This is a genomic window from Ignavibacteria bacterium, from assembly GCA_041649015.1.
Lineage (GTDB): Bacteria > Bacteroidota > Ignavibacteria > Tepidaquicellales > Tepidaquicellaceae > CAIKZJ01.
Genome location: JBAZNU010000001.1, coordinates 461372 through 692057 on the forward strand (window position 1 = coordinate 461372; position 230686 = coordinate 692057).

209 protein-coding genes and 2 pseudogenes (2 of these 211 cut by a window edge) are annotated in these 230686 nt (G+C 37.9%); 130 read left to right on the plus strand and 81 right to left on the minus strand.

Going from position 1 to position 230686, the window contains the following annotated elements; translation table 11 throughout:
* On the plus strand, positions 1 to 1573 hold the 3' portion of the coding sequence (locus WC644_02010) for a LamG-like jellyroll fold domain-containing protein (GenBank protein ID MFA5010704.1). The gene continues 653 nt to the left of window position 1, outside the view; the window shows 1573 of its 2226 coding nt (coding positions 654-2226); its start codon lies beyond the left edge, outside the window; the stop codon is at positions 1571 to 1573.
* A gap of 439 nt (positions 1574 to 2012) precedes the next feature.
* Here the strand turns inward: WC644_02010 and WC644_02015 are convergent, their stop codons facing one another.
* On the minus strand, positions 2013 to 3131 hold the full coding sequence (locus WC644_02015) for a hypothetical protein (protein MFA5010705.1): 1119 nt from the start codon (positions 3129 to 3131) through the stop codon (positions 2013 to 2015).
* A 485-nt stretch (positions 3132 to 3616) separates the two neighbouring features.
* Between WC644_02015 and WC644_02020 the strand changes: the two genes are divergently transcribed.
* The 7 genes from WC644_02020 (at position 3617) to WC644_02050 (ending at position 13512) form a co-directional block, all read left to right on the plus strand.
* Complete coding sequence (locus WC644_02020; GenBank protein MFA5010706.1) at positions 3617 to 4303, plus strand: hypothetical protein; 687 nt, start codon at positions 3617 to 3619, stop codon at positions 4301 to 4303.
* A 488-nt stretch (positions 4304 to 4791) separates the two neighbouring features.
* Positions 4792 to 5430, plus strand: coding sequence for a hypothetical protein (locus WC644_02025; protein ID MFA5010707.1), 639 nt, complete (start codon positions 4792 to 4794; stop codon positions 5428 to 5430).
* A gap of 289 nt (positions 5431 to 5719) precedes the next feature.
* Positions 5720 to 7588 (plus strand): site-specific DNA-methyltransferase, encoded by a 1869-nt coding sequence (locus WC644_02030; protein ID MFA5010708.1) that lies wholly within the window; start codon positions 5720 to 5722, stop codon positions 7586 to 7588.
* A 12-nt stretch (positions 7589 to 7600) separates the two neighbouring features.
* Positions 7601 to 8800, plus strand: coding sequence for an SIR2 family protein (locus tag WC644_02035; protein ID MFA5010709.1), 1200 nt, complete (start codon positions 7601 to 7603; stop codon positions 8798 to 8800).
* Complete coding sequence (locus tag WC644_02040; protein ID MFA5010710.1) at positions 8797 to 10566, plus strand: helicase HerA-like domain-containing protein; 1770 nt, start codon at positions 8797 to 8799, stop codon at positions 10564 to 10566. Before WC644_02035 ends, WC644_02040 begins: the two co-directional genes overlap by 4 nt.
* A gap of 4 nt (positions 10567 to 10570) precedes the next feature.
* Complete coding sequence (locus WC644_02045; GenBank protein MFA5010711.1) at positions 10571 to 10783, plus strand: KTSC domain-containing protein; 213 nt, start codon at positions 10571 to 10573, stop codon at positions 10781 to 10783.
* 35 nt (positions 10784 to 10818) lie between these two features.
* Positions 10819 to 13512, plus strand: a complete 2694-nt coding sequence (locus WC644_02050) for a DEAD/DEAH box helicase family protein (GenBank protein ID MFA5010712.1) — start codon at positions 10819 to 10821, stop codon at positions 13510 to 13512.
* A 760-nt stretch (positions 13513 to 14272) separates the two neighbouring features.
* On the opposite strand, the gene WC644_02055 is transcribed toward WC644_02050, so the two are convergent.
* On the minus strand, positions 14273 to 14938 hold the full coding sequence (locus tag WC644_02055) for a metallophosphoesterase (protein MFA5010713.1): 666 nt from the start codon (positions 14936 to 14938) through the stop codon (positions 14273 to 14275).
* 2154 nt (positions 14939 to 17092) lie between these two features.
* The gene (locus tag WC644_02060) at positions 17093 to 18325 is read right to left on the minus strand and encodes a T9SS type A sorting domain-containing protein (protein MFA5010714.1); all 1233 of its coding nucleotides are present in this window, start codon (positions 18323 to 18325) and stop codon (positions 17093 to 17095) included.
* 927 nt (positions 18326 to 19252) lie between these two features.
* Here WC644_02060 and WC644_02065 point away from each other — a divergent pair.
* Entirely contained in the window at positions 19253 to 19381 is a 129-nt protein-coding gene (locus tag WC644_02065; protein ID MFA5010715.1) for a hypothetical protein, read from the plus strand.
* On the opposite strand, the gene WC644_02070 is transcribed toward WC644_02065, so the two are convergent.
* The 8 genes from WC644_02070 to WC644_02105 all read right to left on the minus strand — a co-directional run bounded on the left by WC644_02070 (position 19362) and on the right by WC644_02105 (position 27462).
* Positions 19362 to 21266 carry an amidohydrolase family protein gene (locus WC644_02070; protein ID MFA5010716.1) on the minus strand — a complete coding sequence of 635 codons (1905 nt, stop codon included), beginning with the start codon at positions 21264 to 21266 and terminating at the stop codon, positions 19362 to 19364. The genes WC644_02065 and WC644_02070 overlap by 20 nt on opposite strands.
* Positions 21267 to 21389: 123 nt before the next feature.
* The gene (locus tag WC644_02075; protein ID MFA5010717.1) at positions 21390 to 22016 is read right to left on the minus strand and encodes a hypothetical protein; all 627 of its coding nucleotides are present in this window, start codon (positions 22014 to 22016) and stop codon (positions 21390 to 21392) included.
* 25 nt (positions 22017 to 22041) lie between these two features.
* Positions 22042 to 22668, minus strand: a complete 627-nt coding sequence (locus WC644_02080) for a DUF4136 domain-containing protein (protein ID MFA5010718.1) — start codon at positions 22666 to 22668, stop codon at positions 22042 to 22044.
* Positions 22669 to 22671: 3 nt separating this feature from the next.
* Positions 22672 to 23643: an MBL fold metallo-hydrolase gene (locus WC644_02085; protein ID MFA5010719.1), complete on the minus strand. Its 972-nt coding sequence runs from the start codon at positions 23641 to 23643 to the stop codon at positions 22672 to 22674.
* A gap of 4 nt (positions 23644 to 23647) precedes the next feature.
* Positions 23648 to 24208, minus strand: a complete 561-nt coding sequence (locus tag WC644_02090) for a hypothetical protein (protein MFA5010720.1) — start codon at positions 24206 to 24208, stop codon at positions 23648 to 23650.
* A 53-nt stretch (positions 24209 to 24261) separates the two neighbouring features.
* A complete protein-coding gene (locus WC644_02095; GenBank protein MFA5010721.1) occupies positions 24262 to 25878 on the minus strand; it encodes a DUF3943 domain-containing protein in 1617 nt (538 codons plus the stop codon).
* Positions 25875 to 27023, minus strand: coding sequence for a hypothetical protein (locus WC644_02100; protein MFA5010722.1), 1149 nt, complete (start codon positions 27021 to 27023; stop codon positions 25875 to 25877). Before WC644_02100 ends, WC644_02095 begins: the two co-directional genes overlap by 4 nt.
* Positions 27024 to 27045: 22 nt before the next feature.
* A complete protein-coding gene (locus tag WC644_02105; GenBank protein MFA5010723.1) occupies positions 27046 to 27462 on the minus strand; it encodes an META domain-containing protein in 417 nt (138 codons plus the stop codon).
* A 199-nt stretch (positions 27463 to 27661) separates the two neighbouring features.
* Here WC644_02105 and ccoN point away from each other — a divergent pair, with 199 nt between their 5' ends.
* The 15 genes from ccoN (at position 27662) to WC644_02180 (ending at position 43646) form a co-directional block, all read left to right on the plus strand.
* Positions 27662 to 29824 (plus strand): cytochrome-c oxidase, cbb3-type subunit I, encoded by a 2163-nt coding sequence (gene ccoN, locus WC644_02110; protein MFA5010724.1) that lies wholly within the window; start codon positions 27662 to 27664, stop codon positions 29822 to 29824.
* A gap of 11 nt (positions 29825 to 29835) precedes the next feature.
* Positions 29836 to 29994, plus strand: coding sequence for a hypothetical protein (locus WC644_02115; protein MFA5010725.1), 159 nt, complete (start codon positions 29836 to 29838; stop codon positions 29992 to 29994).
* 12 nt (positions 29995 to 30006) lie between these two features.
* On the plus strand, positions 30007 to 30810 hold the full coding sequence (locus tag WC644_02120; GenBank protein ID MFA5010726.1) for a cbb3-type cytochrome c oxidase N-terminal domain-containing protein: 804 nt from the start codon (positions 30007 to 30009) through the stop codon (positions 30808 to 30810).
* Between the two features lie 133 nt (positions 30811 to 30943).
* The gene (gene ccoG, locus WC644_02125; protein MFA5010727.1) at positions 30944 to 32329 is read left to right on the plus strand and encodes a cytochrome c oxidase accessory protein CcoG; all 1386 of its coding nucleotides are present in this window, start codon (positions 30944 to 30946) and stop codon (positions 32327 to 32329) included.
* 15 nt (positions 32330 to 32344) lie between these two features.
* Positions 32345 to 32779: a FixH family protein gene (locus tag WC644_02130; GenBank protein MFA5010728.1), complete on the plus strand. Its 435-nt coding sequence runs from the start codon at positions 32345 to 32347 to the stop codon at positions 32777 to 32779.
* A gap of 79 nt (positions 32780 to 32858) precedes the next feature.
* On the plus strand, positions 32859 to 33398 hold the full coding sequence (locus tag WC644_02135) for a hypothetical protein (GenBank protein ID MFA5010729.1): 540 nt from the start codon (positions 32859 to 32861) through the stop codon (positions 33396 to 33398).
* A gap of 6 nt (positions 33399 to 33404) precedes the next feature.
* Positions 33405 to 34073, plus strand: coding sequence for a fatty acid desaturase (locus WC644_02140; protein MFA5010730.1), 669 nt, complete (start codon positions 33405 to 33407; stop codon positions 34071 to 34073).
* Positions 34074 to 34586: 513 nt separating this feature from the next.
* Positions 34587 to 36770: a S9 family peptidase gene (locus WC644_02145; protein MFA5010731.1), complete on the plus strand. Its 2184-nt coding sequence runs from the start codon at positions 34587 to 34589 to the stop codon at positions 36768 to 36770.
* A gap of 6 nt (positions 36771 to 36776) precedes the next feature.
* On the plus strand, positions 36777 to 37640 hold the full coding sequence (gene amrS, locus WC644_02150) for an AmmeMemoRadiSam system radical SAM enzyme (protein MFA5010732.1): 864 nt from the start codon (positions 36777 to 36779) through the stop codon (positions 37638 to 37640).
* Positions 37640 to 38443, plus strand: coding sequence for a M15 family metallopeptidase (locus WC644_02155; protein ID MFA5010733.1), 804 nt, complete (start codon positions 37640 to 37642; stop codon positions 38441 to 38443). Before amrS ends, WC644_02155 begins: the two co-directional genes overlap by 1 nt.
* Before the next feature lies 1 nt (position 38444).
* Positions 38445 to 39770 carry an AmmeMemoRadiSam system protein B gene (gene amrB, locus WC644_02160; protein MFA5010734.1) on the plus strand — a complete coding sequence of 442 codons (1326 nt, stop codon included), beginning with the start codon at positions 38445 to 38447 and terminating at the stop codon, positions 39768 to 39770.
* 57 nt (positions 39771 to 39827) lie between these two features.
* Positions 39828 to 40262 carry a hypothetical protein gene (locus WC644_02165; protein MFA5010735.1) on the plus strand — a complete coding sequence of 145 codons (435 nt, stop codon included), beginning with the start codon at positions 39828 to 39830 and terminating at the stop codon, positions 40260 to 40262.
* Between the two features lie 53 nt (positions 40263 to 40315).
* Entirely contained in the window at positions 40316 to 42571 is a 2256-nt protein-coding gene (locus WC644_02170) for a TonB-dependent receptor (protein ID MFA5010736.1), read from the plus strand.
* Between the two features lie 11 nt (positions 42572 to 42582).
* Entirely contained in the window at positions 42583 to 43089 is a 507-nt protein-coding gene (locus tag WC644_02175; GenBank protein MFA5010737.1) for a YHS domain-containing protein, read from the plus strand.
* Between the two features lie 137 nt (positions 43090 to 43226).
* The gene (locus tag WC644_02180; GenBank protein ID MFA5010738.1) at positions 43227 to 43646 is read left to right on the plus strand and encodes an RDD family protein; all 420 of its coding nucleotides are present in this window, start codon (positions 43227 to 43229) and stop codon (positions 43644 to 43646) included.
* Positions 43647 to 43721: 75 nt separating this feature from the next.
* Here the strand turns inward: WC644_02180 and WC644_02185 are convergent, their stop codons facing one another.
* The 7 genes and pseudogenes from WC644_02185 to WC644_02215 all read right to left on the minus strand — a co-directional run bounded on the left by WC644_02185 (position 43722) and on the right by WC644_02215 (position 47219).
* Positions 43722 to 44087 carry a DUF2200 domain-containing protein gene (locus tag WC644_02185; protein ID MFA5010739.1) on the minus strand — a complete coding sequence of 122 codons (366 nt, stop codon included), beginning with the start codon at positions 44085 to 44087 and terminating at the stop codon, positions 43722 to 43724.
* On the minus strand, positions 44084 to 44374 hold the full coding sequence (locus tag WC644_02190; GenBank protein ID MFA5010740.1) for a YdeI/OmpD-associated family protein: 291 nt from the start codon (positions 44372 to 44374) through the stop codon (positions 44084 to 44086). The genes WC644_02185 and WC644_02190 overlap by 4 nt, the downstream gene beginning before the upstream one ends.
* Positions 44375 to 44386: 12 nt before the next feature.
* Positions 44387 to 44830: a DUF1801 domain-containing protein gene (locus tag WC644_02195; GenBank protein ID MFA5010741.1), complete on the minus strand. Its 444-nt coding sequence runs from the start codon at positions 44828 to 44830 to the stop codon at positions 44387 to 44389.
* Positions 44813 to 45187: pseudogene (locus WC644_02200) on the minus strand (DUF1801 domain-containing protein). Before WC644_02200 ends, WC644_02195 begins: the two are co-directional and overlap by 18 nt.
* A gap of 26 nt (positions 45188 to 45213) precedes the next feature.
* Positions 45214 to 45840, minus strand: coding sequence for a hypothetical protein (locus WC644_02205; GenBank protein ID MFA5010742.1), 627 nt, complete (start codon positions 45838 to 45840; stop codon positions 45214 to 45216).
* 228 nt (positions 45841 to 46068) lie between these two features.
* The gene (locus WC644_02210) at positions 46069 to 46842 is read right to left on the minus strand and encodes a sulfite exporter TauE/SafE family protein (protein MFA5010743.1); all 774 of its coding nucleotides are present in this window, start codon (positions 46840 to 46842) and stop codon (positions 46069 to 46071) included.
* Positions 46833 to 47219 (minus strand): DoxX family protein, encoded by a 387-nt coding sequence (locus tag WC644_02215; GenBank protein ID MFA5010744.1) that lies wholly within the window; start codon positions 47217 to 47219, stop codon positions 46833 to 46835. Before WC644_02215 ends, WC644_02210 begins: the two co-directional genes overlap by 10 nt.
* 535 nt (positions 47220 to 47754) lie before the next feature.
* Here WC644_02215 and WC644_02220 point away from each other — a divergent pair.
* Positions 47755 to 48222: a TspO/MBR family protein gene (locus WC644_02220; GenBank protein ID MFA5010745.1), complete on the plus strand. Its 468-nt coding sequence runs from the start codon at positions 47755 to 47757 to the stop codon at positions 48220 to 48222.
* Between the two features lie 71 nt (positions 48223 to 48293).
* Here WC644_02220 and WC644_02225 read toward each other — a convergent pair whose 3' ends face one another.
* Complete coding sequence (locus tag WC644_02225; protein MFA5010746.1) at positions 48294 to 49349, minus strand: T9SS type A sorting domain-containing protein; 1056 nt, start codon at positions 49347 to 49349, stop codon at positions 48294 to 48296.
* Positions 49350 to 49479: 130 nt separating this feature from the next.
* Here WC644_02225 and WC644_02230 point away from each other — a divergent pair, with 130 nt between their 5' ends.
* The 6 genes from WC644_02230 to WC644_02255 all read left to right on the plus strand — a co-directional run bounded on the left by WC644_02230 (position 49480) and on the right by WC644_02255 (position 57060).
* Positions 49480 to 50136: an ABC transporter ATP-binding protein gene (locus tag WC644_02230; GenBank protein MFA5010747.1), complete on the plus strand. Its 657-nt coding sequence runs from the start codon at positions 49480 to 49482 to the stop codon at positions 50134 to 50136.
* 6 nt (positions 50137 to 50142) lie between these two features.
* Positions 50143 to 52671, plus strand: a complete 2529-nt coding sequence (locus tag WC644_02235; GenBank protein MFA5010748.1) for an FtsX-like permease family protein — start codon at positions 50143 to 50145, stop codon at positions 52669 to 52671.
* Between the two features lie 5 nt (positions 52672 to 52676).
* The gene (locus WC644_02240) at positions 52677 to 53810 is read left to right on the plus strand and encodes a lipocalin-like domain-containing protein (GenBank protein ID MFA5010749.1); all 1134 of its coding nucleotides are present in this window, start codon (positions 52677 to 52679) and stop codon (positions 53808 to 53810) included.
* A 338-nt stretch (positions 53811 to 54148) separates the two neighbouring features.
* Positions 54149 to 55291, plus strand: coding sequence for an alanine racemase (gene alr / locus WC644_02245; GenBank protein MFA5010750.1), 1143 nt, complete (start codon positions 54149 to 54151; stop codon positions 55289 to 55291).
* A 150-nt stretch (positions 55292 to 55441) separates the two neighbouring features.
* A complete protein-coding gene (locus WC644_02250; GenBank protein ID MFA5010751.1) occupies positions 55442 to 56050 on the plus strand; it encodes a type II CAAX endopeptidase family protein in 609 nt (202 codons plus the stop codon).
* Between the two features lie 47 nt (positions 56051 to 56097).
* The gene (locus WC644_02255; protein MFA5010752.1) at positions 56098 to 57060 is read left to right on the plus strand and encodes a prenyltransferase; all 963 of its coding nucleotides are present in this window, start codon (positions 56098 to 56100) and stop codon (positions 57058 to 57060) included.
* A 59-nt stretch (positions 57061 to 57119) separates the two neighbouring features.
* Here WC644_02255 and WC644_02260 read toward each other — a convergent pair whose 3' ends face one another.
* The 4 genes from WC644_02260 to WC644_02275 form a co-directional block, all read right to left on the minus strand.
* On the minus strand, positions 57120 to 57914 hold the full coding sequence (locus tag WC644_02260; protein ID MFA5010753.1) for a DUF4440 domain-containing protein: 795 nt from the start codon (positions 57912 to 57914) through the stop codon (positions 57120 to 57122).
* 48 nt (positions 57915 to 57962) lie between these two features.
* On the minus strand, positions 57963 to 59042 hold the full coding sequence (locus WC644_02265) for a porin (GenBank protein MFA5010754.1): 1080 nt from the start codon (positions 59040 to 59042) through the stop codon (positions 57963 to 57965).
* A 459-nt stretch (positions 59043 to 59501) separates the two neighbouring features.
* Positions 59502 to 60434, minus strand: a complete 933-nt coding sequence (locus tag WC644_02270) for a hypothetical protein (GenBank protein MFA5010755.1) — start codon at positions 60432 to 60434, stop codon at positions 59502 to 59504.
* On the minus strand, positions 60364 to 60990 hold the full coding sequence (locus tag WC644_02275) for an RNA polymerase sigma factor (protein MFA5010756.1): 627 nt from the start codon (positions 60988 to 60990) through the stop codon (positions 60364 to 60366). Before WC644_02275 ends, WC644_02270 begins: the two co-directional genes overlap by 71 nt.
* Positions 60991 to 61189: 199 nt before the next feature.
* On the opposite strand from WC644_02275, the gene sufB reads away from it, so the two are divergent.
* The 6 genes from sufB to WC644_02305 all read left to right on the plus strand — a co-directional run bounded on the left by sufB (position 61190) and on the right by WC644_02305 (position 66842).
* A complete protein-coding gene (sufB, locus tag WC644_02280; GenBank protein MFA5010757.1) occupies positions 61190 to 62626 on the plus strand; it encodes a Fe-S cluster assembly protein SufB in 1437 nt (478 codons plus the stop codon).
* A gap of 114 nt (positions 62627 to 62740) precedes the next feature.
* Positions 62741 to 63496 (plus strand): Fe-S cluster assembly ATPase SufC, encoded by a 756-nt coding sequence (gene sufC / locus WC644_02285; GenBank protein ID MFA5010758.1) that lies wholly within the window; start codon positions 62741 to 62743, stop codon positions 63494 to 63496.
* A 2-nt stretch (positions 63497 to 63498) separates the two neighbouring features.
* Entirely contained in the window at positions 63499 to 64776 is a 1278-nt protein-coding gene (sufD, locus tag WC644_02290; GenBank protein MFA5010759.1) for a Fe-S cluster assembly protein SufD, read from the plus strand.
* A 21-nt stretch (positions 64777 to 64797) separates the two neighbouring features.
* Entirely contained in the window at positions 64798 to 66015 is a 1218-nt protein-coding gene (locus WC644_02295; protein ID MFA5010760.1) for a cysteine desulfurase, read from the plus strand.
* A gap of 3 nt (positions 66016 to 66018) precedes the next feature.
* Complete coding sequence (locus WC644_02300; GenBank protein ID MFA5010761.1) at positions 66019 to 66444, plus strand: SufE family protein; 426 nt, start codon at positions 66019 to 66021, stop codon at positions 66442 to 66444.
* Between the two features lie 23 nt (positions 66445 to 66467).
* Positions 66468 to 66842: an iron-sulfur cluster assembly protein gene (locus WC644_02305; protein MFA5010762.1), complete on the plus strand. Its 375-nt coding sequence runs from the start codon at positions 66468 to 66470 to the stop codon at positions 66840 to 66842.
* Here the strand turns inward: WC644_02305 and WC644_02310 are convergent, their stop codons facing one another.
* Positions 66843 to 67052, minus strand: a complete 210-nt coding sequence (locus tag WC644_02310; GenBank protein ID MFA5010763.1) for a heavy-metal-associated domain-containing protein — start codon at positions 67050 to 67052, stop codon at positions 66843 to 66845.
* 65 nt (positions 67053 to 67117) lie between these two features.
* On the opposite strand from WC644_02310, the gene WC644_02315 reads away from it, so the two are divergent.
* Genes WC644_02315 through WC644_02325 form a run of 3 tightly spaced genes read left to right on the plus strand, consistent with a single transcriptional unit; the run spans position 67118 to position 69506 of the window.
* Positions 67118 to 67933 carry a class I SAM-dependent methyltransferase gene (locus tag WC644_02315; protein MFA5010764.1) on the plus strand — a complete coding sequence of 272 codons (816 nt, stop codon included), beginning with the start codon at positions 67118 to 67120 and terminating at the stop codon, positions 67931 to 67933.
* Entirely contained in the window at positions 67926 to 68951 is a 1026-nt protein-coding gene (locus tag WC644_02320; GenBank protein ID MFA5010765.1) for a glycosyl hydrolase, read from the plus strand. Before WC644_02315 ends, WC644_02320 begins: the two co-directional genes overlap by 8 nt.
* 42 nt (positions 68952 to 68993) lie before the next feature.
* Positions 68994 to 69506, plus strand: coding sequence for a bacterioferritin (locus WC644_02325; protein MFA5010766.1), 513 nt, complete (start codon positions 68994 to 68996; stop codon positions 69504 to 69506).
* Positions 69507 to 69631: 125 nt separating this feature from the next.
* Here the strand turns inward: WC644_02325 and cydB are convergent, their stop codons facing one another.
* Both cydB and WC644_02335 read right to left on the minus strand, forming a co-directional pair.
* Positions 69632 to 70648 carry a cytochrome d ubiquinol oxidase subunit II gene (gene cydB, locus WC644_02330; GenBank protein ID MFA5010767.1) on the minus strand — a complete coding sequence of 339 codons (1017 nt, stop codon included), beginning with the start codon at positions 70646 to 70648 and terminating at the stop codon, positions 69632 to 69634.
* Between the two features lie 6 nt (positions 70649 to 70654).
* Complete coding sequence (locus WC644_02335) at positions 70655 to 72025, minus strand: cytochrome ubiquinol oxidase subunit I (GenBank protein MFA5010768.1); 1371 nt, start codon at positions 72023 to 72025, stop codon at positions 70655 to 70657.
* Between the two features lie 123 nt (positions 72026 to 72148).
* Between WC644_02335 and WC644_02340 the strand changes: the two genes are divergently transcribed.
* Genes WC644_02340 through WC644_02355 form a run of 4 tightly spaced genes read left to right on the plus strand, consistent with a single transcriptional unit; the run spans position 72149 to position 74776 of the window.
* The gene (locus WC644_02340; protein ID MFA5010769.1) at positions 72149 to 72553 is read left to right on the plus strand and encodes a DUF134 domain-containing protein; all 405 of its coding nucleotides are present in this window, start codon (positions 72149 to 72151) and stop codon (positions 72551 to 72553) included.
* A gap of 33 nt (positions 72554 to 72586) precedes the next feature.
* Positions 72587 to 73558 carry a cysteine synthase family protein gene (locus WC644_02345; GenBank protein MFA5010770.1) on the plus strand — a complete coding sequence of 324 codons (972 nt, stop codon included), beginning with the start codon at positions 72587 to 72589 and terminating at the stop codon, positions 73556 to 73558.
* Positions 73555 to 74016, plus strand: a complete 462-nt coding sequence (locus tag WC644_02350; GenBank protein ID MFA5010771.1) for a NifB/NifX family molybdenum-iron cluster-binding protein — start codon at positions 73555 to 73557, stop codon at positions 74014 to 74016. The genes WC644_02345 and WC644_02350 overlap by 4 nt, the downstream gene beginning before the upstream one ends.
* A gap of 52 nt (positions 74017 to 74068) precedes the next feature.
* Positions 74069 to 74776: a peroxiredoxin gene (locus WC644_02355; GenBank protein MFA5010772.1), complete on the plus strand. Its 708-nt coding sequence runs from the start codon at positions 74069 to 74071 to the stop codon at positions 74774 to 74776.
* Positions 74777 to 74842: 66 nt separating this feature from the next.
* Here the strand turns inward: WC644_02355 and WC644_02360 are convergent, their stop codons facing one another.
* The 9 genes from WC644_02360 to WC644_02400 form a co-directional block, all read right to left on the minus strand.
* Positions 74843 to 75166 (minus strand): NifB/NifX family molybdenum-iron cluster-binding protein, encoded by a 324-nt coding sequence (locus WC644_02360; protein ID MFA5010773.1) that lies wholly within the window; start codon positions 75164 to 75166, stop codon positions 74843 to 74845.
* A 7-nt stretch (positions 75167 to 75173) separates the two neighbouring features.
* Entirely contained in the window at positions 75174 to 75584 is a 411-nt protein-coding gene (locus WC644_02365; protein ID MFA5010774.1) for a DUF134 domain-containing protein, read from the minus strand.
* A gap of 134 nt (positions 75585 to 75718) precedes the next feature.
* Positions 75719 to 76267, minus strand: coding sequence for an arginine decarboxylase, pyruvoyl-dependent (locus WC644_02370; protein MFA5010775.1), 549 nt, complete (start codon positions 76265 to 76267; stop codon positions 75719 to 75721).
* Between the two features lie 3 nt (positions 76268 to 76270).
* Positions 76271 to 76687: a NifB/NifX family molybdenum-iron cluster-binding protein gene (locus tag WC644_02375; GenBank protein MFA5010776.1), complete on the minus strand. Its 417-nt coding sequence runs from the start codon at positions 76685 to 76687 to the stop codon at positions 76271 to 76273.
* Positions 76688 to 76892: 205 nt separating this feature from the next.
* Positions 76893 to 77174: a DUF5320 domain-containing protein gene (locus WC644_02380; protein ID MFA5010777.1), complete on the minus strand. Its 282-nt coding sequence runs from the start codon at positions 77172 to 77174 to the stop codon at positions 76893 to 76895.
* 56 nt (positions 77175 to 77230) lie between these two features.
* Complete coding sequence (locus WC644_02385) at positions 77231 to 78208, minus strand: radical SAM protein (GenBank protein MFA5010778.1); 978 nt, start codon at positions 78206 to 78208, stop codon at positions 77231 to 77233.
* Positions 78209 to 78262: 54 nt separating this feature from the next.
* Positions 78263 to 78709 carry a CGGC domain-containing protein gene (locus WC644_02390; GenBank protein MFA5010779.1) on the minus strand — a complete coding sequence of 149 codons (447 nt, stop codon included), beginning with the start codon at positions 78707 to 78709 and terminating at the stop codon, positions 78263 to 78265.
* Between the two features lie 23 nt (positions 78710 to 78732).
* Positions 78733 to 79500, minus strand: a complete 768-nt coding sequence (locus tag WC644_02395; protein MFA5010780.1) for an ARMT1-like domain-containing protein — start codon at positions 79498 to 79500, stop codon at positions 78733 to 78735.
* Positions 79501 to 79614: 114 nt separating this feature from the next.
* Entirely contained in the window at positions 79615 to 80643 is a 1029-nt protein-coding gene (locus WC644_02400) for a radical SAM protein (GenBank protein MFA5010781.1), read from the minus strand.
* A 345-nt stretch (positions 80644 to 80988) separates the two neighbouring features.
* On the opposite strand from WC644_02400, the gene WC644_02405 reads away from it, so the two are divergent.
* From WC644_02405 to WC644_02420, 4 genes are read left to right on the plus strand one after another with little or no spacing between them, the layout of a single operon-like run.
* Complete coding sequence (locus tag WC644_02405; GenBank protein ID MFA5010782.1) at positions 80989 to 82170, plus strand: PLP-dependent aspartate aminotransferase family protein; 1182 nt, start codon at positions 80989 to 80991, stop codon at positions 82168 to 82170.
* A gap of 45 nt (positions 82171 to 82215) precedes the next feature.
* Complete coding sequence (locus WC644_02410; protein ID MFA5010783.1) at positions 82216 to 82596, plus strand: NifB/NifX family molybdenum-iron cluster-binding protein; 381 nt, start codon at positions 82216 to 82218, stop codon at positions 82594 to 82596.
* Between the two features lie 15 nt (positions 82597 to 82611).
* Entirely contained in the window at positions 82612 to 82830 is a 219-nt protein-coding gene (locus tag WC644_02415; protein ID MFA5010784.1) for a hypothetical protein, read from the plus strand.
* A gap of 18 nt (positions 82831 to 82848) precedes the next feature.
* Positions 82849 to 83595, plus strand: a complete 747-nt coding sequence (locus WC644_02420) for a ZIP family metal transporter (protein ID MFA5010785.1) — start codon at positions 82849 to 82851, stop codon at positions 83593 to 83595.
* A 129-nt stretch (positions 83596 to 83724) separates the two neighbouring features.
* Here the strand turns inward: WC644_02420 and WC644_02425 are convergent, their stop codons facing one another.
* Positions 83725 to 85623, minus strand: a complete 1899-nt coding sequence (locus WC644_02425; protein ID MFA5010786.1) for a T9SS type A sorting domain-containing protein — start codon at positions 85621 to 85623, stop codon at positions 83725 to 83727.
* Between the two features lie 1651 nt (positions 85624 to 87274).
* On the opposite strand from WC644_02425, the gene WC644_02430 reads away from it, so the two are divergent.
* From WC644_02430 to WC644_02490, 13 genes are all read left to right on the plus strand, one after another.
* Positions 87275 to 87484 (plus strand): ParA family protein, encoded by a 210-nt coding sequence (locus WC644_02430; protein ID MFA5010787.1) that lies wholly within the window; start codon positions 87275 to 87277, stop codon positions 87482 to 87484.
* Positions 87485 to 87647: 163 nt separating this feature from the next.
* A complete protein-coding gene (locus tag WC644_02435; protein ID MFA5010788.1) occupies positions 87648 to 88436 on the plus strand; it encodes a 2-oxo acid dehydrogenase subunit E2 in 789 nt (262 codons plus the stop codon).
* 163 nt (positions 88437 to 88599) lie between these two features.
* Positions 88600 to 89058 (plus strand): hypothetical protein, encoded by a 459-nt coding sequence (locus WC644_02440; GenBank protein ID MFA5010789.1) that lies wholly within the window; start codon positions 88600 to 88602, stop codon positions 89056 to 89058.
* Positions 89059 to 89478: 420 nt separating this feature from the next.
* Entirely contained in the window at positions 89479 to 90111 is a 633-nt protein-coding gene (locus WC644_02445; protein ID MFA5010790.1) for a DUF2202 domain-containing protein, read from the plus strand.
* Positions 90112 to 90114: 3 nt separating this feature from the next.
* A complete protein-coding gene (locus WC644_02450) occupies positions 90115 to 90732 on the plus strand; it encodes a class I SAM-dependent methyltransferase (GenBank protein ID MFA5010791.1) in 618 nt (205 codons plus the stop codon).
* Between the two features lie 30 nt (positions 90733 to 90762).
* On the plus strand, positions 90763 to 91233 hold the full coding sequence (locus WC644_02455) for a hypothetical protein (GenBank protein ID MFA5010792.1): 471 nt from the start codon (positions 90763 to 90765) through the stop codon (positions 91231 to 91233).
* 113 nt (positions 91234 to 91346) lie between these two features.
* Positions 91347 to 91472 carry a hypothetical protein gene (locus WC644_02460; GenBank protein MFA5010793.1) on the plus strand — a complete coding sequence of 42 codons (126 nt, stop codon included), beginning with the start codon at positions 91347 to 91349 and terminating at the stop codon, positions 91470 to 91472.
* A 299-nt stretch (positions 91473 to 91771) separates the two neighbouring features.
* Positions 91772 to 93343: a tetrathionate reductase family octaheme c-type cytochrome gene (locus WC644_02465; GenBank protein ID MFA5010794.1), complete on the plus strand. Its 1572-nt coding sequence runs from the start codon at positions 91772 to 91774 to the stop codon at positions 93341 to 93343.
* 4 nt (positions 93344 to 93347) lie between these two features.
* Positions 93348 to 94007, plus strand: coding sequence for a cytochrome b/b6 domain-containing protein (locus WC644_02470; protein MFA5010795.1), 660 nt, complete (start codon positions 93348 to 93350; stop codon positions 94005 to 94007).
* 1 nt (position 94008) lies between these two features.
* A complete protein-coding gene (locus WC644_02475; GenBank protein MFA5010796.1) occupies positions 94009 to 94524 on the plus strand; it encodes a YeeE/YedE thiosulfate transporter family protein in 516 nt (171 codons plus the stop codon).
* Between the two features lie 18 nt (positions 94525 to 94542).
* Positions 94543 to 95736 carry a rhodanese-like domain-containing protein gene (locus tag WC644_02480; protein ID MFA5010797.1) on the plus strand — a complete coding sequence of 398 codons (1194 nt, stop codon included), beginning with the start codon at positions 94543 to 94545 and terminating at the stop codon, positions 95734 to 95736.
* 1 nt (position 95737) lies between these two features.
* A complete protein-coding gene (locus WC644_02485) occupies positions 95738 to 96343 on the plus strand; it encodes a class I SAM-dependent methyltransferase (GenBank protein MFA5010798.1) in 606 nt (201 codons plus the stop codon).
* Positions 96344 to 96410: 67 nt separating this feature from the next.
* Entirely contained in the window at positions 96411 to 96821 is a 411-nt protein-coding gene (locus tag WC644_02490) for a MarR family winged helix-turn-helix transcriptional regulator (protein ID MFA5010799.1), read from the plus strand.
* A 77-nt stretch (positions 96822 to 96898) separates the two neighbouring features.
* Here the strand turns inward: WC644_02490 and WC644_02495 are convergent, their stop codons facing one another.
* The 3 genes from WC644_02495 to WC644_02505 form a co-directional block, all read right to left on the minus strand.
* Entirely contained in the window at positions 96899 to 97408 is a 510-nt protein-coding gene (locus WC644_02495) for a ferritin (GenBank protein MFA5010800.1), read from the minus strand.
* 84 nt (positions 97409 to 97492) lie between these two features.
* On the minus strand, positions 97493 to 99592 hold the full coding sequence (locus tag WC644_02500; GenBank protein MFA5010801.1) for a peptidylprolyl isomerase: 2100 nt from the start codon (positions 99590 to 99592) through the stop codon (positions 97493 to 97495).
* Positions 99593 to 99674: 82 nt separating this feature from the next.
* Positions 99675 to 100994, minus strand: coding sequence for a glucose-6-phosphate isomerase (locus WC644_02505; GenBank protein ID MFA5010802.1), 1320 nt, complete (start codon positions 100992 to 100994; stop codon positions 99675 to 99677).
* Between the two features lie 293 nt (positions 100995 to 101287).
* Here WC644_02505 and WC644_02510 point away from each other — a divergent pair, with 293 nt between their 5' ends.
* The 3 genes from WC644_02510 to WC644_02520 all read left to right on the plus strand — a co-directional run bounded on the left by WC644_02510 (position 101288) and on the right by WC644_02520 (position 104580).
* Positions 101288 to 102667 (plus strand): T9SS type A sorting domain-containing protein, encoded by a 1380-nt coding sequence (locus WC644_02510; GenBank protein ID MFA5010803.1) that lies wholly within the window; start codon positions 101288 to 101290, stop codon positions 102665 to 102667.
* Between the two features lie 140 nt (positions 102668 to 102807).
* Positions 102808 to 104214: a tryptophanase gene (locus tag WC644_02515; GenBank protein MFA5010804.1), complete on the plus strand. Its 1407-nt coding sequence runs from the start codon at positions 102808 to 102810 to the stop codon at positions 104212 to 104214.
* A gap of 15 nt (positions 104215 to 104229) precedes the next feature.
* On the plus strand, positions 104230 to 104580 hold the full coding sequence (locus tag WC644_02520) for a DUF3127 domain-containing protein (GenBank protein ID MFA5010805.1): 351 nt from the start codon (positions 104230 to 104232) through the stop codon (positions 104578 to 104580).
* Positions 104581 to 104590: 10 nt separating this feature from the next.
* On the opposite strand, the gene WC644_02525 is transcribed toward WC644_02520, so the two are convergent.
* From WC644_02525 to WC644_02555, 7 genes are all read right to left on the minus strand, one after another.
* Positions 104591 to 105592: an MBL fold metallo-hydrolase gene (locus tag WC644_02525; protein ID MFA5010806.1), complete on the minus strand. Its 1002-nt coding sequence runs from the start codon at positions 105590 to 105592 to the stop codon at positions 104591 to 104593.
* Complete coding sequence (locus tag WC644_02530; GenBank protein ID MFA5010807.1) at positions 105592 to 106191, minus strand: hypothetical protein; 600 nt, start codon at positions 106189 to 106191, stop codon at positions 105592 to 105594. The genes WC644_02525 and WC644_02530 overlap by 1 nt, the downstream gene beginning before the upstream one ends.
* A gap of 431 nt (positions 106192 to 106622) precedes the next feature.
* Complete coding sequence (locus WC644_02535) at positions 106623 to 106976, minus strand: MmcQ/YjbR family DNA-binding protein (protein MFA5010808.1); 354 nt, start codon at positions 106974 to 106976, stop codon at positions 106623 to 106625.
* Positions 106973 to 109225 (minus strand): Tex family protein, encoded by a 2253-nt coding sequence (locus WC644_02540; GenBank protein MFA5010809.1) that lies wholly within the window; start codon positions 109223 to 109225, stop codon positions 106973 to 106975. Before WC644_02540 ends, WC644_02535 begins: the two co-directional genes overlap by 4 nt.
* A gap of 38 nt (positions 109226 to 109263) precedes the next feature.
* Positions 109264 to 109806 (minus strand): 5'-3'-deoxyribonucleotidase, encoded by a 543-nt coding sequence (locus tag WC644_02545; GenBank protein MFA5010810.1) that lies wholly within the window; start codon positions 109804 to 109806, stop codon positions 109264 to 109266.
* A gap of 93 nt (positions 109807 to 109899) precedes the next feature.
* Complete coding sequence (locus WC644_02550) at positions 109900 to 111108, minus strand: NAD(P)/FAD-dependent oxidoreductase (GenBank protein ID MFA5010811.1); 1209 nt, start codon at positions 111106 to 111108, stop codon at positions 109900 to 109902.
* 18 nt (positions 111109 to 111126) lie between these two features.
* Positions 111127 to 111414, minus strand: a complete 288-nt coding sequence (locus WC644_02555) for a DUF2007 domain-containing protein (protein ID MFA5010812.1) — start codon at positions 111412 to 111414, stop codon at positions 111127 to 111129.
* Between the two features lie 184 nt (positions 111415 to 111598).
* Between WC644_02555 and WC644_02560 the strand changes: the two genes are divergently transcribed.
* Positions 111599 to 111916, plus strand: a complete 318-nt coding sequence (locus WC644_02560; protein MFA5010813.1) for a multidrug efflux SMR transporter — start codon at positions 111599 to 111601, stop codon at positions 111914 to 111916.
* Between the two features lie 46 nt (positions 111917 to 111962).
* Here WC644_02560 and WC644_02565 read toward each other — a convergent pair whose 3' ends face one another.
* Together WC644_02565 and WC644_02570 are read right to left on the minus strand one after the other, a co-directional pair.
* Positions 111963 to 113072 carry a mannose-1-phosphate guanylyltransferase gene (locus WC644_02565; protein ID MFA5010814.1) on the minus strand — a complete coding sequence of 370 codons (1110 nt, stop codon included), beginning with the start codon at positions 113070 to 113072 and terminating at the stop codon, positions 111963 to 111965.
* Positions 113065 to 114852, minus strand: a complete 1788-nt coding sequence (locus WC644_02570; GenBank protein MFA5010815.1) for a hypothetical protein — start codon at positions 114850 to 114852, stop codon at positions 113065 to 113067. Before WC644_02570 ends, WC644_02565 begins: the two co-directional genes overlap by 8 nt.
* A gap of 531 nt (positions 114853 to 115383) precedes the next feature.
* Here WC644_02570 and dnaA point away from each other — a divergent pair.
* Together dnaA and rpsT are read left to right on the plus strand one after the other, a co-directional pair.
* Positions 115384 to 116898: a chromosomal replication initiator protein DnaA gene (gene dnaA / locus WC644_02575; protein ID MFA5010816.1), complete on the plus strand. Its 1515-nt coding sequence runs from the start codon at positions 115384 to 115386 to the stop codon at positions 116896 to 116898.
* A 57-nt stretch (positions 116899 to 116955) separates the two neighbouring features.
* Complete coding sequence (rpsT, locus tag WC644_02580; GenBank protein ID MFA5010817.1) at positions 116956 to 117216, plus strand: 30S ribosomal protein S20; 261 nt, start codon at positions 116956 to 116958, stop codon at positions 117214 to 117216.
* Positions 117217 to 117320: 104 nt separating this feature from the next.
* Here rpsT and WC644_02585 read toward each other — a convergent pair whose 3' ends face one another.
* A complete protein-coding gene (locus tag WC644_02585) occupies positions 117321 to 119102 on the minus strand; it encodes a S8 family serine peptidase (protein MFA5010818.1) in 1782 nt (593 codons plus the stop codon).
* 167 nt (positions 119103 to 119269) lie between these two features.
* Between WC644_02585 and WC644_02590 the strand changes: the two genes are divergently transcribed.
* The gene (locus WC644_02590) at positions 119270 to 119881 is read left to right on the plus strand and encodes a hypothetical protein (protein MFA5010819.1); all 612 of its coding nucleotides are present in this window, start codon (positions 119270 to 119272) and stop codon (positions 119879 to 119881) included.
* A 33-nt stretch (positions 119882 to 119914) separates the two neighbouring features.
* Here the strand turns inward: WC644_02590 and WC644_02595 are convergent, their stop codons facing one another.
* Positions 119915 to 120286, minus strand: a complete 372-nt coding sequence (locus WC644_02595) for a VOC family protein (GenBank protein MFA5010820.1) — start codon at positions 120284 to 120286, stop codon at positions 119915 to 119917.
* A gap of 286 nt (positions 120287 to 120572) precedes the next feature.
* On the opposite strand from WC644_02595, the gene WC644_02600 reads away from it, so the two are divergent.
* Positions 120573 to 121067 (plus strand): glutathione peroxidase, encoded by a 495-nt coding sequence (locus tag WC644_02600; GenBank protein ID MFA5010821.1) that lies wholly within the window; start codon positions 120573 to 120575, stop codon positions 121065 to 121067.
* Between the two features lie 99 nt (positions 121068 to 121166).
* Here WC644_02600 and WC644_02605 read toward each other — a convergent pair whose 3' ends face one another.
* Positions 121167 to 122168: an ornithine carbamoyltransferase gene (locus WC644_02605; GenBank protein ID MFA5010822.1), complete on the minus strand. Its 1002-nt coding sequence runs from the start codon at positions 122166 to 122168 to the stop codon at positions 121167 to 121169.
* A 1276-nt stretch (positions 122169 to 123444) separates the two neighbouring features.
* On the opposite strand from WC644_02605, the gene WC644_02610 reads away from it, so the two are divergent.
* The 15 genes from WC644_02610 (at position 123445) to WC644_02680 (ending at position 148820) form a co-directional block, all read left to right on the plus strand.
* A complete protein-coding gene (locus tag WC644_02610) occupies positions 123445 to 125469 on the plus strand; it encodes a T9SS type A sorting domain-containing protein (protein MFA5010823.1) in 2025 nt (674 codons plus the stop codon).
* A gap of 167 nt (positions 125470 to 125636) precedes the next feature.
* A complete protein-coding gene (locus tag WC644_02615) occupies positions 125637 to 130565 on the plus strand; it encodes a T9SS type A sorting domain-containing protein (GenBank protein ID MFA5010824.1) in 4929 nt (1642 codons plus the stop codon).
* Positions 130566 to 130877: 312 nt separating this feature from the next.
* Complete coding sequence (locus WC644_02620) at positions 130878 to 132401, plus strand: T9SS type A sorting domain-containing protein (protein MFA5010825.1); 1524 nt, start codon at positions 130878 to 130880, stop codon at positions 132399 to 132401.
* A 150-nt stretch (positions 132402 to 132551) separates the two neighbouring features.
* Positions 132552 to 133292 (plus strand): hypothetical protein, encoded by a 741-nt coding sequence (locus WC644_02625; GenBank protein MFA5010826.1) that lies wholly within the window; start codon positions 132552 to 132554, stop codon positions 133290 to 133292.
* Between the two features lie 17 nt (positions 133293 to 133309).
* Positions 133310 to 137404 carry a T9SS type A sorting domain-containing protein gene (locus tag WC644_02630; GenBank protein ID MFA5010827.1) on the plus strand — a complete coding sequence of 1365 codons (4095 nt, stop codon included), beginning with the start codon at positions 133310 to 133312 and terminating at the stop codon, positions 137402 to 137404.
* Positions 137405 to 137610: 206 nt separating this feature from the next.
* A complete protein-coding gene (locus WC644_02635) occupies positions 137611 to 138423 on the plus strand; it encodes an enoyl-CoA hydratase-related protein (protein ID MFA5010828.1) in 813 nt (270 codons plus the stop codon).
* Positions 138424 to 138442: 19 nt separating this feature from the next.
* On the plus strand, positions 138443 to 140059 hold the full coding sequence (locus WC644_02640; protein ID MFA5010829.1) for a trypsin-like peptidase domain-containing protein: 1617 nt from the start codon (positions 138443 to 138445) through the stop codon (positions 140057 to 140059).
* Positions 140060 to 140092: 33 nt separating this feature from the next.
* Positions 140093 to 141850, plus strand: a complete 1758-nt coding sequence (gene sdhA / locus WC644_02645; GenBank protein MFA5010830.1) for a succinate dehydrogenase flavoprotein subunit — start codon at positions 140093 to 140095, stop codon at positions 141848 to 141850.
* Positions 141850 to 142626 carry a hypothetical protein gene (locus WC644_02650; GenBank protein MFA5010831.1) on the plus strand — a complete coding sequence of 259 codons (777 nt, stop codon included), beginning with the start codon at positions 141850 to 141852 and terminating at the stop codon, positions 142624 to 142626. The genes sdhA and WC644_02650 overlap by 1 nt, the downstream gene beginning before the upstream one ends.
* A 1-nt stretch (position 142627) precedes the next feature.
* On the plus strand, positions 142628 to 143338 hold the full coding sequence (locus WC644_02655; protein ID MFA5010832.1) for a succinate dehydrogenase iron-sulfur subunit: 711 nt from the start codon (positions 142628 to 142630) through the stop codon (positions 143336 to 143338).
* A 222-nt stretch (positions 143339 to 143560) separates the two neighbouring features.
* Positions 143561 to 144271 (plus strand): FAD-dependent oxidoreductase, encoded by a 711-nt coding sequence (locus WC644_02660; GenBank protein ID MFA5010833.1) that lies wholly within the window; start codon positions 143561 to 143563, stop codon positions 144269 to 144271.
* Positions 144268 to 145023 (plus strand): class I SAM-dependent methyltransferase, encoded by a 756-nt coding sequence (locus tag WC644_02665; protein ID MFA5010834.1) that lies wholly within the window; start codon positions 144268 to 144270, stop codon positions 145021 to 145023. Before WC644_02660 ends, WC644_02665 begins: the two co-directional genes overlap by 4 nt.
* 155 nt (positions 145024 to 145178) lie before the next feature.
* Complete coding sequence (locus WC644_02670; GenBank protein MFA5010835.1) at positions 145179 to 146591, plus strand: alpha/beta fold hydrolase; 1413 nt, start codon at positions 145179 to 145181, stop codon at positions 146589 to 146591.
* 37 nt (positions 146592 to 146628) lie between these two features.
* Positions 146629 to 148095: an aminotransferase class V-fold PLP-dependent enzyme gene (locus WC644_02675; protein MFA5010836.1), complete on the plus strand. Its 1467-nt coding sequence runs from the start codon at positions 146629 to 146631 to the stop codon at positions 148093 to 148095.
* Between the two features lie 26 nt (positions 148096 to 148121).
* Positions 148122 to 148820, plus strand: a complete 699-nt coding sequence (locus WC644_02680; protein ID MFA5010837.1) for a carbonic anhydrase family protein — start codon at positions 148122 to 148124, stop codon at positions 148818 to 148820.
* A 1-nt stretch (position 148821) separates the two neighbouring features.
* On the opposite strand, the gene recN is transcribed toward WC644_02680, so the two are convergent.
* Positions 148822 to 150555, minus strand: coding sequence for a DNA repair protein RecN (gene recN / locus WC644_02685; protein ID MFA5010838.1), 1734 nt, complete (start codon positions 150553 to 150555; stop codon positions 148822 to 148824).
* Positions 150556 to 150858: 303 nt separating this feature from the next.
* The gene (locus WC644_02690) at positions 150859 to 151164 is read right to left on the minus strand and encodes a lipoprotein (protein ID MFA5010839.1); all 306 of its coding nucleotides are present in this window, start codon (positions 151162 to 151164) and stop codon (positions 150859 to 150861) included.
* A gap of 452 nt (positions 151165 to 151616) precedes the next feature.
* Between WC644_02690 and WC644_02695 the strand changes: the two genes are divergently transcribed.
* The 4 genes from WC644_02695 (at position 151617) to WC644_02710 (ending at position 156705) form a co-directional block, all read left to right on the plus strand.
* Entirely contained in the window at positions 151617 to 152324 is a 708-nt protein-coding gene (locus WC644_02695; protein MFA5010840.1) for a GDSL-type esterase/lipase family protein, read from the plus strand.
* 267 nt (positions 152325 to 152591) lie between these two features.
* Positions 152592 to 154499, plus strand: a complete 1908-nt coding sequence (uvrC, locus tag WC644_02700) for an excinuclease ABC subunit UvrC (protein MFA5010841.1) — start codon at positions 152592 to 152594, stop codon at positions 154497 to 154499.
* A gap of 11 nt (positions 154500 to 154510) precedes the next feature.
* The gene (locus WC644_02705) at positions 154511 to 155854 is read left to right on the plus strand and encodes a PhoH family protein (protein MFA5010842.1); all 1344 of its coding nucleotides are present in this window, start codon (positions 154511 to 154513) and stop codon (positions 155852 to 155854) included.
* Between the two features lie 20 nt (positions 155855 to 155874).
* A complete protein-coding gene (locus WC644_02710; GenBank protein ID MFA5010843.1) occupies positions 155875 to 156705 on the plus strand; it encodes a nitrilase-related carbon-nitrogen hydrolase in 831 nt (276 codons plus the stop codon).
* Here the strand turns inward: WC644_02710 and WC644_02715 are convergent.
* From WC644_02715 to WC644_02725, 3 genes are read right to left on the minus strand one after another with little or no spacing between them, the layout of a single operon-like run.
* The gene (locus WC644_02715; protein MFA5010844.1) at positions 156702 to 157373 is read right to left on the minus strand and encodes a DUF4159 domain-containing protein; all 672 of its coding nucleotides are present in this window, start codon (positions 157371 to 157373) and stop codon (positions 156702 to 156704) included. The two genes, WC644_02710 and WC644_02715, sit on opposite strands and share 4 nt — an antisense overlap.
* Entirely contained in the window at positions 157370 to 158140 is a 771-nt protein-coding gene (locus tag WC644_02720; protein ID MFA5010845.1) for a 1-(5-phosphoribosyl)-5-[(5-phosphoribosylamino)methylideneamino] imidazole-4-carboxamide isomerase, read from the minus strand. The genes WC644_02715 and WC644_02720 overlap by 4 nt, the downstream gene beginning before the upstream one ends.
* 5 nt (positions 158141 to 158145) lie before the next feature.
* Positions 158146 to 160431, minus strand: a complete 2286-nt coding sequence (locus tag WC644_02725; protein MFA5010846.1) for a hypothetical protein — start codon at positions 160429 to 160431, stop codon at positions 158146 to 158148.
* 104 nt (positions 160432 to 160535) lie between these two features.
* Here WC644_02725 and WC644_02730 point away from each other — a divergent pair, with 104 nt between their 5' ends.
* The 8 genes from WC644_02730 (at position 160536) to WC644_02765 (ending at position 166003) form a co-directional block, all read left to right on the plus strand.
* On the plus strand, positions 160536 to 160721 hold the full coding sequence (locus tag WC644_02730; GenBank protein MFA5010847.1) for a hypothetical protein: 186 nt from the start codon (positions 160536 to 160538) through the stop codon (positions 160719 to 160721).
* Positions 160722 to 160729: 8 nt separating this feature from the next.
* A complete protein-coding gene (locus WC644_02735; GenBank protein ID MFA5010848.1) occupies positions 160730 to 160858 on the plus strand; it encodes a hypothetical protein in 129 nt (42 codons plus the stop codon).
* A gap of 580 nt (positions 160859 to 161438) precedes the next feature.
* Positions 161439 to 162542 (plus strand): glycosyltransferase family 2 protein, encoded by a 1104-nt coding sequence (locus tag WC644_02740; protein MFA5010849.1) that lies wholly within the window; start codon positions 161439 to 161441, stop codon positions 162540 to 162542.
* Positions 162543 to 162545: 3 nt separating this feature from the next.
* Entirely contained in the window at positions 162546 to 163319 is a 774-nt protein-coding gene (lpxA, locus tag WC644_02745; protein MFA5010850.1) for an acyl-ACP--UDP-N-acetylglucosamine O-acyltransferase, read from the plus strand.
* On the plus strand, positions 163316 to 163846 hold the full coding sequence (locus WC644_02750) for a class IV adenylate cyclase (GenBank protein ID MFA5010851.1): 531 nt from the start codon (positions 163316 to 163318) through the stop codon (positions 163844 to 163846). The genes lpxA and WC644_02750 overlap by 4 nt, the downstream gene beginning before the upstream one ends.
* Complete coding sequence (gene panB / locus WC644_02755; GenBank protein MFA5010852.1) at positions 163836 to 164663, plus strand: 3-methyl-2-oxobutanoate hydroxymethyltransferase; 828 nt, start codon at positions 163836 to 163838, stop codon at positions 164661 to 164663. The genes WC644_02750 and panB overlap by 11 nt, the downstream gene beginning before the upstream one ends.
* Before the next feature lie 16 nt (positions 164664 to 164679).
* Positions 164680 to 165492, plus strand: a complete 813-nt coding sequence (locus WC644_02760; protein ID MFA5010853.1) for a mechanosensitive ion channel domain-containing protein — start codon at positions 164680 to 164682, stop codon at positions 165490 to 165492.
* Positions 165485 to 166003 (plus strand): O-acetyl-ADP-ribose deacetylase, encoded by a 519-nt coding sequence (locus WC644_02765; GenBank protein ID MFA5010854.1) that lies wholly within the window; start codon positions 165485 to 165487, stop codon positions 166001 to 166003. The genes WC644_02760 and WC644_02765 overlap by 8 nt, the downstream gene beginning before the upstream one ends.
* A 219-nt stretch (positions 166004 to 166222) precedes the next feature.
* Here the strand turns inward: WC644_02765 and mnmG are convergent, their stop codons facing one another.
* From mnmG to der, 3 genes are all read right to left on the minus strand, one after another.
* Complete coding sequence (gene mnmG / locus WC644_02770) at positions 166223 to 168145, minus strand: tRNA uridine-5-carboxymethylaminomethyl(34) synthesis enzyme MnmG (GenBank protein ID MFA5010855.1); 1923 nt, start codon at positions 168143 to 168145, stop codon at positions 166223 to 166225.
* 103 nt (positions 168146 to 168248) lie between these two features.
* On the minus strand, positions 168249 to 169784 hold the full coding sequence (locus tag WC644_02775) for a YifB family Mg chelatase-like AAA ATPase (protein MFA5010856.1): 1536 nt from the start codon (positions 169782 to 169784) through the stop codon (positions 168249 to 168251).
* Positions 169785 to 169815: 31 nt separating this feature from the next.
* Positions 169816 to 171180, minus strand: a complete 1365-nt coding sequence (der, locus tag WC644_02780) for a ribosome biogenesis GTPase Der (protein ID MFA5010857.1) — start codon at positions 171178 to 171180, stop codon at positions 169816 to 169818.
* Positions 171181 to 171383: 203 nt separating this feature from the next.
* Here der and WC644_02785 point away from each other — a divergent pair, with 203 nt between their 5' ends.
* Positions 171384 to 172556: a T9SS type A sorting domain-containing protein gene (locus WC644_02785; protein MFA5010858.1), complete on the plus strand. Its 1173-nt coding sequence runs from the start codon at positions 171384 to 171386 to the stop codon at positions 172554 to 172556.
* A 64-nt stretch (positions 172557 to 172620) separates the two neighbouring features.
* Here WC644_02785 and WC644_02790 read toward each other — a convergent pair whose 3' ends face one another.
* From WC644_02790 to WC644_02835, 10 genes and pseudogenes are all read right to left on the minus strand, one after another.
* Positions 172621 to 174102: a T9SS type A sorting domain-containing protein gene (locus tag WC644_02790; GenBank protein MFA5010859.1), complete on the minus strand. Its 1482-nt coding sequence runs from the start codon at positions 174100 to 174102 to the stop codon at positions 172621 to 172623.
* A gap of 320 nt (positions 174103 to 174422) precedes the next feature.
* Positions 174423 to 175877, minus strand: coding sequence for a T9SS type A sorting domain-containing protein (locus WC644_02795; protein ID MFA5010860.1), 1455 nt, complete (start codon positions 175875 to 175877; stop codon positions 174423 to 174425).
* 209 nt (positions 175878 to 176086) lie between these two features.
* On the minus strand, positions 176087 to 176272 hold the full coding sequence (locus tag WC644_02800; GenBank protein ID MFA5010861.1) for a zinc-binding dehydrogenase: 186 nt from the start codon (positions 176270 to 176272) through the stop codon (positions 176087 to 176089).
* Positions 176273 to 176522: 250 nt separating this feature from the next.
* The gene (locus WC644_02805) at positions 176523 to 176978 is read right to left on the minus strand and encodes a hypothetical protein (protein ID MFA5010862.1); all 456 of its coding nucleotides are present in this window, start codon (positions 176976 to 176978) and stop codon (positions 176523 to 176525) included.
* A gap of 11 nt (positions 176979 to 176989) precedes the next feature.
* Entirely contained in the window at positions 176990 to 177145 is a 156-nt protein-coding gene (locus tag WC644_02810; protein ID MFA5010863.1) for a hypothetical protein, read from the minus strand.
* A gap of 376 nt (positions 177146 to 177521) precedes the next feature.
* Complete coding sequence (locus tag WC644_02815; protein MFA5010864.1) at positions 177522 to 177869, minus strand: hypothetical protein; 348 nt, start codon at positions 177867 to 177869, stop codon at positions 177522 to 177524.
* Positions 177870 to 178006: 137 nt separating this feature from the next.
* A complete protein-coding gene (locus WC644_02820) occupies positions 178007 to 179278 on the minus strand; it encodes a hypothetical protein (GenBank protein MFA5010865.1) in 1272 nt (423 codons plus the stop codon).
* A 141-nt stretch (positions 179279 to 179419) separates the two neighbouring features.
* Positions 179420 to 179629 carry a ketopantoate reductase C-terminal domain-containing protein gene (locus tag WC644_02825; protein ID MFA5010866.1) on the minus strand — a complete coding sequence of 70 codons (210 nt, stop codon included), beginning with the start codon at positions 179627 to 179629 and terminating at the stop codon, positions 179420 to 179422.
* A gap of 184 nt (positions 179630 to 179813) precedes the next feature.
* Positions 179814 to 180365 (minus strand): annotated as a pseudogene (locus tag WC644_02830) (2-dehydropantoate 2-reductase N-terminal domain-containing protein).
* Between the two features lie 38 nt (positions 180366 to 180403).
* Positions 180404 to 181846 (minus strand): S41 family peptidase, encoded by a 1443-nt coding sequence (locus tag WC644_02835; GenBank protein MFA5010867.1) that lies wholly within the window; start codon positions 181844 to 181846, stop codon positions 180404 to 180406.
* Positions 181847 to 182254: 408 nt separating this feature from the next.
* Between WC644_02835 and WC644_02840 the strand changes: the two genes are divergently transcribed.
* The 4 genes from WC644_02840 (at position 182255) to WC644_02855 (ending at position 186878) form a co-directional block, all read left to right on the plus strand.
* Positions 182255 to 183301, plus strand: a complete 1047-nt coding sequence (locus WC644_02840; GenBank protein MFA5010868.1) for a histidine kinase — start codon at positions 182255 to 182257, stop codon at positions 183299 to 183301.
* Positions 183298 to 184017 (plus strand): LytTR family DNA-binding domain-containing protein, encoded by a 720-nt coding sequence (locus WC644_02845; GenBank protein MFA5010869.1) that lies wholly within the window; start codon positions 183298 to 183300, stop codon positions 184015 to 184017. Before WC644_02840 ends, WC644_02845 begins: the two co-directional genes overlap by 4 nt.
* Complete coding sequence (locus tag WC644_02850; protein MFA5010870.1) at positions 184014 to 185057, plus strand: histidine kinase; 1044 nt, start codon at positions 184014 to 184016, stop codon at positions 185055 to 185057. The genes WC644_02845 and WC644_02850 overlap by 4 nt, the downstream gene beginning before the upstream one ends.
* Before the next feature lie 471 nt (positions 185058 to 185528).
* Positions 185529 to 186878, plus strand: a complete 1350-nt coding sequence (locus WC644_02855; GenBank protein MFA5010871.1) for a hypothetical protein — start codon at positions 185529 to 185531, stop codon at positions 186876 to 186878.
* 76 nt (positions 186879 to 186954) lie between these two features.
* Here the strand turns inward: WC644_02855 and WC644_02860 are convergent, their stop codons facing one another.
* Both WC644_02860 and WC644_02865 read right to left on the minus strand, forming a co-directional pair.
* The gene (locus WC644_02860) at positions 186955 to 187629 is read right to left on the minus strand and encodes a TIGR00266 family protein (protein ID MFA5010872.1); all 675 of its coding nucleotides are present in this window, start codon (positions 187627 to 187629) and stop codon (positions 186955 to 186957) included.
* Positions 187630 to 187676: 47 nt separating this feature from the next.
* Positions 187677 to 188348 carry a rhomboid family intramembrane serine protease gene (locus WC644_02865; protein ID MFA5010873.1) on the minus strand — a complete coding sequence of 224 codons (672 nt, stop codon included), beginning with the start codon at positions 188346 to 188348 and terminating at the stop codon, positions 187677 to 187679.
* A gap of 99 nt (positions 188349 to 188447) precedes the next feature.
* Here WC644_02865 and WC644_02870 point away from each other — a divergent pair, with 99 nt between their 5' ends.
* The 7 genes from WC644_02870 to WC644_02900 are packed head-to-tail and all read left to right on the plus strand — an operon-like array spanning position 188448 to position 195232.
* Positions 188448 to 189461, plus strand: coding sequence for a bifunctional oligoribonuclease/PAP phosphatase NrnA (locus tag WC644_02870; GenBank protein ID MFA5010874.1), 1014 nt, complete (start codon positions 188448 to 188450; stop codon positions 189459 to 189461).
* Positions 189445 to 190986 carry a glycosyltransferase family 39 protein gene (locus WC644_02875; GenBank protein ID MFA5010875.1) on the plus strand — a complete coding sequence of 514 codons (1542 nt, stop codon included), beginning with the start codon at positions 189445 to 189447 and terminating at the stop codon, positions 190984 to 190986. The genes WC644_02870 and WC644_02875 overlap by 17 nt, the downstream gene beginning before the upstream one ends.
* A 58-nt stretch (positions 190987 to 191044) precedes the next feature.
* Positions 191045 to 192160 (plus strand): hypothetical protein, encoded by a 1116-nt coding sequence (locus tag WC644_02880; protein MFA5010876.1) that lies wholly within the window; start codon positions 191045 to 191047, stop codon positions 192158 to 192160.
* Positions 192161 to 192163: 3 nt separating this feature from the next.
* The gene (obgE, locus tag WC644_02885) at positions 192164 to 193168 is read left to right on the plus strand and encodes a GTPase ObgE (GenBank protein ID MFA5010877.1); all 1005 of its coding nucleotides are present in this window, start codon (positions 192164 to 192166) and stop codon (positions 193166 to 193168) included.
* Positions 193165 to 193926, plus strand: coding sequence for a 5'/3'-nucleotidase SurE (surE, locus tag WC644_02890; GenBank protein ID MFA5010878.1), 762 nt, complete (start codon positions 193165 to 193167; stop codon positions 193924 to 193926). Before obgE ends, surE begins: the two co-directional genes overlap by 4 nt.
* Positions 193927 to 193965: 39 nt before the next feature.
* Positions 193966 to 194613, plus strand: coding sequence for a PIG-L family deacetylase (locus WC644_02895; GenBank protein MFA5010879.1), 648 nt, complete (start codon positions 193966 to 193968; stop codon positions 194611 to 194613).
* Between the two features lies 1 nt (position 194614).
* Positions 194615 to 195232: a sugar transferase gene (locus WC644_02900; GenBank protein MFA5010880.1), complete on the plus strand. Its 618-nt coding sequence runs from the start codon at positions 194615 to 194617 to the stop codon at positions 195230 to 195232.
* Between the two features lie 185 nt (positions 195233 to 195417).
* Here the strand turns inward: WC644_02900 and WC644_02905 are convergent, their stop codons facing one another.
* Positions 195418 to 196842, minus strand: coding sequence for an SDR family oxidoreductase (locus WC644_02905; GenBank protein ID MFA5010881.1), 1425 nt, complete (start codon positions 196840 to 196842; stop codon positions 195418 to 195420).
* 184 nt (positions 196843 to 197026) lie between these two features.
* On the opposite strand from WC644_02905, the gene WC644_02910 reads away from it, so the two are divergent.
* Together WC644_02910 and WC644_02915 are read left to right on the plus strand one after the other, a co-directional pair.
* Positions 197027 to 197524 carry a DUF4199 domain-containing protein gene (locus WC644_02910; protein ID MFA5010882.1) on the plus strand — a complete coding sequence of 166 codons (498 nt, stop codon included), beginning with the start codon at positions 197027 to 197029 and terminating at the stop codon, positions 197522 to 197524.
* Entirely contained in the window at positions 197514 to 198035 is a 522-nt protein-coding gene (locus WC644_02915; GenBank protein ID MFA5010883.1) for a methylated-DNA--[protein]-cysteine S-methyltransferase, read from the plus strand. The genes WC644_02910 and WC644_02915 overlap by 11 nt, the downstream gene beginning before the upstream one ends.
* A 588-nt stretch (positions 198036 to 198623) precedes the next feature.
* Here WC644_02915 and WC644_02920 read toward each other — a convergent pair.
* Entirely contained in the window at positions 198624 to 199967 is a 1344-nt protein-coding gene (locus WC644_02920) for a citrate (Si)-synthase (protein MFA5010884.1), read from the minus strand.
* Between the two features lie 150 nt (positions 199968 to 200117).
* On the opposite strand from WC644_02920, the gene WC644_02925 reads away from it, so the two are divergent.
* Genes WC644_02925 through WC644_02940 form a run of 4 tightly spaced genes read left to right on the plus strand, consistent with a single transcriptional unit; the run spans position 200118 to position 202998 of the window.
* A complete protein-coding gene (locus WC644_02925; protein ID MFA5010885.1) occupies positions 200118 to 200792 on the plus strand; it encodes a metal-dependent hydrolase in 675 nt (224 codons plus the stop codon).
* Positions 200793 to 200803: 11 nt separating this feature from the next.
* Entirely contained in the window at positions 200804 to 201592 is a 789-nt protein-coding gene (locus tag WC644_02930) for an AAA family ATPase (protein ID MFA5010886.1), read from the plus strand.
* Position 201593: 1 nt separating this feature from the next.
* Positions 201594 to 202505, plus strand: a complete 912-nt coding sequence (locus WC644_02935; GenBank protein MFA5010887.1) for a ParB/RepB/Spo0J family partition protein — start codon at positions 201594 to 201596, stop codon at positions 202503 to 202505.
* A gap of 58 nt (positions 202506 to 202563) precedes the next feature.
* A complete protein-coding gene (locus tag WC644_02940) occupies positions 202564 to 202998 on the plus strand; it encodes a RidA family protein (protein MFA5010888.1) in 435 nt (144 codons plus the stop codon).
* A 572-nt stretch (positions 202999 to 203570) separates the two neighbouring features.
* Here WC644_02940 and mcrC read toward each other — a convergent pair.
* The 4 genes from mcrC to WC644_02960 form a co-directional block, all read right to left on the minus strand.
* Complete coding sequence (mcrC, locus tag WC644_02945) at positions 203571 to 204599, minus strand: 5-methylcytosine-specific restriction endonuclease system specificity protein McrC (GenBank protein MFA5010889.1); 1029 nt, start codon at positions 204597 to 204599, stop codon at positions 203571 to 203573.
* Positions 204600 to 204602: 3 nt separating this feature from the next.
* Complete coding sequence (locus WC644_02950; GenBank protein MFA5010890.1) at positions 204603 to 207230, minus strand: AAA family ATPase; 2628 nt, start codon at positions 207228 to 207230, stop codon at positions 204603 to 204605.
* A gap of 614 nt (positions 207231 to 207844) precedes the next feature.
* Positions 207845 to 208633: a nucleotidyl transferase AbiEii/AbiGii toxin family protein gene (locus WC644_02955; GenBank protein ID MFA5010891.1), complete on the minus strand. Its 789-nt coding sequence runs from the start codon at positions 208631 to 208633 to the stop codon at positions 207845 to 207847.
* On the minus strand, positions 208623 to 209432 hold the full coding sequence (locus WC644_02960) for a type IV toxin-antitoxin system AbiEi family antitoxin (GenBank protein ID MFA5010892.1): 810 nt from the start codon (positions 209430 to 209432) through the stop codon (positions 208623 to 208625). Before WC644_02960 ends, WC644_02955 begins: the two co-directional genes overlap by 11 nt.
* Positions 209433 to 209895: 463 nt before the next feature.
* Here WC644_02960 and WC644_02965 point away from each other — a divergent pair, with 463 nt between their 5' ends.
* The 16 genes from WC644_02965 to WC644_03040 all read left to right on the plus strand — a co-directional run bounded on the left by WC644_02965 (position 209896) and on the right by WC644_03040 (position 225880).
* A complete protein-coding gene (locus WC644_02965) occupies positions 209896 to 210126 on the plus strand; it encodes a hypothetical protein (GenBank protein ID MFA5010893.1) in 231 nt (76 codons plus the stop codon).
* A 171-nt stretch (positions 210127 to 210297) separates the two neighbouring features.
* Entirely contained in the window at positions 210298 to 210879 is a 582-nt protein-coding gene (locus WC644_02970; GenBank protein MFA5010894.1) for a cytochrome c3 family protein, read from the plus strand.
* A gap of 33 nt (positions 210880 to 210912) precedes the next feature.
* On the plus strand, positions 210913 to 211161 hold the full coding sequence (locus WC644_02975) for a hypothetical protein (protein ID MFA5010895.1): 249 nt from the start codon (positions 210913 to 210915) through the stop codon (positions 211159 to 211161).
* Positions 211162 to 211190: 29 nt separating this feature from the next.
* Positions 211191 to 214265 carry a TAT-variant-translocated molybdopterin oxidoreductase gene (locus WC644_02980; protein MFA5010896.1) on the plus strand — a complete coding sequence of 1025 codons (3075 nt, stop codon included), beginning with the start codon at positions 211191 to 211193 and terminating at the stop codon, positions 214263 to 214265.
* Positions 214265 to 215638, plus strand: a complete 1374-nt coding sequence (nrfD, locus tag WC644_02985) for an NrfD/PsrC family molybdoenzyme membrane anchor subunit (protein ID MFA5010897.1) — start codon at positions 214265 to 214267, stop codon at positions 215636 to 215638. The genes WC644_02980 and nrfD overlap by 1 nt, the downstream gene beginning before the upstream one ends.
* Positions 215638 to 216774: a quinol:electron acceptor oxidoreductase subunit ActD gene (locus WC644_02990; protein ID MFA5010898.1), complete on the plus strand. Its 1137-nt coding sequence runs from the start codon at positions 215638 to 215640 to the stop codon at positions 216772 to 216774. The genes nrfD and WC644_02990 overlap by 1 nt, the downstream gene beginning before the upstream one ends.
* A 189-nt stretch (positions 216775 to 216963) precedes the next feature.
* On the plus strand, positions 216964 to 218130 hold the full coding sequence (locus WC644_02995; GenBank protein MFA5010899.1) for a quinol:cytochrome C oxidoreductase: 1167 nt from the start codon (positions 216964 to 216966) through the stop codon (positions 218128 to 218130).
* 76 nt (positions 218131 to 218206) lie between these two features.
* A complete protein-coding gene (locus WC644_03000; GenBank protein ID MFA5010900.1) occupies positions 218207 to 219145 on the plus strand; it encodes a cytochrome c in 939 nt (312 codons plus the stop codon).
* Complete coding sequence (locus tag WC644_03005; protein MFA5010901.1) at positions 219146 to 219907, plus strand: SCO family protein; 762 nt, start codon at positions 219146 to 219148, stop codon at positions 219905 to 219907.
* Positions 219908 to 219916: 9 nt separating this feature from the next.
* Positions 219917 to 221536, plus strand: a complete 1620-nt coding sequence (locus WC644_03010; GenBank protein MFA5010902.1) for a cbb3-type cytochrome c oxidase subunit I — start codon at positions 219917 to 219919, stop codon at positions 221534 to 221536.
* 2 nt (positions 221537 to 221538) lie between these two features.
* Entirely contained in the window at positions 221539 to 222156 is a 618-nt protein-coding gene (locus WC644_03015; protein MFA5010903.1) for a cytochrome c oxidase subunit 3, read from the plus strand.
* Between the two features lie 9 nt (positions 222157 to 222165).
* Positions 222166 to 222474 carry a cytochrome C oxidase subunit IV family protein gene (locus tag WC644_03020; GenBank protein ID MFA5010904.1) on the plus strand — a complete coding sequence of 103 codons (309 nt, stop codon included), beginning with the start codon at positions 222166 to 222168 and terminating at the stop codon, positions 222472 to 222474.
* Positions 222471 to 223145, plus strand: coding sequence for a cytochrome c oxidase subunit II (coxB, locus tag WC644_03025; protein ID MFA5010905.1), 675 nt, complete (start codon positions 222471 to 222473; stop codon positions 223143 to 223145). Before WC644_03020 ends, coxB begins: the two co-directional genes overlap by 4 nt.
* Positions 223146 to 224084 carry a protoheme IX farnesyltransferase gene (locus WC644_03030; GenBank protein ID MFA5010906.1) on the plus strand — a complete coding sequence of 313 codons (939 nt, stop codon included), beginning with the start codon at positions 223146 to 223148 and terminating at the stop codon, positions 224082 to 224084.
* The gene (locus tag WC644_03035) at positions 224081 to 225415 is read left to right on the plus strand and encodes a c-type cytochrome (protein MFA5010907.1); all 1335 of its coding nucleotides are present in this window, start codon (positions 224081 to 224083) and stop codon (positions 225413 to 225415) included. The genes WC644_03030 and WC644_03035 overlap by 4 nt, the downstream gene beginning before the upstream one ends.
* Positions 225416 to 225502: 87 nt before the next feature.
* On the plus strand, positions 225503 to 225880 hold the full coding sequence (locus WC644_03040) for a GxxExxY protein (protein MFA5010908.1): 378 nt from the start codon (positions 225503 to 225505) through the stop codon (positions 225878 to 225880).
* A 943-nt stretch (positions 225881 to 226823) separates the two neighbouring features.
* Here the strand turns inward: WC644_03040 and WC644_03045 are convergent.
* The 4 genes from WC644_03045 to WC644_03060 form a co-directional block, all read right to left on the minus strand.
* Positions 226824 to 228017 carry an L-serine ammonia-lyase gene (locus WC644_03045; protein MFA5010909.1) on the minus strand — a complete coding sequence of 398 codons (1194 nt, stop codon included), beginning with the start codon at positions 228015 to 228017 and terminating at the stop codon, positions 226824 to 226826.
* 116 nt (positions 228018 to 228133) lie between these two features.
* Positions 228134 to 228991: a hypothetical protein gene (locus WC644_03050; protein MFA5010910.1), complete on the minus strand. Its 858-nt coding sequence runs from the start codon at positions 228989 to 228991 to the stop codon at positions 228134 to 228136.
* A gap of 110 nt (positions 228992 to 229101) precedes the next feature.
* Entirely contained in the window at positions 229102 to 229632 is a 531-nt protein-coding gene (locus tag WC644_03055; GenBank protein ID MFA5010911.1) for a hypothetical protein, read from the minus strand.
* 146 nt (positions 229633 to 229778) lie between these two features.
* Positions 229779 to 230686, minus strand: partial view of an alkene reductase gene (locus WC644_03060; protein ID MFA5010912.1) — the 3' portion only. The gene runs 184 nt beyond the window's last position; 908 of the gene's 1092 nt are visible here — the last part of the coding sequence; its start codon lies off the right edge, out of view; its stop codon occupies positions 229779 to 229781.

A 230686-nucleotide genomic window follows, 5' to 3' on the forward strand; every position in this document is an offset into this window, starting at 1 on the left:
TCATCCAAATATCAGGATTTACGGAACGATTTCTCTTCCCCCAGCCCCGACACTTTTGTCACCATTAAATAATTCAACAAACCAAGCTACCAGAATTACAGTGGACTGGGATGGTTCGAATACTATAAGTTATCAACTTCAGGTTGCAACCGATGTTGATTTCACAAATATAATATTTGATGAAGCGACTATTACACCTACAAGCAAGAGGATTGGTCCCTTAAATACAAGCACTCAGTATTTCTGGCGTGTGAACGCAACCAATTCAGAGGGAACTTCCGATTGGTCGTCTGTCCGGAAATTCACCACTTCATCTTCGGCATTCGAAACTGATTACTCTCTCTCATTTAATGGTACTAATGCGTATGTCGATTGTCAAAATATTGATCGCTTTAATCTTACTAATGCAGTAACTGTGGAAGCATGGATTAAATTTGCTTCGACATCGTCATCAATGTTTGTTGCCGGGAAGGTGAATCATCAAGGTAATAGATGGGGCTATGGTTTATTTGCCAATGCAAATAGTGTTCACGGGAATCAACCGGGAAAGGTCTCATTTGGAATCGGGCGAAGTTGGAACAGCATGCATAGTGTAGTATCTACATCAACTTTAATCATAGATCAATGGTATCACGTCGCCGGAACATTTGATGGGCAATATATTAAAATATATATAAATGGAGGTTTAGATAATACTAATAATATAGGGAGTCCCTATACCATTATTACACCGACAGATGTCTCATTTACTATAGGTAATGTTATGGCAGGCTATTGGTTTAACGGTTTGATAGATGAAGTTAGCGTTTGGAATATTGCCAGAACAGCAGTGGATATTTCTTCAACATACAATTCAAGTTTAGCCGGTAATGAACCGGGTTTGATTGCCTACTATAAAATGAACGATGGTGTAGGTACAAATTTAACGGATGAACAAACCAACTTTACTCGTGCTTCCGGTGCGGACGGCACGGTTTACAATGCCACCTGGTCATCAACTGATTATCCTCTTCCTGCTGAACTCACATCATTTACAGCAAACGTAAAACAAAGAAACGTTATGCTCAACTGGGGTACTGCTTCCGAAACAAATAATTCAGGATTCGGAGTTCAGCGCCTTGATGCCGAAGGCAGCTGGAATGAAGTAGCATTCGTCAAAGGACACGGCACTACATCAACCCCTGTCAATTATTCATACGAAGACAAGAACCTGACGACAGGAACATACTCATACCGCTTAAAGCAGGTTGACTATAACGGCAACTATGAATACTTCAACCTGAACTCAAACGTTGAAATCGGTACCCCGCAAAAATATTCAATATCACAAAACTACCCGAACCCGTTCAACCCGGCAACTAAAATATATTTTGACATACCGAAAGTATCATCTGTAAAAATTTCCGTGTATGACGTATCGGGACGTGAAGTGAAAGTGCTTGTGAATGAGAAGTACCAGCCCGGCAATTACGAAACTGTGTTTGACGGCAGCATGTTTTCAAGCGGAGTCTATTTCTATAAAATTCAGGCAGGAGATTTTACAGAAACAAAGAAAATGATTTTAATGAAATAAATATTCTTTGAACGGCAAAAGAGAATAAGAAAATATTTGATATTTAATAAAAGGGCAGTGTCAAACCTGCCTTTTTTATAAATGCATTTAGTAAAGTTTCAGTGCGTTATCAAAATTGTATCTGACGATAACCTGCTTATTGCGGTACTTTTCTATAGCCTGCTTATCCGATTTTTTGAAAACAGTTTTCCGGTTTTCGACAGTATATAAATCAGCGGGAATAATTTCTCCTCCATCTAAAACGAAGGAACAGTATTTAATTCCGTCTTCTTCCCCAAGGTTGAGCAGAGTTATTTCAAATCAGAATAAAGCGTGTATAATGTTTTAAACTTAATATTAGAATCAAGATCGCCAATAACACCAATAGGTTTTAAGTTTAAAAGATGTTCAATAAATTTTTTCGGCAGTTAAAATATTTTGCGCAAATGTGTTCAATTGATTAATTCTTATAATCCATCATTGCCAGTTTTTCATTGTACTCAGCCTTCTTGTATGTGCGGACGTCTGCTTTTACTTTTTGCCGTAGAAACCTTGCAAGTTTTTTCTTCAGTGCTATTACTTCGTTAATAGTCATGTTCAGACTCTTAGCCAGCACGACGTTGACATTTGTGTGTTTTATCCCTTTCTTCAGCATCTTATACATCAGTTTTAGTTTTTCATCTTTACACCTTGATACAGCATTGTCAACGTTTCTCATTTTTTTCAAGAATGCTGTATGCAGTCTTTCATCTTCGAGTTTTTCTTTCGCCGTCATGTACGCAGAGCCGTGTATCTTAACGATTCCGTCGTTTGATTCCGTGTTGTAAACAACAACGCCGTTTTCTTCGTTAATATCAAAGTCACCCAGAAACTCATGTCTGAAATAGTTCTTCTCTGTCGGTTTTCCTCTGAGCCCTTCACCCGCGAAGTTCCTCGCCTGCAGCTCATCGTCGCTGAGGTCTTTGATTTTCAGCCCGAAATATTTGTTAAGCATATTCGGTATAAGATTGAATTTTATGGTGTAAAGAAGCTGCCTTCTGTAATCGGGATGTTTCTCAACGTCCCACGCCCTTTTCGTCAAAAATGCTTCTGCCGCATTTTGTACTTCGTCTTCAGCGGTCTCGTCAATTTCAACACCCGAAAACACTTCACAGAATACATCCCTTAAGATAGCATCCACGCACTCAAGCTGATTTCTGTCCGAATAAAATTCTTCAATTGCTTTTATCTTCTTCTTCTGCGTTTCGGTGTCGTCGTTGATAAAACACTTTGTTTCATTCTTTTGGCTTATTTCGTCTTTCCGCGTTTCTTTGGTCTTTGTTTTATCTGTCGCGGGATTATCTGACTCTGAATTAGCTGACTCTGTATTAGCTGACTCTGTATCCGGTTCAAACACTTCAGAAATTCCGTCAGTAATTTTAATTTCCGTAAATTCCGGGAACGAATTATTTTTATTCAGATGCTTAATCCGTTTTTCGATCTCTCTTGCGGGTATTTTATATTCTTTTTCAGAATAGCTGCCTGTCCTTTCCTTTTTTTCTTCAGCCGGAATGTACGGAACCGTATTTTCATAATTCATTTTCATGGTGTTAACTCCTGTCTTTAAAATTTAGTAATTACGATTTAAGGGAATTTGCAAATACTGAGATATGCCTTCCTACTTATAATCACAAAATTATCGAAAATTTGGACACGAAAATTCTCATTTTATGATAATTTTTTCCCTAAAAAAAAGTTTTCATGACTAATAAACCCCTGTATTTCAGAACATTTAAATTTTTTACAAAAAATACCATAAAAATTTACGGTGTCCAAGTTTTGGTTTTTGTTGTGATTAATAATGAAAGGTGGTTATACTTTTCGATTAAAAAATAAAACAGGTTACTTTTAGGCATACGACTCAACTGACTTTTGAGACCAATCAGAGTACAAGATAACCGAAATGTTATAAAAAAATTGTGCACATCCGTATCGTCCGGCGGAATACAAACAGGACGGGGGGTCATTCACGTCCTCCTGATTCCACCAATTAACTTATTTCAAAAAACTTAATCAAATTAAACTATGGGATTTCTAAAAAAATCTGTTCTCGGGAAACCGAGCGGAGCGGTAGGTGATATACTGTTCCGATACAAAGACGGCAAGACCATAATCGGTACGAGACCCGTCTCATTCATGCCCGGCACTGACACTGCATCGGTCAATCGAAGAAGCCGATTCGGTATAACCGGTAAGTTTGCAAGTGCTGTGAACTCGCTCCCGTCTTTCAAGAACCTCTGGGATAATGTTACGCCAAATAACATGTCACCCTTCAACGGTATCTTAAAAGCGAGCTACCCTTTCGTTACACCGACTGACGTTTCAGCATCTGCCGGAATCGTACCAATTCTCTTTGGTTTCGATGTAACCACAACCGACGTTACCATTGACGAAACAGAGATAAGCGTTTCAATCGACCCAATCGGTACGAATGCGGAGATTGATACAAACGTCGAAAAGTACATACAGCTCGGCGCTGTTATCAAATGCTCCGACGGAACGCTTGACACGCTGCCGTCTTTGATGTTCATTCCGCTGAAGTCTGCAAACGTAGTCCTGAACCTCGCGAACCCGCTTTCGTTCTCGATTACTCTTTCGGACCAGGACAGCGATCTGTACTCAATGTACGACACGCACCTGACTTATCTGGCGCTCGTCACCCTTGACGAGAACGGTAAGGCATACCATTATTCATCCGGCTTCACGGCTTAGCAGTCAAAGTCTGAATGAATGATGACAAGGGGGAGGGGACGCCCTCCTCTTTTTTCAAAAAACACTAAAAGATTTTCACCACCAAAACACTAAAAAGGGAAATATAATATAGCAAAGAGCAAAAACTTTTCACCACTAAGGTCCGCCTCGGCGGATGCAAAGAACGCACACTAAGGACACAGAGAAGAACAAAAATGATAAAAAGAGAAAAGATATTTTAACACGAAGAACACTTAGAAAAACAAAGATAGAAATAAGAGAAAAGAGAATTTTACCGCAAAGGGCGCAGAGAACGCAAAGAGAATAAAGAACGCAAAGAAGAACAAGAAGAGATTTATTCTATTGCTAAGAGCAAGAAATTTTTATCTCAAAGACCATTAAGAAGAACATAATGAAATTTAATCTATTGCTAAGAACAAGAGCTTTACACCAAAAAGTGTGCTTTCTTTTAATTACTTAAAAATTTTTAAACTTAAAACAATTAAACCATGAAAAACTCACAATTAAAATCAGCTTTCGCCGACTCAATCCTAACCATCGCTCCTTTGTGCGATGCATGGGAATGCTTCAGCGAAATGTTTAACTTCGAAAACCCGCGTCAGGCAATTCTCGAGTCCAACAGAGGGAATTTCCCGGGTGACATTTACGACGCAAGACCAATACTGACGCCATCGGAAGACTTCTTTCCCGTAATTAGCAAGTTTGAACTTGCAGAGAAACACTACAAACTCGATGTAGATAAATTCGTATTCGACGGCGACTTTCCCCAGTCCGATTCAGAAGAATTCTTCCGGCTCGTTATCATTCACACACTCGTAAGTCCTGACGAAAGATGCAAACCGAAGTTCCTGATATTCAATACATGTTCCGAACCGAAGCAATTCGTAAAAGGAAAAAAGTACAAACTCCGCGTGCCGATTCCTTTGCATCATTTAAGCGATGTCAGCTCGTACAAGCATCAGTCCATTCACGCATTCTTCATGCACTTGCTGCCCGAATGCGAAGTAAAAGCAAATGGTACAATCAGTTACTTCGAAATCGCATTTGGTTTCTCTCCCACCGAATCCTTAAACGTAATGCGTCTCGACGACTCCGACATGCACAAAATCCTCCCTTCAAACTTTTAATCCCGCATCTTACAAAGCTCCGGGCTCTAACAAAAGACTCCTTCCCATCTATCGGGAAAGAGTCCTTGTTTTAGGTGGAAGAGATGGCGTGGAGGTGAGGGAACTTTGCGAGGTGCTTTTTTGCTGGTGCAAGCACGTAGTTATTAATAAATTAGAACTCGTATTAATCAGACGACAATTGGACAGTATAAATCTGTTTGGATTAGCAGTCTGTTATTTTTTTATCTGTATTAAATGTATATGTTTAAATATATAGGTTTGTTATTTTTGTTAATATCATTGAATTTTTATGACAGGAGAATCTTTAAATATTACGAAAGACCAGATAGATAAACTAAAATCAGTTTTTCCCGAAGTGGTTACGGAGGGAAAAGTTGACTGGGAAAAACTTCAGGCAACGCTTGGGAAGGAAAACGTAGAGTTTAACAATGAAAGATATGTCTTGAACTGGGCAGGAAAGAGTGAAGCATTTAAAGTTCTACAACAATCCACAACTGCAACACTGAAGCCCGTTCCCGATGAATCAATTAACTTTGAAACAACTGAAAATGTTTTTATTGAAGGTGAAAACCTTGAAGTTCTGAAAGTTTTGCAAAAGGCATACTACGGAAAGGTAAAATGCATAATAATTGACCCACCTTATAACACAGGAAGTGACAGTTTTATCTATCCCGATAGTTTCAAAGAGAGCAGAGAAGAGTATCAAAAACGAATCGGAGAAAAAGATGAGGACGGCTATCTGATGAAAGAAGGTTTTTTTCGCAAAAACAGCAAGGATAGCGGACATTACCACAGCAACTGGCTAAGTATGATGTATCCCCGTCTATTCCTAGCAAAAAATTTATTGCGGGACGACGGAGTTATCTTTGTCCACATTGATGACAATGAAGTTCACAATCTTCGTTTGATTATGAATGAGATATTTGGGGAAGAGAATTTTATTGCGGAATTTATTTGGCACAGCAGACAAAATGTTGATAGTCGAGCTTTGACCGGGGCTTCAATTGATCACGAATATGTTTTATGTTTTGAAAAAAATAACGGCAATAGAATTAGAGGAAAAGAAATTGATAAAACAAAATATAGCAATCCAGACAGTGATATAAGAGGTCCTTGGATGAGTTCTCCTATGGACGGTATTGCAACTAAAGACAAAAGACCTAATTTACACTATATTATCGTCAATCCTATTTCTAAGCTTGAATATGAACCTTCACCTGAGAATGGATGGCGTTTTCAAAGATCAAAAGTTGAAGAACTTATAAATGAAGATAGAATAATATGGCCTAAAAATCCCTTATCTAAGCCTAGATTTAAGAGATATCTTAACGAGCTAAATAATGACTTTACTGGATTCTCTAGTCTATTAGATGTTGATTTTACATCACAGGGGACAAAAGAATTAAGGGAGCTAATGGAAATGGAAACATTAAAATTTCCTAAACCAACATCAATTGTCAAAACACTAATAAATCAGGCTGCTAATAATGATGATATTATTTTGGACTTCTTCGCAGGTTCAGCAACAACAGCCCAAGCAGTATTAGAACTCAACAAAGAAGAAGGCGGAAACAGAAAATTTATTCTTGTTCAACTTCCTGAACTATGCAACGAAGAAAGCGATGCATACAAAGCAGGTTACAAAACAATTTCTGATATTGGAAAAGAGCGCATCCGCAGAGTGATTCAAAAAATTGAAAAAGAAGACAGGCCCGAACTATTTGAAAAAGGAAAACGCGATTTAGGATTCAAAGTATTCAAACTTTCTTCGTCCAACTTCAAGATATGGAGAGGCAATGAAATCACTGAAGATAATTTAGAAACACAACTTGATGCATTTGCAAATCCTGTAAAAGAAGGAAGCGAAACCGAAAGCATGCTTTACGAACTATTGCTCAAATCCGGTTATTTGCTAACGGACAAAGTTCAGAAAATATCATCAAACGGTAAAAATCCGCAAACGGAATACTACTCAATAAACGTCGGCGAACTTATAATAGCATTAGACAAAATAACTCAAAAACTAATAGACAAAATAATCTCAGCAAAACCGAAAAAAGTGATAACACTCGACAAATTATTCACAGGCAACGACCAGCTAAAAACAAACACCGTCCTTCAAATGAAGGACGTAGAAATCGATTTTAAAACTATTTAGTATTAAACATTTATGGATAAAATTAATTTAGTAAGTGAAATACGAGAACTTAAAAATCAACTATCATATTCAAAGAATATCGGTTTCTTTTTTGGAGCAGGAACATCATGTGCATTAGGTATTCCAAATGTTGAGCAACTCACAATCGAAATTGAAGCAGCATTAATAGACGATTTTAAAACTCATTTTGGACTTATAAAAACTGATTTGATACCAGCAAAAGCCCCAAGAATTGTAAACATTGAAGACATTCTAAATCATATCAGACGAATAAGAGAATTAACAGGAGAAGCAGCAGTAAAAAGTTATGCTGGAGTTAGCGGCGAGGCAGCAAAAAAACTTGACAAAGAAATTTGCACTAAAATATATAGCCTTATTTTGAAAAAAGAGAAAGTTGCCGACCTTGATACAACAAAGAAATTTTTTGCATGGCTTAGTATTCTAAAGGGAGAATTTTCAAAAGAAGTGTTTACAACTAACTACGATTTAATAATTGAGAAATCTATGGAGTCTAGCCAAATTCCTTACTTTGACGGTTTCGTTGGTGCTTATGAACCTTTCTTTTGGCAAGAGAGCATTGACAAGCTTGTTGGCAATAACGACCTAACAAAAAACTGGATTCGTCTTTGGAAAATTCACGGGTCTTTAAGTTGGTTTTGGAAGGAAGATGCAAAAGCAAAATCACCTAAAATTATTCGCATTGGAAAGGTTGAAAACATAGAAGATGAAAAAGGCGAATTGGTAATTTATCCATCAAAGGAAAAATATGATTCATCAAAAAAACAACCTTTCGTTGCTTACTTTGACAGATTAAAAAACTATCTCTTAAATGGGGAACTACTTTTCATTTTTACAGGATATTCTTTTTCCGACCAACATATCAACGAAATTATCTTTAATTGCTTACGGCAAAATAACAGGTTATCAGCTTTAGTATTTTTCTTTAAAGACGAAGAGGTTGAGAACTTACATAACCTGACATCTTCTTATATGAATTTAAATGTATTCGGTCCGAAGAAAGCAATCATTAACGGCAACTTAAGTGAATGGGAGTTTTCTGAATTATCGGATTTCAAAAAGGACAAAAAGCAGTTTGATCATTTCTGGAATGAAGTTGACAGTAAACTGATTTTAGGAGATTTCAAAGCACTTGTGAATTTTTTCATTACCAATTCTGGAAAAAAAGGAGCAATTGAATCAATTGTAAAATGAAAACAGATATAACATATTTAGGAAAAATCATTCGTGTTGATTCAGGCACGGTTGAAGTTGAAGTTTCAAACGATATCCCTTCTGCTGCACCAATAATCAATGGACGATTATTCAAGATTGGACAGATTGGAACATTCGTAAAAATGCCTATCGGTAATATTACAATCTTTGGAATTGTATCTTCGGTAAGTAATACACCTAGCAAAGCAGACGAATCTCTCGTAAAATATGATTATGGTTCACGATTTTTGTCCGTTCAACTTGTTGGTGAGAAAGTTGGCGATGATGATTTTGAAAAAGGAATAGGAACCTATCCGACCATCAACGATGAAGTTCATTTGGTAATAGAGAAAGACCTATTTGACATTTATGGAAAGAAAGATGAAGGTTCTATAGAAATTGGAAAACATTCATCGTCAGAAAATCTTTCGGTTTATACCGACATACATAAGTTAGTTTTACGCCATTGTGCTATTCTTGGCTCAACTGGTAGTGGCAAATCTAATACAACAGTAAGCATTCTTAAGGCAATATTAAAAGACTATATTGGCTCGAGAATAATTTTAGTTGATCCACATGGAGAATACGCATCGGCCTTTCCTGATGCAAAGATATTTAAAATAAATGATACCACAAATCCTTTATTCATTCCTTTTTGGTTGATGAATTTTGATGAGTTAGCTTACTTTCTTGTTGGTGCAAAACCTTCGGACGACCAAAAAGTTGAATACAGAAAATTAAGGGAATTGATTTCTGATTTTAAGAAAGAAAATAATGTATTAGAATCAGGAACAATAAATAAAAATTATATTACAGCAGATTCACCGATACCTTTTAGTGCAAGAAAATTGTGGTGGGAAATGAACTGGTGGTTGAATGCTAGCTTTCCAACTACTAAAAAGGATGAACAGACAAAAGATAATGCTATTATTGAAGACGAAGGAAATTGTGAACAATTAATAGGAGCTAAATTTACTTCACATTTGACTACTTCTAATAACAAGCCGCCACATGTTTCGCAACATAAAGAATATTATTCATACGAAAAGAAAATTCTAGCAAGGCTTAAGGATAGTCGTTTTGATTTCCTTTTTAATCCTGATGATTTTAAAGGAATAGTTGGAACAAAGGATTTACATAATCTTCTTAATGAGTGGATAGGCAGCAATAGTAAACTTGCGATCCTTGATTTAAGTGGTGTTCCTTTCGAAGTCTTAGATATTACTATTGGGTTAATAACGCGTTTCGTTTATGATAGCATGTTTTGGGGTAGAAATGAAAGTTATACGGGGAAGCAACGACCTCTTCTAATCGCTTATGAAGAAGCTCATACATATCTGAATAAAAACGAAAATAATATTTATTCAAAACAGTCAGTTGAGCAAATATTTAAAGAAGGAAGAAAATTCGGTTTAGGAGCATTAATCATATCGCAAAGGCCGTCAGAAATATCTGAAACAATCTTAGCACAAGTTGGTACTTATATAGCATTGAGACTAACAAATTCAAACGACCAATCAATAGTAAAATCTTCAGCACCAGATAACTTAAATAGTTTAATTGATTTACTTCCTGCTTTGAGGACAGGGGAAGCAATAGTTATTGGCGAATCAATAAAAATACCATCAAGGGTTAGAATTAAGTTAAATAATCCTCGACCAACAAGTGATGACCCTAATTTGGTTGAAGCATGGAAAAAAGCACATCCAGTTGATAAGGATAATTACAAAGCGGTAGTGATAAAAATTAGACAACAAAAATTATAAAAATATGGAAAGACAATTTGTAGAGTCAACTTTAGCAACGAGTGTAGGTTATGAACCTGATACCTCAACACTTGAAATTGAATTCAAATCTACAGGGGCTGTTTGGCAATATTATGATGTTCCTGAAAGTGTTTTCAATGAATTGATGAATGGTTCAATTGGTAAATACTTTCTTGCGCATATTAAGGGACAATATACCGAATCGCAAGTAGGTTAAAACTTTAATAATTTATGAAAAGTGTTTTAGTTTAAATGAAACTTCACTTTGACAGTAAACAGGAGTTTCAGTTAGAAGCAGTTAAAGCTGTAACTGATATTTTTGAGGGGCAGCCTTTAAGCAGTGGTGATTTTGAATTCTCTATTTCGCAGCAGGGTGCATTTCTTAATGAAAATGGATTCGGGAATAAATTAAATCTTACTGACGAACAATTACTCTTTAATCTGAATAATGTCCAGAAAATAAATAATATTCAAGATTCAGATTCATTACTCAAATTAAAATATAAAGAAGCGAATGAAAATGGTCAAGAAGTAACAGTAACAACAAGGTTTCCGAATTTTTCTCTTGAAATGGAAACAGGAACAGGCAAAACTTATGTATATCTGCGAACAGTCTATGAACTAAATAAAATATACGGTTTTAAAAAATTTGTTATAGTTGTTCCTTCAATTGCTATTCGTGAGGGTGTATTGAAAAATCTGCAAATAACGGAAGAACATTTTCAAAACCTTTATGATAAAGTGCAGGTTACTTCAGATGTTTATGACAGCAGAAAAGTATCTAACCTAAGAGGTTTTGCATCCGCAAATTCAATACAGATTTTAGTTATCAATATTGATTCTTTTGCGAAGGATTTAAATATTATCAATAAACCAAACGATAAATTAACAGGTAAAAGACCAATCGAATTTATTCAAAGCACTAAGCCAATTGTTATTATGGATGAGCCGCAGAATATGGAAACGGATAATCGTAAGAAAGCCATAGCAAGCTTAAATCCTCTTTGCACTTTGAGATATTCAGCCACTCATACAAATCTTTATAATTTAGTTTATTCACTTAATCCTATAAAGGCATATGATTTAGGCTTGGTCAAGCAAATTGAAGTTGATTCGGTTATAAGTGAGAATGATTTTAATAGTCCTTATCTTCATTTAGAAAACATAACACGCACAGGGAATGCAATAAAAGCGAAAATCAAAATTGACGTGTTAACAACTGATGGTATTAAAAGGAAATCTGTAACTTCAAGCGGAAGAAATAATGATTTATTCAAGTTGTCTAAGGAAAATGAAAGATATGACGGTATAAAGATTCAAGAGTTCGATTATGGCAGTGAACAAATAGAATTGAATAATGGAATAGTGTTGAAAAAAGGCGAAACGCAGGGCGGGATGAATGATGATATAATGAAATATATGATTAAGAAAACTATTGAAGAGCATATAAGGAAAGAAAAGATTTATAAGGATAAAGGGATTAAGGTACTATCGTTGTTATTTATTGATAAAGTTAAGAATTACAGGGAATACGATGCTGATGGAAATCCATTAAAAGGTAAATTCGCTGAATGGTTTGAAGAATTATTTCAGAATGAAATATCAAAACCATATTACAAAAATTTGCTTCCATATCCGGTCAACACAATTCACAATGGATATTTTTCTCAGGACAGCAAGGGAAGAGTTAAAGATACATTGGGCGAATCGCAAATTGACGATGATACATACAAGCTAATAATGCAGGATAAAGAAAAACTTCTTGATATAAATGTTCCTCTTCGGTTTATATTCAGCCATTCTGCATTACGCGAAGGTTGGGACAATCCTAATGTTTTTCAGATTTGTACATTGAATGAAACAAAATCAGAGATTAAAAAACGTCAAGAAATAGGAAGAGGATTACGCTTATCCATTAATCAAAACGGCGATAGAATATTTGATAGAAATATAAATAAACTTACTGTAATTGCTAACGAAAGATATGAAGATTTCGCTAGAGAGCTGCAAAGAGAGATTCAAGAAGATTGCGGCGTAGATTTCACCGGAAGAATAAAAAATAAAAGCAAAAAGAAGAAAGTAAAATATCGAAAAGGTTTTGAAGCAGACCCAAAATTCCTGCAAATTTGGGAAAAGATTAATTATAAGACAAAGTATAATGTAAATTATGATACTGATAGTCTTATAACACTTGCGGCAAACGAAGTGAATAATATGGATGAGATTAAAAAACCAACTGTCAGGTCAACGAAAAGAAAAGTTTTGATTACAGATAAAGGTGTTGAGGGAATGCTGGTAAGTGATAGTGTTATTGAAGATAATTTACTTCAATTTGATATACCTGATGTGCTTGCTTATATTCAAAGTAAGACAGAATTAACGAGAAGTACGATATTGGAAATATTGAAACGATCGAAGCGATTGAATGAGGTTTTGATTAATCCCCAGATGTTTATGGATAATGCTGTTTCAAAAATTAAAGAGATATTACATAAATTAATGATTGACGGTATTAAGTATGAGAAAATCGGCGGGAAAGTATATGAAATGAAACTTTTCGATGATTCCGACTTTGAAATCTATCTCGATGATTTTACATTCAAGGTAAAGAATAGCGATAAGACGATATACGAAAACTATATTCCTCTTGATAGTGGTGTTGAGAATCAATTCGCAAAGGATTGTGAAAGCAGTGAGCAAATAGAGTTTTACTTTAAACTTCCTTACTGGTTTGAAATAAAAACTCCAATTGGAGGCTATCGTCCTGACTGGGCAGTTGTATTTAAAGATCAAAAGAAAATTTATTTTGTCGCTGAGACGAAATCAGCAGGACAGGAGCTTAGAGGCAGCGAAAAGCTGAAAATAGAATGCGGGAAGGCGCATTTTAAAGATTTTAAAAATGTAGTTTATAAAAGAGTTTCAGCGGTTACAGATTTGAGTAAATGAACATCCCCGCCGCAAGTAGCTAGATGTCTTGTCCTGATATTGGTTTATCGTTTTTAACAGTAAACCAAATGAAAAGATAAAAATAGTTTTTGGGGTAATTAAATGCATGGAGGAGATAAATATTGTTTTATCTCCTCCTGCGGTTTCTGAATATTGTTTTTTCGGGATTACTCGAGAGTAATTGAAATGCGGAAGCTTGTAGATTTACTGCTGTTGTTTGATACGCTTAAACGATAGTCTTCTGATTCTTCGATGACACAATGAGAAAGGGGGAAGAGCGGTTGTTGGTTAATGGTTGTTAGTTGATAGCTCCAATAGCAAGTTTAAAGACAGGCCAGAAGTCAACGGCAATATTATTCTTGCTATTGGTTAAATATTAGTGAGTTTGAATTGGGCTAAAGCCCATGTTTTTGGGGTTTCTTAAATTATCCGTTGCCTAAAGGCGGGCCTAAAGGCGGGCCTAAAGGCAACGGCAAATTATTAGAGCAAAGATAATTTGAGGCTGTCATTGCCTAGAGGAGGGCAAAAAGGTAGACATAAAGGTAAGGGAAATGTTTTTGTTACTGCTTTTAATGTTATTGCTGCTATTGCGATTTATAATATAAAGCTAACTTTCTTGTTTGAGTGCTCAAGCTGGAAGCTTAAGTTACCCTCCTGCATTTGCTGCTATTGCGATTTATAATATAAGGCGAACTTTCTTGTTTGAGTGCTCAAGCTGGAAGCTTAAGTTACCCTCCTGCTTTTACTACTCTTGCTGCTTTTACTTGTCGTTATTGCTGATGGGTTCGGAGAATATGTGAAGGACTTCTTTGGATTTGGGGTTTATGACTGCGGCGGTGAGTTTTCTGCCGTAAACACAGCCGGTATCTATGTTGATGTAATGGTTTTCGATGTAGGATGCATCTATTATTGGTGAGTGCCCGAATACCTGAAACCAGTGAAGTTTCTTCGGGCGTCTTCTATTCCAGAGAACACTGTCGTCGAGGATTCCGCCCGCTATTCCTGCATGAGTTATAACCGTATTTTCTATCTCTATCATTAAAGGCAGGTTCAGAAAGAATCCGTAATGCCCGTTTTGTTCAAGTTTGTCTTCAAAGTTTTTTAAGGGGTTGTACTCGTTAAAATCACCGTAACTTCTGATTGTTTCAAGTCCGCCGTTTGCCCGCCACATGTCAAATCCGAAGTTTATTGCCCCTGAGGGAGAAGATAAGTATCTGTTGATTGACGTTAACATCATTTCTTCATGGTTGCCTTTTACAGGGATTATATTTTTATCTATGCAAAACTGAACGACTGACTTTGAGTGTTTACCTCTGTCGATCAAGTCGCCCACGCTGTATATTTCTGAGGTATAGTTTTTTATCGTTCCGTAAAGGTTTTCGAGCGTGTGGTAACAACCGTGTATATCGCCTATGACTGCTATCATGTTAATTTGTTGTTTATAAATATAAACAAAATTATTCTTTGTTGTTCTGCATAAATGTATCCTTTGAAAGGATACGGTTCTCATTTATCCAAAACGAGAGGAAAAAATATTAGATCAAACAAAAGAACCTTTCTACCGCAGAGTTCCCAGGGGACGCAAAGAAAAGCAAGGGTCGCAGAGAAGAGATTGTATTTATTGCTAAGAACAATTGAATAACAAAGAAATTTCTACCGCAAAGGTCGCAGAGGAAGCAGAGAAGAGCTTGTATTTATTGCTAAGAGCGATTGAATAACTAAGAACTTTTTACCGCAAAGGTCGCAGAGAAGAGATTGTATTTATTGCTAAGAACAATTAAATAACAAAGAAGTTTTTACCGCAGAGTTCCCAGGGGACGCAAAGAAGAGCAAGGATCGCAGAGAAGAGCTTGTATCTATTGCTAAGAGCAATTGAATAACAAAGATATTTTTACCGCAGAGTTCCCAGGGGACGCAAAGAAGAGCAAGGATCGCAGAGAAGAGCTTGTATCTATTGCTAAGAACAATTGAATAACAAAGAAATTTCTACCGCAAAGGTCGCAGAGGAAGCAGAGAAGAGATTGTATTTATTGCTAAGAGCAATTGAATAATAAATGAACTTTTTACTGCAGAGTTTTCTTTATTGCTAAGAACAATTGAATAACAAAGAAATTTCTACCGCAAAGGTCGCAGAGGAAGCAGAGAAGAGATTGTATTTATTGCTAAGAACAATTGAATAATAAATGAACTTTTTACTGCAGAGTTTTCTTTATTGCTAAGAACAATTGAATAACAAAGAAATTTCTACCGCAGAGTTCCCAGAGGACGCAAAGAGGAACAAGGATCGAAGAGAAGAGCTTATATTTATTGCTAAGAGCGATTGAAAAACTAAGAACTTTTTACCGCAAAGGTGCAGAGGAAGCAGAGAAGAGATTGTATTTATTGCTAAGAGCAATTGGATAACAAAGAAGTTTTTAGCGCAGAGTGCTCAGAGGACGCAAAGTGGAGCAAGGGTCGCAGAGAAGAGATTGTATTTATTGATAAGAGCCATTGGATAGCAAAGAAATTTCTACCGCAAAGGTCGCAGAGGAAGCAATGAGGAGCAAGGATCGCAGAGTAAGCAGAGAAGAGCTTGTATCTATTGCTAAGAACAATTGAATAACTAAGAAATTTTTACCGCAGAGTTCCCAGGGGACGCAAAGAAGAGCAAGGGTCGCAGAAAAGAGCTTGTATTTATTGCTAAGAGCAATTGAATAACAAAAGAAATTTTTACCGCAAAGGTCGCAGAGGAGGCAGAGAAGAGCTTGTATTTATAGCTAAGAGAAATTGAATAACAAAGAAATTTCTACCGCAAAGGTCGCAGAGGAAGCAGAGAAGAGATTGTATTTATTGCTAAGAGCAATTGGATAACAAAGAAGTTTTTAGCGCAGAGTGCTCAGAGGACGCAAAGTGGAGCAAGGGTCGCAGAGAAGAGATTGTATTTATTGCTAAGAACAATTGAATAATAAAAGAAGTTTTTAGCGCAGAGTGCTCAGAGGAAGCAGAGAAGAGATTGTATTTATAGCTAAGAGCAATTGGATAATAAAAGAACTTTTTACTGTACGAAGCGGGGTATGTTTCAAAACTAAAATTTTATGATAGAAGCTAGAAAGGAATATTGGTAATGGATTAGATTCCCGATAAAAACGTTCGGGAATGACAATCGGGGTTAGTATTGAAACGACAATCGGGGTTAGTATTGAAACGAACTTCGCGGTGACAAACCAGGAGCTAAAAAGAAATACCGGTAATGGATTAGATTCCCGATAAAAACGTTCGGGAATGACAATCGGGGTTAGTATTGAAACGAACTTCGCGGTGACAAACCAGGAGCTAAAAAGAAATACCGGTAATGGATTAGATTCCCGATAAAAACTTTCGGGAATGAAAATCGGGGTTAGTATTAAAATGAACTTCGCGGTGACAAACCAGAAGCTAGAAAGAAATACTGGTAATGGAGAAGATTCCCTGTAAAATCACCAGGGAATGACAAGATTTTTTTAACATAGAATGTATAAATATTCTTTTCGCAAGCTGGAAGCTTACGTTACCATAAGAGCAAATATGGAATAAATTTATATTTTATTGAAACTGTGCTGTTTTATTTTATCAGTATCATACGTTTTGTATCGGAGAAATCTTCGGTTGTCATTCTGTAGAAATACACACCTCCGGGCAATGAAGAGCCGTTGAGGTTTATTTCATAGTAACCCTGATTCATTTCTTTGCTGATTAAAGTTTGCATTTCTTTTCCTAATATGCTGAATACTTTAATAGTTACAAATGATGACCTTGGTATCTGAAAACTTATTTTGGTAACCGGGTTCCATGGGTTAGGATAATTCTGGTTTAGACTGTAATCGTTTATAACGTCTGTTGCGTTTGCAATAGATGTTGTGGCTTCAAATGTAAATAATGAGTAAACAGGGAGATGGTCGGATGTATAATGCAATGCGTTTGCGATTTCCTGTGATACAGCAGTATTAGGCATTCTGTTAATAGAGTCGTTAAAATGGTTTCCGTCGTTTCCGTAAGCAACGAGTGAATTGGCAACGTAAGTAATGCCGCCCGGGTTTTTCACCGCATTTGAATACAACATCATATCAAACCTGTCATCCATTCCGCCGGTTGCACCGCCTCCGAAAGACCTTACACGGGGAGACTGCGTATGATATATAGCGTATGCGGGGTTGTTCCATGTACCTGTTAAGTTAAGCGGGTCGTTGAAATTTCCGTCCGTTACTGATGTTATTTGCATGAGTTTCTGATATGCAAGTTCATTTGAACCGTATATATTAAAATCACCGCAAACTATGAAGTTTGATCCCGGATGCAAAGCGTCTGTAACTTTTCTCAGACTGTCAACTTCCGCGGCTCTAAGAAGTTCGTTCGCAGAGCCAGAACTTGCTTTTAAATGCACAGAATATATGCGCAGTGTATCTTTAGTTATTATGTGAACGAGTTTAAATTCGTTTATATCACGAAGAGCAGTTTTGATTGGGGTATTACTTAAGAAGATAAAAATATTGTTTCTGAAATAAATACCGTTATCGGTATCAGGACCGTTAATGAAAGTACCTGCTTCGAAATCGTTTCTTCCAACGTTCATGACGTTGTTTAGGTATGCATTAATTCCTGCCTGTGAAGTCATTTCCTGAACGACAAGAATATCGGGATCTAGAGAGTTGATAACCGTCCTGAAATAAGGATTACGAGTTGCAGTGTCATTTCCCGGGTATCCGAGGAGATTGTAAGACACAATTTTAACCTGAGCGTAAGAAACGCTTGTTAACAGCAAATAAGCTAATACGAGTTTTAATATATTTTTGACCATCTTATAAGTTAAATAACAGGGGAAGCAAATTCAATGCTATTAGCAATAAATTTGGAGAAAGGGGCAGTTGTTGGTGGATAGTTGTTGGTCGTTAGTTAAAAATTTTAACGCTAAAGCACAGAGTACACAGAATAAATTAATTTAATGCTAAGAGCAAGATATTTCAACCGCAAGGGTCGCAGAGGAAGCAGAGAAGAACGGGGAGAGTCCCGATAAAGAGAATCGGGATGCAAAGAGCGCACAGTTGTTAGTTGGTTAAAATATTTACCACTAAAGCACCAAAACACCAAGAAGAGACTTATTCTATTGCGAAGTGCATTTTACCACTAAAGCACCAAAACACAAAGAAGAGATTTATTCTTTTGCGAAGTCATTTTACCACTAAGGCACGTAGAACACTGAGAAAAAGAAATAAAAATAAGAGAAAAGATATTTTAAATATCTATAACACGACGTAGCCTTAAGCTACAAAAAAATAGGGAAAAACATATGATAAAAATTCTAACCGCAAAGGTTGCAGAGGAAGCAGAGAAGAACGGGGAGAGTCCCGATAAAGAGAATCGGGATGCAAAGAACGCACAGTTGTTAGTTGTCAGTTGTTAGTTAAAAATTTTACCGCTAAAGCACAGAGTACACCGCGTAGCCTATGGCTAGAAACAAAACAGAGAAAAATAAAGGATAGAGATTTTAACGCAGAGGCCGCAAAGAAGAGCAAAGGTCGCAAAGAGAGCATTTATAAAATTTATTAATTCGGTGAAAAAGTAAAGATAAATGGGTTTTTATTACACTGTTTTTACGGATAGTGCACTAAGAAGAACATTTTTTATTGTTTAGAGCAAGAGAAAAGATTATAACTCTAAGAATAAGAAGACCACTAAGAAGAGCATATTTTATTGCTTAGAGCAAACGAAGCGGGGAGAGAGTAACATGAAACATAATGAAATTTTTATATTATTTATGTATCCTGCTGCTCTCTCCGTTCTTACTATTTTTACTTCACTTACTGCTTTTGCTGCTCTGGCTGCTTTTGCTGCTCTTAACGCATTCCGTGCATAATCATAGCAATGTTTCCCAGTGTACTGCACATACAGGCGCTACCATAAGCGAGTTCTAAGTACTGGTGTTTTGCGTGCGGGTCGGAGCTTGTGTATTTTATCACGGCAAGCCGGCGATTTTCCTCGTTGTGTTTCCAGAGTTCGATATCGACACCGCTATTTTTTGGATTCTCAACTTTAAAATATGTGCCTTCAAATACTGTCGCTAATATTTTAATATCTTTCAGTTTTATAGGGTCAATTTTCAGAGGATTTGATTCAAGAATTACGAAATCTGCTTTCTTTCCTTCTTTTATACTTCCGATTTCGTTATCGAGTGCATATTGTTTTGCTTCGTTAATAGTAATGAGTTTCAGTGCTTCCTCGACTGTGACTCTTTCCTCCGGTCCGAGAACTTTGCCTGATGAGCCAATCCTATTTACGGCGCACCAAGCAAGAAACAACGGCTGAGCCGGAGCCATAGTGTAGTCAGAATGCAGTGCGGTTATTATACCGCTGCGGACAAGGCTTCCGACTCTTGATATATAATGAGCTCTTTCGGGACCGAGACCTGTTTTTCCGTAAATGTCACCGAGAGCCGTAAGGTAGTAGGGATTAACCGATGCCATTATTCCCATTTCTTTCATCTTAGCAATCTGGTCGGGGTCTGATAAGCCAACATGGTCAAAGACAACCCTGCTGCCTGAAATTTTTCCGCCGCCAGTAATTCTGCCGTACATAGCAAGCAGCGAATCAATACCAAGATCACCGTTCACGTGTATGTGGTTTGATATTCCGTTATCATAATACAGTTTTGCGGCATTGAAAAGGATGGCAGGGTCGTATATCCACTGTCCTGCGTGCCCGTCCGAGTATGGCTCCTTAACCTGCATAAGCTGGCTGAAGAATCCCCCGTCGCAGAAAGTTTTTGCGTCGGTATTAAGAAAAACAATTTTCTCGCCGGACATTTTTTCGGCATTCTTAATTGTGTAAAGCCATTTAGTTTCATCAAACTGCGGGACAAACATTCTTGCGTCAAGGGCGATGTAAGTTCTGTATGGGACGTTTTTGCCGTCGTGAATTTCGCGGGCTATTTTATCCTGTTCGGCATTCAGGCCGAGTACACCGAGCGGGTCAACGCAAGCAGTAACTCCGGCCGAATGAAGACCGATAGATTCTTCGATTAGTCCTTTTCTGATTTTATCGGCGGTACCCACAACGGGAATGATTTTAGGAAGAAGAATCATCTGCTGGCCTGCTTCTTCAAAATGTCCTTCTTCAAAATTTATCTGCGGATTCACAGTGTTTTCTTTCGTAAAGCCGAGTATCTCAAGTGCTTTTGAATTTAATATTGTTTCATGGAAAGACCTCTGCCAGAGTGCTATAGGGCGGGTTGACGAAATACTGTCGAGGTCGGCACGTGTTATTTTACCATGAAAATAACTTGCATAACCGAACACATTGAGCCATTCAGCAGGGTCGGATTTACTTTTTTCGAGTTTTATCATCCCTGCAATATAATCTTCCCTTCCTATGGTAGGATATATATGTCTATCCGGCAGCACCCATTCTTCAGCCATAATCCAGTCGAAAGAGAGAAGAATTCCTCCAAGACTGTGATGCAAGTGGTTATCGATGAGTCCGGGCATAAGGGTTTTACCTTCGAGGTCGTACAATACTGTTGCATTTACTTTGTGTTTAAACACATCGTGTTTTTTCCCGACAGCGATAATTTTCCCGTCTTTTACTGCGACTGCTTCAGCATGAGGAGAGGAATCTTCGATTGTGATAATATCGCCGCCAAAATAGATTGCGTCTGCCGGTTCATACCTTGTTTGTGATTTAATTAACTGTGATGAACAGATAAGAATCAGCAAAGCGATAAGCGTTAAATTAAACCTTCTCATATAATTGGTTTTTAACTTAATGATTAACTATCCAATCCTGCAACCGCGCCATCCTGCTTTGACAGGAGGCGGGGAAGCAAGCATAAGGACTATTTTATTGTAAAATAATAACTACCAAATCGTTTAGAACGGAGCTTTCCATCCGTAGCCGAGTTTTATGCCAATCCATGACTCTGTTACATCTTTGCCGGTTATATCGCTTTTGGTTGGTGTTCCGTAGTTGTATGTTACTCCGAACAATAAATCAGAATAACGGTCTATTTCTAAAAGAATCCCTATTTCAGGCTGTACCATAAAATGCCAGCTACTTTCTGTAAGGTCGTAAACACCTATTTGCAGCCTTCTTGTAAGATACAATGCTCCTGCGTTCACACCCAAATAAGGACGCATGTTGTTATTATCTTTTCCAAAATAATACTGTACACCCGCAAGCAGCGGAACTGTGTTTATGTACCTGTTCTGCAATCCCGAAACGTCTGCGTTTGGAAGAGAAAGAAGTTCGTTCGTCTCCTTGTAGAACACGTTCCAGCCTGCCGAAAGACTGAGGCTTATGTTCTTCTTTAAAAAATATTTATAGTTTATTTCTGCTCCTATGTAACTTACTGTCGGTACGTATTCTTTCGTGTCTGCAAGCGGTACGCCGAAGTTGTAACTAAGGAAAAACTCGTTGCCTGACTGTGCTTTCGCACCTGAACCCGGAAGCAGCAAAAGGACAGTCATTATGTAAAGAATATATTTTATAGTTTTCATTTTATTCGGTTTAAGTTTAACAATATTAATTTGCTGCTTTTAAATACTGCGACTGTGAAAAACTTTTATCTATTCCGCCGGATATCCTTGATGAAGCATCTGTTCCGTTTAACGCACCGTTTAAGATACTCATCCAGACTGCCGACCTTTGAGTCGTTCCCGGTTTGTACTTGTTCTTATCGTACATCGTGGTCAGAACGGAACCTGTCGTTACGGCATAAGCCGCCGTCCACGGATAATAACCGGGTCCGTATCCCCAGAACCAGTACGGATCAGGATAGTAGCTGCTGATGTACACGGATGTTGATTTTGCGACTGCGAGAGTGATTATTACGTCAGCGACCGCTGTATCGGTAACGCGGGTGTAACCAAAGTTTGTCAGGTTGTTGACAACCTTTGAGCGGATTAAATTGTCGTACTCTCTTGTTACCGAATTGCTGCTCACTCCGTCCGAGATGTGTGCAATAGAATCACGCATAACATATTTTTTATACTGACCCCTGAAGTTGCCGAGGTCGTCATGCAGAGTTACAACAACATCAAAATCCGAAGGATTTGTGCTGCTGTACGGATAGCATGAATAAAGCATTAATGATGCGGTTATAACAAATAACGTAAGCATCATACTTAAAAGTAATTTTCTTTTCCTCATGATTTATAATATTTTATTAATGAAGGTTCTTTGTTCGCCAATGTTTAATATTTTTGTTCTGTCCTGTATGTTGTATTCAGAAATTAATTTTTCAAGTTTGTATAACGGGTCGTTAACGTCTGCAAGCCTGAACTGAAAAACACCGTAATGCGCGGGCATGAATTCTTTTGCTTTCAAATCAAGAAATATTTTTATCGCTCCTTCGGGATATACGTGCCTCTTATTTCCGCATCCCTCGCATTCTTCGCACGGTCCGATTGGTATTATAGCAAGGTCTATTTCAAATCTCTCGCTTAGTTTTTTATATGAGAACGGGTCATATCCGGTATCACCGCCAAAGTAAACCGTTATTCCTTTATAGCTGAATATAAACCCTGAATACGAATGCTCACCCCAGAGAAAACCATCAAGCCCGTACCTGCCCCCCCAATGACGGGAGTATGCAGCGTAAACAGTGAGACCATTTACCGTCACTGAATCCCCTATCGGATTAATACCCGCATAGCCGTTGTTATTGTTCAATCGTATGTAGTTATAATCAAATCCCGGAAGGTAAGACTCCACCCCGTCCGGAAAAACGAACGGTACTGCTTTATTCTTCTTCTGCAAAAGGTCTATCGTTCCTAAGCTCAAATGGTCTATATGAGGATGAGTAACCGCTATCAAATCAAGCCGAGGTATGTTTGATGTTTCAATACCGGGTTCAACAAGTCTCTTGGAAAATATCCCTATGGATGGTGTCAGCACAGGGTCGGTTAAAATCTGTTTGTCATCCATTTGTATTAGGCACGTCGAATGCCCGATCCATAAAACAGCAAGGCGAGCGTCGGGTAGAACGGGATTGGTTATTTTATTCTTAACCACTTTCGGCGGTTTAAATGAAGAAGGACCGTTGCCCGCAATTTCCTGAAAAATCGTGCAGCCCTGAAAAGAAACCATAAGAATAACGACCAATATTAATCTATGTCTAACCAAACTATTAATAGTATTTAATATAAAATCCTATGTTATACTTGCTTAATGCATTCTGTTTGTAAGCAAACTTAATCCCGAACATTCCGAAAACTGAATACAGCCCTGCCTCGTACATAATCCCCTCAACCTTGCTGTTAAATTCATTCCTCTGACTGTAATAACCCGCGCCAAGCGAAAAACTCAGGTACTCTCCCCCCTGTGCCAGAGGAAAATAGACCCGCGCGCCTGTATTGTACATGTATCTTCTTGCATTTGAATTGTCAAAACCGCCCGTAACAAACTGAGGGGTGAAAAATATCTCAGCAGATCCTGAGAACTTTTTCACCGGTTTAACCATCAGTACTGAAAAATGTCCAAGATACTTATTGGGTTTGAACGAGTAAGATAACGGAGTTACCTGCCATTCAAAACCAAACTCAGTCCCGTGCCTACCGTTTCCATTATCTTCAAAGAATACAGGCGAAGGAATTAACTGCATTAATGCCCAGCTCGGATATTTAATAAAAACATTTTCTCTCTCTGCCTGTGCATTTACAGCAGCCGTAAACATCATGAATATAATCAATGATGTGACCAACTTGCGGATTGAAACGTATATTAAGTATTTACATACGTACCTCAAAAACTATTTGCAATGAACAATTTTAATTCAAATACATTTCTCGTTACGTCATCAAGTTTCTTGTATCGGGATGCTCTTCTGTAGTAGTTCACTTCAAATCCTATATCGGTTGATTTTGTAAGCTTGATACCAACACGCGGAGAAAAGACAATCAAATTGTCATTTCCGTCAGCACCGTCAATTGTGTAAATCATGAAATTGTACAATCCGAGAAATAAGTAGCCTTGATTCCTGAACCCAAGGTACGTTTCAAACTTGTTCGCAAAGCCCATACCGAAATTGTAATCGCGGTATGCTGTCCCGTCTGCCTCATATTTATAGGCTTCGGGTACATTATTACCTCCCCCGAGAACTATTCCAGCAATGTGCAGGCTTGATTCAAAAGTTATGTCACTCACTGTTGGAAACTTATACACAATACCTCCGCCAAGACTGTTTGCTGCAATTTCGTAGTATGTATTGCTATAGTAATCAAAATGCTGGAACATGCCTATCAACATCTTTTGGTCAGATTTGTATTTATAGTTTTTCCCGAACAACAACCCGTAAACACTCACCTGGCTTATTAGCGGCTGAGTTCCTATGCTGAAGAGTCCTTTGAAATTAAAAAAGTCATAAGGCTTTCTTGACTTATCTGTAAACGGATTACCGTAATACATATCGAGCCTGAGCGAAAGATTCCCGTTTCCTCTGTAAATATTCTTGCCCTGATAAATGAAACTCGGACCCACCTCAATCGAGCTTGTAAGCGGTTCAATTTCGTATATGCTCTTAGAGCGGACGCGAGTGATATCCCCCTTAAAGAGTCTGTTAATCCCTCTCGTTGGGGCTAAAAGAAATGCTCCTATCTCACGCCAGATTCTTTCCGACCCTGTTTTTCTTTCATCTATGATAAGCGATGAAAGACGATAAGTCATCTCGCCCAATGCTATACCTCCCAATGTTGTGGTAATAAAATCATTAATCGACGGGTAGTTTACTTCCATGAAAAACTCCCACATAAAACTTCCCGCCATCGAATAGGGTGCAGACTCCCAGAAGGTAAGTCCGCTTGAACGAGCAAAGTTAAAGTAGGTGTTCCCGTGATATGGATGCATCAATTGATTCGTAGAGAAATGGTCTGAATCGAAAACAAATGCATGGTTAAAATTAGCTTCTACAGTCTGTGTGCTGATTACTGCCCACGGCTGCGGTACTATGTATCTGCTTATTGACCACACTCCGATATTAAGAAAGAATACTTCAACGAGCGGCAGCCAGTAATTCTTCTTTGCTCTGAATGAGGAATCATACTGTATATTTTTTGATAATGATGAATATCTTTTTTCGGCACCGAAAAAGGATTCCTCTTGCTCTCTCTTCAGTGAATCGAGCCTGAAAAGAGACTCTGAGAATATGCTGCCAAGTGTTACATCATTTTCGATTACAATCGAAGAAAGCTTTAGTTTAGCATTTTCCTGATTATCAGAATTATCATCCTTCTGATCCTGAACGCTGACCTCTGACAAATAAACACCTGCACCGGCTTTTTCTATAACTTCATCCCTCTGTGAAAAAGCCGTCTGTGAAGAAAGCACGACGAGAACTATTATAATGAATATATTTTTTATCATAATAATACTATCCCTCCCTCTATTATGAATTTGTTCGTGAAATGCGGACTGTAGTAGCTGTCCGCATAGAACGTATAGCCGCCGTTTACAAAGATACCAAGTTTTTTATAAACATTTTTCTCGAATCCCGTTCGCAAAGTTATTGCAAACTGATGGTCACTCTTTTTGTTGGTGACCTGGTCTTTTTCATTTGAGATGTGGGAATATCCAAGGTCGGTATTTATGTCGAAATACTTGAATTTAAAGGTGTAACCTGCTCTGTAGGACACAAGAATTGATTTGTTTGTGTTCGACGAAACAACGGGACCACCGATTTCAAACATCGAATATATATTGTTGGTTCTAAACCTTGCTCCGAGTGTTGCATACGAAAGATTACCTGCTGACAACAACAAGTTTATTTTTGTGTTGTCATAGATGTAAACAAGTCCGAGTGTTGTTCCTTTTTGCCTCTTCGTTACTACATTAAAAAGACCAATCTGCAGCCCGAAATTATCATCTGCTGCATTCACAAGCCCAAGCTGAACACCCTTCTGGTATTTAGTTATGTTCAGTGATGATAGCTGCAAACCCATGTTTGAATAACCGGCAAGGTTAAACAGCACAGCTATTTGTGCTCCGTACAGTTTCCTTCCTGTAATGTTTCCCGCGGCTGCCGATTGCAGCAAACTAATGTCTTTGCCGTTTGAGTTGTATACCCCAGCAAGCTGTATACCGTTTAAGTTTTCAAAATTAACATTGGCAATACCTGCAAACTGAACCCCCTGAAATTCATCGAATGAAAGGTTCGCCAATCCGCCGAGCAGAAAGCCCCTGCCGCCTGTGGTTAGAACATTAGCTCCGCCCGTAATCTGCATTCCCCGCAGCTTTCCTCTTGTTTCGGCATATAGTCCGTTAACCTGCAAACCGCTTAAATCGCCCTCAAGAACTGAAAAAACTCCGTTTATTGAGGCACCGCTGAGTTTATTAAATCGCGAACCTATAATTCCTAGATTGAATCCTACGTTATCTCTTAACGACTTGTTAATACTAATCGGATAAACAAGGGAAAGGTTAAACGGTATGTGCTTTCCCTGTGCCTGCAGAATTGAGGCACAAAGCAGAAAGACACAAACCGACAGAAATATTCTGTAAATTTTTGTCATATATAGTTATAAGTTTTATAAATTATTTCGAGATAAATGTCATTATTACATCACCACCTTTAAGAAGTTCAAGGTTGTTGTTCTTGATTTCATATCCTGTAACTTTTTTTATTGCATCAAGAAATTCTATTTCTATGCCGTCGCCGCAATAAATCTTCGTTATTGCACCGGGGTCGAGCGTTAACTTTCCTGATTCATACTTGTAAGTTCCAGTAAAGCTGTTGCATCCGGTAAATCCTGAAAAACCGTTGTTGGGGGTTAGACCTATGTATGGATTTTTATAATCGGGGGATTTTGCTTCCGGAATCTTACCGTATAGAGTGTTCAAATTCCATTGCTTGGATGTTAAGTCGTTAATATTATTAACAGATTTTGATGAGTTACAGGATAAAGAAATAAATATAAATAAACAAAAAATAACCGTAGTAGTATTTTTCATAATTTTATTTTTACTAATATATTTAAAAACTCACAAATATAATATGATAATAAGTTTATACATAAAAGTGTCGTTATAATACTATCATCAATTATTGTTTGCTTTGCTGTGTTCGAGACCTCGTAATAGAATTTCATATTTTAGAAAAATACTTTAAATTACCACAAAAAATATAACAATACTTACAAATAATTAAATTATGTCTGACCTTACATCTACGAATACAACGCTGGATAAATTCAGCTACGACAATGTTATAGTCAAATATTTCGCATACGCTGTTATGGTCTGGGGGGCGGTGGGAATGCTGGTAGGCTTGCTAATTGCCGGACAGATTATTATTCCAGCCTGGAACCTAAACCTTCAATACACTACGTTTGGAAGAATCAGACCTCTGCACACGAATGCCGTTATCTTTGCTTTTGTCGGTAATGCAATCTTTATGGGTATCTATTATTCCCTGCAAAGATTACTAAAAGCAAGGATGTACAGCGATTTGCTTTCTAAAGTTCATTTCTGGGGATGGCAGCTTATTATTGTACTCGCTGCAATAACCCTTCCGCTTGGACTTACTACAAGCAAGGAATACGCAGAGCTCGAATGGCCTATCGATATTCTTATCGCGGTTGTATGGGTAGTTTTTGCTATTAACATGTTCGGCACGATTGCAAAAAGACGAGAACGACACATGTACGTTGCAATTTGGTTTTATATCGCAACAGTTGTAACAGTCGCTGTTCTTCACATTTTTAATTCCTTGGCAATTCCTGCGGGTCTGTTTAAAAGCTATCCGATATACGCAGGTGTTCAAGATGCCTTAGTTCAGTGGTGGTACGGACATAATGCTGTTGCATTCTTCCTGACAACACCCTATTTGGGATTGATGTACTACTATCTTCCGAAAGCAGCAGAAAGACCTGTTTATTCTTATAAACTTTCTATAATACATTTCTGGACACTAATATTTCTGTATATCTGGGCAGGACCGCATCACTTGTTGTACAGTGCGCTTCCTGACTGGGCACAGTCGCTTGGAACTGTATTTTCAATTATGCTTATTGCACCATCATGGGGAGGTATGATAAATGGTCTTTTAACCTTGCGCGGTGCCTGGGATAAAGTCAGAGATAGCGTAGTGCTTAAGTTTATGGTTGTTGCAGTTACGGCTTACGGTATGGCAACGTTTGAAGGTCCTACATTGTCTCTGAAAAATGTTAATGCAATCGCTCATTTTACAGATTGGATTATAGCACATGTTCATATCGGAGCTCTTGGCTGGAATGGATTTCTTACTTTCGGAATACTCTACTGGCTTGTTCCAAGACTGTTCAAGACGCCCTTGTTCTCAAAGAAAATGGCTAACTTCCATTTCTGGATTGGGTTTATTGGGATTATATTCTATGCAGCGCCGATGTACTGGTCGGGTATTACTCAGGCGTTAATGTGGAAGCAGTTTACACCAGAAGGTGTTTTACAGTATCCGAATTTTCTTGAGACTCTGCTTCAGATAAAGATGATGCATATGATTAGGTTTACGGGAGGGTTGTTCTATTATGCGGGATTTATTGCTATGTTGTATAATCTTGTAAAGACGATTAAAGCAGGAAGTTTTATTGGTGACGAAAACGCAGAAGCACCGGCCCTTGAAAAGAACGTGCAGTTCGAGCCTATAAAAGGCGGAGTGATGAAGAAGCACAGACTGATTGAAAGACGTCCGTTCCAGTTTACTATTCTTGCAATTGTTGTAGTTTTAATCGGAGGATTAATAGAAATAATACCAACGTATTTAATTAAATCAAACATTCCTACGATACAGAGCGTTAAACCATATACGGCTCTCGAACTTCAGGGAAGGGACATTTACATAAGAGAAGGATGCGTTAACTGTCACTCGCAGCTTGTGCGTCCGTTCCGTTCTGAAACTGAACGTTACGGAGAGTATTCTAAAGCGGGAGAGTATGTTTACGACCATCCTTTCCTGTGGGGTTCTAAACGAACGGGTCCAGACCTTTTAAGAGTAGGAAAAAAATATCCGAATCTCTGGCACTATCTGCACATGGATGACCCGACTGTAGTTTCGCCCGGCTCGTTAATGCCGAGATATCCATGGCTGAAAGAACAGGTACTGGATATTTCAACTACAGAAAGCAAAATCAGTGCAATGAAGACTCTTGGCGTGCCGTACCCCGAGGGATATGAAAAAACCGCCAACGGCGACCTGCAGAAACAGGCGGAAGAAATTGCCCTGGATTTGCAGAAACAGGGAATCGATGTTACAAGCGAAAAGGAAATCATCGCATTGATAGGTTACTTGCAGAGGCTCGGAACAGACATAAAAAATACAACAGTCAGTAACAAATAACAAAATAAATTATGTTCAGTAAATTTTTTGTTTCCGAAGAGTGGCTGGGGATTTTTGCAATAGCAACAATGTTATTGTTCATTCTGGCATTTATAATAATAATGGTCTGGGTTGTAAAACTTAATAAAGACCAAATTGAAGAACAAAGAAATCTACCGTTAAAAGATTAAAGATTATTTATTATGAATAAAAAAGTTTTATTTAGTATTGTACTGACAGGTCTATCTGTTCAGAGTCTTTTTGCACAGACCGCGGAGAAAGAGCCTTATTCAGACACGTATGTTTACATGATACTGGCTGCATTACTGTTTACGCTTGCAGTCCTTTTTGCATCACTTATGATATTTGAATCCGCTGAAAGGAAGAAAAAGGTCAAGGTAACAGGTACGGTTTTAACGGGTAATATTATGCAGGAACATGAGTACGACGGCATACAAGAACTTGACAACCCTGCGCCCGCTTGGTTTCAGGCTTTATTTTATATTACGATAGTGTTTGCAATAGTTTACATGGTACAGTTTCATTTAATTGGAAAATCAAACTCATCTGCCGACGAATATCTTCAGGAAATGATGATTGCGTCTCAGCAAAGAGATGCATTATTAAAGTCGGGCGGATTAATAAACGAGAGCAATGTTGGGATTTTAACAGATGCTGCGGACATAAGCAAAGGAAAGGAAATATTTGCGGTAAACTGTGTCAGCTGTCATAATGCAGACGGGGGCGGCGGAGTTGGACCTAATCTAACAGATGAATACTGGATTCACGGAGGAGGAATAAAGAACGTATTTGCTACCATAAAGAACGGGGTGCCTGCAAAAGGTATGATAGCATGGCAGACACAGTTAAATCCAAAACAAATGAATCAAGTTGCAAGCTATGTGCTCACTTTGCAGGGAACTAAACCGGCGAGTCCGAAAGCACCTGAAGGCAATATCTGGGTTGACACAACTGCAACAACTCCAAAAGATACACTGAAGAAGTAAAATACAGAGATTACACAGCGGGTTGATAAAACGATTAACCTGAATTTGGAAATAAAAGTAATACAATAATGTATAGTTCCTGATTTATCATCGACTATAACTTTTCTCAATTATTTACAGGAATTTATTAAGCATGGAACAAGAATCGTTCAGAGATCATCTCTCAACAGTAACACAGGAAGGAAAAAGAATCTGGATATATCCCAAAAAGCAGAAGGGGAAATTTTATTCTGCAAGAACTATAGTTAGTTTCTTCTTATTGGCTTTATTATTCATAACTCCGTGGATTAAAACAAACGGACATCCATTCATACTTTTCAATTTCTTTGAAAGAAAATTTATAGTATTTGGTTTAGCGTTTGGCCCACAGGACTTTTATATATTTGCAATTGGATTTATCTCACTCCTGGTCTTTGTAGTATTATTCACAGCAATTTACGGACGTATATTTTGCGGTTGGATTTGCCCGCAGACAGTATTTATGGAAATGGTTTACAGAAAGATAGAATATTTTATAGAAGGTGATTCATCAAAGCAGAGGGCACTTGACAAAGCTCCTTGGGACGGGAAGAAGATATTTAAGAAGACGATAAAGCAATTAATATTCTTTGCAATCGCTGTGCTTATAGGAAATACATTCATGGCTTATTTAGTCGGTATAGATGAAACACTTAAAATTATTACGAACTCGCCTTTTGAACATCTTTCCGGATTTATTGCCGTGATGGTTTTTTCCGGGGTGTTTTATTACGTGTTTTCGCAATTCAGGGAACAAGCCTGTACAATCGTATGTCCCTACGGAAGACTGCAAGGAGTCTTGCTTGACCCAAACACTGTCGTTGTTGCTTATGATTACGTAAGAGGAGAGCCGAGAGGAAAACTCGATAAGGAAAACCCGAATAAGAACGGGGATTGTATTGATTGTCACCTTTGCGTAGCAGTATGTCCTACAGGTATTGACATAAGGAATGGTACCCAGCTTGAATGCGTAAACTGCACATCTTGCATAGATGCTTGCGATTCAATAATGGATAAAATAGAAAAACCAAGAGGTCTTATAAGATATGCCTCGATGAAAGGAATTGCGGAAAAGATTAAATTTAAGATATCGCCGAGAATTATATTGTACAGTGTACTTCTTGTACTGCTGCTTTCAATATTTACAACACTTTTATTTACAAGAGAAGATATAAAAGTAAACGTTCTTCGTTCGCCGGGTAAGATATATCAGGAAATGCCTGATAATAAGTTCAGCAATCTTTACCATGTTAAACTTGTGAATAACACATTTGATGAAATACCTGTGGATATAAAGCTGTCAAATCCCGATGCGGAATTCCTGCTCATAGGAAAAAGTATTAGTCTTCCCTCTTTAAGCGTGCAGGAATCGGAGTTTATGATACTATTGCCGAAAGAAAAGATTGCGACAACGGTAATGCCGATGAATGTACAAGTATATGCAGGAGGAAAATTAGTGGGGGACATTAAAACAACATTTATTGGACCACCAAAAAACTAAAAGGAGAAAATTATATTGAACTGGGGAGTAAAAATTGTAATAGTTTTTTCTGTATTCTGTCTGGCAACAATAGGAATGGTAATCTTCTTTATGAATCAGAAGGTTGATGTAGTAACTGAAAATTATTACGAGAAGGAATTGAAATATCAAGAGCAGATAGACAGAATTGCAAGAACAAAAGCGCTTAAAGATACTCTTAAAATTGAGAATACGGGCAAAGAACTTATCGTTAAATTTCCCAACGTACCCGACAAAATAAAAGGAAAAGATATAATACACATATACCGCCCTTCTGACCAGTCAATGGATGTAAAGATTCCAATAACTGCAGACTCAACAAACTCTCAGATTGTCAGCACTGAACGACTGCAAAAAGGATACTGGAAGGTACAAATAAACTGGACTTCAGGGGGAAAGGAATACTTCCACGAGAGTGCCTATAACTTTTAGTATTAAACGCCCAAAGGAATTAAAATACCCCTCGTGTGTGTTAGATTAGCTGATTAATAATCATAAAACAAAGAACGAAATGAAATTAATATATGGTATAATACTAACAGTAATTATATGTTTTAACACTGCAAAGGCAGATTTCACGGTTTCGGCAGAGGTAACAAACGGAGCAGTATTTAAAACGAGTCTGGCCCAACTTTCGGAATATTTTAAGAATATAAAAATCTATGAAAGATACTTTCCGGGAATCATATCGGTAAAAGAATTAGGCAACAAAGAAAGCGAATGGGTGTATGAAATAGATGCCCCGCTTGCTTCACCTGTAAGAATGCCTTTTACTCTTATAGAGAAAGTTTCGTCAGAAGATTACATTGTGTTTGAGACAAAGAATAAAACCCCTGACTTTTTCCGCTGCACGGCAAGGCTTGTATCGATGGGAGAGAACGAGACGCGAATAAGCATATCAATAGAGATAAAGATGGTGAGAGACAGCGGCGGTGATGTACATTTTATGGCTCCGATACTCGGCGAGAAATTTATAAGCAAGGAAATGAAGAAAGACTTAAATCAGGCGCTTTCAACATTTCTATCGAAGTGCAAAAAGGATTTTAAGTAAAGATATATGGGAATACTTGCGGCAGTTACCATAATAACCTTGTGGGCATCACACCTGCTCTATTCTCTTAAATATTCAGCGGTGGATTTTACTTCGCCTATATTTTACTTTCATGTTTTAATTCAGGGATATCTATTTACAGGATTGTTTATAACTGCACACGATGCAATGCACGGAACTGTATCGCGAAATAAAACCATCAATAAATTTACGGGTATATTGACAACATTCCTGTTCGCGGGACTATCTTACAGCAAACTATTGAAGAACCACAAACTTCATCACATACATTCAGGAACGGAAGAAGACCCTGATTACAGCGTCAACAGCCAGAATTTCTTTGTATGGTTTGCGAAGTTTTTCATGAAGTATGTATCGATATTTCAGATAATAATAGTGGGTATAAATTTTAACATCCTTAAATATTTCTTTCCTGAAATTTCTGTATGGTTTTATTATGTAGTACCTGCTTTTCTCGGGACACTACAGCTTTTTTATTTCGGAACATACCGGCCACACAAACTTCCTCATACAGAAGAAATGATGCCTCATAATGCCAGAACTATGAAAGTAAATCATTTCTGGGCTATGATATCCTGTTACTTCTTTGGATATCACAGCGAACACCACGCAGGACCACACATACCCTGGTGGCAGCTTTATAAGACAAAATAAGTTTATTTTTGACATTTCAGAGGCCAAGTTGGATTCATGTGACCTGATTTTAGGGCTAATTTAATACATAGAAGAGCGGGTTTTAACCGGGTTTGGAGTGAGTATAGTTTGGTTTTTATCCGAAATGGAAATAAAGGCTTGTTGTTATATGGAGTTATAATTTTATATTTAACAGGGGGTATAGACCAAAATAATAATGCGGGCTTTATGCCGTTAAAAACAACCGCATTTAATTATCTCAAAAATATAAATTTAAGTAAGGACTACAAGAAATAATATTCTAATTTTTTTGAACACGCAAGTATAAAAGGTAGTATTCATAAGATTTATAAAAGTAAAAAGATATTTGCGTAAAGAAGATCAAAGTTCACAAAGAAGAGCAGTTTTCAAATTATAATTAATGTGTAAAATATAAATTTTAAGAGTAAGGAAGGATACGGAAGAATTGGAATATTGATAATACATTTCAAATTAAGAAAATTTAGAATATTTTTTGATAAACAAAGATAAAACATGAGAGAATTTGTAAAACAAGGATTAGTACTGTTAATTTTCATGCTATCGGCAACGGCGGTTATTTCACAGTACAAGGAAATAACGCTTGAATCAATTTATATAAATTCCGAGTTTACTCCCGAAGGGGCAGGGACTTACAATTCGATGAAGGATGGAAACTATTATTCTTCAATGGATGAAGACAATAATATTAATGTCTATGACTATGAGACAGGGACTTTAAAATCCAAAGTCATGGATGGTGCTTCTTTTATAACCGCGACAGGAAAAGATAAAATTACAATTAAGGATTATAAATTCTCGTCAGATGAATCAAGAATTCTTGTATCGGCTGATGTGGAAAGGATTTACAGAACATCTTTCATTGCGGATTATTATGTTTGGGATGTAAAAAACGGAAAGACGGATAAAATTACGAAGGATGCAAAAGCACAGTATGCAGAATTTTCTCCTGACGGGAATAAAGTACTTTACATACAAAACAACAACATTTACATATACAATATATCAGACGAAAAAGTCATTCAAGTTACAAGCGACGGCAAGAAGAACTCAATAATTAACGGTACATCTGACTGGGTTTACGAGGAAGAGCTGGGGCTTTCAAAAGCATTCAGCTGGTCGGCAGACAGCAGATTAGTAGCTTACATGAAATTTGATGAGTCAAAAGTAAAAGAGATGAACCTTACTTTTTATAATGACTTATATCCGAGCGAGTTTTCTTATAAATATCCGAAAGCGGGTGAAGACAATTCTGTGGTAACAGTGTGGGTGTACGGGCTTGAAAACGGAAAGACTGTTAAAGTAGATATAGGAAACAATACAGACCAGTACATACCGAGAATAAAGTTTACACCTGATAATAATACGCTTTCAATAATCAGACTAAACAGATTACAGAATAAACTTGATATACTCCTTGCTGATGCTTTGACGGGAAAATCTAACGTAGCATTTACAGAGGAGTCTAAGTACTACATTAGCGAATCTTTTGACCTTACTTTTTTAAAAGACGGCAGGTTTTTAAGAATGAGTGACAGAGACGGATGGGCGCATATTTATCTTCACGAAAAGAACGGGCAGATAAAGAATCAAGTTACAAAAGGAAACTTTGAGGTATCGGAATTAAAGGGGGCTGATGAAGAAGCGGGAACGGTATACTTCACGGCATTCAGTGCTGACGGGTTAGAAAGAGACTTTTTTATTATTAACTTTGACGGGACGGGAAAGAAGCAGCTTTCGTTCAAAGATGGGTTAAACAATGCAAGTTTCAGTTCAGAGTTTAAGTATTATATTTTAAGTCATTCCGATGCGAATACTCCGAGTTCATATGAGCTAAAACGAAAAGACGGAACGCTTGTAAAGATGCTGGAGGACAATCAGGCGATAATTAACAAGATGAAAGAATATAATTTTGTTCCGATAGAGATGTTTAAATTCAATACTTCCGACAATGTTGAGCTATACGGCTGGATAATGAAACCGCATAACATTCAAGCGGACAAAAAGTATCCAGTTTTGATGTATGTTTACGGGGGACCGGGTTCAAAGTCAGTAAAAAATGCTTATGACGGATTTAGCAATCCATGGCATCAGATGCTATGCCAGAAAGGCTATATTGTTGCCTGCGTTGACGGACGCGGAACGGGCGGCAGAGGAACAGAGTTTGAGAAACAGGTTTACGGCAATATGGGCAAGCTTGAATTAATTGACCAGATAGAGGGTGCGAAATATTTAGCATCGCTTCCTTATGTTGATAAAAACAGAATAGGAATATGGGGGTGGAGTTTCGGCGGATATATGTCGGCGTTAGCGATTACAGCCGGGGCGGATTATTTTAAGACAGCTGTATCAGTTGCGCCGGTAACAAACTTCAGGTATTATGATAACATATATACAGAAAGATATCTTGGTTTACCAAAAGACAATCCATCGGGATATGACGATAATGCACCGACAAGTCATGCAGATAAGTTAAAAGGCAATCTGCTTATTGTTCACGGTTCAACAGATGATAACGTTCATTACCAGAATACGATGGAATTTGTGAATGCATTAATAAAGGCGAACAAGCAGTTTGAGATGCAGATATATCCAAACAGGAATCATAACATCGGCGGCGAAAATGCAAGATACCATTTGTTTAAGAGAATAACAGAATATCTCATAAGGAATTTATAGAATGAAATGAGAGAAGCATCTTTTTATATAGCTGAAACCAACGGAAAAGTAAAGTGCATGCTTTGTCCGAAGGAGTGCAGTATATCCGAGAACAAAACAGGGGTTTGCGGAGTAAGAGAAAATATAAGCGGCAAACTTTATACGTTAGCTCACTCAAAACCTGTGGCAATTCATCTCGACCCGATCGAAAAGAAGCCTTTGTATCATTTTTATCCCGGAGAGGTAATCCTTTCGGTTGGCACATACGGATGCAATCTTAACTGTAAATTCTGCCAGAATCACGACATCAGTCAGGATTTCAGCACGGAATCATTTGAAAGCATAAAAGAAGTTTCGCCGAGGGAGATAATTAATTTGTGCAAACAAAGAGATTATAAATTTTTAGCATTCACGTATAATGAGCCGACGATATTTTTTGAGTATATGTTAGACATTGCGGTACTATGCAAAAGCAACGAAATTAAAACCGTAATAGTATCAAACGGGCAGATAAATCCTGAGCCATTTGAAATACTTGTTGAATACATCGATGCATTTAACATTGATTTAAAATCTTTTAATAAAGACTTTTACAAGAAAATTTGCGACGGTGAAATAGAAACGACAAAGCAAACTATAAAATCGATAGTCAGGCACGGGAAACATCTTGAGGTTACTTTTTTATTGATCAAGGGATTAAATGATAACGAGGAAGAATTCAGACAAATGTGCAGCTATCTTGCAGTGATTGATAAAAATATCGTACTTCACATCTCGAGGGCTTTTCCAAGATACAAACTTGATTTTGAAGTAACGCCGAAAGAATTAATAAATAAATTTTATAAAATAGCAATAACACATTTAAATTATGTATATAAAGGAAATATATAATGAGAAAAGAATATAAAATATTAATTACGCTGTTGTTTGTTCCGCTGTTTTTATCGTTCAACTGCGGGGAGACGAACTCACAAGGATATCAGGTATCCGGAAGTGCAGAGCGTAAGCAGGATTCAACTGAAAAAAATTCGGGACTTCAGAAACTTGTAAATGCGTATCCGGACTTTTTGGAAAAGGGAGAAGACAACAAATTATACTGGAAAGACGGTACAGTAATGACGTATGATGACGGAATTGAAAAAGACTTTGAAGAAATGCTTGAAAATCCTGATTTAGAAGATATGTTCATCCCGCAATACATAGCGGGACCAGACTGGGGAGAACCGCCTCCTGTGAACAGCGATCCAGGAAGAATAAGATATGAACCATTCTTTGCAAAAATATACGGTTCATCACAATCGGAAGTATCGAAAAGCTTAACAACCATCAACTGGTTTGGAACGAAGGTTCAGGTCAGCACCGTAAATAATGTTGATGAAAAATTAACAGCCGTAAAAGAAGACCTTGAAAAACTTCCTGAGAAATTTCACAAATATTTTAAGAAGACAGCGGGCACATTTAATTACAGAAAAATTGCCGGTACTAACAGGATGAGCACCCACTCTTATGCAATAGCAATTGATATTAACACCGACTACTCAGATTACTGGCGCTGGAGCAAAACGATTAAATATAAGAACAGAATTCCTTATGAGGTGGCAGAGGTGTTTGAAAAGCATGGATTTATCTGGGGGGCAAAATGGTATCATTATGACACGATGCATTTTGAATACAGACCAGAATTATTAAACTGACATGAAAGTAAGAGAGCCAAAATTCGCAGGAAGCTGGTACAGCAGCGACCCAAAACATCTTTCGGATGAGATAGAATCATATTTGATTGATGCGGAAAATCTTGACCTGAACACAAAAGCAGTAATAGTACCTCATGCAGGATACATGTTTTCGGGAAGAACAGCTGCTCATGGTTTTAAGCAGATAAAAAAAGACACAGACAAAGTTATTATTCTGGGCACTTCACACAGATATCCGCTAAGAGGTGCATGCGTTGTGGATTATGATTATTATGACTCTCCGCTCGGAAGGGTTAAGGTTTCGGCTGACGTGAAAACAATTATAGACGAAAAAGAAGTTGTCAGAATAAGCGAAGCAGATACGGACGAGCATTCAATTGAGATAGAAATACCTTTTCTTCAGAAAGTGCTGACTGATTTTGAGATACTGCCGATAATAGCAGGAAAGATAAATCCTAATGAATTTGCAGACCTAATAGATAAATATTCAACGGATAATTCAGTAATTGTAGCATCGGTTGACCTGAGTCATTTTCACGATTACAACGAAGCGATAAAACTTGACAATTTTACTGTCAACTCAATACTTGAGCTGAACACTTTTAACATAAAGAAGGCGGAAATTGACTCCCCGTATGCAATTGAAGCATTGCTTAACCTGGCAAAAAGAAAGAACTGGAAAGCGAAACTTCTCGACTATAAGAATTCAGGAGATATAATTGCAGAAAGAAAATCTGTGGTAGGTTATTCAGCTATAGTATTCTACGAGGATGATAAGGCGATGTACTTTACAGAAGCAGAAAAAGCGGACATGATAAAAACCGCAAAGAAGACAGCAGAGATGTACGTTAAGACGGGTATAATAAACAAGGGAGAATACCATTCGAAGAAACTTGACAGAAGGCTTGCCTGTTTTGTAACGATAAAAGACGGAGACGAACTTAGGGGATGTATAGGAACGATTGAACCTGTTGACACACTTTACAACAGTATAATCGAGAATTCAATTTCTGCTGCGACGAGGGATCCGAGGTTTAAACCAATAAGGGAAAAAGAATTAGCCGGTCTTAATTATGAAGTATCTGTTCTTTCTGTGCCAGAGCTGGTTAAACCCGAAACTATAGACTCCCTCTTTTCTGCAATAAAAGGCAAGGGAGTCATAGTTAATAAAGATATGCGAAGAGCAGTATATCTGCCTCAGGTATGGGAGCATTTCAGGTCAGAGGGCGATTTCTTAAGCAGTTTGTGCCAGAAAGCAGGAATGTATAAAGAAGAATGGAAAGATTATAAATCAATGAAATTTTATGTATTTAAACTTCTTAATTAAATAAGATTTTACAATCTGCTTTGACAATTAAGTTTAAATTTTGCATTTTTGTATAAAGTGAAATTATTATTCAATAAATATTACAGAATTAAAACAGTAACGGTAGCAATAATATTGTTATCGTTTAGTCTTGTTTCGTTCGGACAGGACATACACAGCTGTTTGTGCATGCCTGATAAGCCGAAAACGGAAGAGAAGAAATCGTGTTGCAGCAAGGAAGAGAAGCCCGCTGTTACGAAGGACGAGGATGACTGCTGTTCTACAAATGGAGCATCCTCCTGCGATGATTGCCAGACATGCAGTTTTGAGAAGAAGGTTGAAAAGGAAAAAGGAACGCTGATTGAGAACAAAACCGTAAAAACAGAAACAAAAGTAATTTTAAAAGACACACAAAACTTATTTTATAACACTACATTAAAATCTTATCGGTCAGACGATTCACCGGGAAGCAGGGTGAAAGTCTTTCTTGAAGTATCTAACCTGAGGATTTAGAAACAGGGATTACTACATCCGTTTTTTAAAAAGTTTCTAAATAAAAAATCAAAATGAAAAATATATTATTGCTTGCGATAATGCTTGTGTTTATGACAGGCGTTTCAAGAGCACAGCTAAATCCAGAGCTCCACGGTATAACAGGGATTGTTTACGGCGCTACCGATAAGGGAAAAGAACCGCTTGAAGGTGCGATTGTGAAATGGATTAATACTAAGAAGGGAGCCGCAACAAACTCAGAAGGAAAGTTTGAGATACATGACGACGGAATAACCGACAAAAGGCTTGAGGTGTTTTACGTTGGTTATACAAAAGATACTATTGAGGTTGAAGGTAAAGATTATGTGGAAATTACGCTTCAAAGTAATTTTTCTACACAGCAGATAGTTGTGGAAGGCGAGCAAAGCTCTTCTTATATAGAAGACGGCAACACAAAGACGGAAGTGATTTCGCAGACAGAGCTTAAGAAAGATGCCTGCTGCGACCTTTCGGGATGTTTCGGAAAGAATGCGTCGGTTGACGTTGCTGTTACTGATATACTGACGAATACGAAGGAACTAAAGGTGCTCGGTCTTGACGGTGCATATACGCAGATACTTGTTGACAATATGCCGATAATGTCGGGATTAGTGACTAAGTACGGCGTTACGAGCATGCCCGGTACATTAATAAATAAGATAATGATTTCGAAGGGTTCAAATTCTGTTATACAAGGGTATGAATCAATCAGCGGGATAATGAATGTATTGCTGAAAGATTACGGTACATCGGACAGGTTTATGCTTAACGGGTTTATGAACAGCATGCTGGAGAAGCAGATGAACATAAATACAACCGCGAAATTAAAGAACTGGAACACTTTGGTTTCGTTTCAGACGGTACAGGAACCGAAGAGATTTGACGAGAACAACGATTCATTTCTTGATGCACCGCTGACGACCCGTTACATGTTTTACAATAAATGGATGTATGGTGCGGATGAGGAAGAGGATAATACTAACGTAACTATCGGGATAAAGTATCTTGATGAAAAGAGAATAGGCGGACAGACGAACTACAATTTTGATACGGATAAGGGTTCGAACAATGTTTACGGGCAAACGGTTGATATACAGAACGGGGATGCCTATTTGAGAATAAGCCAGAAGACGGGCGAAGAGTCGCAGCTTAAGTTTTTCGCATCGGGGCTTTTCTTTAATCAGGAATCGTATTACGGCGTTACAAAGTACAATGCAGAGCAGAGAAATTTCTACACAAACGCTATCTTTGAATTTCCTGTGATTAAGAAGGGATATTTAAGGGCGGGTGCTTCTTATAAATACGAGAATATTGTAGAGAACATTAATTTTCTGCAGGCGGTACCCAAGACATACGCGGGTACATACGACAAGCTTGAGTCCGTACCGGGTGTATTTACCGAAGCCTCATATGATGCGGAACCGATTGAAACATCGTTTATTGCGGGCTTGAGGCTTGATGCACACAATAAATATGGGTTAGTAACAACGCCAAGACTTTTGATTAGGCATCAACTTACAAAAGAGACTGTGATTCGGGCTTCGATAGGGACGGGATTCAGGACAATCAACTTATTCAGTGAATATTCGAATCTTCTCGCAAGTGGAAGAAACATCCTTGTCCCGTCGGAGCTGAATCCTGAGAAAATGGTTAATTTCGGAGTGGACGTGCTTCAGTATTTTAATATTGGACCTGTTTCCGGAAACGTTAATTTTGATTTCTACAGGACGGTGTTCAGCAATAAGATAATACCTGATTACGATGCTAATACGCTTGCTGTTACTTTTGTTAACAATAATGACGCTGCATCAAACGTATTTCAGGTAGAATCAAGTTTTACGATACTAAACAATCTTGATCTTAAGGTTGCTTACAAGTTGATAGACCAGTATTATTACCAGAACGGTGTAAAGACAGAGCAGTATTTTAGTCCGAAACACAGGGTGCTGTCTTCGGTATCATACAGTCCTTACGACAGAAACTGGAACATCAATTTTTCTTTCCAATGGTTTGGCGAACAAACGCTGCCATCGACGAAAGATTACCCCGTTGGGTTACAAAGGCCTTCACAATCGGAGGCGTACTCAATACTTAACGGACAGTTCACAAAGAACTTTAAACACTTTGAGGCATATGTAGGGGTCGAGAATATATTCGACTTCACTCAGTCAAATCCGATAATAGATCCGCAGAATCCCTTCAGCCAGTATTTCGATACATCATATATCTGGGGACCGACAGCGGGAAGGTCTTTTTATCTCGGGTTCAGGCTGTTATTTGATAAACTATAAATTAATTTAAATTGTTAAACATAGCAATAAACGAAAGGAAAACCATTAAAATGAAGATGAGAATCTTATCTTTAGTATTATTCGCTGCATTATTATTCGCTGCGACTACAATTGTAAACGCACAGGAAAAGGGCTGCTGCGACGACAAGACAAAATCAGAATGTACAACAACAAAGGGAACTGACTGCACCACGAAAACGGGAAACTCACAAGGAACGGTATCGGATTCTGCAAAGCTTTGTCCGGTATCGGGCGAGCCGGTTGACCACGAGGGCGCATCGGTGAAGTACACATATTTAGGAAAAGAATATGAATTTTGCTGCGGCGGTTGTCTGAAGAAGTTCAAAGCAGAGCCGATGACATACATCAAGACGGAGATTATGTGTCCTGTTATGGGTGAGGCGGCATCAAAGGATGTTTCAACGGTAGTTGACGGAGTGAAGTATTATTTCTGCTGCGAAGCTTGCATTGCAAAATTTGAAAAGAATCCAAGCAAGTACTTAGATAAACTGAAATAACGATTGCGGAATGTTATAATAACAAAGCCCTCCTTGGTTTTAAGGGGGGCTTTTTGTTTACAGAATATTCTTACCGTTTATCCATTTACGATGAAACGAAATCTTATTTTTTACGTCTAAATAATAAAAGGAATATTATGGAAGAGACTAATTTATACATAGACACAAAGGGCAGCATAACTACACCGATGGTTGAGGCAGATGCGGGGAAAAGGCTGTTAAATCTTATTATAGATATAGCTGTTGTTATATTTTTGATTGTAATATTTAACACTGTAATTTATTCGAGCAGCATATTTTCGTTCCTCGGTCTGATGAAGGTACTGGACATGCTGATTATTTTCACATATTTCTACGGGCTCGAAAATTCATTAGGGCAGACTGTAGGAAAAATGTTGACGAGGACAAAAGTTGTAACGCTTGATGGAGGCAAGCCGACAACACAGCAGATGCTCGTAAGAACATTTTCAAGAGTCATACCATTTGAACCAATACTGCTTATCGGCGGTAAATGGCTTCATGATTCACTTTCAAAGACGAAAGTAGTGAACCTGTAAGAGGTGATGAATATTGAGGAAAGAGTTTTTTATAGTTCATTTATAAGCTGAGGATTACTGTTCGGGCTTTTAAAATCAGGTAGTTCTTAAAATCTTTTCCATTTTTCGACCTTTTGCCAGTTCATCCACTAACTTGTCGAGATACCTTGCCTGTTTTGTTACGGGATTTTCAATTTGTTCAATACGATATCCGCAAATTACACCTGAAATCAGTTTGGCATTGGGATTTAGTTTTGCTTTCCTGAAGAATGTTTCAAATGTTGCTTTTCCATCAATCAATTCCTGCAGCTTTTTATTATCAAAGCCCGTCAGCCATTCAATGACCTGATGTAATTCCTCTTTTGTTCTTCCTTTGCTTACTACTTTTGTGATGTAATGCGGATAAACGGATGCAAAAGTCATTTGAGCTATTCGCATATCGTGTTCCGGTGTTGTTTTCATTTGTCAAGATTTTTAAACCATTTTTGAGCTGAAGCTCTTCGGTGCGGACAGCCGGGCCAGCAACATGGCTGCCGTTTTCCTTCTTTTAATTCTTCAAGCATACGGTAAATATGTTCTTTTCTCGTTTCAGATTTTTTGACGATAGTAACCCAGCAAATCCATTCGTTACGCTGAATGGGGGTAAGTCTGTTCCACCGTTCAATAATATCTGGATCATTTTTCAATGCTTTTTTCATATCATTTGGCACTTCGTGCAGAATGCCATCGGCTGTTATTGTCTTTGTCATTTTATTTAGCTTTTATTTAAGCCGCATCAAAACGCCTTTTCGTTTAACAATGTTTTTATAGTCCCACTGAATTTCTTTGGATTTTTTAAGCCAGCGTTTCAGGTCTTTGGTGTTAATATCTAAAACGTCGCTGTAGAAAACTGAGGCATCTTTAAATTTTCCGCCACGCACGCCCAATCCATGTTCATTAAATGTTGCACCGCTCCAAAACATTAATCTCAATCCCCGTTTCTCTTTACTGTATCCCACTATGGGATTGCCTTCTAAAAACCAAACGGGATGCCCGTGCCAGATTTTGTATTCTGCTTCAGGTAAAGTGTTACATATTACCTGAAGGAGTAAATCACAGATGCTTTTATCGGTGGAAGTTTGTTTGGCGTGGTAAGAAAGAATGTCTTTGCTGAAATTTTGAGTATTAATTTTGTTCGGGTTTTTATTGGATTTGGGTTGGGATATTTTCCTGTCTTCTTCGACCCTATACTTTACTATCTTTTTTATCAATGCCAAGGGCAGGGATTTTTCAATTGGAAACTGAATTGCCCCTTTTGAAGTGTTATAATTTTCAAGTTCTTTTTTAAAATGAACAATCGGTTTAGGAGTTGGATAAAAGCCGATATGTTCTTTATGAGCGGCATAGTAAACCAAGGTTTTGTTTTGGCGGAATGCAGGCATGCCATAGCTGATAGTTTCCGTAGCTTTTGGTGCGGCTTGCTTAATTGCCTGTCGAAGCTGCTGAAGGATTTTTTGAATTTTGGAAGGACATGATGAGTGATACCCGTCAATGTCTTTAAATTTTAAGTTGCTTTTATTCATATTTCAATTTTTATTTTTACAGTCGGTTAAACATTTTGTGTATCCGGAACAATTTGTTTAAAGTCCTCCTTTTTAGTAAGATACTCGAGCCCTAAGATTAACAACATTGAACTGATCAAGGCAATTTTCTGCATCACAGCCAACAAGCCCCAATCTCCTGCACCGTATAAGAATAAAGTATAGTAAAAAGTTAACATACAAATGACGCAGCAGAATTTCAATAATTGAAGTTTTGTCTTTAGAATATAAAACGTTATATAATACAATCCAAGCAAGGATAATGTGCTGGATATTGTAATCATTAAATCGTGAAGATGTGTTGCAATAAGGAAGTTGAATAGAATATTTGCAATCCCAACAATTTTTAAGACTGTCGCAGCACTGGCGGAAGACATCTTTTTTGACATGTTGAGAAAAAACAAACCATAAGCGACAGAGTGGAATGCCATACCAATGATTGCATAAATTCTATACGAGTTCTCCGCACCATTTAAAGCTTTTTTTTCAAACAAGTTACTCATAAAATTTTTTATCCAGTCAAATCCTGTTGAATTCTTATCGAGTAATGAACCACCCGGATAGAACGAGACTGTCACCGCCATTAATATCACGGAGATAATCAAACATAATAATACTGAGTGTTTTTTAATCATCTATTTTGTTTATTTAGGAAATCAATATATGATGGATATATTCGAATGGTTAAATTCAACAAATTACATATGCGATTTTAGAGATTTTTCACAAAATAATATTTGATGAAATAATAACAATTTAAAAGCTATATTCATTCAAGGGTAAAACATTTTATTAGCCGAGACTCGTCACAACAAACTTTTTCTATTAACGGTATGTAACTATCCGCCATTGTAATCTGCCCGTTAAATAAGTCCGGCACCCAAAGCAAGCGAGATAATTATCAGCATCACCGCTACTGTGACCTGCAAGAACCTTAAGGTTACTTTCTTTAATAGTTTATTGCCTAAATAAGCACCGGCAATGCCTGCAAGCGTTGCACATATTACTAAAGTCAGGTTATCGGTCAGACCCGACTTTAAAAACCCTGCTGCATAAATACTCAGACGCGTGAAGTCCACGAAGATTGAAACAACAACTGCGGTGGCAACAAATGCTTCCTTTGAAAGACCTGCTTTAATTAAGAATGCACTTCGCAACGCCCCTTGATTACCCGAAAGACCTCCAAAGAATCCGCTTAACGCTCCGCCAATTGGCAACTTTTCCTTTCCGAATTGCAGTGTATTGAAAAATGGTATAAGATCTATGCATGCAAAAATGATAAGCAAGATGGAAATAATAAATTTTACAGGATAAACTTCTATGTGATTTCCGAATGCTTCATACGAAAACAAAGGCTGCAGGTCTGTTATATTCAATAAAACCCATGAGCCGATTATTGCGGAAATAATTGCAGGAATTCCAAAGCGCAACAAAACATCTTTATCCGCATTGCGTCCAACCAGAAACAGTTTAAAAATATTGTTGAAGAAATGAACCATACCCGTCAAGGCGATTGCCACTTCAACAGGAAAGAAAACCATAAATACGGGTGTAAGAATTGTGCCAAGACCGAAACCCGAAAAGAAGGTAAGAATAGCAACTACAAAAGCTACCGATGAAATGATAATTATTTCCATATAAATTTTGTGCTATTTAATTTGTTATCAATCGACCAATAGCCGCCGCTTTTAATCAGCAGAAAAATACTTCCGAGCAACATCGACCAATCTGTTCTGCTGCCGTGCATCATTTCCCAAAATCCTTTCTCGGCCAACAGGTCAGCTTTTGTTGTTACAATTGCAACAAGCATAATTATGAAAAGCGGAATAGCTGCAAACCGAGTCAGTAAACCGATCAGAATAAGTATGCCACATATTATTTCAAAAGAGCCGACAAAGCTTCCTAAGAATTCAGGCGAGGGCAGACCGATTTTTTCAAACCGCACCGCACCGCGAACAGCAGGTAATAAAAATATCTGTATACCTTCTGACAAAAATACAGCACCAACAATCATACGTACTATGATTGTTACTCGTGAACTGTTTGTTTTAATAATTTTTCAAGCATTAATCTGATTTAGAAATTTACAACTTTATCTGTCCAAACAACCAGGATTTTCATGATATTTTTGTCATCAGAATTAATCCATATTTCATAACAAGTATATTCCGTTATTTGTCTTCTATTTATACAAACAGCGGGTTTATAAATAAGTGCTATAGATGTGCTGTTTTATTTATTTTATATTTCTTGATGATAAGTTAATATACTAATTGCAGAAAATTTATTCTATAAAGTCTGTGAGATTTTATCCGCAAGAGTATCTGATGAAACAATTTAAAATTTGTTTTCAGATATCGAGAGTAAAGAAAGTATTATGAGATCGGTATGGGAAATTTAGGCACTGTATGTATTAACAAGAAGCTTTATCATTGTCAGCTTAAGAAATTTAAAATGAGATATTTTGATGTGAAACAGCAATAATTAAGCTATTGAAAAATGTTATTGGAATAGTTATTTATAGTAACACAACAACTAGGACATAATACATGAAGAATATATTCAAGCTAATAGTCAGCATAGTTATAACTCAGACGGCGGGAGTAATCGGCTCGCTGTTTACAATACAGAGCATACCAACATGGTATGCTACGCTGAACAGACCCTCATTCAGTCCTCCGAACTATTTATTTGGTCCAGTATGGATAACATTATATTTTATGATAGGCATTTCGTTTTTTCTCATATGGCGAAGCTCGGATTCCTTCAGCATAAAGATACCTTCAATAATGTTTTCGATACAGATGGTATTAAATGCTATGTGGAGTATTATATTCTTCGGTTTAAAGAATCCGATGTTTGCTTTTTTTGAAATAATTTTGTTGTGGGTTTTAATAATACTGTGTATAATAACATACTATCCGATATCAAAGGCAGCATCATGGCTGATGGTACCCTACCTGCTATGGGTAAGCTTTGCAAGTGTTTTGAATTTTAAGATATGGATGCTGAACTAATAAAGACTAAAAAGTATAAAGCCGATTACTTGGTAGTAAACGGCTTTTATGTTTTTAACTTATAAAGAAGATTATTTTATTAGTGTCATTCGTTTTGTTTCGGAAAAGCCCTCTGCCAACATTCTAAAGAAATATGTACCGCTTGAGAACTTTGCCGCATTCCAAGAGACTTGATATGTACCAGCGTTAAGATTTTCATTAATAAGTACATCAGCTTCTTTTCCGCTAATATCGTAAATTGCTATCTTAACACCTGAAGATTTTGGAACACTGAATTTAATATTGGTTACAGGATTAAATGGGTTAGGATAATTTTGCTGTAATGAAAATGAGTATGGCGTTTCAGAAGAAATATTCTGAATCCCTGTTGTTGGGTTTTCAAGTTCATACTTATTTCCCGGTACCGAGAATGAAAGCGGTATGCCGAGTCCGCTCAAATCAACGTTTACTGAAGGAGTTACTCTTTTAATCATCCAAACACCTGAAGCAAACCAGGTAGTATCAGGGCGTTCAACGATTGGAATTTCAAAAATAAGAACCCTTATGTATAAGCCGGTTATCGTAACAAATCTTTTAGCATTATCATAAGTACCATTTACAGTGTTTACGGTTTGGTCATTTAATCTTTTTGCTTTATACTTAAATCTCAAAGGTGCTGAAATAGTATCGAATGAAATAGTTGTATCTTTTTGAATAAGAGTATACTCACTGTTTACGGTTTGAGCAAAACGGAATACACTGTACCAGTTACGAAGCCCTGCAAAGAAACCTCCAATACCAGGGAAAGGAATAATATTTGTATCGAGGGAAGCAAATAAATACTCCCAGCCATTTGTTCCATCAAAATTGTAATGAGCAGTATCATTATATGGAGTATTCTGGTTGAAGGACGTTAAAAAATCTTTTTTCTGAACGATGCTAGCAAGTTTACCGAGGTAATTCTGCACAACTGCAAATGAATCTATTCTGTATGTAGCAAGATTTGTCATTGGGTTGTTAAGCGAGTCCAAGGGGGTGTTTTTATAATACCATTTATATCCAGTTGAAGCAGGAAAATATGTGGACGCATTCTGTGCATAAGCACCGGCGCTAATTAATAGTAATAAGAGTATTAATATCTTCTTCATAATAATTAAATTTAGTCAAATATTGTATGTTTATTCAAATAAAACAATACTTAAAATCAAAAGGTTACATAGACAGAAATTATTCACGACAGTAAAGTGTTTATAAAGATGTAACAAATTAACACATTATATGATAAAACTTGAGAACGTAAGTAAAGGATACTACGAAGGAAAGATGTTCCACAAAATCCTCTCTGAAGTAAACCTTGATATTAACAAAGGTGAAATAATAATTTTATACGGTAAAAGCGGTTCGGGAAAGTCAACGCTGCTGAATCTGCTCGGGGGTATAGACCTGCCTGATAAGGGAAGCATTTATTTTGAAGGTATGAATCTGACAGCACTGAGTGAAAAGGAAAGAACACTTTTTAGGAGGAAAAGAATAGGGTTTATATTTCAGTTTTTTAATCTTATACCAACACTTACGGTTTCTGAAAATCTAAAGCTGCCGCTGGAACTCAACTCAATTTCTTTTGAAAGAGTGAAAGAAATTCTGGAAGAGGTCGGACTTGCGGACAGGGTAGATGCGTATCCCGATATACTGTCGGGAGGCGAGCAGCAGCGCGTGGCAATTGCAAGGGCCCTGATACACAATCCTGATTTCATACTTGCAGACGAGCCGACGGGGAATTTAGACTTTGATACTAGTAAACAAATAATTGATTTAATAGACAGGATAGTAAAGCAACAGGGAAAGACAATGATAATGGCGACACACAGCAAAGAGGTTATGGGACTTGCCGACAGGGTGTTAACGCTTAAGGATGGAAAGTTTGAGGAAATGTAACAAGCGATGAAAATTATACATAAGTCAAGCTTGCGGTACATCTTCAAACACAAACTTCAGTTCGGGCTTTCAATACTGGGAATTGCGATAGGTGTTGCTATTATTGCGGCGATAGATATAGCAAATATAAGCACATCGAAAGCTTTTAACATGTCGCTGAATGCCGTTACGGGAAAGGCAACTCACAGAATAATTTCAACTTCGGGAAGCATACCGGATTCACTTTATAATTATTTAAGGATAGAAAAGGGGCTTAAGAATATCGCCCCAGTTGTTGAGGACAATATTATTGTAGGAGACAGCACGAGGAAGACATTTGTGCTGCTGGGGCTTGATCTTTTTGCAGAGAAACCGTTTAGAGATTATCTCTCGGAATCGAGCACGGAGCTGAAAGGCGGCTTGAAAGATTTTATGGTGACGCAGAATGGAGTAGTTCTTTCGGAGGAGAATGCAAGAGTTTTAAGGAAGCGGGCGGGAGATACGATAGATGCAAGCGTAAGAGGAAAAAAAATGAAGGTTGTGGTTGCGGGATTGATAAGCAATTACGGGAATCCTTCTCAATTAGAAAATTTAATCATTACTGATATTGCAACCGCGCAGGAGATGACGAGGAAGTTTGGGTTTATAGATGCGATTGATGTAATTACTGATAAAGAAATGACTGAGGAATTTGTGAAGAACTTACTACCCCAAGGATTTGAATTGCAGAGGTCCTCGGCGAGGTCAGATATTGCGGAACAGATGCTTAGTGCTTTTAATGTGAACCTTAATGCACTGAGCATGTTGGCTTTGATTGTAGGGGTGTTTTTGATTCACAACACGATGACGTTTTCGGTAGTACAAAGGAAGAAGGTCCTTGGAATATACCGTTCGCTTGGGGTTACGGAGAATGAGATTTACAGACTGATAATAGGCGAAGTGTTTTTAATAGGGATGATTGGAACGATGCTGGGATTTTTGCTTGCGATAGTGATTTCAAAGAATCTGCTTGTATTGATAAGCAGGACGATAAACGATTTATATTTTGTTGTATCGGTTACTGAGATTGAGATTACATGGTTTATAATACTCAAGACTCTGGTAGTCGGGATTGCAGCATCGATAATTTCAGCACTTAAGCCGGCAAGAGAGGCGTCGCAATCGAAGCCGGGTGTAACAATGGCAAGGTCCGGGCAGGAAGTCCGGTTGGTATCTAAGGTTTACCGTTTTGCGGTCTATGGAATATTATGGGGGCTGGCAGGGGTGCTGATACTTTCGCTACCATCAAGGAACGTATGGCTGAGTTACGGCGGTGTACTACCGATAATAATAGGATTTGCACTTCTTACACCTCTTTCGATAAAGATAGCCGACAAAATACTGACTCCCCTTTCGGGAAAGATATTCGGGATAACAGGGAGGATATCTTCGAGGAGCATAATACAGAACATAAGCAGGACTAACACAGCAATATTTTCATTAAGCATAGCGGTAGCGGCGACAGTGGGAGTCGGGACGATGATAAGCAGTTTCAGGTCAACGGTTGTAACATGGCTTGAGAACGGGCTTAAGGCGGATTTATACGTATCACCGCCGACATTAATATCAAACAGCAATGAGGCATACATTCCATATTACATTAAGGACAGTATTATGAATATGGCTGAGGTTAAGAATATAAACTATTACAGCGAGTTTAAACTGTTTCAGGATGGAGATGTGATAAATATTCTTGCATCAGGTTTTACAGACCCTAATGCAAAAGACTTCAGACTGAAGAGCGAGGATGAGAACGTGAATGAAAGGTTCAGGAACGGAGAAGTTTTACTGACAGAGCCGTATGCTTACAAGAATAATCTTTCGACGGGAGATACGATAAAACTTAAAACAGATGAGGGGTACAGAAATTTCAGGGTTGCGGGGATTTATTATGACTATTCATCGGACAAGGGTTTTGTGAGTATAGAATACTTTGTGTTTCAGAAATACTGGAAGAGCACGGGGCTTTCGGGGATGGCTGTGTTTATAAAAGACGGGGTTGATGCTGATGCGGTTAGAAACAGAGTAAATTCGTTTGCCGGGAAGGACGTGGAACTGATAATAAGAAGCAATAAATTTTTAAGGGAATCTTCGATACAGATATTTGACAGGACGTTTATAGTTGCGAATGTGTTGCAGCTGCTTGCGGTGATTGTGGCGTTTGTGGGTGTGCTGAGTTCACTTATGGCGCTACAGCTGGAGCGGAACAAGGAGATGGGCGTGCTAAGGGCTGTGGGATTACTTCCATTTCAATTATTTAAAATCTCGACTTTGCAATCTATACTGATGGGGATTATATCCGGATTGCTGGCATTACCGCTGGGTGCATTGCTGGCGTACATACTTGTGTTTATAATAAACAAGAGGTCGTTCGGGTGGACGATGCAGTTATCGCTTGAGGTAGGAGTACTTATAGAGGCGCTTATACTTTCTGTAGCAGCGGCAGTGCTTGCGGGGCTTTATCCAGGGTTCAGGATTTCAAAGATATCGCCTTCTGCGGCATTGAGGGAGGAATAGAAGTGATGAGAATTTTAATTATTATAATATTGAGTTTAACGCTTTACTCCTGCTCTGACGGAACAAAGAAGTATGAAGGCAAGCAACAAAGCGTTGCAAGCGCTATGGGTTCGGCTGATACAGCGGGATTTGAGAAAGCGATGAAGGAAAAGAAATTTGAATTTCCAAAGGACAATGGTGCGCATCCGACATTCAGAACTGAATGGTGGTACTTCACGGGAAACCTTACATCAAAGGAAGGAAAGAGATTCGGGTATCAGTTTACGATATTCAGGAATGCAATAGCTCCATTGATGTCAGATAGTGCTTCAAAGTGGAGGTCGAATCAGATATATATGGGGCACTTTGCGGTGACGGATATTGACAATAATAAATTCTACTATTTTGAAAGGTTCAGCAGAGATGGGAACAGGCTTGCGGGTGCAGAGGCAAATCCTTTAAGGGTTTGGATTGAGGACTGGGAGGTGAAAGAAACAGAGATGGGAAAGTATGAATTTCCAAACGTAAGACTTATTGCAAAGGATAAAGATATTAATCTGGACTTAGAGTTATCGCTTTTAAAACCTATGGTATTGCAAGGGCAGAATGGATTAAGCCAGAAGAGTAAGGAGGCGGGCAATGCTTCTTATTATTATTCGGCGACAAGGATAGAGACGAAGGGTTCGATAAAAATTGAAGGAAAGAATAATGAGGTTGAGGGTTCTTCGTGGTTAGACAGGGAGTGGAGTACGAGTGCTTTAGCAGATTATCAAAAGGGATGGGACTGGTTTTCGCTGCAGCTTGATAACAACGTAGAAATAATGTATTACCAGCTAAGGAATAAGGACGGGAGTGTTGATGAAACTAGCAAGGGTTCGATTGTATTTCCAGATGGAAAGAAGGAAAATATTAAAGCAAACGAAGTAGAACTGAAAGTAATAGATGAATGGAAGAATGCAGAGGGAAAAGTATATCCTTCAGGGTGGACGCTGAAAATTCCTTCGAGAGATATATCGCTGACGATAAGACCCGCGATTAAGAATCAGGAGCTTAACGTTACCGTAAAATACTGGGAGGGTTCTGTGATAATTGAGGGGACTTATTTAAAAGAAAAGATTACGGGAAGAGGATATACAGAGCTTACGGGGTACGAGGATTAGCAAACCTAAATTGACAAATTTGTCAATATTTTTTTTTAGGAAAGGATGAGACTAATTAAAGGCCAATTAGAGACTAATTAGAGGCCAATTAGGAGCCAATCAGGTTTAGGCTGAAACCAGCATGTATTTTTTTTGGGACTGACAAAATGTCAGTGGAAAAAAAACCCGGGAGGGGCGGAAATTATGATGTTTTATTTTATGTGTTATTTGAAAATAACTGATGTTTTTCGTTTCCTATAAGATTGTGCAAGTGCATACCACTTTAAAAATTATTTGTATAATTTATTAATCGTTTATATAGAAATAATAATTATTGCTGATAAGAAAAGACATAAAACTTGAATCCTACAAGAGCAGAAATATCGCTGAACAAACTTGAATACAATTACAATCAGATAAAGAAGCACTTACACAAAACAAATCCGAAAAAGGATATAAAGGTCTGCGGTGTTGTGAAGGCGAATGCATACGGACACGGAATAAGAGAAATAAGCCAGAAACTGATATCACTTGGGGCGGATTTTCTTGGAGTAGCAAACTATGATGAGGCGATAAAATTAAGAACAACAATACCAGATGCAAACATACTTGTCTTTGGAACACTAATACACTCTAAACTAAAGCCGGCGGCATACGTTTCAAAACTTTTAAAATATAACCTTATAGCGACAGTTGCTTCGCTTGACACGGCAAAATTTCTTGACTTATACTCGGGAAGGCTGAAAAAGAAATTCAAGGTTCACATAAAGATAGATACAGGAATGAGAAGAATAGGATTTGATGTGAAGAGAGCTTATAAAAATATTGAACAGATATTTACATACAAGAATCTTGATATAGAGGGAATTTACACACATTTTGCAACCGCAGAAATCGGCGACAAAGCATTTGCTAAAACACAGCTAAATCAATTCAAGGAGCTGCTTCATTTGCTAAAGAAGGCAGGAATGGAATTCCCTATCGTGCATGCGGCAAACAGCGGAGCGATACTGGATATTAAGGACTCATTATTTGATATGGTAAGACCAGGACTGCTGCTTTACGGATACTATCCATCGGAAGAGATTAAGAACAAGATAGAGCTGAAACCAATAATGAGTTTAAAATCTAAGGTCACTTATATAAAGAGACTGGATAAAAACACAAGCATATCATACGGGAGAAAATATTTTACAAAGGAAAAGACTTTTATTGGTTCTATTCCAATAGGTTACGGAGACGGTTACTGGCGTTCGCTTTCGAGTGCGGGAAAAGTTTGCATAAATAATGAATACTTTCCGATTGCCGGAACGATAACGATGGACTGGCTAATGGTAAATCTTGGAAAGAAAAGTACCGTGAGAACCGGTGATGACGTACTGCTGATAGGCAGAGAGAACAAGAACGATCTAGGTGCCGATAAGATAGCAAAGATAGCGAAGTCAATCCCGTATGAAGTACTGTGTTCGTTTGCGGACAGAGTGCAGAGAATTTATGTATAAAGATATAGGATTAGTACAGAGTTATGAGGTTAGAAAAGGTGTATGGATTTTTTGTTACTTTGGTAATTAGTATTTTACACTTCCTTCAAGATTGGATATTAATAAACAAAGGGTTTTAAAAAATAATATTATAAAAAGTAATAGAACTATTTGAAGTACTTGATATATATTGTATTGGCGGCAGTATTATGGTTTGTGATGTTTGTATTGAAGCCGTTCAATTTCTGGGTAATGATGGCATTTTCGACGTCACTTCTTTCGGTGATTTCCTACCTGCATTATAAAGATCAGTTCAGGAAAGAGTATTTTAATTTTAATGAAATAGCGATAGGCATAGGAAGTGCGGCGCTGCTATACTTAATATTCTTTTTCGGAAGGTATGTGCTTGATACATTCGGTATAATTCCGGACCATGCGAATAACATAAACAGTGTTTATGCGAATAAAGAGCAACTGCCGGAGTGGGTTGTGGCGATGCTGTTGTTTTTTCCTATAGGTTTTGGAGAGGAGTATTTCTGGCGGGGGTATATACAGAGGCATTTAGCTGAGAAGCACGGAAAGTGGATTGCGTTAATAATAACTGTAGTATTTTACACTGCGGTACACATACCGACGGGAAATCCGATACTTTTACTTGCTTCATTTTTAGTAGGTGTTTACTGGGGGCTGATATTTATATGGCGAGGCAATATATTGGCAGCGGCGCTTTCGCACATGCTTTGGGACCCGTTTATTTTTGTGATATTCCCAATGAATTAATAAATGCATCAGATTGTTAAGAAATTAAGTAAATAATTAAAGATATAATGGAACAAAATATGCAAGCCCCAAAGGGGTTTAAACTATTTATGATGGCAATACGTGCCTTTGCCTTTCCTGCGTCGGTAATACCTGTATTGTACGGTTCAATACTTTCGGTACTGCTGATGCCAGAGACAAACTTCAACTTTTTGTATTTTGCTTTGACGCTAATAGGGGCGATGTCGGTGCATGTAGGTTCAAACATAATAAACGATATTTACGACTACAAAAAAGGCATCGACAAAGAAGATCCCGAAATAGGTATTCCGCACGGCGGTTCGATGGTAATTTCAAAGGGATTTGTATCGGTAGAAAAAATGAAGGTGATAGCTTTTAGTTCGCTTTTACTATCGGGGATAATAGGAATATATTTATGGCTGATGATAGGTCCATGGATACTATACCTGATGATATTCGGACTTTTCGCGGCGATATATTATACGGCTAATCCTTTTGCATTGAAGTATAAAGCGCTGGGTGATTTAATGGTATTTCTTACATTTGGAGTCGGTATGACGCTTGGTGCATACATAGTACAGACAGGGCATTTCGACTGGAGGCCTGTAGTACTTTCATCTCCTATAGGTCTGCTGATAATCGCGATACTACATACAAACAACATCCGCGATATGAAGTTTGACGGGGCTTTCGGCGTGAAGACGATTCCGATAATCATAGGGCAGAAGATGTCTATTTACATGTATGATGTATTAATAATTGGTGCATACGCTTCGATAATACTTTTTGTATTGTTTGGACTGCTTCCATGGCCTGCGTTATTAAATTTGATAACGCTACCTACGGCATTAAAGCTTGTTAAGATGCTGAAGACAATACCGGACGAAAACATACCCCGCTGGGAAGTAGGGACAAAGTTGAATATAATGACGGCACAATTCAATATGCAATTTGGATTGATGCTGAATCTTGGATTACTGATTGCGTTTTTATATACGCTGTTTATGTAGAAGAAAAGATTTTAAATTATTAAGAAGAGCCGCAAGAGTAAATTACTGCGGCTTTTTTATTACTCGTAGTATTCGCGAAAGACGCGCCACTGATTGCCGGTTTCTTCACTTTTGAAGAGGCGCAGTGTTTTAATTCCTTTTTCTTCCTTTTTATCTGCGGTAAAGGTCTGATTAAATTTAACGTTTACGTAGTTTTTGTTAACTGAATCGTATTCAATTTTAACATCGTTTACTTTTACGGAAATATTTTTAACGGATTCGAATGATTTTGTAACTCTTTTGATACGTTCATCGTAGGAGACGGTTTTTCCGCCTTTATCAACATACTGATAATCTTTATCGAGAAGTTCGCGATAACGGAAGATATCTCGGCTTTCCCATGCTGTTTCCCATGTTCTCATAAACTGATTGATGGGATAATCTTCGGAAGAATAATATTCGTTGAGTTTAATATATGTAAATACAGCGGAGACGATGAAAAGCACGGAAAGGACACCAATGCTTGAGAAGAGAAGAACTCTTCTTCTGAATTTAAAGTCGAGCTTTTCTTTGTAACGTGTATTAAATTCCTCCTGAAACTCTTCCAAAGGCTCGGATTTATCAGGCTGTACTATTTCCTGTTTTTGATTGATCGAGCGGATTTCCGGCGTGTTAATTTTTTCAAGAATTTCTGATAAAGTTTTATTACCGACATTTTCGGCTTTAGATTTTACTGAAGGATTTTCATAGCAATCGGGGGTAGAGCATCCCCGGTACTTTTCCCAGCAAGATTTATGATGAGGAATCTCGCAGCGGAAGCAGACGGTCTTTTCCTCATTATTTTTAATAACCTTATTGCAATACGGACAAATCATCAGTTACAAAATTAAGCAGAAACGATTACTTTAGAAATGTAATAATTATTAGAATACAATACCCGAGCAAAAGACCAGACTATTTCTATGTTTAGAGTTTAATGAGAAAAGGCTTTGGTCGGAAGCGAGAAAATCGTATTCTGCTTTAATGTAGAAATTATCTATCGGTTTGAAAGTAAAACCGAATGCGGCTCCTACGAGATTAAGAAAATCGCCGCTATCGCCTGCACCGTCTGAAATAATGGCATTAGGGTCATGAAACCACTCACCGCGAAGTGTTAAGTTTAGTTTCGGGTGGAGGTTATACCTCAGCTGAAGCATACCAGAATTCATGAATGCAGTTTTTGAAGAATCCTCATTATCGGAATTAGTCGAAAGTGCAAAATCAAAGAAGCCTACGAAGTCAAACTTACCAAAAGAATATGAAAGGACTAAGTCGTTATAGAACAACCATTGATTCTGAAATTCGAAATCCGCTTCATTTCCAAAAGCATTTCCGTAAAAGAAAGTCAAATTTTTAAAAGGTGTGTAAGTCATTGACACACCTATTGATTTATTGTCATTGTTTTTTGAAACAATATGGTATGCATTGTAGTAGTAAACGCTTGCTGAAAATTTTTCTGAAAAGTCGTGCTGAAGCTGCACACCGATAAAACTGGAGGGCTGAAAATAGCCGCCAACAGAGGTTGTAGATAGAAAGTTGTATTCGGGTATGGAAGATTCAAGGCCGATGTAATTGGACATATACCCAACTCTTAAAGAAGTCTGCTTATTAAATTTATAACCGAAGTAAGCACGTTTGATATATTTAATAAACTGTTTATTAAGCGGTGTTAGAATGAACGGAATATCTCCGAACTGAAAAGCGACCGAAGAAAAAACATGGGGGCTGTCATAATCAAGCATAAGTAAAGCAATGTTAAGACGAAACTCATCATGATACATACTATTAGAGCTAAAATCTCTGATTTTAGAAGCAGAATCGTTAGAACTGTTAAGGTCAACCGCATAGTAAGAATCAACGAGTACATGAAATTTAATATCGTGAAGAATAGAATTATTTGAATCGTTTTGCGGAAAAGCAAGCGCCGGAATAAAAGCAAACACAAATAAGATAAGTATTTTCATTAGTTCGGGGTTTTGTTAAGTAAAATTAATTAATATTGATTTGATGTGAAATGCAAATATGGATGGGAGAAGTGATTAATTAGATATATAAAAACTTGTTTTTAACGAAACTAGCAGAAGATGAAGAAAAATTTAAAAACCTGTAGCCAAATGAAAAAGAGAGAGGGGGTACTAAAACAGAGCAGGTATGATGTAATTTTAGATGTTTGATTAACGTTTGATTAGGTAAATTGAGGCGGACAATACCGTTTTAATATTATGATATTTTATAAGTTTTATGTTTTGGATGTAAAGTCAGAAAATGAGCCTTAAAAAGGTGTTGTTGCCCGGAGAAAAGAATTTTTAAAATTATTAGTAGAATACTTAGGGGATGAAAGTGCGGAATGTTACAAAACCCATCCCTTCCTTCCAAAAGAGACCCCGGGAAGGAAGGGAAAGAAATATACTTTATTTCTGATTTTATTTTCTTTCTTCTTTTTCTACTTCTACTTTGACTTTGCCGTCTTCGCGGATAATTTTAATTTCATTGGGTTTAACGTTTGAATTATCTTCGATGACTTTCCTTTTGATTTCGTCGTCGGACATATTACCATTAATTCCGACACCGATTGCTGATTTAAGTTTAACAATTTCTTCTTTGCCGTCACCACCAACAATAACTTCCATATTTTGTCCGTTAAGGCTGGAATTTTCCGGAAATTTTATCATAAGTCTATTATGGTCACCAATTTTTTCATAGGAAACAATGGCGTTTTCAAAACCGTTTTCTTTGAGTTGTTTTTGGATTTCTGCTATTATTTCAGCTTCGGTTTTTCCGCTTGAAGAAACTTCAATTCTGAAGAACTTTTCAAGAGCTGCGGAGTACAAAGGAACGGTTGAATGTTCGGTCAACGGAAAAACTTTCACTGAATTTATTTCATGAATTTTTTCAAGGTCGTTTTTATGGAGCATGGCAGTTTGTTCATCTATTCCCTGCAAGACGGTGTTAAACTCGGCTATGTCAATACCGTTGATATTTTTAATGTTTATAGTCAGGGGGGCATTACTAAGCCATGGAAGTTTATTAAGACTTTGAGAAACTATATTTTCATTTTCCGGCTTTGATGTCCAAGAGTATGCATAACCGATATTTTTTTCATGGTTAACGGGATAATTACATGCACCAACTACAAAGATGAGAAATACTGCAATTGCAATTTTAACTTTATGTTCTAAGATAAATGTTTTCATTTTGTGTTTACTTTTCGTTTGTAAATTTTGATTTCTAAAAAGTGCTTTTGTTGTTCTTTCGAAAGAGCCATCGTACTTTTCCTGACGAATTTTATCCCAGTACCTGTCCATTTGCTTCGTCTCCTTTCTGTCTGATTCCTGATAATATTTTGAGTGTTTCATCTTGTAAATCTCCTTTTTCGAGATTGTTTAACAGATTGTTATTTCCGCAATTTTCGAGAATATATTTTCTGAGTTTTTCACGAACCCTGCTAAGTCTTGATTTCACTGCTGATTCGCTTTTCTCGTTCTGAATTTCCTGAATTTCGCGTATTGATAAATTTGCAACTTCAAAGAGTAAAATTGCAGAGCGCTCTTTGTAATTTAACTTTGAAAGTGCATTTAGTAAAACTATCTTGTCTTTATCATTATCGTTCCTGTCGTAGAGTTCGTAAACAATTTTCTCGTTGTGCTCTTCGCCGAGCGGTATAAATCTTTTCCAGAAACTATTTCTGTGCACCGAAATAAATTCCCGGGATGCTATCGTGAAAATCCAGCTTTTAAATTTTGCTGTATCAGAAAGCGTGTTAATTTTTCTATAGCTTTTTACGAGAGTATTTTGAAACAATTCCTCGGCATCGTCATAGCCGCCGTTTTTAAACATAGCCTTGCAATACCGAAGTAAATCATTATATACCGGTTTCAGCAACTCTACATATTTGTCATTTTCCAGAGACATTAATATTAACGTTTGTATATAAGACGCTTTTGGGATGCAAAAGGTCGCAAAATGGAATATAAATATTTTAGAGATACAATTTTATGCTTAATTTGATATAGTTATGAACTTTTTGAGAGAGGTTTGGGTTTTAAGATTATAAATGGGACTAAAATAGTCCTGTTTTCTATTATACTGAAAAATAAACAAGTTATAAACAATGAGTGACGATATTATTCTGGAAAAAATAGGCAGTGACTATGAATTTGGTTTCACGACCGATATAGATATGGAAACGCTTCCAAAGGGACTGAATGAAGACGTTGTAAAATTCATTTCCAAGAAAAAAGGCGAGCCGGAATTTATGCTTGACTGGAGACTGAAGGCATACAAGCACTGGCTGAAGATGGAAGAACCGAAATGGGCAAATGTACACTATCCGAAAATTAACTATCAGGATGTAATATATTATGCAGCTCCGAAGAAAGAAAACAAGATGAACTCTCTTGACGATCTTGACCCAAAGATAAAGGAAACATATGAGAAGCTCGGAATTCCTCTTGTTGAACAGCAGTTTTTAGCAGGAGTAGCAGTGGATGCAGTTATGGACAGTGTTTCGGTTATGACGACGTACAGGGAAAAGCTGAGTGATTTAGGTATAATATTTTCATCTATTAGCGAGGCGATAAAAGAACATCCTGAGCTTGTGAGAAAGTATCTTGGTTCGGTAGTACCTTATACAGATAACTATTTTGGTGCTTTGAATTCGGCAGTATTCAGCGACGGTTCATTTGTTTACATACCAAAAGGCGTGAGATGCCCGATGGAACTTTCAACATACTTCAGGATAAATGCGGCTAATACGGGACAGTTTGAAAGGACTCTCATAATTGCAGACGAGGGTGCATACGTTTCATACCTCGAAGGATGCACGGCACCGATGAGAGATGAGAATCAGCTGCATGCGGCAATAGTCGAGCTGATAGCAATGGACGGTGCGGAGATAAAATATTCAACTGTGCAGAACTGGTATCCGGGCGACAAAGACGGAAAGGGCGGAATATATAATTTTGTAACGAAGAGAGGAATTTGCGGAGAGGGTGCAAAGATATCGTGGACGCAGGTTGAGACGGGAAGTTCGATAACCTGGAAATATCCCAGCGTAATTTTAAAGGGCGACAATTCGATAGGAGAGTTTTACAGCGTTGCGCTGACGAATAACATGCAGCAGGCAGATACGGGCACAAAGATGATACACATTGGGAAAAACACAAAGAGCAGGATAGTATCAAAGGGGATATCAGCGGGAAAGAGCCAGAACAGTTACAGGGGACTTGTTAAGGTTGCAAAAGGCGCAGAGGGGGCAAGAAACTTTTCGCAGTGCGACTCGCTGCTAATGGGCGATAAATGCGGGGCTCACACGTTCCCCTATTTTAATATAAAGAATAAGAAAGCAACTGTTGAGCATGAAGCAACAACATCAAAGATTGGAGAAGACATATTGTTCTACTGCCAGCAAAGAGGTATATCGGAGGAGGATGCGGTGGCGCTGATTGTGAATGGGTATGCAAAGGAAGTACTTAATCAACTGCCGATGGAGTTTGCGGTTGAGGCGCAAAAACTTCTGGCGATATCGCTGGAAGGAAGTGTGGGGTGATTTAGTTGATAGTTGATAGTTTATAGTTGTTAGCTGTCAGAAAACAAAGAAGGCTAATAGCTGAGAGAATCAAAGAAATTTTTAATATTAATTAAAGAAGAATTAAATAATAAAATGCTAAGAATTAAAGGATTAAGGGCAAAGGTAGAAGGAAAAGAAATTTTAAAGGGATTAGACCTTGAAGTAAAGAAAGGCGAGGTTCATGCAATCATGGGACCTAACGGCTCGGGAAAATCAACATTGGCATCAGTACTTGCAGGACGAGAAGGATATGAAGTGACGGATGGGGAGGTTATTTATGACGGGAAGAACCTATTAGAGATAGAGGCAGAGGAAAGAGCAAGAGAAGGAATATTTCTTGCGTTCCAGTACCCGATAGAAATACCGGGAGTTTCAACGACAAACTTTATGAAAACCTCTATTAATGAAATAAGAAAGCACAACGGACTTGAGCCTATGAAAGCACAGGAATTCATGAAAAGACTCAGGGACAAAGCAGCACTAGTAGAGCTTGATGTTGAAATGACGAAGAGATATGTAAACGTTGGATTTTCCGGCGGAGAGAAGAAACGAAACGAAATATTTCAGATGGCAATGCTTGAGCCAAGGCTCGGAATACTTGATGAAACTGATTCAGGTTTAGATATTGATGCGCTAAAAATAGTGGCAAACGGAGTAAACAAACTGAGAAACAAAGATAATGCATTTGTTGTGATAACACACTATCAGAGACTGCTTGAATACATAGTGCCTGATTTTGTTCATGTGTTATACAACGGAAGGATAGTAAAATCGGGAGACAAGAACCTGGCATTGCATCTTGAAGAAGAGGGTTACGACTGGATTAAGGAAGAAAGTGCAGGGGTATAAGAATGGGTTTAAAAGAAGTATTAAATACTAACATAAAACACGAATCAAAATCGCTGGAAAGCAAACGACAGGATGCGCTTGCAACGCTTGAAAGAACAGGGTTTCCGACAAAGAGCCACGAAGAGTGGAGGTTTACGAATGTAAGCACAATTGTAAATACTAGTTTTTCGTTGGTAGAGGAGCCAAAGTTAAATAAACGTGCGATAGAAAAACTTGATGAGTACAAGTTCGATGCAAACATTGTTGTAATTTATAATGGAACGTATGCGAAGGAGCTTTCAAAGATACAAGATAAGAATGAAAAGATTTTCATAGGAAGTTTTGCCGATGCTATGGCAGCGGGGCATGAAAAGATATTTGAAGAACATTTCGGAAAATACGCAAACGATAAGACAGACGGCTTTACAGCGTTGAACACCTCGATGATAAACGGCGGACTTTTTGTGTATGTACCAACGAATGCGGAAATAGAAAAGCCTGTGGTGATAATAAATTTTATAGAAGAATCGGATAAAGATGTATTTGCAAACCACAGAAACCTCATAGTTGTTGAAAGCGGAGGAAAAGCTGATGTAATCGAGGTGTATTATGCAAACGGCAAACGTTCTTCATTTTCAAATACTGTAACAGAAATATATCTTGAAGAAAATTCAGAACTTCATCACAACAAGGTACAGAATGAGGGGGTTGAAGCATATCATATAGGAACGACACAAGTTGAACAGAGAAATTACAGCAGGTTTTATTCAACGGTTATATCATGGGGCGGAAGTCTTTTAAGAAATAATTTGAACTCTGTATTGAACGGAGAAGGTATAGACTGTTATTTCAGAGGATTTTATCTCGCGAGAGGAAAACAGCTGATTGACAACCACACACTTGCAGACCATGCAAAGCCAAACAGCCACAGTAACGAGCTCTACAAGGGATTGCTTGAAGACGAAAGCACGGGTGTTTTCAACGGAAAGATAATGGTGCGACAGGATGCACAAAAGACAAATGCATATCAGACTAACACAAACATACTACTTTCTAACGAGGCAACTATAAATTCAAAACCGCAGCTTGAAATATTTGCGGATGACGTTAAATGCAGCCATGGCGCAACGACGGGACAGATTAATCCTGATGAGGTATTTTACTTAAGGTCGAGAGGAATTTCGGAGGCTGAGGCGAAGAAGCTTTTGCTATCAGCATTTGCTCATGAAATAATAGATGAAGTTGCAAACGAAGAATTCAAAAAGCTGCTTATAAAGAAACTTGATAAGAAGCTTGGCTAAAAAATTGAGAGATTTAACAATATGATTGATGTTGATAAAATAAGAAATGATTTTCCAATACTTAAGCAAAAGGTTTACGGAAAAGACCTTATATACCTTGATAATGCGGCGACAACACACAAGCCACAAGCTGTTATTGATGCAATTGCACAATATTATTCGGAACAGAACAGCAACGTGCACAGAGGGGTACATTTCCTGAGCGACAGCGCCACTACTTTGTATGAGAATTCAAGAAAGAAGGTAGCAGAATTTATTAATGCAAAGGATTCTAACGAGATAATATTTTTAAGAGGAACAACGGAGGCGATAAACCTTGTTGCTAACGGATACGGTGATAAGTTTATTAATACGGGTGACGAAATAATTATATCTTACCTTGAACATCATTCGAACATAGTACCCTGGCAGATGCTTTGCGAAAGGAAGAATGCAAAACTTAAGGTTATACCCATGAATGATAACGGCGAATTAATAATTGATGAATATAAAAAGCTTTTAAGCAAAAGGACAAAGATTGTTTCGGTGGGACATACATCGAATGCGCTCGGCACCAAAAACCCAGTGCAAGAAATAATAAGAGATGCTCATGATGCGGGTGCGGTTGTGATGATAGACGGCGCGCAGGCGGTACAACATTCGAGCGTTGATGTTCAGGAGCTTGATGCTGATTTCTTTGCATTTTCAGGGCATAAGGTTTACGGTCCAACGGGAATAGGAGTACTTTACGGAAAAGAAGATTTACTGAATGCGATGAGTCCTTATCAAGGCGGCGGCGATATGATAAAGAGTGTTTCTTTTGAGAAGACAACGTACAATGAGCTGCCGTATAAATTTGAAGCAGGCACACCGGATATTTGCGGAGCGATAGTAATGTCAGAAGCGTTAGAATACGTGAAGAATATTGGACTTAAGGACATTGCAGAATATGAAAATGAGTTATTAAGATACGGAACAGAGAGGTTAAAAGAAATCGATGGGTTCCGTTTAATCGGCAATGCAAAGAATAAGACAAGCGTAATATCGTTTTTACTTGACGGGATACATCCTTATGATGTGGGGACGATACTCGATAAACAGGGCATAGCGGTGAGAACAGGCCATCATTGTGCAGAGCCGCTTATGAACAGGCTGGGAATTCCGGGAACGGTGAGGGCTTCGTTTGGCATTTATAATACGAAAAGTGAAATAGATGCTTTAGTTGATGGAGTAAAAAAGGCAAAGAAAATGTTATCATAAAGTATGGAAGATACGATAGAGAAAACTGAGGCGGAAATATTAGAAGACTTTTCATTCTTTGATAATTGGGAAGATAAGTATGAATACATAATAGACTTCGGAAAAAGCCTGAAACCGATGGACCCGATTTACAAAACAGATGAGAACAAAGTTGCGGGCTGTGTATCGCAAGTATGGCTGCACACAGAATATAAAGAAGGAAAGTTATTCTTTGAGGCAGACAGCGATGCGATAATAACAAAAGGGCTTGTAGGGCTGCTTGTGAAAGTTTTATCGGGGAAAAAACCTTTAGACATAATGAACGCAAAACTTGAATTTTTAGACAAGATAGGAATGAAAGAACATCTTTCTCCGACGAGGTCGAACGGACTTGTTTCGATGATAAAATTCATGAAAAGAAACGCGGAACAACATATTAACGGCAATTAAATCAGGGGTTTTATTTGGAAGAAATGAAAGAAGAAAATATAAACAAAGAAGAGAAAAGGACAGAAGCTGTGAACGAATGCAAGACGGTTGAACTTGAAGTACTGAAAGAAGAAGTTGTAAAAGTACTGAAGAACTGTTTTGATCCGGAAATCCCTGTTAATATTTATGATTTAGGTTTGATTTATGATATTAATCTTGCAACGAACGGAGATGTATTTGTTGTAATGACATTAACCTCGCCTGCCTGTCCTGTAGCGGGTACGCTGCCCGGAGAAGTACAAGAAAAACTTAGGGAACATCCAATGGTAAACGATGCAAGAGTAGAAATAACCTTTGACCCTCCGTGGAGTTTTGACAACATGTCGGAAGAGGCAAAGTACGAATTGGGGTTTATCTAATTATACTTTTTCGGCAAAGTATCCAACCTCTGAAAGAGCCGTTATAATCTTTTCAGCCTCGGGATTTTCCCCCTTAATTGTTAAAATTTTATCTTCACTATTTAAATCGACGTTCCACTCGTTAATTCCATTATCCGAATCAAGAACGGGGGTAATCTTACTAATGCAATGATTACAATTAATGTTTGTCTTGAATTTTATTTCTGTCATATATTAATTATTTTTATAAAAATAGGTTATTTTTAGAATCAAAGAAATTTAATAATTCATCTATATTGAGACCTTGTCCATACTGCAAAAGCGGGGAGAATACACTGAGGATAAAAGAAAAAGAATTTCTCATAGTAAGGTGTACAGCCTGCGGACTGACATATCTATTGAACCCGCCAGAAGAGAGCGAAATATATGAAGATTATTATCAGATAGAGTTTAAGGGAAATGACTACCGAGAAGACTCTTCGTTTGAACATTTACGAGAGATATTTGAGATAAACGAGCAGCGAACCGGATTAATAAAAAAGTTCGCTTCACTTACAGATGATTTCAAATTACTTGATATAGGATGCGGCTCGGGATTGTTTTTGAAATCGTGCAAAGATGCGGGAATACAAGGAGAAGGGATTGATGTATCGAATAACGCTTTAGACTTTGCAAGAAATGAATTCGGACTTGATGTTTATAATAGAACAACAGAAGACCTGATAAACGAAGGGAAGAAATATGATTTGATAACGATGTGGCATGTACTGGAGCATATTTTAAATCCGATTGAAGAATTAAGAAAGATAAAAGAGTTACTTTCGCTAAACGGGTATCTGATGGTAGAAGTACCGAATTTAAACAGCATTAAGTTTAAACTGAGCGGAAATAAATGGAAAGGCGGGAATCATCCATTGTATCACAGAAGCTTTTTCACTTCGAAGACACTCGGGGAAACGCTAATCAAAAGCGGGTTTACAGATGTTCGGAGAATAAAGTTTTCGTATCCGCTTTCAAACAAAAGTTTTGTTTACAACTTATTAAAAATAATATTTAATGTATTTAGTGCAGACGCTTTTCTTAACTTTACAGCAAGGAATACAAATGATTAGATTCTTGATTTTGTTTGTTGTTATAATAACGGTCACGAATTCGGCAACAGCCCAAAAAGGACAGAAACTTGTTCCTCCAACGAGCGGAATTTACGCAGGAGTATTTCCCGACATGGGCAATACAGAAGACAGCCTAACTACGGAAAGGATACAAGAATACTTAAACATAACGGGAACACAACCAGTATGGATATGCTTTTCAAACAGCTGGTTTTATGGAATTAAATTTCCGATGGAAAAAGCGAGGAAGGTGGCGGAGTTTAATTCAATACCTTACATAAGAATAATGCCGCGCAGCGACTGGGGGATGGGAAGACCCGACCCTGTTTATGGACTGGATAAAATAGCTGACGGAGATTTCGACAAAGATTTGATTAAGTGGGCAAAAGATGCGAAGAAGTTCGGCAAGCCGATACTTGTAGAATTTGCACCTGAGATGAACGGCAACTGGTTTCCCTGGAGCGGTGTGTTTAATTTCGAAGAAGAGGGTGCTGATTTGTACAAAGAGGCACACAGGCATGTTGTGGAATTGATGAGAGAAGCTGGGGCAGACAATTTAACATGGATGTATCACGTGAATGCAGTCTCAGAGCCAAACGCAGACTGGAACAGATTTAAATCTTATTATCCCGGGGATGACTATATAGACTGGTTAGGGATGAGTGTTTACGGTTCGCAGAAAGTCGGCTGGCCGTGGGCATTTTTCTTTCCTTATTTCAGAAATGCATACAGGGAGCTTGAAAAACTTTCAAAGGTTAAACCTATTGCAATAGCAGAGTTTGGGGTTGTTGAGGACCCGAGTGCGGGTAACAAAGCTGACTGGATAAGGGACGCATTTGAAACTGTGCTCAGCGGACAGTTTCCGAGACTGAAAGCCATCTCGTACTGGCATTCATCTTTTGATAATGCAGACGGGTCAATTTCAAATATGCGCGTGGACTCGTCTCCGGAGGCTCTGAAGGTTTATAATGAGTTTATAAATATGGAAGAGTTTAAGGTTAAGGCAACATTTAAATAGAATATCAGAACAAATTATTTTAAAATATTAAAAAGGAGCATAATGAAAGAAAAGAGTATTGAGCTTTTAAACAAAGCAGTAGCGGATGAACTCTCTGCGGTTCATCAATATATGTATTTTCATTTTCACTGCGACGATCAGGGATATGACCTGCTTGCGAGTCTTTTTAAGAAAACGGCAATAGAAGAAATGATGCATATAGAACTATTAGCCGACAGAATATTATTTCTGAAGGGCGAGGTTGAATTAGCGGCTTTAAATGAGGTAAAGAAAATTCACGATGTAAAAGAGATGCTCAAGATGGCAAAGGAGATGGAAACAGGCAGTGCCGATGCGTACAACAAATGGGCGAATGAATGTGCACAGAATGCAGATTCGGTTTCAAAGAAACTTTTTGAGACGCTGGTTGAAGACGAAGAAAGACATTTTTCACAGTATGACGATGAGACAGAGAACATGCTTAAGTTTGGCGATAACTATCTTGCGCTGCAATCAATAGAAAGAAGCAAGACGGTTGCAATAAGACCTGCGACAGGCAGGCCGGAAGGTGTTTAGTCCGTTGATTGACGCAAAGAACGGTATTTAAAATGGAAGGGACTGATAAAAACATCAGTCCCTTTTTAGTTAGCATTATGAAAATAAAATCTTTGTGATACTACATGCTTTTTAAAGAATGGGTTTTAGTAACTCATCTCATCAATTTTAACTTTGCCTTTATATATTTTTTGAATTATAACCGTATAAGTTATTACAAAGGGCATTCCTATGATCGCCATTATAAGCATAATCATTAAAGTTTTCTGCGAAGATGCTGCGTTGTATATGTTCAAACTGTATTCGGGATTCAGGTTCGACAAAACAAGGTTCGGGAAAATGCCTATCGCAAACAGCACCAGCAGCATTGCAATTGTTGCAGATGATGACAAAAACGCTCTAAACTCCTTGCCATGATGAATTTCTCTGGGAATGTTTGCTATTGCAAGCATAGTAATGATCGCCAGAAGAAAGAATGGAGGGAAATCTTTAAAGTGGTTTACCATAGCAGGATAATAGATTAATGTTGCCATAGTAGTAGTGACAAAACAGATTGTAAAGAAAATAATTGTATTATTAACCCAGCCTCTTGTTTGAATTTGCAGGTCCCCTTCGGTTTTCATAGCCAGATAGATTGCACCATGCATCATAAACAATGAGATTGTTGTAATACCAACGAGTAAAGAATATGGGTTTAACAGTTCGAGAAAAGTACCGGCATATTCTTTGTCATAACCGATTGCGATACCCGTGATAATATTTCCCAAGGCAACACCCATGAGCAAAGCGATAAAGATACTTGAAAAACTAAATGCTCTATCCCACCAAGCTCTCCATTTCATATTCTCCTGTTTACTCCTGAATTCAATCGCTACGGCACGAAATATCAGAAAAAATAGAAGAAGCATGAAGGCGATATAGAAACCCGAGAAAACTGTTGCATAAACATCGGGAAATGCCGCGAACAGTGCTCCTCCGCCAGTTACGAGCCATACCTCATTCCCATCCCAAACAGGACCGATAGAATTAATTGAAATTCTTCGATTTAAATCGCCTTTTGTAAGCAGGTGTAAAGCACCTACTCCAAGGTCGTACCCATCAAGGATAGCATATCCAGTAAGCAAAATTCCAACCAGAATAAACCAGATAATATTTAAATCCATAATAATTTAATTGTTTTTAATTATTGCTTTCTGAGAAGAATAAACCTCATCAGAAATCTCACTCATACCGGGACCATGTTTAATTTTTCTATCGAGCAAGAACAAAAAGAGCAAGAACAAAAGAGCGTATATAAGAAGAAACAGTATAAGAGAGAAAAGCACCTCGCTTCCGGAAACTGATTTTGAAAAGGCATCCTTTGTACGAAGCAAATTATAAACTATCCACGGCTGTCTGCCTACTTCGGCAGATATCCACCCGAGTTGATTTGCGGCCTGCGGGAGAAGTACAGAAGCTATAAGGACTTTAAGCATAATTTTATTTTTAAAAAGGCGCTCATTGCGAAGCATGAATATTGAGAGCACGCTTATAAAAATCAAAGTCATACCAATGAAAACCATAATATGATATGTTTGAAACACAAGGTTTACAGGAGGTCTATCCTCGCTGCTAAACTCATTCAAGCCGGTAACAGGAGTTTTTGAATCTCCATGAACGAGATAGCTCAGCATACCCGGGATAGCAATACCAAAATTAACGTTCTGCCGGCTATCGTCAACCCATCCAAAAAGATAAAGAGGTGCAGACGATGTATTGTAATGACCTTCAAAGGCAGCAAGCTTTGCAGGTTGATTTTCGCTGATACCAACAGCACTTTGATGACCAGTAAAAAGCTGAAAAAGCGACGCAAACATTGCGAGTCCGAGGGCAATCTTTATAGATTTTTTAGCGAAATCGTGATGCTTGTTTTTAAGCAGGTAAAATGCTGAGACACTTAAAACAAGGAAGGCACCCGTGAGCCAAGCGCCTGAGAGCGTATGGAGAAGTCTTTCCACCGATGAAGGATTGAAAACCATAGCCCAGAAATCAGTAATCTCTGCCCTCATAACGCCTGCATTGTTAACGATATGATAACCGGCAGGAGTTTGCTGCCAGGAATTTGCAACAACAATCCAGACTGCACTCATCATAGAGCCCAAAGAGACCATGATTGTCGAAAAGAAGTGCATTTTAGCGGAAACCCTATTCCACCCGAAAACAAGAATCGCGAGAAAACCCGATTCAAGAAAGAAAGCAAATATTCCTTCGGCAGCTAACGCGCTTCCGAAGACATCTCCGACAAACCGTGAATAAGTTGCCCAGTTTGTTCCGAATTCAAACTCCATAACGAGACCTGTTGCAACACCCATGGCGAATACCAGCGCGAATACCTTTATCCAGAATTTGGTTATATGTTCATACGTTTTATTCTTCGTTTTGATGTACATCCCTTCCATTATAACAAGGAGTACCCCAAGCCCAATGCTAATTGGAGGGTATATGTAATGAAAAGCTATAGTAAAAGCAAATTGAATCCGTGATAATATTTCAGTATCCATTTTAAAGAATAAGATTAAACAAAACTATAAATAATTTAGATTATAACATAGAACAATTAGCTTTATAAAACCGGCAATAAATATGGCTTGATTTATTATGAGCATATGCCCATATTGTATATTATGCCAAGACCGAAGAAAATAAGGAAGGTATCGTGCAGTCCTGAGTCAAGCTATTACAAGCCAAGGGGCATTCCTTTAAGAGAGCTTGAAGAGGTAATATTAACGATTGATGAGCTGGAAGCCATAACATTGACCGATATAAAGAAGCTGTACCAGGAAGAAGCAGCTGCGAAAATGAACATCTCAAGACAGACGCTTGGAAGGATTGTTGAAAAGGCGCATTCAAAAATTACAGAAGCAATTCTTTACGGTAAAGCGATAAAGATTGAGGGCGGAAGTTATACTCTTGGAAGAGCGAACAACCGCAAGTGCAGGATTTGCAAGAACAATTTTGTGCTGACAGACAAGATTATAAAAAGCAATAACTGTCCCAAATGTAATAAACTAAAAAGAATAAAGAATTAATCTGATATTTTCACAAAAGCAAATTATAAACAAATGTATTACAATAACATACTTGAACTGATAGGCAAGACACCGCTTGTAAAGATTAACAACATTACAAAAGGAATAAAGGCGACAGTACTTGCAAAAATAGAGTTCTTCAATCCCGGGGGAAGCGTAAAAGACCGCGTCGGCCTGGCAATGATAGAAGATGCGGAGAGCAGAGGTTTATTAAAACCCGGCTCGACGATTGTAGAGGCAACGAGCGGAAACACGGGTATAGGACTTGCTTTAGCGGGACGAGTAAAAGGTTACAGAGTAATACTCGTTATGACGGATAAAATCGGACAGGAGAAAAGAAATTATTTAAAGGCACTTGGAGCAGAGGTTGTTATTGTACCGAAAGAAGCCCTGCCTGATTCACCTGACTATTACAGAAACAAAGCAAAAGCTCTTTCACAAGAAATACCGAATGCAATTAATTTGAATCAATACGCTAATAATGCAAACCCTTTTAGTCATTATTACGGAACGGGTGCGGAAATTTGGAACGATACAGACGGAAAGATAACACATTTCGTTTGCGGAGTGGGAACAGCGGGAACGATAACGGGTGTATCAAAATACTTAAAAGAGAAGAATCCAAACATAAAAGTGACAGGGGCAGACCCGGTCGGTTCAAATTTCAGACTGTATAAAGAGACAGGAAGCACAGGAGAAACAACGCTACATCAAATTGAAGGTTTAGGAACGGATATTATTCCTCCGATAACAAATTTTGATTATGTAGATGAAATAGTAAGCGTGAAAGATTCAGACTCAATTAATATGTGCAAGAGACTTGCTTTAGAAGAGGGCATCTTTTGCGGAGCGTCTTCGGGTACGGCTGCTTACACTGCTCTTGATGTAGCAAAGGGGCTTGACGAAAAGGCAGTTGTAGTGTTTATCGTTTGTGATACGGGAGAGAGATATTTATCGAAGTATCATAACGATGACTGGCTGAAAGAATACAATTTTTATGAATGACAAATTCATTTTCAAAGAAATCACTTTTTAAAAATATAATAAAGAAAAATATTATGAAAGTAGCGATTCCAACACATTCGGGAAAAGTAGATGACCATTTTGGTCATTGTGAATATTTTAAGGTGTTTACAACAAATGATAAGAAAGAAATTATACACGAAGAAATAGTATCTTCACCAGACGGCTGCGGATGCAGGTCAGATGTAATTGAAAAACTGTCTCAAATAGGCGTTAAAGTAATGCTTGCGGGAAATATAGGGGGCGGAGCTGTTAACAAGTTAAGCAATTACGGTATAGCAGTCGTAAGAGGGTGTTCAGGCGAAGTGAATACTGTTTTAAATGATTGGCTAAACGGAAACATAAAAGACAACGGAGAAATGTGCCAAGAGCATGAACATCATCATGAGCATAACCATCAACACCAACATAGACATCAGCATGGAACTGATTGTAATTGAACTATTAATAAAGAAGAACCCACATTTTAAAAAAATTTAAAAATATATAACCATGGAAGAAAACAAAGTAATTGCGATGCCGAGAATCGGCGAAAGCGCCCCTGAATTCAAAGCGGTAACGACTCAGGGCGATATTAATTTCCCCTCGGACTATAAAGGAAGCTGGGTAATATTATTCAGTCATTCTGCAGACTTTACGCCTGTATGTACATCTGAGTTCATGACGTTTGCAACAATGGAAGACAAGTTTGCAAAGGCAAACTGCAAATTAGTTGGACTTTCGGTTGACGGATTGTACAGTCATATTGCATGGCTGAGAACCATCAAAGAAAAGATTGAATACAAAGGTATGAAAGATGTAGAAGTAAAGTTTCCGTTAATAGAAGATATTACGATGGAAGTTGCCGGGAAGTATGGAATGATACAACCAGGGGAAAGTTCAACAAAGGCGGTCAGGGCAGTGTTTTTCATCGACCCGAAAGGAATAATCCGTGCGATAATATATTACCCACTAAGTCTCGGAAGAAATTTTGACGAGCTTTACAGGGCGTTAATAGCGATGCAGGCAGCGGACGAGTTCTCAATAGCGACACCGGCAGACTGGAGACCCGGTGATGACGTGATAGTACCCACTGCGGGATCCTGCGGAGTGGCAAAAGAAAGAATGGAAAGCAAAGACAAGATAAAATGCTATGACTGGTTCTTCTGCACAAAAGAAATTCCAGAGAAGACAATACTTGATAAAATAATTAAGAAATAAATAAATTTGCACCCTGTGTTTTAGAAATAAAACACAGGGTGGTAATTATTTGATATCCAGTAAAACTTAAGATAAATTATGATTCAGTTTTCTTAAAATCTGAAATAAATTTTTATATTTTGTGGGAATAATAACTGTTTGTATTTTGTATCTATCGAGCATTTTTTTTACTGTTATTCCATAATTTCCTGACATAACAGAGGTAGCACCTTTTGAATGTAAAAATTCAACAGCCTTTTTACCTGAGTGTTTAATTAAATCCTTACCTGGATTTTGTACAAACTCAATTTTACAAGAATCCTCGTGGACGAAGCAGAAAAACTTTGCTTTTCCAAAACACTCTTCAAGGGGAGAATTTTTGTTGTCTTTTTTTATTGTTATTACTTTCATACTACAATTAATTGGGATTTGCAATGTTAACAAAATTATAGCTGTTACAAAGGGGACAACCTTCTTTATTTGATTTATTCACGATGTTATAGATACATTCGCATACCAGGCATTTCTGCCAATTACCACTATAATAAATGTTTTTGCCAGAAAGTTTTAAGGTCCTTTTTTCAACAAGCGAGGTTGACAATTTAATTCTTGCTCGTTTGTATATTCTGGTAAATGTAGGTCTGGAGATTTTCATCAATTTTGCTGCTTTGGACTGGTTTAAACCTTCGTAATCGATTAACTTAATGGCTTCAAACTCTTCTGCAAGGAACAAAACGCTATCGGCATCAGAGTTATTTTTTCCTCCGGGAAAAAAACTAACCTCAGAATATGGTGATAATATCTTTCTTTGTTTAATCGGACGTGCCATAATTTAATGTTATTCTATTTAGTGCTTACTATGTTTTAAAATGTTGTAATAATAGCGGCAAAGTTTACTTGCGAATTCAAATTTAGATGTAATTTAAAAACAATTTTATTATTAATGAAGTCTAATAATAATTATTATGGCAAAAGAATCGCTGCAGATAAAACAGTTGTCCACAATCCATTTTTATCACCTTTAGCTGTTTGAGTAACGTTAAATGTTTTCACAATTTTTCCTGACATTCTGAAAACCTGCTCTCTTTCGTTCCAATTAGTTTCCATATCAAATTGTAAACCTAATGAAGATGCAAGCATTTGAGCGGCTAAATCTTCAGCATAGTCACCGCAAATGGATTCTTTGATACCATGCGGGTGATATTCGGACAGATATCCATACTGCGATTTATCCGAAGGAATAGCAACTCCAATCGATGAAGCAATAAGTCGGTTAGGTTCGTTTGTAAAATTTCTTGCCATAACGGAAAAGGTAATCTGCCCCTGAGATATTTCTTTCAAACCATCATCACGAGATAATATTTTACAGCCTGGCGGGAATATACTGCTAACCATTACAAGATTACAGATTTCTATTCCAGCGTTGCGTAATGCCGATTCAAAAGAAGCTATATAATCTTTATGCTTTCCAACGCCTTTTGTAAAGAATATTTTATTTGGAACGAACAATATTGTTTAGTGACGATGTTCTTTGCATTGTTTATCTGGATCGCTTTTTAGTTTATCATCCAGAAACAATTTCACGGCATCTTCTGCATTCAATTCATCCGTAAATATCGTTTTAATACCGTTAGCATTTAAATCATCGATTAAACCAGGACCACCCGAACAACAAAAGAGATAATTACAGTCTTTCAGACCTTCAATAATTCCTAAATGTCTGCCACTCCCTTGTTGTTCGTGATTATGATGCTCCATGCCATGATGTTCGTGGTGCTGATGACCTTCCTTTTTGTGCATCGTATAAGAATTTACTCTTTTTTCAATGTTTGTGATGTCTTTATTGTTAACCTCAAAGACAATAAACATTTCGCATTTCCCAACATGACCTGTTATTGTTGCTCCGTTGTCAGACGCTACTGCTATTTTCATTTGTTGTTTAATTTAGTTTAATAATAGTTATGAACATATGTTCATAATTAAACTATGGATAAATGTTTATTAAATCAAGAGTAAAACACGTGCCAAATACTGATACCACTTTTTCCTTAGTCGATTAAAACAAAGTAAAATAACAGGTGCACCAATGACATTGCTATCAAGCTAAAGCAATAAAACAACCAGACGGATTTAGAATTTAATCTTTACCACCACAATATCCTCTACCCCTACCTCTGCCCCTGCCACCGCCAAAACCTCTGCCAAAGCCGAATCCTCTACCGCCACTAAAACCTCTGCTAAAGCCGAAACCATTGCCTTTGCCACGATTTGAATTATCTCTCTTCAATCCAGATGTTGTTTCCTTGTTATCGGTTACTGAGTTATCAGAAATGGTTGAATTGGGTCTATTGCATTTTCCTAATTTTTTTCCTGTCATTGGTCCATTTCCTACCGGACCTGTTCCATTTAAGTTTGGCATTTTAATCTCCTGTTTTAAAGTTTAACATATTGTTTTTAAGTGATTTATTAATAAAGTCACAACAAACCATGATTTTTGTTTATTATGAAATAATTATTTTGATATTTTATCTTTTTTAGTATACCTTTATTTATTAATTTATTAATGGCACACGATTCCATATTTGATTTTTTTAAAAATTCATCAACAGCATCATAACGCATAGGATGCACAGCCAAGATACTAAGAAGTTCTTTTTCTGATTCTAATAAAAACGAAAAGTTAGTTCCTTCGTTTGATATTGCAAGTTTAACATTTTCAATATTATCTTTAAATATTTGAAAAGCATAATTAATTATCTTTTCATCCGGTGTTTTAACGAATGTTTCTGCAGGCGGACGCGTTGGGATTAAAATATATGGTATTGCAGGATTTATACTGCTTATGAATTTTGCCGTCTCTTTTAGTGATATAGCATCATCGTTTATATCTTTCAAAAGCATTGTTTCCGTAACTAATTTCCCGGGGTAAGTGATTGCAAATTCTTTAACCCCGTTTAAAAGCTTTTCAAGTTCCAGGCTTCCATGAGGTCTGTTTATTTTATGCCATAAGTCAGGAATAACAGTATCAATTTTAACTGAAACCAAATCAGCTTTCATTAAATCTCTTCTTACGTCTTTGTCCCATAATAAAGAAGAATTTGTTATAACTGCAATATTAATTCCCAAAGGTTTTAATATTTCTATACTTTTTCCAATGTTAATATCGAGTGTAGGCTCTCCATCTGAAACAAAAGTTAAATAGTCTATATGTTCCTTAATAATTTTTAAACTCTTAACTTTCTTTGCTGCTTCATCAAAGATTCTTTGGGGTTGGAAAATTTCTTTTCTTTTTGTTGTTAGATTATTTGTGTTACCAATTTGACAATAAATACAAGAATAGCTGCATGTTTTCGAAGGGATATTATTAATTCCTATGCTTCTTCCTAATCTTCTTGAAGGTACGGGACCGAACACAATTTCTACCTTATTTATTTCAATATTTGTTTTTAACATAATTCGTACAGTGTTTAGCAATAGTGTAACTAATTAAACAATTAATTCTATTTCTCAATCATAAGTTAGCCTTGTTTCTTTGCTGCTTAACGTTGGTTTTAACAAATCGACCCATTCCTCGGATTTCCATGTTTTAATTTCTTTATGAGTTAAGTAATATTTTTCAGGGATAGGATGAGTACCTACAACAACTTTCAGACCGTGTTTATTTTCAACAAAAGATTTGAAGTAATTTATGTTTGGGCAAGGAGGATAACCAACCAGCATTCCGGTTGCAAAATGAATTACATCGACTTGGTTTTTCTTTAGTTCTTCCATACTGTTTTCAATATTTCCTCCTGGGCAACCTCCGCACGAAGTATATCCTACAACTTCGACATCTTTATCTGCATACAAGTCGAAAGCACCCGACCTTTCTTTAATTGCCCTGAAACATTTACCACCTGCGCAGCTTTTATATCTGTCACAGATTATGATACCAATATTTATATTTTCAGCCATACTTTTTTATTGTTTTTATTTGATTAATTTTTACTGTACAATAATACACCTTTCCCCTTTTTATAACCCGACCTTCTTTCTATTGCTTCGCATTTAACTTTAAAGAGAAAGTATATTGGTCTTTTTTCGTCGATCAATGTTTCATAATTTCCCTGCCCTTTTGCAATTACAATATCGGCATTTTTATAAATATTTTTAAACTCAGGCGTACATTCTTTTAAATCAGTCCCCGCAATTGTACTGCCACTTTCAATTACTTTGCAAATTTTATCCAGATTGAGTTTCTTTGCATCCTTAAAAGTAATATCGTTTAATACCTGCCTTGAGCGGACAGCAAAAACCGTGTTCACATTCTTTAACTCCTTAATAAGGAGTTTGTCAAATAAAGCTTCTTCATAATTATCGCCTATGTATAATAACAGTTTTGCACTTCGCAAATCCTTTTTAAATTTCCTTAAGGCGGATAACTCTATATCAGAGGATAAGAATCTGTTTATTTCGTGTTCCATTTCGAAATCAGGATTAGTACCTATATCAATTACATTTCCAATTATTGCTGCCCTTATTGACATCTCCAGTTCATCTTTTGATTCCTCAACAAGTATCTTTACATATTTGTAATATCTTTTAACCTTTCTCAGGTTTTTTTCTTTAATGGGATCGTATAGATTAGTAGAACCTGTATATTTCTCAATAATCTTCTGAGATTTAGATGAAAAATATGGCGCACTTTTATTAATACTTAAACCATAAATTTCTTTACAGATTTCCTTTAAAATTTTAAGTTGCAATTTTTTATTGTCTTAGTAAACATATTTGATGTATTGTATGCCTGCTTTACAATGCAGGGTATACACGACGGGTCAAGGAACATTTCTTGTCTTTAATATTTTAAAAAGTTGTTATTATGAAGCCATATTTTCCATATAATAATGTTTTCCAGCAAATTCAACTTCTCTAATTATTCTTTTGTCAATCATTTCTTTGAGTTTGTTCGAGTCAATATTATTTTTTATATAGTGTTTTACTGCTTCTTTACTAATTGGGTGAATTGAAAGCAACCCTAACAATTCATTTTCAAAATCATCGGTAGCAATAAATTCATCCTCTGTTGGACAGCATAATAGTGTCGATTTTGATATTTTATCCTTTATGAAAATTTTTAAGTGCTCAAGGTCCTCTGGTTCCGGACTAACAGCGTAATTTATTTCCGGAGGGAATATGGGTACTGTAAAATATGATACTGCTCTATTTAACGTGTTAAGGTATTCTGAAAGTCTTCCTAACTCTACATTATTGTCGTTTATATTTTTAACGATTGTTGTTTCTGTTGAGAGAGTTCCTCTAAACTCTTTCGAGAACGTTTTGATACCATCAAGTATTAAATCGTATCTTAATCTTTTATGAGGACGGTTAATTTTATGCCACGTTTCCGGATTAACGGTGTCAATTTTAACAGATACATAATCGGCGAATTTAATGTTTTCTTTTATATGATTATTCCAAATAAGTGACGCATTCGTAAAAACAGCTATTTTATAACCAAAATCTCTTAATATTGATATTTCTTTTGATAATTCTGTATCAAGTGCGGGTTCGCCACTTCCGGTAAACACTATGTAATCTATTTTCTTATTTAGTTTTTCTATTTCATTTAATTTGTTTTTTACGGAAAGATGAAGTTCGAACGGAGAAAGACAACTGTTTGTACATATTGAACAGCAGTTTTTATTGCCTGAGGAACAATATATACAATTATATGAACAAACGTTTGGTTTTATATTGTTTACCCCAAGAACATATCCAAGTCTTCTTGAACGGATAGGTCCGAATACTACTTTACATTTAAGAGATTTATTCGAAAGAATATTCTTCTCAAGTAAATCACATATTGCTGCCGCCTTTATTTTAAACCATTGCTTAATATTAGTCATTTTATACCCCTTCATTTCAAGTCTAAAGACAGTTAACATTTATCACTTTTATACCGAATTATTTTATCCATGGCTACTGCGATTACCATTTGTTTTTTAATTATGTTTTATTATTTTGTTATGAACATATGTTCATAATTAATTTATGTAATAATATTTAACAAGTCAAGCGAATAAATCATTCTTATAAATATTGTTTAAAAAGTGTTTTGCAACAACTTTAGAGAGTTCAAGAGAAAACACACCTATTGTCAGAGCATCATAACAATAAATGGTTAAAGAAAACAATTAAGTTGTAACAGAATTAAATAATTATAAAACATTTAACAAATTAACTATCGAACAATGGACACAAAAAATCTTGGGATTAATTCTAAGCTTATTCATGGAGGCGGTTACAAAGATCTATCGGGATGCGTAAACGTTCCAATATTTCAATCTTCTACGTTTCAATTTGAAAGCGTAGAAGAGGCGGCACTTTGTTTTAACGGAGAAAGCGACGGCTATATATATACAAGACTGGGGAACCCTACAATCAAAGTTCTTGAAAACATTATTACTGATCTTGAAAAGGGTTTTGGTGGTATAGCCACAAGCTCGGGAATGGGAGCAGTTAATACTGTTTATATGGGGTTGTTAAAAAAAGGTGACCACATTATTAGCTCAGATGCTGTCTATGGTCCTTCAAGGGTTGTTATGGAAGAGTATTATTCAGGCTTTGGTATAGAGTCGTCATATGTTACCTCTTCAAACATAGAAAATATTATTAAAGCAATTAAACCAAATACAAGAGTATTGTATTTGGAAACTCCTGCAAATCCCACAATAGAAATAAGTGATTTAGAGGCTTGTGCAAAAATTGCAAAAGACAATAACTTGATAATGGTTGTTGACAACACTTTTTCAAGTCCCTACTTGCAAAGACCTCTGGAGTTTGGCGCTGATATTGTTTTACACTCGTTAACAAAATTTATTAATGGACATGCTGATATTGTTGGCGGTATCGTTGTAGCTAAAGAAGAATCAATGTATAAAAAACTTCGATCAACTATGATTAACCTTGGTTGTAATATGGACCCACACCAGGCATATTTTGTAATTAGAGGCATTAAAACACTTGGTATTCGAATAGAAAAAGCACAAGCAAGCGCTATGATAATTGCAGAATTTCTTGAAAAGCATGAAAAAGTAGAGTGGATAAAATATCCTGGACTTAAATCTCATCCACAGCACCAACTTGCTAAAAAACAGATGGACGGATTTGGCTCAATGATTAGCTTTGGCTTAAAAGGTGGATTTGAAGCAGGAAAAACTTTATTGAATAATGTTAAACTTGCAATGCTTGCAGTTTCTTTGGGAGGAGTTGAGTCTTTAATTGAACATCCGGCTTCTATGACACACTCTAAAATTTCAGCGAAAGATAAAATTAAAGCAGGGATAACAGACGGACTTGTAAGATACTCAGTGGGTATAGAAGATGTCAAAGATTTAATTTCCGATCTAGAACAAGCATTTTCTAAAATTTAATAAAACATATTCTTACAATTAATCTTACTTAAAGGAAAACAAAACATGAAAATAGCAATTCCTACTTATTCGGGTAAAATTGATGATCATTATGGTTATTGTGAATATTTTATGGTTTATACAACAAATGCAGAGAAAGATGTTATATGCGAAGAAATGATAGCATCTCCCAACGGATGCGGTTGTCAGTCCGATATTGATAAGAAGTTATCACAAACAGGTGTTAAAATAATGCTTGCAGGAAATATTGGCAGCGGAGCAGTAAACAAATTAAACAACAGCGGAATAACGGTTGTCAGAGGGTGCTCCGGGGATATTCAAAATGTTTTGAGCGAATGGCTAAAGGGAAATATTAAGGACAACGGTCAAATATGTAAAGATCACGAACATCATCACGAACGTGAACATAAACACGGTAATAATTGAAATTAGTAATCAAATATGATACATAATCATATTAAAAAAATAAACATGGTTGAAAATAATTCTGTTAAACTATCCCCTATAGGATACACAATAAAAGTGGTATCAAAATGGTTCGGCTTTACCGGTTTGTATGTAGCATTTTCGGTCTGTCCAGTCGGAATTGGCTCTGCAAGTATTATTGGGGCAGTATTTGTTTTATTTTTCAGGATTGGAGAATTTTATATAATTTTATAAAATCAAAAGTTTTAAAAAATGAATGATTTATTAACAATAATAATTTTTGGTGTTTTAATAAGTGTGGTTTCTCTGTCCGGCGGAGTCATTATGCTATTTAAAAAGCAAACGCAGTCAAAACTTTTTTTACCACTTGTTGCCTTCTCCGCGGGCTCGCTCATAGGCGGCGCCTTTTTTATGATGATTCCAGAGGGTTTAAATCATTTTAAAGATGTCAAAATGTTCTTCTTAATATTTGCTTCAGGCTTTAGTCTTTTCTTTGTATTAGAGCAGTTTTTACATTATCATCACTGTAAAAAAGCGGAAAGCGATTGCAGAAAGCCTATGTCCTATTTGATATTAATTGGAGACGGGCTTCATAATTTAATAGGAGGTTTGTCAATTTCGGGGCTGTTTCTTATAGATTTTAATCTTGGCTTAATCGCATGGTTGGGCGCTGTCTTCCACGAAATTCCACAGGAGCTTGGCGATTTTGCAGCGCTTGTACACGCGGGATGGGATAAGAAGAAAGCATTAATTTATAATCTGCTTTCATCTTCTACGTTTTTAATCGGCGGGTTCATCACTTATTTTATTGCGGATAAAATTGAAGTATCATTTCTTATACCATTTGCGGCGGGAAACTTCCTGTATATTGGAGCAACAGATTTAATTCCAGAAGTTAATAAACACACAACCATAAAAAACAATATTATTCACGGTCTGTCATTTTTAATAGGTGTTACTTTGTTGTTTGCTCTTAGTTTATACCACAGCCATTCGTGATAAACGTTAATAAACACTTTATAAGATAAAGGAAGCAGAGTACTTATAATGAGGTTACTTATTAAAACAACACTATAAGTCATTAAGTTATAGTGTTGTTTTATTAAAACGGGTACAACGCTTTAATCGTTATTTGATAAACATCATACGTTTGATTTCATAAAAACTTTCTGAGTGCAAGACACAGAAGAACATTCCTGAAGAAAGAGATTTAGCATCAAAGTCGGATTCATAAGAGCCCGGAATTAAATAACCTGCAAAAAGTGTCCGGACTTCTTTACCGAGAATATCATAAACCTTAAGACTTACGTATTCATTACCTTTCGGAACGTCGAACTTAATTTTTGTTGACGGGTTAAACGGATTCGGATAATTCTGATAAAGTTTAAATGATGAAGGTGTGTTGCCGGAGACAGGGTTAATACCTGTTATGAAAGGTGATGATACAGATTTCATTATAACAGGAGATTTATCTGCTGCGTTATAAAGGGCTACAAACTTCTCTATATCGGGCGAACTGATTCCCTGAATATAATTTACTAATCCGGATGTAACAGTCTGATAACAGAGTTCGGCGGAAATTGTAAACTGCGCCCCGCCTGCGGCAGGTACTTTATAATAAATAACATCTTTGCCAGTACCCTGCGCGGCGCCGAGTCTGTTAAAGTTTGTGTCGTTAACTGCACCGCCCACAATAGCAACAGTATCATAGCTTGGATGGGATGTATTAAATCCTTTGGGCGGCAGACGATTATCTTTTAAGTAAGCCGCAGTTCTTAACAGGTTGAAAGTGAAATTCCCATTAACGTCTTTTAAAACACCTTCATATATCTGAACCTGATTTTGGTTAGTAATTTCAGAATAGTGCTGTTCGTAAAGCGAATCCAGACCAATGATTTCGCCCTGAGCATTCCAGTTTCCGGACTCAAAGACTGTGTTATTACTCTGGTCTTTTACTTTTAAATGAACCCACATTCGTCTGTACGGAATGCCCGTTGGTATTTTATGTCCTGTAAGATTTTCAACAGTTACGCCGATGTTCATAAACCCTGCGCTGTATGAGGGTGTAATGGCAATATTCACGGCGCTTTCCTTTAACATCTTTTCTGTGTAAACCAATGTAGTATCAAAGTTTGGTCCTGAAGCAGACAAGCGGAGCGAATCAATATTATTTTTCAGGACTCTATTCATAAATTTATTGCCGCCGCTAAATAGATGCTTCCAGAAAGGACTTCTTTTGGTTGTATCCCATGGGGGAATAGTGGAAATATCAATCGGTGTATTCGTAATAGGCATATGGCATGTCTGGCATGGGATGTTGTATGTTTTATACATGCTGTTTTTCCACTCTATGTAAGGTGTCTGTTCGGGAAATGATCCGACGATTTGTCCTGCATAATTTATAGTGGGAGTGAACAATGTATGGCATGTAGCACAAAGTTCTGAATTGTTCATATTAAGCGAATGCATTGTGAAATAATTAACGAATGTGACCATAGGCTGAGTGAAGGGATTCGGGTAAGGACCGTAAATAATACGCTCAGTGGTTATGTTATATCCACCGCTATAGCTTGATGAAGAACCGAAGTTTGTGTTTTTAATCTGGTGGCATGAAGTACAGCTAACGCCGTCGTTAGCAAGCGTGTCTGCTTTCATTTGTGTCATTGTGTAACCTGAATCGCCATTCTGTATTGCCTGCCTGTGTCCCATCGGAGCGTGACATTTCGTACAAGTACTTTCTATAACAAACTGGAATTGCGGATGAGTATGAATTTCTTCGGCCACGATTGCCCGCCAGAACGGGTCCTTAGACGCATTTCCCATCATAGATGAGCGCCAGTAAGTAACGGGTGAAATATCTACACCGTTTTCCGATAGTATTATTCCATCACCGGTGTGACAAGTTGCGCAGTTGCCTGAGCCGGAAAAGATAGATGAAGTCTGAGTCGGCAAAGGGGTTTGCTGAGCCAGAGAAATATTCACAAGCAGCAGTGCAACAAATATTGAGATAGACGATAAGAATTTCATACGAATAATATTAAGTTACCTTTTAAGTTAGCAATTAACGGGTCACGAAAAAATGAATAAACAGCAAATAGATTTTTAGAGATGGAGCAAAGAAAAAGGGGCACACTGAAATAACTGGTTTACAAGACTATATTTGAAGAGAATGTTTTTTCCGCGGAGTGCCCAGGGGGACAGAGTAAAACAATTTGTTGAACAAAATATAATTTTAACTCAGAAGAAGGAATAGAACGCGGATTTTATAATTGTTAAGAGAGAATATTTTTCCGCGGAGTGCCCAGAGAGCCAGAGAAAATAATTGATAATTGATTATAGCAAAAAATTAATTACAATTTAGAAACGAAAAAAAGCACTTTTAAAGCAACTGAATATTAAGACCAATTTGAGTACAAGGAGGGTGCAAGATTAAGAAAAAGCGAAAGTGCAATTTCAGAACGTTTTAAGGGATTCAATATTTAAAAAATAACAGAGAAATTTTATCACCTATTTTACACACTCCCTTCATTATTAATCACAACAAAAACCAAAACTTGGACACGGCGTTTTTTTGTCGATTTTTTTGTGCGGATTTTAAGGGAGAGAAAATACAGGGGTTTATTTTAAGAAAAAGATTTTTTTAAAGGGAAAAATATTTTTAAAATGAGAATTTTCGTGGCACAATTTCGAAAAATGTTGTGATTAATAATGAAGGGAGCATGTTGGTTGAAAGTTCAATGTTTTTTAGTTAATAAATAACATCTGATTTTAGAAGATAGGACTTTCATTATTAATCACAACGGAAACGAAAACTCTGACGCAGAAAATGAGAAAAATATTTTTTCAAAAATGAGGAAAGATGATAAAACGTGGATTTAAAATATTTGAAAATTTATAAAAACTAAAATGATGCTTCGGTTTGACGGAAAAATATCAGAGTTTCCGAAAATGTTGTGACTATTAATGGAGGGAGAATATTAGCTTATAGTTGAAAGTTAATGGCTGTTAGTAAAAGAAGTAATCTCTAATTTGATTAAGAATTATTTGTTTTGCATCAATATTACAATGAGAATAGAATAAAGAAATCTTGTTTAAATAGTTACTAACAAAACTTTTTGCATAATTCCAACAGCGAGTAAATAACCAGTGACGATTATTCAAATGCCATTAAAAATGGTAATGTATTTATTGACGGTTGGACAGCCAGCCTAAACGGAACATTACAGAACTATAAAGAAGATGTGAAGGTTGTGTTTTAGCCAACGCATTTTGAGAGCACATATGCAAACCACATAAGATGACACACAAGCCCAGGTTTGCATAAGAACTTGCAAAACCAACGCAGACAAAAATGGTTTTAAAGAATTCTTTGACCCTTCAAAAGAATAAAAAACGCAACGCACAACCAACACGCCAATGACACAGAAACTCAATACTGACAATGGTTTGCAAGTACAGAGTACAGAAGGCCTTATGCTAACATGACATTTGCGAACATTCGCTTGAATAAATAATGGATAGTTATTACGCAGTATTACATATTGATTTTTTAATATATTCAATATATTTTTATTAACATTCGTGAAATTGAACCGTTATCGGTAACCCAATGACGACAGTGCAGACCAATAGATACTGTATTGAATAAAAGAGATTAAACAATCAGTAAACAAAAAATATGAGTAAAATAATTCCAGTAATTAACATGAAAGGTGGTATTGGCAAGACAACTCTTTCTGTAAATATTTCTTACATAATTGCAAGAATTCACAGCAAGAAAGTCTTACTTGTTGACATTGACCCACAATTCAACGCAACACAATTTCAAAATCATTTCCTCTTAACATGCGAAAACCACTTTTTTCATGAGTACTTCAGCCGACAATAGGGCAACCGGTAACAAGAGCTTGGCTCAATGGCGGGTGAAGTGGTTAATTGAACATTTTATCCCGCTTCAACTTTTGTAGTGTGTTAAAATGAAGTGCTCCGAAATCCACCACTGCGCCAAGGGCCAAAACGTTGAACGTCATTCTAAATAAAAGACTATATAGATGACAAATTTTAAAATATATAGATTCCCAGATTCAAGAGTAGCTAGCATTGATGTTTGTGAGATAGGAAAACAGAAACATCATATTACAGGATTAATTGAAGTTGATGTTACATTGAGTAGAAAGAGGATTAGAGAGTATAATAATACTCATTCTAATAAAATATCATTTAATTCCTGGCTGATAAATGTAATTGCATGTACTATAAAGAAATATGAAACATCAAGCTCATATCTGATTGGAAAAAACAAACAGATAATTTTTGATGATATAAATGTCTCAATTGTTGTAGAAAAAGATATAAAAGGCACAAAAGTGCCTATTCCGATGATTATTGAAAAAGCAAATGTGGTAAGTGTTGAATCTATAACAAAGCAAATTTCTGAGGCAAAAAATACAGAATTTACAGAAAAAGATATTGTACTTCTGAAGAAAACTCAAAAATTAGATAGAATTTACTATTTACTTCCAAGATTTATCAGAAGAAAATTTTGGAGATTTTTATTAAAGCACCCAAAATTAGCTTTTAGGAAAATGGGAAATGTTGCATTCACCTCAATTGGAATGATGGGAAAAGTAAATGGGTGGTTTATACCTATTTCAGTACATCCTATTTGTTTTGGTATAAGTTCGATAATTAAGAAACCGTCAGTAATTGAAGATAGAATAGAAATAAGAGAAATGCTAAAGATGTCAATTCTTTTAGACCATGATGTGATTGATGGAGCACCAATGGCACGCTTTATAAGCGAATTATCGAAAAATATAGAGACTGGATTAAATATATAGAAGCACGAACGCACAACACGTAATATAGCCAATGGCGGGGACTGTAATAATTTGAAGGATTCTACCCCGCTTCGACGTTTGTGTCGGCGGACAGGAAGGAGGCCAGCAAACCGCCGCTGGCCATATTGACAACTGTTATGTTTAATATTTTAAAAACTGACAAATGAAGATTAATGAATTAAATCCAAAACCAGACATTGAGAAAAGTGTTAAACTTAAAGAAACGTATGTAAAGTTTGATAAACTATTATTTGAATTGCGAAAAAGGGATTTGCCTGATGGACCGGTGATATCTATTAATAAAGACATTGACAAGATGAACTCAACTTCTATTTCAGAAGATGATATGAGAAAATTAATAAAGAAGATACAATCAAGGATTATCCAAATGCTTGAAAAAGAACTTAAGCTGGTGCCAAAAAACTACTATAGAAATATCTGGGCAGGTCTTGGAATGGCTGCATTTGGTATTCCGATTGGTGCTGCTTTTGGTGCTAGCCTTGGAAATATGGCCTTTTTAGGTATTGGATTACCAATAGGGTTAGCAATTGGAATTGCTTTTGGTTCCGGAATGGATAAAAAAGCATTTGAAGAAGGAAGACAGCTTGATGTAGAAATTTAATACTTAGCATAACATCACCTACACTAAAGCAGCGGTTAAGCGGTTAAATCAAACTTTGTCTTATATCAAAGTTTACGCCTGATTGACAGTGAAGTACTTCAAAATGCCCGCCAGAATGCAAAGCCAGAAACAGTTTACTGGCTTAGATTAATCTGCTAACGGCAGAATTGTCGGAATATTTAGAGAAAACATGCAAATATTCGTGATCTTGGTATTTAATGGTTACGGAAACTGCGGATTGGGATAGTTTTAAACATGAAAGATTGGTATGGAAATTGAAGAGAAAGAAGAGACGGTTATGAATTATGAGTTATGAAGTATGAAGTATGAGAAGAAGCAAATATGAAGTATGAGTTATAATATTAAGAGTTGTGAGTTATGAATTTAAAACTTATATTAAAATACAAATATTTAATGATTATGAAGACAAAAATTATTTTCGGGATTTTTTCGATGATAATATTCGCGGGATTTATTAACGGATATTTATTTACAGAAGAAGCAAAAGCACAAGAAAAACATTCGTGCAATTATGCGGTTGATTTACCAAAGCAGGATGTTTCAGCAGGAGAAGAGAAAGAAATGCTGTACATGATAGAAGAAGAAAAGATGGCAAGAGATTTTTACGTTACCCTGTTCGATAAATGGGGGCTGAGACCATTTGGCAATATAAAGAAAGCAGAACAGAGGCATATGGATGCAATAGAATCAATTCTAAACAAGTACGGAATAGCAAATCCTGTGAGCGGTTTGAAAACGGGTGAGTTTAAGAATGAAAAAATTAAGAATCTGTATTTATCATTGATTGAGCAGGGAAATAAATCGGCACTTGATGCTTTGAAGGCTGGGGCGGAGATTGAAGAGGTTGACATTAAAGACTTGATGGAGGCAGTTAAGAACACTGACAACAAGGATATAGCTATTGTATATAACAATTTGCAAAGAGCATCAGAAAATCATCTTCGGGCTTTTACGAGAAACATAAGCAGACGGGGTGAAACATATACTCCGAAACATCTTGATAAAAAATATTTTGATGAAATTGTAAACTGATAAATGGAAAACAAGAATCACTGGTATGACGGAATGTTCTATGACAAAGTGATAGCGCCAAATCAGGACGAGGCATTTGAAGAAGTAAGAAAAATAATAAATAAATATTCAAACATTTTAGATGTGGGATGCGGAACGGGCAGGATGGCGGCTCGGCTTAGCGATAAATACGGAAGTTATACCGGAATAGATTTATCCATTAGGAATATCGATGCTGGAAGGAAAAAACTCACGGCGGATAATCCGGAGAAAATAAAGTTTATTCATGCCGATGCATACACATACCTTCAAGAAAACGAAACAAGGTATGATTATGCAGTTCTTTCTTATGTCGTTCACGAAATAGATGAGCCGGACAGGGTTCCTTTGTTGCGATTGCTTTCACGGCATGCCGAAAGAATAATAATAGTTGATTACTTCGTTCCAAGAAGCGGAGGTTTTACGGATTTTATAAATGGAGTTGTTGAGTTTATTGCGGGAAGAGAGCATTACAGAAACTTCAAGTCTTATGTTTTAAAAGGGGGGCTTCGCGTGCTTGCAGGGCAGAGCGGGCTTAAAGTTGTTGAAGAGATAGTAAACAAACCAATCACTTCACATATAGGTGTGCTTGAGAGAGCGTAATATTATTTATAAATAATTTTTAAAGAAGGTATGAAGAATTTAAATAAAAATAAATTACCCGGGTTTTGGATTTTAATAATCACGGGATTGCTTCTTTTGGCAAGTCTTATTCTTGGACAAATGATGTCATTTATCAATTATGATTTTCCGGTTTCGTTAGGGCTCCAAGAACCAGTGAATGTAGTGGGAGAAACGGCCGTTGCCGTAAACAAAGCCTTTGGATTAGGCGATACAATTATATACATTCCTTTATTGGTATTTGGGCTTATAGGATTATGGCTAAAAAAGGAATGGGGCGTTTATTCAATGCTATGTGCTTTAGGAATTACAGCTTATTGGCCAATGGTTTCATTATTCTTTTTCTTTTTTGCTAAAGGAACTCCCGGGTTTTACTTTTCAAATTATTTTTCATATACAATACTACTAATTGTATTTACTGCTTATGGATTGTGGGGTATCTGGTATATATACAAAAACAGAAAGCTATTATATAAGGACTAAGGTGTTATGATGAAGAGTAATGGTACACAGCGGCAGATATGCAATTATGCAACTATCCAAGTAAAGACAGTGATTTAAAATGTGATAAACAGAATAGAACAGATTAAAAAAAGGTGAAAGATGTTAAAACAGGGGATGGAATAGAACAAAGACAAAAAATGATGAGGCTTTTTACCGCAGAGTTCCCTGAGAACACAGAGAAGAACATGCTTGAAGATGTGTCTATTGTCGATATGTAAATAGGAAAGTCGATTTAATTATCGTGATAAGATCCCCGATAAGAGCACTCGGGGATGACAGAGGTGAGGAGATGACAGAGGTGAGGGCTGCTAATAGCCAACAAGAGCCTTTGATTTCCATTGACAATTAATTTCAATATAAATAATTTGCTAATAACAAGTATTATTTATGTTTCATTATATCGAATGAGATTGGATATTAACAAATTGGTAAGATTATTTTCCCTAAAGAGAATCTTACGCCAGCATAAGAATTATTTTAATTTTACTTATATAAATCTATACAGGATTACATTCCCATGAAAAAGGGTTTTATTGCAATTACATTATTTGCTCTTGTGGTTATATCCGCTGCGGTATTTCTGATACCAAAGCAGCAGGAGCGAGAAAAGGTTGAACTTCTAAGAGAAAAGTATTCGGTTAAACACACGCCTTCAACCGACCATTCAAAGTTAGATGCGCTGAAAAAAGAATTTTCGACGCCTCAGGAAGTAACCGCGGCATGCAACAACTGCCACACAGACAGACACACCGAGGTAATGAACTCGAGCCACTGGAACTGGGAAAGAGAGGAATACGTAAGAGGAAGGGGCATCATATCAATCGGCAAGAAGAATGCTATCAATAATTTTTGCATCGGGGTTGAGGGCAATGAACAAAGCTGCGCAAAGTGCCACATCGGATTCGGGATGTCGGATAAAACTTTTACTTATACAGACCAGAATAATATTGACTGCCTTGTTTGTCACGATAACACGGAAACGTATGCAAAGGGAAATGAAATGTCGGGATATCCTGACCCCAAAATTCATCTGAGCAACATTGCGCAGAATGTCGGCAAGCCGAAGCGTTCAAACTGCGGAGTTTGTCATTTCTTCGGGGGAGGCGGTAACAACGTTAAGCACGGCGACCTGGAGAAGTCAATGTTTGAACCTGATAGGTCGATAGATGTTCACATGGCAACAGACGGTAAAAATCTGCAGTGCGTAGATTGCCACTTAACAGAAAAACATAACATGCTTGGAAAAGTTTATTCGCTGTCATCGATGAACAGGAACCGTTCAACGTGCGAGCAGTGCCACACAGAAAGTCCTCACAAGAGTTCTGTTTTAAACGAGCATAATTTAAAAGTTGCCTGCCAGACATGCCACATTCCTGTTTATGCAAAAGTTAATGCGACAAAAACTGACTGGGACTGGTCAACGGCGGGAAAGCTAAAAGACGGACAACCTTATGAAGAAGACGATGCCGACGGCAATCACACATATTTATCGATTAAAGGAAGTTTTAAATGGGGGAAAAATTTAAAGCCCGAATACATATGGTTTAACGGTAATGCACAGCATTATTTATTAGGAGACACGATAAGCGATACAACAAATCCTTTAGTGATTAATAAACTGCTCGGTTCTTATGACGATAAAGAGTCAAAGATTATTCCTGTTAAAATTCACAGAGCCAGACAGCCATACGACCCTGTGAATAAAATGCTCATACAACCGAAATTGTTTGCGGACAAAGAGGGCGAAGGAGCGCTTTGGAAGGATTTCGACTGGCAAAGGGCTTCTGAGGTCGGCATGAAAGATGTTAACCTTCCATTCAGCGGAAAAATCTCTTTTATCAACACAGAAATGTACTGGCCGATAAACCACATGGTATCCTCGAAAGACTCAACCTTAAAGTGCACCGACTGCCATACGAGAACAGACAGCAGAATCGCAAACCTTAAGGACTTCTACATACCGGGAAGGGACTATAACAAGTATGTTGATAACACGGGCACGGCAATTATAATCGCGACATTTGCTGGAATAGCAATTCACGGAACGCTGAGATACAGGTCATCTAAAAAACACAAAAACGGGAAATAAGATTATGTCGAAAAACGTATTAATATATAAATCATTTGAGCGGTTCTGGCACTGGATGCAGGCGCTTTTAATTTTCTTTCTTGCGGCAACGGGGTTTGAAATACACGGAACATACAGTTTCTTCGGGTTTGAGAATGCTGTTACATATCACAATGTTGCGGCATACAGTTTTATTGCGCTGATTGTATTCGCAATATTCTGGCATTTTACAACGGGCGAGTGGAGGCAATACATTCCGACTTTAACAAACATAAAAGCACAACTGCATTACTATCTTTTCGGAATATTTCAAAATGCAAGCCATCCGACAAAGAAGACTGTATTGAGCAAATTAAATCCATTGCAGAAATTAGTTTACTTCGGATTAAAAATTCTTGTGATTCCTATTGTGGTTATATCGGGGCTTTTGTACATGTTTTACAGATACTCGCAGAACCAGACGACTGCAAGCATTAACATAGACTCGCTGGGAATAATAGCGGTAGTACATACGGCGGGAGCGATAATGCTTATTGCATTTTTAGTTACACACCTGTATTTAATCACAACGGGAACAACTCTAACATCAAATTTGAAAGCAATGCTTACTGGATATGAAGAAATAGAGGGTGAAGAAGAAACAGTAAATCAGAATAATTTAGAAACCAATAACAGCAAAACATAATATGAATACAACAAAATATATGAATCCTTATTTAGCAGGATTCCTTCTTGGACTGCTTCTGCTGATTACGATATTCATAACAGGCCGCGGACTTGGAGCAAGCGGAGCGGTAAAAAGCGCTGTAGTAGCGACTATGAACACCATTGTCCCTGCACACACGGAAAGCACGCACTTTTACAAAGAATACGCCGAGGAGCATGCCGGCAACCCTTTAAAGAGCTGGCTTGTATTTGAGGTAATAGGTGTATTGATAGGCGGGTTTATTTCCGGATTGGTATCTAACAGATTAAGTTTAACGCTTGAACACTCCCCGAAGATAAAAGCACGAACACGCATAATCGGTGCGATTATCGGCGGGCTTCTATTTGGGTTCGGTGCACAGCTTGGGCGCGGATGCACGAGCGGTGCGGCTTTAAGCGGAATGGCAGTTTTATCGGCAGGCGGTATTATAACAATGATGGCAATATTCGGGGGAGCTTATGCCTTCGCGTATTTTTTCAGAAAACTTTGGATATAAAGAGAAGGAGGTATAATTATGGCACCATTAGTTCCTGATATAATTGGAAACGAATTAAACCTTGTTGTAGCATTAATCATAGGAATAGCATTTGGCTTCATACTCGAGCAGGCGGGGTTTTCATCATCAAAAAAACTTGTAGGTTTATTTTATGGGTATGACTTTACTGTGCTGCGAGTATTTTTTACAGGCGGGGTAACCGCGGCAATAGGATTGATTATACTGGGTCATTACGGTTTGGTTGATTTAAACCTGATTTATGTTAATCCGACTTTTATCTGGTCTGCTTTGATAGGAGGTTTAATAATGGGTTTGGGGTTTGTAATAGGCGGTTTCTGTCCGGGAACGAGCATCTGCAGCGCTGCAATAGGTAAGGTGGACGCTATGTTTTTCATAGGCGGTTCATTTATAGGTATATTTTTGTTTGCTGAGGGATATCCCGTTTTTGAAACATTGTTTAAAGCAGGCGCCTGGGGAAACATTAGAATATTCGATTTGCTTGGAATGTCTCAGGAGTTGTTTGCCTTCTTACTCGTGTTTATGGCTGTAACGGCATTTATAGCAACAACAATGATTGAAAAAAGGAATAACAGGGGATATGTAGATCCGACACTTCAGCCATTTAAACTTTATTACGGACTTGCGGGAATTGCGATTATTATTGGACTTTCAGCGTTTGCTTTTCCCGAAAGACAAACGGCATTAAAAGAAGAAGCAAACAATCCTGATGTTGTTTCAAAATCAAAATTTGAAATGATGGATTCTGATGAGCTTGCATTCAGGATAATTGATAATGACAGAACGCTGCAGATATTTGATTTCAGAAAAGAAGAAGAATATAATGAACTGAAACTTCCAAACTCTACAAACTGGACAACGGATAATCTTTTCGGAAAAGATATTCATAAGAAACTTGCGATAAAAGGAATGAAGAATGTTATCGTAACTAACAACGAAGAGGAAGGAAAGAAGCTGGGATACATTGCCGTAGAGCTGGGCTATAAAGACATTTATGTTTTAAAAGGAGGCATTGAAGAATTTAAGAATATAATCTTAAACTTTAAAAAGCCGGAAGCAGAAACGAGACAAATGCAGGCGACTTATGTCTTCAGAGAAAAGGCAAGCAAGAAACTTCCCGAACTTATTGAAGCAAACAAGAAAATGATAAACACGGGCGAGAAGAAGTCAAAAAGAATTATAGGAGGCTGCTGATATGGAAAACAAATTCTGGGATGAACGTTATTCAGAGCAGCATTACGTTTACGGCAAAGAGCCGAATGGGTTCTTTAAACAATGGATAGACAAGCTGCAGCCCGGGAAGCTTCTCCTGCCCGGCGAGGGCGAGGGCAGGAATGCCGTCTATGCGGCTAAGAAAGGCTGGGATGTGACTGCAATAGACTTCAGCGAGCAGGCAAAGATTAAAGCAATAAAATTAGCAGAAGAAAATAACGTTACAATTAATTACATAGTCTCTTCTACTGCCGATTATAAATATCCCGAGCAGGAATACGATGCGGCTGCTCTTGTTTTTGTTCATTTTGCTCAGGGTTTAAGAGAAAATGTACACAGGTCAATAATAAAATCTTTAAAAACCGGCGGGACGCTGATTATAGAGGCATTCAGCAAAGCCCAGATACACAATAGTTCTGGCGGTCCCAAGGATTTAAATGCTTTGTATAGCATTGATGATTTCCGGAATGATTTCTGTGGACTAAATATTTCCGAGCTTTCCGAATATCACATTGAGCTGAAAGAGGGAGATTATCACAAAGGACCTGCTGATGTAATCAGGTTTGCGGCAATTAAAACAAATATCTGAATATTGAATATTGAATAAAAATTTTATAATTTGCTAATAACAATTATCCACAATAAAAATTAAACGAATGGCAGACAGAATAATAGACCTGATAATAGGAATAAAAGGCAAATGCCTTGACAAGGAAGAGACAATAAGGCATGAATTTAACCTGTCCCCCGCCGAATACAGGGGCATACTCGCAATGAGACCCGGGGAGCCATGCAACTGCAATGCTCTCTCAAAGAATATGGGGCTTTCTGCATCGAGAGGGAGCCGCGTGGTGGAAAAGCTTATTAAAAACAAATACCTCGCACAGCAGGTTTCAAAAGAAGACAGACGTAATGTAATTCTTAAACTCGCACCGAAAGGGGCACGGGTGAGGAAGAAAATTGAGGTTGTGCTGAACGAGTGTGAACAAACAATTCAAAAAAAACTTTCTGTTTCAGAGAAAAAGGATACTATAAAGCTTTTTCATAAACTGGAAAACTGTTTGTAAAAGATTTGTGTGCTATTATGAGAAAGTCTGACCCGCAGCAGCGGGTCAGACTTTTGTATTTTTGTAAGATGCTTTTGTTATGCCGTCGCAGGAGGAGTAAAGACGCGGGCTTTAAGCTCCTGGTCAATAATAAATAGTCCGCCGACATTATCGCCGACAAGTTTCATTCTGTTTACAAGCTTTGATATCGTTGCTTCTTCCTCAACCTGTTCATCAACATACCATTTAAGGAAACTCGATGTCGCATGGTCGTTTTCTTTAATGGCAATGTCCATAAGGTCGTTGATTGATTTGGTTACAAGCTTTTCGTGCTCATAGGTCTGCTCGCATACATCGAGAGCGGATTTAAAATTCTGCGGCGGTGTGTCGATTTGCGAAAGAACAATATTGCCGCTTCTTTCGAGAACATAGTTGTACAATTTCATCGCATGGAATGTTTCTTCCTGATACTGTACGTAGAAAAAGTTTGTGAACCCGTCAAGGTCAACAGAGTTGCAGTAAGCCGACATACCAAGGTAAAAATAAGCGGAATACAACTCTTTGTTAATTTGTTTGTTTATTGCATCTTCAAGTTTTTTTGATAACATATTTATCTCCGTTAAATATTTAATTTTTATGTATATACATTAAAACGTTTATAAATGATTTTGAGTTCAAAATAATTCCCGTGTTTAAGGAAGAATCGTAACACTGTTTAGCACATCTCCGATGTAAATTTTATCGACTACATCAATTCCCTCAACAACCTCTCCGAAAATTGTGTAGGAGTTGTCAAGATGATAAAACGGAGAGTGGGTTATAAAGAACTGGCTTCCTTCCGTATCTTTTCCGTCAGATGCCATGCCAAGAATACCGCGTTCATAATGCAATGGAGCAAACTCTGAACGAATTGAATATTCCGGTCCGCCCCAGCCATTGTTCAGCGGGTCTCCGCCCTGTATAACGAAGTTTGGAATTACGCGGTGGAAAGCTGTATTGTTATAAAACCCTTTTTCGGCAAGTGATATAAAATTCATTACCGAATATGGCGCCTGATAGGGATAGAACTTTATTTTTATATCTCCTTTTGTTGTTTTAAGAACAGCATGCTGTTTGTTGTTTAACAGGTCTAAATCGTTTTGATTTTCCAAAAACTTTTTCTTTGCCGTAAAAGTGAAATCTTTGCCTGTTATCTTCTTTAAAGCATCTGAAGATTCTTTTGCTATTTTATAATCCGTGCTGTTCAAGCCCGTCTTCAGTATATCGAGAGAATTTTCTGCTTTAAGGTTTCCCAACGCACGAATAACAAGACGCATTGCTTCTTTATCCTTCGGATAGACCATGTCCTGATAATCAAGCACAAGGATTGCTTTAGTCTCGGAAATGTCATTCAAATATATGCTGTCGCTTAATGAGGTAATGCACAAATCCATTATTGACGGGTCTTTAGAGCTGACGAACTCGGAAAATATAAGACGCATTGTGTGCCTGTCTTTTGAATTGGCTTTATACTTTAGCTCGCCGAGGCTTTCAATAAACGAGCGGTAAAGCCCGTTCAGCTCCTTGCCGGCAATCATATCGCCCGATTCAATTTTGTTTTTATCAACGTATGCCTGTACATCTTTTGTAATCATGTCCCGCATAGCATTGTAAACAGAGGCATCGTCGAAATACTTAAATGCGGATATAACGGCTGACTTTAATTCATACCCTTCAACATCTTTGTAATACGCCGTCAGTTCATCTTTTGCCGCATCTTTATAAATCATGCCCATTGTATTTATAGCCTCAGCAATCACGGGGATATCAACGGCTTTTCCTTTTATGAGGAACCACTGCAATTGCGGGAGTAACCCTGCTTTCAGCGTCCCGTCTTTGGAAGCCGAGAATACATTACCGAGAACTTTTAATGCCGTTGTTGCAAGATATACATCTTCGCCGCTGCCTTTACTGACAAGGAAGAATGCAAGGTCTTTATTGTTTGCTGTTTCCGGATTAAACCTGTTTATAGTTTGAAAGGAATTAAGTATGTTTGTTTTTACCTGCCATACAGTTTCCTTTTCATAAAGACTCATAAGCGCGTTAACATCAGAGGAGATATATCCGTTTGCAAGAACAGCCCACATGCGTGTATCGGGGTTGTTTGAGCCAATTAGCAGGTTTATAGCGTCTTTGGCGTTTGCCAGCAGGACGCTGTTTCTTGTGTTGGCGAATGCATAAGCCGAGGCTCTTAAAGTTGATTCGTTCTTTGAAGCTGAAAGTTCAATTAACTTATTTATACTGCTTTCGCTCCTGATGTTTCTTCTTCCAAACCTTGCAAACGACATAGCCTGAGCGGTTTGAAGGGCATCGGACTCAAACTTATAAGCTGCAATTTTTTCGAGGTCTTCTGCGGTGCCTATATAACCGAGCGAATTCAGGGCTTCCACTTTTACTCTTTCGTCCCGTGAATCAGCGATAATTTCATTCAAAGCATTTCTTGAATCGTTAAAAGGAAGAAGCCCGAGCGCATAAGCGGCTGTTACCCTTATTTCTTCTGAGCGGCTTGAAAAAAGTTTTTCAACAGCGGGTCTGACGCCTTCTTCTTTTCCTATGCTGCCTATTGCCCAGAGAGCGCGGATAACCACGTTGTCATTTCTGTCGTCAAGAAAATTAATAAGTTCATTATTAACGCCGAATGTTCTTTCGTCCTGAAGTTTTATTATCTGCAATTCTTCGGGTGTAAAAAGCTGTGAGTAGGCGCTGCATGCGGAGATTAAGATGATTATCAGAATCAATAAATTTCTTTTCATATACTTTTAGAATAAGTGAACGGGCGATGATTGTTATAAAATATCCGCTCCCCGGTTGTTACAGGGGAGCGGTGCAAAAAATTTATTTACCAAGTAATTTAAACATGTTCTTTTTGTATGCCTCAACCCCGGGCTGGTCAAAGGGGTTAACGCCAAGCATGTAACCGCTGACGGCACAGGCAAACTCGAAGAAGTAAATTAGTCCTCCAAGGACCTTTTCATTGAGCGCCGGTATTTCTATCGTAACCGAAGGCACGCCCCCGTCTTTATGGGCTTGAAACGTTCCGAGCATTGCCTTTTCGTTTACATAATTTATATTCTTTCCGGCAATGTAATTCAGCTCGTCAAGGTTTGATTCGTCGGCAGGTATAAGCAGTTTCTTTCCTGCTTTCTTTACCCAAATATTGGTTTCAAATATATTTCTTTTGCCGTCCTGAATATACTGCCCCATTGAATGCAGGTCGGTCGAAAAGACAGCCCCGGCGGGGAAAATCCCTTTTCCTTCCTTGCCTTCGCTCTCTCCGTAAAGCTGTTTCCACCATTCGATAAAATAGTAAAGCTGCGGCGAAAAACTTGTCAGGATTTCTGTGGTCTTTCCTTTTCTGTAAAGCAGGTTTCTTACGGCTGCATATATCATTGCAGGATTCTCTTCAAACTTATCTTTGCCCATAAGAAGCGTTTCCATGTCTTCGGCGCCTTTTATTAAATCTTTAATGTTGTACCCGCCGCAGGCAACGGGCAAAAGACCGACCGGCGAAAGAACCGAAAACCTTCCGCCGACATCATCGGGGATTACAAACGATTTGTACCCTTCCATATCAGCAAGCTTATTCAGTGCGCCTTTTGATTTGTCGGTAATAGCAACAATCCTGCTGGCAGCCACCTCCTTGCCGAACTTCTTTTCGGCAAGATTCTTTAAAAGTCTGAATGCTATCGCGGGTTCAGCGGTAGTGCCTGATTTGGAAATCACTATAACTGTGAATTTTTTATCTTCAAGAACTTCCATTAAATCGGCGAGATAATCTTCACTGATATTCTGTCCGGCAAAGACTATATGCGGCATTCCGGCTTTCTTTTTAAAGAGGTGCTTGAACGAGTGCTGAAGGGCTTCGATAACGGCACGAGCGCCCAGATAAGAACCGCCGATACCGGCTACAACTATTATTTCAGATTTTCTTCTCAAATAGCGGGCGGTTTCATCGAGTGCTTTAATTTCTTCTTTGGTTATGCTCGAAGGAAGGTCAAGCCAGCCGAGAAAATCATTTCCCTTCCCGGAATAATTAATTAAATCTTTGTAACATTTAACCGTTTCCTTCTTTACAGAGTTGAATTCGCTTTCTGAAACAAACTGCAAAGAATTTTCTACGTTGATATTAAGGTTATTCACCGATATAGATTTCATGATATCCTCCTGTTAATTGTAACAAGATTATAACAATATTTTTATACTTTTGTAATACAAATAGTAAGGGCAGTATGCGTCATTCTTTAGTAACATCAAACAGTTATAGGCATTTAACCCGGCAAGGAAAACTCTTTAATCTTCTTCCAATAATTGAATGCAGGAGAAATATATTCTGTTGAAGGGGTTTTTGTAAATCCACAGTGTTGAACCTTTTATTATAGATTTTAATTAACATGGTTATTATATATTTTAATTGTAATAAGAACACTGATTAATTTATTTTATAAATTATGAAACTTCAAAAAACTCTTTCCCGCGTACTTGACGGTTTAATACTTCTTGTATTTCTTCTTTTCCTTTCTTCAGCAGGATTTCATGACAGCAGGACATCGGGCTGGTATCAGCAGTGGTTTCCTAACCTGAACGGCGGTACTATTAAGGATATTACTTTTCTTGATAGTCTGACGGGGTTTGCGGTGACGACAACAAATTCTTCAGTTCAGGCATACATATTAAAAACTACAAATGGTGGAGACAACTGGGATATTATATATACTTATATACCTCCATCTGTAAATTCCGAATTTAATAGAATTCAGTTTGTGAACAGCAATACGGGCTTTACATCCACTAATTATTTTGATTTTTTTAAAACCACAGATGGTGGTTTAAATTGGACTAATCATTCAAATCAACCAACTGGCGCAGAAGATTTTAGTGCAATAAACAAAGATACTCTTTTTTACGTTTACAGCGGTGGTTTTGGCGGCGGTGTGTATCGTTCCATTAACGGCGGTATAAACTGGACACGAATCTGGACAAACGGCACAAGCGACAATCCTGATAAGATTTATATGTACGATAAGAACATTGGTTTCTCGTGTGTTGTTTCTTCAATTTCGCATTTTAGAAAAACCACAAATGGTGGATTCAATTGGTTTGAGATTAATCCTACAGATGCTTTTTTAGACATAAAATTTGTCGATACGCTAACCGGGTGGAAAGGTTCAAATAGAATACAGAAGACTACAGATGGCGGACTGACATGGTTTCTTCAAACACCTCCAAATGTTTCATCAGTTATAATTCGCTCCATATCAATGATTAATAAGGATACCGTCTGGTTGGGAGGAACATCCTTTGTGGGAGTTGGAAGTAATTACTACGGTGTCTTAATAAAAACAACCAATGGCGGAACTAACTGGGGATATCAAATCCCGAATATTGCAATTCATTCCAGAAGATATAAAAATATTAATTTTATTAATTCTAATAATGGTTGGGCTTATGTTGATCAAGAAGAATTTAATGATGGAATACATACAAAAGTTGTCGGCAACGACACCACCTACTACACAGGCATCAAACTTGTGCCGAACTTCGTACCTGAAGTATTTTCGCTCGGACAAAACTACCCGAACCCGTTCAATCCCTCAACAAACATACAGTTTGAACTGAAAGAGCCGTCTCACATAACACTGAAGGTTTACGACGTTCAGGGACGTGAGGTAAAGGAGCTTGTAAACGGCAGATGGGGCACGGGCAGGTTCATAGCAGATTTTGACGCAACAGACTTTTCAACCGGAGTTTACTTCTATAAAATCATAATAAACGGAGAAACGACAAGGCAAACCTTTTCGGAAACAAAGAGGATGGTTTTAATAAAATAAATACGATGTTCGCATTGCGAATAAAACCACATAAACCTGTATAGGAAAAGAAACAGTTTATTATTATTCCCCCTTTTTGAATTAATTCTTTGGGGAGTTTTTTGTAAATTGATGTTTACGAAAGAAAATACATCAAATAAATGAAAACTATTATCGAGCCTTTCAGGATTAAGTCTGTTGAGTATGTTAAGACCACAACTGTAAAGGAAAGAGAAGAAATTATAAAGAATGCTTTTTATAATCCGTTCTTTATTCACGCCGAGGACGTGCTGATTGACCTTTTAACCGACAGCGGCACCTCTGCGATGAGCTCAAAGCAATGGGCGGCTATTATGGACGGCGACGAATCTTACGCAGGTTCAAAATCATACTTCAGGTTTGAAGCCGCTACAAGAAAAATCTTCGGCTTTAAGCATTGTATCCCTGTTCATCAGGGACGCGCCGCAGAGCGGATTCTGTTTACATTCCTGCTCAGCGATATTGATAAAGACGGGCGCTTTGTTAATTCGGGAAAGGGCAAAAGTATTCCAAGCAATAACCATTTTGATACTACACGCGCAAACATAGAGTTTAACGGTGCGGAAGCGGTTGACCTTGTTATTGAAGAGGGCAAGCACCCCGAGGTTATTCATCCCTTCAAAGGGAATATGGATACAAAGAAGCTCCGCGGGTTTATTGAAAAGACAGGTGTAAAAAATATCCCCGTCTGTATGCTTACGATAACGAACAATACGGGAGGCGGTCAGCCCGTATCGATGGAAAACATCCGCGAAGTAAGCAGGATTTGCAAAGAATATAAAATCCCCTTCTTCATCGATGCGTGCAGGTTTGCAGAGAATGCTTATTTCATTAAGATAAGAGAAAAGGGTTACGAGAATAAATCCATTATGGAAATCTGCAATGAAATGTTTTCCTATGCTGACGGATGCACTATGTCGGCTAAGAAGGATGCTTTCGCAAACATCGGTGGTTTCCTTTCTATGAACAATGAAGAGTGGTATCATAACTGCAAAAACCTGCTTATCATAACGGAAGGGTATGAAACATACGGCGGCCTCGCCGGACGCGACCTTGAAGCGATTGCACAAGGGCTCGAAGAAGTTGTAGATGAAAGCTACCTGCATTACAGAATTATTTCCTCGAAGTATCTCGGCGATAAACTTGAAGCAAACGGAATTCCCTTCATAAAACCTGTCGGCGGTCATGCTCTTTATCTTGACGCAAAAGGTTTTCTTCCGAATATTCCCGTTGACCAGTATCCCGGTCAGGCGCTTGTGGTTGAACTTTACAAGCTGGGCGGTATAAGGGCGGCTGAAATCGGAAGCATCATGTTCGGAAAGTACGACGCAAAAGGAAAACTGATTCCCGCTGATATGGAGCTCGTTCGCCTTGCAATTCCAAGAAGGGTTTACACGCAGAGCCACATTGATTTCGTTGCAGAGGTTCTTATCGAAATCAGCAAGAACAAAGATAAAATCAGAGGCGTTAAGATAGTTGAAGAGCCGAAGTTTCTCCGCCACTTCACGGCGAAATTTGATTTGGTATAAACTTAAAATAATTATATGGATTTTACAGGCAAGGTACATAAAATATTTCCTGTTCAGGAATTTAAAAACAACTTCACAAAAAGAGAGTTTGTAATTGCCGATGAAACGGGGCAGTTCCCGCAGTACATAACTTTTCAGCTGCTTAAAGACAGATGTTCGCTGATTGAAAAGTTTAATGAAGGCGATATGGTAAAGGTTGCTTTTAATCTTAACGGAAGAGAGTGGACAAACCCCGAAGGTAAGCAGGTTTATTTTAATTCGCTTGTCGCCTGGAAGATTGAACCCGCGGAAGGCGGAAGTTCAAGGCAGGACGCAAACGAACCACCCGATGAATTCGCTGCCAACAGCGATGACATGCCGTTCTGATTAAAAAAGTTTAAGGGGTTATTGAGTCCTGAACAGTAGCCCCTGTTTGTCTCCATATTTTCTGCTCCCCGGGCTTCAATGCTATTATCTTGTCTTTAAGCGGTTTATATGCCGTTAATGAATCAACGAGTTCATTCAAAACTTGCAGAGGTTTATTCTCATCCGTAAAATATTTTACAGTTCCGTAGTGAACGGGTATCATGTAATCCGCCTTAACATCTTTAAATAAGTCGAGAGCTTCAATTGATGATGTGTGGTGCCAGAAACCCGTGGAATCGCAATTCCTGCAGGGCCCTATTGGTATCAGCGATACGCCTATATCAAACTTTTCGCCTATTTTCTTAAATGCCGTATCGTGATATCCCGTGTCGCCCGCATAATAAAAAGTTACATCTTTATATTCAATAATAAACCCGGTTGCCCCTTCTTCTTTCCATGTGTAAGTGTCAAACCCGTACCGTCCTCCGTTATGGTATGCAAAGACGGGTGTAACTTTCATGCCGGAAACATAAACAGGTCTTCCGATAAAATTCCTGAACCTTGTGTCTGCCTTGCTGACCCTTATCATAGTTACATCGTAATCAGGAAGGTAATTTTCAACTCCTTCGGGAAATACAAGTTTTGTGTTCGGAAATTTTTCCGTTAAATCACTTAACGATGAATAGCTAAGATGGTCCATGTGAGAGTGTGAGACAAAAATAACATCAAGCTTGCTGAGGCTGTCTATCCTCAATCCCGGCTCTGTCCTTCTCATTAGCACTCCGCCGAAACGCTTGTTAAAAAACGGGTCAAACATAATTACTTTATCGTATATCTGAACAAGCGTTGCCGAATGGCCTATCATTAACACCGACACCTTTACGCTGTCATGAACAGGGTTATAAAATTTGGAAACTTTTTGCGGCTCGCTCGTTATAGATTCGCCTATGTTGTGTACCAGAAGCCTTGCAGGCCAACACCCTGCCGCAGATAAGGAAACAAATAATATTAATATATATAAAATTCTTTTCATCAAAAATATTTAATAAAAAGTCCGAATGAATACTCGTTGTTCTTATGAAAATTCTTTGTAAATTGTACACCCATCATGCCGCCAAGAAAGTACACTCCCACCTCAACCCCGGGGTAGCCGTCTTCGCCCGTTATGTCATTTTTTCTGAATGTATATTTTGCACCAAAAGACGCGGCAATGTTTTCGCCCATTTCCTGTATTGGTACTATAACCCTTGCGCCCGTACCCGCGCCAATTGCATTAAAACCTGAATATTTGTAAGAAGATGTAACTACCTCGGGCTGCACAAAAAGTTCTACCGATCCCGAGAACCTTCGTACAGGATTTATCATAAAAAACTGAACAGGCGAAACAAACCTGTTAGCTCGAAATGAAAGGTTTAAAGGAATAAACTGCCATCTGAAACCAAACTGTATCCGTGCGTCATTCTCGTTTGCATCGTTATCAAAATATGGCGAAGGTATTAACTGTAAAAGTGCCCAGTTTAAATTCTTCGTTCCTTTTCGAAATGCAAAGTCATATTCCTTTTCCTGTGAGAAAGAATCTGTACTGATTATGGCTGCAAATGCTAACGTTGCTAATAAAATCTTTTTAAACATATATATGTAAACCTATGCCGTAAAGTTTAAGTTCATTCAGTGTTTTAAGAAGCAAGCCCAACTTGAATACCTCTGTAATTAACCAAATTTCAATGACTTTTAAACTCAAAAGCAAATTTTTAGAATATTACAATAATATACTGTTTATTCAGCATATTATCTCCTTTTTAAAGATGAAAGACATTTATCTATGTTAAAATACTGTTTTTCCACATAATAAATAATATCTAATACAGTACTAATACAGTACTGATACAGCATAAATACAGCACTAATACAGCATAATATAACGGTACTAAATAAAAAGAATCCTGAGCCAAAATGTTGGGGTTTGTTTTAATATATTTCCCCTCATTCCCAAGCTCTTGCTTGGGAATGAGCTAAAAATATTATTATTGTGTCAGTTAGATGCTTATTGTTCCGGAAAAAAACTACTTACCAAAGTATTTCTCCCTGCTATTTTTCGGAAGCGACTTAACTACGAGGTCGTAAGAATTGTCAATCATTTTAAAAATTTCTTTCGGAGGAATTGTATTATCCAAAACTACAGTGTTCCAGTGTGTTTTATTCATGTGATGGCCGGGCAGTACAGCTTCATATCTTTCTCTTAATTCAACAGCAATCTCAGGGTCGCATTTAAGGTTAACATTCGTCGGATGTTCAAAGTCCATCATCATAAATATTTTATCCATTACTTTAAAAACAAGAACATCGTCACCGAATGGCTGTGATTCGGTGACGTGTTTTTTATTTAAAGCAAACTCTCTTAATGTGTCAAAGTTCATTTGTTGTTCCTGCCGAACTTATCGAGTAACATTTTCAGCTTGGTATCCAGATCTTCTTTTGTTTTTTTCTTCGGCTTCTTTGGTGCCGGCTTGGAAACCTCTCCCAGTCTCATTGAAAGCGAAATCCTCTTTCTGGTTGCGTCAACCTCAAGAACTTTCACTGTCACTTTCTGATGAACCTTCAGAATATCCGCCGGTGATTTCACATACCCGTCAGCTATCTCGCTGATATGAACAAGCCCATCCTGATGAACGCCTATATCCACAAACGCTCCGAAGTTTGTAACGTTAGTAACTATTCCGGGAAGCCTCATTCCTATCGCAAGGTCTTCAATTTTATTTATACCCTTCATAAATTCAAACGCCTCGAATTTTTCTCTGGGGTCTCTGCCGGGTTTTTTCAGCTCGGCTTTTATATCTTCAAGTGTCGGCAGTCCAACGGTGTCGGTTACATATTTGTTTATATCTATCTTTTCCTGATTCTTCGGGTTAATCATTAAGTCTTTTATCGTGCATCCGATATCTTCAGCCATTTTCTCAACCACGTGATAGCTCTCAGGGTGTACTGCGCTTGAATCAAGCGGGTTTTCCCCGTTTCTGATTCTTAAAAAACCTGCTGCTTGCTCAAATGTCTTTCCTTTAAGTCTCGGGATTTTCTTAAGCTCATCGCGCGATGAAAACGGTCCGTTATTATTCCTGTATTCCACAATCGATGCCGCCATCTTCGGACCAACGCCTGATACATAAGTAAGCAGCTGTTTGCTTGCCGTGTTGACCTCAACACCAACTTTATTAACACAGCTGATAACAACATCGTCAAGCTTTTGCCTAAGCTGTGTCTGATTCACGTCGTGCTGATACTGTCCCACTCCGATTGCTTTTGGGTCTATCTTAACAAGCTCTGCAAGAGGGTCAACAAGTCTTCTGCCTATTGATACGCTCCCTCGCACCGTAACGTCATAATCCGGAAATTCCTCTCGTGCAGCCTCGGAGGCAGAGTAAACAGAGGCACCGCTTTCGTTTACCATTATTACCTGCAGGTTTTTTATCTTTTCATCATCTGAGCTTGCCAAAACTCTTTTTATAAAATCCTCTGTTTCGCGTCCTGCTGTACCGTTACCTATAGCAATGATTTCAGAGCCGAACGCTTTTAATAATTCAAATATCTTTTTTCCCGCTTCGATTGTTTTAGCCTCTCCTGTATGCGGATATATAGTGTCATTGTGAAGAAGCTTTCCCTGTCTGTTCAGGCAAACGACTTTGCAACCCGTTCTGAAGCCCGGATCTATTGCTAATACGGCTTTCTCGCCAAGCGGAGCAGCCATAAGCAATTGATAAAGATTATCAGCAAAAACTTTTATCGCCTCTGTATCTGCTTTCTCTTTTAAAGCAGCTCTGAATTCCGATTCCATAGAAGGCGACAAAAGTCTTTTATAGCTGTCGGTGATTGCTATCCGTACCTGTACGGATGCTTCGTTATCCGCCTTAAGAAAATTTCTTTCAAGTATATCGATTGCCTCGGCTTCTTCGGGAATTACCTCTATGCGGAGGAAGTCTTCGTTCTCACCCCTGAACATCGCAAGTATTCTGTGTGACGGAGAATCAGACGCGAGTTCTTTCCAGTCATAATAATCTTTATACTTAATTCCCTCTTCATCTTTTCCTTTGGCAACTTTTGAATATATAACCGCCTTCTTCGAAAACAACGCTCTCATCTTTTCCCTTGATGTCTTGTCTTCCGAAACCATCTCGGCAATTATATCACGTGCCCCCGCAAGTGCCTCGTCTTCTGTGTTTACGCCCTTCTCGGTATCTATAAACTTCTGTGCCTCTTCTGATAAATTAAAATCTCCCTGCTCAAATATCATAAGCGCTAGCGGCTCAAGTCCTTTTTCCTTTGCAACTGTTGCACGTGTTCTCTTCTTCGGTTTGTACGGCAGATAAATATCCTCAAGCTCTGTCATTGTTTCCGCTGCATCAATCTTTCCCTGAAGTTCTTCCGTCAGCAGCTCTCTTTCTGCGAGTGATTTTAATATTGCCTCTCTTCTCTTGTCGAGATCTTCAAGCTGGTGAAGCCTGTCTCTTATAGCCGTAACTTCAACCTCATCAAGGCTTCCCGTAAGTTCTTTCCTGTATCGTGATATAAAAGGTATAGTTGCATCTTCCATTAAAAGCTTAGCAGTATTCTCTACCTGATGAAGCTTTAAGTTAAGCTCTTGTGCTATTTTCGGTGCGTGCTTTAAATCCATTTAAATGTCCTGTTATCTTAATTTTCTTTAATGTTTATTTATACTTCTTTTAAAATTTCCTGCCAGTTGTTCCAGTTTATCCGTCTCTGGTTCTTTACGTGCGAATTATAATTCTTCTCAAAAATGATGTGCTCCCAGACTGGCTGTGCTGATCCCGTTACTTCGGGTTTATCATCTATCAACAAGTCCCCTTGAACCAGGGTTTTGTCTCTTGTCAGCACAAGCTTTGTTGTCCAGTCAAAACCAAGATGCTTTTCTATCCATTCAAATTTTTCAGCAACACAATTCTGATACTGGCGCATAGGGCTTGAACAGATGAACACTTCGTGCCCCTTCTCTTTAATCTTTCTGACGGCTTTAACTCCCCCTTTAATTTCCGGCAGTGTTGCAACAAATCCTTTTTGCGTAAACAGCTCTGTCATTTTGTCAAGCAGTTCCGGCGGATATTCATCCCGCATGTAAAACTTCTGCCTTTCATTCATAGGTATAAAGAACTCATTCGGAAATTTCTGCCGCCACTTAATTAAAAAACCGCCGTCAAAATCTGCAATGACGTCGTCCATATCTACAAGTATTATCATCTCTGAAATGCTATTATTTAATTTTGAAGTTTAATAAATTAACTATATGTAAAAGTAAAATCTATGATAAACCAATAAAGAAGCAACATGTGGTTAAACTTGCCTTGTCATACTCTGCCCTGCTATATGTGCCGTTGACCATGCCGACTGAAAGTTAAAGCCCCCCGTTATACTGTCAATATCGAGTATTTCTCCCGCAAAATATAATCCTTTAACTTTCTTGCTTTCCATCGTCCTGAAATCAACCTCTTTCAATGAAACCCCGCCGGCAGTGACAAACTCTTCTTTAAACGTGCTCTTGCCGTTTATACTTAATTGTGATCTTGTAAGAATATTGTTTATGGCTTCAATATCTTTCTTTGATAGTTCGTTAAATCGTTTTTCGTGATTAACTCCCGAGTTTTTAATTAATGATTCCCACAACCTGGTAGGTATATTTCTGATTGGATGTTTTATTATCTGTTTTAATGGGTTGCTCTTTTGTGCCGTCTCAATTTCTTTATATACATCAATCTTAGTCCAGCAAACTTCAACCGTAAATTTGTAGTTCATATCGTTTAGTATTCTCGACCCAAAAGATGACAGCTTCAATATTGCCGGCCCGCTCAACCCCCAATGTGTTATCAGTATATCTCCGTGTGACAAGAGTTTTATGTTCCGGATTTTTAACATAACATCATCAACGCTTATTCCCTGTAATCCCTTAAGGATATTATCTTTACAATTAAAAGTAAACAAGGAAGGAACAGGAGGTATAATTTTGTGCCCAAGATTAGTTAACCAGCTGTATTTCTCTATTGTTGAAAAACCTCCGGTGGAAACAAGAAGCTTATCAAATGTCAATGTGTTCCCTCTTTTATCTTTTACTGTAAAAACCCCGTCATCTAATAATATATTTGCAGCTTCAAACCCTGTTATTAGTCTTATGTTATACTTCGATGATAGATTTATAAATAAATCAATAACCGTTTGTGAATTGTTTGAGACAGGAAAAATTCTTCCATCACTTTCTGTTTTTAACTCAACTCCATGGTTTCTAAACCATTCTATTGTATCTAAATTACTGAACCTTGAAAAAACTGATATAAGCTCTTTGCTGCCGCGGGGATAATTTTTCACAAACTCTTTAACATCCGTAACAGAATTGGTAACATTGCACCTCCCACCTCCTGATATACGGATTTTGGAAAGAACCGATGTGGATTTTTCGAGTATAGAAATATTATTGATACTGTTAGTCTCGGCAGCAGTAATTGCAGCAAAAAAACCTGCCGCTCCGCCTCCGATTATTCCAATCTTCATTCTTCGGTGACTTGTAACTTAATTGCTTTCTTCTGACTCTTCATCAATGCTGTCGCTTGATTCAACATCTTTCAGTATTTCCCTTGCTGTTTCTTCCTCTTCAGGCAATACCTGTATCTGCATAGGTCCGGTAAGCGGATTAAAACCAGTTCCGAAGACTCCCAACCCAAGCAGATCCTGAACACCTTCATTTTTAATAAGATATTTTATCTCTGCTTCGTCAAGCATTGACTTTGCGAGTGCTATAAGGGCTTCATTACCGCTTTTAAAAACTGTTACAAGCTTTTCTTTATCAAGATTTTCCATAATTCTTATTTCTTTCTTCGTTATTACGCTCCAGCGTAGTACGTATTTAAATTTATTAATGCTTTGATACAAATACAAGAGATATGATTGCTCATATACTAATCATAATAACATATTTATCTTTATTTAATTATTTCGTTTTTTTCATTATTTTGAAAAATCTTTTAATTTAACAGAAAATACTATGGCATGGATTTATCTAGTTATTGCAGGAATCTTTGAAATGGGCTGGCCCCTCGGCTTCAAACTTTCGCAAGTCACTGCAAACCGGTTTTTATGGATTACTGTCGGGGTTTTGTCCATGGCGGCAAGCGGGTATTTTCTCTGGGTTGCACAAAAAGACATACCGATTGGAACAGCCTATGCAGTATGGACAGGCATTGGCGCCATAGGAACGTTTCTTATCGGAATAATTTTCTTTAAAGATCCGACTAATCTATTAAGAATTTTTTCAGCCGGATTAATAATTATAGGTGTAATAGGTCTTAAATTTGCAAATTAGCTTCTCTGAAAACTGTACGCTGAACACTGCCTCCCGTACCCTGAAATTATAAGTACTGATCTAATCCTTTTCTCTTCAGGTAATCAACAACCTCTTTTACGTTTTGTGATTCCGTCCTCTTGCATATCAGCAAACCGTTATCCGTATCTATAACAAGCAAGTCTTCTACACCGACAAGCGCTGATATCTTTTGGTCATTAATAATCAAACAGTTTTTTGAATTTATAGTAACCGTCCTTCCCTGCTTAACATTTCCATCCTTATCTTTCTTGTTTGAGTTGTAAATCTCGTCCCACGACCCGACATCGCTCCAGTCAAAATTACTTTTTATGGTATAAACGTCCTGCGATTTTTCCATGACACCGTAATCGATCGAGATACCTTTTATCTGGGAATATACAGTTTCGAGAACTTTTGCGAAATCATTCTTCATTAGACTCTTCTCAAGCTTCAGCAGTGCCGAATGAAGCTCCGGAAGAGACTGCTGAATCTCAACAAGCATCGTATCAACACGGAAAATAAACATACCGCTGTTCCATAGAAAATCTCCGCTTTCTATGAAAGCCTTCGCTGTGTCAAGGTTTGGCTTTTCTGCAAAGGTCCTTACTTTATAAACTCTTTCTGTGTGCTCTCCGCTCCTGCCGGTTCTTATCGTCACATCTTTGTACTCGTCTGTATCAAACTGTATGTAACCATATCCGGTTTCCGGTTTTGTAGGGTTTATTCCAAGTGTTACTATGCCGCCGTTCTCATTCGTATATGCAAGCCCTGATTTTACAACCCTCTGAAACTCATCCACATCTTTTATTATATGGTCTGAAGGTACAACAAGTACATTCGCTTTTGTGTTAAACTGTTTTATGAAAAGACACGTCAGGCCTATACAGGGAGCCGTGTTTCTTCCGAAGGGTTCACAGATAATGTTCTCTTCCGGAATTTTTGGAAGATGTTTCTTCGTCACCGCCTTATAGGCTGTGTTTGTTACAACAAATATATTTTTTGGCGATACAAACGATTCAAGACGTCTAAACGTCTGCTGTATCATCGAACTGTGATCGTTCTCTATTTTTAAATATTGTTTTGGAAGTCTGGATGTACCCTTCGGCCAGAAACGGGTACCAATACCTCCGGCCATTATCACTGCATAATTATTCATTCTTATTGTTTTTAGGATAAAATATTTTGACTGGTTCGTTTAAAAATGACAAAAACCTATCAAAATCTTTTACCGGTTTATCAAGATATAATAGTTTAAAACTGTAAATTAAATATTTAAATACCTCTGTCACCTCCTCTTTAAACGGATCTATGCGGTAGTTTTGAACAAACTTTACGAAAATGTACCCGCCTTCAGCTAAGTGGGCAGCCTTGTTCATTTCCAGCACCCTGGCTATATTTACTATCTCCCTGAAAAGAGCAAATGTTAGCGAAAGTTTTCTTATCGATTCAAATGGATATGTTTTATCTTTCATGTCTGCAATAACTCTGAACGTCTCTTCAAGCTCAGAAATTTTTTCTCTTAGAATTATAAAAGCATCATACTCGCTGCTGTCCTTAAACTCTCTTATTACATTGCTTTCTTCTTCACCGAAATCATATTTTTTCTTCTCGAAGTTTTCCCTGTCAGCAAGCAATTTTGCAAGGTCGTCTACAGTTGAGTTTAATTTGCTGACAACCGCATCAAACCCTGTAAGGTCATTACCGGCAATTAAGTCTTCAACACCTTCAACGGCTTTTTTGAAAATTGCGAAGTTATCCATTGAAACTATAATGTCCTTGAACTTAGTATCGAAGCAATAAACAAGAGCGGCATAAATTCCCGTTATGACCTCAAATGACATCTTCTCCGAATAATCTCTTAGTCCTTCAACTGTAGATAAAATCTCTTCCAGAATACTGTTGCGCATTTCAATATCAGGCTCAGACGATTCCTTTATCAATACTAAATCATCTAAAAGACAGAACAGAGTTTTATTCTTCTCTATAAGAAACTTTTCATAGAGAACAAAATCGGAATTTATTATCGCCTCAGTTGTTTCTTTCTCTATCTCCTGAAGTTTTTCATCAACTTCACGGTCGGACTCCGTTATATCTGGTGTTTCCTCTACGTCCTCCGGTTTTATTATAGGTGCGGTAGGAATTAAGTTTTGAAGTATTTCGCTTTCTTGTTCCGTCACTACTCCTTCGGATGGTTCTCCGATATCAGATTCTCTGTCCTCTGTTTTCTGCCCACTGTCCTCGGTCGCCTGTCCGCTGTCCGCTATTTGTTGTCCTTCTTCATCTGCCTCCTGTCCGCTGCCTTCCGTCTGCTGTCCGCTGTCCACTGTCTCCTGACTCCCTGGAAGATTAAACACATTATCCGATACATCGGTAAAGAATACACCGCTGCCATCCGCAGAACTTTCTTTGTTGTCATCCACAAGACTCATGTATGCATCCAAAGGCTCGGAATAATTTTCCGTAATTGTGCTTTCCCTGAACTCTTCAGTTACAAGCTCGTTATCAAGGTCGCCAACTTTAAAGCCAGGCTCGACAAGCGAATAAACCGGTGCCTGTTTATTTGTATCATCGTCATCAAAAATAAACTTTGTTTCAATCTCTTCTGATATAAATTTTTCTTCCGTTATTTGTTCAAGGTCATAGTATGTCTGAAAGTAAGAACGTATAAAGGATTTATCTGCCTTATAGTTTTCAATAAAGTTGTCTATGTTGATGCTGCCCGATTCAACTTTTTTAATTATAAAAATCAGGTAGGACGAAAGCTGTCTCAGCTTTTTTATCCCGGAAAGTATATAGATATCCCTAAGGATATTGTCGGAGACTTTTAAAGCATGCAGAACAGTAATAACCTTTATATACTCACGGCTTTTTGAGAGCCCCATAAGCTCCGATTCAACCTTTGAGACAACAAATTTTATGTAATCTGGTTTATTCAATAAATAAAAAACACATCCAATATCTAAAAATATACAACTTAAGTATAACCTTAAAGGATAATCAGCCTCGAATCTGTATTCTAATGCTGCTCCTTGTTCTGATGGTATTTTGTTCTTTGATTTGTTAGCTCTTTATACTTCGTTTTGATTTTCTTCCGACGGGACATATTCTCTAAAACCGGTAAATAAATTTTTAAGAAATTATTAATTTCAAACTTGACTTAATTGAATGCTTTCGTTAATATTATAACACCTGAAGGTTAGTGTTTTTCCTGTTAGTACTTTGTTAATAACTTTTTTTGAAGTCTTTGCTTTCTGACTCTATTTACCCGTCAAAAATCGTTTATTAACAATGAATGTTAATAACCTGTAAACAGAAAGCTAACTTACTTTGAAATATAGCGATTATAGAACTTATAGGTTTGTTAATATTAAGACTAAAACACCTTAATATTTAAAGGTTTTCAAAAGGCGGTACTTAAAGTAAATTATTAAATAAAATTGATTTGTTAATATATATAAGTTTATTACATGAGGAATACCATACCAAATTCGTTTGAAGACAATAAGCAGCTGAAGCCGGAATCACAAACACAAATACAAGTTAAGGAAGCAGCAAAGGAAATTTGGGCGAAATTTATCGAACTCCTTTCACAAAATTTAAAACAGTCCGAAATTAGCACTTGGTTTTCAATCCTATCGCCAAGCAGCTTTGAAAACAACGTATTAACCATTCAGGTACCCAGCAAAGACGTTTATGGAATAATAGAAAAAAGATATAACAAACAGATTTCAGCAATAATTGAAAGTGGTCTCCTCGGCGAAAATGGAAAGCTTGCTTACATTGTATCACAGGAAAGTCTTTTTGATAACATAGAGCAAAACCGTGATCAGCCCGCAAGGGGGGCTTCTAACGTCACAGACTTTCAATATTCCTACGGCTCTGTAAAAAACACCCGTCAGGACGAAGAAGCAGAACCTTTCGTTTCAAACCTGTATGCAAAACATACTTTTGAAAATTTTGTCAAAGGCGAAAGCAACGACCTCGCCGTGGCAGCAGCTTTTGCCATCGCAAACAATCCCGGCGGGACCTACAATCCCTGTCTTATCTACGGCGGTGTTGGTGTCGGCAAAACTCATCTTATTCAAGCCATAGGAAATGAAATCTTGAAAAGGACGCCGGACAAAAGAGTTTACTACCTGACAACCCCTGAGTTCACAAGCCAGTTTACCACAAGCATTGCTAGGGAACGTTTCGATTTCTCATCTGATAAAGGTGGGCCAAGGAAGCTTGACAGTTTTTATAAATCGCTCGACGTTTTAATCCTCGACGATATTCAAAACCTTGAAGGCAAACCCGGAACTCAGGACTTCATGTACCAGATTTTTAATTCTCTTTACAATAATAAAAAGCAAATAATCTTCTCAAGCGATAAACCTATTAACCAGCTTAAAAGCATCACCGAAAGATTGATGTCCCGCTTTCAGTGGGGCATAATGGTGGATATACAACTGCCAAGCTGGGAAATGAGAGTTGCAATTATTCAGAAAAAGCTTGAGGAAGCCCGTATAGAAGACGTACCAGAAGAAGTCATACACTACATTGCAACTAACATTAAAGACAGCATTCGCTCTCTTGAGGGATGCATCGTAAACCTGATCGCAGAAAGCCTTTTTGTTAACAGGGGAGAAATAACTCCAGAACTTGCAGAAAGAGTCGTCTCAAAGTTCTTGGGAAACGTAAGAAAAGCAAAAAGTATTTCCATAGAAAACATAATATTTGCAACAGCAGAATATTTTAAACTTTCAGAAAACCAGATTCTCTCCCGGAAGCGCACGAAGGAAATAGCATTCGCAAGACAGATTGCCATGTATCTTGCAAAAGAAATGACATCTTACACTCTTGAATCCATCGGGCTTAACTTCGGAGGAAAAGACCATGCAACTGTATTGTACGCATATAACAGCATTAAAGAGTCTATGAAAAATAGCAGTAATACACAAAACATTGTTTCCGACATCAGAAACGCTCTTTCAAAACTTTAACGAATTGAATTTATAACCTAAATTATGTATTTTTACACTTTTAAAATAAGTTAAAATATGCCATTAAGACACAAATCAGCTCAGAAAAGAGCAAGACAAACATTAAAAAAAACCGAGAAGAATAAAAAATACAGAGTATCAATAAAAGGTTCGGTGAAAAAGGTTCTTGGGACTACTGATAAAGAAACCGCAGCAACGGAATTCAAAAAAGCCGTAAGAACTATTGATAGAGCTGCTACAAAAGGCATCATTCACAAGAATAAAGCAGCTAACGAAAAATCACGTTTGGCAAAACACATCAACAAAGTTAGTAAATAAGTTTTTTACACAGAATATAAAAAACGGCAGGTATTTACCTGCCGTTTTTTATTGTTTATTCAAACCGAAGATTATCCGAAACGAATTAATCTTAAGTTTAAGCGTTAACGCTCTTCTAAAACATACTTAATAGCTTTTTCCGGATTAAGTTTTCCCGAGCCCCATTTCGTGTTAGGTACGGTCCCTGTAAACTCATCTGATACGGCAGTGTGCCTCAGAATATTTCTTATATCCGTATGAGTTAAAGCAGGATTTATCTGAAGCATTAAAGCAACTGTGCCGACAACATGCGGCGCTGCGGAGCTTGTACCGCTGAACAATGTATAAGAATTGTTCGGTCCGCACGTAAAAGTAGAATGCCCGGGTGCACATATATCTATTCCTACTTTACCCGAAATATTATAACCAATTCCGCTGTAATAACAGAGCTTGCCTATTGCATCATTCGTTCCCCACGCATAGTTGACAGTGTAAGCACCAACAGCTATACAGCTGTCAGCAGTCGAAGGAAAAGTTACGGTTCCCTCGTCCGATATTTTATCCGAATACCAACGTGTTGTTCCTCCCCATGATTGCGTTACATCAACAATAAATCCAAACAGGTCAATCTCGTCCTTTGCATGTACTCTTATCTGCCAATCACCTTTAACTGTGCCCGAATCTTTTTCAGAGAACGCAAATTTCATCATTACAGTACCTTTTGGAGACACAACTTTTGCATAATTTATATTATAATTCCCAACCTTCAAAATTCCCGAGCCCCCTTTGATTTCTTTCGAAAGTTTATTGTCCGGTGTCAATACAGTAAAGACAGCTTCTTTATCTTTCCCCTTCCATAAGAACGATACAAAAGAACCATCATTTTTCTTTCCTTCGCCGGTTGCAGGAGATGAAAATTTAAAAGTCTCAAGCTGTGCCTTTTTCAATTTAGAACGAACGAGCATATTGCCAGAAGCAAGATTCCCTCCGCCGCCAATAATAGTAATCCCAGACCTTGCAAGCTCATTAGTCAACATTTCCTCTTCCGATGAACCGTCCATAAATTCAAACATCCACTCACCATCTTCAAACAAAAGAATATTGACTTTTTCATCCTTTAAGAATTTTATCATTTCCGGAAAGTTCCTCACAAACCTCGGTGTATAATCATATTTTATGTTTGCCATTACTATTTCGGCATCGGGCGCAAAACCATGAAGTTTCTGAACGCCGGAATGACCGCCGAGTACTACACCTGCAACGCTTGTACCATGTTGAACGGAGTCGGGTTCTGTTTTAATTAAATCAATCCCCCGTCTTCTTATCGTCCCATCTTTTTCTCTTACTGCGCGGACTTTTGAAGTGTTAAGAGCTACAATACTTTCCCCTATTTCGAGAACCCCGTTTTGGTTAGCATCTATCGCTATAAAAAACTGTTCGCCGTAAGTCGGGTCTTGCTCTGAAAAACCATCTTTTTCTCCATGATCTCTTTTCTTGTTGCCGTTTTTATCGTTATAAAGAAAATCCATGTCTGGATTATAATTTTCCTTATCCGTCTTAAGAACGTTATAAGTATTATTATTCATCTCTATATATCTCAAGACTTCGGAAATGCTCGCAATCCCGTCGTTATTATAATCTACAGCATCTAGACCGGGCGTGAACGTACCGTTTTTGTCAACGTCTATCCAATTATATTCTCCCCCGTCGGCAAAAAAGAAGAAAGGGTGAAATATATCTATACCGGAATCGATATCACCGACAACAACGCCCTTGCCTGTGACGGGTTTACCATCTTTATCAAGAAATTTTTCCTGCAGAACGGTCGTGTACCAGATATCAGTCTGGCTATATACTGCCGAGAAAACAAAAAGGAATAATGTAACAAATAATGTTTTAATCTTCATGTTTTTATTTTAGTTCAATTAAATTTATAACAAATAAAACGGCATAGTTGTTTAATGCCGGGTAGCTTGTTATACGCACGATAAGGGTAAATGTTTTTATTTAATGTATAAAACTAATATGATTGTATAAATAATACAATTAAATTATAATGATAAAAAATTAAGTTTTGAAGAAAATATATTCACTTATAATTTTGTGTTTTGCCGTACTTTTTCTGCATGCCTGCGAAGAAGAAGAGAAGAAAGTTGTGAAAATTTTAGATTCTAATGATAAATCTGATTCATCTTCCGTCATAATCAGGTACGATGTAACCGGTGCGGGTAATGGAAAAATAACTCTGACAAAGAAGGGTGACAAAGTAAAACTTGAACTGGAGAAGACTGTAAACGAGCAGAAGAACCTTGAGACAAGGTTTGTTGACAAAGAGTGGATATACTTTTATTTTACTACTGAAACAACCGTACAGCCGGTAAAATCACGAATTGTAAAAGATCATAATTATTATAGTAACTTCGCCGTCCTTTCAGATGCTGGCGAGATTGTATCAAAGTTGATGAAAACCGGTAAGGAAATCGTCTCGGGATTTACCTGCGATATTTATGAGAACAATACAGGCTCGAAGTTTTCCGTATATGACAACAAATATGTGCTAAAAGCAAGCTTCGACGGAATTACTGTATCCGCAAATAACATAAATATTAACGCAACCGTACAAATCCGGGATGTCGAAAAACCGTCAAACATAGAATTTCTCGAATTAACGGTTGCACCTCAATAATTAAACGGAAAGCTATACGCTGTACGCTGTAAGCTAGTTTTTTGACCAGAGACCGATTAAATTATTATCGTTATCATAGAACAAAGCAAAGTAACCTGCATTTTCGTTAATCAGTGTTTTGGGCGTATAAGTCCTGCCGCCAAGCTCGTGAACAATCTTCAGTGTGCCGTCAATATCTTCTACTGAAACATAAAGTATTACTGCCTGACCCTCCTGCTCGGGTTTTTCTTTCTTCATAAATCCGCCGCCTATGGAACCCTCTCCCGTAAATATATTCCAGTATTGCGTTTTTGTGCTTTGTGAAAGATTGAAATCCCAGTTAAAAAGTTTACTGTAAAATTCTTTTGCTTTATCAAAATCTTTTACAAAAATTTCAAACCATCCTATTGGATTTTTTCCTGCCATTATAAAACTCCTTTTATTTGCTTTACATTTGAAACAGGAAAAAATACTCAACAATTCCATGCAATATTTCCCCTCTTTCTCATGTTCCGCCATGGGAGCGTAATCTAAACCACCAAGGGAACGCATAGAGTGTGATTGTATGTTTAGATAACAGTATCCACTTTGGGAACGAAAATAAACTAAAAATTAAAACATGTTAAAAACAATTTTTCTGACACTAATAATGGCTGCAAGCATAGCATCATTCGGGTGCACAAAGAATAATGAAACAGAAACCTTGAATAGAATGACTCCGTTAAATTCAGACCCGATAAATATTTCTGACCAGAAAGTAAAAACAACAGATGGTCAGGAAAAAGCACTGTCAGACTATAAGGGTAAAGTACTGCTGATAGTAAACGTAGCTTCGAAGTGCGGTTATACGAAACAGTACGAGGGTTTGCAGGAAATATACAACAAGTATAAAGAAAGAGGGTTTGAAATTCTCGCATTCCCTTGCAACGATTTCGGCGGGCAGGAACCCGGCACGATAGAAGAAATTCAGGATTTCTGCAAAACCAATTACAACGTTAGCTTTACGCTGTTTGATAAAGTAAAGGTGCTTGGCGGAGACAGGTCGGCGCTGTACGCAAAACTTATAAACTTTGAGCCCGCGGGAGATATATCGTGGAACTTCGAAAAGTTTTTAATAGACAAAAACGGTAATGTTGTCGGCAGGTACAAGAGTAAAGTAAAACCTGAATCGGAAGAAATGACATCTATTATAGAAAAACTTTTGTAAGAAATTCCAGAAAAGAAGTTATACAGACTTTAGTAAAGAGAAAAAACCCGTTAGACATATCTGTTTAACGGGTTTTGTTTTATAAAATTATTAAAGTTTTCAGTCTGCGAGCGTTGCGACAAGAACCGCTTTTATAGTGTGCATTCTGTTTTCGGCTTCATCGAATACTACAGATGCTTCCGATTCAAAAACATCTTCGGTTACTTCGAGACCGTCGAGTTTATACTTCTGATAAATTTCTTCACCGACTGTAGTTTCCCTGTTATGGAATGCGGGCAGGCAATGCAGGAACTTAGTATTTTTGTTGTCTGTCTTTGCCATTAGTTTTGAATTAACCTGATAAGGTTTCAGCAGTTTAATTCTTTCCGCCCATTTATCGGCTGCCTCACCCATTGACAACCAGACATCGGTATAGATAAAATCAACGCCTTTTACTGCTTTAGATGGATCGTCTGTAATCATAAGCTTTCCACCGGATTTCTTCGCAAATTCTTTTGCCATATCCTGAACTTCTTTATCGGGCCAGAGGGATTTTGGTCCACAGATTCTTACGTCCATTCCCATTATACATCCGTCAACGGTAAGTGTATTACCCATATTAGAGCGCGTATCGCCAATATAGCAATAGCTAATTTTATTTAATGGTTTATCAGAGTGTTCCTGCATAGTAAGAAAATCGGCAAGAGCCTGAGTGGGGTGCCACTCGTCTGTGAGTCCGTTATACACCGGCACTCCAGCATATTCGGCAAGTTCTTCAACAATTTTCTGTCCATAGCCGCGGTATTCGATAGCGTCATACATTCTGCCAAGAACGCGTGCAGTATCTTTCATTGATTCCTTTTGGCCTATTTGAGAGCCCGAAGGACCGAGGTAAGTAACCTGAGCGCCCTGATCAAAGGCAGCGACCTCAAAAGCACAGCGGGTGCGGGTTGAGGATTTTTCAAAAATGAGTGCAATGTTTTTTCCTTTTAAATGCTGCTGCTCTGTTTTTGCATACTTTGCTCTTTTCAAATCCCGAGAAAGATCGAGAAGAAAATTAATTTCTTTCTGAGAAAAGTCTGCAAGTTTGAGCAGATGTCTGTTTCTTAAATTAAACGGCATAAAATATATTTGATTAATAAAATTGATTTTGACAAGAGTACAAATATAAGAATATAAAAGCGCGTATTAAAGGGAGAAGACAGAGCGGCAAACTTTAATCCGTGATCAGGAGTCTGTAATCAGTAAATTCGACACAGGGAAACTATGACATTAATTCCCCCAAAGCCTGCCTATTCAGACTAAGAGTACTCAGTTTTCAAAAATCAGTGGTTGGGGGATATTTTTCGAGGCCAATTTGAGTACAATTGGAGTACAAGGAGAGCGCAAGATTAAGAAAAAACGAAAGTTCGATTTTTGAGCATTTTCGGGGATTTAAAACTTAAAAAATAACAGAAAAATTTTATTACCATATTTTACTTACTCCTTTCATTAATAATCACAACAAAAACCAAAACTTGGACACGGAGTATTTTTGTCGATTTTTTTGTACGGGATATAAGAGACAGAAAATACAGGGAATTATTTAAAGAAAAAGATTTTTTTAAGGAGAAAAATATTTTTAAAATGAGAATTTTCGTGGCACAATTTCGAAAAATGTTGTGATTAATAATGAAGGGAGCATGTTGGTTGATGGTTGTTAGGGCATAGCTGATAGGAGAGAAAAAATGTATTACCACCAAAACACCAAAAGAACAGTAAATAGCTGATAGCCCCGACCGCAAGGAAGCGTTTAAGGAAGAAAGAAACTTGTGATACATAATTGGACACTGATTGGCACGGATATGACGGAATGACATTGATTTTATTTTTGGGGAAGAATTTTCAACCGCTAAGGTCGCAAAGGAGGCAAGGAAGAACTAGTTAACTTGATAAGATTCCCGCTAAGAGCACGCGGGAATGACACGTGGGGGGATGATAAAAGAATAACCAGTTAGCAATATTTTAACTTACTTAAATGAATTTAATACATAGCAAATTATTGTCGTGTACATAGATTAACGAAGGAGGCTAAAATATGCACTTGATTTTTATTGAATAATTAATAAAATTTATATAATTATATAGCGTTGAGTTTCCTATCGAACGTAAGATAAAATAAAAAGGGGGAATAGATTTTATCTATAATATTATTAGGATTATTAGCGTTGATGGTTCATCGCAATACATCACATCACCTTGTTTATAAGTAAAATGAAACTAAATTTAACTACTTTCATTCGGCTTATTATTAAACAATACATCTCGTATGCTTAAACAAATCAACAAAAAAAACAATAAGGGGATTTCTCCGTTACGATGCTCCTGCGTTGCTATGTTAATTATAATCTGTTGTCTATTGTCCTTTGCACGGCGTTGCGAAGCACAATGGGTGCAGGTAAACACCGGCATAGAAGGCGCAAGCATCAAAAAAGTTACCGCTGATGGCAACAATCTGTTTGCGCCAACGGGGGGAGGTTTGTTTTATTCTTCAAACAACGGTATCGACTGGATTATACTAAAAAACGGGATTACAAATTTCAACGTCTCCTCGGTTGCCATAACCGGCAATAAGGTATATATAGGCACTTACGGCGGGGGGGTTTTTCGTTCAACGGATTATGGATTAAGCTGGACACAGGTAAATACCGGCATGACAAGCGTTATTGTTGAATCAATATCTGCAACAGGAAACTATGTTTATGCGGGAACATTGTCGGAAATATTCCGCTCAACTAACAGCGGAGACAATTGGGAATTATTAAACGAAGCGCCTGCCGGAACTATAAATTCCATAATAGCTTATGACAGTATTGTTTTTGCTTCGAGATCATCAAGCCACGGAATATTCCGTTCAACGAATTACGGAATGAACTGGATAGACTGTTCTCTTTGGGCTTATTATCTGAGCAAATGCGGTAATTACGTGTACGCAACAACAGCATCAACAATTTTTGAATCCGCCGATAATGGCGGGACGTGGACAGACATTATTGGTGATATGCCTGAATATGATGTAAGAGAAATCGCAAAGATTGGGGAGACTCTGTATGCGGGGGGAACAGGCGGTGTATATCGTTCCACAAATCATGGGATGAACTGGACGGCGTTTAATACCGGACTTACAAACCAGAACATTAAATCTATCACATCAAACAGCACAAAAATATTCGCAGGTGCGGGCGAGGGGAGCGGAGTATTTTCAATCTCAAACAGCGGAAGCACGTGGACAGCGACAAACAGAGGTTTATACAATGTAGTAGTAAAAGACATATCGTCATACGGTAATAATCTGATAACAGCCGTACCGAATAAAGGGGTATGCATATCCACAAACGGCGGCACCGATTGGACTGTTAAGTCAAACGGACTAACGAATAAAGACGTAAATTGTGTTGCCTCCCTTAACAATATACTGATAGCAGGAACCATTTATCCCAATCAATCCTGGGGTGCGTATTATTCATCTGATTTCGGAAGCAATTGGGTAAACGTGAATTCCGGTCCTGTATTTTATCATTTTTTAGTTGATGGAAATAAAGTTTATGCTGCTGCAATGGGAAGCATCTCGACCTCTTCAAATAGCGGAATCAACTGGGAGTTCATTTCTCCCGGAGTAGAAATGACAAAAACCGTATGTAAAAAAGGGAACAAATTATTTAGCGGCGGATATTTTGGAATAAGTATGACCACAAATAACGGACAAACCTGGCAGCCAAGCAGCAACGGTCTTCCAGATTCTGCCGGACACCCTGTCGTTAACTTTTTGTATGCTGATTCAACCGTGGTATATGCGGGATTGAGAGACTATGGGATGTTTATGTCGTTTGACAACGGATTAAGCTGGGTTGAAAGAAATAACGGACTTCCGGATTTGACAATTAATAGAATATATAAAAGCGGAAACTATGTGTTAGCGGGAACTGCCTCGGGAGGTGTTTATGCATCCAGTAATTATGGGCTCAACTGGGAATCAAAGAACGAAGGGCTGCTGAACCTAAACATTACTTCATTCTACGAAAAGAACGGCTATATATACGTTGGAACGAGCGGGCTCGGCGTATGGAGAAGGTCAGCGGCAGAAATCGTTGGTGTACAAAGCATTACATCGAAAGTTCCTGAAAAATGCTCGTTATCGCAGAACTATCCCAATCCGTTCAATCCGAGAACAGTAATCAGGTATCAGATATCAGAAATCAGCGAAGTCGTATTGAAAATATATGATATTAATGGAAGAGAACTTCAAACGCTCGTGAACAAAAGTCAGACACCCGGTACGTACAGCGTCACCTTCAATGGTTCGGGACTAAGCAGCGGGGTATATTTTTATAAACTTACGGCAGGCGATTTTTCAACAACAAGAAAAATGTATTTAATAAAATAAGCCGATTGAAATTTAACGTCGTATAACACAACGAAAAAGAATTAAACTGGAGTGGAGCATAATAATCAGAGAAAATACAGGTGTGTAAAATCTGTTAAATCGAAATCAAATTAACTTATAAATAATTATTTAATAAAACTATAAAGGACACAATCTCGGGAGGATGTATGAAAAAAGTACTTTATTCAGTTATTTTTCTTTTCTTAACATTTCACACACTAAGCGAATCTCTCTCTGCCAGTACAAATAGAAACAGGTTCAGATACCTGAACTTTGAGGGTGGCGGCTGGGTCACTGAAATTTATCCAGCACCATATAAAAACGTTTCTTTTCCGCCATTAAACCAATACATCCTCTACGCTCGCACTGATGTTGGAGGAATTTACAGAAGTTCTGATAACGGCGAAAACTGGACTTACATATCAAATTTCTTCTGGGAATTTGGTGCAAACGGAATCTCACTCTCGCCTTCGGAGATGTCAGTACAAGGACTCGCAGTACATCCGGAAAATCCAAATATAATAGTTGCAGCATGCGGAAATACAGTGGAGGATGCAGCCAATTTTGTAAGTCTTTACAAAAATATACGTAAATCGACAGACGGGGGGGCAACCTGGCTCCCAATACCGGTAAACTCGATGGATGGCACGGGCATAGTATTCAAAGGCAATAATAACGTCAACGAAGGATATGAAAAACTTGGGGGCGAATGCATAATATTCTCTCCCAACAAAGAGGGCAATACCTATCCAATGTATGCAGGCGGAGCACCCGCCCCAAGCTCTTACTCACGTCTCTATAAAAGCACGGATGAAGGTGTTACCTGGCAATGGCTGAGAAATTACCCTGAAAATAATCACACCATCACAAGCATTGCTATGAAAGAAGGCAGCAATCATATTTGGGTGGGAACCACAGGAGGAATGTACGTAAGCACAAATAACGGGTATACATGGTCATCATTGTATTACGGAACAGTATTACATCATATAAAAAGAATAGTCTTGTGGGGCAGTGATGCTAACAGGATTGCCTACGTAACATTTGGAACCTTAGACTATAACGGACAATCACAATATGGAATCGCCCGGGTATCATACAACGGAAGTTTTGCTTTTGATGAATTAACCGGTGCATTCGACTCGGGTGTAAACGAGGCACAAAAGACCACACATTTTTCACCCATAATATTTCCGAGAAAGACAACCGACGGAACCATAGACGAAACCCACCTGATCGCAGGGCGGTACGGAAGACCCATAAGAGAATCTCATGGTGCGATACCCGGAAATTATGGGTCATGGGGAGGATTTTATCAACAGGAATATTCTAACACACAAATAGTATTTAAGTTTAACGAATCGGGACACAATCTTCCCGGACATCAGTTAACCACGGCTCACGAATCATTTCCTTTCACGGGTTTAAACAACATTACTCAAAATCCTCACTATCCCTCCTGCTGGTATGCGAGTGGAGGTGCGGGAGCATTCAAATCCGAAAACGTCACTATTGATAACTCCGGATATACGAGCTTTGAAACCTCCGGATGGAAATATATCGTAAATGGAATATCAATGATCGTGGCACATGATATAAGTTTCATAAGAGATAATTCCGGAAATCAATTTGCTGCAATCCCGATAATGGACTGGGTGCTCGCCTGGAGTACAAACTATGGCAGTACATTCTCACCTCTGAATTACGACAGAAGACAGATATACTCGAACTGGTACAGCGATTACATAACCGACGCTTCACGATGCCTGGACAACCCAGGCTACCCCGGAATTAGTTACGTCATAGGCGGAAATCCCGACATCGGTAACGGAAAGGCAATGATATTCGAGCGCAGCCAGATGGGGTCGAATGTAATAATCACAAGAATGGATAACGTACCGCCAATACCTGCAATATACACGGATAACAACCGATTTATAACAGACGGAATAATGTTTGTTACTACAGATTGTGTGGGACCGGGAAACATCATAGTCCCCGGCGGCGCAAATAGAATTCTTATGATAGTCGGACAGAGCAGCGGGAAAATTCAACCGAATAGTAATACATTAGGAGTGTTTTACTCTGATAATGGGGGCAAAAGCGTCACACAAAGTACATTTACGGGAGTCAGCGCCCTAAAAGGAATAACAACTGAATCAAGATATTTACAATCTCTCCTACCGGCTGCATACAACAGTACATTGGGAGACAGGACGGTATCACAGTTCAACATTGCTTATGACAATACAAACCATATCGTATATTTATACTTAGAAAATGGCGGTGTATTTAAATCCCAAAACAATGGTGAAACCTTCTCATTTGCAGGTTATCCGGATTACACCCAGGTTGACTATCTTAACGAAGGCTCAATAAAATATAAAAACGGCAAACTATACCTTGCAATAAAAGGTAATTCCGCGGCTCCGCCAAACTACCGCAAAGGAGGACTATTTGTGAGTATAAACGGTGGTGCAAACTGGCAACCCACAGGAGGAGATTTTGTGGATGCGTCGCAAGTTGAAGTTGTGAACGAAAGAATTGCAGTAACAGGCAGAAGGAAAATAAACAACGTGGAAGAAAAATTCCGTTCCTTGTATATGTCAACAAATTCAGGAATGAACTGGCGTAAACTCCCCGGACTGGAATATTCACCAATGTCCCAAACTATACCTTACATAAGGTCACTGCGTACAAGACCCTTCCCGTATGACAATGAATTATGGGTTGCAACCTCGGGACAGGGAGTAATAGTGTACAGCGGCTTTACGAGCGGAGCCCCGATAATTGTAAATGATAATATAACGATTAACAACGAGTATTACTGCAATGAAAACATTGAGGTTGTACCGGGCGGCTGTCTGAACATAGAGGGTGGAATAAATTTTTACGTGGCAAAAGACAAGAAAATAATCGTACATGAAGGCGGTAAGCTTTCAATTAACAACGTGAATTTTTCATGTATTGACCTAAATGAAAAATGGGGAGGAATTGAAATAGAAAACTGCGATTCGACCTTATCGATACAAAACTGCCTGTTTAGCGAATCAAAACTCCCAATAAAAATCATAAACGGAGAGACTCATGCGTACAAAGAAAAGATAATCAGTAATAACACATTCAACTGCAGCAACGGAGCTGAATTTGCATTATATGCTGAAAACGTATATAACATCCTGATACAGGAAAATCGATTCAACATGCCGGATGGCAGCACTTCGGCTGTAGGACTTGAGATAAAGAACAGCGGAAGCTATGCATATAAAAAAGGTAAACCCTCAATCAATATTATTAATAATACATTCACAAACGGATGTGCGTCAATGGTATTGAACAGTTATGCATCAGAACTTACTCCATTTTATATCTACGGAAACACTTTCAGCGGAAATTCTGCTCATTATAATATAATTGGCAGGATGATAACAGGAACGATAAAAAACAATAATTTCTCGTCAGTTGAAACGAATAACCCTGTATATTTTCAGCAATGCAACCCGGACATATTCGGAAATACCATAAAAGGCAGCGGAGCGTCAATTATAATGAAGGGACACTCTTACCCGAATCTATCTCCGACAAGGACCGCGAATACATACTACTGGAACGGCGGAAAGAACAATCTGCTCTCTGTAAATGCAGGAAATATAATCATTTTAGATGCGGGTCTCCCCTTTATGAACAACGGATTAAACCAATTTGAAAAAAATTCTGACCCTCAGTATTTTCACGTATCCGGTGTATTAGACTCCACAATTGAGACATTCTCTGCTGCGGGCAATGCATGGTGCAATACAGGGGCTAATCCCTCGACTTATCTTTACACATCGGGAAATCCTTTTGTTATAACGGATTTCAGCGGGAGTCACTCCTGCAATCAACCTTCCCAACTACAATACAGCGGCTTCATCGTAACAAACAAGGGTTTTGGGATTAACGACACTACATTTATGAGTACGGTTACAAATTCCTACTTACCGCCAGATGAGACACTGTACTCACAGTCAGTAGTTTATGCATCAAACGGACAATCATTAGACGCTATTAATTCATATAAATATCTGATTAACAACTATACGGAAAGCGGATATCTGAATTCAGCATTATACGAAATATTCGACTGTTATAATAGCCTTGATACAAGTTCTAATACAGTTTACAGAAACAATCTTTACAGCGATTTAAAAACATTTCTAAACGATAAAATACAAAGCGATTATTATAACTCCGAATTTATAGACGTTGCATACTATCTTATAAACATGTGCGAAGTAAACATGGAAGAATATAATGATGCACTAACGGGATTTGAATTTATTGCTATGTTTCATCCTGACGCAACGATGCGGCTGCTTGCAAGCTGGGATTACGATGAAGTACTCGGGCTGATGGGTCAGGGCGGAGCAGAAAAGGAAATAAGCAAAGAACAGTTCAGGGAAAAAGTTCATTCAGAGATAGAAAATGCAATGAAAAACGACTCAGCAATGCGGGTTGTTAGCAGGATGTATAAACAACAAAATGAGGAAATTGATAATACTTATTCTTCTAAAACAACGAACACTAAATTCGACAATGAAAATACCGGCAGGATAAAGACAGATAACGCGGCAAAGAAGGATAACGCATCAAAAGAAAACAGCAAACGTCCGAATATTATGCAGCTTTCAAAAGAAGTCAGGGAAGACTTAATTCAAAGAGCGGAGGATAATTTAAGGGGTTTGAAAACCATGAATACGGAGAGTAAGATTAAGAAACATAAAGAAGACATTCTACTCATTGCGGGTCTAACGGCAGCAAAAGAAAAGGAAAAGGAAACTATATACTTACCTTTGAGTTACGGACTTTCGCAGAATTATCCTAATCCGTTTAACCCAGTAACGAAGATAAATTACGAGATTCCGAAAGAAGGGAAAGTAAAACTTATGATATACGATGTACTCGGAAGAGAAGTAAAGACGCTTGTAAACGAAGTGAAGCAAGCCGGTAAATATACTGTAGAATTTAACGGTCATAACTATGCGAGCGGAGTATATTTCTACAAGATAGAGGTTGGGAAATTTACAGAGGTGAAGCGTATGGTGTTAGTAAAATGATATGAAGAGAGATAATCTTTTGAATAACATTAAAACAATGCCCCGTTTATGATGGGGCATTGTACTTTAACTTAAAAATACAAAATTGAAAGAAACGTTAGGGATTCCGATGATGGAGAATTATGGTTTTTGATATAAAATTTCGAGAATCCAATGTATGTCATATAAAATCTTAAAAATCTGTATGTAAGAAATTGAAGCTCCACCCTTTTAATATTTGTGTATAGAAATTAATGACGCAAAAGTTTATTTTTTCAAAAATAAAATACGAGTATGTTCTCAATATTCCCGCAGAATAAAAAATATGAAATTATGATAAGACAAATCAGGCAAACTTTATTCTCATTAATTTTTTTTAGCATTGTCGTAATATTATTTTTATTTATTTCGATGCCGGCGATAGCTCAGATGCAATTCGAGTGGGTGAGGAATTATCCTAATTTTCAGGGACATTCAGCAGCGATTGATTCAGCAGGAAATATTTATTCCGTTGGTGACTCATCAAGTTATTTGATAGTTCTTAAACATAATTCAAACGGAAATCTTCTCTGGAAAAGAAAGTTAAATCACAGAAAAACTAACTCAAGATTGCTAGCAGCAACTGATAGAAATAATGAACTATTCGTATCATTTGGAAATATTAATCATCAATTTGTATTGGTAAAAATTGATTCATCAGGGCAGTTGAAATGGGATAATATATTAATTTATGGAGGATATGACGAGCCATACGGTATTGCCGTTGATAAGGCAGGTTTTATTTATTTAACTGGAGAGACATTTAATGGGATTACTAAATGCCTCACGGTAAAATATACTCCGCAAGGCGATACACTATGGGCAAGAATTAACCCGGAATACGTAATGGGAGGGAACTATGTAAGTATTGATGACAGCGGATATGTTTACGTTGCTGGAGGTTATATTTCTTCCGGTGGAAGTTATTATTATGGAACTTTGAAATACGATAATAATGGAAATCTGAAATGGTTTAGAAAGTATAGTTATCAGAATACGATTTCAAGAGGTCTTTGTGTAAAGCCTGACAACAAAGGTAATTGCTACGTTAGTGGATATATAACTTTGTATAATGGAAAAAGCATTTCCGGGCTTATTAAATATGATTATAAAGGTGATTCCGTGTGGGTAAGTGTTTTCGGAGATTCTTTAACGGTATCATCAGGATCACAGAATATTAATTTCGATGATATCGGAAATATATACTTATCATGTCTTTATACTATAAAATATGACACAGCTGGTAATATACAATGGTACAGAAATAATAATGGTTATCTTTTATATTGGTTTGCATATCAAAACAACCATTTATATTGTGCGGGGCGGAGGGCTGTGCAATTTAATCCTGATGTAATAATTAATGAACTTGATACGAAGGGTAAATTAATTAGTCAAAACTACTATCCACAATCAGCTCCAGTAGAATGCAAATTGATTTGTTATACAAATTCAATTTATTTCATAACTAATGCCCAAGATTCTTTGATTCTAATAAAATATAAGACACCCTCAAGCAACATAATTAACAACACAACTATTATAAGTGATTACAAATTACATCAGAACTTTCCGAATCCTTTTAATTCATCAACGATAATTCGTTATTCTTTGTTTAAGCCCGGCAATATAAATCTAAAAATATACGATATTAAAGGAAAAGAAATATTAAACTTTGCGAATGGATTTAAGCAGGCAGGAGAATACAAAGAAAGACTATCGTTGGAAAACCTCGAATTATCATCAGGGGTTTATTTTTACTCGTTATTCGTTAACAATGTTTTTATAGATACAAAAAAACTTATTGTGATAAAGTAACCTTGCATATTAACGGTACACCGGAAAGGAGGAATCAGAATAGTTTTTTATAATTTACTAAATTATCAGAAGTGCAAACCGGTAAAAATTATCACAACCATTTAAATTAATTTATTTTTTAAAAACAGGCATTAATAAAAATTAAATTTTATGAAAACAAAAATTTATACATTTGTGCTTTTTTTACTTTTCCCTGTATTTGTTTCTTCACAGACTATACCCTTCCTAAACGAGAATCATTTTAAGACACTTAATTTCGAATGCGGGGGGTTTGTAACAGCCGTATATCCTGCTTTTAATAATACTACTAATTTAGGCTCACAGTGGTTATACGCTAAAACAGACGTTGGAGGTGTTTATAAAAGCACTAATAACGGCGATAACTGGACATTGATTTCTAATTATTACCATGATGGCATACTTGGGGTAAGCGAGAGTATGTTTTTTTCGCATTACGTCGTTGCTGGGCTTGCTGTTAATCCAACCGATAAAGAAAAACTTATTTTGGCATGGGGGAGTTGGAAAACACAAGATTATACTGATGCATACGGTAAATGCGTTTTATACACAGTAAATGGAGGTGCAACTTGGGAAAAATCAAATTTTTATGATCTTCAAAGTAATCTGATTTACGGACCAAGATTTGACGGAGATGTTTTCGAGAATAAACTCGGGGGGGAATGTATTTCCTACCATCCTGGAGGGAATATTATATATTTAGGGGGGTTATATGATTCAACACGACAATCAAAATCCGATTTATTTGTAAGTACAGATGGCGGTATAAATTTTTACTTATCGGCTGCTTTTAATTCTGTCGCCGAAACAGGGGATAGTATCATAAGCTTAGCGTACGTCAAAAATTCTGCTAATAATTTTCAAAGACTCTGATCGGAACAAACAAATACTTGTATTACTGCGATCGATTTACATCAATCGGGTTTCCTGTTCAGGACTCAATTTTTCGCTTTAATTTTAGTTCAGGTATTCCAAATAATCAAACACACTTTATTCGGATTTTACCCCATACAGACGGCACTGCATACGTGGCATATACAAGAAACGGCGTTAGTAATGTAAAGGGACCGGGAGGATTGATTAGAATAATAAGTCAATCTAATTGGGCTGATAGAACCAGTAATTTTAACACTAATGCCGGACAACTTTATGATCAAAATTATCTATCATTACTTTCTTTTATGGATAGTAATTCAGATCATATAATAGCAGGTAGGGTAAATAATGTTGTTAGAAAATCTACTGACGGAGGTAATAGTTGGTCAGGAGAAAGCACTATAAATTCAAATTTAATACATTTCAAATATGACCAAAGCAAATCTTTTCCTACTCATCAATTTCATGAAGAATATACCAGCTATTTTTATACAGGAACTAATTTTTTAGTCAAGAATCCCAATTCGGCATTAAACTCTGATAAATGTTGGTATATGAGTGGTGGGGCCGGATTAAGAATGACAACAAATGCAAGTACGAACTATTCGGGAAATTTCTTAGGAAGTAACACAAATACAAGTTGGTATTATTCGACTTTTGGTCAAAGCATGCCTGTAATATTCGATGTTTCATTTGAACCGGCATCTTCAAGAACAGTTCCGGGAATGATGATACCAATAGGTGATTGGACGATGGCTGTTAAAAATGACCAAATTGCGAATTATGATACAATGAGTTATGATAATCAAAGAACACGTATGAATAACACCAATACATGGATTTCAGAAGTATCTCGAGCATTATACAAGCCTTTGCAATCAAATGTTTCTTATATAATGGGCGGCGACTCGTATTCAGGTGCGAATAGAGCAAGATTATATAAAAGGACAAGAGAAATTAGCGGCAACATAATAATAGATTCTGGATCATTATTTCAGGATTCGAACAGATTTATATGCGACGGAACAATATTCAAATGGAATTCTGATTATGATAATCTTTTAATATTAGTAGGCTCTGATCAGGAAACCACACCTGATCCGACTCATAAACTTGGTTTGTTTCGTTCAACTGACGACGGAGAAACATTTATACCGACTTCATTTACACTTCAGAACAGTTGTCTCCCTGAAATAAATACTTACGAAAGATATATGAACTCTATTCTTCCAGTAGGATATAGCGGAAAAATTCAGGGAAGATGGGATTCGCAATTTAATCTTGCCAGAGTTCCGAATCCTAACGGTGAAGATATAATTTATTTATATCTCGAAAACGGAGGAATGTTTTTTTCACTAAACGGAGGAGCAGATTGGACAATTACAAATAATCCATCTAATGTTATATTAGGGAAAGGCTGTTTAAAATATATAGGGAACAGTCAACTTGCTCTTGCAATTGAAGGAGCAGGATTGTTTAAAGGAACTATCAATACAACTAATGGTAGTGTAAATTGGGAAGCTTTCGGCGATTTCACAAGTGCCTCTCAAGTAGATGTATATAATGGCAAATGGGTAGTATTTGGAAAAAGAGATGGTGTGAATAACGACAGATTATTTAAATATACAAACTGGCCGCCGCAATTAGGTTGGAAACTTATTACGGGAAGAATCAGAGGGGTCCGCTCATTAAGAATAAAGCCGAATGATACCAGAGAAGTCTGGATTGCAACGACCGGAATGGGTGTGGTCGTTTATAATCAGTTAATTAACCAAAATTATCTTATTTCCAAGGATGCAAGCGTATGTGATAATGTTAACATAAACATAAACACAACATTTGACGAGGATGTTATAGTTGAAAACGGCGGACAGCTTATATTACAGGACAGCGCTGTAATCCAACTTGCAGAGGGGGTGAAGATAATCGTTCAGGAAGGCGGAAAACTAACAGCAAATAACGTAACATTCATATCAAAAAGCGAAAATGAAAACTGGGGAGGAATAGAAGTTGAAAACTGCGATTCGAGTTTAACGATTCAGAACTGTACGTTTAATAATGCAGAACTGCCGATAAAGATAACCAATGATGAATCTTATGCGTTTAGCGAAAAGATTATAAAGAACAATGTATTCAACTGCGAAAACACACAGGACTTTGCAATTTATGCTGAGAACGTATTCAACATACTGATACAGGGAAATCAGTTCAATATGTCTGGTGAAGGCTGTCAGACTGTCGGACTTGAGGTTAAAAACAACGGGGATTATATTAGTGCTGAAAGTGAACCAAAAATAAATATAATAAGCAACACATTTACAGACGGATGCGCCTCTATGGTTTTGAACAGCTATGCCTCCGAACTTACCCCGGTTTATGTATATGGAAACACATTCAACGGAAGTTCAGCGAATTATAACATAATAGGAAGAATGATAACCGGAAAGATAAAGAACAACAATTTTTCGTCCAACGGTACAGACAATCCCGTTTATCTTCAGCAATGCACACCCGATATGTTTGGGAACGTAATAAACGGAGGGGGAACGACTATGATACTAAACGGTCACTCATACCCAAACTTATCACCCTTACGAACAAGCAATACATACTACTGGTACGGAGGACGAAACAAGCTTTATTCAACGAACGCAGGAAATATTAACGTTATAGACGCAGGATTACCATTAATAAACTACGGACATAACCAGTTCAGCAAGAATTCCGACCCTGCTTATTTCCATATTTCAGGTGCTCTTGATTCAACCGTTGAAACATATGGCGCTGCGGTAAATGCATGGTGCACTTCGGGTGAGAATCCGGTGAATTATCTTTACACATCGGGAAATCCCTACGTAATTACTGATTTTAGCGATAATTACTCTTGCAATCAACTGCCTGCTGTTCAATACACGGGAAGTGTGATAACGAACATGGGATTTGGAATAAACGATACAATATTTACTAGCCTGTACTCCACAAACTCCTACATACCGCCGGATGAGATATTATACTCACAGGCTACGGTTTATACATCGAACGGACAATATTTAGACGCGATAAACAGCTATAAGAATTTAATCTGTACATATTTTGAGAGCCAGTACTTGAACACATCTCTGTATGATATATTCGATTGCTATCAGGGATTAGATACAAGCTCAAGTCCAACATACAGAGACAATTTACACAGCGATTTAAAGACATTCCTGAACGATAAAATACAGAGCAGGAATTACAACTCGGAATTTATCGACATCGCATATTATCTTGTAAACATGTGCGAAGTAAACATGGAAGAATATAATGATGCACTAACGGGGTTTGAATTCATTGCTATGTTTCATCCTGACGCAACTATGAGGCTTCTTGCGAGCTGGGATTACGACGAAGTACAAGATCTAATGGGACAAAGCGGAGCGCAAAAGGAAGTAACCGCTAAACAATTCAGGGAAAGAATTTTAACAAAAATTGAGAAGGCTATTAAGAAGGATTCGACAATGCGAGTTGTTAGCAGGATGTATAAACAACAAAATGAGGAAATTGATAATACTTATTCTTCTAAAACAACGAACACTAAATTCAACAATGAAAATACCGGCAGGATAAAGACAGATAACGCGGCAAAGAAGGATAACGCATCAAAAGAAAACAGCAAACGTCCGAATATTATGCAGCTTTCAAAAGAAGTCAGGGAAGACTTAATTCAAAGAGCGGAGGATAATTTAAGGGGTTTGAAAACCATGAATACGGAGAGTAAGATTAAGAAACATAAAGAAGACATTCTACTCATTGCGGGTCTAACTGCAGCAAAAGAAAAGGAAAAGGAAACTATATACTTACCTTTGAGTTACGGACTTTCGCAGAATTATCCTAATCCTTTCAATCCAGTAACGAAGATAAATTACGAGCTTCCGAGTGACGGAAAAGTTAAACTTATGATATACGATGTACTCGGAAGAGAAGTAAAGACACTAGTAAACGAAGTGAAGCAAGCCGGTAAATATACTGTAGAATTTAACGGTCACAACTATGCGAGCGGAGTATATTTTTACAGGATAGAGTCCGGGAAATTTACAGAGGTGAAGCGTATGGTGTTAGTAAAGTAAACAACAATCAGGGACCAGAAAACAAAAGGGCAAAAAGAAAGAATGTTAAAACGGGGGCAAGGTCCCCCGTTTTTATATAAAATGAGGGGTTGAAGGGGTAAAATTTAAAACAATTTTGCGGTTCATTTATATTTTTCATTTCATTGTTATTTTTATGCAGTATTGATAAATTCAGGAATTCTACTAATTTTATACTATAATAATTAATGAGTGAGAAGGGTTTTTTAAAAACGACATATAAGAATATACTCGTAACAGAAATTACAAATGAAAAGGGGTTAAGCGTATGTCAGGTACAGATTAACAGACCGCAAGTAATGAATGCGCTAAACATGGAACTTATGACAGAGCTTACAGAGGTGCTTTTTGAGGTTGACAAAGATGAGAGCTTTGGGTGCAGCGTGCTGACGGGCAATGAGAAGGCATTTGCGGCGGGTGTTGATATAAAGGAAATGGCGTCTTACAATTCGGTTGAAATGCATTACATGAATATGTTTGCTTCGTGGGATAAACTAAGAGGTATTAAGAAGCCCCTGATAGCGGCAGTAAGCGGTTTTGCTCTTGGCGGCGGGTGTGAGCTTGCAATGCTTTGTGATATGATAGTTGCGGCTAAATCTGCAAAGTTCGGACAGCCCGAGGTGAACCTCGGCGTAATACCCGGTGTAGGCGGAACGCAGAGATTAACCCGCGCGGTAGGCAAGGCAAGGGCGATGGAAATAATACTGACGGGAAGAATGATAGAATCGGAAGAGCTGTATGTTGCAGGGCTTTTAACAAAGGTTTCGGAAGACGACAAATATCTTGAAGACGCAATAGTAATCGCCAAGACGATTTGCACAAAGGCGCCGCTTGCTGTACAACTCGCGAAGGAAAGCATACTGCGGGCTTTTGACACAACCATGGAAATGGGAATAGAAGCAGAGAAGAAAAACTTTTACCTGCTTTTTGCATCAGAGGATAAAATGGAGGGAATGAAAGCGTTTATTGAAAAAAGAAAACCCGTATGGAAGGGGAAGTAAAAATGAGAAAGGACAGCGATTGAAAAAAATCTTTATAGCACTGCTGCTGCTAACGGCGGCGGTCTCAGCGTATTCACAGGATATAAACAAGAAAACAGCAGAACAAAAACCAACTTTAAGTATAGAGAAAAAGGACGGTGATTTAGATGCGGAACAAATAATTGAGCAGAATAAGGATGCTCTTGTTTCGGTCTGGTTTCACACGGATAACTATTCGGATTTTTATTATAGTGCGCTTCCCAAAGACACGACAATATTGAGCGGAAGCGGGTTTATATTTGATTCGAGGGGATTTTTAGGAACGAACTATCACGTAATTGACGGGTTTGACAGTCTGCTTGTAAAAACATCCGACGGCACTTTTTATGAGGCAGAGCTTGTGTATGTGGAAGAGAAGAACGACATTGCGATATTAAGAATATTAAACGGCGGAGAGAAAACATTTCCAACGGTAAAAATAGGAAACTCTGATTTACCAAAAGTGGGGCAGAGTGTTTTTGCAGTGGGCTCACCGCTTGGGTTTGAGTACACAATCTCCGAAGGAATAATAGCGGCCATAAGAGAGAACGAGAAGGTTTCTTTTAATGACCCGGCAACATACGCATTAATTGAAAAGAATTTTGATAAAGTGATACAGATAACGGCTGCCATATCGCCGGGGAACAGCGGCGGGGCGCTATTTAACGCAAAGGGTGAAGTAATAGGAATTACGACATATTCATACGGATTTTACGGCAACCTGAATTTTGCGATTGCAATAAACAGTTTTACGCGTGTGGCAAGCAACATAAATTTTGCTGCTTTGGATAACGATGAGGCATTTATAGAAAAGAAGAAGGAGAATCTTTTTAATTCCAACTACAGACTTGCAGAGTCGTACAAATCGAACCTTTACATGAACTGGTATTACACGAAGCAGCGGGATACGATGAAAACATACGATACGATGACTGTGAAGCAGGACTCCGTTAATCAGTTACATTTTAAGAAGGCAGAACAATATTACAACATGTGCATAGACATGAAGCCGGATACATTTTATGTTTATCAGGGTTTGATGGACCTGTATGTATTTACTGAAAAATTCGACAAGGCGGAATCGCTTTATAGTACAATAAAGGAGCGATTTACTTCGGACAGTTTACTGAGCACGTTTTCTACATCACTCGCACAGGCATATTCGACTTCAAAAGATTACAAGAAGGCGCTTATGTTTTACGAGAAAATTTACGCAAAAGACACAAGCGATAATTACATACTTACACAGATAGCCGATTTATACTATAAACAGAATGAAGTAAAGAAATCCGAAAGCATTTACAAGAAAATGATAAAGAACGATGTCAACAATGTAAACGGGTATGCACAGTTAGGTAAGATAAACTATGAAAGAGGGGAATATGAAGAAGCCAGAAGGTACATTGAAACTGCATTTGAAAAGACGTTTATTGATGAGTATTCATACGGCAGCTACTTTGACCTGCATTATTACAGAGGGCTGATAGCCATAAAAGAGGGAAGAAAAATGGAAGCAATGCTTGCATACATAGATCTAAGAAATACTTACACTTATACAAAGGAAGATAACGAAAAAAAGTTAGCCCTTTATAAAGCAATTAAAAAAATGGAAGAATAATATTAAATTAAGGAAAATATAAATTTTAGAAAAATGGTAAAAAATTATGATGTAGTAATAATCGGAGCAGGGGGAGCGGGACTTCGTGCGGCAGTTGAAATCCCAAAGGAATATTCCTGCGCAGTATTGTCAAAAGTGTTTCCTCCGCGTTCACATACGGGCACGGCACAGGGCGGAGTTTGTGCGGCGCTGGGCAACGTTGAAGAGGACAGCTGGGAAAATCACTCTTTTGATACGGTAAAAGGGAGCGACTACCTTGGCGACCAGGATGCGATAGACCAGATGTGTCAGGATGCCATAAGGGCAATAATAGAGCTCGAGCACATGGGGCTTCCTTTCTCAAGAACACCAGAGGGAAAGATTGCACAGAGAAAATTTGGCGGGCATACAAAACCAGCAGACCCGAACGACCCATACGGAAAGAGAGTACCCGTAATGCGTGCGTGCTACTCGGCTGACAGGACGGGTCATGTTATGCTTCAGACGCTGTTTGAGAACTGCATCAAGAATCAAGTTGATTTTTATTCTGAGTATTTTGTGACTGATTTAATCGTTGAAGATAAGGTTTGCAAAGGTGTTGCTGCGTTTGACATAGCAACGGGCGAGGTAACGGTGTTTCATGCAAAGGCGGTTATGTTTGCAACGGGAGGATACGGGAGAGTTTTCAGAATAACATCTAATGCACACGTAGGAACTGGGGACGGAACAGGATTAATATACAAGAATGGTTTACCGCTTGAAGATATGGAGTTTTTCCAATTTCATCCGACAGGATTATGGAAGCTTGGAATACTTGTTTCGGAAGCAGCAAGAGGCGAGGGCGGAATACTTAAGAACAAAGACGGCGAAAGGTTTATGCAGAGATATGCTCCCACGGTAATGGATTTAGCACCGAGGGATATGGTATCGAGAGCGATAATTTCAGAAATACGCGAAGGAAGAGGAATACTCGGAAGCGACGGTACCCACTACGTAAACCTTGATGTATCGCATCTTGGTAAGAAGGTAATAGACGAGAAACTTCCAGAAATCACGGGGTTTGCAAGAACATATCTTGGTGTCGAGCCGACAAAAGAGCCGATACCAATTCAGCCGACAGCGCACTATGCCATGGGCGGGATACCAACAAACGTAGAATGCGAAGTGCTTGCAGATGAAAAGGGAACGATAATTAAAGGACTATATGCGGCGGGCGAATGCGCATGCGTATCGGTGCACGGCGGAAACAGGCTTGGAACAAACTCTTTGCTTGACCTTGTAGTATTCGGAAGAAGAGGCGGAAAGAGAATGGCAGAATTTATAAAGACGGCGGATTACTCGCCGATAAACTCAACTCCTGCAGAAAAGACGAAAGAGCAAATGGATAAATACCTGAATGCAACAGGCAAAGAAAAGGTATATGCATTAAGAACAGAACTGCAGGAATGGATGATGGAGAAGTGCGGAATCTTCAGAAACGAAGCCGATTTAAAGGCTATGATTGACAAACTCAATGAGCTTAAAGAGAAATTTAAGAATATATCAATACAGGATAAAGGCAAGGTTTTCAACACAGATTTAATGGAAGCGATGGAACTCGAGAACCTTCTGCTGAACGCAGAGGCGACAGTTTACAGTGCATACAACAGAAAGGAAAGCCGCGGCGCACATACGAGGGAAGACTATCCAAACCGCGACGACGTAAACTGGATGCAGCATACGTTTATTTATAAGAATGACAGCGGAGAACCAAAGATAACTAAGAAACCGGTTACAGTTACAAGGTATAAGCCAATGGAAAGAAAGTATTGATGAGAAATATTTTTATAATATTCTTTCTACTTTTATTTGCTTCTTCGGGGCTGGCACAGTTCGGAGAAGACCGTGATACAACCTTTGGGGATGTAAGGTTTTCAGCGCGCTTTGATACGACAAAATACGAGACGACATTTACGGTCAAGAAAAACGGAAAGAAGATTTACGAAGAAACTCTGGCAGACAACGTGTATGATATATTACAGGAACAGTTTCAGCCGGGGGGAAAGAAATATTTTTTAATACATCTTTATTCCGGCGGGGCTCACTGCTGTTCTTCGTTATTAATTTCAGAAGTAAATGGAGACAGGTATGTTGTTCTTGATTCGGGTTTTTACGGAAACTCAGGTTTCATGATAGAAGACATGAACAAAGACGGAACGAAAGAAATAGTATCGGGAAACGACATGTTTGCGTATGCGTTCACAAACTATTCAGAAACACGATTTCCGCTAAGAGTACAAAAATTCGAGGGCGGCAGACTTACCGAAATAACAGGAAACTTCAAAGACGACATATTATACGAACTGGGATACTTTGAGGAAGACCTTAACGAACTTATAAAAGAAGGTTTTGCGTGTCCCGAAAAGGATGATGAAGATACATTCAACACAGATGCGGGAAGCGTAAAAACAATTCTTGCAGCAATCGTTGCGGACTATCACTCCCTTGGTCAGGTTGACAGAGGGTATGAGATGGTTGAGAAAGTTTATAAATGCGTTGACAAAGATAAATACATAAAAATTTTAAAAGAAGATTTTAAATTAAAATAATATGGACATTAAATTAAAGATTCTCCGTTATAACCCTGAAAAGGATGACAAACCTTACTATCAGGATTACTCGCTCCCAAACATAAGCGGTGACTGGCGCTTGCTTGACGTACTGCATGAGATAAAGTGGAAATACGATGGAACGCTGACATTCCGGCGTTCATGCGCCCACGGAATCTGCGGCAGCGACGGGATAAAGGTAAACGGAAAGAACAGGCTTGCTTGCTCGCTTCTTTTAAAGGATATGAACACGAGCAAGACTATTGTTATCGAGCCATTACCTTCATTACCGATTATAAAAGATTTAGTCGTAGATATGTCGAGCTTCTTCTCAAAGTACGAAGTAATAAAGCCATATCTTATCGCAAAGACACCGCCACCGCCAAACAGCGAAAGACTGCAATCAAACGAAGATGCAGAGAAATTATTTGAGGCGGCAAAGTGCATACTCTGCGGATGCTGCACAACCTCGTGTCCTTCAACATGGACGAATGAAAATTATATAGGTCCGGCAGCACTGCTGAAGACATACAGGTTTGCATTTGACACACGCGATGACGGAGGAGACGAGAGGCTGGATATCATAGACAACCCTGACGGAATATGGCGCTGTCATACAATTTTTAACTGCATTGAGACCTGTCCGAAGGAAATAAATATTACGTGGCACATCTCACAATTAAAAAAGAGAATATCGGTAAAAGAACTTTAAAAGAATTTTTAGAGAAGTGAAAAGGGGCGGAAAGCCCCTTTTTGTTTTGGAAGCAAAAGAACACGGATGGACACGGATTAAGCATGGGGATGCGGATGAAGAAATGTCTTTTTATTGCAAGAATGTATAAGAATGGAAGAATAACGGACTAATTTCTCATTAGTGATTTTGTTATTTTGTATATGGAGTAATATAACATAGGGGGTAATTAAATATTTGATTATGAAAAATATAGTAACGCTTAAAGATAGGAAAGTAGTACAAAACAACAACATTGCAATGTGGTTTGACAGAGGTGGATCGGATTTTGAGTTTAAACCCGGACAGTATGCAAGAATAACTCTTCAGGAACCTATACATAACGATGCGGAAGGAAATTCGCGTTTATTTTCTCTTGCATCATCACCGAAAAAAGATTACATAATGTTCACCACAAGGGCTCTTGACTCGGCATTTAATAAAAACATACTTGAAATGCCTATCGGTGCAAAGGCTGAAATATCGGGCTTCGGCGGGAATACGGTACTACACGAGGATTCTTTAATACCGGCGGTTTTTTTAATTGGTGGTATTGGTATTACTCCGGTACGTTGCATGGTTGAGCATATAGTAGATGAGAAACTGCCTTACAAGGCATATCTTTTTTATTCAAATCCGACAGCATCATCAATGGCATTTTTGACTGAGTTTGAAAAATGGGCTAAAGAATACAGCGGTTTTAAGTTTATACCGACAATAGACGACAAAGAAGATAAAAGCTGGAAATATAACTTTGGTTATATAAACAAAGAAATGATTTTGAAATATATAGATGATGTAAACAAGCCAATTTATTACATAGTCGGACCGACGGCGATGGTAGAGGCGATGGAGAGACTTCTGCAGGAATTAAACGTAAGCACAAACAACATAAAACTGGAGAAATTCGGATGAACAATCACACAAAAAGATTTACGGGCAAGGCGGACGATTATGCAAAATACCGACCGGGTTATCCCGAGCAAATAATAGGTTTTCTGGAGAAAAAAATAGGGTTTGACGCCTCGAAGGATATAGCAGACATTGGCTGCGGGACGGGGATACTGAGTAGATTATTTTTAAACAATGGTAACCTCGTTTTCGGCGTAGAGCCAAATCAGGAAATGAGGGATAAATCAGAAAGCCTGCTGGGTAAGTTTATAAACTTTATCAGTGTTGAAGGCACGGCAGAAGAGACAAGACTTGCAAATAACAGCGTTGACATAATAACTGCCGGACAGGCATTTCACTGGTTTGACCTTAAGAAAACAAAGAAAGAGTTTAAAAGAATACTGAGAAAAGACGGAGACGTGGTTGTTGTATGGAACGACAGAAAGAATAACACCCCGGTTATGAAACTAATGAACGGAATATTGAAATCATTAGGGCACGAACATCACGAAGCGGAAAAGGATTTAATGGATAAAAATTTATTGGGTTTATTTTTCGAAAAGGAAAAAATTGCTTCGACAACCTTTCCAAACTTTCAAATGCTTGACCTTGCGGGGCTGAGGGGAAGAATCCTTTCAATATCATACGTGCCCGACAAGGGAGAAGAAAACAAGAGAATTATGAAAGAGGTTAAAGACTTGTTTGACAGATACAACAACGGCGGCATGGTGAAGTTAGAATACACAACAAGGGTTTACTACGGAAAGTTGAAGTAGAGAGGGTGTCTTTGATTAATCGTTTATAGTTATATTATTTAGAAAATAGACCGAAAAAGGAAAGCTGATTGACATGGATTTTGAAAATAGTATCTACTCCTTGTTAAGATTAAAGAATTATGAGCTACATTTTTACGAATAATAATTTTACTACTATGAAAAAACTATTTCTGATATTACCGATATTAATTTTTTTCCTGCACACATCGGTGCTTGCACAAAATGACATAAAAGGTGACTGGAACGGGTACATTGATTTAACTACCTCAAAGCTTGAAATAATTGTGAAGTTTACGCATGACGGCACGGGTTACAACGGAAGCATTGACATACCCGATCAAAGTGCTTACGGGCTTAAGTTGTCAAAGATTGTTTACAATGCGTCTGATATCTCTTTTGAGCTTGAGATTCCGAACGCACCAGCGAAGTTTAAGGGCGTTTATTTAGCAGACAGTATTTCGGGAGAATTTTTACAAGCAGGTTTTAAGGGTACGTTTTATTTATCAAACAAACCAAAAGAGGACGAAAAAAATAAATCGAACGCTTCTTTTAAAGAGGAAGAAATAAAATTCATCAACGGCGACATCACTTTTGTCGGCACGCTCACAACACCATTAAAGAGCGGAAGGCACCCGGCTGCAATTATGATATCCGGAAGCGGTCCACAAAACAGGGACGAGAACATACTCGGTTTTAAGATATTTAAAATTATTGCGGAGCATTTAAGTACAAATGGAATAGCAGTATTAAGGTACGATGACAGGGGTGTAGCCGAGAGCACGGGAAAGTCCGTTAACGAATCGACATCGGAAGAGTTTGCGGAAGATGTATCGGCTGCGATGGATTTTTTAAAAAAGCGGAATGATATAAACGCCGAACAAATTGGCTTGATAGGTCACAGCGAGGGGGGCATAGTAGCGCCTTTAACTGCTTCAAAGAGAAAGGATGTTGCATTTATTGTTTCAATTGCAGGAACGGGAGTTAACGGAGCAGAAATTATACTTGAGCAGACAAAATTAATATCTCTGGCAAACGGCGAAGACTCTGTGCGGGTTAACAAGGATTACGATGAAACAAAAGTCGCTCTGTATATGATAGTAAACGGTGCAAGCGAGGAGGAGCTGCAATCGCTAATTAGAAAAAGTGCAGAAGAACAGTTTGATAATCTCAGTGAAACAGAAAAATCCAAAATACCCGATAAGTCAGAATGGGTAAACGAGAAGACTGATAATGCATACAAGACACTGACTTCAACATGGATGAAATTCTTTCTTAAACACGAGCCAGCTGAAACGTGGAATAAAATCACATGTCCTGTACTTGCTTTATTCGGAGGGCTTGACCTACAGGTTTCTGTTTTGCAGAATGAAGTACCTGTTAGACAGGCATTAACCGAAGCCGGAAATAAAGATTTTGAAATAAAGGTATTCCCGAAAGCAAACCATTTATTTCAAGAGGCGAAAACAGGCAGTACGAGTGAATACGGGATTTTAAAGAAGGAGTTTATAGACGGATTTCTTGATTATATTTTAAATTGGATAAACAAGAGAGTAACTGTAGTTAATTAGGATTTAGGAGGCAGAAAAATAAAGATTAAAAAAGAGGATGGAAAAATATTTCGAGAAATACAGACAAAATACAATTGGTAACAACAGGGAATACGAAAGTCCTTACGGTAGACAGAGATTAATATATGCTGACTGGGTTGCAAGCGGCCGGCTTTACAAACCAATAGAAGATACCATAACAGAAAAGATAGGTCCTTACGTTGCGAACACACATACAGAGACGAGTGAGACGGGTGCTTTAATGACAAGAGCTTACAAGCTCGCACACAAGAAAATAAAACAGCACTGCAACGCAGGAGAAAAGGACGTTATAATAACAGCGGGGTTTGGAATGACGACTGTAATAAACAAGTTTCAGAGAATCCTGGGGCTTAAGAACTTTATACGGCGGCTAGACAAAAATGTAATTCCAAAAGAAGAAAGACCCGTTGTGTTTCTCACACACATGGAACATCATTCCAACCAAACATCCTGGTATGAAACCATTGCCGACGTTGTTGTTGTAGAGCCCGGCGATGACCTCTCCTGCGATATAGATAATCTTGAAAAAGAGTTAATTAAGTACAAAGACAGAAAAACGAAATTCGGGTCTTTCAGTGCGTGCTCAAACGTAACGGGAATACAGACTTCTTACTTTGAGATGGCAAAATTGATGCACAAATACGGGGGATATTGTTTTGTAGATTTTGCAGCATCTGCGCCATACGTTGAGATTAACATGCATCCTGACGAAGAAGAGTCGAGGCTTGATGCAGTATTTTTTTCTCCGCACAAATTTCTTGGGGGACCGGGTACATCGGGGGTGTTAGTGTTTAACAAAGAATTGTATCAAAATTACAGCCCGGACCATCCCGGTGGAGGCACTGTAGAATGGACGAATCCGTGGGGTGAGTATATGTACATAAACGATATTGAAACAAGAGAGGACGGAGGAACGCCTGGATTTCTTCAGGCAATTAGAACGGCTTTATGCATAGAGCTTAAGAATGAAATGGGAGTTGATAATATTCTAAGAAGGGAAGAACAGCTTTTAAAAATTGCATTTAAGGAATTAAGGGAAATACCGAACCTCCATATACTTGCCGACAACATTGAGCACAGACTCGGTATTGTATCTTTTTACATGGATAATATTCATTACAATTTAATTGTAAGACTTTTAAGCGACCGTTACGGCATTCAGGTAAGAGGAGGGTGTGCATGTGCGGGTACATACGGACACTATCTTCTAAACGTTGATCAAGACCATTCAAAACATATTACTGATTTAATCAGACACGGAGATCTGTCTTTAAAGCCGGGGTGGGTGAGGATTTCTCTGCATCCGACTATGCCGGACGAAGATTTGCTGATAATATGTAAAGCATTACGCGAGATAGGGAATAACTATAAAGAATGGCAGGATGATTATGTTTATAATAATCAAACAAATGAATACAGGTATAAGTATGAGCAAAACAATTTTATTGAAGTAAAGAAATGGTTTGAACTATCGGATGACTAATAGTGTTATAGAGAAAAAGTTTAAAAATGAAAAATCTGATAGTACTTTTAAGTTTTATTTTATCTTTAAGTGCAACTGCACAGCACAAGGAAGTTTCATATCCTAAAACAAAGGAGTTTCAACAATCACTTACGCCCGATTCCATAATCGTTTTACTTAAAAACGGGAATGAAAGGTTTCTTCACAATACGCGTTCAGACATTGATTACGATGCGGAAATTGAGTTGACCTCTCACAATCAATATCCATTCGCAGTGGTATATGGATGTATGGATTCGAGGGTTCCTCCAGAAATTGCATTTGATGCCGGTATTGGGGATATATTTGTAAACAGGCTTGCCGGCAACGTTATCACAAAAGAAGTGCTTGGCAGTATGGAGTACGCCTGTAAAGTTGCAGGTTCAAAACTTGTAGTTGTAATGGGACATACGAGCTGCGGTGCAGTAAAGGGTGCAATAGATAACGTAGAACTTGGAAATATTACTGATATTGTAAAAGAAATAAAGCCAGCGGTTAGTAAAACAGTCTTGTTGAATCCCGGCGAAGAAGTTTCGTCTAAAAATTATGAACTTGTTGATATGGTTGCAAAAACAAACGTTGAACTTGGAATAGAGTATATACGTAAAAACAGTCCGATACTAAAAGAAATGGAAGACAAAGGCGAGATAAAAATTGTCGGTGCCGTTTATGATGTATCAACGGGGAGAGTTTCTTTCTTACAATAAATTATTTTTCTCTTTTTAAACTCCTAAGTTCTTTAGCTGTTTTCTTAGAGGCGTCAGTAATTTTTTCACTACTAAGAAGGCGAGCAACTTCGGTAATAATGTTTTCTTCCTGCAGGTCATTAATTTCAGCAATGGTTTCACTGCCGACGGTTTTTTTGCTGACATAAAAATGTTTATCGCTCATAGCTGCAATCTGGGGAAGGTGTGTTATAGAGATTATCTGGTGTGTTTTTGAAAGTTCAAATAAAACTGTACCAACTTTTCCTGCGATGCGTCCGCTTATACCTGCATCAATTTCATCGAATACAAGAATAGGTATATTTTCTTTTCCTGACAGAGATGCTTTTAAGGAAAGCATTATTCTTGATACTTCGCCGCCCGACGCTGTTTTTCTTAAAGGGGTGAATTCACTTCCTTTGTTTGCTTTTATCAGAAACTCAACATTGTCAATTCCCGCGGCTGAGAGTTTATATGTTACATTTCCTTTTTTAAAAGACAGGTCGTCTGAGCCATCAGTCGCCGCTATAAAACGGTTTAAGCTGACTTTAAATTCTGCAGACTCAAGTCCAACCTCCTTAAAGTAAGAGTTCACTTTCTTTTCAAGTGTCTTACCGTGTTTAATTCTAACTAAGGAAAGTTCTTCCGCTACTGCAAACACCTGTGCCTTTTTATCCTGAACCTCTTTACTCAATTTTTCGATTTCATAGTCAAAATTTTCAGAGAGGTTAAACTGTTCTGTAAGTTCGGCAGCTTTAGTTATTAATCCTTCTATGCTTAAATTATACTTCTTCTTTAAAAAAGTAAGAGTACCAAGGCGGTTTCTGATAATTTCTATTCTTTCCGGGTCAAAATTTACCTCCTTAACATAGTCTCTTAATTCTTCTGAAACATTTTTCGCGGATGATAAAATTTCTTCAAGGGTTGATATATACTTTTCTATTTCGCGGTCGTGCTTTACGGCTTTCTTTAATTCTTTAATTATGTATGACAAATTTGAAAGCATATTAGAATCGTTTTCATATAAATAATTTATACCATTACAAACGGCTGTGCTGATTTCCTCTGCGTTTTCCATCTTGTTAAGCTCGTTTAAAAGCTCGCTATCTTCATTTGGAAGGGGGTTAACATTATTTATTTCTTTCAGTTGAAATTCAAGAAAACTTTTCCGGCTGATAATGTCATCTCTCTTGTTTAAAAGTGTTTTTAATATTTCTGTTTTTTCTTTTAATTCTAAAAAAACTTTCTGATATTTATCTTTTAATATATTTCCCTGAATAAAATTATCCAGAAATTCGCAATGGGTTTCCTTATTTAACAGGGACTGGTGCTCGTTTTGAGAGTGAATGTCTACAATCAAATCACCAAAGTCTTTAAGGTCGGATATATTTACGAGTGAATCGTTAATAAAGCTTCTACTGACACCTTTTTTGGTAAGCTCTCTTCTAATTATGACAGAGCCTTTGTTGTTTGAGTCAGAAATAAGTTCTTTTTCTGATAAGAACTTTAACACATTACTATTATTGCTGAAATCAAAATATCCCTCAACAATAAGCCGGGAATTCTCGTTTCTGATAATCGAATAGTTTGCTCTCTCGCCCAATATAAGCCCCAAGGCATCAAGAATAATGGACTTGCCGGCACCCGTCTCGCCTGTGAGAATATTAAGCCCCTTAGAGAAAATCATTTCGGCTTCTTTGATTATCAGATAATTCTTTATGTATAATTTCTCAAGCACTTATTATATCTTTTTATTATATATTAGATAAAGTAATAGTAATAGCGTTGTTAATAGTGTTAAAAAATATCTATTTGTTTTGAAATTAAAAAGCAATTAAGGAATACCGTGTTTATAGAATGTTTATAAAAGAATGGAAAAAAGGAGTTATTAGAGAGACGGGATTATAAACCCCGGTTAATGCAGTAAAATTTGTTAACAGATTGTTGTTATTAAGAAGTTAATAGTAAGTTATTAACAAATTTCGTAATAAAAAACCCGGTTGCTGCCGGGTTATAAAAATTATAATTTATAAGATAAAAATTATTTTCTATAAGTACAGGAACCTTTTGTTGAACCAGCTTCTGTTTTTTGTGAGCAGTTTGTTTTAGGGCAGTTTTTCATCTGTGACTGACCTTCATTGTTTGTGTTTTTCATTGATTCACACTGTTTTGTACATGTTTCGCATTTACCGTCGCACTGTTTCTGACAGTTTTCTTTTTGGGTGCATTCAGTATTGCAGCACTTTTCATCTTTATCGTCGGCAATAAGGTTTTTCTGTCCCTTGTATAGGAAAAACGAGCCGGCGAGCAAAGCAATTAAAACGATTACAAAGATTATTTTTTTCATGAGAAAGATGTTTTATTTAAAAATTCAATTGCGGAAAAATATATAAATTCTGACAATAATGCCACACCATAGAAGAAAGGCTTTTAAAAGTTTAATTACTACAGGAAAGAAACAAAATTTAAGGATTTTAAAATCAGTGATTCTAAGTTTTTTTTAATTTTATTTATCCGAATAAATAACTACTTTATATGAAAAATCCAGATATTTGAGAATCAAATTTTATCAGCAGTTATCAATAACTATTAGAACAGTAAATGAAACAACAAACACCTTTGATATCTGCTTTTGCTTAAATTAACTTGGAGATACTACATTTAACGCAAAAGATCTCTATGATGCAGTTTATACAAATGATATTGGAGTTAGAGAGTTTCTTTGTTGATTGATTAAATCATGATAGTACTATAGTTTTCAACAACTAAACCAAATATTAATATAAAAAATAAAAGGCAATGAAAAAAACGCTTGTACTTTCTGTTATAATTAACATTTTATTCATCCTATTTGGAGGATATATTATTCATAAAAAGGGCGGTTTTAATTATTTGAAACAAAATAGCGCAAAATTGTTAGAAATCGAGCAAGACTATAGCCTTTATTACAAAACAAAAAGGAGTATTTTTGAAATTATGCCATACGACACGAATAAAATAATATTTTTAGGCAATAGTATAACCAATTTTTGTGATTGGCATGAACTTTTTGGAAACGAAAATATTATTAATCGAGGAATAAATGGAGATGTAATAAACGGCGTAATTGACAGATCAGATGTAATACTAAGCTCAAGCCCCAAAAAGATTTTTTTAATGATAGGAACAAATGACCTAGCAGAAGGAAATACTATTGAAAAAATTATATCGAATTATGAAAGATTGTTAATCTTGATTAAAGAAAAATCACCGAGAACGAAGCTTTATTTACAAAGTATTTTGCCAACACTTAATGACCAAAGGAGGAAAAACGATGACATAATAGCCATTAATAAAAGTTTAATAGACTTAACAGAAAAGTATGGTTTTACTTATGTGAATCTTTTTGATATACTGAAGACAGAAAGGAATGAGCTAGATACAATTTATTCATTTGACGGTCTTCACCTGAATGGAAAAGGTTATCTAAAATTGAAAAAAGAAATTGAACAATACGTTAATAATTAAATTACAGCATTAACGGATTTTATAGCAAGGAAAACCCGCCCAGAGAAATGATCTCGAAAAATAAAATCTGAATAAACTCATCTGCTACTCAAAGGCAAAGGCGCAAAGAGAGCACGAGAAATTATTTTATCTTTTTCTAAAAAGTAGAAAACAGGGAGCCTTTAATTTCTTAATAGTTTGTTTTTATTAAAATGATTTACGGATATGAGGGTTAACTAATTATGTTGATATTATAAAAAATTATAAGAAAATTTAGTAAATTAAAGATTGACAGAAAAAATCAAAAATAATATCATAGAGAAGTCTGACAATATCAAAAATAAGCTTGATAATCTGCCCGTAAAGCCAGGAGTGTATCAGTTTAAAGATGCATCGAACAAAGTTATATATGTAGGGAAAGCTAAATCACTCCGAAGCCGCGCCAGACAGTACTTCCAGTCACGTCCCCAGGGTGCAAAAACAGAATCGATGGTGTCAAAAATTACAGACCTTGATGTCATTGTAACAGACTCGGAAGTAGAGGCTCTTATACTCGAATTTAACCTCATCAAAAAATTAAAACCCCGCTACAACGTCCTTCTTAAAGACGACAAAACCTTTCCTTACATAGTGATAACCAACGAAAGGTTCCCGAGAGTCTTTCCCACAAGGTCAAAACGCAATGACGGCTCAAAGTATTTCGGTCCTTACACAGACGTAAAAACCATGCGCTTTGCATTAAAATCTATTCGGGATATCTTTACAATCCGTTCCTGCAATTTAAACCTTTCAGAAGAGAACATTGCTTCAGGCAAGTATAAAGTCTGTCTTGATTACCACATAAACAAGTGTGAAGGGCCGTGCGTAGGGCTTGTACCGGAACACGAGTATAAAGAAATGATTAATCAGGTTGCAAAACTCCTGAACGGGAAGATTGAAACGCTAGAAAAAGACCTGAAAGGAAAAATGAATGCTCTTGCCGAAAACATGAAATTTGAACAGGCGGCAAAGATGCGCGACAAAATAGAAGCGCTGCAGGTGTATAAAGCAAAGCAAAAAATGGCCGGTGATGAAATAGTTGACCGCGATGTTTTTGCTGTTGTTCAGGAAGACAATGATGCATGCGGAATGGTGTTAAAAATACGCGACGGCAGAGTAATAGGAAAAACTCATTATTACCTTTCAAACGTTCTTGAAAAGCCACCTGAAGAATCTGTTGAAAACATTGTAACTAATTACTATAGCAAGGCAGAATTTATTCCCGACGAGATTTTTTTACCGCTTGAGACTGAAAACATAGAAGCGCTCGAACTATGGCTGAGTGAAAAGAAGGGCGGAAAGGCTGAGATAACAGTACCAAAAATCGGAGAGAAGGTAAAACTAATAAGGATGGTTGAAACAAACGCAAAGTATATGCTTGATGAGCTAAAGCTTGCGAAAATGAAGAGAGAATACACAGCACCTTCTTTGGATGCTTTAAAACGTGACTTACGGATGCACAAAATCCCCAAACGCATAGAGTGTTTTGACATATCACACATACAGGGAACGGATACTGTTGCCTCTATGGTCGTGTTTGAAAATGCAAAACCCAAAAAGTCAGACTACAGAAAGTATAAAATCAGAACAGTAACAAACGAAACGGGAGAACCCGATGACTTTCTTTCAATGCGAGAAGTTATACACCGCCGTTTTCGCAGACAGGAAGAAAAACTGCCCGACCTTGTAGTTATTGACGGAGGCAAAGGCCAGCTTTCCTCTGCCGTAAAAGTTTTAAGAGATATGGGCACTAAAATTGCAAATGACAAGAAAGAATCTGATAAAGAAAAGACAAAAGGAATAAACATAATAGGCCTTGCAAAACGGCTGGAAGAAGTTTATATGCCCGATGATTCTGACCCGCATACAATACCAAAAACCTCCAGCGGTTTAAAACTGCTGCAAAGGATACGCGATGAGGCACACAGGTTTGCAATAGAATTTCACAGAACCTTAAGAAGCAAAAGAACGTTAACATCAGAGCTGACCGATATAATAGGAATAGGCGATGCAACCACGAAGAAACTTTTAAGAAAATACGGTTCCTTTGAGGGTGTTAAAGAAGCATTGCAGAAAGATGAAACCTCTTTTGAGCTTGACATGGGAAGGAAAATAACAGGCATATTAACGAGATATTTCTACGAAGAAGAAAATTAAATATATACATAATGGCAAAAAACGGAGCACCTAAAACATTTGTTCTTGATACAAACGTAATTCTTCACGACGGAACGTGTATAAACCAGTTTAAGGATAATGACATCGTTATCCCGCTTGCGGTTATTGAAGAGATAGACCATTTTAAACGCGGAAGCCAGGTCATTAACCTTAATGCACGTGACTTTGCGCGCAAACTGGACGAGTTGACAGGCAAGGCACTTTTCAACGGAGGCATTTCACTTGGAAAAGGAAAAGGGAAAGTAAGAATAGCCATTACCAAAGGGATCAACGACGAGATAAGAGATATTTTCAGAGAAGACACTGCTGACCACAGGATTTTAAGCACGGTATTTGAGCTTAAGAATAAAGCAAAAGATAACAAGTCTGTAATTCTTGTTACAAAAGACGTTAACCTTCGCATGAAGGCAAAAGCCATTGGTGTGCTCTCAGAAGATTACACAACCGACAGGATAGGCAGCATTGACGAGCTTTACAGCGGCAAAGGGGTTGTCGAAGAATTTGATGACGAGTTGCTAAACAAAATCTATACACTTCCATTTCAGATTCCCGCAACAGAGGTCATTAAAAAAGATAAAGGCGAGGTCCATCCGAACAAATTTTACATTATCAGAAATAAGAGCCATTCTGTACTTGGGCATTTGACGCCAACAAAAGAATTTGTTGAGCGAATTGACAAAAATCCCGCATACGGAATCATGCCGCGAAATGCAGAGCAGACCTTTGCCATGAATGCACTTATCAATAAAAACCTACCGCTTGTTTCAATAACAGGAAAAGCAGGCACAGGGAAAACGCTGCTGGCGCTTGCATCGGCGCTTAGCGTGAAAAAAGAGTACCGGCAGATATACATAGCAAGACCCGTCGTACCGCTTAGCAATAAGGACATTGGATATCTGCCCGGAGACGTTGACAGCAAGCTGGCGCCATACATGCAGCCCTTGTGGGATAACCTAAAGGTCATACAAGACCAGTATCCCGATACAGACAGAAACCATCAAGCAATTTCCACAATGCTTAAAGAAGAAAAGCTTCTTGTTGAACCGCTTAGCTATATCAGAGGACGAAGCCTGCAGAGAATATTTTTTATTGTTGATGAAGCGCAGAATTTAACACCGCACGAAATTAAAACAATAATAACAAGAGTCGGCGAAGGTACAAAGATTGTCTTCACGGGAGATATATATCAGATAGACCATCCATACCTTGACTCAGAATCGAACGGGCTATCTTACCTGATAGAGCACTTCAAGGGACAAAAGCTTTATGCACACGTAAACCTTGAAAAGGGCGAGCGGTCAGAACTTGCAGAGCTTGCGAGTAATTTATTATAATTATTTAAAGGACTAAAGACATGAAAGTAGGATACTTACAATTTAAGCCTGAGTTTGCAAAACCAAAGAAGAATATTGAAAAGGTAGGCGACCTTATTTCAAGCGAAGATTTTGACCTGCTTGTTCTTCCAGAGCTTGCAAATTCGGGATATTTATTCGGCGAAAAGGGAGAGCTTAAACATGTTTCAGAAAACCCAGACACGGGAAAATTCTGCAGCATGCTTAAGAGAATAAGCAAAGAAAAGGATGCATACATAGTTTCGGGTTTTTGCGAATCCATAAAGGAAGACAACAAAGAAATTTATTTTAACTCCTCCATACTTGTCTATCCAAACGGCGAGTTCAGAGTTTACAGAAAGACACACCTCTTTTATGACGAGAAAAGCTTCTTTGAGCCGGGCAACACAGGTTTCTGGGTGTATGAGATCTTTAATGAAAATTTTGGTTTTGTTAAAATCGGAATGATGATTTGTTTCGACTGGATATATCCTGAGGCAGCGAGGTCGCTTGCACTACGAGGAGCGGACATTATCTGTCATCCGTCAAACCTCGTAATGCAATACTGTCAGACGGCAATGTTTACGCGGGCCCTCGAGAATCATGTTTACACAATAACAGCAAACAGAGTTGGCGAAGATATTAACGGAGAAAAAAGTCTTAACTTTACGGGTGAGAGCGTGATACTTAACCCCAAAGGAGAATATCTCGCAAGAGGCTCAAAAGAGAAAGAAGAAATAACATTTATAAAAATAAATCCCGAACTTGCACGGGATAAACACATTAATGAAAAGAACGATATATTTGCTGAAAGGCGAGACCATTTTTACAAAGTGAGAGATAAGAGAAACTAATTACTCAGAACATAAACAATGATGTTGGTTCCCATTTGAAGAGCCTCCTCTCGTTTTTCTTTTGGGTCATCATGTTCTCTTGGGTCAGCCCAGCCGTCGGATAGGTTTGTCTCGTATGTGTAATAAACACAGAGCCGCCCGTTAATCCAGTATCCAAATCCCTGTGGAGGTTTTGAATCATGCTCATGAATTTTAGGAAGACCATTTGAAAACTTAAAATGTGAATTATAAACAGGATGATTGAAAGGAAGTTCTTTCATTTCGTCATTTGGAAAAACCTTTTTAATCTCTCTCCTAAATGCCTCGTCCATACCGTAGTCATCATCGGCATAAATGAACCCGCCGTTCTCAACGTATTTTCTCAGTCGTTTTACTTCGTTGTCTGAAAAAGAGATATTGCCGTGTCCGGTAAGCAATATAAATGGATACTTAAAAATGTCTTCGGAAGCAACATCAACAGAATAAAACTTTGGTTCATCAACATCGATAGCTGTATTGCTTTTAAGGAAGGTCATCATATTAACCTCAGCCGAGGGGTCATTATACCAGTCGCCTCCGCCTGAATACTTTAACCGTGCAATCTTAAACTTTGTATTTTGGGAGTAACCGCTATTTGGCAGCGAAAGAAGAATGGAAACAAATACAATTATTAAATAAACGGGTTTCATTTTTTAACTTTTGGCAGTTCAAGAGATGTATCAAGTCGCTCTGAATCTCGCCAGATGGCCTGACAGGGAAACTTGTTTTCGTAAAGAGATTTCGAAAGCATAACAGAATCAATCTTCGGGTTCTTTAAGTCCGTAAGCATTTTAAGGTGTGTATACCCGCCGACTCCTCCAGCGGAAGTAATCTTTAAACCGTTTGTATTTTCTGCAATTTCTAAAAGCCTGTCAATAAATGGTCCCGAGCAATTACCCACGCGTGTTACATCCTGATAAATTATTCTTTTCACTCCAAGACCGTCCATCATCTTAGCAAATCCAAGCGGAGTAATATTAGCATAGTTAACCCATCCGTTCGTAACCACGTTGTTAAGCTTTTCATCAATTCCAATTACAAGTTTCGAAGGTGAATAAACAGAAATAATCTTTTCAATAAGCCCGGGATTTGTAATTGCAGCAGTGCCGATTACGATGCGGTAAACTCCAAGTTCTTCAATAATTCTTTGCGCCGTATCAAAGTCGCGTATTCCTCCGCCCAGCTGGATAGGAACATCAAGCGTTTTACAGATTTCTTTAATAATCGGGAAGTTCTGCATCTCGCCCTCAATCGCGCCGTTAAGGTCTGTAATATGAATACACTTAAAATTTTCTTTTCTGAAAAGTCGCGCAACCTTTACCGGATTATCCGAATAAAAATTTGAAGACTCAAAATGTCCCTGAACAGAGCGAATGCACTTTCCATTTTGAATATCAATAACAGGAATAACAAGCATTACGGTTATTGTTTAACTACGGCAAGTTTTCCTTTGCCGACTTTTTTTCCGTCTTTATCGAAACCGACAACTAAATAAATTCCTGAAGGAACGTATTTACCTTTTTTATCCTTGCCGTCCCACGAGGCAATCCTTCCGCCCGGCGAATCGAACTCCGCCATAACGTCACCGCTAATTGACAAAATCTTGACTGACGTATTTTCTATAAGTCCGTCAATTTTTAAATTCACTCTTGGAGGAAGCACAAACGGATTCGGCGAACAAACAATCCTATCAAATTCTTTTAATGGAACAATGGCGTCCGTCTGCACTGAAGAAAGTCCGTTAAGTGTTCCGAAATACGCCCTGCCGTCCTGATTGCTCACAGCAATCGAATTAATCTGATTGCTAAGCAGGGGGCTGTTAGTGACGTTAAAAGTCTCTATCAGCGTTGAGCCGTCGCTGGAAAGGTGGAACACCCCGTTATTCTCCGTACCAATCCATTTTTGGTTTAAAACATCAATACTTATACACCTGCAATTTTCTGTAAAAGGAACCTTCAAATTTCCCGAAATTATACCAAGTTTTTCTGCAGGCGGTTTTTGATTCGGGTTTTGAATAGCGGCAAGAGGGTTACGTATAATAAACACTCCATTATTCGTTGAAACCCACACCTCGTTGTTCTTATCAACAATCACGCCCGTCACGGTGTTTCCCTCAAAATCATTCGCATAGTAAACCCCGTACACATCGTCATAATACAATGTATCCGTGCCGTTATCATTGAAAAAATAAAGTCCTCCCGGGAATGCAATAGATTCTATCCATTTAGTATTATAGTTGTCAATAGCAACCTGTCCGAAATTAGTATTGTTTATAATACTCGGATTCGGGTACGGAAAAAACACAGAATCCATCACATGTTTATAAAGACCGGTTGCATTATTCGTCTTAAAAAATGACATCCAGAAATACCCGAAATTATCGAACGCCCCTCCAAAAGGCACGCAAAAATTTGGGTCATCGCTCCCCGGCAGTACAGAGTTCGAAGTATTGTAATTCCTAATAGAATTGCCCTCAATCAGGGTTGCCCCTCCGCCAAAGCTAAGCGCCCAGACCTTATTCTCGCCGGCAACAATCCTTCTAAACCAATTACTATTCCCAATCTCCGGTTTTGTAGCCGTTGTAAACGACTCCCACTTAATCCCGTCAAACTTATAAAAACCTGCATCAGTTTGTCCACCTGCAGCCCAGAGAACGCCGTTTCCATCAATCGATAAATTATCAAACGAATTTCTATTCGGACAATCAGGAAAAAGATACTCAAACTGACCACTATTGTCTTGGACCATCAAACCTTTCTCTGTGACACCTGCAAGAGGGTTCCCCGTATTATCAACCCCAAGCGAAAGATATGAATCCGTCGGACCAAACTCGCTGCCCGTATTCAAATTATCAATCGAAGAAACCAAAATTGTGTTGTTAACAATATAATAAAGATTATTTCCGCCCCTTCGAATATCTATAACATTCTTTCCAGTCGTCGCGGGATTTGGATTCGGAACCCAGCCACCATTCTCAAAATATCCCATGCCTGTTTCAGAGCAGAAAAAAACCTTTGTACCAACAACCTCCGAAGACTTTATATTAAGACCAAACGGAGAAGTAGAATAGTTTGCCCAAGAGGCAGGATTGTTCAGATTATTATTCGTAATCCTTGCGTATGCAACCCCTACCGCCGTACCCGCGTAAAGCGTATCGTTCTTAATCGAAAGGGTAACAACCTTTGATTTTGTCGTATAAAACCCAAGAGTATAATAAGGAGCATCAAGAAAATTCAGATTAGCAACAGAAATCTTTTGAATCCCATACCCTGTTGCGATGAACATACTGCCCCCGTACTGAACAAAATCATTAACCGACTTATTATTCTCACTTGAGTTTTTAATATCGTAAATATACCTGAATTTTCCCGTTGAAAATTCGTGAATAACAATCGAGCCATCCGCCGCTCCAATCCAGAGCCTGTCGAGAGTGTCAACATAAACAGATGTAAGATTATTATTCAGCAGACCATCAATATTAGTATATTTCTTAACAACAGCTTTCTTGCTTAGGTCAACAACAAAAAGACCTCCCGTAGTGGCACAATAAGCATAAGGGGCAGTCCTATCGAACGAAACGGAAACAACATTCTTAAGGTCAGTATGATTTATCCATTTATTTAGAAGTTGAGGAGAATTTTCGGCTAAAATTATTTTAGAAAGAGCAAAAAACAATAAAAGCCAGATTACCTTTTTCCCTGAGTTCATCGTTAAACTATTTTATTAATTAAAATTGATATAAATCCGGCTATCTTTAATATTATTAAATTAATGATAATATTAAATATCAATTTTTTATAGAATAAAATCAATTGAAAATCATTTCAGGGAAAGAGAAAAAGATAAAAGAACGTAAGCAGACTAAGCGGATGAATTATGATTTACCTGATAAAACGACTCATATTGATTTTAATATTTTTATTAAGAAGGCACACAGAAATAGCAGGTGGGTTATGATTTACACGGATGAAAATCATTTTTATTATGTTAAAAGATAAATCGAAGAATGCACGCTATAAGAGCTGATTTATTTTATGATAAGAACGGATTTAGAGCAGGGGTGAATAATATAAACGGATTTCGCGGATATGACGAGACTGAGATGTTTGTTAATATTCAGGATTTAGTGTTTTGACCTTAGGAGGGTGTCGGGTGTGCTTTGAGCGGGAAACATGCGGGAAAAAGCGGGAGAAAAGGCCAAGTAGAGCGTACTAATATCGTGTTATTATCGTACTTTTACTGGAGAATTATTGTGGATTAATTGAATAGATTGTTATAACAGTAGTTTATCAAACAATATTTGATTTTATAGCAATTTATTTAGGATAAATTGCTATAATAATGGTATATTTTTAACAAATATAATATATGGTTGTTTTTTATGAATGTCAAGGGAAAAAGAAGATAATTTTCAGTGCGGGTATCTTATTAAGAGAGAATAGAGAAAAACGCCTGGTTTTTAGCCCTACTCCACAAATAGTGAGAAGAAAAACAATAAACCATTTATTACGAGGGGCGAGATTAAGAATAAACAGTTTTGCCGGTAAACAGCAAGAACTTTATTGATTTTAGGAAAGTGATAAATTATAAAATAGTTTACGGGCAGAAATACGGGTCAACAAGCCGTTAACAAGGTTAAGAAAAAGAAAGAACTTTTTGAATACAATACACTTTTTTAATTCGTTATATTTAAGGTTAAAGTAAAAAATTAATTTATGCAGGATAGCAACGGAAAAGATAAAAACCACGGCGGACATAAGAACAAACCCGGAATTAACCGAGGGAGGCAGAATTACAGGAAAAGATATCATAACAGACAAAAAAGCTACAAGAAAGATAATCCACAGGCGCAAAACGAGGCAAGAGAGGACAACAAGGTATTAAACCTGAACAATCAATCAGTATCGGTGGTTGTACCGTTACTAAACGAAGAGGAGTCGTTAAAAGAGCTTGCGGGATTGCTTGAAAGCGTGCTTGGTTCTTTGAACTGCAACTATGAAGTAATTTTTGTGGATGACGGAAGCACGGACAAATCATTCGATAGAATCCGCGAGCTTAACGCTGCAAACAAAAGGTTTAAATGTATAAAATTCAGGAAGAACTACGGTAAGTCGGCGGCTCTTGCGGCAGGATTCAAAGCAGCAAAGGGAAGTTTTGTTATAACGATGGATGCAGACCTGCAGGACGACCCGCGTGAAATACCCGACCTAATAAAGACATTACAGTCGGGATACGATTTAGTGACGGGATGGAAGAAAGTAAGATACGACCCTTTTATAAAACGCAACACTTCAAAAATATTCAATTTTGTAACCTCAAAAGTTTCCGGAGTAAGGCTGCATGATTTTAACTGCGGCTTAAAAGTATACAGAAAAGATGTAGTTAAATCACTAAAGGTTTACGGTGAAATGCACAGGTATTTACCCGCATTGGCGCATTTATCAGGGTTTAGAGTAACAGAAAAGGTAGTGAAACATCACCCGAGAAAATTCGGAAAAACAAAATTCGGAGCGAGCAGGTTTATAAACGGGTTTCTTGATGTGCTTACCGTTATGTTCACGACCAAGTATATAAAGAAACCACTTCATCTATTTGGAATGCTGGGAATGCTCTCGGGTGCTGCGGGATTTGTCATTATTGCATATCTCACAATCCTGAAATTTGTTGAAGGGGCGTATATAAGCAACAGGCCTCTGTTTATAGCGGGTGTGCTTCTGGCGATAGTGGGTGTGCAGTTCTTTTCGCTTGGTTTAATTGCAGAGATGATAACGAAGGCAAACGCAAACCAGGAAGACTTTTTAATTGAAAAAACTTTATAGGCGATGGCGTTGAATTCAGTAAGCAATAAAGCACAAATAGGTAAAAACGTAACAATTGGCGACTTCACGGTTATAAAGGATGACGTTGTAATCGGGAATAACGTTACGATAGGTTCGAATGTGATTATTGACGACGGTGCAAGAATTTCTGATAGCGTTAAGTTTCATCATGGTGCTGTCATTTCCACGATTCCACAGGATCTTAAATTCGGAGGCGAGGTTACAACGCTTGAAATAGGCGAGAACACAGTAGTCCGCGAATACGCAACGCTTAATAGGGGAACAAAGGCAAGTGGTAGAACGATTGTCGGAAAAAATTGTCTATTAATGGCTTATTCACACGTAGCGCATGATTGTAAAATCGGAGATAATGTTATTATAGCAAACAGCGGAAACCTCGGAGGGCATGTAGAGGTCGGCGATTGGGGAATTGTCGGTGGACTTGTTGCAATACATCAATTTGTTAAGATAGGCGCTCATGCACTGCTGGCGGGGTTTACGAAGGCGGTGAAGGATGTTCCTCCTTATATAATAGCCGGCAGCAATCCGATGAAGTATGAGGGAGTGAACGTTATAGGTTTAAAGAGAAGGGGATTTACACAGGAGCAAATAGATTCAATAAAAGAGTTTTACAGATTACTTTATAAATCAGGACTAAATATTTCCAATGCAGTAAAGGAGATAAAATCCTCTCAGCCACAAACGAAAGAAACGGATTTAATTATAGATTTTATTTCAAAAAGCACACGCGGAATACTTACAGATAAAGAAAAGTGAGCAAAAACCTTGAAATAAAAGTTGAGATAGAAAATCCCGCGGAGATAAGAAATCTTGCAAAGGAATTCTGCAAAGGTAAAAAGTACGAGGTGTTAATACAGAATCAGGAGGATATTTATTACAAGGTTAAGAAAGGACGGCTTAAGCTCAGAATAATCGACGGTATAAATGGAAATCTTATACACTATTACCGAGGAAATAGAAAACGGAAGAGGGTTTCCGATTATACGATTTCCGAAACAGACACTCCGCAGGCTTTGGCAAGCATATTAAATTCATTATACAAAAAACTTGTTATTGTTAAGAAAGAAAGAGAAATCTTTATCATAGACAATATAAGAATACACATAGACGCGGTTAAAGGACTCGGGAAATTTCTGGAGTTTGAAGTAATAATAAAAACGATTTCAAAAGCAAGGAAAGAAATGAAAAAGCTCATAGAACATTTCGGGCTTAATGAAAAACAATTTATAAAAGTATCTTATTCAGATTTATTATTAAAAAAAGGGGGAGTGAATGCCGGTTAAAAAATTAATCTCGAAAGAGGCGCAGCATATAACCACAAAGGTTCTGCAGCTTATGAAAAACCACCACGAAAAGATAACAATGCTGACGGGGTATGACTATCTTACGGCGAAATTCCTTGATGCATCGGGAATAGAGCTTGTGCTTGTGGGCGATTCGCTAAGCAACGTTATTCAGGGAAACGAAACAACTCTTCCCGTAACGCTTGAAGACATGATATACCACGCCTCGATAGTTCGCAAAGGAGTTGTAAGGGCAATGGTAGTCGCGGATATGACTTTTATGAGCTATCAGGTTGGCGAGGACGATGCCGTTCGCAACTGCGGAAAGGTTATGAAGCTAACGGGATGCGACGCAATAAAAATGGAAGGCGGAAACTACATTGCCGGAACGGTCAGAAGGCTTGTTGAGATTGGGATACCCGTAATGGGGCACCTTGGACTGACGCCACAATCAATAAACAAATTCGGCAGTTACAAGACACGAGGCATAGACAAATCGGAAGCCGACCAGATTTATAAAGACGCACTGATTTTACAGAAAGCGGGATGTTTTTCGATAGTGCTTGAAAAGATACCAGCAAAACTCGGGAAGAAAATTTCTGATGCGCTTACAATTCCAACAATCGGCATAGGAGCCGGACCTTACTGCGACGGACAGGTGCTCGTCACACAGGATATGCTCGGAATGATAGAGGAGTTCAAGCCGAGGTTTGTGAGAAAATACATGAACCTTGCACAGGATATGAAAGATGCATTCATACGGTATATAAGCGACGTTAAGGAAAATAAGTTTCCGACGGATGAGGAAAGTTATTAACACAAAGGATTAAAACATGGACTTCCTGCATTACGAGTTGTTTAAAATAGGCGGAGAGGCGATTACACTTATTTCCATTATTGTATTTGCCGCTGTATTTATTTTCATCCTAATAATTTCCAAGCTGCTAAGGCGTTTTCTCCTTAAACGAGTCTTTCCCAGAAATGAAATCAGCGAGGGGGTGGGACGCTCAATTGCCAGAATAATTAATTATATCATGCTGGTAATAGGTTTATTGATTGCGTTAAGCTCTGCCGGTATTAACGTATCGCTATTGTTTGCGGGGGGTGCGGCAATAATGGTCGGAATAGGTTTTGGTTTGCAGAATATTGCAAACAATTTTATAAGCGGGCTGATAATACTTTTTGAACGACCGATAAAAGAAGGCGACTTTATTGAAATAGCGGGTAAAATGGGGACTGTGGTTTCTATTTCAGCAAGAAGTACAAAGGTTGAAACAAATTCCGGAGTTATGATTATCGTTCCGAACTCTTTCTTTATAGAGAAAGAAGTTATAAACAGAAGCTATGTAAACAAGACACAGATAGAAATTCCGGTTACAATATCGCACGACGCGGATTTTGAAAAGGTAAAAGAAATACTTATAAGACTCGGAAACGAAAACGAACTTGTGTTAAAAGAATTCCCGCCGAGCGTTTCCTTTTCTGAAATTACAGAACTTGGTATAGTTACAAAATTATGGGTATGGATTAAAGACCAGGAAATGTATGCTGCGATCCGTTCTCAGATAAACTACAGAATACTTCAGGAGTTTAAAAAAGAGGGAATAAAATTTCCATTCCCAAAACGCGAAGTTTATAATGGCTGACGCGGAATTACAGAGAATAAAAATAGTACTTGGCGATATAACCCATCAGCAAACCGATGCAATCGTAAACGCAGCAAACAACTCGCTGCTTGGCGGAGGTGGAGTTGACGGGGCAATTCACAGGGCTGCGGGCAGAGAACTGCTTGAAGAATGCAGGTTGTTAAATGGCTGTCATACAGGCGACGCAAAAATTACCAAAGGATATAATCTAAAAGCAAAGTACGTAATTCATACTGTCGGACCCGTATGGCGAGGCGGAAATAACAACGAGGAAAAACTATTAAGAAGCTGCTACAGAAAATGTTTTGAACTTGCCGTGCGGCATAACATAAGAACGATTTCCTTTCCCGCAATAAGCACGGGAGTTTACGGATACCCATTAAAACCAGCGGCGGAAATAGCAATCAGAGAATCTCTCGAGCATTTAAAGGAAAACAGCAATCTCGAAATGGCTGCGTTTGTATGCTTTGATATGAATAGTTACAACGTTTATCAGGAGACCCTGAAATAGATAGTTGGTTAATTACTACTCATTCCTGTTTCATAAGGTTCGACCTGCCCCAAAAGAAATAAGCTGTAATGTTTATTTACTTTTAAAAAACTGTGTTCTCAGGTTAATAATATTTTGTTGTTACCAAATGTTTTATTTCTATTATTTTGTAAAAAATTATATTATATAAGAGCTGAAATCCCAAGTTGTATCACAATTGTTCAACCCGCAAATAATGAATCATCCCCTCATATAAATCAATATTGCCGAAATGTCCGATGGACGCACCCCGGCAATCCTGCCCGCCTGACCAATCGATGCAGGTTTAACCTTGTTGAGCTTGTCGAGTGCCTCCGCGGATATTGATTTTATTCTGTTATAATTAAAACCCGCCGGTATCCTGAGGTCTTCCATTTTGTTGAACTGTTCAACCTGCTCCGTCTGACGCCTTATGTATCCCTCGTATTTAACATCAATCTCAACCTGGTTCAACACTTCCTCGTTATTCCTGATTTCTTCCAACAATCCGTTTCCGCTAAACACGTCGAGAGAAAACAGCTCTTTTAGGCTTACTTCGTTCCTTCTGAGCAGGTTTGTAAGGAACTCATTCTGGTCTATCGGGCTTGAATTATTTGCTATTAGCAACTGATTTATGTCTTTGGGCTTAATCGTGTTCGAGTAAAGATATTTTATTCCTTCTTTGATAAGCTCTTTATTCTTGTTTACCAAATCAAGATATTTTTTCTCTATAAGCCCGAGTTCGTGTCCCTTCTCCATTAGCCTGATTTCTGCGTTATCCTGTCTGAGCGTGAGACGGTACTCCGCAGATGAAGTAAACATCCTGTATGGCTCTTCGGGTACTTTGTTTATCAAGTCGTCAATCAATACTCCGATATACGCCTCGCTCCTTTTTAATATAAATGGCTCTTTTTTCAGTATCTTATTTGCCGCATTGATGCCCGCAACCAGCCCCTGCGCGGCTGCTTCCTCGTAACCTGAGGTGCCGTTAACCTGTCCGGCGTTGTATAGACCGGAGACTAATTTAGTTTCAAGTGTCAAATAAATCTGATATGTCGGAAAAAAATCATACTCAACCGCATATCCCTGTTTTACTAAAACCACATTTTCCAGCCCGGGTACGGTTCTTGCCGCTTTTTGCTGAACATCATAAGGAAGGCTTGTAGAAAATCCGTTCATGTAAATGGTCTTACCGTCAAGAGTTTCCGGTTCGAGAAATATCTGGTGCCGCGGTTTATCTGAAAAACGTGAAATCTTATCTTCAATTGAAGGACAATACCTCGGTCCCACTCCCTTAATCCTTCCCGTAAACATCGGTGAGTGCTCAAAGCCTGTTCTCAGTTCCTCATGTGTTCTTTCGTTAGTGTGTGTCAGATGGCAGTCTATCTGTTTTTGGAGTGGAAATTTATGTTTGTCCCATTTCGTTTTAAAGGAAAAAGGAACGGGGTTCTCGTCGCCAGTTTGAATTTCAGTCTTCGAGAAATCAATCGTATCAATATCAAGTCTTGGCGGTGTTCCTGTTTTTAGTCTGCCCGTTTCAAAACCGAAAGAGTGCAAACATTCTGACAGACCGGTTGCGTGCTTTTCGTCTATTCTCCCTCCGTGGGTTTGAATCGTTCCCGTATGCATGACGGCATTAAGGAATGTACCCGAGGTTATAATAACCGACTTGCATCCTATTTCATAACCCAGCTCAGTTTTTATACCTTTGACACTGTATTTATATCCCTCCGAACCATTGATTTCATCAACGGAAATTTCTATAACCATATCTTGAATTATGGTGATATTCGGAAGCGAAGAAACATATTTTGCCGCAGCTATTGAATATAAATTTTTATCGGATTGACATCTTGGCGACCATACCGCAGGACCTTTTGACTTGTTCAACATCTTAAACTGTATCCCCGTCTCATCTGCTAATATTCCCATTATACCGCCGAGAGCATCAACCTCTTTTACAAGATGCCCTTTAGCCGTTCCCCCTATAGCCGGATTGCAGCTCATCCTGCCTATTGCATTTATATCCATAGTAATTAGGCCTACGGATAATCCCATTTTAGCGGAGGATGATGCAGCTTCTATGCCGGCATGCCCGGCACCGACCACAATAATATCATAATATTTGAGTGTTTTAACTGTCAAAAGTGATAAATTTTTTGTGGAAAACATAATCTTTCTTATAAATCAGCGTGCGGCTCTTTCTATTGTTTCACGTGAAACATTTCTCGTAACTTTGTCATAGCTCTCAATAAATCCACTGCGTTCTATCCAGACTTCTGTATTGTACCGCCTCGCTTATATGCGCCGCCTGAATATCCGGTTCCCCTGTCATATCCGCAATCGTTCTCGCAACCTTAAGAATTTTGTCATAAGCCCTGGCAGAAAGACCAAGTTTTGTTGTTGCCATCTTGAGTATCTCTTCCGAGGCTTTGTTTAATTTGCAGAATTCTTTTATCTCCTTCGAGTTCATTCCAGCATTCGAGTATAGCCCCTTGTGGTTTTTGAATCTCCCAGTCTGAATCTCTCTTGCCCTGATTACCCTCTCCCTTATTACTGAAGATTTCTCTGATTCTCTTCTTCCTGTGAGCTCGTTTATATTGACGGGATTTACGTTAATGTGAATATCAATCCTATCAAGAATAGGTCCCGAGATTTTTGATAGGAATCTTTGAATGTCATATCCTGAGTACATGCTCATTTCTTTTTGCGAACCCGCAGGAGTCGGATTCATTGCTGCAACGAACATGAAATTTGTCGGGTATTGTACGGATAGTTTTGCTCTGGAAATAGTTACAACTTTATCTTCAAGCGGTTGCCTTAAAACTTCAAGCACGTTCTTTTTGAACTCCGTCAGCTCATCAAGGAAAAGCACTCCGTTGTGTGCGAATGATATTTCACCGGGTTTTGCATCCGCTCCCCCTCCGACAATGCTTACATCCGAAGCTGTATGATGCGGCGATCTGAAGGGTCTGATTGTAATAACCGACTTCCCCGCAGGAAGTATTCCAGCAATAGAATGAATTTTTGTCGTCTCCAACGACTCTTCTCTTGTAAGCGGCGGTAATATTGTAGGCAGCCTTTTTGCCAACATCGTTTTCCCGGAACCCGGCAGCCCTATCATGATTATATTGTGTCCTCCTGCTGCAGCAACCTCCATCGCCCTTTTAACTTCCTCCTGTCCCTTTACGTCTGAAAAGTCAATAATATAATCCTGCGATTCATTAAATATTTTCTCTTCGTCAACTGTATGCGGCATGACTGCAAGGTCACCGTTTAAGAAGTTTGCAACTTCTTCCAGCGTTTCAAACGGATACACGTTCACTCCGCCCACTATAGCCGCCTCGTCGCCGTTTACTTTTGGAAGTATTATACCGTCAAAATTCTGCTTTCCCGCTTCTATGGCAATAGGCAGAACCCCTGAAACGCTCCTTAACTTTCCGTCCAGAGAAAGCTCCCCAAGTATAACAAAATTTCTTATTTTATCAGGCTCTATCTGCCTCGTTTCTGTAAGTAAAGCAACGGCTATCGGAAGGTCAAGTCCCGAGCCCTCCTTTTTAATGTCGGCAGGAGATAAATTGATTGTTATTTTCTTTGCGGTTGGAAATACGAACCCGGAATTCTTGATTGCCGCCGATACCCTGTCTCTTGATTCCTTTACTGTGTTATCGGGCAGCCCGACTACAGTAAAAGTACCCTTGTTCATATTTTCAATATGAGTTTCTACACGGATTGTATAAGCATCGACACCAACAGTAGCCGATGTAAAAATTTCGGTTATCATACTGTTTTAACAGCTATTTATCTATATATTGTTAGTTCTTCTTCTTAAATACAAGAGTTATCGGAACCCCTGAAAATCCAAAATGCTCTCTCAGTTTTTTCTCCAGATACCGTTTATAATTTTCTGTGATTAAATTCGGCTCATTCGTGAAAAAACCAAAAATCGGGGGTGATGATTTCAGCTGAGTTATATAATTTATCTTAATTTCTTTTCCTCTTGATGCCTGCGGCGGCATTCTTCTTATTTCATCAAGCATCTTTTCGTTCAGCTCTGAGGTTTTTACTTTCTTGTTTCTTTCGTCGTAAACCGCTTTCGCTTCTTCTATTACTTTGTGAATTCTCTGCTTCGTCAGCGCCGAGATAAAAATGAACTTCAGGAATCTGTAGCTTTTCAGATGCTCCGTAATCTTAGTCTCAAAAAGCACGTATGTTTTCGAATCCTTTTCAATTAAATCCCATTTGTTTATGACTATAAGCAGGCCCTTCTTGTATTTCAGTACGTCTTCTATTATTCTTATATCCTGTTTGTCGAGTTTAAACGAAGAGTGTTTCAAATCGGATACGTCTCCCATGCCTTCCATTATAACCGTTGAATCTATAACAAGTATTGCAACGTTGCAGCGTTCCATTGCTTTGTATGTCCTTACCGTCGAGAAGAACTCTAATGATTCATCCCGTTTTGCTTTGCTCTTTTTTCGAAGCCCTGCCGTATCAATAAGGACAAGGGTTTCGCCGTGGTACTTTATTTCAGAGTCGATTGAGTCGCGTGTCGTTCCGGGAATATCTGTAACTATATTCCTGTCTTCTTTAAGTATAGCATTCACGATTGAGGATTTTCCCGCATTCGGTCTTCCGATTATTGCAAACTTAATCTTATCGTCCTGAGTCTCCTCCCCTTCTTCAAAATCTTTAGTTACATCATCAAGAAGTTCTGCAACCAGTTTTCCCGAAAGCGCCGATACAGCGTGGGGTTCGCCGAGTCCGAGAGAAAAGAATTCATTCTTATTTATTTCGTGCTTGTTGTTGTCAATTTTATTTACAACTAAAAATATTTCCTTACCGCTCGAATATTTCCGTAGGTTATTGCCAATCTCAAGGTCAACAGGATGAAGCCCGTTCTCGCCGTCAACAACGAATATCACCTTATCCGCCTCTTCTATTGCAATACGCACCTGCTCGCGTATATGCTTGTTAAACTGCTCGTCGGAATCCGGTACGAACCCGCCCGTATCAATCAGAAAAAATTTCTTTCCCGTCCATTCCGCCTCGCCATAGTTCCTGTCCCGCGTTACGCCGCTCTCATGATGAACAATCGCAACCCTCTTTCCTATTATCCTGTTAAACAGCGTGGATTTCCCCACGTTCGGCCTTCCAACTATCGCAACAACTTTTTCCATCCTTTAAAATAACTCTTTTGAAGATTATAGACAGTACAAAATATACAACATTTAACATCTAATTTGTGCTGAGCACTGACTCTTATTGAACAGATGTAAATTAAGTTTTTGTTTTTTAAAGTTATTATATGTAATTTATTTTATAAATATGTTTTATAACAAATTCGTTTGCGGGTTTCCGTTAACAGAAAGAACATATTGTCATGAAAAAACTAACGCTAATCTTATTCCTTGTTTTTGCTGTAAATACCTATGCACAGTGGGTGCAGGTGCCTGCTTTTCCATCGGGCAGATACAGCAGGTTATTAAATTTTAATGGTGCCGTTCTTGCCGGTGGTCATAATGTCTTTAAATCAATCGACGAAGGTTTAACATGGACGGTTTACTATCAACAACCTTTTCCAAATGATATAAGCGCATTAAGCAATGTTGACGGTAATGTCTGGCTGAGCAGTTTTTATACAAACGTTTACACAACAAACAATGGTCTTAACTGGATTAATGTTAATCTTAATAAATATGTTTACGACTTCGCTTTTTATAACGGAAGAATTTTTGCTGGTACGGAAAGTTGGAGATGTTTTTATTCTACAAACATGGGATTGAACTGGACGGTGTGCGATGATATTTGGGTAGATGTAAAATGTTTTTATAGTGCAGGTGCAAATTTTCTTGCGGGTACATCTCAAGCTTTGTACTATTCGACTAATAGCGGAACAAACTGGAATCTTGCACAACCCAGCGGCACACCGTTTATTCATGCAATTTGCGGCCTCAACTCCAAATTTTTTACCGGGATAGATTTAATTGGTGTCTGGTATTCTACAAATTATGGTGTTAACTGGAGTCAAACAGCGCTGAACAACGGCAGTGTCATGGCATTACAGACATTCGGAAATTATATTATTGCAGGCACATGGAGCAATGGTGTTTATGTTTCCTCCAATGACGGCGCATCATGGTTTCAAAAAAATGAGGGGCTCAATGGACAAAATATAATTTCGCTTGCTATATCAGGAAATACAATCTTTGCAGGTACAGAAAGCAACGGTATCTTAAAAAGACCCTTATCCGAAGTAGTTGGCATACAAAATATCAGCAATGAAATACCCTCTTCTTATTCCCTCGGGCAAAACTACCCAAACCCTTTCAACCCAATCACTGTTATCGGTTTTCAGCTGCCGGTTGTCAGTGACGTATCGCTGAAAGTTTATGATATTCGCGGCAAAGAAATCCAAACACTCGTTAACGAAAGGCTGCAGCCCGGAACGTTTGAAGTAACTTTCAACGGCTTGGGTCTCAACAGCGGAGTCTATTTTTATAAACTGTTTACAAATAATTATTCTAAAACAAAAAGAATGATTTTAATAAAATAAAATTTTATCTGCTCATTTCGGGGTGTCTTTTTTATCTTAAAAGACACCCCAAAACCTTTCCCCCTTATTTCAGAACTACCATTTTCCTCTTTTCAAAAAAGGTGTTTGTTTTTAGTGTGTAGAAATATATGCCGCTTGCAAGATTTACTGTATTGAATTCTGCCGTGTATGTTCCCGCTTTTAAATTTCCGCTGTAAAGGTTTTCTATTTCTTTGCCGAGCATGTCATATACTCTTAGTGTTACCATTTCCGGTTGTGCAATAGAAAATTTTATGGTAGTTATCGGGTTAAACGGGTTTGGATAGTTCTGGTATAGTTTGTAGCCGGTTATTTGCTCTGTTGATGGATGTATTCCTGTCGGGTCAATTATTTTTATTACGAATATGCACGTTGCATTTGCGTTTGCAGTGTCTGTAACTGTCACTTTAATGCTGTCTGTTCTCGGTACGGCTGGATTAACAGTGAATGTTCTTGCAGCAGGATTGAAACCGATGTATGACGGTAATGGACTGCCGTTTTTTAATGTCGCAGTGTATGTAAGAGTGTTGTTGCCGTCGTCGTCTATAAATGTGCTGTCTGGGATTGTATAAACAAAGTTATGACCCATCGTGTCCGTTATGTTTGGTATCTGGTATTGCAAATATGGTGCGAAGTTTGTCTGCCTTAACGTGTTTATGAAACTTGTTGATACCCACTTTAAATCATCGTTAGAACCGAATGTCATGTACAATCCGTCTGGCGTCACATCTCCGGACCTTTCTTCAAATTGTGTGTTGATTCTTCCCCCAAGGTTCTTTGGGTTTGTCCATTTTCCGTTTGTCTTCCGGTATGTTATGTATAAATCATTACCCCCGAAGCCACCCGTCCTTGTTGATTTGAATACCATATAGCTTTCGTCAGGGGATGCATATGGATCCCCCCAGGTCTGTGTTGTGTTTGCATAGTTTACAGGATATGATAGTATGACTCGGGGCTGATACACTCCATTGCTATACTTACTTTTTGCTATCAGGCCGTTGCTCATTGAAAAATATACCGATGTGTCGGATACGATGCAGCAATGATACTGGTCAGCAACGGTATTCGGAGGATTACCCATGCTTATAGGATTGCTCCATAAAGTGTCATTTTTTACAACATATGATAAATCAACTGCCCCAACCTGATTTTGAACTAAGGTCGCACTTAAATATATTCGCGAACCGTTAAACGCAAAGAAAGGTTCGTTGGTCATTCTGCCCGCCGTGAATGGCGTGTTTATGGGCGTTGTCCAGTGGTCGTTTTTGTATTCGGAATACATTGTGTAAGCTATTCCCGGATTTGGCCAGAACTCAATAGAAAAGAATAACGCTTTTCCGTCTGGCGAAAATGTGATACAGACTTCTTTTCTGTTTGCCTTTGAAATTAAGCCAGGTGCGAATACAACAGCCGAATCTCCGGGGCGCGGCTGTGCAAAATACAAACTATCAAAAGGTATTGCCTGAGAGTAGATGTGCTCGTTCGCAAAGCACAGCATAAATACTGCAATTAATAATGTGATTCTCATTGTGATTAAATTTGTTTTTATTAAAAATGTTTGTTGTGATATCATTATTATTTATTCTCAATTAAGCGAAATATTATAATCGTTTAGTTTATTACAAAATATACGAGCGAAAAATCATCATGAATAAACAAATTCAGCGAACCCTCTCGTAAAATCAGTGAAAGGGTGTATTAGCCGTATGAATCCGTTCAGAATGTTTTAAGGATGTAATTCTGTGGAAACCTGAAAGATAAAAAAGAGGTCCCCGCCTGAAGTCCGCGGGGACCTTAAAATTACTTCCTTCATTTATACCGGTAGATATATTTCTGTTGGTATTAGAACTATTTTAATACTACCATTTTTCTCTTTTCATTATATGATTCTGTTTTCAGTACATAAAAGTAAATACCGCTGGAAAGATTTGCTGCGTTGAAATCGGCGGTGTAAGTGCCAGCCTTTAAATTTCCGCTGTACAGATTCTCAATTTCTTTGCCGAGCATATCATATACTTTCAAAGTTGCATATTCAGACTTTGGTAATGAAAACTTTATTGTTGTTGTCGGATTAAACGGATTCGGATAGTTCTGGCAGAGTTTGTACTCGTTTGGTATTTGTTCGTTTGTTGGATGTATGGATGTAGGATTTATTACGTTCAGATAAAAAGTACAAGAAGTTGATACATTTGCCGTATCTGTTGCAATTATTTTCAAACCGGTTGTTCCGATTGTGTTAGGGTTGAATGTAAACGTTTTTGTAGTTGGAGCAAAGTTTATCCATGATGGCAAAGCACTGCCATTGCTAAGTGTCGCGGAATAAGATAGCGTGTTGTTGCCGTCATCGTCCACAAATATGCTGTCTGGTACGGCGTAAGTCAAAGCATGATTAACCGTATCAATAAGATCCGGTATTTGATATTTCAAATATGGAACAAAATTAGTATGCCTTAAACTGTCAATAACGTTATCAATTTTTACCCAGTAAGTGTAGTAAGAAGCCATTGAACTTCCGCCTCTTGTGAAGAAAAGATATTTATTATCGCTTGTTACAACCGGACAACATTCGTAATTATTTGTTGTGTTTATGTTTGGTCCGAGTGATTTTGGGTTTGTCCATCCGCCATTACTTTTATGGTACGTTATGAATAAATCATACGGTGGTGATAAACGAAAATATATAATAAATGATTCATCTCTTGCAACAAAAAAGTCGTTTTCTGTTGCTGTAATATTTATTGGTTTTCCTAAACTCTGGATTGTTGTGTCTATATTATTAATCACGAGTTTGCAAATATCGCTGTTTCCGCCGGGTGTTGATGCGAGATAGTAATTTTTTAATTGCGTTTCCTGAAAATAATGTGTTTGTAAATTAGTTGACAACAATTTAACAGGAGTGTTCCAGCCGGTGCTGTTTCTTTTTGAGTAATAAGACCATGATACATTGCCTATATCCTTTTGCATATATATTGTACTATCATTCATAGAAAGCCCCGGAGCAACAAAACCTTCGAAAACAATGAGTGGTCCTTCCCATTTATTGTTAATGTACTTATAACATTTTACTCTTGAGCTTGAAGGCGGCCAGTTATTTAATTCGCTGTAATATATTTCTTTACCGTCTGAACTAATACTTATTCTTTCAACAGGACGCAGACCACTACTAAAATGTAATTGGAATACAACAGGACTATTCCCTGGACGTGTTTGTGCAAGATATAAACTGTCAGATGGGATTGGCTGAGCAAATCCTAATTCCAACAAAAGCAACGAAAGAAGTATTATGTGAATTAATGTTTTCATAACATTTTATTTTAATTTATATTGAAGATTTTATACAAATATACGCGGGAAAAATGAGATTGGGTAACTATATTCAGTGAAGTGCGGGGAAAAATCTGTGAAGGGACATGTTTGTAAAGTGAAAACGGACTTAGAAAAACACCTTATTTAAAATTCTAATATTTATCGTTAATTGTTTTAAATCCTGTTTAGCGGTAACGCCTGAATTTTTATTGCCTTACTTTAATTACTACGGCTCCACTCTTTCTGCCTTCTTCAACGTACCGATGGACTTCTACTGCTTTGCTTAGCGGAAAGCATTTGTCTATCACTGTTTTAATGTTTCCTGATTCAATAATAAACCTGATGAATGCAAGGTTTTTCCCATAATTCAAAAAAGAAAAGATATATGAAATTTCCGTGGAGTAATGATTTTGAAATTCCGTGCCATAGTATCAACGAAGTTTGCTGAAGCTGCAAAAACGTTTATGAGTATTTCATTTTCGTTGGAGTAGATTTTTCAACCTCTTTCAGTTGAAGTACTTCGGACGCTCCCTATTTTGTTAGTACTACTGCTTTCATATTTATCGTTTCATTCATTTATTACGTTTGTATTAAGTCTGTTTAATAATAACGCAAACAGTCGGGGCGTATGAATGAAAATCTTTATTTGTGATTTTTTAACTCTTTCCAATTCAATATAGTCCCCACGGTAAACGCAATACCAGCTGCCAGAAATACAAGATGGGAAATCACTCCCTGAATCAGGGTTTCTCCTTTCAGTACCCCCATTATCTTTAAAACGGTTATTATGATAAATAACTCGCGCAGGAAAAAAATGCTGCTGATAATAATTAAACCCGAACGTAATAGAGGCAGATGTCTGATGATTCCGGAACCGGATAAAGCATACAGCCCAAAGAAAACTAAAATCAAAGCCGCCCCTCCACCAAATAGAAAAAGCTGTAGCCTGTTTTCCAGTAGCGATGGAGGTGCCCGAAAATAAGAAGCTGCTGCAGGAGAAAGAGAAAGGATGGTTTGAATAATCGCCATTGAAAAAACTAAACCGGCGGCTATTTTGAGCCATAACATTTTATTGGTGCTATTTTCTATTGGTTCCATTTTGTTCTATATTATGGAAATCCGGCGAAATACACATTGAAGAAATTATCAATTTTTCCGTCTGACTCGAAAGAAAAAATTCTGATATAGTCCAATAATTTTCCGACTAAACCGGCGGCTATTTTGAGCCATAACATTTTATTGGTGCTATTTTCTATTGGTTCCATTTTGTTCTATATTATGGAAATCCGGCGAAATACACATTGAAGAAATTATCAATTTTTCCGTCTGACTCGAAAGAAAAAATTCTGATATAGTCCAATAATTTTCCGACTAAGTAAGTTGAATATAAAACTTTATCAAGATTCAGTGAAATAGCAGTAATTGTTATATCACCTTCCATCCACGATTGGCTGCTGTCTGGCAGTGCGGAATTCTAATAAACTTTTTGAATAGCATTTTTAGATACAGGGAAATCCAGCGACTTCGTTTTTCCGAATAAGTATAGAGTATTTTTATGAACGGCGAGTGTTGTCCAGTGATCACTGCCAGAACCTCCCAGATATGTGGAAGCAATATATCTGCAATTATTACTGAATTTTATTACATAATGGTCATTGTGCCTTTTATGGATTTTTGGTAAGCATTATCAGATACAGGCAAGTCCAGTGACTCAGTCGTAAAGCCGGCATACACGTTGTCATAATCATCTGTTGCTAATCTTAAACAATAGTTCTCAGATCCGGAACCGCCAACATAAGTTGAGTAAATTAATTCACCTTTAGGAGACAATTTCATTAAAAATCCATCGCCTCCTGTCACATCATTATCACTATGCCCCTTATAAATTTTTTGCCAAGCATCGTTTGTTACCTTTAGGCTTTCACGCGTTCCCCCTGCAACAAATATATTCCCATTCTTATCAACAACAGAAGGAGTCGAAGTATGCACTCTTCCGCTGGATGCTAGTAGATTGAAAAACTATTTTCTGTGCAAAAATGCTGGAAGCGATACCAACACAAATTAAAGCGCAATTAAAAATGTTTTCATAATTTTAACTTTACGTTAATTTTAAAATTTAAATACTGTTATTTTTCAAATTCATTTTGAATTTCGTTCTCATATTCTTTGTCGTATCCGATTTTCAAATGTCTTTCGAACAATTCTTTCAGTAAAACACACTCGCTCTTGTCTTTGCTGCCTAACAAATTCAACAATGCAGCATAATAGCCCGATACTATCATTCCCGAGATTCGCGGTATGTCATTATTCACAAGCGTTTTAAAATCTTTAATGTTTTCAACCCGTAGTAAATTTTCCAATTTGTCGTAATTAAATGCAAATTCCTTTTCTTTTGTTGATATTGGGATTAATTGTGAAACTAACCCGCAATTTTGGAAATATTTATTTAATCCTCCATAAAACACGGTAGAACAGAAATTTGAAAAGTAAATGGGACGTTGAGAGAAATTATTTTCTATTATTTGAAGTAGAATGGCTCTTTGCGGACTAAGGTATGTGCGTTTTTTTGCATTTTCGCTTTCAATTTTTGAGTGCATACGTTCCGAAAATAAATCGGGCGATAATTCCCATTGTAGTTGGTAGTTATCAGGTAGTTTAAACTGTTTTTTATCTGTCTGTGAAACTTGAATTGAAACAGTAGTTGTATCCCATTTGAAAGGGTGAATATCAAGTATTTGTTTATCAGTTAGTTTTATCTCAATGTTTCTCACGCTACCTTTTAATCCGTTTTTCAGAAACTGTACATACCAGGGACGATCAATATTTCCTATAGGTATAAGGGTTATATCGGTTCTCAGATTTTCGTGTAATTGTAAATAAGAACAAACGTCAAAATCTGCATTTCCTCCAGTGAACAAAATAGCGTTTTCATTGCAGCTGTTTAAAAAATTTCGCCCGAACTCTTTCAACCAATCGGGATATGCACCTTTGTCATTGGCTAATTTGTAATAATATTTCAACTTCCCGGCATCATAATTCTGCATTGCTATGAAAGCATTTCCACTGCATTCAGCACCATAGAAATACTTGGCATCGCCATAGTTGGGATTGAGCTGAAGAGCTTTGTCCAGATATTGAAATATTCGTTCAGAATAAGAAAAGTCGTATCCGCTTAATGGTCTGCTGTCGTAAGCCCTGTAATGATTGAACCAACCTAAATAATAATAAATTTCGGCATCGTTTGGAGTTTCTTTTACTGCTTGTTCTAATAAATGAATGGCTTCGTTGTAATGCTCTTTTTTAAATTCTTCCAATGCTTGCTCTTTCAAGTTCAGTTCTTGTCCACAACTGTTTAAGATGAACATGGCAATAAATAGTATTGTTGTAATAAGTCTCATTATCTTATCTTGTTAACTTTCCTCAAACGTTTGATGGTCTCGTTTTTAAAAATGTTTATAATTTATTTTAAATGTTTTTCATAATGACAACAAATATGATAATTCCTAATATTATAAGATATAAACAAGGCTTGGCAAAATTTAAAGTCCAATCCATCCATTGATTTCTTTCCTTGCATTTAACTCCATTGGCAAAATACAATTGTAAACAAATTTATTTACAGGAGTCTCAACCCCATATTTCTGTCCAAGCCTGACCACTGTTCCGTTTTGATAATCAATCTCCGAAGGCTTTCCTTCCCAAACATCTCGTGTTAACGCGGATGTGGAACTATACGGGTAAGTATCAATAAGGGAAACTGTTTCTTCAACAAAACCGGATTAGATTATTACTCCAGCCTTTTGGGATAGTTTATAAATCTCTTTTAATAAATCAACCACCATTTTCCGTGTCTGCTAAAAGTTCTCTAAGTTCACCGTATCTCGTTTTTGTAACAACCAGCAGTACTCTAACACAGATAGTAATAAACTTTTTCTATATATCTGCATTAATATCATCTGATATTTTCGAATTTATACCTGCCATATCGAACATATCCTTTATTTTATTAAGCCGTTCTGTTTTGAAGTTATTTATTTCCCCGAAAACAATTGAGGACTCTACGCCAAAATGATTTATGATTGCGGGTGATTCTATCTTGCTAATAATAAAACACAAACCTCCAACAATATTAGATTCATCAAGAGGTTCCTTTAATTCATAGATTGCCGAGATACCATTTTGCAGTGGAATTACCATCATATTTTCGTTAACAACTTCTTTTAGTTTTTGAGCAATATCTTTTACCTGCCACGCTTTTACGCAGAGTAAAATCAAATCTGCTGTATTCAAATCGTCAACTCTATCTGTTACATTAATCCTGTCGATTTTGAAGTCTCACTTTATGCTTTTTACGGTTAAACCATTTTCCTGTAATGCTTTTAAATGTTCTCCGCGGGAAATAAATGTTACATCAAAACCTGCAAGTGCGAGTTTTCCGCCGAAATATCCCCCGACTCCTCCGGCTCCGATAATTACTATTTTCATTTTGATAAGAATGGTTATTATTAATAGTTCTATTGTTGTTATTTTTTATTCTCCATATAATCTGCTGCAAACCGAACCCAGTCTTTTACAGATTTATCTAAATAAATATCGGGTTGTATTCCGATATTGTCAATCGGGTAATCAGGAAGTCTCATAGATCTCCACGTAGGCATCATAAGTTTATAATTTTTGCATCCAAAATCGAAAAAACTTGCAGACCCGTAGTCCAATGCACCATACGTTGGTGTTCCCAGTATTTTTACTTTTTTACTTTGTTTAGCATCGAGCACAAAAGCCTCTCCGGAACTTGCTGTTCGGCGGTTCACTAAGATAACAACCTGTTTTGGACTGCGCTCTGCAAGTTTAATAGTGTCAACGTAATAATCGGTAGAATCGGTATTTACAAATTCCCCCATTTTCCCTTTAAAAATTGTAACCCATTCTTTAGCCCTGCTCTTTCCTTCCTCGTCATCATACCAACCTTCTATTTCGTCAATTAACGTTTGAGTTACAAGAAATTCCATTCCTAATCCCCTGACATTATTTGTATGTATGTATGGTAGTAAATCAACGTATGCATCATAAGTGCCTCCTAAATTATTCCTTACATCAATAATTAAATTCTCGCTGCTTTCGATTGTTTTCTTGTTATCTGCTAATAATTTCTTAATTCTTTCTACATAATTATGCTCAAAACTGGATAGACAAAGCAAAACAGTTTTTTCTGATACCTTTTTAAAGTAACAACCATCAATTTCCTCCATTCTTGATTTGATTTCACTCTCTGATAGGTTCGGTATTGGAAACTCTTTTATAAATTTGGAATTTTTAAAATACAAAACCCAGCCGTCAACTAATTCCCACATTTCTTCAGACAATGAATGATCCCTCAGATAGTATTTTGCCTTACCATTTTCGAGTAGCCTGAATTTGATTTCATTAGCTTTCCAGAAGTTGGTATCTGCCTCAATGATAAATCCCTGATATTCTTCGTTCTGCTTAACTATTCCAACTTTATATGCCCCGGATCTCCATATACCTTCAATTGGATCAGTAGTTTTAAGTATTCGCTTTTGGAACTCTTCCTGACTGATGGTAACTTTGTTTTGCTGAACATTTAGCTCTTGTCCGGATGGGTATATACTTATATGTCCGTCTCTGAAAAAATCTTTGTAACTTCTCAGTAATTCAATACAGTTCGATTCTGATATACTTCCTGCTTTTGTAATCAGGTTTTCTTTGAAACTATTGTATAGTATTCTGTCTTTTGTCTTGTCTTTAAATCCCGGGTATTCAGTTTCTACTTTTTGAATTAATTGATTTAATGCTTGCTCACAGCCGCAGTCAGTCTGTGAATATGAAATTGATGTAATAATTAATGTTAATAGTACAAAAGTCGTCAAAATAATTTTACTATTTATCATAATATGTTTTGTTAAATGCCGGTTTCCTTCACTGGTATTTCTTTGTTTATTTTTCATCTTCTTTTATCTCCATTCTTTATAAATCATTTCAAAACCCGGACAAATTCTTTTAAATCCTAATAAGTTATGGGTTTCGTTTTTATAATGTATGTAATCCCATTTTAATCCTTCTGGTGCATATTTTAAAAGGAAAAACACCCCTTTCCTTTTCATTTGACAATTTAATATGTATTTCAATTTTCGTTTTATTTGATTTAAACATTAAAACAAATATACGAAGGGAAATTACGTTTGAATAACTATATTCAGCGAATCCTGTAAAAAAATCTGTTAAACACCGAAAACAAGGGGTGAACTGACATTGTACATCTATGTTAATACCGGAATAACCGGGTTTCACTTAATAATTCAGTGGATTCACTGAAATTGAATTCATTATAACTCAATAATTTAATATTTTGCAAAATGAATTTATTCCTTAAGAATAATATCCTGAAATATCATATTGCTTTCTGGGTAGTATTGTCATCAATTACTATATTTGATATTTATGTTTATTCGGGAGATGAACTTTCCTCTGCAAGATATTTTACCGGCTTCGCAAGAATATTCTCGAACATACTAACGTTTTATCTTTTCTATTCTATAGTAACGCAGAAATTTTTCAACAGGAAAGGAATAATTTACATAACCTCATTCGGTATAATCTACATTTCAATTTTTGGTTTTATCTATACTTTCATTACCTTCATCCCGATTGCCTATGTCTTATCTCCCTCAAATATTCTTGAATACACCTTAAACGAAGGCATTAGCAATAGAATCTTTGGTATGGTAGCATACATTACCACAGTCGCAATCCTTGGTGTGATGTCGAAGGTTTCTTTAATCTGGTACAGGAATCAGTTAAAACAAAAGGAAACAGAGCAGCAAAATATTTCTAACGAACTTGCTATGCTGAAAGCGCAGATAAACCCGCACTTTTTATTCAACACGCTTAACAACATTAAATCATTAATAAAAAGTATACCCTCAAAAGCAATAGATAGTATTGATAGACTGACCGGCATTATGCAGTATATGATTTTCGATTCATCCGCAGAAAAAGTGCTGCTTGAAAGCGAAATAAAGCATATAGAAAATTATATCGACCTTGAAAAAATCAGGTACAACGACCCGGGATTTATTGAGTTCAAAGTTGAAGGAGATTTTAAGGGTGTTACAATTCCGCCTTTGATTTTTATGCCTTTCATCGAAAATGCTTTTAAGCACGGAAACAAACTAAAACCTTCACCCGGAATTATTATTAATCTTATTGTCGCAAAATCTGGATTATGTTTTGAAACGACCAATTACTTAAAAGATAATATCGAATTACACTCTAAAAATAGCGGGTTCGGTCTTGCAAATATCAGACGAAGACTCGATTTACTGTTTGGCAATAAATATGAACTTTTAATAGCCGATGAAAATAATACTTTTAACGTAAACCTAAAACTTAACTTATTATGATTATTAAATGCATCGCAGTGGACGATGAACCGCTGGCACTGGACATTATAAAAGATTATATTGCTCAGGTGCCTTTTCTGAAATTATTGAAAACCTTTAACGACGGTATTTCTGCTCTGGAATATCTTACTTCGAATAATGTCGATTTACTCTTTCTTGATATTGAGATGGGAGGGCTTTCCGGGACACAATTGCTAAAGACTCTGCAAAAGCCGCCCAAAGTGATTATGACAACTGCATACAGAAATTATGCAGCCGATGCTTTCGACCTGGATGTTACGGATTATCTTTTAAAACCATTTTCTTTTGAAAGATTTCATAAGGCTGTCGATAAAACCTGTGAACTTCTGAAATCAGAGCAAATCCAGTCATCGCCTCAATTAAGCAGCAATGATTATTTCTTCGTTAAATCTGACGGTAAGATGATAAAAGTAAATTATGACGACATCCTATACATTGAAGGTATGAGCGAATACATTGTTCTGAAAACAAAATCTGGCAGTATTATTACGCTTCAAAGCTTTAAAAATATTGAAAAGACATTACCGCAATCGCGTTTTTTCAGAATCCATAAATCATATTTAGTTTCTCTTGACAAAGTTGAAAGCGTCAAAGGACAAAGTGTTTTCATCGCGAACAAGGAATTGCCCATAGGTGACAAATACAAAGAGAGTTTTTATTCGGCAATTGAATCCGCAGGGAAAAACAAGGTTTGAATAAAAAGAAAGTACTAATACTGCACTTAATCTTCTGGCTGCTTATGCTCTTTATTACAGGGCTTCAGACCATTCCATCATTCGGTAAAACGGCCATAAGCATTATTGTTTATGATTATTTGTTGTACATAGCCTCTTATGTTTTAATATTTTATTCTTTCTATTTTTCCATCTCAAATAAAAATCACAAAAAGAATAAAATTATATTGTTATTAGTTTTAGGATTACTTTTTACAATCATTATAGACCTTCCGATAACGTACATATATTTATATATCCTTTCCCCCGAAGTACTCGCTTTGCGCGGTAATGAGTTTCGGATTATGTTCACGAAATACTATATGAGCTTCTTGGAATCAAATTTTCTTTTTGCGGTATCAGGCGCTCTTTTAAAAACAGCGCTGCTGCATTACGTTAACACTATGGAACAAAAAGAATCCGAAAAGCAGTTAATTCTCGGCAACCTTGCCTTGCTAAAGTCGCAGATAAATCCCCTTTTTCTCTTTAATACTTTCGAATCCATCAGAACTCTTATAAAGACAAAACCGGACAAAGCTATATACAGCATCGAAAACCTTTCGGAAATAATGAGCTATATGCTCTATGATACCACCGCGGAAAGAGTACCTCTTGATAAAGAAATAAATAACATCAGAAAGTATTTAAACCTGCAAAGTATCAGGTATAATAAAGAGTTCATTAAATTTTCGGTTCATGGCAATATGGTCGGAATATACGTTCCGCCCCTGATATTTATGCCAATTATTGAAAACGTTTTTAAACACTCAGATACCGCTTCGGAAACTTCAGAAGTTGCAATTAATTTTGAAGCACAGGAAAGCGGTTTGTTGTTCAGCATTTCATGTAATCATAAAGAAAATCTAAATAAAGCAGAATTAGATACCTGTTTAAATGTAGAAACGATTAAGAAACATCTTGATTTAGTGTTTGAAAATAATTACAAACTCGAAACCAAAATAGAACCTAAACTGTACATCTTTAAACTTTGGATTATAACTACCGGAAGAGCTGCGGGCTGATATACTTATTATTTTCAAGACTTTCATAGCGTTCAAAGAAACAAAGGTATTATGCACAAAAAATAATCCCTCCTTTAATTCCACCCCGAAAGCACCCCCAGTCCCGACAAAAAAATAGTGACAAAAATGTTAACAATAAAAAAATACGTGCTGTTTTCAGTCTAAACTTAATTAGCCCTATCTTGCACTCTAATTGGTCTTAAATTGGTCTCTAAAATAACCCGCATCTATTCACTGACAAATTTGTCACAAAAACCGGAAACGGTAAAAAAAATACACAAGCACCTAATCATCCAACCGGTGAAAAAAATCCTTTTTGCAATCAGCGATATTCAGAATAATCAAAGAAAACCGTATCCTTTATCCTAAAAAAGAAAGATATGCACGAAAAAACATGTTTGTTTTATCATAATAATTCAATAAATTTCAAATTAGTATAATCTCTGTTTTCGAAATAATATAAAACCATTTATGAAAACAAAAACACTTCTTTTTTCTTTAATGCTGCAATTGCTCTTTTCTTATTATGCTTATCCGCAATGGGTTTTCTGGGAAGAAAATAATTCGGGCGTAACGGTTTCTCTGAATGCCGTTTCCAACCTTAACGGCCAGAATGCCTATGTATGCGGCGACAGCGGTACCGTTCTGAAGACAAATTACTTCGGTTATAACTGGTCGAAAGTGAGCACAAATGAAATACCTTCAGACGTTTCGCTCGGAACATTGTTTGCCTTAACTACAGCGGCAGTGTTTACAGGCGGAACTAATGACAGCGGCGCCGTTATGTATATGACAACAACCTCTGGAACCAATTGGTTAAAGGTCTTTACACAGGCGGGGACTGAAATTAACGGCATCTGGCTTTATAACACTTCTGAAGGAATCATGGTCGGCAACCCCGTAGGAGGAAGGTGGTCAATATGGAAAACAACAAACGGAGGTTTTAACTGGGATTCAACAGGATGTTACCTGAAGCAAAATGTAAATGAAACAGGGTTCAGGAATTCATTCTACTATGCTTCGGGAAAAATGTGGTTCGGTACAAACAATTCAAGAATATATTATTCCTCTAATAATGGTACAAACTGGTCGGTAATTTCTACAGAGCCAATGCAAAATTCAATTTCCTTATGGTGGCTAAATGAAATGTTAACTTATGGCTATACAACTGGTTCGTCATACTTGAAAACAACTAACGCCGGCCTAAACTGGTTAGCAGACACATCCGTTCTTGGCAGCGGAAATATCAACGGCATAATATCATATCCCAATTTTAATACTAATCCGTGGTACATAAGAAACAGCGAAAACATATACCTTAAGAATGGCTTTCAGGGCTGGATTATACAGTACACAGCCCCCTCAGGAATATACAACTATATGGGGCTTGCAAGGTCAGGCTCGTTTTTCGGTCCCGGGGCGATTTTTGCAGTAAGAAATAACGGAGGTATATCACGCGCTAACGCCTTTGTTGAAGGAGTAAAACTAATCTCTGACAGGATACCCGATGATTACAAACTCCATCAAAACTATCCGAATCCGTTCAACTCTACAACACATTTCAAATTTGATACACGTCTTCTTCCGAATACATATTACGGAGAAGTAAGAGGCGGCAACATAAAGCTGACGATTTACAATGCTCTCGGACAGGAAGTAGAAACTCTGATTAACAAAGTCCTGCAGCCCGCTGTTTACGAGGCAAGCTGGAACGGCAGCAATTATTCCTCAGGCGTCTATTTCTACAGATTCCAAGTGACCGACCCAAACGGCGGCGGCATAGTTTACAACGCAGTAAAGAAAATGATAATGATGAAATAATGATTAAGACATTTATAAATATACAAGCCTCTTTCGCCTGACAAACGAAAGAGGCTTGATAATTTGATAGATTTGTTTAACTGCTCTTACTCGGTATCCTCGAAATTATCCATTCAAGGAAAGAGCTCTGATTCCGCGTCTGTATCCACAGTGTTCCAGTTCCGTTAAACTCCGCAACAAGTCCTTCGCCGCTGAAGAGCGTTGATTTCAGCCCGCCGACTTTCTTTATGTTGAAAGTAAGACCGTCAGTAAATGCAACAATGTGCCCTGTATCGACGATAAACCTGTCGTTCACCATTTGCTTTTCAAATATTGCCCCGAAAGAATTCACAAATAAATCTCCCGTTCCGTTTGCCTTCAGCATTATCAATCCGGGTCCGCCGAAAAATCCTTTCGCGCCTCCCCAGCTTGTATCAAGGTTTACCGTTGCCGCAGAGCAGACAAAGCATCCCGACTGTATAAACATATTCTCCCCGTTAAGATTAAAGTGTTTTATATCTCCCGGAAAAGGAGCCGTAAAGCCTATTTCTCCGGCGCCCTGCTTAGCAATAAACCTGTTTGTGAAAAATGATTCACCGCCCAATACGGATTTTTTCAGCGCTCCGAATATTCCGCCTTTGGTTGTTGTCTCTATTTCCACGTTCCAGCTTTTAAACACCATTGCGCCTGCTTCTGCCTGTACCTCCTCGTTTTCTGCAAGGTTGATGTGTACCAGCGCCTCTGACGGCTGGAATAAAATTTTGTGCTGCATAATTTCTCCCTTCTTTATTTATATGTTAAAGATACTAAATATATTAATTAAAAACTCTCCTCGTTCTTTAACTTCTTTTCCGCTTTCTCATACTCTTCAAGGTCAATATCATCATCATCAGTTTCCTCATCCTCCCATTTATACTTCTCCGGCAGCGGGTCTGTGTTTCTGAACATAAGCGCTGCAACTAATCCCACTACCGCTCCCGAAAGATGTGCCTCAAATGATATCTTCGGGTCAGTCGGGAGCACACCCCATACGAGACCGCCGTACATAAACGTTACTACAAGCGACAAACCGATTGACTTACTGTCATGCCTGAACAGCCCAACAAAGAACAGAAAAGTAACCAGTCCGTAAACTACACCGCTTGCACCTATATGGTACGCTTCCCTGCCGAATATCCACACCAGAACGTTTGAAAATATATACACAGTAAAGAATACTCTGAACGACGAATTTGTGTAAGCATAGAACAAAAACATCATGAGAACAATCAGCGTAAAAGTGTTTGACGCAAGATGCGAGAAATCAGAATGTATCAAAGGTGCCGTAACAATACCGATAAGCCCCTTCGCCTCCCGCGGCAGCACACCAAGAAAGCTAAGATCTGTCTTCGTAAAAATCTCAAATAACTTTATTATCCAAAGCAGAGAAATAAAAGAAAGCGTAATAAAAAGACTTATGCGAAACTTCGGCTTTCCCTTTTCCTCTTTCATACTATTTGTATCCGTTTGCTCAAAAAATTCTGTCAAGAAAAATAATTCTTTTATCTTTATTTTGTTGTGATAAAATACCAATTTCTCAATATTTTACAAATGAATAAAGATTTCAAAAGAGTACGGAAAGCCATAGATTCGGCGAATAATATAGTTATTACGACCCATCTCCTTCCCGATGGAGACGCCATCGGCAGCGAGTTTGCTCTCTATTATTATCTTCTCAAAAAGGGAAAGAATGTTGAGATTATTAATCACAACGAAACCCCCGACCACCTTGATTTTCTTGATGAAAAGAAAATTATCAGAAGGTTCAGGGATAAAGCAGATGTCAACACTAAAATCATTAACGAAGCGGATATTATATTTGTTGTTGATACGAATGAATACTCAAGAATTAAAAGCATGGCGGATGCAGTAAAGTATTCTCCTGCAAAGAGAATCTGCATCGACCATCATCAGGGCATTATCCCCAGGAATTATTATGCATATATTTCTGACACGGATTCCCCCGCAACTTCACAGATACTGTACGATTTTATAACAGAAGATAACAGCGATTATATTGACAAGAAAATTGCTGATAATCTCTACGCGGGAATAATGACAGACACCGGCTCTTTCAGGTATCCGAGAACAACGGAAAAAACATTCCTGATTTGCGCCGACCTTATAAAAAGAGGAACAGACCCGGTGATGATGTATGACCATATTTATAACAATATGCCTTCGGATAAAGTAAAGCTCCTTTCGAGATTCATAGATAGTCTGACTTTTCACCGCCACGGAACTCTGTGTATTGGAATGATAACACAGAGAGACTTTTTAGATTATCACTCTGACGTAAAAGATGTTGAAGGTTTCTCCGGTTTTCTGATGACTATGAAGAACGTAAAAATCGGATTTCTTATTGTCGAACTTCCGGACAGCTGTAAGATTTCATTCCGCTCAAAAGGCAGCATAAAAATGAATGAGTTTGCAAAACGCTTCCACGGCGGCGGTCATATGAATGCCGCTGGTGCAACGGTTGAAAATATCGACCCCTTTACACTAAAGGAAAAACTGCTGACAGAATACGAATCATTCGTATCGAAACATGACAAGAAAAGATAAATATTTTCTCGGAATACTTTTACTTATCTATACACTTTATCGCATAGCTGTCCTGCTTAAACCATTCTCTGAAATTAACGGCTATGCAATACCCGACGACGCTTATCTCTCTCTTGATATAGCCCGCAATTTTGCTGACGGCAAATGGTTCTTCTACAGCGAAGGGACAACAAGCGGGTTTCAGCCTCTGTATGTGTTCCTGATGACACCAGTCTTTCTTATATTTAAGAACGACTTAATCACCCCTGTTTATATATCAATAGCAATCCAAAACATTTTCGGATTTGGTACTGTATATTTTATGTACAGATTAATAAGAAATATTTTTGAGGACGATTACTCTCCGTTTCTTTCCGTTCTTTTGTTTATACTCCTGCCCGTATCAATAATAAACATGGGTAACGGACTCGAAACATCAATATCTTTCTTCTTCTTCGTGCTTGTTTTTTATTATTTGTATAAATTTCAGAAGGAAGAATTTGACAAAATCACATTCAAACAATTGTTTATACTTGGTGTTCTTACCGGCATAGCAATGCTTGCAAGGATTGACAACATAATGATTATACCCGGAGTGGCAGTATGGCTTATAACGAAAGGCAAAGGCACTAAGCTCTTCAAACAGGCGTTGTTTTTCCTCGCTGGTTCAGCAATTGTTTATTTTCCCTATATGGTGCTCATGTTTTCCTTCACCGGTGATTTCTTTCCTGTGAGCGGAAAGGCAGTGCATCATATCGGCAGGGATATGGTTGAGAATTATGCTGTCGGAAATTCAAACATGTTTGAACTGATAAGACTTTCGCTGCAGAACATTTACACGAACTATTCGGTTGTAATAATATTCGTCCTTGTGGGTACACTTGTTTATCGTATCAAATCGTTTGCTTGCCCGTGGTTCAGCCAAAGCTTAAAACAACACTTACCGCTCGTCATTACCGCCCTTCTTTTATTCTTTGCATACACATTCTATTTAAATGCATATTGGTTTTATTCAAGGTACTTTTTCCCTTTAAGTCTGTTCTTTGCCGTAATTACAGCGTTCATTATAAATTTGCTTATATACAGTTTCTCGTCACAGGGCGGCAAGAGGAGTGTTTTTATAGTTTTAATAATATTATTCATATTCCCGAATGTTATAAGAACGGGATTTAAAGATTTCTTTCTCGGGGAATACAAAAATAAAGGTTATGAAAAAATCGGTGAGTGGGTTAATGGAAATTTCTCCGCAGGTACTGTAATAGGATGCGTACAAACGGGGGCAATCGGATATTTTTCTAAAGACAAAACCGTTATAAATCTGGATGGTGTCGTTAATAAAGACGCTTACGACGCAATTCAGAAAAAGGAACTTATAAATTACATAAGAAGCAAAAAGATTGAATATTTTATTGACTGGGACATTAACCATGTATTCGTCGCCCGTAATTCAAATGGATTCAAAGAATCAGACCTCTTCTTTGTCGAACCCGCAGGCGGTATAAAAACGTGGGGATATAACTGGTATGTCTATAAAGTAAATTATTAAGAACTAATTAGATTTTTTCTGTCTTCATTTAGAATTATCTTTATTTATTAAACTTACAATGCTCGAACAAATTACAGATAAAAGATTCAAGGAGGCTTCGGCCATTGCAGAAGAGTTGAGCAATTTTTCTGCTGAGACGATAATCACAAGCAGGCTGCCGGATTTTACAAAATCGTTTATTATAAACGACAGCAGTTTACCAAAAACAAAAAGTGAACTGCTTAAAATCATCGATAAATCCGTAAAGTTAAACCTGAATTATTGCATTAGGCCAAAATGGACACTACTCAGTTACATTTACGCAAATCAGGATTCAAAAAGCAAACAGGAAATACTCAGGAAAGTCGAGACTTTCACTTACTACAGCTTTTACACCGAACCCGTAAAAGACCTGTGCAAAGATGATTCTTATGTGTCGATTCCGCGTACTATTGTTGAAGACCTTATTGACGATATAAATTCGAGCATTCACGAAAAACTTACTAAAGAAACAACAGGGCTCAAGATTAAAAACTTTTTTCTTCATCTATATAAGTTTAAATACGGAGACAATTCTGAAATAAGCCTTGATATGTCCGTTCCCTATTCTTTCATAAGGATATTCCTTGAAGACAAAGGATACAAAGACATTGTTAAGATGTTTGTTGACGCAGGAATTACAGATGATGACTATGAACTTGAACTTAAAACAGCAATAAAGATAATTACAGGCAAGACAAAAGAAATAAAACTCCGCCTCGAAGAAACAAACTCCCCGCTTAAAGAAAATAAGGAAGAGGACCTTGTTATTTCTGCCGGAAACAATGAATCAACAATTGAGAAGACAACAGTTCCAAAGCTAAGCGAGGAAAATAATTTTGAGGGAACATCAACAACCGGAGAAATGAAGGAAGAGCACAGTATCGCGGACGAATTTGAAGAGAAAGAAAAAGATAACACTGACCACATAAAATTCCATTTCAAAGAGGACGAATTAAAAAGTATAGCAAAAAAAGTGTTCAAGGGCAGCAGGTACATAATGCAAGACTCATTTCTTGAAATTGAACAGTTGAAAAACTGGCGTGAAGTAACTGAATATCTAAAATCAGTTTTTCTTGAAAACAAGGTTAACATAGGTGATAAGACGGTTATACTTTTTGTGGATGTACTGAACGACTATTTTGAAAAGAGATAGAATATGTTTATAGACTACACAAAGATATTCATAAAATCAGGTGACGGCGGTAACGGATGTGTAAGCTTCAGAAGAGAGAAATATGTCCCGAAAGGCGGACCCAATGGAGGCGATGGCGGTAACGGCGGCAACATTGTTTTCAGAGCATCAGCACAGTTAAATACTCTCGTTGATTTCACTTATAAAAGACACCATAAAGCCGGACGGGGCGTGCATGGTCTCGGCGGCGATAAGAACGGCAAAAATGGTAAAGATGAAGTTATTCTTGTCCCCTGCGGAAGTGTTATTAAAAATTTTGAAACGGGTGAAATAGTTGATGAGCTGCTTTACGACGGCGAAGAGAAAATAATACTGAAAGGCGGAAGAGGCGGCAAAGGCAACACTCATTTCAAAACATCCACAAACAGGACTCCACGCTACGCCGAAAAAGGCAAGCCCGGCGAAGAAATGACTATTATTATAGAGTTGAAACTTATTGCCGATGTTGGACTTGTTGGGTTTCCCAACGCAGGCAAGTCAACTCTTATTTCAAAAATATCAGCTGCTAAACCAAAGATAGCAGATTATCCTTTCACGACATTAAAACCGAACCTTGGAATTGTAAAGATGCATGAATACGATTCGTTTGTTGTTGCAGACATTCCGGGAATAATCGAAGGAGCGTCGTCGGGAAAAGGACTCGGGATACAGTTTCTTAAGCATATAGAAAGAACACGAATACTATTGTTTATGATAGACACAACAAACCTGCCGCATGACGGAAAGAACCTGCTCAAAGAATACAAAATACTTCTTAATGAACTTGAGAGTTATGAAGCAAACTTAATGGATAAACCGAGGATAGTATGTTTTACAAAGATTGACGCTATCAGCGAAGAACTCAAAAAGAAACTTAAGAACGCAAGAACAGCAGGCATTGACAAGATACAAATATCTTCAATAACAGGTGAAAACCTGCAGGAACTAAAAGACCTGCTCTGGAAAAAACTTAAAACACTGGACAAATGAATAAGAAACCGTTGATATTAATATCAAACGATGACGGTATAGATGCCGAAGGAATAAAAGCACTAACAAAAGTAATTAAAAAGTTTGCCGAGGTGTTCGTTGTTGCACCGCACACGCAGCAGAGTGCAGTCGGTCATTCTATCACAATGGCTGACCCTATTAGAGCGAAGAAAACGTTGATGTTCGGCGATTTTTACGGCTATGCGGTTACAGGCACGCCCGCCGATTCAGTAAAGATAGGGGTCCACACACTTTTAAAGGACAGAAAAATAGACCTTCTAATATCCGGAATAAATCAGGGGGCAAACACAGCTATTAATATCATTTATTCGGGAACAGTATCCGCAGCAACCGAAGGAACAATTCTTGGAATACCTTCGATAGCCGTATCACTGACAAGCTACACATATCCGGATTTTTCAGTTGCAGCAAAATACGCATCTAAACTTGCAAAGATTGTATTGAAAAACGGACTGCCGAAAGGAACCCTGCTGAATGTAAACGTACCGGCATCAAAGAAAGTAAAAGGTGCATTGCTGACCAAGCAGGGAAAATCATCCTGGAATGATACTTATGAAATAAGGTACGACCCCGCTAACAGGCAGTATTACTGGCTAACTGGCAGCATGCATAAAACAGACAGGTCAAGAGAGTTTGACGTTAAAGCTGTCGATGACGGATATATCTCTGTTACGCCTATTCACTATGATTTAACCGACTATCGCTTTCATGAGAAAATGAAAAAGTGGAGGCTGTAAATACAGATAAAGCCAGGTTTAAAAACATTATATAATTAGATGATATCTAAAAACAGTAAAATATGCGTCGTTATAGCACATCCAGACGACGAAACAATAGGCTGCGGGGGTCTGATAAGCAAAGCAATAAGCAATGAATGTAAGGTTAAAATAGTTCTTCCTCTTCGAAGTAATGGAAAAAGAAGCCTTACAAAGTGGCAGCAATATATTGTTAATTTCAAAAAGGCTTGCAAAGAATATGGAGCAGAACCTGTAATCCTTAACCCGCTTGTATTTGAACATCATATTGAAAAAAACTTTTGGAAACTTACGGATAGAATCAACACCCATCTTGAATGGGCTGACACAATAATCACTCACAGTCCGGGAGATGTTCACGCTTCTCACAGAGCAATATCTCATATTGTAGAAATCAGCACTCGTCCGTTCCGAATTAATAAAAATGTTATCTTCTTCGAAATACCCACATCCACTGACCAAGGATACGAAAACAATTTCTTTCCAAACCTTTTTGTAGAGCTTTCAGAGCAAGATGTTACACAAAAATGTAATGCTTTTAAATTGTATAAGAACGAATTTGCTCCGGGTCGGAAGCCTGAAGACCTGCGCTTACATTGTGTTCTCCGCGGCAGGCAAATTGGCGCCGGATATGCGGAGGTTTTTAAAATAGCAAGATTGTATTCCTAAATTGTACAGAGTAATAAAAAGATTAACCGACATCATCCTTTCTCTCCTGTTTCTGTTCCTTTCTGTTCCATTAATTTTTATTTTTGCGTTACTGATTAGGTTAAGAAGCAAAGGAAATATTTTCTATTTTCAGAAACGGCTTTCCGTAAACGGAAGACCTTTTAGAATGTGGAAAATCCGCACGATGTATTCAGATTCGGATAAAATACTCTCAAAACATTTCAGTGAAAATCCCTATGCTGAAATAGAATTGGAAAAATATTTCTGTTTAAGAAACGATCCACGGGTAGTTGGTCTTCCCGGAAAATATGCACGCAAATACAGCGTTGATGAGCTTCCTCAGTTTTTTAATGTAATTAAAGGAGACATGACTCTGGTTGGACCCAGACCCGTACCAATAGATGAATACAACCTTTTCCCTCCCGAACTCAGAGAATTAAGAAATTCAGTAAAGCCGGGCTTAACAGGACTCTGGCAGATAAACGGAAGAAGTGAAATGACTATTTTTGAAAAATTAGACCTCGATATTAAATATATCAAAGAAAAATCACTCAAAACGGATTTTAAAATTCTTGCAAAAACCCCTTTATCAGTCATATCTTCAAAAGGCGCAGTATAAATAATTAATCCCATTTATATTATTTTAAAACGTATAAAAGTCAAAGCAGAAAAATATTAAGCTTTAAAGAGTTTGACGTAAAAGCTGTAGATGACGGATATATCTCTGTTACACCTATTCATTATGATTTAACCGACTATCGCTTTCATGATAAAATGAAAAAATGGAGGTTGTAAATCTGAATATCATTCGGCTATTTTCTTAAGCATACCGCTGAAAATAAACCCGTGAAACGGCAATACGCCGTACCAGTAAGCTCTGCCAAGTAATCCGAGCGGACGGAAAGTTGCCGTCTGCACTACATGATCGACCTCAATTTTGAACTCAAGCCATGCTTCACCCGGAAGTTTCATTTCTGCATAAAGCAATAGACGCTTTTCTTCTCGGCTTGCGAGCAGCACCTTCCAGAAGTCAAGGGTCTCACCCGCATAAATGTTTTCCGAATCTTTTCTTCCCCTGCGAAGTCCGGGACCGCCGACAAGTTTGTCAAGAAATCCTCTCATCTCCCACAACAAGTTACCAGTGTACCAGCCGTTCTCGCCGCCGATACTGAAAATTTTATTCAGCGACCTCTCAAGATTATTGTACCTGCGTTTTCTAATATCCGTGAAGCATCCGTTTGTAGGAACATTTATATAATGTGAAACACCTTTATCAAGCGAGTTGGTAGAAAGAGAATCTGTCCAGCTTGAAGCAACCTCATGATGCTCTATCTTATCGAAAGCCACGCGTATAGCGGTTTCATAATCAATAAGACTTATTCCCAGAAGTTCTTGAAGGTTGTTTTCCCTGCAGATTACTTCGACCTTCATGCTGTTGACAAGATTCACAGCGAGTGAATAAGGGACAGACGTAACAAAGTAAAGCCAGTACGAAGAAAGACGCGGTGTCATCACGGGAACGACAAAAATTTTACGCTTCAGGTTTCGAACTTTTGCAAACTTCAAAAGCATATCTTTGTAAGTGAGAATATCCTTACCGCCTATATCATAACTATTATTGAATGTTTGTTTATTTCCTAAAACGCCGGACAAATATTCAATAACGTTGCGTATTGCAATCGGCTGTGTTCGTGTATTGAGCCAGCGCGGAGTTATCATAACGGGAAGCTTTTCTACAAGATCGCGTATAATCTCAAACGAAGCACTGCCCGAGCCGACTATAATTCCTGCTCGTAAAGTTGTTAATGCATAGGATCCCGAAGATAGAATCTTCTCAACCTTCATTCGTGAGCTGAGATGCTTTGAAAGTTTCTCGTCGTTGACAATTCCGCTTAAGTAAATAACCTGTTTTGCATTTGTACTGCTGATTGCCGTTTTAAAATTCTCCGCAGAGTCTGCCTCAAGTGATTCAAAATCGCTTTGTGATACGGACATAGAATGTATAAGGTAATAAGCAGCGTCTATATCAGCAGGAATTGCATTAAGCGTTTCAGGTTTAAGGAAATTTGCCTCTACGACATGCAGATTATTGGAATTGCTTACATACTTTCCGGCGTTAAATCTTAGCTTATCCCGTACGCAGCAGTAAACTTCGTGCCCTTCATTCAGAAGCACAGGGAGAAGCCTCTGCCCTATGTATCCCGTTGCACCTGTAAGTAATATTTTCATGTTTTATCTAATCGGAGGATTCTTTTCTTGTATGCTAATAAAACGGATAGACAAGATTTAAAATTCAGTTTATTGAATTATGGAATACCCGAACTTATTTAGCCGCCGCGGATGAAAACCTTAAATTTATTGAATTAAACAATCAAAGGTATTATCTTAAACACAAACAATTAATATAAAAGCTATGAAAAAAATCTCTATTGAAATTAAATGGACTCTCATCTTTGCCGCAATGACGCTCGTATGGCTTGTCCTGGAAAAACTTGCAGGATTTCATTCGGCACACATTGACAAGCATCATATAGTCACAAATTTTATTGCTATACCCGCAATAGCAGTATATGTGTTTGCTTTTCTTGACAAGAGAAAGAAATACTACGGCGGTACGATGACTTATATGCAGGGTTTTCTCTGCGGAGTGATAATAACCCTGTTTGTTACTATACTGTCTCCGTTAACCCAGTCGATAGTTTCGTATGTAATAACCCCTGAATATTTTCCAAATGCTATAAAGCACGCAGTAAGCACCGGCGCTATGACACAGCAGGATGCAGAGAGTTATTTCAACAACTCGAATTACGTTATGATGGGACTTATGGGCGCACCTGTAATGGGGCTTATTACTACAGCCGTCGTTGCAATTTTCACAAGAAAAAAAGGCGAACCCCGGAATGCAGCATAAGTTTGCAAAGACTCAGATAGAAACACCGCTCGGAACTATGATTGCCGGCGGAACGGATAAGGGTATCTGCCTGCTTGAGTTTGCAGATAGAGATGTGCTCAACAAAGAAATGCAAAGTATATCGAGCAGCCTTGAATTGCAAATCACAGACGGCGAATGCATACACTTTCCCCTGCTGGTAAAAGATATTGCAGAGTATTTTAAAGGAAAGTTGAAAAAGTTTACAGTGCCTGTTGTTATGACAGGCACAGAATTTCAGAACACGGTATGGAAAACACTCCTGAAAATTCCATACGGCACAACATGGTCTTACAAGCAGGAAGCGGAAAAACTCGGCAGTCCCAAATCTGTAAGAGCAGTCGCAAATGCAAACGGACAGAACAGAATATCAATAATAATCCCCTGCCATAGAGTAATAGGCTCCAACGGCACACTGACGGGCTACGGCGGCGGTCTCTGGCGCAAGAAGCGGTTGCTGGAGCACGAAGCAAAGCACAGCAGCTTTACATAATATCGTTCGAGATACGAAGAAATATTATACTTTCAGGCATGTTCAGGGTTGACTGTCGGTTGCGTCTCGGTTGTTTGTGGGTTGCGTCTCGGTTGAGATGGCTCCCGGTATCGGTTGAGATTCGGTTTCGGCAGGTCTTGCTGTTCAGGGCAGAGTAAAATTTAATTGTTTATTGATAAACACGACGCAGCAGGAGCAGCAAACAAAGGAATAAAAACAAAAGGTAGAGAATTATCACCGCAAAGTACTCGGCATATCCTTTGGCTACAAACAAAACAGAGAAAAACAAATGATAAAGATTATAACCGCAAGGGTCGCAGAGAAGAACAAAGGACGCAGAGAGAACGTAGAAATTTATTTAACCCGGTGAAAAAGTGCGGATAAAAATTGTTTTATTACAACCTTTTTACGGACAGTAGCACAGAGAAATGCAGAGAAAAAATTTGAAATAATTTTTAACTTGCCTTGCAAAACAGATAGAGAGTGTTTTTATTTTGTGCAAGGTTTTATATTACGACATTTTTACGGATATTAAAACAAAGAGGGCGGGGTGACCGCCCTCTTTTGTTAGTTGTATGTGATTTACGTTTATTTTGATTTTGGTTTTGGTTCTGTCTTTTGTTCGGTTTTTGGTTCGGGAGCGGGCTTTGCTTCTTTCATTGCCGTGAGCTGCTTCTTCATCCATTCTGTTGTTACCGACTTTGGACGGATGATGGGTCTGTTGAGTGCACGGTTGAGTATTAGCTGTGCAGAAAGACCGAGAATACGCGATACGGAGAACAGGACAGTATAATAATCATACTCTGTCAAGCCGTAGTAATGAAGCAGAGAGCCGCTTGCAGCATCAACGTTCGGCCATGGGTCTTTTGCTTTACCGCCTTCTATCAATAGCTTAGGAACTATGTTAAAAAGCTGTTTTACGATTCCAAAAATTTCATCGTCCGGAAGATACTTGTTTCCGAAGTTCACGAAGGCTGTGAAACGGGGGTCAGTAACGCGCAGCACCGCATGTCCGTAACCGGAAATAACCTTTTTATTGTTGAGAAGGCTTATGCAATATTCTTTTACTTCGGTATCAGAGGGTGTATGTCCGATATCATCGCGAAGTTTTATAATAAACCTTAAGCACTCCTGATTAGCAAGACCGTGTAAAGGTCCTGCGAGACCATTGAGTCCGCCGCTGATTGAAAAATAAATATCTGAGAGGGCAGAATTGATTGTCTGAGTCGTAAGAGCGCTAACGTTTCCGCCTTCATGGTCAGAATGAAGCACCATGTAAAGCCTCATTAAATCAGCGAATGAGCCGTCCGGGTCTTCAACGCCGAGAAGCCGTGCATAGTTTGCCGCCCAGTCGAGAGTGTCGTCAGAATTAATTCTCGGACCCTTATTAAACTTTCTTCTGTATATGTATGCAGCAATAATCGGAATGCGTGCGATTAAACTGAGAGCATCCCAAAGCATCGGTTCCCAGAGTCTTTCTTTAGGCATACCTTCTTCATATCTTCTTCTGAAGAAAGATTCATTCTCCATGACAAGAACCGCCGAATTGAGCATAACCATCGGATGAGTTTCCATTGGAAGTGCGTTTATAGTATTCCAGACGTAGAAAGGAACATCATTTCTTCTTTTGATTTCCCACTGCAGGTCTTCAAGTGCTTTTTTATCCGGCAGTTCACCCGTAAGAAGAAGATAGAACATTTCTTCGGGCAGAATATCAACGAGGTCAAGAATCGGCCTGCCTCTGACGATAAGCCCCGTATCGAGCCCGACCTCAGAGGTATCGCAAATCATTGACTTAATACCCCGCATCCCGCCGAACACCTGTTCGGTAGTTACTTCGCCGATTACTTCACCCGGACCGAGTGCAAACACTTCGGCTGCCTCTTTTCTCAGTCCCGGAATAATCTCTTCTAATCTATCTCTTAGAATCATAAATGGATTTATTTATAAATTTTCAAAAAACTATCTAATAACGATGATAACAGAAAAAATTACTATGCAGTTTTATTAAAATTGAATTAATTTTAATTTAGTATTAATTTAGGGTATATTTTAATTTATAATATTTTAATTTAATAAAATATGAAAATAAAGTATCACGGACATGCATTTGTCGAGGTTGACACGGGTAAGCATAAAATACTACTTGACCCTTTCATTTCGGGAAATCCGAACTGCGACGTAACGCTTGAAAACATTAAATGCGACTACATTATTCCGACGCACGGGCACGGGGATAACTTCGGCGATACAATAGAGCTGGCGAAGCGTAATAATGCGACGGTTATTGCGATTTTTGAGCTTGCGAATTATTGCTCATCGAAGGGAGTTAATGCTCATCCGATGAATATAGGCGGAGCATATTCTTTTCCGTTCGGAAGAGTAAAGCTGACGATTGCGCACCACTCGTCGTCTTTGCCCGACGGCACTTACGCAGGGGATGCCTACGGAGTAATAATTACGATAGACGGAAAGACGTTCTATCAGGCAGGCGACACGGGACTCTTTTACGACATGAAACTCATCGGCGAAATGCACAAGATAGATGTTGCGTGTCTGCCAATAGGCGACGATTTCACAATGGGGGTTGACGATGCGGTGAAAGCAGTAGAATTTATAAATCCCGCGAATGTAATCCCAATACATTATGACACATTCGACATAATAAAATCGGATGCAAACGATTTCAAGCGAAAGGTTGAATCAATCGGCAAGAAATGTGCTATAATGAAACCGGGTGAAGTTTTAGAATTTTAAGTCAATCATTATTGCAGAAGGTAATATCAATATCTAATCAGAAGGGCGGAGTCGGTAAAACAACAACGGCTATTAACCTCTCGTCTTGTATTGCCAATCTCGGAATACAAACACTTCTGATAGATGCAGACCCGCAGGCAAACGCCACGACGGGCATGGGGCTTGAAACAAGCAGCAGCGACAGCAGCATATACGAAGTTCTTGTTACCGACAAGAAAGCATCTGAGGCAATACAAAAAACACAGATAGAAAATCTGTATATAATTAAGTCGCACATTAATCTCGTTGCCGCAGAGCTTGAGCTTGTCTCGCTTGAGCACAGGGAGTTAATGCTGAGAAACAAACTGTTCGAATTAGCGAATGAGAATAACGGTTACGATTTCAGGTTTGTGTTTATTGACTGTCCGCCGTCGCTCGGGCTTATTACATTGAACTCGTTGAATGCAGCGGACTCGGTGCTGATACCAGTACAATGCGAATACTACGCACTGGAGGGGCTTTCGGCATTGCTGAATACGATAAAGATGGTGAAGAACTCATTCAACCCGACACTGAGCATAGAAGGATATCTGCTGACGATGTTTGATTCAAGATTAAAACTTGCGAATCAGGTAGAAGCAGAGCTAAGAAAATATTTTGCTGACAAAGTATTTAAAACAAAGATAGCACGAAACGTTAAGATAGGCGAAGCGCCGAGTTACGGAAAACCGATTGTAGATTACGACCCGTATTCATTGGGCGCTAGACACTACGCAGACCTTGCAGAAGAATTTGTAGAAAGAAATAATATTACAACATAAAATGGACCACAAAGGCGGATTAGGAAAAGGAATATCGGTCTTGTTCGGCAATAAGAATATTGACCCCGATAACGTAACGGGCGAAGGAACGAAGACAGAGACGAAAGAGCAGCTTTATATTGAAACGGAAAAAATAAAAAGGAACCCATACCAGCCGAGAGAAGACTTTAATGAGGAAGAGCTGAAAGAGCTTTCAGACTCAATCAAGCAAAAGGGCGTACTTCAACCGTTAACAGTAATGAACGCAAAGGACGGTCAGGGCTACATATTAATATCGGGTGAGAGACGCCTGCGCGCTGCTGTACTTGCGGGGCTTAAGGCAGTACCGGCGTACGTTTACAACACTACTGATGACAGCAAAGAGAACCTGCTTGAGCTTGCTTTGATAGAAAACGTACAGCGTTCAGACCTTAACCCGATGGAGCTTTCGGATTCGTACCAGATGCTGGTTGACGACTGCAGTCTGACGCAGGAGCAGATTGCGTCAAAAGTTTCAAAACAAAGAAGCACTGTTGCAAACTATTTAAGACTTCAGAAGCTTCCCGTCGAAGTAAAAGTATCGCTTCGGAAGAATGAAATCACCGAGGGACACGCAAGAGGAATACTGAGAGTTAACGACCCTGCCGCCCAGCTTGTATTGTGGCAGAGAATAATGCGAGAGAAGATAACCGTGCGTGAACTTGAAGGGATAACGCAGCCGACCGCCAAACCAAAGAGAAAGAAGAGTTCAACAAAGAACAAAGAAACAAAGGACCCGTACTTACAGGAAATGGAAAACAAGATGCGGTTATTTTTTGGTACAAGAGTAACAATAAAAGCAAAGACAAAACAAACGGGCGAAATAATAATTGATTATTTTTCAAACGAAGACCTTGAAAGAATAATAGAACTTAGCGAAAGAAAAAGCAGTTAGCCATCAGCGTTCAGCGGTCAAAATATTTAGAAAGAAAATTAAATTTAAAGAACATCACATGAAAAAGAAACTTTATACAGAAAGAGCACCAAAACCGATAGGTCCTTATTCACAGGCGATTCAGTACAACAGTCTAAACATAAAGAACGGCGGTTTTGAATCAGCAATAAGAGACGCGATACAATTTAACGGATTGATATTTACATCCGGGCAAATAGCTCTGGATGCGGACGGGAACGTAATATCACAGGACATAAAAGAGCAGACGAGGGCAGTATGCACGAACCTTAAGAACCTTCTTGAAGACAGCGGCAGTTCGCTTTTGAACGTAATAAAAACAACCGTCTTCATAAAAGACATGAATGATTTTGCCGCAATGAACGAGGTTTACGGAGAGTTCTTCGGCGAATCCGCACCGGCAAGAAGCACTGTTGAAGTAGCGCGTCTTCCGAAGGATGTAAAGGTTGAAATAGAAGTAATAGCGCATACGTAAAGCTGTTAACAGTGAACTGTATGTAGTAAGAAGTAAGTAGTCTCAACAAGTCGGGATGCAAAGAACGCATAATCAGTTATCCGTCCTAACAAGTCGGGATGCAAAGAACGCATAAGCTGTGAATGGCGAAAAATATTTAAAGACCAATTTAAGACCAATCTGAGTACAAGGTAACCGAAAGATTAAGAAAAAATGAAAGTGCGATTTCTGAGCATTTTCAGGGATTTCAATATTTAAAAAATAACAGAGAAATTTTATTACCATATTTTACACACTCCTTTCATTATTAATCACAACAAAAACCGAAACTTGGACACGGCAAGTTTTTGTCGATTTTTTTGTACGGATTATAAGAGACCGGAGATACAGGGATTTATTTTAAGAAAAAGATTTTTTTAAGGGGGAAAATATTTTTAAAATGAGAATTTCCGTGGCACAATTTCGAAAAATGTTGTGATTAATAATAGGAAGGCATGTTAGTTGATGGTTTTAGTGACGTCTCTTTGATTCTATTCTTAAAAACATTTTTATAAAAACAAACTTATTACTAACCCGAATAATATAAATTAAAATTATGCTATTATATCAATTAATTTTCTTGAAATCCCCGTCCAGTTTTGGTTAAGATTTATTGTCCTTATCTGAATACTGTGATTTTTATACCGGTATTTTAAATCATACTCGTTTATTACTGTCGGATAAAGAAGTATGCCTGTTGATTTTTGTGTCTTTTCTGTATCATTTTCCTGGTTTAAAAGATAGCTGAACAACTGATATAAATTTGAAGATTTGATCTTCTCACTGCCAAATCTATCCGTCATGGTTTCTGCATAGTATTTTGTATCTATGATTATCTTATCAGTTTCGTTTTCAAGAGTTATATCGGTTTCCATTTGAGGAAGATTGCTGTCGTTCTCTGATTTATCGAAATTCCATTGTATAATTTCCCGTCTAACCGAGGGGTACTTCTTCTGCTCTATTCGATAGAAATTTCTTACAAATGCTTCGAATAGTTGGTTCATTTTGTGTTCATCGCGGGTAAAGTCGGTGAATTTATATCTTCCCTGTTCTTCTGACGGCAAAGTGTTTTCGAATATGATTTTACAAACATTCATTATGAAACCATAGAAATGATTATTCCGGTTTATTTTAATCTGCTTAAATAATGAATTTGTTATCTCAATTTGACTAATTTCATTAAACATTTTAAGCAGTAAAACCAGCTCATTCTTAAGGTCTTTATCAACTCCTTTTGTTCTTGTGAGGCGGTAAATGGTTGTTACAAGAATTCTGTTTGAGATTATATTTGCAGAGAAATCATCAAAATCACAAATTGTCTTTTGTTTAAATAATATGTTTCTTTTTAATGTTTCTGCAATACGCAGCTTTCCTTTTATACCGAGGATTTCTTCTGTATAATCGTTATAGTTTTTATCTATGCCACGTTTAAGAAGTGTTTTTGATGCGTTGATTAGTATTTTTGCAAAGAGGTCCAGCAATTCGGTTTTATCCTCTACCGAAATGTTTACTTTGTCTTTTTCATCAAGCTTATTCCATGCGTAGCAAAGTAAATAGTAAATATTTTCAATCGGTATTTTCACGAACTATCTTGTGAGTGATTTTATTATATCATCAACCTGTGATAAATCATCGAACCAGATTTCCTCAAGAAGCGGTTTTATCTCAAATTTAATTATATCAGACCACCAACGGTTTGCGTCCATGTCATTTTTATACGTGCAGAAATAGCTGTGACCTATACGGTAACCTTCTCCAAGATTTGTGTCTGATTTTATTTTCTGGTTCAATTTTGTAACCGAAGAAATAATATGTTCGGCTAATAATTCCGAGATACCTTTTGAAAGCAGAAATGTTCGGAAACTTTCGCCATATTCGGGATGAAGTGTAATAAAAGCAAATCTTCTCCTGAGAGCATAATCAACTATTGCCAAAGAGCGATCGGCTGTATTCATGGTTCCTATTATATACAAATTATCTGGAACATAAAATCTATCCGCTTCATCTTCGGAATAAGTAAGCTTTAATGCAAATTTTTCTTTACGCTTATCGGTCTCGATAAGCATCATTAGCTCTCCGAAGATTTTACTTAGGTTTCCGCGATTGATTTCATCTATTATGAAGAAAAAGGGTTTTTCTGTATGGGCAATCGCCCTTCTGCAGAATGAGTAGAAAATACCGTCCTTAATATCAAAGCTTCCTTTTTTCGTCGGCCGGAGTCCCTGAATGAAATCTTCATAGCTGTACGACTGGTGGAATTGAATCATTTCTATGTTAGCATCTTTTTCTTCTTGCAATATTTCATACGCAAGCTTTCGGGTTAAGAATGTCTTTCCGACTCCCGGGGGTCCTTGCAGTATAACATTTTTCTTTCTTTTAAGGATTTCAACTGCCTGATTAAAATCCTCCTGACTGATAAAAGGTTTATCCGGGTCGTTTATAAAGCTGTATTTTTTAAAGCCGCCTGTTTGTAACTGTTTTTCGGTTATAATGTTTTTGTTATCAATAACTTCACGAATTATATCATACTCTTCTTCGGTAAGTTTAAATAAACTTCCCTGATTATTGATAAAAACCTCGCAATCCTGAAGCATGGGAATATCTTTGAGCTCGTTCCAATTAACCGGAACTTCAAGTTTTTCGGCGACGACAAATTCAATTTGTTCGCCTTCTTCAGTGTCGTGAAGGCCTTTTGTGACTTCGAAAATTGCTTTAATCTGACGTGTTGGAGAACTTTCGTAACCAATAATTAAATCACCGGGTTTTAAGGCTTCGAAGTGTTTGTATATTCGTCGTTTATTTCCCTTTTCATTATGGGTTGTATAAGTCTGAAAATCACCCTCTTTGTATTCACTTATACTCCATATTGAAGGATTCGCATTTATCCACCAAAAGTTCAGCGGCTCTGCATCTTCCGGAGATTCTTCGAAATTAGATTCTGTTTCTGCAACGAGAGAAGATTCAGAAATATTTTTACTAAATACAATTTTATGCTGTTCGAATACTTCTGCGAGTTCCGGGTATATTCTTAAATACTCTACCAGAAGGAATTCCCAAACTTTTGTCGGGCTGAAAGTATCAGGACGGAACAAGTATTTATAATTTCTGTAAGTACCCGATTTGTACTGATAGACTTTATTAGTTATCCAATTAACTTTGCGGCAATAGTTATAACCATCGGGTGATTCTTCGTAATAATAATTGCTTTCAATAATGCCGATACCGATGCAAGTGCTAACGCCTTTGTTTGCGAAAATTAAATCACCAATGTTAGCTGTCTTGAACAGCCATAGATTCCAGGACTGGTTTGACTGACTATCGGACGGCAAGCCAATAGCTTCATTGATTTCGACTCTTGAATTATATTGTGAAATGTCGCCAAGTTCAAAACTTTCAAAATTGATAGCAGCGATACCTTTTTCGTAAAACCTATCCCATTCTGAAGCATGGCTTCCGGGAGCAAACTTGAAATAATTGCGGACCTCTTTGTTTAGTTTAAGCAATTCGGGTTTTATTTCATTGAGGAAAGATACGGCTTCTTCGTATGTGGAAATGGTTTTTAACTGATTTGGTTTAGGATTTTTTAAAGAACTACCGGGGTAGCGACCTGCTTCAGATTTATTACATATTTTAATGAAAAACTGATATGCATCCCTATGTGAATGTTTATGGATTGGGTACAGGGCTAACCAACAAAAATAGGCACCGAAATTTGAAGGGCCATAGAAATCAACGTTATGAGTATCATAGTCGGCGAGATGAAGGTCGTCAATAAGCTGTTTACAAATCTGATCGAGATAGAGTTTGGTTGTATCTTTTGTGACTCCACGATAGAAGAAGACGTGGAACACGTTCCAATGTTTTTGGTAGTTTGCAAACATATCTCTATTATGAAGCGGATAGTCATCAAGTTCCTGTAGAAAATCCTTATTAAGATGTTTGAAGAATGATTTATTCTTTGTTCTAATGTGTTCTTTGAGGTCTTCGACAAGTTTTTCGGTGACGGTGGTACCATCTATTAATAATCTTGCGATTTCAGCTCTTAATAAGTTAACAGGTTGAAATTTCCTTTCGGGGTCGCCATATTCGGTATAGATATCCTCGAGGGTGGATTGAGAAATTTCGTTTAATGCTTTGAATAATGATTCGGATTTATCTGCGTATTGTTGGTATTGTTTAGATAGTTCAACAATGTATTGAAATTGAGTGTTCATAAAATTATAGATTTATTTTTGTAAAACCTTAATTTATAATAAGATAACGAGTAGTGAAGTATTTTATATTTTCAATTTATGGATATTTATTTTTATATTCAATTTATTTATAAATAATATGGTCCTGTTTTGAATTGAAAGGAGTATATCGTTATAGTTGTAATCTTTATCCTCTGCCACTTAAATTAATTTCAACGTGCCTTCACCCACGCGTTCTTCACGTCGGACGTGGAGATTGTCTCAAAACAAAGATTTTACAACAAAAACATTAAAAAGGGATTAGATCCCCGATAAAAACATTCGGGGATGACAAGAAAAAAATAAAAACAATATAAAGAAAGATAGAAATTAGATATTTCTGATGAACAATGTAACTGTTATGGGGCTGAAGCCCCCCTTTTTTATCATTTCTTTTATTCGTTGACTAAGAGCGGTAAACGGTGAACTGTAAACAGATAGCAGTAAACGGTGAACTGTAAACTGTTTTTATATTTATACGGAGATAACACAAAGATTACTTTATTAGAAAGAATTGAAATTTGTGTAGATAGAGGGAATGCAAATTAATTAGACTATAATACTAATAAATTAAATAATCAAAAAAATAAAGAAAGCTATATTATATTTATATAATTTGATTTTACATACTCAAATGCTTTGCCTATTTCATATTCAGAGCTATTCATGATAAGGGGTAAGATATCGTTTTGAAAAATAGGGTCTTCAATTTTAGCACTTAAATTATCAAGAAAATCCTTTTTTGTGATGCTTAAGTTTTCCTTTTCAAGGTAGGCTTTAAATATTTTGATGGTCTTTTCATAATTGGGATTTAATTCCCTCGCGATCCATAAGTCGAATAAATCCCTGCCTTTTCTCCTTTGGTATAAGGCGCGGAGTTTTGTTGCGAGCAATTCTTCTGATGAGAAAGTAATAATATTAGCAGTACCAGTAAACCAATCTGATTTACATTCCCGTTTTAATTTTTTAGTTCCTTCTATTGCAAAATGCTCTCGTGTATTGATTTCTATTTTTATTTTCATTTTAGGATTAGGGGGATTCTCTGCGTAATAAGAATATATTAAAGTATTATTATTTTTTGATTTCTTATATTTTGGATTACCGGGAATTATTCGTCTTAATATTTTTCTAAGTTCAGTGAGGATATTTCCGATGTCACCAGTTTTAATCTGTACAAAATCTAAATCTTCCGAATATCTGTGAGAGCCTTTAAGAAAAAGTTTGTGTAAAGCAGTTCCTCCTCTGAAAGCTAAATTATCAGAGATTATTTCACTTGAATATAGTTCTATAAGCAGTCTTGATAATATTAAATCCTGCTCTACAAATTCATCCTGCCGCCAGGGTGAATTGATTTTCCATTGGTCTATGTAAGCTTTAGGGAGCAATGAATTCTTCCCAGTTTATGTTTTCAATGATTTTCCATTTTTCTGACCGCGACAGATTATTTTCGGTTTTATTTCCTAACCGAGATAAAGGAATATAAGCAGTTGCTTTTTTAGAATATTCATACAGAGGATTAATTAATTCTGCTGCTTCGAGCTTTTCGAGAATAAAACCAAGACGTTGTATATAGGTTACTTCTAAATTATTCTTTAGTAAATTTTTTATATCACTTATTTTGAGTTGAGAGAGCATATCTGAAATTATAAGAAAAATATTGCTGATAGTACCGCTTTCATGTTCGTATTTAATTAAATCGTAAGCAGTAAGTGCCGGTGAAGAATAATTAATATAGCCATAACCTCCTTTTTGCCTGATAATGCAGTATTCTGGGAAATATTTTTTCTTTTGGAAATTAATTCCTTGCAGAATATTCTTCGGAGTATGAATCTGCTTATCAACAATTACCTGAAAAACCAAGGAACGGAAGTGAGCAGTGCCGTAAAAAGCGGCGGCGGATAATAAGCCGGTGTAATAATTAATCTTTCTATAATTCATCAGTTGTTCAATAAAATCTGCCGGCGGTATATTTCCTGAATCCTTTTCTGAAGGGGAATAAATAGCATAAAAACCTTCTGACAAGTTTTTTATCATTTTTCTGCTGACAGAATATTTAATATACTGTTTAGCAGCGTTTTTATTATTGCCTTTAAAATTTACCAATTCTTTAAAGGAAAAGGTTTTTCTACCGTTTTTAAGGTTAAATTCTATAAAATCAATATTTAAGTTCTTATTATAGCTCATATAACGTATTAGTCAGGTGTCATTTATTGACACTTCAATAATACGATATATAAAGCTAAAAAGAAAGTAAAATATAAGAAATTTTCCTTGTTGGTGTTAATTACAGATAGATTGGGATGTTCTAAAGAGAATAAAAAAATGAGATTACTTTGGACGATGAGATGTAATTTTATATGGAATACCTGTCTGCGCCAGGCAGGCCTGACGGCATTCGTTTGTTTTTGTGGATTGTTTGCTACCGATCTTAAATCCCTATGGGATTTAAGAGAGGAGAGGAGAGATAGCGGACGGTAAAGATAGCGTTCAGCGTTCAGCGGACGAAAGAGACAAGATATAGCGTTTAGCAGCGGACAGCGGATGGAAGAGATAGCGTACGGTAAAGACAGCGTTCAGCGTTCAGCGTTAAGCGTACAGAAGAGATAACGGACGGTAAAGATAGCGTTTAGCGTACAGCGTTCAGCGGATGGTAAAGATAGCGTACAGCGTTCAGCGAACAGAAGAGATAGCGAACAGCGAGCAGCGGAGAGCGTACGAAAGAGAAAGCGTTCAGCGGACAGCAGAGAGGAGAGCAGTGGACAGCGGACGGAAGAGACAAGATATAGCGTACAGAAGAGACAGCGAACAGCGTACAGCGTACAGAGGAGATAACGTAAGGCAAAGACAGCGTACAGCTTACAGAAAAACAGCGTATTGAAAAATAGACACAAAAATTATTTAGAGAAAATGAGAGGATATACCGAGATTTTTTGTTCAAATTAATGTTGGAACAAAGGAATTTTTGACTTCCAAATTATAAAAAATTTAAATAATTTACCGCCAATTAAATTCAATTTATTTTAAATGATTATTTGTCTAAATTTTGTACATGAATAAATATTTACTCGATTACAACCTGAAGGTGCGTTTACCCATAATTGTATTTGTGGTTTTAGCTGTATTTGCAATTACATATTACGCGTCTTATGCCGAGCGGAACAGCATCGGTTACACACCGGAGCAGCCGGTAAAGTTTTCGCATAAATTACACGCAGGAAACATGCAGATAGACTGTAAATACTGTCATACGGCAGTAGATAAATCAAGGAATGCAAGCATTCCGTCGGTTGATATGTGCATGAACTGCCATTCACTCGCAAGAACAGACAGGCCGGAAATCCAGAAGCTTTCGGGTTATTACGTGGATAATAAACCGCTTGAATGGAACAGGATTCATAAGGTACCGCAGTTTGTTTATTTTAATCACAGTTCACATGTGAATAAAAAGATAGACTGTATTAACTGTCATGGAGACGTTGCAAAGATGGAGGTTGCCGGACAGACAAACTCATTTACGATGGGAGCTTGTTTAACCTGTCACAGACAGCCGGAGAAGATGATAAGCAATTATGATGCGATAAAAGAGAACCTTAAAAAGGGACCTGAAAACTGTGCGGCTTGTCACCGATAGAAAGAAATTAACTTTCCAAAGAATAATATAACAATGAAAAATTTTGAGAGTCTTAAAGAGGCAAAACCAAAGTCAGGACTAAAGTCAGGGATTGAAAGAAAGCAATTTATGTATTCAGCAGGTTTGCTGGCATTAGGCGGATTTCTTCTTGCTAAATTTCCAATAAAATTTATATCGAAACGGGCAGAAAATTTATACAGTTCAGAGAAGAAGATTCAACTAAAGTCAAGGGTGATGGAAAATCCCGAGTCAGTGAAAAGAATTAACGCAACTAAAGTCTGATAGTGCAGAAAGTGAAAGGAGTTTAAATTTTGTCAGAATTAAAGCCAAGCAAAGATATTAATTACTGGAGAGGGTTTAAGGAATTAAATAACGACCCTGAGTTTTTGAAGGCGAAAGAAGATGAGTTTGAAGAGAAATCACTCAGTGATAAGCCGACAGAATTCGGTACATCTTTAAGCAGGAGAACTTTTTTAGCGCTGATGGCTTCATCAGCAGCGCTTGCTGCAACAGGATGTTCAAACTACAGGGATAAGGGTGCTATAATTCCTTACAACAAAAAGCCGGAGAGCATTACTATCGGGATTCCGAATTTTTATGCATCTACGTGTACTGCCTGTCCGAATGCCTGCGGTATTTTAATCAAGACGAGAGAAGGAAGGCCTATAAAAATTGACGGCAACCCCGAACACCCTATAAACAAAGGAAAGATATGCGCTACGGGTCAGGCGAGCATAATGAACCTGTACGAGCCGAACAGATTGAAAGAACCGATGGTAAAAAGCGGAAATGCCTTTACAACATTGAACTGGCTTGATGCGGATACGAAGATAATTGATGAGCTTACCAAGACGGCTGCAGCGGGAAAAGAGATTTCAGTTATTTCACATACAATAACATCACCGACAACAAAACTTTTATTCGAAGATTTTGCGAAGAAATATACAACGGCTAAATTCTATTCATACGAACTTATTAACAACAGCAACAAGCTAAACGCGATAAAAAAGAGCTTCGGCAAGGACGGTCTGCCTGTTGTGAAATGGAATGAAGCGAAGATAATACTTTCTCTTGAGTCGGATTTCCTTGGCAAGGAAGGCAATTTTGTTGAGGCGCAGAGACTTTACACAGAAAGACGCGACGTGATGAAAAGACAGCGTTCAGCTGACAGCGGACAGGAAAGAAAGGAATTTAATAAACTGTATGTTGTTGAGGGCGGATTCAGTTTAACCGGTGCGAATTCAGACTACAGGATAAAACTCAGAACGGATGCGATTGAAGAGTTTGCTTACGCGATTATGAATGCTTTAACGGACAATAATACGGCACTCGATGAAATAATAAAGAAATACAACCTTAAGAAAGAAGTTATAACTTCTCTTGTTGAAGATTTAAAGAAAAACAAGACAGAATCGTTTGTAACAGCAGGGCAAAACCTTCCCGAATCAACACATATAGCAGTTAACAAGCTTAATGATATGCTTGGCACGACTGTTTATACGAAGGATAGTTTTTCGTTTCCCGTAGTACCGCTATCGGCAAAGACGGACATTGAGGCACTCTTAGGAAAAATGAATTCAGGAGGCGTAGGTGCGGTAATACACTATGATTCAAATCCTGTTTATCACTTCTCACCGGATTACAAATATGCGGAGGCGCTTAAGAAGGTTAATCTTGTTATAACGCTTTCAGAGACGGCAAACGAAACAAGCGAGCTGAGCAACTATACGCTTGCGATACACCATAACTTTGAAGCATGGGGCGACCATAAAGTAAGAACAGGTGTAATGAGTATGCAGCAACCCGTGATTGCGCCTATTTATAAGACCAGACAGAAAGAGGCAATTCTCCTGAACTGGCTTGCGGAGAAACCGGATGTTTTCAACGAAGGAATGTATTTGAACTATTTGAAAACGAACTGTGAAAAAACAGTATATCCTTCGTCAGGTTCAAAAGACAATTTCAAGAACTTCTGGACACATTCACTTCATGACGGGGTAATAACAACAAATGAGGTGTTTGATGCAGCGTTGAGTTTTAAGCCGGAAGGTTTTTCTTCAACACCTGTGCTGAAAGCTTCAGCGAACACGGTACTGATGCTTAACGGCAGTAACTATTTGTACGACGGAAGGTTTGCAAACAACGGATGGCTTCAGGAGCTTCCGAACCCAATTACAAAAGTTGTATGGGATAACTATGCAGCGGTATCGCAAGACTTTGCAGAACAGATTGGCGTAAAATCAAATGACATGATTGAAATAACGGCAGGCGGGAAAACTTTAACCGCACCCGTTATGGTACAGCCCGGGATGGCAAGCGGGGTTGTTACGCTTGACCTTGGTTACGGCAGAACGAATGCAGGTCCGATTGGAAACGGAGTAGGAGTAAACACAATAAATCTTATTTCAAAAAACGTCCCTGTTTCCGAATGGCTTTACAATGATGTAAAGGTGAGCAAGGCAACCGGAACGCACGAATTAGTTTCAACACAGGAGCATTATCCGATAGACAACGAAAGATACAATGATATACATTTAAAAAGGGAAATAATACGCGAGGGTGTTTACGAAGAATATGTAAAGAATCCGAAGTTCTTAAAAGAAGAAATCGGTGAAGTAAAACTTTTCAACATTGTTCCATCTTATGAATTTACAACATACAAATGGGCAATGTCTATCGACTTAAATAAATGCACGGGCTGCAATTACTGTGTTGCAGCATGCAACGTAGAGAACAACATTCCCGTTGTCGGCAAGGAGCAGGTTGGCAAGAACCGTGAGATGATGTGGATGCGAATTGACAGGTATTACAACGGACATTCCGACGATCCTTCAATTTCGTTCCAGCCGATGCTTTGCCAGCATTGCGACAATGCACCTTGCGAGAACGTCTGTCCTGTAGCGGCGACAAATCACAGCTTTGACGGTCTGAACCAGATGGCTTACAACAGATGCGTTGGCACAAGGTACTGCTCTAACAACTGTCCGTACAAGGTCAGAAGGTTTAACTACTTTAACTTCAGGGATAATCTTGCAGATGCATATTATGAAAGCGATTCAATAGGGTTGATGAACAATCCTGAAGTTACGGTTCGTTCAAGAGGCGTAATGGAAAAGTGCACATTTTGCGTACAAAGAATCATGGACGAAAAACAACACGCAACAGAGCAGGGAAGAAATATTAATGGTGACAACGTAATAACAGCGTGTCAGGAAGCTTGTCCCACGAATGCAATAGTATTCGGAGACCTGACGAAGAAAGAATCAGATATTGCAAAATACAGAGAGCATGAACTTGGTTATCACGTTCTGGAAGAAATAAACGTGAGGCCAAACGTTACTTATATAGCTAAACTTAGAAATATAAAACCGGAGAAAAAAGCGTAGTGAGTACAATTGATTACACACAAGAATTACCAGCTGTTGAAGGCAGACCTTCTGCAAAGTCTATTGATGATGTAATATCAAATCCGCTTGATACAAAACCCGGCAAACTCTGGAAAGTTTTAATTACCATTACATCGCTGATGCTTCTTACAGGCTCGGCGGCTCTGGGATGGACTTTTTACAAGGGTATCGGAGTATGGGGCAACAATAATCCTGTCGGCTGGGGTTTTGACATCGTCAATTTTGTGTTCTGGGTTGGTATAGGTCACGCAGGAACACTTATCTCGGCAATTTTATTTTTGCTGAGGCAAAAATGGAGAACCGGCATAGCAAGGTTTGCGGAAGCGATGACGATATTTGCTGTTATGTGCGCGGGCATATTTCCTGCGATACACACGGGAAGGGCGTGGCTTGACGGATATTTATTCCCTTACCCGAATGCGAATCATATCTGGGTAAACTTTACATCGCCGTTATTATGGGACGTGTTTGCGGTTTCGACATACTTTACTGTATCGCTTGTTTTCTGGTATATAGGTTTAATGCCTGACTTTGCTACGCTCCGGGACAGAACAACGAGCAAATTTAAGAAAATAATTTACACAGTATTCAGTCTTGGCTGGAGGCATTCCTCACGACACTGGCAGCATTACGAAAAGGCATACATGATACTTGCAGGATTTGCGACACCGCTCGTTCTTTCGGTGCACACAATCGTATCTTTTGACTTTGCCGTATCGGTTATTCCCGGATGGCATACAACAATCTTCCCGCCGTACTTCGTTGCGGGTGCAGTGTTCTCGGGGTTTGCGATGGTACAGAACGTGTTAATATTCGTAAGGCAGGCGTTTAATTTAAAACATATTATTACGATAAACCATCTTGAGAAGATGAATCAGATAATGCTGCTTACAGGAACGATAGTAGGATATGCATACGCGATGGAATTCTTTATAGCTTGGTACAGCGGGAATCAGTTTGAAACTTTCACTTTTATCAATCGTGCTCTCGGACCTTATGCATGGGCGTACTGGACGATGGTTTCGTGCAACGTGATTTTCCCTCAACTTTTCTGGTTTAAGAAAATACGAAGAGCAATAATTCCAATGTTCATATTAGGAATTATTGTAAATATAGGCATGTGGTTTGAAAGATTTGTTATTATAGTAACATCGCTTTCACGTGACTATCTGCCTTCAAGCTGGGGAATGTACACACCTACAATTTACGACTTCGGAATACTGATGATGTCATTCGGTCTGTTCTTTACGCTTGTACTGCTGTTTGTGAAAGGACTACCGTCTGTTTCAATTGCGGAAGTAAAGGCGGTTATTGACGGTGCACAGCCTTCGCATAAAGGAGGGCATCACTAATGGAAAATAAGATGGTACATTCAGTAACAGCGATATTTGATACACCGGATGAAATAATACATGCATCGAAGGAGACTGTAAAAGCAGGATACAAAAAATTTGATACTAACACTCCTTACCCTGTACACGGGATTGAGAGGGCAATGGGTATTGGTTCTTCTTATCTTGGCTTTTTCACATTGTTTCTCGGACTTTCGGGTGCTGCTTTTGCATTTGCTTTTATATACTGGGTATCTGCGATAGACTATCCTCTTATAATTGGAGGCAAGCCGTTCTTTTCATGGCCTGCGTTTGTGCCGGTGACGTTTGAAGTAACGGTCTTGTCGGCAGCTGTTGGAACTGTTCTAACGATGATAGCATTGTTCTTTAAATTTCCGAACAACTCACATGCACTTCATGATACATCATATATGAAGAAAGTTTCTTCCGACAAGTTCGGATTATGCATAGTTTCAATAGATAAGAATTTTGAAGAAACAAAAGTTAAAGACTTTCTCATAAGTATAGGCGGCAAGGATGTTGAAACGGTTTATTATCCGGAAAAGAAAACAATAAATCCTTTTGACCCTAAGTTTATAATGCTGCTTATTTTGATAGCAGTGGTTGTTTCGGGCGGTACATACTTTATGCTGAATAAGCTCCTGTTTATGGAGCCTTTTACATGGATGGCAGTACAGGACAGGCTTGACCCACAATCGAAAAACATAATGTTTACGGATGGTTTTGGAATGCGCATGCCTGTTGAAGGGACTGTATCCCGCGGGCATCTTCCTTATGAGTTCAAAGGCCTACCGGATTCGGCAGTTAAGGTTATTCCGAATCCGCTTATATTTTCAAAAGAGGTAGTTGCCAAAGGAAAAGAAAAGTTTGATACTTTCTGCAGCCCGTGTCATGGCTATTATGGCAAGGGTGACAGCAGGCTCAACGGACAGTTTCCGAATCCGCCAACGCTTCACAGCGATAAGGTTAGAAACTGGCAGGATGCGAATATATATCATGTAATTTTCAACGGACAGAATGCAATGCCTTCTTATGCGAAACAATTAACGACAGAGGAGGGCTGGTCGATTGTTCATTATATAAGGGTGCTGCAACGCTCGCAGAATGCTTTGGACGCTGATGTAGAAGGCAAGTGAAAAGATAGCTGATCCGCCCATCAAGACGGCGGACGCATAGAGCGCGTAGTTGATCCGCCCAGCAAGACGGCGGACGCATAGAGCGCGTAGTTGATCCGCCACGGCCTGCCTAGGCAGGCATAGAACGCATAGTTGGTAGTTGGTAGTTGATAATTAATTGTTGATAAAAAATTTAAACATATATAGTTAATGGTTTACGAAAAGAAAGAGTTACCGGATAAAGTACAGAAGATAGGGTTTCTGCTTACGGGGATAGGGCTTGTCCTTGTTTTGGTCTCGTATTTTATAAACCCGGCACGAGAGGCATTTAATAATATAATAGGCCTTATGTTCTTCGGAAGTATAGCAATAGGGGCACTTGTACTTGTTGCGCTAGAATATCTTTCGGGTGCGGTTTGGAGCACACCATTCCGGAGAGTAAGCGAATTTATTGCTTCGTCGCTGCCGATAATGCTTTTGTTCGCAATACCGCTTTTCTTCATGATGCATACTTTGTTCCACTGGACGCATACAGAGGTAGTGGAAACAGATGCAATACTTTCAGGAAAGACGCCTTATCTGAATATTCCGTTTTTTATCGGCAGAACTATAGGTGTTGTTGCACTGTTTTACGTATTCTATCTTGTGTTTGTGAGAAACTCAACGAAGCAAGATACAACAAAAGACCAGAAGTTAACCAAAACAAACGTAAAGCTATCCGCGGTGTTTATGTTTTTTGCAGGAATCGGATTAACCGTTCTTGCAGTTGACTGGATGATGTCACTGGAGCCGCACTGGTTTTCAACAATATTCGGAATTTATTTTATTTCCGCGACACTTCTTGCAGGGCTTGCGGCAACGACATTTACAGCTGTTTCCCTGAATGAGGGAGGATATCTTGTTAAAGGACTTACTCAAGACCATTACTATTCGTTAGGTGCTTTGATGTTTGCGATTACAAACTTCTGGGCATACATTGCATTCAGCCAGTTTCTGCTAATATGGTATGCAAATATTCCCGAAGAAACATACTGGTTTGTAGCACGCTGGGAAGGCGGCTGGGGATTCGTATCGGTTCTGCTGATGATAGCACGTTTTGCGATACCGTATGCTGCACTGCTTTCACAGCCATCAAAATCAGATCCGAAAAATCTGCAGAGAGTGTCGATATTTATTCTGTTCGCACACTTTATCGACCTGTACTGGCTTGTTATGCCTACGTTCAGCAAGACTATAGTATTCGGGTTTTATGAGATTGGATTCCCTATACTTTCCATAGGAATAATCATGCTCGTATTTTATGCACAGGCAAAGAAAAAGAACCTTGCACCGATTGGCGACCCGAAACTGCAAAGAGGAATAGATTTTCATTTGTAATATATCCGCAAGCAAGATGTAAGCCGCGGCGCATCTTCGACTTGCGTTACACTAAAAAATAAAAAGCTTATAAAATATGATTGGCGAAAACGACAATATAAATCTCGAGGTAAACGACAAGAAGAAAACCCTTCTCGGATTTTATGGTTTATTCTATGTTATGCTGCTTGTAATAATTGTAGTGATTGGATATTCTTATCTGGGAAAGCTTGAGTATTTTTCAAGAGAAAGTTTAACACCTTCTTCGCTCACAAAGGATTCGGCAGCAGTAACGACTGCAGATCTGCCTATAGTGAAAGGGTCTATAAGCGCACCGGTTGACCTTGCAAAAGAGATTGTTTCAACACCTGAGAAAATTGCAAAGGGAAAGACATTGTTCGATGCTAATTGTGTGAGCTGTCATGGTACTGAAGGAAAAGGTGACGGAGCGGCAGGAAAAACGCTCAATCCACCACCCAGAAATTTTCACGACTTAAACGGCTGGACAAACGGAGCGACTTTTTCGAGTATGTATAAAACTTTACAGGAAGGCATCACCGCAAGGGGAATGGCGTCGTACAACAATCTAAAGCCCGAAGAAAGAATCGATATAATACTTTATATAAGAACTTTTTTACCGAACTATCCAGCGATAGACCAGAAGGAAATGGCCACGGTAGATGCTGCATACAGTCTCACAAAAGGTTTTAAACTACCTAACCAGATACCGGTAAAGATGGCAGAGGAAAAACTTCTGGATGAAAAGAAAGAAACATTAACAAAAATAGAAAATGTTGTAAACACAATCAGCAGCGATAATAGCAGCGGTGCGGTTATATTCAAAAGGATGAGTTTTGACGTTAAACGTTCGGTTTCTTCAATGGCAGGAAACATGAAATGGAATGAAAATGAAAATGCATTTGTTAAGTTTGTTACATTACACCCTTTATCAAAGGGTTTCAATGCGTCTTTAAATCTCACTCCAGAAGAATGGAGCGCAGCTTTTCAGTATGCAAAAAACATGTTTTCAAAATAGATGAAGAAATATTTATTCATAATATTATTATTAACTTTATCGCTTGGCGCAGGTGCCGACGACAAAAAATCACAGGTTGGTCTTGACGAAAAACTGGGACAGAACATTCCGATGAATTTGTCTTTGCTGGATGAATACGGCAAGCCTGTTAAACTAAGCGAGCTGACAGAAAGTAAACCGTTTGCCCTTACGCTTGTTTATTACAGGTGTCCGGGGATATGCAGTCCGCTGCTGACAGGATTAGCAAAAGTGGTTGATTTGTCTGATTTAACACCGGGAAAAGATTACAAAATTATAACGGTCAGTTTTGACCCAACAGAAACATATTTAACAGGCAGCGAGAAGAAGAAGAATTATTTTGAACAGCTTACCAAGAAGAAGCTTGAAAACAGCGACTGGAGATTTCTTACAGCCGACAGTGCCACCATTGCTCAGTTAACAGACGCAGTCGGATTCAGGTACATAAAGCAGGATAATGAATTTATTCATTCGGCGGTGGTTACCTTGCTTTCACCAGAGGGTAAGATCACAAGATATCTTAATGGAACCGATTTTCTTCCGATGGATTTCAAACTCGGAATTATCGAAGCATCTGAAGGAAGGGTTGGGTCGACTATTTCAAAGATAGTAAGCCTGTGTTATAGTTATGACGCCGAAGGAAAACAATACGTACTGAACATTACACGCGTTGCAGGCGGCGGAATGGTTTTATTACTCGGAGTTTTTGTGGTTATATTAATAGTAAAGAAAAAGAAAAATTAAATATACTTAATGAACGACGTTTCTTATTTAAAATACCAAGGTAAATATAAAGGTCTGTTAGGATGGATTCTTTCTACTGACCATAAGCGGATTGCTATTCTTTATCTTGTGGCAATAATGGTTTTCTTTCTTGTTGCTATGACTTTCGGATTCCTTATGAGGTTCGAAATGTTATCGATGGGAAAAACAATCATTGACCCGCAAACTTATAATGCTTTGTTTACACTGCATGGGGTAATAATGATATTCCTGTTTATAATTCCCGGAATTCCTGCGGTGTTTGGCAACTTTTTTCTTCCGATTATGCTGGGAGCAAAGGATGTATCATTTCCCAGATTAAATCTGCTTTCGTGGTATTTTTACATTTTTGGTGCGTTTCTGGTGCTCATTTCTTTGTTTGTTGGCGGAGGACCGATAGATACAGGATGGACTTTCTACGTTCCTTACAGTCTTCGTACTCAGGCAAATGTTTCTCTTGCGGTATTTGCTGCGTTTGTCCTGGGTTTTTCATCAATATTAACCGGATTGAATTTTATTGTTACAATTCACAGGATGAGATGTCCGGGTATGGGATGGTTTAAGATGCCGTTGTTTGCATGGGGGCTTTACTCGACATCATGGATTCAGGTTCTCGCTACTCCTGTTCTTGGCATTACATTGTTATTAATAATATTAGAAAGAGTATTTGGCGTTGGAATATTTGACCCTGCTCTCGGCGGTGATCCTTTATTATATCAACATCTATTCTGGATATATTCGCACCCGGCAGTATATATTATGATATTACCTGCAATGGGTCTTGTCTCTGAAATCATACCGACATTTTCAAGGAAAGATATATTTGGTTACGGACCGATTGCAATGTCATCACTTGCCATTGCGTTCGTTGGTTATCTTGTCTGGGGACATCATATGTTTTCAAGCGGAATAAGCGATACATCGAGAGCAATATTCTCCTTTTTGACATTTGTTGTTGCCATACCAACGGGTATTAAAGTTTTTAACTGGGTTGCAACGATGTATAAAGGTTCTATAGATGCCCGCGCTCCGTTTCTGTTTGTTGTCGCGTTTATTTTTATTTTTTCAATAGGAGGATTAACGGGTCTTGTGCTGGGGTCGTTAAACACTGATATACATTTAACCGATACATATTTTGTGGTTGCACATTTTCACTATGTCATGTTTGGCGGCATGGGTCTGCTGTTTTTTGCGGGATTTCATTATTGGTTTCCCAAAATGTTTGGAAAAATGTACAATGAAAAAGTTGCAAAATTAGGCACGTTAATTTTTGTGATAGGATTTAACACGCTTTACTTTCCGATGTTTATAATGGGATATTTGGGTATGCCGAGAAGGTATTACGATTATTTACCCGAATATAAAATATATCATATTATTTCTACTGTAGGTTCATGGATTTTAATTCTTGGAATTTTAATTCTAATTATCAATCTTTTAAAAGCTCTTCTGAGCAAGGAAAAAACGACGGAAATAAATCCCTGGGGAGGCACAACGCTTGAGTGGACGGTTCCTTCACCACCCCCGCTTGAAAATTTTGATGAGATACCAACCGTGACACACGGACCATATTACAGAGATAATTTAATTAAACCGGAGAAAAGTCATTAATTATGAGTAACGAAACAGCCGTAGCTCACGTCCATAGAGACGACGAAGGCTCTAAAATGGGAATGTGGCTCTTTTTGTTGACAGAGCTTCTTCTTTTTGGGGGCATGTTCCTTCTGTATGCATCTTACAGATTCATGTACCCTGACGCGTTTAAAGTAGCCGCAATGAACTTAGATACACTTATCGGAGCGGTTAATACAATCTTGCTGCTGACAAGCAGTCTAACGGTTGTTATTGCAATCATAGCATTAAGAAGAAACCAAAAAACCTTTAGCATATATATGCTGATGTTCACGGTTGTCGCAGGCGGTGCATTCCTGGTAAACAAATATTTTGAATGGAGTGCTAAATTCCATCACGGCATTTATCCTAAAGGACCTGCAATGGCTGATATGTCAGACGGGGAAAATATTTTCTTTGGGCTTTACTATGTTATGACAGGGCTCCATGCTTTGCATATTGTGGTCGGACTTGTCTTCATTCTTTTTATGGTCTATTTTATAAAAAAAGATAAACAAACAGCAGACAACAACCAAAGACTTGAAAACGCCGGTCTTTACTGGCATCTGGTTGATATAATTTGGATATTTTTATTTCCGTTATTTTACTTAATTCATTAATAAAAGATTATGAGCGAACATCATTCAAACGCACATCACGAACACCTTGGATACGGGCTGTACATACTCGTTTGGGCAGGACTTGTTGGTCTTACTACTATTACGGTTGCAGTTGCGGGATTTAATCTTGCAAGCCTTACTATTGTCGTAGCAATAGGAATTGCAATAGTGAAATCACTACTTGTGACAAACTATTTTATGCATGTAAGAACAGATTCGGGAGTGTTCAAGGTGTTTATATTTGTATGTCTTGCAACCTTTATTGTAATGATTGTGCTTACGTTTTTTGACTTAACTTACAGATTTCCTTTAAAATGAAACCAAACATAGTTCAAAGCACTGATACAACCTTTATCATTATCGTAGGAATTTCAATATTCTTCCTGCTGATAATTACCGTTGCAATGTTCTATTTTATGTATAAGTTCAGCAGAAAAAGAAATCCTGTTGCAACCGATATTACAGGGAACACGTCGCTTGAAATACTCTGGACGGTTATTCCAACAATACTTGTAATGGTTATGTTCTTTTACGGTTACGCGGGTTTCAAAGAAATGCGTAATGCTCCCGCTGATGCTATGACCGTTAAGGTAATGGGCAGAATGTGGGCATGGAGTTATGAATATGAAAACGGATTGAAAAGCGATACACTTTTTGTTCCGACAGGAAAACCGATTAAACTTGAACTCACATCAGCTGACGTTACCCACAGTTTTTATATTCCGGCTTTCAGAATTAAAGAAGATGCAGTGCCGGGAAGAAAGAATTACATGTGGTTTGACCCGCAAAAAGACGGTGATTATATTGTCGAATGTGCCGAATATTGCGGTCTGAGCCATGCTTATATGTTATCAAAAATATATTCAATACCAAAAGAAAAGTTTGATTTGTGGTACAATGCACCAAGAGTAAAAGAAGGAAGTGATACATCAAAAATAAAAACAGATTCTCTTAAAACAAACACCGATACAACGAAAACGAAACGATAATTGAGCAATATAAATAAATATGACAGTAATACAGCGGTTGCAATAGAACAAACATTTTATTCTTTGTTTGTCTCGAAGATTTATATTTTGCTCGAGCTTGTTAAATTCAGGATCACCGTTCTCGTTTCGTTTACAACAGCTCTTGGTTATTTTCTTGCATCCGATAATCTTGGGTTTGGTTTTATTTATCCGGTAGTTGGCATATTTCTTCTCGCATGCAGTTCTGCAGCTCTTAATCAACTGCAGGAATCAAAAACCGATTTGCTTATGGAGAGAACAAAAACACGGCCTATACCATCGGGTAAAATTTCACGCGGCGGTGTCTTGTTAATATCAATAATTCTTTTCTTTTCGGGTAGCCTTCTTTTAATTCTAAAGACGAACATCGGCACATTGCTAATAGGGCTTCTGACATTTTACTGGTACAATGCGGTTTATACACCGCTCAAGAAAAAAACCGCACTTGCAATAATACCCGGCTCGCTTGTTGGAGCTCTGCCGCCTCTTTCGGGATGGCTTGCGGGCGGGGGTGACATTTTTGATATAAAAATTGGTGTCGTTGCTTTATACTTCTTTGTGTGGCAAATCCCGCATTTCTGGCTGCTGCTTTTGCTTTACGGAAGTGATTTTAAAAAAGGCGGATTTCCGGTACTTACAGATGTTTACAGTGAATCGTTTATAAGGGGAATTACATTTCTTCTGCTTGTGGCTACTGTTTTACTCGGAGTTTTAATTACATTTACAGGTTCGGGTTTTTACCTTGTCTCGAATATATTAATTTACATCTCATCTTTGCTTATGATAACAGAGGCTTTTTCTTTTTATATGAAAAGCCGCTATGAAAGAAAAGATATCACAAAAACATTTGTTTCGATTAATCTTTATACACTTGCAATAATAACAATACTTTCAGCTGATAAATTATTTTTCTTACTATGAACATTTTAGAACAATTTGTAATACCGCCAAATCAGGAACATGTAGGACTTCTTACTGTTATGCAGATATTATCACTGCTGACTTTCCTGCCTTTTGTAGGAATAATGCTTGGTTCTACAGTATTTTCTGTTTACTTTCATAGAAAAGGGAGAAAGACCGGTAGCGCACTGTATAACAGAATTGCAAAAGATATTATTGATAAGCTTACGGTCGGTAAAGCTGCAGGTTTTGCACTTGGTATTCTTCCACTGATAACTATAGTTTTGGTTTATGCACAAATGTTGTATGGCGCTAAAGTAATTTCTACAAGTCTTTTGTTCTTATCTTTAATTATATATATAGTTGCTTTTATTTTCATATACAATTATAAGAGTGCATTTCAGCTTGAAACAGTGATTAATTCACTGAAAGGAACTGCCGATATTCCGGAGGAAACAAAACAATATGAGAAGAAAATTAATTATCTCGGCACAAGATACGGTAACTGGGGAATTGCAGCCTTGTTCGTTGCTTCATTTCTTTTTGTTGGAAGCACGACTATAGCCGCTAAGCCCGGCACCTGGTCTTCAGTGGACAACATTTTAAAGCTTGTAATATCAGCCCCAATTTGGATTAATTTTCTTTTCTTTCTATCGGCATCCTTTGCTATAACGGGAGGAGCGATGCTTTATTTCTTCTTTGTTTGGCAGGGAGGAGTAAAGGATACATCCGATGAATATCGTGAGACAGTAAAAAAGATAGCAGTATCATCAGCATTAATAGGCTCTATTATTCAGCCGGTGTTTATATTTGCCGGAACTTTGTCCGTGCCGGCTTCGAGCTCATCATCAGGTTTTTATGCATTTGCGGGTTTCACGCTTCTTGCAATTCTGATCGTCTGTAACCTGCTTTATTATGTTTATAAAAACTCCGACCTTCATTTAAGCGGTGCAATTTTCTTTTTAATGTTTTTTGTTTTTACGTTTGCCATAGTAAAAGACCAGCTTGCATTCAGGAATGCTGTAAAAGACCATCTTCTTGTCGTGAATGCAAAAGCTGATGAACTGGCACAGGAAAAGAAAGGAAGCATAATTCAGGTTAATTCCGCAGACGGTGAAAAGATTTATAACGAAAAGTGTATTGCCTGCCATAAGTTTGATGTTAAACTTGTAGGTCCTCCGTACAAGGAAACTGTTCCAAAGTATAACGGTGACCTTAAAAAGCTTGCCGGTTATATTTATAGTCCCGTTAAGATTGATCCTTCTTATCCTGCTATGCCGAATCAGGGTCTAAAAATGAAAGAAGCAGAGGCGGTAGCAAAATATCTTATGGATAATGCCGGTAAGAAATAATTTTTCCCCACAAATTTCTCAAATTATCACAAATAAGAGAAATATAAAAAATAAATATGTTGTTAAGTAAGCTCGGGATCAAAACTTATGGCCGAAGAATATATTTATAAAGAAGAGTGCTTTAAAATAATTGGTTGTGCAATGGAAGTACACAAACACTTGGGTAATGGATTTCTTGAGGCTGTGTACCAGGAGGCACTTCGTTATGAGTTTTTGAAAAATGCTATTCCTTTTCAGGAACTCAAACCCATAGAAATTCACTATAAAGATATGGTTTTGGAAAAACATTATATCGCTGATTTTATTTGCTATGACCTTATTGTAATAGAGCTAAAAGTGGCAAAGAACTTATGTGACGAACATTATTCTCAGGTCCTGAACTATCTTAATGCTACCAAATTAAAACTTGGGCTTTTAATTAACTTCGGCAGTCCTTCACTTCAGTATAAAAGGATAATTCTTTAAGTCTTACTTTTGTGCAGATTTGGTGATGTATGAAAAAGATCTTATATTTTCTTCTGTTTTTCCTCTGTGATAATTTGTGTAATTTGTGGGAAAATATTTATGGAAGCAGATAACAAATCAAATTCAAACTTAATGCTACCAAGTTAAAACTTGGGCTTTTAATTAACTTCGGCAATCCTTCACTTCAGTATAAAAGGATAATTCTTTAAGTATTACTTTTGTGCAGATTTGGTGATGCATGAAAAAGGTCTTATATTTTCTTCTGTTTCTCCTTTGTGAAAATTTGTGTAATTTGTGGGAAAATATTTATGGAAGCAGATAACAAATCAAATTCAAACTTAATGCTACCAAATTAAAACTTGGGCTTTTAATTAACTTCGGCAGTCCTTCACTTCAGTATAAAAGGATAATTCTTTAAGTCTTACTTTTGTGCAAATTTGGTGATGCATGAAAAAGGTCTTATATTTTCTTCTACCTCTCCTTTGTGCAAATTTGTGTAATTTGTGGGAAAATATTTATGGAAGCAGATAACAAATCATATTCAAACTTAATGCTACCAAATTAAAACTTGGGCTTTTAATTAACTTCGGCAGTCCTTCACTTCAGTATAAAAGGATAATTCTTTAAGTATTACTTTTGTGCAAATTTGGTGATGTATGAAAAAATCTTATATTTTCTTCTGTCTCTCCTTTGTGAAAATTTGTGTAATTAGTGGGAAAATATTTATGGAAGCAGATAAAAAATCATATTCAAGGCCTAAAGGTATGTTAGTAACTTCAATAGTTTCTTCAATATTATTATTGTTACTAATAATATCCGGAGTTTATTTTACAATGATGTCTGTAATTCTTTTCTATATTCCGGGTTCTACATAGAATCCATCTATTATAGCATTATTTTACAGTATTGTTTCCTTTTCTGTGATGTGCGGATTATCAAATGTTTAAAGCTGTATTAAAGCCATTCCTCCTTCAGATGTCTCTTTGTAAATACTTGGTATATCATGCCCCGTCTGATTCATAGTTTTTACTATTTTATCAAAACTGACAAGATGTCTTCCGTCGCTTAACAGTGCGTAAGTTGCAGTATTTAAAGCTTTCTCTGCCGCGAATGCATTCCTCTCAATACATGGCGCTTGAACAAGTCCGCCAATCGGGTCGCAGGTCAGACCAAGATGATGTTCAATCCCCATCTCTGCTGCATATTCTATTTGCTGAGGAGTTCCGCCAAGCAATTGCGAAGCCGCCGCTGCTGCCATCGCACACGCAGTTCCAACTTCTCCCTGGCATCCGACTTCCGCACCGGATATCGAAGCGTTTTCTTTTACAACATTTCCAAACAATCCCGCTGTTAAAAGCGCACGCAATATTTTCTTATCTGAAAAGTCAAGACTTTCTTTCATTCTGTATAGCACGGCAGGTACTACACCCGCAGAACCGCAGGTTGGAGCCGTCACAACTTTACCTCCGGAAGCATTTTCTTCAGAGACGGCAAGAGCATAAGAAAATGTCAGTGTTTTCTTCTTTAGCGAACCGCTGAAACTTTTTGATTTAATGAAATAACTTGCAGCTTTTCTCGTTAGGTTCAAACCCCCGGGCAAAACACCCTCAGCTTCCAATCCTCTCTGAATCGTCTTCTGCATCACTTCCCAGACTTTTTTCAGATGGTCAAATATTTCCGGTCCTTCGATCATTTCTGCATATTCCCAGTATGAGCGTCCTGTTTTTTGAGTCCATTTTAGTATGTCGGAAATAAAGGTCATGTCGTAAATATTGTTCGTCTCGTTATTCTTTTTGCCGTCGGTTATCTTTCCCCCTCCAACACTATAAACAGTCCATTCTTCATAAGGTTTACCGCTTAAGTCTAACGCTTCAAACTTCATAGCATTTGGATGATATGACAGAAACTTTGTTGGTTCCCAGAGTATCTCTGTTTTTGTTGGTTTCAATGCTTCGTTTATTGCTTTATCGGTCAGATGCCCTCTGCCCGTTGCGGCAAGGCTTCCGTACAAAGTTACTCTGTATGAAAGAGCATTTATAGTTCTTTCTTTAAATTGCTCCGCTGCTTTGCGGGGACCCATCGTGTGGCTGCTCGAAGGTCCGTATCCTATTTTGTATATTTCTTTTATGGATTCCATTTTTATTGTTTCCGCATATTTTGATTTCAATTAATTTAATTAATTCATACATAAAATGGTAAAACAAAAAAGGGGATAAACACAGCGTGTATCCCCTTCTTGGTTTGCTGTAATCGTCAATACTTTGATATGTTTATTGTTTTGCTTACCAGGCCTAAAATACTTATTCCCATGTTCTGGTCACTCTTCACAACCGTTCCTGCTATAAAGTTTTTTGTTGAACCGCCGCTGTCAAGTTTGTAGTTAACTATCCATAAATCCTGCGGAAATCCCGTTAAAGAAGCTATATACGACGGCAAATTCAGCGTCCCTAGTCCTGGTATTAAAAACATGTTCACCGTTTTGTTCGTACCTGATTGTGAAAAGAATGCATTACCGTTAAACGTACTCGAGGACGGTAAAAACGACGCATCAAATCTTATTACAGGGTTTGAAGAAAAACTTAAGTCGTATGCAGAGTCGCTGTTTAATAGGCTGTCCTTTTTTGTGCTTATTTTAAAGTTCGAATTTGTTATTAGTCCAAGCGCTCCTGATACGATGTTTTTCGCAGAGGTATCTGCAATTAAAGAAAGAATTGTATTCGTATTAAATAAAGCCGTTAGTTCAATACAATCTCTTGTTCCTGGAACTGGGTTTGGTGTATATACAGCCAGATCTGTCGTTCCGGGTTTCTTGAAGATGTACAGCCATGCACCCACATTGTTCGGGTCAGTAATCCCCGATGTAAGCGTAATGTCTGTTTTGCCTTTGTCGTTTCCTTCAAAGAGAACATTCTTTCCGAATATCATTACCAGCTCTGTACTTGGAGAGTATTTTCTTTGTGCTTGTGCATAAGCAGAGTCAAGCCGTTCTTTTGCTGTAATCTTGTTGCTGACAAGATCGTTAATGATGTTTGTTGTGGTGTCGCTGCATGAATATATCGACGATAAAATTAATGCAAATACAAATAACATTAAAGCATGTTTTCTTTTCATTTTCTTATGTTTGTTTATAAAAAGATAATATCAATATAACATATAATATACCTCTTTTGTTTTGCCGAGGCAAAACAACTGATAATTACAGCACTGTATTTAAAATTTTCTTACTTGAACTTCAGATTAAACTTACCGTCTGTTACCTCGAGCTTCTTTTCAGTTCCGTCTTCAAGCGTGCCCGTTGTTGACGCGGTAAACGTTCCCTCTATATGAGTGTCGTCAAGCTTTGTAACAACGACTTTACCGGTTTCCGACCAATACTGATCATAATCTTCTGAACCTTTTGCCCGGTCTTTGTTCGTCCTGTATTGCAGGTGTCCCCCGGTACTTGCCTTGTCGAGTTGAAACTCTCCGGTTTTTGCAGGTGTTTTAACTATTACAAAAATATCCTCATATTTTCCCTTTTCCTCTTGTATTGTAGCGTAGATGTTAAATGATTTTCCGTCTTTCATCGCATAAGCTTCTCCGTCTTTCATAGTAAATTCTTTGCCGTCAAGCTTGCAGAATATACCCGTAGTAAACTCTGTTTTCTTCACATCTTTGTTTTCTGTTACAGGTTTGTCCTCTTTCTTTGAACAACTGGTTAATAATGTAATAATAACCAGAAATGCTAGCAATTTGGAAATGCTCCCTTTCATTATTCCTCGCTATTAAATTGTTAAAACATAATTTAATTTCTTTAATATTGAAATTCTATATAATATTAAAGGTACGAAAACAAAAACCCGCCTCCGGAAAGACGGGTTTTGTCGAATATATTCACATTATCTTTTACCCGCTGCTCTTATGCCGAATAAAATGGATAATCTGTGTATCCCTTTTCATCCGCTGTATAAAACGCATTTGTGTTAAGGTCTGTGTTTAAAGTCCATCCGTTCTTTAATCTTTCAACTAAATCAGGATTGTTTATAAAGGGTCTTCCAAATGCAACTAAATTAGCAGTCCCTTTTTCAAGCTCAGCTTCTGCGCTTTCAAGTCCATAACCTCCGCTGAGTATTAAGGTGTTATTGAATTCGTGTCTTATGATTTCCTTTACGCCCCTCGGTACTTCAGGCGCTCCCATAGCACTGTGGTCAACTACGTGTATATAAACAAGTTCAAGCTTGTTTAATTCTGCCGCCAAATATTTATATGTTTCTTCGATCTCCATGTATAAAGACATATCGCCGTTAACCCCGTATGGAGAAAGCCTTATCGCCGTTTTATCTTTGCCTATTGCCTTAACCGTTGCTTCTGCCGTTTCTAGTACAAACCTGCATCTGTTTTCTATACTGCCGCCGTATTCATCTTCTCTTATGTTAGTGTGCGGATTTAAAAACTGCTCGAGGAGATATCCGTTTGCACCATGCAGCTCAACTCCGTCAAATCCTGCTTTAATAGCATTCTTCGCAGCTGTCACATATTCGTTCTTTGTTGTCTCTAATTCCTCTTTTGTAAGCGCATTTGGCTCTGTGTGGTCTTGAAGTTCCTGTGTATCAGTCCACATTTTACCTCCTGCCTTTACTGCTGATGGCGCAAAAACCTTGGCACCTTCGGGCATGTTATCAAAATGACTTATCCTTCCTGTGTGCATAAGCTGTACAAATATTTTGCCGCCCTTTTTGTGAACAGCGTCGGTTACTTTTCTCCAGCCATCAACCTGCTCTTTGCTGTATATCCCGGGTATTCTTGCGTATCCTAATCCGTTGGGTG

Coding starts and splice junctions, on each gene's coding strand:
- WC644_03015 (MFA5010903.1), top strand. CDS start 221,539: ATGAGTAACGAAACAGCCGTAGCTCACGTCCATAGAGACGACGAAGGC.
- WC644_03055 (MFA5010911.1), bottom strand. CDS start 229,632: ATGAAAGGGAGCATTTCCAAATTGCTAGCATTTCTGGTTATTATTACA.
- WC644_02325 (MFA5010766.1), top strand. CDS start 68,994: ATGAAAGAAAAGAGTATTGAGCTTTTAAACAAAGCAGTAGCGGATGAA.
- WC644_02795 (MFA5010860.1), bottom strand. CDS start 175,877: ATGAAAACATTAATTCACATAATACTTCTTTCGTTGCTTTTGTTGGAA.
- WC644_02320 (MFA5010765.1), top strand. CDS start 67,926: ATGATTAGATTCTTGATTTTGTTTGTTGTTATAATAACGGTCACGAAT.
- WC644_02100 (MFA5010722.1), bottom strand. CDS start 27,023: ATGACAAAAATTTACAGAATATTTCTGTCGGTTTGTGTCTTTCTGCTT.
- WC644_02015 (MFA5010705.1), bottom strand. CDS start 3,131: ATGAATTATGAAAATACGGTTCCGTACATTCCGGCTGAAGAAAAAAAG.
- WC644_02060 (MFA5010714.1), bottom strand. CDS start 18,325: ATGGTCAAAAATATATTAAAACTCGTATTAGCTTATTTGCTGTTAACA.
- WC644_02585 (MFA5010818.1), bottom strand. CDS start 119,102: ATGAAGATTAAAACATTATTTGTTACATTATTCCTTTTTGTTTTCTCG.
- WC644_02255 (MFA5010752.1), top strand. CDS start 56,098: ATGGAACAAAATATGCAAGCCCCAAAGGGGTTTAAACTATTTATGATG.
- WC644_02450 (MFA5010791.1), top strand. CDS start 90,115: ATGGAAAACAAGAATCACTGGTATGACGGAATGTTCTATGACAAAGTG.
- WC644_02950 (MFA5010890.1), bottom strand. CDS start 207,230: ATGAACACTCAATTTCAATACATTGTTGAACTATCTAAACAATACCAA.
- WC644_03040 (MFA5010908.1), top strand. CDS start 225,503: ATGGCCGAAGAATATATTTATAAAGAAGAGTGCTTTAAAATAATTGGT.
- WC644_02905 (MFA5010881.1), bottom strand. CDS start 196,842: ATGAAAATATTACTTACAGGTGCAACGGGATACATAGGGCAGAGGCTT.
- WC644_02075 (MFA5010717.1), bottom strand. CDS start 22,016: ATGAAAACTATAAAATATATTCTTTACATAATGACTGTCCTTTTGCTG.
- WC644_02215 (MFA5010744.1), bottom strand. CDS start 47,219: ATGATTGTTGGTGCTGTATTTTTGTCAGAAGGTATACAGATATTTTTA.
- WC644_02715 (MFA5010844.1), bottom strand. CDS start 157,373: ATGAAACCCGTTTATTTAATAATTGTATTTGTTTCCATTCTTCTTTCG.
- WC644_02515 (MFA5010804.1), top strand. CDS start 102,808: ATGAAAACTATTATCGAGCCTTTCAGGATTAAGTCTGTTGAGTATGTT.
- WC644_02380 (MFA5010777.1), bottom strand. CDS start 77,174: ATGCCAAACTTAAATGGAACAGGTCCGGTAGGAAATGGACCAATGACA.
- WC644_02725 (MFA5010846.1), bottom strand. CDS start 160,431: ATGAACTCAGGGAAAAAGGTAATCTGGCTTTTATTGTTTTTTGCTCTT.
- WC644_02680 (MFA5010837.1), top strand. CDS start 148,122: ATGAAAAATCTGATAGTACTTTTAAGTTTTATTTTATCTTTAAGTGCA.
- WC644_02690 (MFA5010839.1), bottom strand. CDS start 151,164: ATGAAAAAAATAATCTTTGTAATCGTTTTAATTGCTTTGCTCGCCGGC.
- WC644_02500 (MFA5010801.1), bottom strand. CDS start 99,592: ATGAAAAGAAATTTATTGATTCTGATAATCATCTTAATCTCCGCATGC.
- WC644_02020 (MFA5010706.1), top strand. CDS start 3,617: ATGGGATTTCTAAAAAAATCTGTTCTCGGGAAACCGAGCGGAGCGGTA.
- WC644_02400 (MFA5010781.1), bottom strand. CDS start 80,643: ATGACTAATATTAAGCAATGGTTTAAAATAAAGGCGGCAGCAATATGT.
- WC644_02740 (MFA5010849.1), top strand. CDS start 161,439: ATGCAGGATAGCAACGGAAAAGATAAAAACCACGGCGGACATAAGAAC.
- WC644_02310 (MFA5010763.1), bottom strand. CDS start 67,052: ATGACAGAAATAAAATTCAAGACAAACATTAATTGTAATCATTGCATT.
- WC644_02875 (MFA5010875.1), top strand. CDS start 189,445: ATGACAAGAAAAGATAAATATTTTCTCGGAATACTTTTACTTATCTAT.
- WC644_02030 (MFA5010708.1), top strand. CDS start 5,720: ATGACAGGAGAATCTTTAAATATTACGAAAGACCAGATAGATAAACTA.
- WC644_02070 (MFA5010716.1), bottom strand. CDS start 21,266: ATGAGAAGGTTTAATTTAACGCTTATCGCTTTGCTGATTCTTATCTGT.
- WC644_02675 (MFA5010836.1), top strand. CDS start 146,629: ATGGAAAAATATTTCGAGAAATACAGACAAAATACAATTGGTAACAAC.
- WC644_02300 (MFA5010761.1), top strand. CDS start 66,019: ATGGAAGATACGATAGAGAAAACTGAGGCGGAAATATTAGAAGACTTT.
- rpsT (MFA5010817.1), top strand. CDS start 116,956: ATGCCATTAAGACACAAATCAGCTCAGAAAAGAGCAAGACAAACATTA.
- WC644_02550 (MFA5010811.1), bottom strand. CDS start 111,108: ATGAAGATTGGAATAATCGGAGGCGGAGCGGCAGGTTTTTTTGCTGCA.
- WC644_02520 (MFA5010805.1), top strand. CDS start 104,230: ATGGATTTTACAGGCAAGGTACATAAAATATTTCCTGTTCAGGAATTT.
- WC644_02350 (MFA5010771.1), top strand. CDS start 73,555: ATGACAAATTCATTTTCAAAGAAATCACTTTTTAAAAATATAATAAAG.
- WC644_02670 (MFA5010835.1), top strand. CDS start 145,179: ATGAAAAAACTATTTCTGATATTACCGATATTAATTTTTTTCCTGCAC.
- WC644_02595 (MFA5010820.1), bottom strand. CDS start 120,286: ATGGCAGGAAAAAATCCAATAGGATGGTTTGAAATTTTTGTAAAAGAT.
- WC644_02470 (MFA5010795.1), top strand. CDS start 93,348: ATGTCGAAAAACGTATTAATATATAAATCATTTGAGCGGTTCTGGCAC.
- WC644_02920 (MFA5010884.1), bottom strand. CDS start 199,967: ATGATTCTAAGAGATAGATTAGAAGAGATTATTCCGGGACTGAGAAAA.
- WC644_02405 (MFA5010782.1), top strand. CDS start 80,989: ATGGACACAAAAAATCTTGGGATTAATTCTAAGCTTATTCATGGAGGC.
- WC644_02925 (MFA5010885.1), top strand. CDS start 200,118: ATGAAAATAAAGTATCACGGACATGCATTTGTCGAGGTTGACACGGGT.
- WC644_02880 (MFA5010876.1), top strand. CDS start 191,045: ATGCTCGAACAAATTACAGATAAAAGATTCAAGGAGGCTTCGGCCATT.
- WC644_02095 (MFA5010721.1), bottom strand. CDS start 25,878: ATGATAAAAAATATATTCATTATAATAGTTCTCGTCGTGCTTTCTTCA.
- WC644_02275 (MFA5010756.1), bottom strand. CDS start 60,990: ATGTCTCTGGAAAATGACAAATATGTAGAGTTGCTGAAACCGGTATAT.
- WC644_02080 (MFA5010718.1), bottom strand. CDS start 22,668: ATGAGGAAAAGAAAATTACTTTTAAGTATGATGCTTACGTTATTTGTT.
- WC644_02965 (MFA5010893.1), top strand. CDS start 209,896: ATGGTAAAGATAGCGTACAGCGTTCAGCGAACAGAAGAGATAGCGAAC.
- WC644_02145 (MFA5010731.1), top strand. CDS start 34,587: ATGAGAGAATTTGTAAAACAAGGATTAGTACTGTTAATTTTCATGCTA.
- WC644_02430 (MFA5010787.1), top strand. CDS start 87,275: ATGAGTAAAATAATTCCAGTAATTAACATGAAAGGTGGTATTGGCAAG.
- WC644_03045 (MFA5010909.1), bottom strand. CDS start 228,017: ATGGAATCCATAAAAGAAATATACAAAATAGGATACGGACCTTCGAGC.
- panB (MFA5010852.1), top strand. CDS start 163,836: ATGCCGGTTAAAAAATTAATCTCGAAAGAGGCGCAGCATATAACCACA.
- WC644_02230 (MFA5010747.1), top strand. CDS start 49,480: ATGATAAAACTTGAGAACGTAAGTAAAGGATACTACGAAGGAAAGATG.
- WC644_02530 (MFA5010807.1), bottom strand. CDS start 106,191: ATGTTTAAAAAGATTTTATTAGCAACGTTAGCATTTGCAGCCATAATC.
- sufC (MFA5010758.1), top strand. CDS start 62,741: ATGCTAAGAATTAAAGGATTAAGGGCAAAGGTAGAAGGAAAAGAAATT.
- WC644_02635 (MFA5010828.1), top strand. CDS start 137,611: ATGAGTGAGAAGGGTTTTTTAAAAACGACATATAAGAATATACTCGTA.
- WC644_02115 (MFA5010725.1), top strand. CDS start 29,836: ATGTTCAGTAAATTTTTTGTTTCCGAAGAGTGGCTGGGGATTTTTGCA.
- WC644_02720 (MFA5010845.1), bottom strand. CDS start 158,140: ATGCTTGTTATTCCTGTTATTGATATTCAAAATGGAAAGTGCATTCGC.
- WC644_02540 (MFA5010809.1), bottom strand. CDS start 109,225: ATGGATTTAAAGCACGCACCGAAAATAGCACAAGAGCTTAACTTAAAG.
- ccoN (MFA5010724.1), top strand. CDS start 27,662: ATGTCTGACCTTACATCTACGAATACAACGCTGGATAAATTCAGCTAC.
- sdhA (MFA5010830.1), top strand. CDS start 140,093: ATGGTAAAAAATTATGATGTAGTAATAATCGGAGCAGGGGGAGCGGGA.
- WC644_02185 (MFA5010739.1), bottom strand. CDS start 44,087: ATGAAAACAACACCGGAACACGATATGCGAATAGCTCAAATGACTTTT.
- WC644_02910 (MFA5010882.1), top strand. CDS start 197,027: ATGAAAAAAATCTCTATTGAAATTAAATGGACTCTCATCTTTGCCGCA.
- WC644_03035 (MFA5010907.1), top strand. CDS start 224,081: ATGAACATTTTAGAACAATTTGTAATACCGCCAAATCAGGAACATGTA.
- WC644_03050 (MFA5010910.1), bottom strand. CDS start 228,991: ATGAAAAGAAAACATGCTTTAATGTTATTTGTATTTGCATTAATTTTA.
- WC644_03020 (MFA5010904.1), top strand. CDS start 222,166: ATGAGCGAACATCATTCAAACGCACATCACGAACACCTTGGATACGGG.
- WC644_02065 (MFA5010715.1), top strand. CDS start 19,253: ATGAAACATAATGAAATTTTTATATTATTTATGTATCCTGCTGCTCTC.
- WC644_02425 (MFA5010786.1), bottom strand. CDS start 85,623: ATGAAATTCTTATCGTCTATCTCAATATTTGTTGCACTGCTGCTTGTG.
- WC644_02265 (MFA5010754.1), bottom strand. CDS start 59,042: ATGAAAATACTTATCTTATTTGTGTTTGCTTTTATTCCGGCGCTTGCT.
- WC644_02655 (MFA5010832.1), top strand. CDS start 142,628: ATGGACATTAAATTAAAGATTCTCCGTTATAACCCTGAAAAGGATGAC.
- WC644_02895 (MFA5010879.1), top strand. CDS start 193,966: ATGATATCTAAAAACAGTAAAATATGCGTCGTTATAGCACATCCAGAC.
- WC644_02860 (MFA5010872.1), bottom strand. CDS start 187,629: ATGCAGCACAAAATTTTATTCCAGCCGTCAGAGGCGCTGGTACACATC.
- WC644_02035 (MFA5010709.1), top strand. CDS start 7,601: ATGGATAAAATTAATTTAGTAAGTGAAATACGAGAACTTAAAAATCAA.
- WC644_02620 (MFA5010825.1), top strand. CDS start 130,878: ATGATAAGACAAATCAGGCAAACTTTATTCTCATTAATTTTTTTTAGC.
- WC644_02735 (MFA5010848.1), top strand. CDS start 160,730: ATGCACGCTATAAGAGCTGATTTATTTTATGATAAGAACGGATTTAGA.
- WC644_02445 (MFA5010790.1), top strand. CDS start 89,479: ATGAAGACAAAAATTATTTTCGGGATTTTTTCGATGATAATATTCGCG.
- WC644_03010 (MFA5010902.1), top strand. CDS start 219,917: ATGAACGACGTTTCTTATTTAAAATACCAAGGTAAATATAAAGGTCTG.
- WC644_02535 (MFA5010808.1), bottom strand. CDS start 106,976: ATGAACTTTGACACATTAAGAGAGTTTGCTTTAAATAAAAAACACGTC.
- WC644_02865 (MFA5010873.1), bottom strand. CDS start 188,348: ATGAAAGAGGAAAAGGGAAAGCCGAAGTTTCGCATAAGTCTTTTTATT.
- WC644_02960 (MFA5010892.1), bottom strand. CDS start 209,432: ATGAGCTATAATAAGAACTTAAATATTGATTTTATAGAATTTAACCTT.
- WC644_02480 (MFA5010797.1), top strand. CDS start 94,543: ATGGCACCATTAGTTCCTGATATAATTGGAAACGAATTAAACCTTGTT.
- WC644_03005 (MFA5010901.1), top strand. CDS start 219,146: ATGAAGAAATATTTATTCATAATATTATTATTAACTTTATCGCTTGGC.
- WC644_02210 (MFA5010743.1), bottom strand. CDS start 46,842: ATGGAAATAATTATCATTTCATCGGTAGCTTTTGTAGTTGCTATTCTT.
- WC644_02805 (MFA5010862.1), bottom strand. CDS start 176,978: ATGGAACCAATAGAAAATAGCACCAATAAAATGTTATGGCTCAAAATA.
- obgE (MFA5010877.1), top strand. CDS start 192,164: ATGTTTATAGACTACACAAAGATATTCATAAAATCAGGTGACGGCGGT.
- WC644_02705 (MFA5010842.1), top strand. CDS start 154,511: ATGGCAAAAAACGGAGCACCTAAAACATTTGTTCTTGATACAAACGTA.
- WC644_02440 (MFA5010789.1), top strand. CDS start 88,600: ATGAAGATTAATGAATTAAATCCAAAACCAGACATTGAGAAAAGTGTT.
- surE (MFA5010878.1), top strand. CDS start 193,165: ATGAATAAGAAACCGTTGATATTAATATCAAACGATGACGGTATAGAT.
- WC644_02390 (MFA5010779.1), bottom strand. CDS start 78,709: ATGGCTGAAAATATAAATATTGGTATCATAATCTGTGACAGATATAAA.
- WC644_02270 (MFA5010755.1), bottom strand. CDS start 60,434: ATGAAACACTCAAAATATTATCAGGAATCAGACAGAAAGGAGACGAAG.
- WC644_02485 (MFA5010798.1), top strand. CDS start 95,738: ATGGAAAACAAATTCTGGGATGAACGTTATTCAGAGCAGCATTACGTT.
- WC644_02435 (MFA5010788.1), top strand. CDS start 87,648: ATGACAAATTTTAAAATATATAGATTCCCAGATTCAAGAGTAGCTAGC.
- WC644_02190 (MFA5010740.1), bottom strand. CDS start 44,374: ATGACAAAGACAATAACAGCCGATGGCATTCTGCACGAAGTGCCAAAT.
- WC644_02385 (MFA5010778.1), bottom strand. CDS start 78,208: ATGTTAAAAACAAATATTGAAATAAATAAGGTAGAAATTGTGTTCGGT.
- der (MFA5010857.1), bottom strand. CDS start 171,180: ATGGAAAAAGTTGTTGCGATAGTTGGAAGGCCGAACGTGGGGAAATCC.
- WC644_02465 (MFA5010794.1), top strand. CDS start 91,772: ATGAAAAAGGGTTTTATTGCAATTACATTATTTGCTCTTGTGGTTATA.
- WC644_02490 (MFA5010799.1), top strand. CDS start 96,411: ATGGCAGACAGAATAATAGACCTGATAATAGGAATAAAAGGCAAATGC.
- cydB (MFA5010767.1), bottom strand. CDS start 70,648: ATGGATTTAAATATTATCTGGTTTATTCTGGTTGGAATTTTGCTTACT.
- WC644_02605 (MFA5010822.1), bottom strand. CDS start 122,168: ATGCCGTTTAATTTAAGAAACAGACATCTGCTCAAACTTGCAGACTTT.
- WC644_02220 (MFA5010745.1), top strand. CDS start 47,755: ATGAAGAATATATTCAAGCTAATAGTCAGCATAGTTATAACTCAGACG.
- WC644_02240 (MFA5010749.1), top strand. CDS start 52,677: ATGAGAATTTTAATTATTATAATATTGAGTTTAACGCTTTACTCCTGC.
- sufD (MFA5010759.1), top strand. CDS start 63,499: ATGGGTTTAAAAGAAGTATTAAATACTAACATAAAACACGAATCAAAA.
- WC644_02970 (MFA5010894.1), top strand. CDS start 210,298: ATGAATAAATATTTACTCGATTACAACCTGAAGGTGCGTTTACCCATA.
- WC644_02810 (MFA5010863.1), bottom strand. CDS start 177,145: ATGGAACCAATAGAAAATAGCACCAATAAAATGTTATGGCTCAAAATA.
- WC644_02760 (MFA5010853.1), top strand. CDS start 164,680: ATGGACTTCCTGCATTACGAGTTGTTTAAAATAGGCGGAGAGGCGATT.
- WC644_02180 (MFA5010738.1), top strand. CDS start 43,227: ATGGAAGAGACTAATTTATACATAGACACAAAGGGCAGCATAACTACA.
- WC644_02545 (MFA5010810.1), bottom strand. CDS start 109,806: ATGATAATACTTGTAGATATGGACGACGTCATTGCAGATTTTGACGGC.
- WC644_02415 (MFA5010784.1), top strand. CDS start 82,612: ATGATACATAATCATATTAAAAAAATAAACATGGTTGAAAATAATTCT.
- WC644_02790 (MFA5010859.1), bottom strand. CDS start 174,102: ATGAGAATCACATTATTAATTGCAGTATTTATGCTGTGCTTTGCGAAC.
- WC644_02855 (MFA5010871.1), top strand. CDS start 185,529: ATGAAAACAAAAACACTTCTTTTTTCTTTAATGCTGCAATTGCTCTTT.
- WC644_02565 (MFA5010814.1), bottom strand. CDS start 113,072: ATGAATAATTATGCAGTGATAATGGCCGGAGGTATTGGTACCCGTTTC.
- WC644_02600 (MFA5010821.1), top strand. CDS start 120,573: ATGACTCCGTTAAATTCAGACCCGATAAATATTTCTGACCAGAAAGTA.
- WC644_02025 (MFA5010707.1), top strand. CDS start 4,792: ATGAAAAACTCACAATTAAAATCAGCTTTCGCCGACTCAATCCTAACC.
- WC644_02135 (MFA5010729.1), top strand. CDS start 32,859: ATGAAATTAATATATGGTATAATACTAACAGTAATTATATGTTTTAAC.
- WC644_02455 (MFA5010792.1), top strand. CDS start 90,763: ATGAAGAATTTAAATAAAAATAAATTACCCGGGTTTTGGATTTTAATA.
- WC644_02155 (MFA5010733.1), top strand. CDS start 37,640: ATGAGAAAAGAATATAAAATATTAATTACGCTGTTGTTTGTTCCGCTG.
- amrS (MFA5010732.1), top strand. CDS start 36,777: ATGAGAGAAGCATCTTTTTATATAGCTGAAACCAACGGAAAAGTAAAG.
- WC644_02475 (MFA5010796.1), top strand. CDS start 94,009: ATGAATACAACAAAATATATGAATCCTTATTTAGCAGGATTCCTTCTT.
- coxB (MFA5010905.1), top strand. CDS start 222,471: ATGAAACCAAACATAGTTCAAAGCACTGATACAACCTTTATCATTATC.
- WC644_02940 (MFA5010888.1), top strand. CDS start 202,564: ATGAAAAAGAAACTTTATACAGAAAGAGCACCAAAACCGATAGGTCCT.
- WC644_02225 (MFA5010746.1), bottom strand. CDS start 49,349: ATGAAGAAGATATTAATACTCTTATTACTATTAATTAGCGCCGGTGCT.
- WC644_02340 (MFA5010769.1), top strand. CDS start 72,149: ATGCCAAGACCGAAGAAAATAAGGAAGGTATCGTGCAGTCCTGAGTCA.
- WC644_02555 (MFA5010812.1), bottom strand. CDS start 111,414: ATGGAAAATCTTGATAAAGAAAAGCTTGTAACAGTTTTTAAAAGCGGT.
- sufB (MFA5010757.1), top strand. CDS start 61,190: ATGAGTGACGATATTATTCTGGAAAAAATAGGCAGTGACTATGAATTT.
- WC644_02410 (MFA5010783.1), top strand. CDS start 82,216: ATGAAAATAGCAATTCCTACTTATTCGGGTAAAATTGATGATCATTAT.
- WC644_02870 (MFA5010874.1), top strand. CDS start 188,448: ATGAATAAAGATTTCAAAAGAGTACGGAAAGCCATAGATTCGGCGAAT.
- WC644_02665 (MFA5010834.1), top strand. CDS start 144,268: ATGAACAATCACACAAAAAGATTTACGGGCAAGGCGGACGATTATGCA.
- WC644_02695 (MFA5010840.1), top strand. CDS start 151,617: ATGAAAAAAACGCTTGTACTTTCTGTTATAATTAACATTTTATTCATC.
- WC644_02975 (MFA5010895.1), top strand. CDS start 210,913: ATGAAAAATTTTGAGAGTCTTAAAGAGGCAAAACCAAAGTCAGGACTA.
- WC644_02120 (MFA5010726.1), top strand. CDS start 30,007: ATGAATAAAAAAGTTTTATTTAGTATTGTACTGACAGGTCTATCTGTT.
- WC644_02055 (MFA5010713.1), bottom strand. CDS start 14,938: ATGATAGCAGTCATAGGCGATATACACGGTTGTTACCACACGCTCGAA.
- WC644_02820 (MFA5010865.1), bottom strand. CDS start 179,278: ATGAGACTTATTACAACAATACTATTTATTGCCATGTTCATCTTAAAC.
- WC644_02205 (MFA5010742.1), bottom strand. CDS start 45,840: ATGATTAAAAAACACTCAGTATTATTATGTTTGATTATCTCCGTGATA.
- dnaA (MFA5010816.1), top strand. CDS start 115,384: ATGAGGAATACCATACCAAATTCGTTTGAAGACAATAAGCAGCTGAAG.
- WC644_02375 (MFA5010776.1), bottom strand. CDS start 76,687: ATGAAAATAGCAGTAGCGTCTGACAACGGAGCAACAATAACAGGTCAT.
- WC644_02845 (MFA5010869.1), top strand. CDS start 183,298: ATGATTATTAAATGCATCGCAGTGGACGATGAACCGCTGGCACTGGAC.
- WC644_02140 (MFA5010730.1), top strand. CDS start 33,405: ATGGGAATACTTGCGGCAGTTACCATAATAACCTTGTGGGCATCACAC.
- WC644_02345 (MFA5010770.1), top strand. CDS start 72,587: ATGTATTACAATAACATACTTGAACTGATAGGCAAGACACCGCTTGTA.
- ccoG (MFA5010727.1), top strand. CDS start 30,944: ATGGAACAAGAATCGTTCAGAGATCATCTCTCAACAGTAACACAGGAA.
- WC644_02625 (MFA5010826.1), top strand. CDS start 132,552: ATGAAAACAAAAATTTATACATTTGTGCTTTTTTTACTTTTCCCTGTA.
- WC644_02650 (MFA5010831.1), top strand. CDS start 141,850: ATGAGAAATATTTTTATAATATTCTTTCTACTTTTATTTGCTTCTTCG.
- WC644_02835 (MFA5010867.1), bottom strand. CDS start 181,846: ATGAAAAATAAACAAAGAAATACCAGTGAAGGAAACCGGCATTTAACA.
- WC644_02040 (MFA5010710.1), top strand. CDS start 8,797: ATGAAAACAGATATAACATATTTAGGAAAAATCATTCGTGTTGATTCA.
- WC644_02510 (MFA5010803.1), top strand. CDS start 101,288: ATGAAACTTCAAAAAACTCTTTCCCGCGTACTTGACGGTTTAATACTT.
- WC644_02365 (MFA5010774.1), bottom strand. CDS start 75,584: ATGGCACGTCCGATTAAACAAAGAAAGATATTATCACCATATTCTGAG.
- WC644_02305 (MFA5010762.1), top strand. CDS start 66,468: ATGAAAGAAGAAAATATAAACAAAGAAGAGAAAAGGACAGAAGCTGTG.
- WC644_02995 (MFA5010899.1), top strand. CDS start 216,964: ATGGTTTACGAAAAGAAAGAGTTACCGGATAAAGTACAGAAGATAGGG.
- WC644_02235 (MFA5010748.1), top strand. CDS start 50,143: ATGAAAATTATACATAAGTCAAGCTTGCGGTACATCTTCAAACACAAA.
- lpxA (MFA5010850.1), top strand. CDS start 162,546: ATGGCGTTGAATTCAGTAAGCAATAAAGCACAAATAGGTAAAAACGTA.
- WC644_02560 (MFA5010813.1), top strand. CDS start 111,599: ATGGCATGGATTTATCTAGTTATTGCAGGAATCTTTGAAATGGGCTGG.
- WC644_02935 (MFA5010887.1), top strand. CDS start 201,594: ATGGACCACAAAGGCGGATTAGGAAAAGGAATATCGGTCTTGTTCGGC.
- WC644_02990 (MFA5010898.1), top strand. CDS start 215,638: ATGGAAAATAAGATGGTACATTCAGTAACAGCGATATTTGATACACCG.
- WC644_02335 (MFA5010768.1), bottom strand. CDS start 72,025: ATGGATACTGAAATATTATCACGGATTCAATTTGCTTTTACTATAGCT.
- WC644_02260 (MFA5010753.1), bottom strand. CDS start 57,914: ATGATTTGTCCGTATTGCAATAAGGTTATTAAAAATAATGAGGAAAAG.
- WC644_02660 (MFA5010833.1), top strand. CDS start 143,561: ATGAAAAATATAGTAACGCTTAAAGATAGGAAAGTAGTACAAAACAAC.
- WC644_02105 (MFA5010723.1), bottom strand. CDS start 27,462: ATGAAAAATACTACTACGGTTATTTTTTGTTTATTTATATTTATTTCT.
- WC644_02295 (MFA5010760.1), top strand. CDS start 64,798: ATGATTGATGTTGATAAAATAAGAAATGATTTTCCAATACTTAAGCAA.
- WC644_02170 (MFA5010736.1), top strand. CDS start 40,316: ATGAAAAATATATTATTGCTTGCGATAATGCTTGTGTTTATGACAGGC.
- WC644_02050 (MFA5010712.1), top strand. CDS start 10,819: ATGAAACTTCACTTTGACAGTAAACAGGAGTTTCAGTTAGAAGCAGTT.
- WC644_02525 (MFA5010806.1), bottom strand. CDS start 105,592: ATGAAAAGAATTTTATATATATTAATATTATTTGTTTCCTTATCTGCG.
- WC644_02615 (MFA5010824.1), top strand. CDS start 125,637: ATGAAAAAAGTACTTTATTCAGTTATTTTTCTTTTCTTAACATTTCAC.
- amrB (MFA5010734.1), top strand. CDS start 38,445: ATGAAAGTAAGAGAGCCAAAATTCGCAGGAAGCTGGTACAGCAGCGAC.
- WC644_02495 (MFA5010800.1), bottom strand. CDS start 97,408: ATGTTATCAAAAAAACTTGAAGATGCAATAAACAAACAAATTAACAAA.
- WC644_02785 (MFA5010858.1), top strand. CDS start 171,384: ATGAAAAAACTAACGCTAATCTTATTCCTTGTTTTTGCTGTAAATACC.
- WC644_02045 (MFA5010711.1), top strand. CDS start 10,571: ATGGAAAGACAATTTGTAGAGTCAACTTTAGCAACGAGTGTAGGTTAT.
- WC644_02420 (MFA5010785.1), top strand. CDS start 82,849: ATGAATGATTTATTAACAATAATAATTTTTGGTGTTTTAATAAGTGTG.
- WC644_02765 (MFA5010854.1), top strand. CDS start 165,485: ATGGCTGACGCGGAATTACAGAGAATAAAAATAGTACTTGGCGATATA.
- WC644_02710 (MFA5010843.1), top strand. CDS start 155,875: ATGAAAGTAGGATACTTACAATTTAAGCCTGAGTTTGCAAAACCAAAG.
- WC644_02775 (MFA5010856.1), bottom strand. CDS start 169,784: ATGATAACCGAAATTTTTACATCGGCTACTGTTGGTGTCGATGCTTAT.
- WC644_03000 (MFA5010900.1), top strand. CDS start 218,207: ATGATTGGCGAAAACGACAATATAAATCTCGAGGTAAACGACAAGAAG.
- WC644_02840 (MFA5010868.1), top strand. CDS start 182,255: ATGAATTTATTCCTTAAGAATAATATCCTGAAATATCATATTGCTTTC.
- WC644_02360 (MFA5010773.1), bottom strand. CDS start 75,166: ATGAAAGTAATAACAATAAAAAAAGACAACAAAAATTCTCCCCTTGAA.
- WC644_02915 (MFA5010883.1), top strand. CDS start 197,514: ATGCAGCATAAGTTTGCAAAGACTCAGATAGAAACACCGCTCGGAACT.
- WC644_02355 (MFA5010772.1), top strand. CDS start 74,069: ATGGAAGAAAACAAAGTAATTGCGATGCCGAGAATCGGCGAAAGCGCC.
- WC644_02505 (MFA5010802.1), bottom strand. CDS start 100,994: ATGAAATCTATATCGGTGAATAACCTTAATATCAACGTAGAAAATTCT.